General features: G+C 64.8%; 196 protein-coding genes and 17 pseudogenes (2 of these 213 only partly in view). 70 read left to right on the forward strand and 143 right to left on the reverse strand.

Annotated elements, in window-relative coordinates; translation table 11 throughout:
* A protein-coding gene (locus GFS60_RS32175; protein ID WP_236603602.1) for a hypothetical protein crosses the window boundary here: on the forward strand, positions 1-201 show its 3' portion. Its footprint begins 39 nt before the window's first position; the window shows 201 of its 240 coding nt (coding positions 40-240); the start codon falls outside the window, past its left edge; it ends in the stop codon at positions 199-201.
* Positions 176-655, forward strand: a complete 480-nt coding sequence (locus GFS60_RS32180) for an RES family NAD+ phosphorylase (protein WP_236603663.1) — start codon at positions 176-178, stop codon at positions 653-655. Before GFS60_RS32175 ends, GFS60_RS32180 begins: the two co-directional genes overlap by 26 nt.
* A gap of 691 nt (positions 656-1,346) precedes the next feature.
* Here GFS60_RS32180 and GFS60_RS32185 read toward each other — a convergent pair.
* Both GFS60_RS32185 and GFS60_RS32190 read right to left on the reverse strand, forming a co-directional pair.
* Positions 1,347-1,532 (reverse strand): hypothetical protein, encoded by a 186-nt coding sequence (locus tag GFS60_RS32185; RefSeq protein ID WP_159928320.1) that lies wholly within the window; start codon positions 1,530-1,532, stop codon positions 1,347-1,349.
* On the reverse strand, positions 1,529-1,960 hold the full coding sequence (locus tag GFS60_RS32190; RefSeq protein WP_236603603.1) for a DnaB-like helicase N-terminal domain-containing protein: 432 nt from the start codon (positions 1,958-1,960) through the stop codon (positions 1,529-1,531). Before GFS60_RS32190 ends, GFS60_RS32185 begins: the two co-directional genes overlap by 4 nt.
* Positions 1,961-2,096: 136 nt before the next feature.
* Between GFS60_RS32190 and GFS60_RS32195 the strand changes: the two genes are divergently transcribed.
* Genes GFS60_RS32195 through GFS60_RS32205 form a run of 3 tightly spaced genes read left to right on the forward strand, consistent with a single transcriptional unit; the run spans position 2,097 to position 7,986 of the window.
* Positions 2,097-4,814: a DNA methyltransferase gene (locus GFS60_RS32195; protein WP_159928322.1), complete on the forward strand. Its 2,718-nt coding sequence runs from the start codon at positions 2,097-2,099 to the stop codon at positions 4,812-4,814.
* Positions 4,811-6,796, forward strand: a complete 1,986-nt coding sequence (locus GFS60_RS32200; RefSeq protein ID WP_159928324.1) for a DEAD/DEAH box helicase — start codon at positions 4,811-4,813, stop codon at positions 6,794-6,796. The genes GFS60_RS32195 and GFS60_RS32200 overlap by 4 nt, the downstream gene beginning before the upstream one ends.
* Positions 6,793-7,986 (forward strand): GIY-YIG nuclease family protein, encoded by a 1,194-nt coding sequence (locus GFS60_RS32205; protein WP_159928326.1) that lies wholly within the window; start codon positions 6,793-6,795, stop codon positions 7,984-7,986. Before GFS60_RS32200 ends, GFS60_RS32205 begins: the two co-directional genes overlap by 4 nt.
* A 1,789-nt stretch (positions 7,987-9,775) precedes the next feature.
* Here the strand turns inward: GFS60_RS32205 and GFS60_RS32210 are convergent.
* The 8 genes from GFS60_RS32210 to GFS60_RS32245 form a co-directional block, all read right to left on the reverse strand.
* On the reverse strand, positions 9,776-10,834 hold the full coding sequence (locus GFS60_RS32210) for a hypothetical protein (protein WP_159928328.1): 1,059 nt from the start codon (positions 10,832-10,834) through the stop codon (positions 9,776-9,778).
* A 524-nt stretch (positions 10,835-11,358) separates the two neighbouring features.
* The gene (locus GFS60_RS32215) at positions 11,359-11,655 is read right to left on the reverse strand and encodes a hypothetical protein (protein ID WP_159928330.1); all 297 of its coding nucleotides are present in this window, start codon (positions 11,653-11,655) and stop codon (positions 11,359-11,361) included.
* 85 nt (positions 11,656-11,740) lie between these two features.
* Positions 11,741-11,893 carry a hypothetical protein gene (locus tag GFS60_RS32220; RefSeq protein WP_159928332.1) on the reverse strand — a complete coding sequence of 51 codons (153 nt, stop codon included), beginning with the start codon at positions 11,891-11,893 and terminating at the stop codon, positions 11,741-11,743.
* A gap of 50 nt (positions 11,894-11,943) precedes the next feature.
* A complete protein-coding gene (locus GFS60_RS32225) occupies positions 11,944-12,132 on the reverse strand; it encodes a hypothetical protein (protein WP_159928334.1) in 189 nt (62 codons plus the stop codon).
* Complete coding sequence (locus GFS60_RS32230) at positions 12,129-12,683, reverse strand: DnaB-like helicase N-terminal domain-containing protein (RefSeq protein ID WP_159928336.1); 555 nt, start codon at positions 12,681-12,683, stop codon at positions 12,129-12,131. The genes GFS60_RS32225 and GFS60_RS32230 overlap by 4 nt, the downstream gene beginning before the upstream one ends.
* Positions 12,684-13,362: 679 nt before the next feature.
* A complete protein-coding gene (locus GFS60_RS32235) occupies positions 13,363-14,967 on the reverse strand; it encodes a ParB/RepB/Spo0J family partition protein (RefSeq protein ID WP_159928338.1) in 1,605 nt (534 codons plus the stop codon).
* An 88-nt stretch (positions 14,968-15,055) separates the two neighbouring features.
* A complete protein-coding gene (locus GFS60_RS32240; protein WP_159928340.1) occupies positions 15,056-15,493 on the reverse strand; it encodes a hypothetical protein in 438 nt (145 codons plus the stop codon).
* A 34-nt stretch (positions 15,494-15,527) separates the two neighbouring features.
* Entirely contained in the window at positions 15,528-15,749 is a 222-nt protein-coding gene (locus GFS60_RS32245) for a hypothetical protein (RefSeq protein ID WP_159928342.1), read from the reverse strand.
* A gap of 783 nt (positions 15,750-16,532) precedes the next feature.
* Between GFS60_RS32245 and GFS60_RS32250 the strand changes: the two genes are divergently transcribed.
* On the forward strand, positions 16,533-17,189 hold the full coding sequence (locus tag GFS60_RS32250) for a TetR/AcrR family transcriptional regulator (protein ID WP_159928344.1): 657 nt from the start codon (positions 16,533-16,535) through the stop codon (positions 17,187-17,189).
* Positions 17,190-17,291: 102 nt separating this feature from the next.
* Here GFS60_RS32250 and GFS60_RS32255 read toward each other — a convergent pair whose 3' ends face one another.
* Entirely contained in the window at positions 17,292-17,645 is a 354-nt protein-coding gene (locus GFS60_RS32255) for a hypothetical protein (protein WP_159928346.1), read from the reverse strand.
* Positions 17,646-18,348: 703 nt separating this feature from the next.
* Here GFS60_RS32255 and GFS60_RS32260 point away from each other — a divergent pair.
* On the forward strand, positions 18,349-19,662 hold the full coding sequence (locus GFS60_RS32260; RefSeq protein WP_159923567.1) for an IS256 family transposase: 1,314 nt from the start codon (positions 18,349-18,351) through the stop codon (positions 19,660-19,662).
* Between the two features lie 1,258 nt (positions 19,663-20,920).
* On the forward strand, positions 20,921-21,238 hold the full coding sequence (locus tag GFS60_RS32265) for a hypothetical protein (protein WP_159928348.1): 318 nt from the start codon (positions 20,921-20,923) through the stop codon (positions 21,236-21,238).
* Between the two features lie 427 nt (positions 21,239-21,665).
* On the opposite strand, the gene GFS60_RS32270 is transcribed toward GFS60_RS32265, so the two are convergent.
* The 4 genes and pseudogenes from GFS60_RS32270 to GFS60_RS32285 all read right to left on the reverse strand — a co-directional run.
* Positions 21,666-22,496: a ribbon-helix-helix protein, CopG family gene (locus GFS60_RS32270; RefSeq protein WP_159928350.1), complete on the reverse strand. Its 831-nt coding sequence runs from the start codon at positions 22,494-22,496 to the stop codon at positions 21,666-21,668.
* A 422-nt stretch (positions 22,497-22,918) separates the two neighbouring features.
* Positions 22,919-24,115 carry a hypothetical protein gene (locus GFS60_RS32275; RefSeq protein WP_159928352.1) on the reverse strand — a complete coding sequence of 399 codons (1,197 nt, stop codon included), beginning with the start codon at positions 24,113-24,115 and terminating at the stop codon, positions 22,919-22,921.
* 662 nt (positions 24,116-24,777) lie between these two features.
* Entirely contained in the window at positions 24,778-25,113 is a 336-nt protein-coding gene (locus tag GFS60_RS32280) for a helix-turn-helix domain-containing protein (protein WP_159928354.1), read from the reverse strand.
* Positions 25,110-25,445, reverse strand: a pseudogene (locus tag GFS60_RS32285) (tyrosine-type recombinase/integrase); the annotation flags it as partial. The pseudogene GFS60_RS32285 and the gene GFS60_RS32280, both read right to left, overlap by 4 nt.
* Before the next feature lie 146 nt (positions 25,446-25,591).
* Between GFS60_RS32285 and GFS60_RS32290 the strand changes: the two are divergent.
* Entirely contained in the window at positions 25,592-28,603 is a 3,012-nt protein-coding gene (locus tag GFS60_RS32290) for a Tn3 family transposase (protein WP_159928356.1), read from the forward strand.
* 68 nt (positions 28,604-28,671) lie between these two features.
* Here the strand turns inward: GFS60_RS32290 and merB are convergent, their stop codons facing one another.
* The 3 genes from merB to merA form a co-directional block, all read right to left on the reverse strand.
* Positions 28,672-29,316 (reverse strand): organomercurial lyase MerB, encoded by a 645-nt coding sequence (merB, locus tag GFS60_RS32295; protein ID WP_010596911.1) that lies wholly within the window; start codon positions 29,314-29,316, stop codon positions 28,672-28,674.
* Between the two features lie 71 nt (positions 29,317-29,387).
* A complete protein-coding gene (locus tag GFS60_RS32300; RefSeq protein WP_236603604.1) occupies positions 29,388-29,816 on the reverse strand; it encodes a MerR family transcriptional regulator in 429 nt (142 codons plus the stop codon).
* A 33-nt stretch (positions 29,817-29,849) separates the two neighbouring features.
* Positions 29,850-31,289 (reverse strand): mercury(II) reductase, encoded by a 1,440-nt coding sequence (merA, locus tag GFS60_RS32305; protein WP_010596913.1) that lies wholly within the window; start codon positions 31,287-31,289, stop codon positions 29,850-29,852.
* 128 nt (positions 31,290-31,417) lie between these two features.
* Between merA and GFS60_RS32310 the strand changes: the two genes are divergently transcribed.
* The 6 genes from GFS60_RS32310 (at position 31,418) to GFS60_RS32335 (ending at position 35,952) form a co-directional block, all read left to right on the forward strand.
* A complete protein-coding gene (locus GFS60_RS32310) occupies positions 31,418-31,807 on the forward strand; it encodes an ArsR/SmtB family transcription factor (protein ID WP_159928358.1) in 390 nt (129 codons plus the stop codon).
* Positions 31,804-32,106 carry a hypothetical protein gene (locus GFS60_RS32315; RefSeq protein WP_236603605.1) on the forward strand — a complete coding sequence of 101 codons (303 nt, stop codon included), beginning with the start codon at positions 31,804-31,806 and terminating at the stop codon, positions 32,104-32,106. Before GFS60_RS32310 ends, GFS60_RS32315 begins: the two co-directional genes overlap by 4 nt.
* Positions 32,103-32,609 (forward strand): TlpA family protein disulfide reductase, encoded by a 507-nt coding sequence (locus GFS60_RS32320; protein WP_010596916.1) that lies wholly within the window; start codon positions 32,103-32,105, stop codon positions 32,607-32,609. Before GFS60_RS32315 ends, GFS60_RS32320 begins: the two co-directional genes overlap by 4 nt.
* On the forward strand, positions 32,606-33,502 hold the full coding sequence (locus tag GFS60_RS32325; protein WP_010596917.1) for a cytochrome c biogenesis CcdA family protein: 897 nt from the start codon (positions 32,606-32,608) through the stop codon (positions 33,500-33,502). Before GFS60_RS32320 ends, GFS60_RS32325 begins: the two co-directional genes overlap by 4 nt.
* Positions 33,499-34,878 (forward strand): dihydrolipoyl dehydrogenase family protein, encoded by a 1,380-nt coding sequence (locus tag GFS60_RS32330; RefSeq protein WP_010596918.1) that lies wholly within the window; start codon positions 33,499-33,501, stop codon positions 34,876-34,878. The genes GFS60_RS32325 and GFS60_RS32330 overlap by 4 nt, the downstream gene beginning before the upstream one ends.
* 117 nt (positions 34,879-34,995) lie before the next feature.
* The gene (locus tag GFS60_RS32335) at positions 34,996-35,952 is read left to right on the forward strand and encodes a tyrosine-type recombinase/integrase (RefSeq protein ID WP_159928360.1); all 957 of its coding nucleotides are present in this window, start codon (positions 34,996-34,998) and stop codon (positions 35,950-35,952) included.
* A 17-nt stretch (positions 35,953-35,969) separates the two neighbouring features.
* On the opposite strand, the gene GFS60_RS32340 is transcribed toward GFS60_RS32335, so the two are convergent.
* Positions 35,970-36,791, reverse strand: a complete 822-nt coding sequence (locus GFS60_RS32340; RefSeq protein WP_328799852.1) for a site-specific integrase — start codon at positions 36,789-36,791, stop codon at positions 35,970-35,972.
* 213 nt (positions 36,792-37,004) lie between these two features.
* Here GFS60_RS32340 and GFS60_RS32345 point away from each other — a divergent pair, with 213 nt between their 5' ends.
* Genes GFS60_RS32345 through GFS60_RS32360 form a run of 4 tightly spaced genes read left to right on the forward strand, consistent with a single transcriptional unit; the run spans position 37,005 to position 41,750 of the window.
* Positions 37,005-37,775, forward strand: coding sequence for a TnsA-like heteromeric transposase endonuclease subunit (locus GFS60_RS32345; RefSeq protein WP_159928364.1), 771 nt, complete (start codon positions 37,005-37,007; stop codon positions 37,773-37,775).
* A complete protein-coding gene (locus GFS60_RS32350) occupies positions 37,772-39,841 on the forward strand; it encodes a Mu transposase C-terminal domain-containing protein (RefSeq protein WP_159928366.1) in 2,070 nt (689 codons plus the stop codon). The genes GFS60_RS32345 and GFS60_RS32350 overlap by 4 nt, the downstream gene beginning before the upstream one ends.
* A complete protein-coding gene (locus GFS60_RS32355; protein WP_159928368.1) occupies positions 39,832-40,875 on the forward strand; it encodes an ATP-binding protein in 1,044 nt (347 codons plus the stop codon). The genes GFS60_RS32350 and GFS60_RS32355 overlap by 10 nt, the downstream gene beginning before the upstream one ends.
* A gap of 50 nt (positions 40,876-40,925) precedes the next feature.
* Positions 40,926-41,750 carry a TniQ family protein gene (locus GFS60_RS32360; RefSeq protein WP_159928370.1) on the forward strand — a complete coding sequence of 275 codons (825 nt, stop codon included), beginning with the start codon at positions 40,926-40,928 and terminating at the stop codon, positions 41,748-41,750.
* 660 nt (positions 41,751-42,410) lie between these two features.
* On the opposite strand, the gene GFS60_RS32365 is transcribed toward GFS60_RS32360, so the two are convergent.
* Together GFS60_RS32365 and GFS60_RS38765 are read right to left on the reverse strand one after the other, a co-directional pair.
* On the reverse strand, positions 42,411-42,746 hold the full coding sequence (locus GFS60_RS32365; RefSeq protein ID WP_159928372.1) for a histone-like nucleoid-structuring protein Lsr2: 336 nt from the start codon (positions 42,744-42,746) through the stop codon (positions 42,411-42,413).
* Positions 42,747-43,719: 973 nt separating this feature from the next.
* Positions 43,720-43,866, reverse strand: a pseudogene (locus GFS60_RS38765) (IS256 family transposase); the annotation flags it as partial.
* Between the two features lie 340 nt (positions 43,867-44,206).
* On the opposite strand from GFS60_RS38765, the gene GFS60_RS32375 reads away from it, so the two are divergent.
* A complete protein-coding gene (locus GFS60_RS32375) occupies positions 44,207-45,433 on the forward strand; it encodes a LuxR C-terminal-related transcriptional regulator (RefSeq protein WP_159928374.1) in 1,227 nt (408 codons plus the stop codon).
* A gap of 248 nt (positions 45,434-45,681) precedes the next feature.
* Here the strand turns inward: GFS60_RS32375 and GFS60_RS32380 are convergent.
* Positions 45,682-45,849 (reverse strand): annotated as a pseudogene (locus tag GFS60_RS32380) (2-keto-4-pentenoate hydratase); the annotation flags it as partial.
* Positions 45,850-46,014: 165 nt separating this feature from the next.
* Between GFS60_RS32380 and istA the strand changes: the two are divergent.
* Positions 46,015-47,514, forward strand: coding sequence for an IS21 family transposase (gene istA, locus GFS60_RS32385; RefSeq protein WP_159928376.1), 1,500 nt, complete (start codon positions 46,015-46,017; stop codon positions 47,512-47,514).
* Positions 47,511-48,299, forward strand: a complete 789-nt coding sequence (gene istB / locus GFS60_RS32390; protein ID WP_159928378.1) for an IS21-like element helper ATPase IstB — start codon at positions 47,511-47,513, stop codon at positions 48,297-48,299. Before istA ends, istB begins: the two co-directional genes overlap by 4 nt.
* Positions 48,300-48,376: 77 nt before the next feature.
* On the opposite strand, the pseudogene GFS60_RS40450 reads toward istB, so the two are convergent.
* The 11 genes and pseudogenes from GFS60_RS40450 to hcaB form a co-directional block, all read right to left on the reverse strand.
* Positions 48,377-48,580, reverse strand: a pseudogene (locus GFS60_RS40450) (2-keto-4-pentenoate hydratase); the annotation flags it as partial.
* A gap of 218 nt (positions 48,581-48,798) precedes the next feature.
* On the reverse strand, positions 48,799-49,653 hold the full coding sequence (locus GFS60_RS32400; RefSeq protein WP_050993454.1) for an alpha/beta fold hydrolase: 855 nt from the start codon (positions 49,651-49,653) through the stop codon (positions 48,799-48,801).
* 40 nt (positions 49,654-49,693) lie between these two features.
* On the reverse strand, positions 49,694-50,926 hold the full coding sequence (locus GFS60_RS32405; protein WP_159928380.1) for an NAD(P)/FAD-dependent oxidoreductase: 1,233 nt from the start codon (positions 50,924-50,926) through the stop codon (positions 49,694-49,696).
* A gap of 87 nt (positions 50,927-51,013) precedes the next feature.
* A complete protein-coding gene (locus tag GFS60_RS32410; RefSeq protein WP_236603607.1) occupies positions 51,014-51,382 on the reverse strand; it encodes a non-heme iron oxygenase ferredoxin subunit in 369 nt (122 codons plus the stop codon).
* Positions 51,379-51,768: an SCP2 sterol-binding domain-containing protein gene (locus GFS60_RS32415; RefSeq protein ID WP_159928382.1), complete on the reverse strand. Its 390-nt coding sequence runs from the start codon at positions 51,766-51,768 to the stop codon at positions 51,379-51,381. The genes GFS60_RS32410 and GFS60_RS32415 overlap by 4 nt, the downstream gene beginning before the upstream one ends.
* Before the next feature lie 40 nt (positions 51,769-51,808).
* On the reverse strand, positions 51,809-52,102 hold the full coding sequence (locus tag GFS60_RS32420; protein ID WP_019288893.1) for a hypothetical protein: 294 nt from the start codon (positions 52,100-52,102) through the stop codon (positions 51,809-51,811).
* Positions 52,102-52,629, reverse strand: a complete 528-nt coding sequence (locus GFS60_RS32425) for an aromatic-ring-hydroxylating dioxygenase subunit beta (protein WP_054713360.1) — start codon at positions 52,627-52,629, stop codon at positions 52,102-52,104. Before GFS60_RS32425 ends, GFS60_RS32420 begins: the two co-directional genes overlap by 1 nt.
* A gap of 43 nt (positions 52,630-52,672) precedes the next feature.
* Complete coding sequence (locus GFS60_RS32430) at positions 52,673-54,022, reverse strand: aromatic ring-hydroxylating oxygenase subunit alpha (RefSeq protein ID WP_019288891.1); 1,350 nt, start codon at positions 54,020-54,022, stop codon at positions 52,673-52,675.
* Entirely contained in the window at positions 54,012-54,347 is a 336-nt protein-coding gene (locus tag GFS60_RS32435; protein ID WP_236603608.1) for an SCP2 sterol-binding domain-containing protein, read from the reverse strand. Before GFS60_RS32435 ends, GFS60_RS32430 begins: the two co-directional genes overlap by 11 nt.
* 139 nt (positions 54,348-54,486) lie before the next feature.
* Positions 54,487-55,374 (reverse strand): VOC family protein, encoded by an 888-nt coding sequence (locus GFS60_RS32440; RefSeq protein WP_054805881.1) that lies wholly within the window; start codon positions 55,372-55,374, stop codon positions 54,487-54,489.
* A gap of 29 nt (positions 55,375-55,403) precedes the next feature.
* Positions 55,404-56,726 (reverse strand): 3-(cis-5,6-dihydroxycyclohexa-1,3-dien-1-yl)propanoate dehydrogenase, encoded by a 1,323-nt coding sequence (gene hcaB, locus GFS60_RS40165; RefSeq protein WP_328799843.1) that lies wholly within the window; start codon positions 56,724-56,726, stop codon positions 55,404-55,406.
* A gap of 87 nt (positions 56,727-56,813) precedes the next feature.
* Between hcaB and GFS60_RS32450 the strand changes: the two are divergent.
* Positions 56,814-57,056: pseudogene (locus GFS60_RS32450) on the forward strand (IS110 family transposase); the annotation flags it as partial.
* Between the two features lie 54 nt (positions 57,057-57,110).
* Here the strand turns inward: GFS60_RS32450 and GFS60_RS32455 are convergent.
* Positions 57,111-57,590 (reverse strand): annotated as a pseudogene (locus GFS60_RS32455) (transposase); the annotation flags it as partial.
* Positions 57,591-57,783: 193 nt separating this feature from the next.
* Between GFS60_RS32455 and GFS60_RS32460 the strand changes: the two are divergent.
* A pseudogene (locus tag GFS60_RS32460) lies at positions 57,784-58,231 on the forward strand (aldehyde dehydrogenase); the annotation flags it as partial.
* Positions 58,232-58,346: 115 nt separating this feature from the next.
* Positions 58,347-58,742, forward strand: a pseudogene (locus tag GFS60_RS32465) (DJ-1/PfpI family protein); the annotation flags it as partial.
* 137 nt (positions 58,743-58,879) lie between these two features.
* On the opposite strand, the pseudogene GFS60_RS32470 reads toward GFS60_RS32465, so the two are convergent.
* A pseudogene (locus GFS60_RS32470) lies at positions 58,880-59,080 on the reverse strand (DUF4913 domain-containing protein); the annotation flags it as partial.
* 83 nt (positions 59,081-59,163) lie between these two features.
* Here GFS60_RS32470 and GFS60_RS32475 point away from each other — a divergent pair.
* On the forward strand, positions 59,164-62,190 hold the full coding sequence (locus tag GFS60_RS32475) for a Tn3 family transposase (RefSeq protein WP_159928386.1): 3,027 nt from the start codon (positions 59,164-59,166) through the stop codon (positions 62,188-62,190).
* Positions 62,191-62,207: 17 nt separating this feature from the next.
* On the opposite strand, the gene GFS60_RS32480 is transcribed toward GFS60_RS32475, so the two are convergent.
* From GFS60_RS32480 to GFS60_RS32490, 3 genes are all read right to left on the reverse strand, one after another.
* A complete protein-coding gene (locus GFS60_RS32480; protein ID WP_236603609.1) occupies positions 62,208-63,149 on the reverse strand; it encodes a tyrosine-type recombinase/integrase in 942 nt (313 codons plus the stop codon).
* Between the two features lie 121 nt (positions 63,150-63,270).
* On the reverse strand, positions 63,271-63,696 hold the full coding sequence (locus GFS60_RS32485) for a hypothetical protein (protein ID WP_159928388.1): 426 nt from the start codon (positions 63,694-63,696) through the stop codon (positions 63,271-63,273).
* A 319-nt stretch (positions 63,697-64,015) separates the two neighbouring features.
* A complete protein-coding gene (locus GFS60_RS32490; RefSeq protein ID WP_159928390.1) occupies positions 64,016-66,991 on the reverse strand; it encodes a DEAD/DEAH box helicase in 2,976 nt (991 codons plus the stop codon).
* A gap of 619 nt (positions 66,992-67,610) precedes the next feature.
* On the opposite strand from GFS60_RS32490, the gene GFS60_RS32495 reads away from it, so the two are divergent.
* Entirely contained in the window at positions 67,611-68,099 is a 489-nt protein-coding gene (locus tag GFS60_RS32495) for a hypothetical protein (protein WP_159928392.1), read from the forward strand.
* Positions 68,100-68,221: 122 nt separating this feature from the next.
* On the opposite strand, the gene GFS60_RS32500 is transcribed toward GFS60_RS32495, so the two are convergent.
* Complete coding sequence (locus GFS60_RS32500; RefSeq protein ID WP_159928394.1) at positions 68,222-68,890, reverse strand: PAS and ANTAR domain-containing protein; 669 nt, start codon at positions 68,888-68,890, stop codon at positions 68,222-68,224.
* A 453-nt stretch (positions 68,891-69,343) separates the two neighbouring features.
* On the opposite strand from GFS60_RS32500, the gene GFS60_RS32505 reads away from it, so the two are divergent.
* The 4 genes from GFS60_RS32505 to GFS60_RS32520 are packed head-to-tail and all read left to right on the forward strand — an operon-like array spanning position 69,344 to position 74,064.
* Positions 69,344-69,769, forward strand: coding sequence for a recombinase family protein (locus GFS60_RS32505; RefSeq protein WP_236603610.1), 426 nt, complete (start codon positions 69,344-69,346; stop codon positions 69,767-69,769).
* A gap of 53 nt (positions 69,770-69,822) precedes the next feature.
* Entirely contained in the window at positions 69,823-70,965 is a 1,143-nt protein-coding gene (locus GFS60_RS32510) for a tyrosine-type recombinase/integrase (RefSeq protein WP_159928396.1), read from the forward strand.
* Positions 70,962-73,424 carry a tyrosine-type recombinase/integrase gene (locus GFS60_RS32515; RefSeq protein WP_159928397.1) on the forward strand — a complete coding sequence of 821 codons (2,463 nt, stop codon included), beginning with the start codon at positions 70,962-70,964 and terminating at the stop codon, positions 73,422-73,424. Before GFS60_RS32510 ends, GFS60_RS32515 begins: the two co-directional genes overlap by 4 nt.
* The gene (locus tag GFS60_RS32520; RefSeq protein ID WP_159928399.1) at positions 73,417-74,064 is read left to right on the forward strand and encodes a DUF6262 family protein; all 648 of its coding nucleotides are present in this window, start codon (positions 73,417-73,419) and stop codon (positions 74,062-74,064) included. Before GFS60_RS32515 ends, GFS60_RS32520 begins: the two co-directional genes overlap by 8 nt.
* 59 nt (positions 74,065-74,123) lie before the next feature.
* Here GFS60_RS32520 and GFS60_RS32525 read toward each other — a convergent pair whose 3' ends face one another.
* Entirely contained in the window at positions 74,124-75,101 is a 978-nt protein-coding gene (locus GFS60_RS32525; protein ID WP_159928401.1) for a recombinase family protein, read from the reverse strand.
* 394 nt (positions 75,102-75,495) lie between these two features.
* Between GFS60_RS32525 and GFS60_RS32530 the strand changes: the two are divergent.
* A pseudogene (locus GFS60_RS32530) lies at positions 75,496-76,083 on the forward strand (helix-turn-helix domain-containing protein); the annotation flags it as partial.
* Between the two features lie 35 nt (positions 76,084-76,118).
* Here GFS60_RS32530 and GFS60_RS32535 read toward each other — a convergent pair.
* The 4 genes from GFS60_RS32535 to GFS60_RS40170 form a co-directional block, all read right to left on the reverse strand.
* Entirely contained in the window at positions 76,119-76,412 is a 294-nt protein-coding gene (locus GFS60_RS32535) for a hypothetical protein (protein ID WP_159928405.1), read from the reverse strand.
* An 894-nt stretch (positions 76,413-77,306) separates the two neighbouring features.
* Positions 77,307-77,753 (reverse strand): hypothetical protein, encoded by a 447-nt coding sequence (locus GFS60_RS32540; RefSeq protein WP_159928407.1) that lies wholly within the window; start codon positions 77,751-77,753, stop codon positions 77,307-77,309.
* 60 nt (positions 77,754-77,813) lie between these two features.
* Positions 77,814-78,293 carry an AsnC family protein gene (locus GFS60_RS32545; RefSeq protein ID WP_159928409.1) on the reverse strand — a complete coding sequence of 160 codons (480 nt, stop codon included), beginning with the start codon at positions 78,291-78,293 and terminating at the stop codon, positions 77,814-77,816.
* Positions 78,294-78,370: 77 nt separating this feature from the next.
* Positions 78,371-78,505 carry a hypothetical protein gene (locus GFS60_RS40170; protein WP_328799856.1) on the reverse strand — a complete coding sequence of 45 codons (135 nt, stop codon included), beginning with the start codon at positions 78,503-78,505 and terminating at the stop codon, positions 78,371-78,373.
* Between GFS60_RS40170 and GFS60_RS40175 the strand changes: the two genes are divergently transcribed.
* Positions 78,449-78,673 (forward strand): hypothetical protein, encoded by a 225-nt coding sequence (locus tag GFS60_RS40175; RefSeq protein ID WP_328799853.1) that lies wholly within the window; start codon positions 78,449-78,451, stop codon positions 78,671-78,673. The genes GFS60_RS40170 and GFS60_RS40175 overlap by 57 nt on opposite strands.
* Before the next feature lie 195 nt (positions 78,674-78,868).
* On the forward strand, positions 78,869-80,290 hold the full coding sequence (locus tag GFS60_RS32555; protein WP_159928411.1) for an SIR2 family protein: 1,422 nt from the start codon (positions 78,869-78,871) through the stop codon (positions 80,288-80,290).
* A 4-nt stretch (positions 80,291-80,294) separates the two neighbouring features.
* Here GFS60_RS32555 and GFS60_RS32560 read toward each other — a convergent pair whose 3' ends face one another.
* On the reverse strand, positions 80,295-80,450 hold the full coding sequence (locus GFS60_RS32560; protein ID WP_159928413.1) for a hypothetical protein: 156 nt from the start codon (positions 80,448-80,450) through the stop codon (positions 80,295-80,297).
* Positions 80,451-81,259: 809 nt separating this feature from the next.
* Between GFS60_RS32560 and GFS60_RS32565 the strand changes: the two genes are divergently transcribed.
* From GFS60_RS32565 to GFS60_RS32575, 3 genes are read left to right on the forward strand one after another with little or no spacing between them, the layout of a single operon-like run.
* Positions 81,260-82,372, forward strand: a complete 1,113-nt coding sequence (locus tag GFS60_RS32565) for a tyrosine-type recombinase/integrase (protein ID WP_159928415.1) — start codon at positions 81,260-81,262, stop codon at positions 82,370-82,372.
* Positions 82,369-82,707 carry a helix-turn-helix domain-containing protein gene (locus GFS60_RS32570; protein ID WP_159928090.1) on the forward strand — a complete coding sequence of 113 codons (339 nt, stop codon included), beginning with the start codon at positions 82,369-82,371 and terminating at the stop codon, positions 82,705-82,707. Before GFS60_RS32565 ends, GFS60_RS32570 begins: the two co-directional genes overlap by 4 nt.
* Positions 82,700-84,181 carry a hypothetical protein gene (locus tag GFS60_RS32575; protein WP_159928417.1) on the forward strand — a complete coding sequence of 494 codons (1,482 nt, stop codon included), beginning with the start codon at positions 82,700-82,702 and terminating at the stop codon, positions 84,179-84,181. The genes GFS60_RS32570 and GFS60_RS32575 overlap by 8 nt, the downstream gene beginning before the upstream one ends.
* 725 nt (positions 84,182-84,906) lie before the next feature.
* Here the strand turns inward: GFS60_RS32575 and GFS60_RS32580 are convergent.
* The 10 genes and pseudogenes from GFS60_RS32580 to GFS60_RS32620 all read right to left on the reverse strand — a co-directional run bounded on the left by GFS60_RS32580 (position 84,907) and on the right by GFS60_RS32620 (position 94,082).
* Positions 84,907-85,581, reverse strand: coding sequence for a zinc-binding dehydrogenase (locus GFS60_RS32580; protein ID WP_442972223.1), 675 nt, complete (start codon positions 85,579-85,581; stop codon positions 84,907-84,909).
* Positions 85,582-85,596: 15 nt separating this feature from the next.
* A pseudogene (locus GFS60_RS39485) lies at positions 85,597-85,925 on the reverse strand (alcohol dehydrogenase catalytic domain-containing protein); the annotation flags it as partial.
* A 175-nt stretch (positions 85,926-86,100) separates the two neighbouring features.
* The gene (locus tag GFS60_RS32585) at positions 86,101-86,301 is read right to left on the reverse strand and encodes a ferredoxin (protein ID WP_159928419.1); all 201 of its coding nucleotides are present in this window, start codon (positions 86,299-86,301) and stop codon (positions 86,101-86,103) included.
* Between the two features lie 5 nt (positions 86,302-86,306).
* On the reverse strand, positions 86,307-87,530 hold the full coding sequence (locus tag GFS60_RS32590; RefSeq protein ID WP_159928421.1) for a cytochrome P450: 1,224 nt from the start codon (positions 87,528-87,530) through the stop codon (positions 86,307-86,309).
* A gap of 218 nt (positions 87,531-87,748) precedes the next feature.
* Positions 87,749-89,050 (reverse strand): MFS transporter, encoded by a 1,302-nt coding sequence (locus GFS60_RS32595; RefSeq protein WP_159928423.1) that lies wholly within the window; start codon positions 89,048-89,050, stop codon positions 87,749-87,751.
* 213 nt (positions 89,051-89,263) lie between these two features.
* Complete coding sequence (locus GFS60_RS32600) at positions 89,264-90,046, reverse strand: enoyl-CoA hydratase/isomerase family protein (protein ID WP_159928425.1); 783 nt, start codon at positions 90,044-90,046, stop codon at positions 89,264-89,266.
* Positions 90,047-90,083: 37 nt separating this feature from the next.
* On the reverse strand, positions 90,084-91,259 hold the full coding sequence (locus tag GFS60_RS32605) for a thiolase family protein (protein ID WP_159928427.1): 1,176 nt from the start codon (positions 91,257-91,259) through the stop codon (positions 90,084-90,086).
* On the reverse strand, positions 91,256-92,797 hold the full coding sequence (locus tag GFS60_RS32610; RefSeq protein ID WP_159928429.1) for a class I adenylate-forming enzyme family protein: 1,542 nt from the start codon (positions 92,795-92,797) through the stop codon (positions 91,256-91,258). Before GFS60_RS32610 ends, GFS60_RS32605 begins: the two co-directional genes overlap by 4 nt.
* Positions 92,794-93,216, reverse strand: coding sequence for a Zn-ribbon domain-containing OB-fold protein (locus GFS60_RS32615; protein ID WP_159928431.1), 423 nt, complete (start codon positions 93,214-93,216; stop codon positions 92,794-92,796). Before GFS60_RS32615 ends, GFS60_RS32610 begins: the two co-directional genes overlap by 4 nt.
* The gene (locus GFS60_RS32620; protein ID WP_159928433.1) at positions 93,216-94,082 is read right to left on the reverse strand and encodes a hypothetical protein; all 867 of its coding nucleotides are present in this window, start codon (positions 94,080-94,082) and stop codon (positions 93,216-93,218) included. Before GFS60_RS32620 ends, GFS60_RS32615 begins: the two co-directional genes overlap by 1 nt.
* Positions 94,083-94,354: 272 nt before the next feature.
* Between GFS60_RS32620 and GFS60_RS32625 the strand changes: the two genes are divergently transcribed.
* A complete protein-coding gene (locus tag GFS60_RS32625; RefSeq protein ID WP_159928435.1) occupies positions 94,355-95,119 on the forward strand; it encodes an SDR family NAD(P)-dependent oxidoreductase in 765 nt (254 codons plus the stop codon).
* The gene (locus tag GFS60_RS32630) at positions 95,116-95,904 is read left to right on the forward strand and encodes a crotonase/enoyl-CoA hydratase family protein (protein WP_159928437.1); all 789 of its coding nucleotides are present in this window, start codon (positions 95,116-95,118) and stop codon (positions 95,902-95,904) included. The genes GFS60_RS32625 and GFS60_RS32630 overlap by 4 nt, the downstream gene beginning before the upstream one ends.
* Positions 95,905-96,083: 179 nt before the next feature.
* Here the strand turns inward: GFS60_RS32630 and GFS60_RS32635 are convergent, their stop codons facing one another.
* Complete coding sequence (locus tag GFS60_RS32635) at positions 96,084-97,574, reverse strand: aldehyde dehydrogenase family protein (RefSeq protein WP_159928439.1); 1,491 nt, start codon at positions 97,572-97,574, stop codon at positions 96,084-96,086.
* Positions 97,575-97,798: 224 nt separating this feature from the next.
* Here GFS60_RS32635 and GFS60_RS32640 point away from each other — a divergent pair, with 224 nt between their 5' ends.
* The 5 genes from GFS60_RS32640 to GFS60_RS32660 all read left to right on the forward strand — a co-directional run bounded on the left by GFS60_RS32640 (position 97,799) and on the right by GFS60_RS32660 (position 102,748).
* Positions 97,799-98,932, forward strand: a complete 1,134-nt coding sequence (locus GFS60_RS32640) for an amidohydrolase family protein (RefSeq protein ID WP_159928441.1) — start codon at positions 97,799-97,801, stop codon at positions 98,930-98,932.
* A 25-nt stretch (positions 98,933-98,957) separates the two neighbouring features.
* Positions 98,958-99,920, forward strand: coding sequence for a PDR/VanB family oxidoreductase (locus GFS60_RS32645; protein ID WP_159929106.1), 963 nt, complete (start codon positions 98,958-98,960; stop codon positions 99,918-99,920).
* Positions 99,921-99,996: 76 nt separating this feature from the next.
* Entirely contained in the window at positions 99,997-101,163 is a 1,167-nt protein-coding gene (locus GFS60_RS32650) for an acyl-CoA dehydrogenase family protein (RefSeq protein ID WP_159928443.1), read from the forward strand.
* Positions 101,160-102,332, forward strand: a complete 1,173-nt coding sequence (locus GFS60_RS32655; RefSeq protein ID WP_159928445.1) for a thiolase family protein — start codon at positions 101,160-101,162, stop codon at positions 102,330-102,332. Before GFS60_RS32650 ends, GFS60_RS32655 begins: the two co-directional genes overlap by 4 nt.
* A gap of 59 nt (positions 102,333-102,391) precedes the next feature.
* The gene (locus tag GFS60_RS32660; protein WP_159928447.1) at positions 102,392-102,748 is read left to right on the forward strand and encodes a Rieske (2Fe-2S) protein; all 357 of its coding nucleotides are present in this window, start codon (positions 102,392-102,394) and stop codon (positions 102,746-102,748) included.
* Between the two features lie 483 nt (positions 102,749-103,231).
* On the opposite strand, the gene GFS60_RS32665 is transcribed toward GFS60_RS32660, so the two are convergent.
* From GFS60_RS32665 to GFS60_RS32675, 3 genes are all read right to left on the reverse strand, one after another.
* Positions 103,232-104,620 (reverse strand): cytochrome P450, encoded by a 1,389-nt coding sequence (locus GFS60_RS32665; RefSeq protein WP_159928449.1) that lies wholly within the window; start codon positions 104,618-104,620, stop codon positions 103,232-103,234.
* 89 nt (positions 104,621-104,709) lie between these two features.
* The gene (locus tag GFS60_RS32670; RefSeq protein ID WP_159928451.1) at positions 104,710-105,498 is read right to left on the reverse strand and encodes an amidohydrolase family protein; all 789 of its coding nucleotides are present in this window, start codon (positions 105,496-105,498) and stop codon (positions 104,710-104,712) included.
* 10 nt (positions 105,499-105,508) lie between these two features.
* On the reverse strand, positions 105,509-106,258 hold the full coding sequence (locus GFS60_RS32675; protein WP_159928453.1) for an SDR family NAD(P)-dependent oxidoreductase: 750 nt from the start codon (positions 106,256-106,258) through the stop codon (positions 105,509-105,511).
* 246 nt (positions 106,259-106,504) lie between these two features.
* Between GFS60_RS32675 and GFS60_RS32680 the strand changes: the two genes are divergently transcribed.
* The 3 genes from GFS60_RS32680 to GFS60_RS32690 are packed head-to-tail and all read left to right on the forward strand — an operon-like array spanning position 106,505 to position 109,216.
* Positions 106,505-106,936, forward strand: a complete 432-nt coding sequence (locus GFS60_RS32680) for an SRPBCC family protein (RefSeq protein ID WP_236603613.1) — start codon at positions 106,505-106,507, stop codon at positions 106,934-106,936.
* A gap of 58 nt (positions 106,937-106,994) precedes the next feature.
* Positions 106,995-108,152, forward strand: coding sequence for an acyl-CoA dehydrogenase family protein (locus GFS60_RS32685; protein ID WP_159928457.1), 1,158 nt, complete (start codon positions 106,995-106,997; stop codon positions 108,150-108,152).
* The gene (locus GFS60_RS32690) at positions 108,152-109,216 is read left to right on the forward strand and encodes an acyl-CoA dehydrogenase (protein ID WP_159928459.1); all 1,065 of its coding nucleotides are present in this window, start codon (positions 108,152-108,154) and stop codon (positions 109,214-109,216) included. Before GFS60_RS32685 ends, GFS60_RS32690 begins: the two co-directional genes overlap by 1 nt.
* A gap of 104 nt (positions 109,217-109,320) precedes the next feature.
* On the opposite strand, the gene GFS60_RS32695 is transcribed toward GFS60_RS32690, so the two are convergent.
* Positions 109,321-110,199, reverse strand: coding sequence for an SDR family oxidoreductase (locus tag GFS60_RS32695; protein WP_159928461.1), 879 nt, complete (start codon positions 110,197-110,199; stop codon positions 109,321-109,323).
* A gap of 165 nt (positions 110,200-110,364) precedes the next feature.
* Here GFS60_RS32695 and GFS60_RS32700 point away from each other — a divergent pair, with 165 nt between their 5' ends.
* A complete protein-coding gene (locus GFS60_RS32700; protein ID WP_159928463.1) occupies positions 110,365-111,222 on the forward strand; it encodes a FadR/GntR family transcriptional regulator in 858 nt (285 codons plus the stop codon).
* A gap of 48 nt (positions 111,223-111,270) precedes the next feature.
* On the opposite strand, the gene GFS60_RS40180 is transcribed toward GFS60_RS32700, so the two are convergent.
* The 4 genes from GFS60_RS40180 to GFS60_RS32720 all read right to left on the reverse strand — a co-directional run bounded on the left by GFS60_RS40180 (position 111,271) and on the right by GFS60_RS32720 (position 118,155).
* Positions 111,271-114,381, reverse strand: a complete 3,111-nt coding sequence (locus GFS60_RS40180; protein ID WP_159928465.1) for a protein kinase domain-containing protein — start codon at positions 114,379-114,381, stop codon at positions 111,271-111,273.
* Between the two features lie 632 nt (positions 114,382-115,013).
* Positions 115,014-115,811, reverse strand: coding sequence for a hypothetical protein (locus tag GFS60_RS32710; RefSeq protein ID WP_159928467.1), 798 nt, complete (start codon positions 115,809-115,811; stop codon positions 115,014-115,016).
* Complete coding sequence (locus GFS60_RS32715; protein WP_159928469.1) at positions 115,811-117,769, reverse strand: hypothetical protein; 1,959 nt, start codon at positions 117,767-117,769, stop codon at positions 115,811-115,813. The genes GFS60_RS32710 and GFS60_RS32715 overlap by 1 nt, the downstream gene beginning before the upstream one ends.
* The gene (locus tag GFS60_RS32720; RefSeq protein ID WP_159928471.1) at positions 117,766-118,155 is read right to left on the reverse strand and encodes a hypothetical protein; all 390 of its coding nucleotides are present in this window, start codon (positions 118,153-118,155) and stop codon (positions 117,766-117,768) included. Before GFS60_RS32720 ends, GFS60_RS32715 begins: the two co-directional genes overlap by 4 nt.
* 142 nt (positions 118,156-118,297) lie before the next feature.
* Here GFS60_RS32720 and GFS60_RS32725 point away from each other — a divergent pair, with 142 nt between their 5' ends.
* On the forward strand, positions 118,298-119,242 hold the full coding sequence (locus GFS60_RS32725) for a phospholipase D family protein (protein WP_159928473.1): 945 nt from the start codon (positions 118,298-118,300) through the stop codon (positions 119,240-119,242).
* Positions 119,243-120,066: 824 nt separating this feature from the next.
* On the opposite strand, the gene GFS60_RS32730 is transcribed toward GFS60_RS32725, so the two are convergent.
* The 3 genes from GFS60_RS32730 to GFS60_RS32740 all read right to left on the reverse strand — a co-directional run bounded on the left by GFS60_RS32730 (position 120,067) and on the right by GFS60_RS32740 (position 123,934).
* Positions 120,067-121,212, reverse strand: coding sequence for an acyl-CoA dehydrogenase family protein (locus GFS60_RS32730; RefSeq protein ID WP_201453703.1), 1,146 nt, complete (start codon positions 121,210-121,212; stop codon positions 120,067-120,069).
* A gap of 146 nt (positions 121,213-121,358) precedes the next feature.
* The gene (locus GFS60_RS32735; protein WP_328799846.1) at positions 121,359-122,294 is read right to left on the reverse strand and encodes an alpha/beta hydrolase; all 936 of its coding nucleotides are present in this window, start codon (positions 122,292-122,294) and stop codon (positions 121,359-121,361) included.
* Positions 122,291-123,934: a flavin-containing monooxygenase gene (locus GFS60_RS32740; RefSeq protein WP_236603614.1), complete on the reverse strand. Its 1,644-nt coding sequence runs from the start codon at positions 123,932-123,934 to the stop codon at positions 122,291-122,293. Before GFS60_RS32740 ends, GFS60_RS32735 begins: the two co-directional genes overlap by 4 nt.
* Positions 123,935-124,221: 287 nt before the next feature.
* Here GFS60_RS32740 and GFS60_RS32745 point away from each other — a divergent pair, with 287 nt between their 5' ends.
* The 8 genes from GFS60_RS32745 to GFS60_RS32780 all read left to right on the forward strand — a co-directional run bounded on the left by GFS60_RS32745 (position 124,222) and on the right by GFS60_RS32780 (position 133,785).
* Positions 124,222-125,607 carry a class I adenylate-forming enzyme family protein gene (locus GFS60_RS32745; RefSeq protein WP_236603615.1) on the forward strand — a complete coding sequence of 462 codons (1,386 nt, stop codon included), beginning with the start codon at positions 124,222-124,224 and terminating at the stop codon, positions 125,605-125,607.
* Complete coding sequence (locus GFS60_RS32750; protein ID WP_159928364.1) at positions 125,607-126,377, forward strand: TnsA-like heteromeric transposase endonuclease subunit; 771 nt, start codon at positions 125,607-125,609, stop codon at positions 126,375-126,377. The genes GFS60_RS32745 and GFS60_RS32750 overlap by 1 nt, the downstream gene beginning before the upstream one ends.
* The gene (locus GFS60_RS32755; RefSeq protein ID WP_159928366.1) at positions 126,374-128,443 is read left to right on the forward strand and encodes a Mu transposase C-terminal domain-containing protein; all 2,070 of its coding nucleotides are present in this window, start codon (positions 126,374-126,376) and stop codon (positions 128,441-128,443) included. Before GFS60_RS32750 ends, GFS60_RS32755 begins: the two co-directional genes overlap by 4 nt.
* On the forward strand, positions 128,434-129,477 hold the full coding sequence (locus tag GFS60_RS32760) for an ATP-binding protein (RefSeq protein ID WP_159928368.1): 1,044 nt from the start codon (positions 128,434-128,436) through the stop codon (positions 129,475-129,477). The genes GFS60_RS32755 and GFS60_RS32760 overlap by 10 nt, the downstream gene beginning before the upstream one ends.
* A gap of 50 nt (positions 129,478-129,527) precedes the next feature.
* Positions 129,528-130,352, forward strand: a complete 825-nt coding sequence (locus tag GFS60_RS32765) for a TniQ family protein (RefSeq protein WP_159928370.1) — start codon at positions 129,528-129,530, stop codon at positions 130,350-130,352.
* Positions 130,353-130,443: 91 nt separating this feature from the next.
* A complete protein-coding gene (locus tag GFS60_RS32770) occupies positions 130,444-130,824 on the forward strand; it encodes a class I adenylate-forming enzyme family protein (protein ID WP_328799847.1) in 381 nt (126 codons plus the stop codon).
* A 1,369-nt stretch (positions 130,825-132,193) separates the two neighbouring features.
* A complete protein-coding gene (locus tag GFS60_RS32775) occupies positions 132,194-133,069 on the forward strand; it encodes a mycofactocin-coupled SDR family oxidoreductase (protein ID WP_159928477.1) in 876 nt (291 codons plus the stop codon).
* A gap of 320 nt (positions 133,070-133,389) precedes the next feature.
* Positions 133,390-133,785, forward strand: a complete 396-nt coding sequence (locus GFS60_RS32780; protein ID WP_236603665.1) for a carboxyl transferase domain-containing protein — start codon at positions 133,390-133,392, stop codon at positions 133,783-133,785.
* Between the two features lie 56 nt (positions 133,786-133,841).
* On the opposite strand, the gene GFS60_RS32785 is transcribed toward GFS60_RS32780, so the two are convergent.
* Complete coding sequence (locus GFS60_RS32785) at positions 133,842-134,777, reverse strand: LysR family transcriptional regulator (protein WP_159928479.1); 936 nt, start codon at positions 134,775-134,777, stop codon at positions 133,842-133,844.
* Between the two features lie 816 nt (positions 134,778-135,593).
* Between GFS60_RS32785 and GFS60_RS40005 the strand changes: the two genes are divergently transcribed.
* Together GFS60_RS40005 and GFS60_RS32795 are read left to right on the forward strand one after the other, a co-directional pair.
* Positions 135,594-136,010 (forward strand): alpha/beta hydrolase, encoded by a 417-nt coding sequence (locus GFS60_RS40005; protein ID WP_268962658.1) that lies wholly within the window; start codon positions 135,594-135,596, stop codon positions 136,008-136,010.
* Positions 136,011-136,076: 66 nt separating this feature from the next.
* Positions 136,077-137,711, forward strand: a complete 1,635-nt coding sequence (locus tag GFS60_RS32795; RefSeq protein ID WP_236603616.1) for a flavin-containing monooxygenase — start codon at positions 136,077-136,079, stop codon at positions 137,709-137,711.
* Between the two features lie 743 nt (positions 137,712-138,454).
* Here the strand turns inward: GFS60_RS32795 and GFS60_RS32800 are convergent.
* The 21 genes and pseudogenes from GFS60_RS32800 to GFS60_RS32905 form a co-directional block, all read right to left on the reverse strand.
* The gene (locus GFS60_RS32800; protein WP_159928483.1) at positions 138,455-139,246 is read right to left on the reverse strand and encodes an SDR family NAD(P)-dependent oxidoreductase; all 792 of its coding nucleotides are present in this window, start codon (positions 139,244-139,246) and stop codon (positions 138,455-138,457) included.
* 1,159 nt (positions 139,247-140,405) lie between these two features.
* Positions 140,406-141,170, reverse strand: coding sequence for a crotonase/enoyl-CoA hydratase family protein (locus GFS60_RS39495; RefSeq protein WP_159928487.1), 765 nt, complete (start codon positions 141,168-141,170; stop codon positions 140,406-140,408).
* Between the two features lie 214 nt (positions 141,171-141,384).
* Positions 141,385-142,145 (reverse strand): annotated as a pseudogene (locus GFS60_RS32815) (SDR family oxidoreductase).
* A gap of 115 nt (positions 142,146-142,260) precedes the next feature.
* Positions 142,261-143,172, reverse strand: coding sequence for an alpha/beta hydrolase (locus GFS60_RS32820; RefSeq protein ID WP_159928489.1), 912 nt, complete (start codon positions 143,170-143,172; stop codon positions 142,261-142,263).
* A 133-nt stretch (positions 143,173-143,305) separates the two neighbouring features.
* Positions 143,306-143,494, reverse strand: coding sequence for a hypothetical protein (locus GFS60_RS32825; protein ID WP_159928491.1), 189 nt, complete (start codon positions 143,492-143,494; stop codon positions 143,306-143,308).
* 151 nt (positions 143,495-143,645) lie between these two features.
* A complete protein-coding gene (locus tag GFS60_RS32830; protein WP_159928493.1) occupies positions 143,646-144,614 on the reverse strand; it encodes a zinc-binding dehydrogenase in 969 nt (322 codons plus the stop codon).
* An 86-nt stretch (positions 144,615-144,700) separates the two neighbouring features.
* On the reverse strand, positions 144,701-146,356 hold the full coding sequence (locus GFS60_RS32835) for a flavin-containing monooxygenase (RefSeq protein WP_159928495.1): 1,656 nt from the start codon (positions 146,354-146,356) through the stop codon (positions 144,701-144,703).
* 249 nt (positions 146,357-146,605) lie between these two features.
* A complete protein-coding gene (locus GFS60_RS32840) occupies positions 146,606-147,442 on the reverse strand; it encodes a TIGR03084 family metal-binding protein (protein WP_236603617.1) in 837 nt (278 codons plus the stop codon).
* Complete coding sequence (locus GFS60_RS32845) at positions 147,439-148,284, reverse strand: SDR family oxidoreductase (protein ID WP_159928499.1); 846 nt, start codon at positions 148,282-148,284, stop codon at positions 147,439-147,441. Before GFS60_RS32845 ends, GFS60_RS32840 begins: the two co-directional genes overlap by 4 nt.
* A gap of 156 nt (positions 148,285-148,440) precedes the next feature.
* Positions 148,441-149,361 (reverse strand): LysR family transcriptional regulator, encoded by a 921-nt coding sequence (locus tag GFS60_RS32850; protein WP_159928501.1) that lies wholly within the window; start codon positions 149,359-149,361, stop codon positions 148,441-148,443.
* Between the two features lie 75 nt (positions 149,362-149,436).
* A complete protein-coding gene (locus tag GFS60_RS32855) occupies positions 149,437-150,135 on the reverse strand; it encodes a TetR/AcrR family transcriptional regulator (protein ID WP_159928503.1) in 699 nt (232 codons plus the stop codon).
* Between the two features lie 102 nt (positions 150,136-150,237).
* On the reverse strand, positions 150,238-151,797 hold the full coding sequence (locus tag GFS60_RS32860; protein ID WP_159928505.1) for an acyl-CoA synthetase: 1,560 nt from the start codon (positions 151,795-151,797) through the stop codon (positions 150,238-150,240).
* Positions 151,798-151,850: 53 nt separating this feature from the next.
* The gene (locus GFS60_RS32865) at positions 151,851-152,636 is read right to left on the reverse strand and encodes an enoyl-CoA hydratase-related protein (protein WP_159928507.1); all 786 of its coding nucleotides are present in this window, start codon (positions 152,634-152,636) and stop codon (positions 151,851-151,853) included.
* The gene (locus GFS60_RS32870; RefSeq protein WP_159928509.1) at positions 152,633-153,799 is read right to left on the reverse strand and encodes an acyl-CoA dehydrogenase family protein; all 1,167 of its coding nucleotides are present in this window, start codon (positions 153,797-153,799) and stop codon (positions 152,633-152,635) included. The genes GFS60_RS32865 and GFS60_RS32870 overlap by 4 nt, the downstream gene beginning before the upstream one ends.
* A 370-nt stretch (positions 153,800-154,169) precedes the next feature.
* Positions 154,170-155,387, reverse strand: coding sequence for an acetyl-CoA C-acetyltransferase (locus GFS60_RS32875; RefSeq protein ID WP_159928511.1), 1,218 nt, complete (start codon positions 155,385-155,387; stop codon positions 154,170-154,172).
* A 139-nt stretch (positions 155,388-155,526) separates the two neighbouring features.
* Entirely contained in the window at positions 155,527-156,264 is a 738-nt protein-coding gene (locus tag GFS60_RS32880; RefSeq protein WP_159928513.1) for an SDR family NAD(P)-dependent oxidoreductase, read from the reverse strand.
* A gap of 5 nt (positions 156,265-156,269) precedes the next feature.
* On the reverse strand, positions 156,270-157,286 hold the full coding sequence (locus GFS60_RS32885; protein ID WP_159929110.1) for a phosphotransferase family protein: 1,017 nt from the start codon (positions 157,284-157,286) through the stop codon (positions 156,270-156,272).
* Positions 157,287-157,288: 2 nt separating this feature from the next.
* On the reverse strand, positions 157,289-158,500 hold the full coding sequence (locus GFS60_RS32890) for an acyl-CoA dehydrogenase family protein (protein ID WP_159928515.1): 1,212 nt from the start codon (positions 158,498-158,500) through the stop codon (positions 157,289-157,291).
* A gap of 112 nt (positions 158,501-158,612) precedes the next feature.
* The gene (locus GFS60_RS32895) at positions 158,613-160,424 is read right to left on the reverse strand and encodes an acyclic terpene utilization AtuA family protein (RefSeq protein ID WP_159928517.1); all 1,812 of its coding nucleotides are present in this window, start codon (positions 160,422-160,424) and stop codon (positions 158,613-158,615) included.
* Positions 160,421-162,433 (reverse strand): ATP-binding protein, encoded by a 2,013-nt coding sequence (locus GFS60_RS32900; RefSeq protein ID WP_159928519.1) that lies wholly within the window; start codon positions 162,431-162,433, stop codon positions 160,421-160,423. Before GFS60_RS32900 ends, GFS60_RS32895 begins: the two co-directional genes overlap by 4 nt.
* Before the next feature lie 7 nt (positions 162,434-162,440).
* On the reverse strand, positions 162,441-164,039 hold the full coding sequence (locus GFS60_RS32905; protein WP_159928521.1) for an acyl-CoA carboxylase subunit beta: 1,599 nt from the start codon (positions 164,037-164,039) through the stop codon (positions 162,441-162,443).
* 1,054 nt (positions 164,040-165,093) lie between these two features.
* Here GFS60_RS32905 and GFS60_RS32910 point away from each other — a divergent pair.
* Positions 165,094-166,128 carry a porin PorA family protein gene (locus GFS60_RS32910; protein WP_236603618.1) on the forward strand — a complete coding sequence of 345 codons (1,035 nt, stop codon included), beginning with the start codon at positions 165,094-165,096 and terminating at the stop codon, positions 166,126-166,128.
* Between the two features lie 76 nt (positions 166,129-166,204).
* On the forward strand, positions 166,205-166,450 hold the full coding sequence (locus GFS60_RS32915; RefSeq protein WP_159928523.1) for a DUF3263 domain-containing protein: 246 nt from the start codon (positions 166,205-166,207) through the stop codon (positions 166,448-166,450).
* A 566-nt stretch (positions 166,451-167,016) separates the two neighbouring features.
* Here GFS60_RS32915 and GFS60_RS32920 read toward each other — a convergent pair.
* From GFS60_RS32920 to GFS60_RS32980, 15 genes and pseudogenes are all read right to left on the reverse strand, one after another.
* Complete coding sequence (locus tag GFS60_RS32920) at positions 167,017-167,283, reverse strand: lipocalin-like domain-containing protein (protein WP_159929112.1); 267 nt, start codon at positions 167,281-167,283, stop codon at positions 167,017-167,019.
* Positions 167,284-167,479: 196 nt separating this feature from the next.
* Positions 167,480-168,052 carry an NADPH-dependent FMN reductase gene (locus GFS60_RS32925; RefSeq protein WP_159928525.1) on the reverse strand — a complete coding sequence of 191 codons (573 nt, stop codon included), beginning with the start codon at positions 168,050-168,052 and terminating at the stop codon, positions 167,480-167,482.
* Between the two features lie 1,155 nt (positions 168,053-169,207).
* A pseudogene (locus GFS60_RS40455) lies at positions 169,208-169,345 on the reverse strand (TetR family transcriptional regulator); the annotation flags it as partial.
* A gap of 1,175 nt (positions 169,346-170,520) precedes the next feature.
* Positions 170,521-170,802 carry a hypothetical protein gene (locus GFS60_RS32935; RefSeq protein ID WP_159928529.1) on the reverse strand — a complete coding sequence of 94 codons (282 nt, stop codon included), beginning with the start codon at positions 170,800-170,802 and terminating at the stop codon, positions 170,521-170,523.
* Between the two features lie 158 nt (positions 170,803-170,960).
* Entirely contained in the window at positions 170,961-171,101 is a 141-nt protein-coding gene (locus tag GFS60_RS38780) for a hypothetical protein (RefSeq protein WP_201453690.1), read from the reverse strand.
* Positions 171,102-171,899: 798 nt separating this feature from the next.
* The gene (locus GFS60_RS32940) at positions 171,900-172,304 is read right to left on the reverse strand and encodes a nucleotidyl transferase AbiEii/AbiGii toxin family protein (RefSeq protein WP_236603620.1); all 405 of its coding nucleotides are present in this window, start codon (positions 172,302-172,304) and stop codon (positions 171,900-171,902) included.
* 247 nt (positions 172,305-172,551) lie between these two features.
* On the reverse strand, positions 172,552-172,743 hold the full coding sequence (locus tag GFS60_RS32945) for a hypothetical protein (RefSeq protein WP_159928531.1): 192 nt from the start codon (positions 172,741-172,743) through the stop codon (positions 172,552-172,554).
* Between the two features lie 193 nt (positions 172,744-172,936).
* Positions 172,937-173,290 carry an aldehyde dehydrogenase family protein gene (locus GFS60_RS40460; RefSeq protein WP_442972212.1) on the reverse strand — a complete coding sequence of 118 codons (354 nt, stop codon included), beginning with the start codon at positions 173,288-173,290 and terminating at the stop codon, positions 172,937-172,939.
* Positions 173,190-174,097: pseudogene (locus GFS60_RS32950) on the reverse strand (aldehyde dehydrogenase family protein). Before GFS60_RS32950 ends, GFS60_RS40460 begins: the two are co-directional and overlap by 101 nt.
* A 49-nt stretch (positions 174,098-174,146) precedes the next feature.
* Positions 174,147-174,695, reverse strand: a complete 549-nt coding sequence (locus GFS60_RS32955) for a cysteine hydrolase family protein (protein WP_159928535.1) — start codon at positions 174,693-174,695, stop codon at positions 174,147-174,149.
* Between the two features lie 571 nt (positions 174,696-175,266).
* Entirely contained in the window at positions 175,267-175,659 is a 393-nt protein-coding gene (locus tag GFS60_RS32960; RefSeq protein WP_201453691.1) for a hypothetical protein, read from the reverse strand.
* 65 nt (positions 175,660-175,724) lie between these two features.
* A complete protein-coding gene (locus GFS60_RS32965; RefSeq protein WP_159928537.1) occupies positions 175,725-176,918 on the reverse strand; it encodes an NAD(P)-dependent malic enzyme in 1,194 nt (397 codons plus the stop codon).
* A gap of 574 nt (positions 176,919-177,492) precedes the next feature.
* Positions 177,493-178,026 carry an integrase core domain-containing protein gene (locus GFS60_RS40465; RefSeq protein WP_201453704.1) on the reverse strand — a complete coding sequence of 178 codons (534 nt, stop codon included), beginning with the start codon at positions 178,024-178,026 and terminating at the stop codon, positions 177,493-177,495.
* Positions 178,027-178,856: 830 nt separating this feature from the next.
* Positions 178,857-182,120, reverse strand: a complete 3,264-nt coding sequence (locus GFS60_RS32975) for a protein kinase domain-containing protein (protein ID WP_159928539.1) — start codon at positions 182,118-182,120, stop codon at positions 178,857-178,859.
* A gap of 789 nt (positions 182,121-182,909) precedes the next feature.
* On the reverse strand, positions 182,910-183,143 hold the full coding sequence (locus GFS60_RS32980) for a hypothetical protein (protein WP_159928541.1): 234 nt from the start codon (positions 183,141-183,143) through the stop codon (positions 182,910-182,912).
* A 506-nt stretch (positions 183,144-183,649) separates the two neighbouring features.
* Here GFS60_RS32980 and GFS60_RS32985 point away from each other — a divergent pair.
* Positions 183,650-184,249 (forward strand): annotated as a pseudogene (locus GFS60_RS32985) (transposase); the annotation flags it as partial.
* A 262-nt stretch (positions 184,250-184,511) separates the two neighbouring features.
* Here GFS60_RS32985 and GFS60_RS32990 read toward each other — a convergent pair.
* The 15 genes from GFS60_RS32990 to GFS60_RS40475 all read right to left on the reverse strand — a co-directional run bounded on the left by GFS60_RS32990 (position 184,512) and on the right by GFS60_RS40475 (position 199,904).
* Positions 184,512-185,726: a CaiB/BaiF CoA transferase family protein gene (locus GFS60_RS32990; RefSeq protein WP_159928543.1), complete on the reverse strand. Its 1,215-nt coding sequence runs from the start codon at positions 185,724-185,726 to the stop codon at positions 184,512-184,514.
* Positions 185,727-185,853: 127 nt separating this feature from the next.
* On the reverse strand, positions 185,854-186,495 hold the full coding sequence (gene folE, locus GFS60_RS32995) for a GTP cyclohydrolase I FolE (RefSeq protein ID WP_159928545.1): 642 nt from the start codon (positions 186,493-186,495) through the stop codon (positions 185,854-185,856).
* A gap of 48 nt (positions 186,496-186,543) precedes the next feature.
* On the reverse strand, positions 186,544-187,683 hold the full coding sequence (locus tag GFS60_RS33000) for a hypothetical protein (protein WP_159928547.1): 1,140 nt from the start codon (positions 187,681-187,683) through the stop codon (positions 186,544-186,546).
* 275 nt (positions 187,684-187,958) lie between these two features.
* A complete protein-coding gene (locus GFS60_RS33005) occupies positions 187,959-188,930 on the reverse strand; it encodes an aminopeptidase (RefSeq protein WP_159928549.1) in 972 nt (323 codons plus the stop codon).
* A 147-nt stretch (positions 188,931-189,077) separates the two neighbouring features.
* Positions 189,078-189,686, reverse strand: coding sequence for a hypothetical protein (locus tag GFS60_RS33010; protein WP_159928551.1), 609 nt, complete (start codon positions 189,684-189,686; stop codon positions 189,078-189,080).
* Positions 189,687-190,043: 357 nt separating this feature from the next.
* Positions 190,044-190,442 (reverse strand): Zn-ribbon domain-containing OB-fold protein, encoded by a 399-nt coding sequence (locus tag GFS60_RS33015; RefSeq protein ID WP_159929114.1) that lies wholly within the window; start codon positions 190,440-190,442, stop codon positions 190,044-190,046.
* Between the two features lie 192 nt (positions 190,443-190,634).
* On the reverse strand, positions 190,635-191,615 hold the full coding sequence (locus GFS60_RS33020) for a quinone oxidoreductase family protein (RefSeq protein ID WP_159928553.1): 981 nt from the start codon (positions 191,613-191,615) through the stop codon (positions 190,635-190,637).
* A gap of 81 nt (positions 191,616-191,696) precedes the next feature.
* Positions 191,697-192,839: an amidohydrolase family protein gene (locus GFS60_RS33025; protein ID WP_159928555.1), complete on the reverse strand. Its 1,143-nt coding sequence runs from the start codon at positions 192,837-192,839 to the stop codon at positions 191,697-191,699.
* Between the two features lie 498 nt (positions 192,840-193,337).
* Positions 193,338-194,183 carry an amidohydrolase family protein gene (locus GFS60_RS33030; protein WP_159928557.1) on the reverse strand — a complete coding sequence of 282 codons (846 nt, stop codon included), beginning with the start codon at positions 194,181-194,183 and terminating at the stop codon, positions 193,338-193,340.
* 252 nt (positions 194,184-194,435) lie between these two features.
* Positions 194,436-194,693 carry an integrase core domain-containing protein gene (locus GFS60_RS40470; protein WP_442972224.1) on the reverse strand — a complete coding sequence of 86 codons (258 nt, stop codon included), beginning with the start codon at positions 194,691-194,693 and terminating at the stop codon, positions 194,436-194,438.
* 984 nt (positions 194,694-195,677) lie between these two features.
* The gene (locus GFS60_RS33040; protein WP_159928561.1) at positions 195,678-196,430 is read right to left on the reverse strand and encodes an SDR family NAD(P)-dependent oxidoreductase; all 753 of its coding nucleotides are present in this window, start codon (positions 196,428-196,430) and stop codon (positions 195,678-195,680) included.
* A gap of 56 nt (positions 196,431-196,486) precedes the next feature.
* On the reverse strand, positions 196,487-197,512 hold the full coding sequence (locus GFS60_RS33045; RefSeq protein ID WP_159928563.1) for an aldo/keto reductase: 1,026 nt from the start codon (positions 197,510-197,512) through the stop codon (positions 196,487-196,489).
* Positions 197,513-197,787: 275 nt separating this feature from the next.
* Positions 197,788-198,141, reverse strand: coding sequence for a putative quinol monooxygenase (locus tag GFS60_RS33050; protein ID WP_159928565.1), 354 nt, complete (start codon positions 198,139-198,141; stop codon positions 197,788-197,790).
* Between the two features lie 281 nt (positions 198,142-198,422).
* Positions 198,423-199,412, reverse strand: a complete 990-nt coding sequence (locus tag GFS60_RS33055; RefSeq protein ID WP_159928567.1) for a TIGR03621 family F420-dependent LLM class oxidoreductase — start codon at positions 199,410-199,412, stop codon at positions 198,423-198,425.
* 12 nt (positions 199,413-199,424) lie between these two features.
* A complete protein-coding gene (locus GFS60_RS40475; protein ID WP_442972213.1) occupies positions 199,425-199,904 on the reverse strand; it encodes a VOC family protein in 480 nt (159 codons plus the stop codon).
* Between the two features lie 486 nt (positions 199,905-200,390).
* On the opposite strand from GFS60_RS40475, the gene GFS60_RS33065 reads away from it, so the two are divergent.
* The 3 genes from GFS60_RS33065 (at position 200,391) to GFS60_RS33075 (ending at position 202,817) form a co-directional block, all read left to right on the forward strand.
* Positions 200,391-200,534, forward strand: coding sequence for a hypothetical protein (locus GFS60_RS33065; RefSeq protein WP_159928571.1), 144 nt, complete (start codon positions 200,391-200,393; stop codon positions 200,532-200,534).
* An 11-nt stretch (positions 200,535-200,545) separates the two neighbouring features.
* Positions 200,546-201,424, forward strand: a complete 879-nt coding sequence (locus GFS60_RS33070) for a DUF6282 family protein (protein WP_159928573.1) — start codon at positions 200,546-200,548, stop codon at positions 201,422-201,424.
* 493 nt (positions 201,425-201,917) lie between these two features.
* Positions 201,918-202,817 (forward strand): SDR family NAD(P)-dependent oxidoreductase, encoded by a 900-nt coding sequence (locus tag GFS60_RS33075; protein ID WP_159928575.1) that lies wholly within the window; start codon positions 201,918-201,920, stop codon positions 202,815-202,817.
* 112 nt (positions 202,818-202,929) lie between these two features.
* Here GFS60_RS33075 and GFS60_RS33080 read toward each other — a convergent pair whose 3' ends face one another.
* From GFS60_RS33080 to GFS60_RS33095, 4 genes are all read right to left on the reverse strand, one after another.
* Positions 202,930-203,079 (reverse strand): hypothetical protein, encoded by a 150-nt coding sequence (locus GFS60_RS33080; protein WP_159928577.1) that lies wholly within the window; start codon positions 203,077-203,079, stop codon positions 202,930-202,932.
* 10 nt (positions 203,080-203,089) lie between these two features.
* Entirely contained in the window at positions 203,090-203,326 is a 237-nt protein-coding gene (locus GFS60_RS33085; RefSeq protein ID WP_159928579.1) for a hypothetical protein, read from the reverse strand.
* A gap of 282 nt (positions 203,327-203,608) precedes the next feature.
* Positions 203,609-204,730 (reverse strand): zinc-dependent alcohol dehydrogenase, encoded by a 1,122-nt coding sequence (locus GFS60_RS33090; protein WP_159928581.1) that lies wholly within the window; start codon positions 204,728-204,730, stop codon positions 203,609-203,611.
* On the reverse strand, positions 204,727-205,923 hold the full coding sequence (locus GFS60_RS33095) for an amidohydrolase family protein (protein WP_159928583.1): 1,197 nt from the start codon (positions 205,921-205,923) through the stop codon (positions 204,727-204,729). Before GFS60_RS33095 ends, GFS60_RS33090 begins: the two co-directional genes overlap by 4 nt.
* Positions 205,924-206,031: 108 nt before the next feature.
* Here GFS60_RS33095 and GFS60_RS39510 point away from each other — a divergent pair.
* From GFS60_RS39510 to GFS60_RS33110, 3 genes and pseudogenes are all read left to right on the forward strand, one after another.
* Positions 206,032-206,531 (forward strand): annotated as a pseudogene (locus tag GFS60_RS39510) (IS3-like element ISAar24 family transposase); the annotation flags it as partial.
* A 357-nt stretch (positions 206,532-206,888) separates the two neighbouring features.
* Positions 206,889-207,485: pseudogene (locus GFS60_RS33105) on the forward strand (ABC transporter substrate-binding protein); the annotation flags it as partial.
* A gap of 60 nt (positions 207,486-207,545) precedes the next feature.
* On the forward strand, positions 207,546-208,406 hold the full coding sequence (locus GFS60_RS33110; protein WP_159928587.1) for a sugar phosphate isomerase/epimerase family protein: 861 nt from the start codon (positions 207,546-207,548) through the stop codon (positions 208,404-208,406).
* Between the two features lie 141 nt (positions 208,407-208,547).
* Here GFS60_RS33110 and GFS60_RS40480 read toward each other — a convergent pair whose 3' ends face one another.
* The 14 genes from GFS60_RS40480 to GFS60_RS33180 all read right to left on the reverse strand — a co-directional run bounded on the left by GFS60_RS40480 (position 208,548) and on the right by GFS60_RS33180 (position 223,115).
* On the reverse strand, positions 208,548-208,889 hold the full coding sequence (locus tag GFS60_RS40480; RefSeq protein WP_442972214.1) for a Rieske (2Fe-2S) protein: 342 nt from the start codon (positions 208,887-208,889) through the stop codon (positions 208,548-208,550).
* 433 nt (positions 208,890-209,322) lie between these two features.
* Positions 209,323-211,290, reverse strand: a complete 1,968-nt coding sequence (locus GFS60_RS33120; protein WP_159928591.1) for an MFS transporter — start codon at positions 211,288-211,290, stop codon at positions 209,323-209,325.
* Positions 211,291-211,313: 23 nt separating this feature from the next.
* Positions 211,314-211,682 (reverse strand): hypothetical protein, encoded by a 369-nt coding sequence (locus tag GFS60_RS33125; RefSeq protein ID WP_159928593.1) that lies wholly within the window; start codon positions 211,680-211,682, stop codon positions 211,314-211,316.
* A gap of 48 nt (positions 211,683-211,730) precedes the next feature.
* Positions 211,731-213,218, reverse strand: a complete 1,488-nt coding sequence (locus tag GFS60_RS33130; RefSeq protein WP_159928595.1) for an aldehyde dehydrogenase family protein — start codon at positions 213,216-213,218, stop codon at positions 211,731-211,733.
* Positions 213,219-213,497: 279 nt separating this feature from the next.
* Complete coding sequence (locus tag GFS60_RS33135; protein WP_236603622.1) at positions 213,498-213,893, reverse strand: cupin domain-containing protein; 396 nt, start codon at positions 213,891-213,893, stop codon at positions 213,498-213,500.
* A 131-nt stretch (positions 213,894-214,024) separates the two neighbouring features.
* Complete coding sequence (locus GFS60_RS33140; RefSeq protein ID WP_159928599.1) at positions 214,025-215,209, reverse strand: thiolase family protein; 1,185 nt, start codon at positions 215,207-215,209, stop codon at positions 214,025-214,027.
* A complete protein-coding gene (locus tag GFS60_RS33145; RefSeq protein ID WP_159928601.1) occupies positions 215,206-215,655 on the reverse strand; it encodes a Zn-ribbon domain-containing OB-fold protein in 450 nt (149 codons plus the stop codon). The genes GFS60_RS33140 and GFS60_RS33145 overlap by 4 nt, the downstream gene beginning before the upstream one ends.
* 186 nt (positions 215,656-215,841) lie before the next feature.
* Entirely contained in the window at positions 215,842-216,999 is a 1,158-nt protein-coding gene (locus GFS60_RS33150) for an amidohydrolase family protein (RefSeq protein WP_159928603.1), read from the reverse strand.
* 186 nt (positions 217,000-217,185) lie between these two features.
* The gene (locus GFS60_RS33155; RefSeq protein WP_159928605.1) at positions 217,186-218,346 is read right to left on the reverse strand and encodes a steroid 3-ketoacyl-CoA thiolase; all 1,161 of its coding nucleotides are present in this window, start codon (positions 218,344-218,346) and stop codon (positions 217,186-217,188) included.
* A 107-nt stretch (positions 218,347-218,453) separates the two neighbouring features.
* Positions 218,454-218,960: a MarR family winged helix-turn-helix transcriptional regulator gene (locus tag GFS60_RS33160; RefSeq protein ID WP_159928607.1), complete on the reverse strand. Its 507-nt coding sequence runs from the start codon at positions 218,958-218,960 to the stop codon at positions 218,454-218,456.
* 69 nt (positions 218,961-219,029) lie between these two features.
* Positions 219,030-220,145 carry an ABC transporter ATP-binding protein gene (locus GFS60_RS33165; protein ID WP_236603623.1) on the reverse strand — a complete coding sequence of 372 codons (1,116 nt, stop codon included), beginning with the start codon at positions 220,143-220,145 and terminating at the stop codon, positions 219,030-219,032.
* On the reverse strand, positions 220,142-221,179 hold the full coding sequence (locus GFS60_RS33170) for an ABC transporter ATP-binding protein (protein WP_159928609.1): 1,038 nt from the start codon (positions 221,177-221,179) through the stop codon (positions 220,142-220,144). Before GFS60_RS33170 ends, GFS60_RS33165 begins: the two co-directional genes overlap by 4 nt.
* 2 nt (positions 221,180-221,181) lie before the next feature.
* Entirely contained in the window at positions 221,182-222,003 is an 822-nt protein-coding gene (locus GFS60_RS33175) for an ABC transporter permease (RefSeq protein WP_159928611.1), read from the reverse strand.
* 68 nt (positions 222,004-222,071) lie between these two features.
* Positions 222,072-223,115 carry an ABC transporter permease gene (locus GFS60_RS33180; RefSeq protein WP_236603624.1) on the reverse strand — a complete coding sequence of 348 codons (1,044 nt, stop codon included), beginning with the start codon at positions 223,113-223,115 and terminating at the stop codon, positions 222,072-222,074.
* A gap of 284 nt (positions 223,116-223,399) precedes the next feature.
* Here GFS60_RS33180 and GFS60_RS33185 point away from each other — a divergent pair, with 284 nt between their 5' ends.
* Positions 223,400-224,188 carry an SDR family oxidoreductase gene (locus GFS60_RS33185; RefSeq protein WP_159928613.1) on the forward strand — a complete coding sequence of 263 codons (789 nt, stop codon included), beginning with the start codon at positions 223,400-223,402 and terminating at the stop codon, positions 224,186-224,188.
* A gap of 56 nt (positions 224,189-224,244) precedes the next feature.
* Here the strand turns inward: GFS60_RS33185 and GFS60_RS33190 are convergent, their stop codons facing one another.
* The 5 genes from GFS60_RS33190 to GFS60_RS33210 all read right to left on the reverse strand — a co-directional run bounded on the left by GFS60_RS33190 (position 224,245) and on the right by GFS60_RS33210 (position 228,882).
* Entirely contained in the window at positions 224,245-225,087 is an 843-nt protein-coding gene (locus GFS60_RS33190) for an enoyl-CoA hydratase/isomerase family protein (protein WP_159928615.1), read from the reverse strand.
* The gene (locus tag GFS60_RS33195; protein WP_159928617.1) at positions 225,084-226,055 is read right to left on the reverse strand and encodes an aminopeptidase; all 972 of its coding nucleotides are present in this window, start codon (positions 226,053-226,055) and stop codon (positions 225,084-225,086) included. Before GFS60_RS33195 ends, GFS60_RS33190 begins: the two co-directional genes overlap by 4 nt.
* Before the next feature lie 94 nt (positions 226,056-226,149).
* The gene (locus GFS60_RS33200) at positions 226,150-227,106 is read right to left on the reverse strand and encodes a PDR/VanB family oxidoreductase (protein ID WP_236603625.1); all 957 of its coding nucleotides are present in this window, start codon (positions 227,104-227,106) and stop codon (positions 226,150-226,152) included.
* Positions 227,107-227,247: 141 nt separating this feature from the next.
* Complete coding sequence (locus GFS60_RS33205) at positions 227,248-228,024, reverse strand: SDR family NAD(P)-dependent oxidoreductase (RefSeq protein WP_159928621.1); 777 nt, start codon at positions 228,022-228,024, stop codon at positions 227,248-227,250.
* A 45-nt stretch (positions 228,025-228,069) separates the two neighbouring features.
* Positions 228,070-228,882, reverse strand: a complete 813-nt coding sequence (locus GFS60_RS33210) for an enoyl-CoA hydratase/isomerase family protein (protein ID WP_159928623.1) — start codon at positions 228,880-228,882, stop codon at positions 228,070-228,072.
* A gap of 137 nt (positions 228,883-229,019) precedes the next feature.
* On the opposite strand from GFS60_RS33210, the gene GFS60_RS33215 reads away from it, so the two are divergent.
* Positions 229,020-229,908 (forward strand): IS5 family transposase gene (locus GFS60_RS33215; protein ID WP_159928625.1). Its coding sequence is split into 2 segments (ribosomal slippage): positions 229,020-229,370 and positions 229,372-229,908, totalling 888 coding nucleotides; the frame shifts between segments, so codons are not numbered across the junction.
* Here the strand turns inward: GFS60_RS33215 and GFS60_RS33220 are convergent.
* Positions 229,905-230,686: the 3' portion of an MBL fold metallo-hydrolase gene (locus GFS60_RS33220; RefSeq protein ID WP_159928627.1), read on the reverse strand. The gene runs 154 nt beyond the window's last position; 782 of the gene's 936 nt are visible here — the last part of the coding sequence; its start codon lies beyond the right edge, outside the window — the gene reads right to left on this strand; the stop codon is at positions 229,905-229,907. The two genes, GFS60_RS33215 and GFS60_RS33220, sit on opposite strands and share 4 nt — an antisense overlap.

The following is a 230,686-nucleotide window of genomic DNA, read 5'->3' on the forward strand; positions in this document are numbered from 1 at the left end:
ATTTCAGTTGTGGACTTCTTCAAAAGGCTCACCAAGATCCTCTTCCAGATCGACGATGTTTGGCGCCAGCTTGGCAAAGGTTCAGAACTCTATCGTGGCCGGATGTTCGAGTTAGAGCAGGATGTCAGCAAGTTGTCCGGCTGCCGCAAATCGAATGAGCCCCGCCGGCATCTCAATGTTCTATGGAGGCGACTCCTATGACACCGCCCTGGCCGAAATAAGCGCACACAGGAAAACAACCCACGCTCTCGTTGGCAAGTTCAGGACCGTAAAAGACAATATGGTTATAAACCTTTCACGATTGCCGGAACTGCCCAGTTCTTTTAATGGAGATGCCCGCGAAGAATATTACATGATTTCATTTTTACGTCAGTTTGCTGAGGATCTGGCCCAGCCGATCGTCCTAGACGGCCGCGAGCATATTGACTATGTGCCCACCCAAATTTTCACCGAATACCTCCGCCTTGAAACCGCGTACCCAGTGCACGGCCTTGTTTTTAACAGCACTCAGTGCCCTGGTAAGAACACTGTGCTTTTCTGCGGCCTGGACGCCTGCGCAAATGATGGATCCACAATTCCTGATACCATCGAACTCGTATTGGAAGCAGGCTCCGTCAGGGATATCGAGGTTCCTCGCACGCCCTCCACCACGTGACTACGGGCGCTACCCGTAAGTTTGCGTCATGCCATGGGTCCCCGTAGTGATCTCGATCGTGAGCGTCTGCATCGCGCTAACCGCACTCGTTCGCGGCGAGCTGTTGCGCCGTGCCCATGAAGGAGGAGCAGTAGACATCGAGGTCAAGCCGGTCAGAGGCGCCCGGGTCTTTTCTCCACAGACTCGGCGTGGCACCGCGGAATGGGTTTCTCACGTCAATGTGACCATCACCGGGCGTGGTACCCGAAACCTGTGGGACGTCGGGGTGAGGGTAGTGCGGGGCGACTTACCCGCGCCGCCACCGTCGACCGTATCCCTTAGCCCTGGAATCGCGCTGCCGAGCTTTACGGTGGAACCGGTGGACTCAGGAGTCTCGCTTGAAGTTCTTGCGCGGGAAAGCAAATCCGGGCCAAGGAAGACGGTGGGCAGCTTTGCGGCCGATGTCACCCCACAGGGCAATTGGGTCCCCTTCGGCAGCTTGATCAGTGAGGTCGAAAGTTAGGGCGCTGGCGAAACTTCCTCCGCCGATGTTGTCGGTGTGCAGGGCAAGTGCCCTGTAAATGTGTCGAGGATGGTGGTTCGAGTGCGAGTTCGCCGTCACCCGGGTGTCCGTGGTGGTCGATGCTCATGTGCGTCCTGGGAAGTAGTCGGTGGACATGGCGCTCCGGTGTGAGTGTGCCGCGGGGGTTTGTCAGAACATGCTGATCTGGGCCTCGTGGGCGGCGGCGTCGGTGCGCTGCTGGTAGGCGAAGGCGCGTGCGGCGGATTCGGTGCAGCCGATCTCGCGGCCGACTTGCGCCCAGGGCAGTCCGCTCTCATGCAGTTGCCAGGCGTCGTATTCGTCGTCATGGGTTGGGTTGGCGGCGTGGATGGTCACTGGTCTGCTCCTCGGAGGTTGGCGAGACGTTGGGTGGCGGCCGAGAGCAACCATGTGCTCGAAGAGCTGGTCCTCGGGAAGTCGCTCGGCGGCTTGGGCGAGGGATTCGGCGGCGGCGCGGAAGCTACGCCGGTAGGCCTGCGAGATGACGGCGCGGGTGTAGTGATCGAGGGCGATGTGGTCGGTGTTCCGCGGGTGGTGATATTCGCGAGGTGCCGGGAGTGTTGGCGTCCGCGGTGGCCTGCGAACTTGCCGGTACGTTCGAGATCGGCGCCGACCATGGTGCGATCGTGCGGAACACCGGAGCGGACCAGGCCGGCGATGACGGTGTAGAGCTCTCGGTGAATGGGCTGCTGGAAGTCAGCGGGATCGAGTGCGTCGACGGCATGGTCGTATCCAGCCCGGCGGGTCCAACAACTGGCGGCCACCTGTTGCCCTTGGCACGTAGCTACCCCGTACGCGGGCGACACCGCACACTCGGGCGCGGTGCGGCCGTTGCGATGGCGACGGTCGGATAATCTCGGCTCAAACCTCGGTGAGCAAGCGGCGTAGAAGTGGGGAAGCATGGCAAGACTCAACCTGAAGGCCGTTGAGGAGCGAGTTTCACCCCTTGGCGGTCGCGACTCGTACGACCGAGAGTTCATCTTCGATCTGCTCCTGGCCTACGGGAAACCGCAGGGCAACGTCACACGCCTGCGCAAGGGCTCGCTCAACGTCGCGGACGACCCTGAGACCGAAGTTGCTCAGAAGAACGTCGTCTACTTCAAGGAGACGACCAAAGACCCGCTCGCAGTGATCGAGGAGCTGCGGACCTCACCGACGGTCGTCCGGTACAGCACCCGGTTCGTGATCGTCACCGACTTCTCCGAGCTCCTCGCTGTCGACACCAAGACCGGCGAGAACCTGATGATCCCGATCCGGGACATCGACCAGCACTTCACGTTCTTCCTGCCCTGGGCCGGCATGGAAAAGGCACAGTACGTCGCAGAAGCACACGCCGACGTCAAGGCGGCCGAGCGCATGGGCAAGCTCTTCGACGAGCTGCTGAGTGCGAACCCAGACCTGCTCGACCGGCCGCACGGCCGGCACGGGTTGAACGTGTTCTTCACTCGCCTGCTGTTCTGCTTCTTCGCCGAGGACACCGGCATATTCGAGGAGAACCAATTCACTAACGCCATCGGATCGCACACCCATGCCGACGGCTCGGACGTTGCCGAGTTCCTCACCGACCTGTTCGCCGCGCTCGACACGGTCGAACCCGGCGATAAGCCCCGCTACCTGGCTGGCTTCCCATACGTCAACGGACGTCTCTTCAAGATGACGCCTGACGTCGTGGTGCCGAAGTTCACGAACAAGGCCCGGCAACAGTTGATCGAGTCCGGATCCCTGATCTGGCGCGAGATCAACCCGGACATCTTCGGGTCGATGTTCCAAGCGATCGTCACCCCCGGCAAGCGCTCCGACCTGGGCCAGCACTACACCTCGGTACCGAACATCCTCAAGACCATCGAGCCGCTCTTCCTCGACGAACTCAAGGAACAGTTCGACACAGGATTTGACTCCGTCAAGAAGCTCGAACAACTCCTGGAACGGATCAGCGCGATCAAGGTCTTCGACCCCGCCTGCGGCTCGGGGAACTTCCTGGTCATCGCCTACAAGGAGCTGCGCAAGCTTGAGCACGCGATCCTCGAGCGGCTCGCCGACCTCGATCCCAAGCATCAGGTCCTGTTCGCTGAGTCGAAGATCAACATCGAAAGCTTCTACGGCATCGAGATCGACGACTTCGCCGTCGAGGTCGCGATCCTCTCCCTTTGGATCGCCAAGCACCAGATGAACACCGAGTTCAAAGAAAAGTTCAACGTCTCGATCCCGCTGATCCCGCTCAAGGAGACCGGGAGGATCCAGGCCGGAAACGCTACCCGGGTCGACTGGAACGAGGTGTGCCCCAACCAGGGGGAGTCGGAGATCTACCTGATCGGGAATCCTCCGTACAAGGGCGCGAAGACGCAGACCAAGGACATGAAGGCGGACTTCCCGCACGTCTTCGGGAACCGTTCGTACTCGAAAAACTTGGATTACATCGCGCTGTGGTTCACCAAGGGAGCGGATTATATCCAAGGCACCCCGGCAGAGCTCGCGTTCGTCACCACCAACTCCGTCGCCCAGGGCGAACACGTCGGGCTTATGTTTCCGCGACTCTTCGAAGCTGGCTTGGAGATCGGCTACGCATACACGTCTTTCAAGTGGGAAAACAACGCCAAGCGGAATGCTGGGGTGACGGTAGCAGTCATCAGTCTCCGGAACGTTCGACGCGGCCCGAAGTACATCTACTCCGATAGCATTCGGCTGGAGGCGACGAATATAAATGGGTATCTCGCCGACGGCTCCAACGTCTTCATCGCGCGTCGCAAGAAACCACTCGGCCAAGGGCTTCCAGCGATGGTGATCGGGTCGATGCCTCGAGCGAAGGGACTGGTTCTGACAGCAGACGACCGGCGCAGGATGCTCACCGAGGACCCGCGGTCAGGAGACTTCATCAAGTCGTACATCGGCACTTCAGAGTTTGTTGATGGGGTTGACCGATACTGCCTGTGGGTCGAGGACGATCGAGCTACTGAGGCGGCTGCGGTGCCCGCTATCGCGAGCCGCTTCGCTCGGGTGAGCGAGGAGCGGCGCCACAGCGACGCAGACAGCACGTCTGCGTACGCATCAAGACCCCATCGCTTCGTACAGATCAGCTACAAGCGGACAGAGTCGATTTTCGCTCCGAAGGTGTCATCGGAACGAAGGGACTACATTCCGTTTGGCTACATGGACGCTGACACGGTCATCTCCGACCTGGCCTTTGCTGCCTACGATGCCGAGCCCTGGGCGTTCGCTCTGATGACGTCGAGGACGCATATGGTCTGGACGAAGGCGGTCGGCGGACAGCATGAGACTCGCATTCGATATTCGAACTCGATCGTCTACAACAACTTTCCCGTCCCGTCCCTCTCCGAAGAAACGAAAGAGCGGCTGACCGCCGCGGCACTGCGTGTGCTGGACGTACGCGAGTATCACTGTGAGAGGACTCTCGCGGAGTTGTACGACCCGGACCTGATGCCTGCCGACTTGCGCGAAGCACATGCAGAGATCGATGCGCTGGTGGACTCGCTCTACTCCAAGCGCGGGTATGAGACCGACGAGCAGAGACTGTCGGACCTGTTCGCTATGTATGAAGCGATGACTGCCGAGGAGGCTGCCAAGGCTCCGGCTAAGAAGACGAGGAGTGCTCGGAATTGAACGCGATCAAGAAGCCGGTCAACATCGTCGATGTGACCTACGCCCGGACGGGTGCGTCGGTCAACACCGACGCGTTGGGGATGCGCGAGATGCAGCAGCGCGTCTTCGTCAAGCGCGATGCTCAGCACCTGCTGGTGAAGGCTCCGCCGGCCTCCGGGAAGTCACGGGCCTTGATGTTCGTGGGGCTAGACAAGCTCTACAACCAGGACCGCAGGAAGGTCATCGTCGCCGTGCCGGAACGGTCGATCGGGGCGTCGTTCACGTCGACGAAGCTGACCGAGCACGGGTTCTTCGCCGACTGGGAGGTCAAGCCCGAACACAACCTCTGCGACCCCGGTTCCTCGCAGGGCAAGGTTGGGGCACTCATCGGCTTCCTTAACGGTCCCGACGCGATCATGGTCTGCACCCACGCGACGCTGCGGTTTGCGTTCGAGAAACTCTCCCCAGCTGCATTCGACGGCACGGTGCTGGCGATTGACGAGTTCCACCATGTGTCCGCCGACACCGAGGCGAGTCGGCTCGGCGCGCTGCTGCGCGACGTCATGAACGGCTCGGACGTGCACATCGTGGCAATGACCGGCTCGTACTTCCGGGGCGATTCGGTGCCGGTGCTCTCCGCCGAGGACGAGGCGAAGTTTACTCCGGTCACATTCAACTACTACGACCAGCTCAATGGCTACCAGTATCTGCATTCGCTCGGCATCGGCCATCACTTCTACCAGGGCCGTTACACCGATGCGATCGGCGAGGTCTTTGACCTGGACAAGAAGACGATCATCCACATCCCGAACGTGAACTCGGGTGAGTCCACGAAGGACAAGATCGAGGAAGTCGGGTTCATCATCGATTCGATCGGCCTAGTCGAGGACACCGACCCGGACACAGGGATCATCAGCATCCGTCGGTCAGATACGGGCGAGATCCTGCGGGTGGCCGACCTCGTCGACGACACCGACCAGAAGAAACGCGCCGACACCCTGCACTATCTCGGGACCGTCGCGTCGAAGGACCGCGACGCGGTGGACGTCATCGTCGCGCTCGGGATGGCGAAGGAGGGTTTCGACTGGCCGTTCGCGGAGCACGCGCTCACGGTCGCCTATCGTGCCTCGCTGACCGAGGTCATCCAGATCATCGGCCGTGTCACCCGGGACTCCCCCGGCAAGGAGCACGCCCAGTTCACCAATCTGATCGCCGAACCGGATGCCTCCCAGGGCGAGGTCAAGGTGTCGGTGAACAACATGCTCAAGGCCATCACGGCCTCGCTGCTGATGGAGCAGGTGCTGGCGCAGAACTTCACCTTCAAGACGAAGCACCCCGGCGAGGGTGGGGCTCCCCCGCCTGGTGTCATCACGATCAAGGGCTTCAAGGAGCCGTCCACCGAGCGGGTCAAGCAGATCGTGAAGACCGACCTGAACGACCTCAAGGCGACGATCCTGCAAGATGACACCTTCGCGAAGGCCGCGGCGGGCTCTGTGGATCCCGAGACGACGAACAAGGTGTTGATCCCGAAGATCATCCGCGAGCGGTACCCCGATCTGGACGAGTCTCAGGTGGAGGAGCTGCGCCAGCAGGTCGTCGTCGACTCGGTGATCAAGAACGGCGAGGTCCGCGAGGTCGGTGACAAGCGGTTCATCAAGATGTCGGAGAAGTTCGTCAACATCGACGACATCAATATCAACCTCATCGACTCGGTCAACCCGTTCCAGCGTGCCTTCGAGGTGATGTCGAAGTCGGTGACCCCGTCGGTGCTGCGCATCATCTCCGACGCGATCACCGCTACCCGGGTCGAGTTCACTGATGAGGAGGCGTTCGCGCTGTTCCCGAAGATCCAGCAGTGGGCGAAGGTTAATGACCGCAAGCCAGACGTTCGCTCGGAGGATCCGACCGAGAAGCGCTACGCCGAGGCGTTGCTGTACTTGCAGAAACGCAAGCACCAACACCTCGCCGAGCAACGAGCCACGCAGACAGTGGAGGAGTCATGACGAACAGCGAAGACTTCGGTCCAGTGGATTTCTCCTATCCTGCGGTCGACATCCAGTTGCTGATCGACTCCGATCTCGATGGCCTCCTTGACGCCCCAGAGAAGCCGAAGAAAGTCACCTCGTCCGATCGCTTGGAGCGTGCCTTCCTCGAGATCGTGGACTTTCGGCGTACCCACGGCCGGGTCCCCAGCTCGCTAACGCGAGAGATCGCCGAGCGCAAGCTGGGAGCACGTCTGGACGGGATCCTTGCCAGCGAGGAGAAGATCGCTGCGCTCAAACAACTCGATGAGTTCGGCCTGCTGGACGCCCCTGAGGCTCCTGCGTCAATCGATGACCTGCTGGAGGGTGATGACTTCGACCTTCTCGGCGATGACTCGGGTCTGCTGGATGTCTCCGATCTGCCGGTACGTCGTCAGGTCCACGAGGGCACCGACGCCGCGCGCCGTCACAAAGCCGAGGACTTCGAGCAGTTCGAGCACCTGTTCAAGCAGAAACACGCCGAGCTTCGGGCGGGGACGTCCAAGCTCCTGCCGTATCCCGGTATGACTCGCATCCTCCCCGGCGCGTTCTTCGTCCTCAACGGGGTGATGCTGTTCATCGCCGAGGTCGGTGAGACCGAGTACAAGAAGTCGACGGTGCGCGAGAACAAGCGCGAGCGGCTTCGGTGCATCTTCGAGAACGGCACCGAGTCCTCGATGTACCGCCAATCCCTCGCGATCCGCCTCAGCGACGAAAACGGCCAGATCCTCGAGCAGACCGAGATGCCTGAGATCCTCACCGACGACGAAGTCAGCGGCTACATCTACGTGCTCCGATCGCGTAGTGATGACCCGCAGATCGCCAGCATCGAGCACCTGCACAAGATCGGCTTCTCACGCGGACCGGTCGAGACGCGGGTCAAGAACGCCGAGAAGTCGCCGACGTATCTGATGGCCCCGGTCGACGTGGTGGCCAACTACCGCGCCTACAACCTGAAAGCCTCAGCGCTGGAAAATCTCCTCCACCGAGTCTTCGCCGAGGTGCGGCTCGACATCACACAGATCGACCGCAAGGGTCGCGGCTACGACCCATCGGAGTGGTTCGTAGCCCCACTCAACGTCATCGACCAAGCGATTGACCTGATCATCTCCGGCGACATCGTCGGTTATGTCTACGATCCTCAGGCTCAGAAACTGATCCGGCACGGCTGAGATGCCACCGTTCGTTATAGATATCCAGTTGAAAAATCCGGTATGACGCGTTCTACAGCCACCAGGGTTCGTTTGGTCAGAGATTATTCGGCAGCTCGTCTGTGTGTTTCCGGCGAGTCCAAGAGTGTGTCTCGATCCGGCAGACGTTGATTTGAACACGCCGCTGTACCAGCGATCTATGCATCAGACTCGTTCAGCAATGAGGGTACGAACGTTTGTGCACAGCGTTCTGCAACCCTACGTCAGGCCTTGGAGAATCGGTCCAGCGGTAATCGTGATCTGTACGCTGTGGCCGAGCGACGGACCTACTGACCGGTGATGCAGGGCAAGTTGGACTATGCGCCCGTCGTCTATAGCCCACGGGCTTAACGCGTTGCGGAAACCGAGCAGCCCGCCGAGCGCATTGATGGTGAGCCTCCACAGGTTCGCCCAAGTACGCGGTAACCCGGTCACATAGGCGATATGGAGAGCAACTGGTCCATCCGGGACGGGCATCAACCCAGCAACAGCGTCCCGGATCTCTTCCTTGAACTGGACTTTTGCATACGAGCGGCGCGTCACCAACGTTGCTTTCTGGCCAACTCGCCGGTGGGGATGGGACACCGGCCTCTAGCACCATCCCGTCGGTCAGCCACGCGGTGAGAGGCGACGTGATACCCATCCGCTCCTGCAGGACTGGCGCCAAGACCGGCACCGCCGGCCCCACCGTGACCGTTGAAAAGTCCGCGTGCTTTTGGTGCACCAGATGCTCGCAAACTCTCGGTCGACAGCCAGTTTCAGTCTCTCTGCGAGGGAGAACGCAAGGATGTCCAGACTCGACTGCTGGAGCAACGATTTGCCTGACGGAATGCCAACATCCAGGCGGAGTGCAGCGGGGCCGGACACCGCAGTGACTGCCGGTGCGAGAAGTTCCTCATTTTCATCCAGGAATCGGTCCATTCGGCGCTGGTCTCGCGAATTCAACTGCGCGAAACTTAACAACCCTGGTGGCACACGCAGATGGATTCGTTCACCCACCGGACTAGCGAAGCTGGGTGCTGGCAGGGTCATAGAGAGACGGTAGCGAAACGCGACAAGTGCTCTCGTACCAGGTTAGGGGTTGAAGGCCACCCGCTCGGATGCTGCGGTTCCGCGTGTGGCACTCTCTCAGAGCTCAAAGAACCTCCAAGAATTCCTTGAGCCGTGCGGTTCGACGCCCACCTCGCGATGTCCTGCTATCCGGTCGAAGGCGGGTCTGTCAATTCTGCAAAGCAACGATAGTCATCCTTACGAAGCGTGGCGATTGCGAACGAGCGCAAGGGGTTGTTGTGCCCGACTGCCTGCTATCGCAAACATTTGCGCGCGGAGCCCGACGAGTAGGAATGCGACTTTGATTCCGAGATGCGCGAATAGAGCCAAGGCGACGCAGCCTGCTACCTCGGTGAATCCGCCCGGCGGCAACACGGTTACTGCAAGCAGTACTGCGTTAATGAACAACGCCACCTGAGCTGCATAGAGCGCCGACCTGAAGACGACCGTCGCCTGAAAGACTGGGTCTCGTCCTACTTCTAGCCGCGGTGCCGCTACGACGTCCTTCACCCTGCCAAACAGTAGCGACACTGTGCCCATCAACGCGCCGGCGAAGATCGCCGCTGCAGGAAACCACTTCGATGGTTCCAACTCATGGCGCCAGAACACGAAAGCAAGTGCCCCCGTAGCCACGGGAAGCCCTACCAAGGTCAGCGCGTACCGAAAGCGAACAGCTCCCGTGGTTTGGTCGCGAAGGTCAATGACCGCATCGTCCGCGAGGTTACGTAGCGCGATCCGGATCCTGGGCAAACTCGGTCACCTCCCACACCGGCAAATTTTCTGCGTCGTCCCAAGCCCTATCTTCCCACTTCGGCGGCAGCTTACAGTCTGTTTGTTCCACGAGGCTCTTTACTACGGCCTTCGACGCCCGCTTGAATGCTGCGTCGGTGTCCTCAGCGCCGACCGGATTGACAGGGTAGGTGATCAGCGGGGGGCGAGCCCCCGAGACGCGGATTGTTTGGCTCCTGCGGCCAGGATAGGACACCTCGGCGACAAGTTCGCTAGCTTCGTCCTCGTCAGGTCCACCGTCGTCACCATCGGAGAGCGCCACTGTGCCATCGGCCACGGGCAGCGCATTACTCGGTGGGAAGAAGTGCTCGCGCATCTTCTTCAGAATCACGGACGATTCGGGATTTTCCTTGAACCGGAGAACGCGGTGGTACTCGCCCAACTTCCGAGATGTTCCTCCGATGCCGAACATCTGCATCGCGCTGGCGTCGATTCCTCGGTGTATGGCGGTGATGCTTTTCACTGACACCGCTTGACCAGCCTTTTCGGCCTCTTTCCAAGCGTCAACCTCCGCCGTCCGCCCCATGGTGATCATTACCTCTGGATATTGAGCCCGGAAGAGGTTGATGAAGATTGTCCTGAAGGCCTGGCCGACCGAGCGTCCGGCGACTGTCTCAACCAGTAGGAAACCTACGTGTGCGTCAGGCGGCTGAACGAAGTACACGGCGAAGTTGATCTGCTCGATATCCTGGGCGGTGCGCATATAGCCGGGCCCGGAATCGCCTGGCTTTTTGATGACGCTAAAGATCCCCGATGTGCCAGAGACGATCTTGCACCGATATGTATAACCAGCCGTCTCGACGTCGTGCGGCATCCCGAAGTGACGGGAATCTTTTTTGACTAAACGTCCCTTAGGCATCGAATTCACGTAAGTGGCGAAGAGGCGGATAAGCGAAGCCCCCCGCCCGTCAAAATTATCTAGAGGGAGGGTGATCTTAGGTTTGCGAAGCTCTGACAGAGAGACCTCGTACGCGACGAGAGCGTGCTTCATGCCACTGACCACTGCCGAAGCGTCGTCATTTGCCTCATCTGTCACTGTCGACCGTCCCATCAGCCATTCTCCGAAAATTGTGCCAGCAACCTGTTGGATGTGGCGTACGAATTTCGCTTCGCATCATTGCATGCCAGGTCCGCGGGCTTGATTGCTGGAACAGTTCGCGCTACACGGTGCCTCTGTGGTCAAGTGGGGCGTGTCCGCTCGTGGTGGATGCCGCGTAGGAACGGGTTGAACTCGCGTCGGTCGGAGTTCGGCGTGCTTCTTGAAAGCCGTTGTCTGGACTTTCATTGGACAGGAGGCAGGATTTCCATGGGGTCTTCACGGTCAAGCCGAGCTTCCGGTATTCCCCGAGGTTGTCGCTGCGGCGTCGTAGCCAGTTGGTGGTCTTTCCGACCTTGATCCACCTGGTGTCGAATTCGATCACGTACAGGTGGCCGTTCGAAGGGCGGGAACTTGCTGTGCTGCATCAACCTTCCTCCTGTACGGCGAGGTGGATCAGAACCGCTATGCCAGCCACTTCACGGTGGGGCGTGGTTCGTTCCGATGGGTGCGAGGTGGTGGAGTCCGGGGAGGCTGTAGGCGTTGAGGGCGAGTCGGGTGCGCCAGGTTCTGTGTTTGTATGCCCATATCCAGTGTCCGAGTAGCCATGCGCCGATTCCGGTGGCCAGGATCGAGACCGAGAGTGGGCTGGCGCCGGTGTATCCGATGCGGAGCAGTCCCTCGAAGATGATGAGGGCGCCGATGAGTCGGGCGGTGATGGAGCCGAATGCCCAGATCAGTAGCGCACCGATCGCGATGAGTGCTGCCACTGCCATGGGTCGACCTTTCTCGGAGGGGCCGTGTGGTGACAGCATCCCCGGAGGGTCTGACACGTGACTTCGGCATGATGCTCGAGCCCGGCTACCCGATTGTGTGATCGTGTGCGTCTGCGGTGAGTGTGCGGAGGTAGTGTGCGCGCAGGAAGTTGTCGAGGATGGCGGTTTCTGCCCGGTCGAGGACATCGACGAACGCGGCCTCTGCCCGTCCTTGTAGGTCCTGGAGGTCTCCGGTCACGGCAAGAGGGTCCTTTCGTGGGCGTGGTGGTGAGCAGGCGTATCGGGTCGTCAGAACAGGCTGATTTGGGTTTCGGCGGCGGCCGTGTCGGTGCGTTGTCGGTAGGCGGCGGCGAAGGCTTGGGCGGCGGCTTCAGTGCAGCCAATTTCGTGGGCGACCTGGGACCAGGTGAGTCCGGTTTCGTGGAGTTGGAAGGCATCGCGTTCGTCGTCGGTGTGGACTGGGTGGTCGATGCTCATCGGGTGCCTCCTTTGATGGTGCCCAGGCGTTCGGTGAAGGTGCGTTGGCTGCGGCCGATTTCGCACATGTGCTCGTAGAGCTGATCTTCGGGGAGTTGTTGTGCGGCTTGGGTGAGGGCGGTGGCTGCGGCGGCGAAGGAGCGACGGTAGGCCTGGCTGAAGACGGCGCGGGCGTAATGGTCGATGGCGGTGTGTTCGGCGCCGAGGGTGGTGATGTTGGCGAGGTGGCGGGAGCGTTCGGATCCGTGGTGACCGGCGAGGTGACCGGATTGCTCGAGCGCGGCTCCGACCATGGCCGGATTGTGAGGTGCGCCGCCGCGGATCAGGCGGGTGATGAGGCGGAAGAACTCGCGGTGGGTGGTGCGTTCGAAGTCGGTGGCCTCGAGGATGTCGACGGCCCGGGTGGTGGCTTCGGCCGGCGCCCAGAGCAGGGCGCACAGGAACAGCGCTTCGACGTCGTTGTGCAGGTCATCTGCGTAGTCTTCGGGCTGAATCGGGTCGACATCGGCACGTTCGGGAGTGCCGGGGACGACGGAGAGTGCGGTGCTCATGCCGGTTCGATCCTTTCCCGTGGAGCGCGGTATGTCGCGGCGCACTGCAAGCAGGCAGGTTTGGCGTAAATGGTGACCGTCATGATTTCCCCTTCGAGTATCATTTTCCAGTGGTTTCAGTTTATCGAATTTCGCCGTTTATTCCAAGATTTTTACGGTGATATTCCGCCTTTTATTTGCACTATTTTCGCAGGGCCCGCGAGCGGTTTATCTACACTTTTTCGTACCGTCGGTCGACATCCGCCGAGCACGTGTCCTGCACTTATCGTTGCAGGTGTACGCCTTCTTTTCGTATTGGACGCGCTTCTGTCCGGTACACCGGAACGTCAAGGGAAAGTGAAATAAGCAGTCGCTCGATATAAGGGAGTACGCGACCGCGGGCGTCTACTTATTTCGCGTCCTTGATTGGATCGTGGCCCGGTAGAAGAATTTCGGGAACGGCAGGAAAGAATCCGTTTAGGTTCGTTTCGTGGCGTATTTGAATTTTGCTTTTCGGTGCCGGCGGCCGGGTGCGCTTAGTGTGTGGCTCCCGTGGTGGCCGCTGTTCGGCCGCATCCCGTGCCCCGCTCGGGGAGGTGAGGGACGGGGCTGGGCTGCGCGGGATGCGGCCGACCGCGATTGTTCGCGGTGACCGGCCGTGGGCCGGGGCGTTGGTGTTGCGCCCCGGCCCAGGTGGTGGTCAGTCGATGTCGATGGCGGTGGGGTCTAGTTGTCCGGCGATGGCTTTCTCGACGTCGGTCAGCTCGTGGCCGTTGGCGGCGAGCATGTCGAGGTAGGCGGCGGCTCCGCGTGGGTGGTGCCGCCAGCCGTCCTTGACCATGCGTCCTTCCATCGCGGCGACGACCAGGGCGAGGGTGAGTACGTGGGCGCGGGCCTCGCTGCTCTTGTCGGCCAGCTCGGCGATGTTCTTGCCGTGGGTGAATCCGTTGAGTCCGAGCAACTCGCCCAGGTGATCTCCGGCGTGGTACTCGCCGAGGAGTTGCGGGTCGGTGGCCAGGGTGGCGGTGACCCAGGCGGCGGCGTTCTTCGGCGGAGTCTTGCGGGCGAGCAAGGTGGTGCGCAGGAAGTCGCGGCGGACCGTGGTAGCGGCCTCTGCGGCTTTGTTCAATTCCCGCACGCGGCGGCGCTCCTGCTTCTGGGCCTCCTGGTGTTCGCGTTCGCGGCGGGCGGCCTCGACGGCCTGCGCCTGCTGGTCGGCCGCATCGGCATCGACGTTGGCGGCGTCGACCTGGGTGGTGTGCAGGGCGGCGGAGGTCTCGGTCAGCTCGAATCCGCTGCCCTCGAGGGCGGCCGGGTCGAGGAAGACGTACTCCGGGACCCACACCGGGTGGGCCTCGACGGTGCTCACGTGCCGGAAGCCATCCTCGGGCTGGGCGTCGTCGTCGTCCTCGGTCGACCAGTCCACGCTCTCGCCATCGACTTCCTCGCCGGTTTCCCGGTCGAAATAGGCTTCGTCCAGGTCGACCCACACGCCCCACAGTGCGGGGGTAGTGGTGGTGTGTCCGGCGGTGACCGGCTCACCGGTGGTGGTGCGCAGGTCGTCGAGGGTGATGTGCTCGACGATGCTGGGTCCCTCGGTGAGGATGACGTAGCCGCGTTCGGCGTACGGGGCGGCGGCGTCGGCGCGGGCAGCGCGTTCGGCACGGTCCCGGCGCAGCCGTTCGGCGGTGGCTCGGAAGTTCCAGCACTGCGGGGAGAGCAGTTCGGCGACGGCGTCCTCGTCACCGGCGATGTCGAATTCGGCGATGACCTGGGCACGCTCGAGCGTGAGTTGTCCCTGGTCGAGGCGCTCGCGGACGGTGACGGAGGCGCCGACGGTAGCGAGTGCCTTGACCTGCTCGCGGGGCAGCTGGATGGCCTTGGACACCTTGCTGACTGATGCGCCGAGGTCGAGCATCTGCGCGACACCGGCCGCGCGTTGACCAGCGGTCAGGTCGTTGCGGTGATCGTTCGCGACGATCTGCTGGGTGATCCGCTCGATGCCGCGTTCGGTGTCGCTGGTGGCGGTGTCCGGGGTGACCAGGGCGGGCAGGCTGGTCAGACCGGCGTCGCGGGCGGCGAGGGTGCGGCACTGGCCATCTCGGACGCGGATGGTGCCGTCTGCGTAGCGGACGGCCTTGATCGCTTGGAGGACGCCGTGTTCGCGGATCGATTCGGTGAGTTCGGCGAGCTTGACCGGGTCGACGGTGTCGCGGGTGTTGGGTTCGATCTCGGCGTCGACCGGGTTCAGGTAAACCAGTTCCGCGTGGGCGGCGGTGGCGGTGTCGGTGATGTTTGCGGTCATGGTGTTCTCTCTCCTAGGGTGAGAGGAGAACACCGGGCAGGTAACAGCTGTCCGGTGTTTCCCTTTTCTCAGTGGGTCTTTGGTGGTGTCAGGCGGTCCGGAGCATCCGCGCCCGGGGGGCCGCGAACAGGTCGGCGTTGATCTGCGCGACCAGCTCGCGGGCGACCAGCTCGAGGATCGGTCGCGGGTCGCTCTCCCATCCGGCGAGGATGACGGCCCGGCCCCGGATCGGGGTGTCGGTGCCTGTTCCGTAGCGGGCGATGATCGCGCGGGCCGCATGGTTCTCGGGCTGGCGTGGGTCGAAGCGGTGGTTGGCTCCGGCGAGCAGGCAGGCCACACCGGGGCTTCCGTTGCCGCCGATCGAGAAGGCGGCGAGGCGGTAGTCGCGGACCGCGTCCAGGGCCGCACCGCGCCCGTCCGCGATCCGGCGGCTGGTCCAGAAGTCGTCCACGCGCATGTCGGTGACCTGCAAGGTGCCGTCGGTTTCGACGGTGATGCCGGTGATGGTCTCGGTGCTGCGGGTCATATCGGGTTCTCCTTCGGTGATCAGGTGGTTGGGGTCAGGCGGTGAGGCCGAGATCGGCCGGGTGCACCGGCCGGTGTGCGGCGAGGATGCGCGGGTCGTCCTGGTCGAGGTCGAAGACCATGCCGAGAAGGACGGTGCGGGTACCGGTGTCGAGGTCGTCGAACCCCGGATCGCCCGGCACGGCGACTTCGGTGTAGATCACGCGTGCGACGTCGAACGGGTCGAAAACGGAATCGAGAATGATGGTGTTGCTCAACGGAAGACTCCCCTGCTCGGGACCAGGCACCTGCGGCCCCTGATCGTTCTTTTTGCCCTGCTGGCAAGGGAGAGTCGGATCGGCGGTATCAGGACGGGGTGCAACCCCTGGGCCGAGAAAGTTTCTCCTGGGAGCGAAGCGAGTACGGGTGGAGAAAGTTTCTCGGAGCCTTGTGCCGGCGCTTGCGCCGCCAGGGGTTGTTCCCCGGCCGCCGTCGATCAGGATCGCCAAGGCCAGCAGGTCAAAAGAACGATGCTCTTCTTCCTCCGGCGGAGCGCAGCGAGTGTAGGGTCTCGAGACTCGTGGCCAAATTTCATCTGGGATGGCCACTCAGTGGCCAGTTGGCCAATTGGGTGAGATTGAATTCGACGTGGCGGCGTGGCTGATCTCGAATGCGGTGGCGGAATCTCACGGCGAGTGGCGGGCCGGTGGCGGATCCGCCACCGTGGTGAGACTCGCCCATCTTCGGCGTGATCCAGATCGTTCGGGGTGTCCCGATTGACGCCCCGAAAGCAAAAACATCACCGGACGGGGCTACCGGAACGGCGCTGGTCAGCGAGTTCCGGTCAACGGCCGGCTCTCGGGACGAGCCGGTGAATATTTTCGGCAGCGGTCCGGTTTCCGACTCCATAAAGGTCTTCAGGTTAGTTCTAGTAAGGTTTCCATGAGCGACAGACTGCTCTGTCGGTTCTTTCAAAACGGGGATACTGTTATGTATGGCTCCACGCTCGTCCCGGAAGGCGAAAGGCGGGGTTACTACATCTGGGAGAGGGATTCACCGTCATGACCCGTCAGCAGGAGCGCGCGCGACGCACTCGCGCTGCGCTGGTGGAGTCGGCCGCGATCGAGTTCGCCAAGCGCGGCTATGCGGCGGCGCCGCTCAACACGATCCTCGAAGGCTCGAACGCCACCAAGGGGGCGATGTACTTCCACTTCCAATCGAAGGAAGAACTCGCCCGAGCCGTCCTCCAGTCCGGAATCGAGCAGTTCTCTGCTCTGACCGATCGGTGGACGCGTCGCACGGACATCGGGCCGTTCGAAGCCCTCCACGGCTTCGTTCTCGATCTCGCGAAGCTGTTCCATTCGAGCGTCCTCGTCCGGGCCGAGTTCCGGCTGATCGTCGAACTCGAGTTTTATCCGGACGTACAGTCCGGCGGCTCGCAGTTCTGGGGGCGGACCGCGCACGAGTTCGCGATCCGCGCTCAGCGCGACGGACTGCTCCGCCCCGGCGCCGACCCCGAGCAGTTCACCCGGGTCCTGGCGGCGTCGCTCGCCGGCCAGCGGTACATGTCCGACATGGCGGCGCTGGAGGGCGACCTCGGCGAGCGGTTCACGGAATCGCTCGAAGTGATCCTCACTGCGATGGCTTCACCCGAATGGCTGGAGAACTTTGCGAGGGAAGGATGGCCGGATTCCGGCTCAGAACTGCCCGATTCGTAGTCTGACCTAGCTATTTGGGAAGTTCTCGATCCGTGTCCTAAGCGACGCTAACCTGCCGTCGCACCTGGCCGCGAACGCAGCGGTTCGCCTGACTCCGCCCTACTAGGAGCTCTTGAAGAGAGAGTTCTTCGTCGAGGAAGCCGGCACGACCTCCAGCCGCTGTAGCTCAGCACCGGCACCGGTGATGTCACCGTCAGCTTGGTCGAGTATTTGCAGTCCTATCTCAACTCCGCGCCAGTCCGCTGACAGATCGAAATATCCCAGGAGATCAACGACCTCGGCGACCCACCGTTTCGCGCCGCGTCTGTCACGTCGCAGCTGGGCGTAGTAGGTCACCATGGCGTCGCTCACCGACTTCTTGCGCTGCCCCCACTTCTCGCCCTTCCGGGCCGCCTCACTGGCTAGCTGCCACAGCTGTGCAACGTCGACGTGCCGATCCAGCACCGGTTCCCTCACACCTGGCACAGTAGCGATCCAACAGGACAGGTGATAGCGACCCTGCTGCATGTAGCCGATCCGCTTACGGGGTCGCCAACCACTCCCGGTGAGGGTGCCAGGGCGTCCTGATCGCCGTCGCGGCAGGGGCATCGGCACGGCTCCGTCTCGCTTCGTAGTGACTGAGGAAATGCCAGGGTCTTGAGACAGATTGCTGTGGCCATGCCGTGAGACAACCAACAAGTCCGCAGTTCGCGACGTCTCGAAATGCCAGCCGTCCAATAGGTAAGCGCCGTTTTCAGCATCTCAGACTAGAAACAACGCATTCGCGAGAGCGATGCCGATCCCATTGCCGCACTGATCACTGGCGATGCGTTTCTCAGGGAAAGCCACAGCCGCTTTGCTACATCGAAGCGCTTTGGACCCTCCAGCTCTTCCACTAGTTCATTCACGGTCTGTTCTTCTGTGAACAGGATAAGCAAGGGAAAAGTGCGAGGAGCAATGAAGCAATCTGCCCCATATGCAATAACCAGATGGCACCAGTAGGCACGATGACTGTAACGGTGGACACACTCTGAGCGATGAAGAGGCATGGTCGGGGAGACCTAGAGCAATGATCAGAACCTGTGTATCCCGGGAGGGCGCACCTTCCCGGAAGATGATCTTCGACGAAACAGGATTCTGATCAAGACCAGCGCGCCAACGCTGGCGGGAAGGTACGCCCGTGCTCACGGTAGTGGACAGCAGCGACGACTCCAACGAGACCCACGATGCAGCGCGTGTGGGCGGGTCGTTGCTCGACGAGATCGTCCGTGACGGCGCCCGGCAGATGCTCGCCGCAGCCCTGCAGGCGGAGGTCGCCGACTACATCGCTCGGCATGCCGGTGAGATCGACGACAACGGTCACCGACTGGTGGTTCGCAATGGCTACCACGCCGAGCGCGAGGTGGTCACCGCCGCTGGCGCGGTGGCGGTGAAGGCGCCGCGGGTCAACGACAAGCGCGTCGACCCCGACACCGGTGAACGTGAGCGGTTCTCCTCGGCGATCCTGCCGGCATGGGCCCGCAAGTCATCGCAGGTGTCCGAGGTGCTGCCGCTGCTGTACTTGCACGGGCTGTCCACCAGCGACTTCGGGCCCGCCCTGGAACAGTTCCTCGGCTCCGGCGCCGGTTTGTCGGCCAGCTCGATCACCCGCCTCACGACTCAGTGGCAGGACGAGGCGAACGCCTTCGCCCGGCGGGATCTCTCGCAGGCGGACTACGTGTATCTGTGGGTGGACGGCATCCACGTGAAAGTACGGCTCGACCAGGAGAAACTCTGTCTGCTGGTGATGATCGGGGTCCGCGCCGACGGGCGCAAGGAACTCGTCGCCCTCGCCGACGGGTACCGGGAATCGACCGAATCCTGGGCGGACCTGCTGCGGGACTGCCGGCGGCGCGGGATGCGGGCCCCGGTGCTCGCGGTCGGTGACGGTGCCTTGGGGTTCTGGCGGGCGCTGCGGGATGTGTTCCCGGAAACGCGGGAGCAGCGGTGCTGGTTCCACAAGCAGGCGAATGTTCTTGCTGCGCTGCCGAAGTCCGCGCATCCTGGTGCGTTGGCGGCGATGAAGGAGATCTACCTCGCCGAGGACATCGACAAGGCGCAGGTGGCGATCAAGGCATTCGAGATCGATTACGGCGCGAAGTACCCGAAGGCGGTCGCGAAGATTACCGACGACGCCGATGTGCTGGTCGAGTTCTTCCGGTATCCGGCCGAGCACTGGGTACATCTACGCACGACAAATCCCATCGAATCTACTTTTGCGACAGTGCGTTTGCGGACCAAGGTGACCAAGGGGCCGGGGTCGCGGGCGGCCGGGATGGCGATGGCCTACAAGCTGATCGAGGCCGCCCAAGCCCGCTGGCGGGCCGTCAACGCCCCACATCTGGTGGCGTTGGTGCGGGCAGGTGCGCTGTTCCACAAGGGCAAGCTCCTCGAACGGCCTGTCGAGCTCACCCCGGAACCGTCACCGGACAGCCCGGAGACCGAAGTCGCCTGATGACCCCCGATCCACAGGATTTGACGATTCCTCGGAGACCTAGGGGAGAAGTATGAACAAGGCACGTGCCACAGCAGTAGTCGGTATGACGGCTGTGTTGATGTTCCTAGTGGCTGGTACTGCCAGCGCGTCACCACCAAGTCCTGACCCTGTTTGGTACTCATGGTTTCCCACCAGGGAAATGGGTGACATGTTCAGTCAAGTCGTGTGGTTTCTGACTGGCTGGATGACCGGATACGGAACTTGGTAACGAGCACATCATGCCAAACTCACCATGGGACATTTTCCCGTACAACCTGTTCTTTTGGATAGGAAGACTGATCGAGCCTCTGTTCATCGGCGGTGGGTCATGAGTAACTGGCTATGGCCGTGGTCAATCGTGGGTGACTGGATCATTCAACTATTCAGTCTGATCGGTGGTGCATCATGAGCGGCAATGTATGGGATCAGTGGGATCATTCAGGCACGATTGGCTTTATCGCCAACTGGTTCATGATGGTCTGGCAGACCTGGGGTGGATCATGATCGGCTGGTTGCCTGACCTGTTCACGTTCTTCGATGACACATGGCCTCTGACACCACTGTGGAATGACTTTGCCCGATGGTTCAATCAGTTCTAGGACAATCATGATCGGCAACCTGCCTGACCTTCCCAATGGAATTGGTGATGTGACCTATTGGCCGTGGTCTGCCTTACTACAGTTCGTCAACTGGTGGAATCAATTCTAAGGAGTCGCGATGATCGGATTGTTGTTTGACTTACCACTTTGGCCGGGACTGGACGCAGACTATTTCTTCCCTGGTGCGTACTGGAATCCGTTTGCACGCTGGTTCAATCAGTTCTAATCGGTGCCGTGTCCCACCCCGCGATGGATTGGGATTCATCGTTCGGGGCGTCAGTGAGTCGTCGCCGACGAACGCAACGCACAGCCCTTCGCGAATTGGGCAGATCCTCCTTGGCCTGGGGAATTGAAAGTCAATGAAGCCGTGGAAGTGGCGAACTTGGGTGCGATGTGCAATGCCCGAACACCAGCAAATGCAGCCCCCGGACTATCACCGATGCCTTGAGCAGGTCTTCTCCTCGGATACAGGCGGCGACGACTCGGCCGCAGTTCCGACAGACGTTCGCTGGGACTGTCGCGCGAACCCATGCGCAGCGGACGCGGCCACCGCGAGAAATTTGTAGAAAGGGACGAGACGATCCTGCGTGACCTGCGAGAATGGAGCGTGGGTCGGGCCCGCACCACCGGAGGATCCCATGTCTCGGTTTCCGCGTCTCGCGCTCGTCGCCGTCATGGCGGTCGCCGTCCTGTCTCTGACCGCGGCGCCCGCACACGCCGCACCACCGCCCGTCCCGGGTGGATGTGCACTGCAGACTTTCCTCATCGGCGCCATGTCGACATGCGACCCGGGGACGGTGAACACACACCAGGTATCGATGGGGTGCCAGCTGCTCTTCGGATTCCCCTACCAGGCCGCTCTCGTGTGGGGGCCCGAGGTGCCCACGTCCCTGCCCTCCATCGCGCTGTGCCCGCCCCTTCACTACGGGCTCGTCGGCACCGTGCACACCCGATAACAAATTCTGCACCCGCTGAACAGCGAAAATGACACCCCTTTTTTGGGATGATTCTCGGCGGCGCAGGGCGGTGACGGATCCGCTTACGGGATCGCCACCCACTCCCGGTGTGGGTGTCAGGGCGTCCTGATCGCCGTTGCGGCCAGGGCATCGGCACGGCCCCGCCTCGCTTCGTAGTGGCTGAGGAAATGCCACGGTCTTGAGACAGATTGCTGTGGCCACGCCGTGAGACAAGCAACAAGTCCGCAGTTCGCGGCGTCTCGAAGTGCCACTGGCAGCGAGACCCTACAGCGAGCTCGAATCGGGGGACACCGCAGGTGGCCTGGTAACCGCCGGAGGCGGGTACATCGCAACGCAACCCAGCCCCCACACACCGACCGGCGGCTGTGGTCGATCAGTTCGTGTGGGGCGGAGCGTGTCCGGTCGATCAGTCCGACTGTGTGCGGCGCCGCGCCTGACGACGGGCGTGGCGGGCCATGAGAGGCGCTCTGTTCTTCTCGCTGCGGAAGATCTCGCTGTTCACTGCCTGTTCGATCATTCCGGGGGCCTCGAGCACACGCTGCGCGGCCAGACGCATCAACTCGGCGCGATCGGACCCCAGCCGTGCGGCCAAGGCGTCGAGCCTGTCCCGCAGCGGGGCGTCGAAGTGCACATTCACCCTGGCGGAGAAGATTTCGGGCCTAAGATCACGCAACGGTGCGATTTCCTCCAAGTCCCCCGCGAGGTCACCGGGCTCATCGAGCAGGCGCCGAAGAGCAACCCGAAGAAGCGCGGTGCTGAGCTTGTCCCCGTGCCGGCCGGCGAGACGCCAGATCTGTTGCCTGCTGGACGGGTTGACCATCACCTCGACCTTCTCGGACAGCCCGGTCCGCTCCGCCTCGCGGAGCATCGGATGTTTGTAACGGCCGGGGGTTTCCAGGAAACGGTGCAGGGCAATCCGCATGAGTGCGCTGACCGTGGTGTCGTACCGGGCGGCCAACGCCGTGAACTTTCGCGCGGTATCCGGCTCCAGCTTGATCGTGAGCATGACCAGAGGAATCGCCCGCCGCGCTGCCGAGAGTCGCCGCGCCTCGGCGAGGCGGGTGCCGACGGCTTTGGGCTGGGTAACCAGTCGCCGGCAGGCGACGCGGATCAGCGCCCCGAACCGGCGAGGGCCGATGCCCTCGGCCATCTCGTCGAGTCGGTGTTTGGTCTCCGGGTCGAAGCGCAGCGCGATGGGATCACCCACCGGGATCCGCCCTGGCCTCGACTCCGTCATCCCTCGCTCTTCTCGTCCGCCGGTGCGCATGAGTGTGCCCCGACGTCGGGGGGGATGACGCCGGGGCACGGGGGTTCCGGGAACATGAATGGGGGGATGCTCACCAGAACGAACCCGAGTCTACGGATCGCCACCGACAGGTGACCGCGCGGCCGCGATTCCCAGTCAGGATTCCTCAGTCAGTCGGACTTGGGGAGGGTGAACCACCGGTCAGCCTGTGGTTGCGCACCGGCGCAGGGCGGGATCCGCACCGTCTCCCCGCACACGGCTGGTGGTAGGGCGGTATTCGAAACGTGCAGTATTCGCAGACCAAACGCGTCTCATGGACCGGTATCGATGACCGATGAGGCCTTCCCCAAAGTGATAGCGAGCGTCCTAGCCGGTTTGGTGGGAAAACGCGCCACGCCCGTTACGGCGCGGGGCTACGGCAGTTGACGGTCCGCGGTGCTACTGGAAGCGGACGCATCCTCACGGCGTTCGGCGAGATAGGCGGTCCAGTCCCGTCTGGCGCGTTTGGCCCACCGCACACCGGTGGCGCTGTGAAGTCCGAGGAGGTCAGCGAGGACGGCGGCGGGCAGTTCACCGGCGAGGGTGATCAGCGCAGTGTTCCGGCTGGCACGAGGGGTGATGCCGTGCTGCTTCAGTCGAGCACCGAAAAGGCCGGGCCATATCGATGTCCGTGGGTTATGGCCCGGAAACATCAGCACCGTTTCGACAGGCACAGATAGCACCGATCGAGGCGATGCCGGTTGCGGCAACTGCTCGAGAAGCTGTCCCAACGTCGAAGGTACGAGCAGTTCGTGATCTCCCAGACGTAAGTAATGGTCCCGGCCTCGATGGCACAGCTGATCCGTGTGCAGGCGAAGGACATCCCGAATTCTCATCCCGAACAGGAGGACGAGAGCGCCGCCGGCCCGAAGATCGAGCGGAATCGCCGAGTCGGTCAGGCACCGACGCAACTGATCGAGGTAGTCGTCAGTCTCGGCGAACATGGAAGGTTGACCGACACGAGGAGCCGGAATCATCACGTCGGCGGCCATGCCCCTGTGCACCGCCCAAGCGATGAAGCCCCTCGCGAGATAGCGGCTCGAGGATCCGGCAGCGAGCCATCGATCCAGGTGGTGTTGTCGCATCGACTCCAGAGTCAGCTCCTGCTCGTCGAGTGCGTCGAGCAGCTCGAGGACCGCACGAAGCGCATGTCGAAGCTGAAAAGCGGCCGTACCTGTGATGTCGACTTCGCGGCGCTGCGCCCGCCGACGAGCGCGATGCAGCAGGTGCCACTGCGCGTAGGGCCTAATCAAGCGTGCGTGGCCGTCCGGGCGACCAGCGAGGGTGTGCTCGAGCCACGGGAGGACCCGGTCGAGGTACTCCATCCGCTCGGGTAGCACGTGGGTCTGCACGAGCATGTCGCGCACACGATGAACTGCCCGGGTCGGAGGCATTCGATCGAGCAGTCCGTGGGTGACCGGCTGCTCCGACTTCGCGAGTTCGGAGAGAAGCTGCGCGGCAGCGCTTTTCCCAATCCATACGAGGACACTGCGCGGCTTTTCGGCCCCGAGGAGTGCGTCGAAGACCGGCTGGAATTCTGTGGAGATGTCGCCGCGCTCATTCCCGAGCATCTCGCGGAGCCGGTCCTCCAGGCAGCAGCGGAAGCATCGGCCGGCGGAGTAAACGCGTCCGGGTTCACCGCACCGCCGGCATCGGTAGTCGTAGCGCGAGCCGGCGCACGGCCCACAGATTCGCTCCCCCGTGGCGTCGTCGATTCCGATCAGGACGTGGCGTTGGGAGCATCTGGCGCATTGCGCGGGATTTTCGCGCACACGGGTGTAGCACGACGCGCACACGGGGCCGACAGGCCAGGCAGCGAGGATTGTCGTTATCCGACGATTGCATAGGGAGCAGTCGACCTCGGGCGGTCGCCGCGGACGTATCGGTGGCTTCTTCGGTTGGGGTAATTCCTTCGGCTTCCGGGAGGCCTTCCACATGCACATCGCGCAGTGGAAATGCTCGACAGCCAACTGCTTCCGCGTGGCGTGCACCCACCTGTCGCAGGTCTCGCATTGGACGTTCGGTTCGGGTTTCGGACGGCAGCGCGAACACTGATCTGGATGGTCTGTGGTGGCTCGCCGGACGATGCGTCGCTGCTCTCCGCATTGCCCGCACCGGCGCCGCGCCTGGTGGTCGCGGTGGTAACACCTCGAGCAAACCGGTCCAGATGGAGTCCACTTGTGTGCTGGCCGGTGGTTTCCGCAGGTGCTGCACGTAAAACACGGGCGGGGCGTCATCCGCTCGCGCCCGGTGGCCGCCGGATTGTCGTGCGCCGAGCCACCGGCGCCGACCGGCCGGCCCCACCTGCTGCTGCCTTCTTGGGCATCGACGCGTTCTCCACCTTGATCTCGATCAGATCGTTCGGGGAACAGCCGAGAATGTCACACAAGGCGGCAAGGACGTCCATCGAAAGTCTTTGGGGCGGTTGGGTGACCAACCGAAACACCTGTTCGCGGGACAGCCCGATTCCGCGTTCGGCCAGCAACGGCACCAGATCGGTGGTCTGGTACATCTCCCGGTCTGCCATCATCCGGCGCAGCCGCCACTCGTAGCCCATTTTCTTGATCACGACTCACGCTCCCACAACTCGACATCACGTTTGGCCAACGCGGCCCTGAGAAGCCGGTTCCGATACTCGTCGGACACATGGGTGTACAAGGCAGTGGTGCTACCGAACGCGTGGCCGACCTGGTCCTGCACGAATCGTTCGGGGTAATCGAACTCGATCAGGTGGGTGATGTATGAGTGCCGCAGCGAATGCAAATCCAGCTCGGTCGGCAGGTCCGCAAGGTCCCTGGCTCGCGCGAACGCCTCGTTCACTGTGCGCGGGGACACCCGACCGCATCGTTCGGTCACCCACAATGCTGGGTGCTTCCCGACACCGAAGTGTGGGCGTACCTGGGGTCCCGGTAGTAATGGCACGGAAAACAACGATGTTCGCGTAGTGCCTGGTCGGCGGTGATTTCTCGGTTCGGGCTGCGGGCCGGGGTGGTTGGTGCTTGGCTTGGCGCCGATGAGGTTGGTCGGCGTGTTGGAGGCTGGGGTTCGTGGCGACGCGGGTATTCGCGGACGAGGAGTTGCAGCGCCTGCGGGAGTTCCCGGAGATCAGTCGTGAGGAGTTGTTCCGGTACTTCACGCTGACCCCGGCGGATCTGGCGTTCGTTGCTCCGCAGGGCAGGGGCCCTGCGGTCCGTCTGGGCCTGGCGGTGGCGTTGTGCACCTTGCCGTGGCTGGGGTTCGTGCCGGACAGGGTGTCGGCGGCGCCGCCGGTGGCGGTGGCCCGGTTGGCGGATCAGCTGAATGTAGATGCGGCGCAGCTTCGTTCGTATGGCAAGCGGGCGCAGACGCGGACCGAGCATGTGCGGCTGGTGGCCCAGTATCTGGGGTGGCGGCCTGCCGGGTCGATGGAGTTGAAGGAGCTGGATGAGTTCCTGCTGGCGCGGGCGATGGAGCACGATTCGCCGACGCTGTTGTTCCGGCTGGCGTGTGAGTACCTGATTTCGGCGCGGGTGATCCGGCCGGGCCCGGACACGGTGGTCCGCCGGGTCGCGCATGCTCGCACGCAGGCGCAGCGGGAGACGTACGACCGGTTGGCGCGCGTGTTCACGCCGCAGCGGTGTAAGGAACTGGATGCGTTGCTGGTCGTCGACTCGTCTATCGGGATGTCGCGGTTGCGGTGGTTGTCGACCGGCCCGGTGGAGGCGTCGGCGACCGCGGTGAAGGCCGAGGTCGAGAAGCTGATGTTCCTGCGCATCCTGGGCGCGGATGAGCTGGATATGTCGGTGCTGCCGGCGGAGCGGCGGCGGTTCCTGGCGACTGTGGGCCGACGCTTGACGGGCCAAGCCTTGGAACGCCGGGATCCGCAACGCCGCTACCCGATCCTGCTCACGGTGTTGGCGCAGTCGGCCACCGATGTGCTCGACGAGGTGGTGCAGCTGTTCGATCAGGCGATCTCGGCCAGGTTGAGCAAAGCCGAACGCCGGATGCGCGACGAGCTGGCCGAGCGCGGTAAGGCCGGAGAGGATCGGCAGGGGTTGCTCGACGACTTGCTGGCCATCATCACCGACACGCAGATCCCTGACGAGGAGATCGGCGGCCTGATCCGGGGCGATCGGATCGGATGGGAGCGGTTGCGGGCCGCCGTCGCGCAGGCCAAGCCTCGGCTGCCGCGCGATCACGGGCACCTGGCCGCTCTGGACAGCTCGTACTCCTATCTGCGGCAGTTCACCCCGCAGGTGCTGTCGACAGTCCGGTTCGCCGGCGGCACCGCGGCGACCGAGCTGCTGATCGGGGTGCACATGCTGCGGGCGCTGAATGCGACCGGTACCCGCAAGGTGCCCGACGACGCGCCGACGGGGTTCGTGCCGACGAAGTGGCGCGGCTACCTCGACGAGGCCCGCAAAGCCGGCAACACCACCGCCTATCGGCACTACTGGGAGCTGTGCGTGCTGCTGGGGCTGCGGGACGGGTTGCGCAGCGGCGACGTGTTCGTGCCGGGGTCGCGCCGCTACGCCGACCCGGCCGTTTACCTGCTGACCCCGCAGGCGTGGGGGCCGCAGCGTGACGAGTTCTGCCGCCTGGTCGGCAAGTCCGCTGATCCGGCCCGCGCCCTGGCGACCGCCACCGACGAGCTGCACGACGCTATGGGCGAGTTGGAGAAGGTGCTCGCCGACGGCGACGGCCCGGTCCGTCTCGATGAGGCCGGTGACCTGGTGGTCTCGCCGCTGTCGGCAGAAGACGTTCCGGCCGAAGCGGTGGCGTTGAAGCAGGAGTTGACGGAGATGCTGCCGTTCGCGCCGATCGTGTCGCTGTTGATCGAGCTGGACAAACGCACCGGCTACCTGGACTGCTTCACCCACGCCGGCGGTAAGCAGTCCCGCACCCCGGAGTTGAAGCGCAATCTCATCGCGGTGCTGCTGGCCTACTCCACCAACCTGGGTCTCACCCGTATGGCGGAGGCCTCCGGCATCTCCTACGACATCCTGGCCTGGACTTCGGAGTGGTATGTGCGGGAGGAGACGCTGCGGGCGGCGAACCTGACGATCATCGACTACCACCAACGCCTGCCGCTGACCCCGATCTTCGGGGCCGGCACCCTGTCCTCCAGTGATGGGCAGCGGTTCCCGACCCGTGGCAAATCGGTCACCGCCAGGGCGTTGAGCCGCTATTTCGCGAACGAAGGACTGAGCACGTATACCCATGTCACCGATCAGCACGCCACCTACGGCACGAAGGTCATCGTCGCGACGCGACGTGAAGCTCACTACGTGCTGGACGAAATCCTCGGCAATGCAACGGATCTGCCGATCACCGAGCATGCGACCGACACGCACGGCGTCACCCTGGTGAACTTCGGGCTGTTCGACCTGCTCGGGTTGCAGCTCTCGCCCCGCATCCGGGACCTGGGCCGGATCACCCTGTACCGGGCGGCGCCGCGAGCCCAGGTCGAGTCCGCGTTCCCGCACGCGGGCCCGCTTTTGACCCGGCGGTGCAATCTCGATCTGATCGCCGAGCACTACGACGACCTGCTCCGGCTGGCCGGGTCGCTGAAGTTCGGGCACGCCACCGCGTCGCTGCTGGTCGGCAAGCTGTCGGCGTCGGGCCGGCAGAACGCCCTCGCGGCGGCGCTCAAGGAGTACGGGGCGCTGCGGCGCACGATCTACGCCGCCCGGTATCTGTCCGACCCGGGCTATCGACGCAAGATCTCCCGCCAGCTCAACAAGGGCGAATCCCTGCACGCGCTCCGCCGCGACCTGCTCTACGCGCATGAAGGAACCGTGCGCGCGAGGCACCTGGAGGGACAGACCGAACAGGCATGGTGCCTCACGTTGGCGACCAACGCCGTCATCGCCTGGACCACGGAGTATTACGGTCTGGCGACCGAACAGATGCGGCGGGCCGGGCGGCGCATCGATGACGAGGTGCTGGCGCACATTTCTCCGGCGCACAGCGAGAACATCAACTTCTTCGGCGCCATCGAGGTCGACATCGACGCCGAACTGGCCCAGCTCGGCCCCACCGGGTACCGGCCGCTGCGGGTCCGCGACACCCTCTTCTGACCGCCGGCTACCACCTTCCGGGAGAGGGTGCTGGGGCGTAGCTGGGCACATCGGTGGCCTGGGTTGGGTCAGCGACAGCGTGGTGGTTCGGTGGCGGTGAGGACGCGGTCGCTGATCGGGCGCAGCTGGGCGTAGGCGTCGGCGACGGGCAGCACGAGCCCGGTGGGGTGCCGGCTCTGCCAGTCGGCGGCCGCCACGGCGGTGGCGAAGTAGCGGCCGGGGTTGCAGGTGGTGGCGCGGACCCGGGTCGGGTCGAGTTCGTCGGGGCCGGGTACAGAGATGACCGCGGTGGCCGGGTCGAGGCCGCTGACCCCGGAGGCCGGGTCAACGGACAGTCGGATGGTGGTTCCGGTTGCGGCGCAGGTGGATTCGACAGTGGCGGGGCGACCGATGATGGCGGGGAACAGCAGGGTGTCGGCGGCGCACCAGGTGTAGAGCTGGTGGCCGTCGACGGTGAACCGGTGCGGGGTGGGATTGAGGGTCAGGCCCCAGCCGAGGATGCGGTGCCGGTCGTCGTATTCGATGTCCGCGGCGGCGGGCGCGTTCTCGACGTCGGCGACGCTGGCGCCGGCGGCGGTAGCGAGCTGTTCGATGGTGATCGGTTCACCGGCCGCGAGCAGCCGCATCGCGGTGCCCATCAGGTTCGTTCCCGTATTGGCGGTGGAGTCGAACAGTGTGTCGACGATGGTGGTGGCGAACGGGTTGGTCGTCATCGCTGGTGTCCCCTCGGAGCGTGTAGTCACGGGTGTGGGATCGAGTGTCGGGCTTGCCACCGCAGGGAAGGTCAAGCGCCGCAGCCGCATGTCCTCGGATCCGGCACCCACGGCGGGGCGGCGGCTCGGTCGTGGCTGGTCGCCCGGGTCAACGCGTCGTGGTGGTGGTGTTCGAACTCGTCGATGCGGCGGCGCTGCTCGTCGAGGTCGCGGATGCGGTCCTCGATCCGGGTCCGGGAGCGGGCCAGTAGTTCGGCCAGCTGCGGTCCGACCGGCCGGGCGCTGTCGTCGCAGGTGGCGGCGAGCTGACGGATTTCGGCCTCCGTGAGGCCGAGGCCGCGCAGGGTGGCGATGACCTCGACGCACCACAGCGCGTGTTCGTCGAAGAGCCGGTATCCGGCCCGGCTGCGGCCGAGGCTGTAGATCAGGCCCAGGTCGTGGTGGCGGCGTAGTACTTTCGCCGGCACTCCGGTGCGGCGGGCCAGGTCTCCGATGGTCATCACCGGTGTGTTCATGACGGCTCGATCCGGTCCTCAGCCCGCGCAGCAGGACAGCTTGGCGACATCGGCGGTGAAGGTTTGGGCGGTGAGTTTCAGCGCTTCGGCCATGGTCAGATACGGCGCCCAGGTGCGGGCGAGCTGGTCGACGGTCATGCCCGCGGTGATCGCGTACCCGGCGGCGGTGATCAGATCCCCGGCACCCTCGGCGACGGCGTGCACGCCTAGCACCCGCCCGGTCCCGGCCTCGGCGACGAGTTTGACCACACCACGGGTGTCCCGGTTGACCAGGGCACGCGGCACGTTCGCACCGGTGAGCAGCCGCGACTCGGTCCGTAATCCGGCTGCGGCGGCTTGGCTGTCGGTGTGGCCGACCGCGGCGATGGCCGGGCTGGTGAATGTCACCCGCGGCAGCGCCGTGTAGTCCAGGGTGCGGCCGGCGTGCCCGAGGGCGTTGCCGGCGGCGAGTGTGCCCTGCGCCGCCGCGACGTACACGAATTGGGGGCCGCCGGCCACGTCGCCCGCGGCCCAGATCCGCGGGTTGCTGCTGCGCTGATGGGCGTCGACGACGACGGCGCCGCGGTCGTCGGTGCGTACCCCGACCGCCGCCAGATTCAATCCGGGGGTGTCGGGGCGGCGGCCGGTGGCGATGAGCAGCTGGGCGGCCCGCAGTTCGGTGGTGGCCCCGTCGGCGGTGCGGACGGTGACGAGTTTCTCGCCGCCCTCGGCCAGTGCCTTGTCGAGGGTGGCGCCGGTGAGCACGGTGATGGCTTCGTCGGCGAACACCTGCGCGATGGCCCGGGAGATCTCGGGTTCCTCGAACGGCGCCAGCCGATCCAGGGCCTCGATCACCGTGACCCGGGTGCCGAGCCGGGCGAACAACTGTGCCTGTTCGAGACCGATGGCGTTGCCGCCCACCACGATCAGCGACCCCGGCAGGACGTCGAGCTCCATCGCGGTGGTCGAGGTCAGATACCCCGCCTCGGCGAGCCCGTCGGTCGGCGGCGCCCACGGCGCGGCGCCGGTCGCGATCAGGTACTGATCGGCGTCGATCACCCGCGGGCCATCGGCCCCCTGCTCGACCCGCAGCACCGGTGCGTCGGTGGTACCGGTGAAGACGGCGGTTCCCGAGACGATCTCCCAGCCGTAGTCGGCGGCCAGGTCGAGGTACTTCTCGCCGCGAAGCCGGTCGACCAGCGCGTTCTTGCCCGCGATCAGCTCGGCGAAGTCCACCGGTGCCCCGGTCGCCGCCAGCCCCGGGAACCGGTCGGCGCTCGCCGCGGTGTGCCGGGCCTCCGCGGCGGCCAGCAGCGCCTTCGACGGCACGCAGCCCACGTTCACGCAGGTGCCGCCGATCGCGGCGCGCTCGACCATCACCACCCGTTTGCCGAGGTTGACCGCGGCGATGGCGGCGGCGAACGCCGCCGAACCGGAACCGATGATCGCCAGATCGGCGCGCGGGGATGTCGTGGTCACGGCGGGTTCTCCTTGCTGGGGGACTCCGGTCACGGAACAGGTTGCTATTCGCGTTGACGAATATCTCCGGACATCATACTATGCGCTTATCCGAATAGTTCAACTTTCTTCTTGTGGAGGCGATCCCCTTGCCCCGGTCCACGACCGCCGCCGTCACCGCGCCCGGTGGCGAGACGGCCTGCACGCACCTGGATGCGACGGCGAAGTTCTTTCGCGCGCTGTCGGATCCGACGCGGTTGAAGCTGCTGGAGTTCATCCTGGCCGCCGAGCGCACCTCCGCGGAGTGTGTCGAGCATGCCGGGATCTCCCAGCCGCGGGTGTCGGTGCACCTGTCCTGCCTGGCCGACTGCGGTTATGTGACCGCGCGCCGTGACGGCAAGAAGCTGCGCTACTCCGTCGGCGACCCACGCGTCGCGGACCTGGTGATGCTGGCCCGCTCCCTCGCCGCCGACAACGCCGCCGCGCTGACCTGCTGCACCCGCATCGACACCGCTCGTGTGAACGGAGCAGGACAATGATGAACGTACGCAACAACTCCACGGGGATCGGCGGCCCGCTCGCGGTGGTGGGTGCCGCCGTGGCCATGATCGTGTGCTGCGCCGGACCGGCCTTGATCGCGGCCGGTGCGCTCACCGCCCTCGGCGGTGCGCTGCGCAGTTGGGGACCGATCGTGGCCGCCGCGGTGATGGTCCTCGCCGCCGTCGGCTACACCGCGCGCCGTCGTAAGCCGCCGCAGCGAGGGACAGTCCGCGGACTGCTGGGCACCCGCCGATCGCATCAGCCCAACGCGTCGACCGATCGGAGTTCCCAGCCGTGACCACGCCGATCACCCGACGCACGGTGAGCGCGGCGCTCGCCGCCCTGGCGGTCACGGTGCTGGCTGCCTGCGGCACCGACACCGCCTCGCCCCGCGCCGCCACCGACCCCGTCACGGTCACCGCGCTGTCCGGGGCGCCGGTGACCGTGCCCAGCGGCAAGCCGACGGCGATGTTCTTCTTTTCGGTCGGCTGCGGTGAATGCGTGGGCGGCGCGAAGTCGCTGTCGCAGGCTGCGCGACAACTCGGTGACACCGCCGCTTTCGTCCTGGTCGACATGGATCCGGCCGAACCTGCCCAGGTCGTCACCGACTTCCAGCAGCAAACCGGGACCGACACCGTGCCCGCGGTCATCGACACCGATGCGACCCTGACCAAGCGGTACTCCGTGGCCGCCCTGTCGACCCTGCTCGTCGTCGACCCCGGCGGTGCGGTCGCCTACCGGGCCGCCGACCCGTCCGCCGATCAGATCACCGCCGCGCTGGCGAAGGCCGGGGACCGGTGAACGGGCTGCTGGCCTTGGCGTTCACCGCGGGCATGCTCGCCCCGGTCAATCCGTGCGGTTTCGCGCTGCTGCCGGCCTGGATCACCCACACCCTCGGCGACACCGCCACCGAACCGCTCGGGGTACGCACGGCGCGGGCGCTGCGAACCGGCGTCGCTTTTACCCTCGGGTTCGCGGGCACCCTGGCCGTGGCGGGGCTGGCCATCAGCGCCGGTGCCCGCGCGCTGATCAGCGCCGCGCCGTGGCTCGGTCTGGTCGTCGGTGTCGCCCTGGTATTGCTCGGTGTCGTCATGTTCACCGGCCGCGTGCTCGGTCTGCGACTGCCCACCCGAGCGCTGCGCCCGGCCACCGGGCCGGGCGGCACAACCGGGATCGTCCTCGCCGGGATCGGCTACGCCGCGGCGTCGCTGTCGTGCACGTTCGGGGTGCTGCTGGCCGTCATCGCCCAGGCCCAGGCCACCGCGGGCTGGGGTGCGCTGCTCGCGGTGTTCGTCGCCTACACCCTCGGCGCCGCGACGATCCTGCTGCTGGTCAGCCTCGCCGCCGCGGCCGCCGGTACCGCGCTCACCCACCATCTCGCCGCCCTCGCCCGGCACGGCACCCGCATCACCGCGACCGTGCTCATCCTCACCGGCGCCTACCTGGCCTGGTACTGGCTGCCCGCCGTCACCGGCGACACCACCGGCACCAACGGATTCGCGGCCCTGTCCACCACCGCCAGCACCTGGCTGCAGAACCACACACCACTGATGGCGACGATCGCGGCACTGACCGTGCTCACCGCCGCCGTCACCGTCCTCGCTCACCGCATGATCCGGCGCCGCGTTACCGATGCCGCACCCGTCGACTGCTGCACCCCGACGACCGTCATCGAGGAAGGGCGCCCGCAATGACCGAACGCTACGACACCCTCGTGCTCGGCGGCGGAATGTCCGGGCTGCCACTGGCGCTGCGCGCCGCCCGCCACGGCCGGGTCGCCTTCGTCGAGAAGGAACTGCTCGGCGGGACCTGCCTGAACCGGGGCTGCATCCCCACCAAGACGATGATCGCCTCCGCCGCCGTCGCCCATCAGGCCCGCCGCGCCGCCGAGTTCGGCGTCCGCGTCGGCGGTCCGGTCACCGTCGACCTGGCCGCCGTGGTGGAGCGTAAGAACACCCTCGTCGATTCCATCCGGGCCGGATCGTATCGGGCCGTCGAAAAATCCGCCGACCTCGACTTCTACCACGCCGCAGGACAATTCACCGGTAACCGGCGCCTCACCGTCGACGGCACCACCCTGACCGCGGACCGGATCATCCTCGCGACCGGCACCCGCACCACCCTCCCGGCCATCGACGGCTTGGACGCCGTGCCCTACTACACCTCCCGCACGCTGCTCGACCTCACCGAACTACCCGCCCACCTGCTCGTCGTCGGCGGCGGCTACGTCGGCTGCGAATTCGCGCAGATGTTCCGGCGATTCGGCGCCGAGGTCACCATCGTCCAGCGCGCCGACCGGCTGCTGCCCGGGGAAGACCCCGACATCAGCGCCGCCGTCGCCGACGGCATGACTGCCGACGGCATCACTGTCGCGACCGCCACCACCTGTACTCACGCCGCCGGGACGGCCGGCAACATCCGGATCGGCTGCACCGGCACCGAGACCGCCGAGATCACCGGCAGCCACCTGCTGCTCGCCACCGGGCGCACCCCCAACACCGACGCCCTGGGCCTGGAACACCTCGACCTGCAACCCGACCCGCACGGCTTCCTCACCGTCGGCGACACCCTGAACACCTCCGCCGACAACGTGTGGGCGATCGGCGACCTGCGGGGCGGGCCGATGTTCACCCACACCGCCCGCGACGACGCCGACATCGTCTACCGCACCGTCTACCGCGACCAGGACCGCACCACCACCGGACGTGTCGTGCCGCACGCGGTGTTCACCGACCCCGAAGTCGGAGCCGTCGGCCTGACCGAACCCGCCGCCCGCGCAGCCGGCTACGACGTGATCATCGGCCGCCAGAACTTCACCGGCGTTGCCAAAGCACGCGCCATCGGCAACACCCGCGGCCTGGTCAAATTCGTCGCCGACGCCGCCACCGACCGGATCCTCGGCTGCCACATCGCCGGACCCGACGGCGGCGACCTCGTCCACGAAGCCGTCATCGCCATGACCTGCGGCGCCACCTACGGCCAACTCGCCGCCGCCATCCACATCCACCCCACCCTCGCCGAAGCCGTCAACGCCGCCGCCGGCGGCGTCCACCGACCCGCCGCCGACTGATCCCACAGATAACACCCTGTTATCTATGGCACCATGAAACCCGGCCTGCGACGACTCCGCTCCGGCGGTGCGCGAAGCGGCCCCATTATCTGCGGCAAGCAGGCCGGGGAGGTCACAATGTTGTCGTCCGGGATCACCGTCCGCGCCGCCGGCGACGGCTTCCTCGACTCGATCCGCTCCCCGAACACCCGCCGCTCCTACGCCATCGCCGTCGACAAGACCACCGCCAGGCTCGGCGAGGCCCGGCCGCTGGCCAATGTCGCCGACGACGAGATCGGCGAAACCCTGGAAACCCTGTGGGGCGACGCGGCGGTCAACACCTGGAACGCCCGCCGCGCCGCGGTCGCGTCCTGGCTGGCGTGGTGCCGCGAGCACGGACACACCGCTCCGGCGGTCCCCGCGTGGGTGAAACGCTCCACCCCGCCGGACTCGGCCGCCCCGGTGCGCTCGCGCACCGCGATCGACCGGCTCATCACCCGCCGCGACATCGACCTGCGGGAGAAGACGCTGTGGCGGATGCTCTACGAAACCTGCGCCCGCACCGAGGAACTGCTCCAGGTCAACATCGAAGACCTCGACCTGGCCGGGCGGTGCTGCCCGGTGAAGTCCAAGGGCGCCAAGCCCCGCACCCGCCGCCGCGGCGCCGCCCATCACGAGTACGCGCACGAGCTCGTGTACTGGGACGCGGGCACCGCCCGGCTCCTGCCACGCCTCACCAAGGGCCGCACCCGCGGACCGCTGTTCGTCACCCACCGCCGACCCGGACCCCGCAAAGCCGTCGCCGACCGCGACATCTGCCCCGACACCGGCCTGGCCAGGTTGTCCTACGGCCAGGCCCGCGCCCTGCTCGACGCCGCCACCGCCACCAACGGACCCGGCACCGGCTGGGACCTGCACGAACTCCGACACTCGAGCCTGACGCATCTCGGCGAGGCCGGAGCCAGCCTGCTCGAGCTAATGGCCAAGTCCCGCCACCGCAAACCCGACAACCTGCGCCGCTACTTCAAACCCTCACCGGCAGCCATGCGCGGCATCACCAGCCTCCTCGGCCCCGACCGGACCGGCAACCGATAACTCACCCCGACCAGCCGCTACGCGAACTTCGTTGTTTTCTGCGCCGTTACTACCGGAACCCCTACCTCGTCGAGGTAATGATCAAGCACGCCGACCACCCAGTCCATCTCCGGGACCGTCAACACCGTGCGCCGCTTCGGCGGCCCACCTCGGGACGCCTTCCCGTGGCGAACGAAGAGTGCTCCACAGCGGCCGAAACTGCCGACCTTCGGGTTTACGCGCAAGTCGGTGAGGTCCAAGCCGACCACCTCGCACCGTCTCAGCCCGAACGCATAGACGAGCTTGAGTAAGGCGGCATCACGAACTGCCCGCAATGCGCCTTTGTGGCCGATGCGGCGGATACGTTCCGCCTCCTCGTCGGCGGCATCGAACAGCAACTGGACTTCATCGTACGACAACGCCCGACGACCAGCACGGCCCTCGAACTCCGAGACGTGGACCACCGTGTTCCAGGCATGCAGGATCTGGACCGGGGTCGCACCGAACCGTTCGGCACACACCGCGCCCCATCCGTAGCGCTGATCGACGAGGTAGTCGCAGAACATCCGCAACGCGATCTGGTAGCCGCGGGCAGTCGAGACCGCAGCCGGGGTCGGCCCCGAATTCAATTGCGCGAAATACGCATCCGCCTCGCTGGGCAGCCACTCCCACGGATACTGACCGCTGAAGTCGGTGAACCGCCGGATCATCGCGATCCGCTGTTTGATGGTCTCGACTCGAAGAAAACGCGCCTTCTGTTGATCCGTCCACCCCGCCAGCATGGCCTCGAACACGGCCGGCTTGGGGTCCAGATGAACGACGTTCGCCGCCAACGACAATCCCGCCGAACCGGCGACCATATCTGCCACAATGTCGTTGTATCAGATGCAACATAGATGCGTCTAGAGTTTCCGCTGCAGACCGGCGTCCACAGAGCCCCAAGGTTGCTGTCCCGTCTCATTGAACTTGAGGCAGTCTCATCAATCTGAGGCATTCGGCGTGTCGTCTCACGAAGTTGAGGCACCCGGTGTTCTACTTTGGGCTGTTCGTGCTGCGTCGAGTCCAGGGTTGTGATGGTGGCGAGGGGTGTAGCGGCGGCGACGGCCATCATCCATCACGCGGATGGGTTCGAGCTGCGGTTCTTGGAGGTCGGTTCGGCGGGTGTGGTTGAGCGTCGGGACGCGCTGGCGATGTGCTGGGCGACGCGGTTCGAGGATGTGCCGCCGGTGCGGCAGTTCCCCTCCTATCGGGGGCAGCGGAGTTTTTCGGGTGAGTATTTCGCTGCCCGCATGGAACGCCATGTCGGGTACGAGTCGTGGTTGGAGCGGGATCAGCTGATGATGCTGGACTTCTCACCGCGTGTGAGGTCGTTCGCGGCGCAGCCGTTTTGGCTGTCATGGCAGTCGGGCGGCAAGACCCGTCGCCATGCCCCTGACTTCTTCGTCCGGATGGTCGACGGCCGTGGTGTGGTGGTCGATGTGCGCGCCGACGACCGAATCAAGGACGAGGATGCCGCGGCGTTCGCGGTCACGGCCGCAGCGTGTGAGTCGGTGGGCTGGGGTTATCGCCGGGTGGGCACGGTGGACCCGGTGTTGTCGGCGAATGTGCGATGGCTGGCCGGGTATCGGCATCGCCGATGCCTGAACGATGCCCACCGCGACATGCTGGTGGAGGTGTTTTCCCACCCGTCACCGCTGGTGGCTGGCGTGGAGAGGGTCGGCGATCGGCTCGCGATGCTGCCGTCGTTGTTTCATCTGATGTGGACCGGGGTCCTGGTTGCCGACCTGGTGTCGGCGCCCTTGACCGGGGAGTCTGTGGTCAGGGTGGCTGGGGGTGGCCGATGACGGTGTCGCGGCCGGCTGAGCTGCGGGTGGGCGAGGAGATTGAGGTCGACGGGGCCGCCTACACGGTCACGGGCTTATCGGGGACCGAGGTCCGGTTGGTCGATGTGGCCGGCGGCGAGCGCAGTATGGGGTTGCCGGAGTTGCTGTCCGCGCCGGGGTTTCGGGTGGTGACCCGGGTGGCGGCGTTGCCGCCTCGAGGGCTATTTGATGGTGTCGCCCCCGAGATGGTGGAGCAGGCGCGATGGTGGGAACACCACATCGTCGAGGTGATCGCGGGCGTTCCACCGGAAGCGGGGCGGGCCGCCCGGCCTCGACCGGAGTACGACCCGGCGGTGCACAGTCTGCGGCAGCGCGAGTTGGCGAAGGTCAACGAGCTCTCTCTTGACGGCAATGAATTGGCGTTGAGCACGTTTCAGCGTTGTCGCCTGGCCTACGAGAAACACGGTGTGTGGGGTTTGATCGACCACCGCTCGACCCGTAAGGCGGGCGCGCGGACCGACGAGCGTGTGCTCGCCGCGATCGACCGGGCAGTGCTCGAACAGACGAACCAGTCGACGGGGACGGTCACTCGGCTGCGGCGGCGGGTGGAGCAGATCCTCGTCGAGGAGCACGGTGTCGATCCGGCGTCGGTGATGCCGGCGCGGGCCACGTTCTATCGGCTGGTCGAGCGGATCTCGGCGGGCAAGCACACCTTCGGTTCGGCGCGGACGCGTCGCTCGTTGGCGCAGCGGCCGGACGGCCCGTTCGGGACGGTCACCGCGCTGCGACCGGGTGAGTGGACGCAGATCGACTCGACTCCGTTGGACGTGCGGGTGGTGTTGGACAACGGGATGGTCGACCGGGTCGAGTTGAGTTGGATCGTCGACGTGGCCACACGGTCGGTCCCGGCGGCGGTGTTGCGGCCGACGACCAAGGCGGTGGATGCGGCGCTGCTGCTGGCGCGGGCGATGACCCCGGAGCCGATGCGGCCGGGCTGGTCGGATGCACTGCGCATGTCGCGGTCGGTGCTGCCGCACCGACGACTGACCGATATCGATCAACGGCTCGAGCACGCCGCCGCGCGGCCGGTGATCGTGCCGGAGACCATCGTGTGTGATCACGGCATGGTCTACATGTCACAGGCATTCCGCAACGCCTGCCGAGCGATGGGCATCAACCTGCAACCCTCCCACGAAGGCTCCCCGTGGGAGAAGGGCACCGTCGAAACGAGCTTTTCCGCGGTGGGCACCCTGTTCGCGCAGTACGTCGCGGGCTATGTCGGCAGCAGCGTCGAGCGCCGCGGCCGAGGCGCCGAGGACAGCGCCGTGTGGTCGATGGTCGAGTTGCAACAGCTGCTCGACGAGTGGCTCGTCTCGACCTGGCAGAACCGTCCCCACGACGGGCTGCGGCATCCGTTGATCCCCGGCAAGGCGCTGACCCCCAACGAGATGTATGCCGCGCTGGTGGAAACCGCGGGATACGTGCCGGTGCCGTTGACCGCCGACGACTACATCGAATTATTGCCGGCGGTCTGGCGGGCGATCAACGCCTACGGGGTGAAGATCGGACGCCGCACCTACGACTGCGCGGCGCTGACTCCCCACCGCCGCCAGCACTCCGGGGTGAACGCGCGAAAAGGATTGTGGGAAGTGCACTACGACCCCTACGACGTCACCCGGATCTGGGTCCGCAATCATCACGACGGCGGCTGGATACAGGCCCCGTGGACCCACTTGCGGGTCGGGCCGACACCGTTCGGGGAACAGGCCTGGGATCACGCCCGACAGATGCTGGCCCGCCGCGGTGAGGACCCGGTGACGGAAGCCGAGATCGCGAGCGCCGCAGCCGCATTGCTGGACTCCGCCGAACGCGGTCCCGCACGTGAGAAGCCGACCAAGAAGGACAAGCGGGTCGCCGGCCGGACCAGAGCAGTGGCAGCGGCCGATCGGACACTGCCGCCGACGGTGTCCGGGCCCCCGCCGCGATGGGATGACGACGAGGACAACGACGAGGACAACGGTCAGATGGCGGACGTGATCCCCCTCGGGGTCTTCGACGCCCGTGAGGAGGCCAAGAAATGGTGGTAGCCGGTCACATCAACGATCCGGCGGACGAGTTCGACTCCGGACTCGAGACCGACCGGCGGGAGCCGACGATGACACTCGCCGGGTGGCGACGGTTCGTCGACACCCCCGCCGCCCACTTCGACCTGCTGCCTGAACAGCGGTGGGCGAAGTTGTCGGAGCAAGACAAGGACGCCTACGACGAGGCACGGCTGAACTATCACTCGGAAATGATCATCGTCGCGACGTCAACGCTGCGTGACGTGGCCCGACAGGGCCGGTTGTTGACCCTGCTCAACCGGCGCGAGATCAGCGCCCGCCGCGGGCTGATCGTGTCCGGTCCACAGACCACCGGCAAGACCACCGCCCTCAAACAGCTCGGCCGCGCCCACGAGCTGATGGTGCGGCAACGCTATCCCGAGCGCTCCGGCGATCGCATCCCGGTCGTCTACGTCACCACCCCACCGAAAGGATCGCCGCGCAAACTGGCGATGGAGTTCGCCCGCTTCCTCGGCCTGCCGCCGGTCAAACGCGGCTACAACACCACCGACATCGCCGACGCGGTCTGCCAGGTCATGATCGCGGCCCGGGTGGACCTGGTACTGGTCGACGAACTGCACAACCTGAACCTGGCCACCTCCGCCGGCGAGGACATGTCCGACCACCTCAAATACTTCACGGAGCACCTGCCCGCAACGTTCGTCTACGCCGGGATCGACATCGAGCGTCGGCTGTTCACCGGGGTGCGTGGCAAGCAGATCGCCGGGCGTTGTGTGCTGATCAACACCGGCCCGTTCCCCTGCGACGCCGAATGGAAGGCCCTGATCGCCACCCTCGACGACGCGCTGCGTCTGCACCGTCACGAGCCAGGGACGCTGACTCGCCATGCCCGCTACCTGCACCGGCGCACCGGCGGCATGATCGGCAGCCTCTCACACCTGGTCCGCGCCGCCGCCCAACTGGCGATTCTGGAAGGCGAAGAGGCCATCACCCGCAAACTCCTCGACTCCATCCCGGTCGACCACGCCGCCGAGTCCGCACGCAACGGCGCCGCCTGATGTTCCCCTTCGGCACCCGACTCACCCCACCTTCCCGTCTGCCTCGACCCGTGCCTCCGTTCCACCGGGAAACCCTTGCCTCCTACCTCTACCGGCTCGCCACCGCCAACCAGCTCCACCCCGACGATCTCGGCGCCCACCTGACCGGCGCACGCCGAACACGCGCACCGATCACCCTGCACGGCCTGGCCGCCGCAACCGGCCGATCCCCGCGCAGCCTCAGCCACGCCCTGCCCGAACTACGGATCGCGTCGACTCCGACCGCTCACCCACCAGAACCCCTACTCACCCGCCGGACCGTCTGCCGGCACTGCGCCGCCCGTCGCGACGCGTTCCGATTCGCGACCACCTGGCAGCCTCCCGAGGTCAATATCTGCCCCACACACCGGATCTGGATCGGGCCACCCGTCCGCGGCCACGGCGTCCCGCAACTCGACGTCAGCGCCGTTCCCGAAATTCTGCACGCTCAACGCCGCCACTACCGGCTGGCCCGGCGCCACGGGCGCCGAACCGCCGCCGACGCGTTCGCCGAAGCGGCCCACATCACCGCGCTCTGGGCCCGGCACGCCTTCCACGACCGCGGCCGAGCACGGCTGATCCGCGCACTTGTCGACCGCCCTCCACTCACCGGCAGATTACGTCCCGACGACCCCATCACACCGGTCGTGACCTATCCGCAGACCGTCGACCTGGCCCGGGTACTCGCCACTCCCTACTGGCGTCGACCCGCTTCAGGCGACACCGACGACCTCCCACGATTCCAGCAGGACATCGACACACACCTCGGCATCGAGTACCACCCCGAAAACAGTCCCTACGACCCGCTGTTCGGCTGGTTCACCAAACACCACGACCCACACGCCGCAATTCGATGACATGCCTCAACATCATGAGACAAAACGCGATCATTGCGTCTCACCAATCTGAGGCACACCAGGTCAAGCCCCTGACTCTGCCTCACTTTCGATGAGACAAGACAGTTGCGGAGCGAGGGACCGGGACCCTGCGACCTGCCACGAAGACGCCCCACAATCGCCAGCCGAATGGTTGCATCTAGTGCAATTCCGCCTAATTGCGACAGAAGAACGTGCGATGCCCCGAGTTCTTGGCCGCCGCGGCCGGGCACCCGCAGACCTCCCAGCCGACGAGGCACCGCCCACTAATCAGCAGGTGATTGCTCGGACACCGATCCGCCGCTTCCTCGTACTTCACCCACCCAGTCTATCCGCACATACATTCGAATTGAGCTAGTCTAGGGGTGCCCCGACTCGGAGGGAAGCCTTGCCGGGGCGCAAACTTTATCGCCGTGGACCTGGGCCTTCGGCGGTGCGGGCACGGAGGGTTCGTGAGGTAGGAGACCGGGTGCTGGTGCACCCTGAGGGGAAGTCGGTGTTCATCATCCTCAGCTTCTAGGATGACCGCGCACTGATCGAGTCCACGATCGAGGCGCCAGGGAAATATCCGTTCAGCATCCGGGTGAAGTACCTCGTACCTGCGCCATAGCCGGAGCCCGGCCGCCTGGTGGCGAAATGGGGTCAGTGCGCTGCGTCGAACGATTCCTGGACGTCGGCGGGGATCCGGCCGCGCGCGGACACTTCGTAGCCGTTCGCGGCCGCCCACTCCCGCACGTCCCGGGCCTGCGACCGGGACCGCGCCGCGCCCGCTCCGGGACGGCGCTTCTGGCCGCCGACCTTGGTGGCATGTTCGATGTAGAAGTCCATCGTCTTGAGGAATTCTCGGGCGTTCTTCGTCTTGAGGTCGATTTCGTAGTCGACACCGTTCACCGAGAACGTGATGTGCTCGCCCTCGCCGGCCTCGATGAGAGTTCCGTCGAGGTCGTCGACCAGCTCCACGACCATTTTCCGCGCCACGTGTGTACTCCTTCTGCTCCGGTTACAGCCAGGCAGAGACTACTGCCCAGGCGACGGAAGGCCATCGGCTTCATTGTCGTGCAGGAAGTAAATCACCACGGATATGCCTCGTCGGGGCGGACAATCAGCGGATGAGCGGTGCCGACCGGCGGGGGGCTGATTGCTCCGATGTTGGCGACCCTGGCCGCACCGCCCGAGGGTGAATCCAGCGGATCTTGGGCGGCGGAAATCAAGTACGACGGCTGCCGGACTGCTGGCATCAGCCGGTGGCCAGGGTGATCCGGTTCTGTGGTCCCGGAATCTGAACGTAGTGACATCGTCGTATCCGGAACTGGTCGAGGCGGCTTTCAGTGGCCGCCGCCGGGTCGTGCCCGACGGGAAGTTGTGCGTTGGGAGCCGGCAGACTTCGCTGTCCCGGCAGGGTGCTTCCTACTCAGGCGTGGTGTCTATTCGGCGAGTTCTCCGACTTCGGCGGTGGTGGTGACGGGTTCGGGCCCGTCTGTGCCATCCGGCGGTCAGCGTGATGGTTCCGGAGGTGGGGAGGATGCCAATCCAGTCGCGGGACCGGCCGCGTACCTGCTGTCCGGTGGTTATTCGGCCACCGCGACGACCCCGAAGGTTGCCGTGACGGGTTCGAGCCCAATCAATGGCCACCCGGCCGTGACGGTGACAACCCCGCAGGCTGGTGTCCTGACCCAGTATCCCGGAACAGTCGGCAGTCGAGGGACGGAACCGCGAAAAGTGGCGCTAAGGAGTTACCGCAGATAGCAGCACACTATATGCGGTAACCTCTGAGTCATCCTCGCTCGATACCTCTTTCGCGCCGAGGCGACTCGGGAAACTATCTGCGGTAGCAAGTGGAGGTCCGGTAGATGGGGCGGGTTCGGATGCTTCCGACGGCGGCGGGCGGTGTTCGCCTCGCCGACGCGGTCAAGGTGTACCTCGCCGCGATCACTGTGCAGAACACGCGCGAGACCGCCTTGGTCAGCCGCGCGAGTAGACCTCCCTCCCCGGTCAGCTGCAGCCCCTCGGCACGTGCCCGCTCGGTCAGCTGCCGCATCAACTGTTCATCGACCGCGTCCAGGCCGTCGGTCTCCTGGGCCACCGCATCTGACGTCATCACTTCAGTCACTGGAGCCTCCTACGTCTCAGGAGTTACACCGTTGACGTTACAGTCCCCGATCCGTCTGCGTGTGCCCTTGTGCCGCGCGCCGGAGCGGCGAAAGATCGGTCCCGCAGTGGCTGCGGCCGCGGGCCGGCGGCGCCCGCCGGCGGTGGACCGCGACGGGTCGTCCACCGTTGTGTCGCCGCGGGGACGACGTCCCCGCGGGAGGAGGCAGGTCATGTTCAAAGTCATCCAGGGTGGTCGCTGGTTTGGGGATGCGGTCCTCGATGCACGCACAGCACCGGCCGAACTTGGTCGCGAATGAAATTCATGGCTCGTAGAACGAGGAGGTGTCATGCAAGCTGATGCTCAGCGCATCGAAGTCATGAAAGCCCAAGATCCCGGTAATCCGTGGGACGCGTCCGGGGTCATGGTTCTCAGTGCAAACCGGCGTGAAATACGTGAGGTGATAGCAACGGCCCAGCGGTTGCTTGCCTGGGATGAGATGCCGTTCGGAGAAGTTCGCGATTTCAAGGCGGCCGGGGAGATGCTTTCCACCATTGCGGCTATGACGAAGGAGGCATTGCGCGGAAACCCCTCAGCCGCGGAGCATTTGGCTGCGAGTGACGACTTGGTCGAGCTGCTCATCAAGGTCAAGACAGCGGGGGATCACCTCCACGAGGCCCAGCTCGCACAGCATACGGCAGGCTTCAAAGTAGTTCGGGATGCGCTGGCTTGTCTTCACGGCGTCAATTCTGTCGCGGAGCTCATCGAGGGCACCCCTGCTGCAGTCTGTCTCCTCGGCTTCGATCGAGTGATCCTCTCGCGTGTCGACGAATCGTCCTGGATCCCCGAAAATTTCTACTTCGTTGGCGACCCCCAGTGGGCCGCGGAAGTGCGCGTGATCGGTCACGAAAATCCGCTGACGCTGGGCCCGGGGCTTATCGAATCGGAGAGCGCGCGCCGAAAGGTTCCCCTCATCGCCACGAACGTCCTGCAAAGTCCGCACGTTCATCGTCAGATCGCTGATGCGACACTCTCGAGGTCATACGCCGTCGCGCCCGTCATGCCGGAAGGGCGTGTAGCCGGTTTTCTTCACGCGGATTGCTATTTTCAGCGTCGGAACATGGAGCAGTTCGATCTCGAGATGCTCTCGATTTTCACCGAAGGCTTCGGATACGCGCTGCAGCGTGCATCACTCCTGGACCGCATGGCCAAGCTGAAGTCTGCAGTCAATAGCCTGGCAAACGGCATCTCGTCGGTGGTTGAAGAGTCTTCAGGATTTGAGCTGGGATCCAGCGGGTTCTACCGTGAGCGCCCGGAGATCACTTCGGGTCGGATAGGTGACTTCCCGGTCGGGCAAGCCGAAGGGGAGCTACCGCCGACTCGGCGGGAACAGGAAGTGCTGAGGTTGATGGCGGCGGGTGAAACGAACGCCGGGATCGCGAGTCAGCTCTTCATCTCAGAGGGGACCGTTAAGTCGCACGTGAAACAGATCCTTCGGAAGCTGGGTGCGGCCAACCGCGCACAAGCGGTCTCCCGGTGGTCCAAGATCGAGCAGAGGGAACGCGCCAACGGATGACGCTGACGACCGTTCGGCAAACGGTTTCCTATCTCCGGCCGATGGGTTCGCGGCCCCGCTCCCAGACGAGTCGATGAGCGCGGCCGAGTAGTAGGCCGGCAGCGTCAGCAGTTGCCCGTGCATCACGAGCTGATCTGGGTGTCGCGCCGAAATCGGCTGCTGGATAACAATGTCGGGTCGAGTGAATTCCTGCCTGAGAAGCGCGGGGACGACGAGTCGGCTCTGTCAACCTCGACTGGCCGAGGTTGTCAAAACCATGCGGTGCCGACGCCGGTGATCGTCGCGGCGTATGTCGCGCCCGGTTTGACGGCGACCATGGGGCCGAGGGCGCCGGAGAGCACGACCTCGCTGGCGCGAAGCGGCGATCCGAGGGATCTGCTGATGTTCGCCAGCCACGCCAGGGCGCGCCAGGGTGTCCATGGCCATGAGAAAGTCCCCACTGGTGGCCGAGTAACGGTCCCCGGTGGTGGCCAGATGAAAGTCCCCGCCTCGTGTTCGTCGTGATTCCCACCGGAACGCCAGGCCTGAGCGGTGAAGGTGAAGGTGCCACCCAGTCACCTGTCACCGCCCAGGGAGTTCCATTGAAGTCTGCGAAGGACCGCATGGACATCATTTCCGCCTACCGCGAGGTCGGCACCTACCGAGGCGCCGCCGAGATGTGCGGCACCACCCACAAAACCGTCCGCCGTGTCATCGAACGATTCGAAGCCGGCGACACCCCGCCCCCACGGCAACCCCGCCCCCGCAACTACGACACCGTCACCGAGATCGTGGCAGAACGCATCGCCTCGTCCCGAGGCAGAATCTCCGCCAAACGCCTGCTCCCCATCGCCGCGGCCGCCGGATACACCGGTTCGGACCGCAACTTCCGCCGCCTCGTCGCCGACGAGAGAACCAAGTGGCGCAAGAACAATCACCGCGGCCGCCGTCCCGCCGTGTGGACACCGGGTGAATACCTGGTCATCGACTGGGCCACCCTCGGTGCCGGTCTGCACCTGTTCTGCGCGGTGCTGGCGTATTCACGGTGGCGGTTCGTCGCCTTCGCCACCGACGAACGCGCCGCCACCACCTTGACGTTGATCGCCGAGGCCCTCGCCGCGATCGGCGGGGTGCCCACCAAGGTCCTGGCCGACCGGATGGCCTGCCTCAAAGGCGCAGTCGTGGCGAACGTGGTGGTCCCGACCCCGGACTACGTGCGGATGGCCACCCACTACGGGTTCCGTCCCGACTTCTGCCACGCCGCCGACCCCGAGTCGAAGGGCGTCGTCGAACACCTCGTCGGCTACGCCCAACGCGACCTGGTCGTCCCGCTGCTCACCGACGCCGACCTGTCCGGCCGACCGGTGAACCTGGCCGCCGCGAACGCCGCCGCGAAGGCCTGGTGCATCGAGGTCAACACCCGGGTGCACACCGAGATCGACGCGGTCCCCGCCCAGCGACTGCGCGAGGAACAGGCCGTGCTCGGGCCGCTGCCGTCGCTGCGCCTGCAGATCGGGCCGCCGCCGGTGACCCGCAAGGTCGACAAGCTCTCCTGCATCCGCTTCGGCTCGGCCCGCTATTCGGTGCCGACCCGCCTGATCGGGACCACCGTCACCGTCACCGCCGGCGAGGGGCGACTGCTGATCGCCGACCCCGCCACAGGGGAGGTCGCCGCCGATCACGCGCTCACCGCCCCGGGCACCGCGTCGATCCTCGACGAGCACTACCCGACCCCACGACAGGCTCCCAGTCGTGGTCCGCGACCGAAAACTGAAGTCGAGAAACGATTCTGCGCACTCGGTCCGGTCGCCGAACAGTTCCTCGTCGGTGCCGCCGCGGCCGCCAACACCCGCCTGCCCGCCGAACTCGCGGTGCTCCTGGATCTGCAGGCCGCGCACGGCACCGATGCCCTGCTCGCCGCCCTGACCCGGGCGGTGGCGTTCCGGCGGTTCCGCGCCGACGACGTCCGGTCCATCCTCGACGCCGGCGCCGGGGTTCCCCAACCCCGCCCCGGCGGTGAGGCGCTGGTGCTGGACCTGCCGACCGCCCCGACCCGATCTCTCGACGCCTACGCCGTCACCCGAGAGGAGACCGCGCGATGAGCAGTTCGAGCACCGCCGTTCCGCCGGCGGTCGCGGCGTTGCCCGCCGACCTCGACGCCGGTCTGCGCCGACTCAAACTCGCCACCGTCCGCCGCACGGCCGCCGAGGTCCTGCAGACCGCCAAGATCCAACGCTGGACTCCGGAGGAGGTGCTGCGCACCCTGATCGAAGCGGAGTTGGCCGCCCGCGACGCCTCCAACATCGCCGCCCGGCTCAAAGCGGCCGCGTTCCCCGTCGCCAAGACCCTCGACAGTTTCATCGTCGCCGAGTCCTCCATCCCACCAGCCACATTCGACTATCTGATCGGTTTGGAATGGGTTCGTGCCCACGCCAATCTGGCGCTGGTGGGCCCACCGGGGACCGGAAAATCCCACACCCTGATCGGGTTGGGGATCGCGGCCGTGCACGCCGGGCACAAGGTCCGCTATTTCACCGCCGCCGACCTCGTCGAAACCCTCTACCGCGGCCTGGCCGACAACACCGTCGGCAAGACCATCGACACGCTGTTGCGGGCGGATCTGATCATCGTCGACGAGGTCGGGTTCGCGCCACTCGACGACACCGGCACCCAGTTGCTGTTCCGACTCGTCGCCGGCGCCTACGAACGGCGTTCGCTGGCGGTCGCCTCGCACTGGCCGTTCGAGCAGTGGGGCCGGTTCCTGCCCGAGCACACCACCGCCGCCGGCATCCTCGACCGGCTCTTGCACCACGCCACCGTCGTGCTCACCGACGGTGAGTCCTACCGGATGCGCCAAGCCCGACACGAACGAGGTGAACGCCCCTGATCCCAACCCCGAACACCCCACGAGGCGGGGACTTTCACCTGGCCAAGAGCGGGGACATCACGATGGCCGTTGACACAGGGGCTGCCCAGGCAGTCTGCCCCGACGCCGCGCGAGGCGAGTGTTCCGTTTTCGGTCATGGTCATGGTGATCGTGGTCAGGTCAGGTAGCGATTGGCGCGGCTGGACGTCGCCGAGCACGTAAAGGCCGCACGAGGCGTTGTCGGCGATGGTGTCACCGAGTGTGATGTCCCAACCCGCTATTCGACTGTCGACGATCTCGAGTAGCATCCCGACGATGTTGGCGAGGCCATTCGCGTCCTCCCCGTCGTACAGAGTGACGCCGTACGTGGCGGTTTCAACAGTTGTCATGGGTAGTGCCTTTCAAAAGGCAGGGATTGACGATGTGTCATGCGGCCCCTGCGCGGGACTCGCCTGGAGAGGCGTCGCCGAGGGCGCGCCAACGCTATTCACCGTGAGTCGACCGAGCCGACGAACAGCTTTCACCTGGTGAAGAAGTCGATTGCCAGCCGGTTGAACTCGTCCCGGCGCTCTGCCTGCGCCCAGTGGCCGCATCGCGAGAACACGTGGAGATCCGCATTCGGCATGCGCTGCAGAGCAAACAGGCCGCCATCCATCGGAACCACACGGTCGTCACGACCCCAGACCAGCAGGGTTTCGTGCTGCACCTCGTGCAGATGCCGCCACAACTCGGCGTCGGGCGAGGACATGATCGACCTGACCGCGCGGAGCGCTCCGGCCCGAGCGTCCGGATCCATTGCTGCCTCGAGTCGCTCGGTGATCAGTTCGTCCGTAACCATGGCCGGGTCGAAGACCATCATGCGAATGAAAGCTGCCATGCGATCACGAGACGGTCCGGGCGCATCGTAGAAGGACGACAGGATCTTCAGTCCTTCGCTCGGGTGCGGCGTGACAACGTTCACGGAGACGCCGGCTGGCCCCATCAGGATCATGCGATCGATACAGTCGGGGCGGTCCAGTGCAAGCCGCACCGTCGTTCCACCACCCATGGAGTTGCCGACGAAGTGGGCCTTCTCCACGCCGAGGGAAGAGAGAAGGTCGGCAATGCACCGAGCGGCGAAAGTCCAATAGTCCCCATCGAATTCGGGCTTGTCCGCCAGCCCGTATCCTGGCTGATCCGGAACGACGACGTGGAATTGCTCGGCCAGCGCGGCCACGTTACCGCCGAAGTTGCTCCAGCCCGATGCCCCGGGGCCTCCCCCGTGGAGCAGAACGAGCGTCTCTCCGACACCCGCCTCGTGGAAGTGCAGTTTCGTTCCCTGGACCGCCACGGTCCGCGATGCCAGGTTCGTAGGCCCGATATGCGTATCGCCCATCATTTCATTCCCTTCTCTTCGAGGATGCGAAAACTTGCTCTTAGCGGACTCGCAACAGCGATTTCAAATCGGTGCCTTCGTCCGCGAGCGCAGCAGCGTCGACCGCGATGCGGCGACCGATCATGCGTTTGGCGACACCTATGTCGCGCGCGTTGTCCATGCTGAATGCCGCCACCACCCTCGACCGGCTCAGGTAGAAGATCGAGAATCGGCGGTCGTCCGGCACTCCCCGCACGACCACCTCATCCACGGCATACGGCACGCCCGCCATCTGCAGGTTCACCGAAAATTGGTCGGACCAGAACCACGGGACCTCCGAGAAGGCCTCGTTTGCGCCGAGGACGTTACGGGCGACCGCTACCGCGTGGTTCTGCGCGTTCTGCCAGTGTTCGGGGCGGATGTGGCGCCCCAGGGTGGGTTCGAACCTGTTCGCGACATCGCCGGCAGCGAAGACGAACGGGACGGTCGTACGCCCGTGCGCGTCGACCTGCACTCCGTTTCCGGTCGAGAGCCCGCTGTCTGCAGCGAGCTCGTCTGCCGGTACGGCGCCGATGCCCATCACGACGAGATCAGCATCCCACCGCCGCCCATCGGTCGCGGTGACAGTCACGCTGTCCTCGGACTCACACACGCTCGCGATATTCACCGACGTCACCAGGACGATCCCCTCACTTCGGTAGAAGCTCGACAGGATCTTCGAGGCAGCGCCACCCAAGGACCTCAGGAAAGGACCTTCAGCGGTCTCGAGAATGGTCACGGAGTGGCCGAGACCCACCGCGCCGGACGCAACCTCGGCCCCGATGAAGCCGCCCCCGACGACGACAACCGACTGCGCCGTGGCCAGCTGCGTACGCAACCGAGCCGCATCAGAAAGCGTGCGGAGCACGAGCACGCGGGACTGTGCGTCACTCCGAGACCCCTCGAATGTGCGTGCCGCAGCCCCGGTGGTCAGGATCAACTTGTCGAAGCGGTGAGAATGGCCCAGCACATCCTGCAGCCGTCGGCTCGACACGTCGACGCGGGCGATCTTTCGGCCGAGCCGCAGCTCCACATCGTGATCGTGGTACCAGCCCTCAGGATGGACCAGCAGGGTGGACATCTCCGGCTCGTCCACCAGGAGGGACTTCGACAGCGGCGGGCGGTGGTACGGGGCTGTCGGCTCGTCGCCGAACATCACGATCGAGCCCGCGAAACCGTTTCCGCGCAGCGTCTCCGCCGCCCGCGCACCAGCCAGACCCGCGCCGACGATCACGACGACCTCAGCTGCACTCATCACGCGACCACCTTGTACGGGGACGAGCCGGCCTGCGCGCCGCACCGACCCGATGCGACGTCATGGAGCGCGACATACCTATACCAATCATGTTGTGATGTACACGAATTCGCCGTCGGAACGGGTCTCGAAGCGGCGAAGCGGGAGTTGCGCCGGCAGGCACACCGGCAAACCCGATCGGATATCGAACTGACCACCGTGGAGCGGACACTCGATGACATGGCCGTCGAGAAACCCGTCGGCGAGCGAAGCGTCCTCATGCGTACAGGTGTCCTGCACGGCAAGAATCTCGCCCTCCACTTCGAAGATCGCGATCGGACCTGCCGCACTCGGGACCGAGACCCCGTCACCGCTGCGCAGCTGGGCCAGTCGACAGCGGGCGATCTCGGTCGAGTTCCCCGAGCCGTCCGCCAACGGTTGGTCCACGACAATCGGCCCCGCGGAGTGCCCGCTCACGCTTCCCAGTCCGTCGGCACATCGGCGAACTGATGCAGGGCCGCTTCCAATCCTGCGAAGTGCTTGAGCGCCGACGCGAGGCTGCCCTTGAACTTGATCGGCCCGGTCACAGCTCGCCGCACGCCCATCTCTTTCGCGGCGACTTTCCTCCAGGTCTCCGCTGGAGCTGCAAGATTGAACTTTGGGTCCTTGCCGGGAATCTGCGGTCCGGCGTAATCGATGAGCCCGTCGCCGTTGACGTGGATGTGAACGGGCGCCCGATCGCGATCCGACACGGACATCTGCACGATCATGTCGATGCCCTTCGTCCCTTCGATGGCCGTCGTGTTGCCCTTCCACACCTCGGCGTAGTGCTTGATCCAGTCCTCGTTCAGCAGGGCGTGCATGATTTCTCCTTCGTATCGACAAAATTCGCGAGCGGAATGCTTACGTTTGGAAGTGGTTTCGGAACTCGAGGCGCAGGGTCCGCCAGGCCTCCGGATCGCGCGCCGCGTCCGCTAGCAGGACCCAGAACTCTTGGCGCGCATGACAAAGTAGGTCCAGCGCCACCGGATCGAGGAACGTCTCTCGGTCCGACCGCAGCGACGTGACCCGCAGGCGTGACCCGTTGGCGGTGGAGTCCCGCACAACCCGCACACCGGCGTATTCGTTCTCGATGAGCAGATCCGGATCTCGGTACTTATCCGGCGCGACACCACTGCCTCTCTGCCGAGCCGCCATCAGAACAGAACGCTGATGTTGTCGGAGGTGAACGTGTTGTGATCCAGGAGAATTTTGCGCTCCAGGATGTGCCAGGACGCGCCATCTCGCACCAAGATGTCCTCCCGCATCCCGACGAACGTGTGCTCGGTGGCCTCCAGGCGCGAGCGAAACGTCAGAAAGTTGGAGGTTGCGAACACCTGGCCCTCGACCTCGGACTCGGTCGCGGTCACATTCGTGATGAGGCGGCGAGTCCGCGACGGGGGGATCTCCGCCCAGGCGCTCTTGGCCGACAGGCTCGCGACGCGCAGCTCCAACGTTCCGTAGTCGTCGTCGAAGAGCGCGAGTTCACCCGGCTTCATGCGGTCGGGCTCCCCCTCGCGCGTCACCCGCACCGGCGCCCAGTAGGTGCTCTCGCTGGTGAACAGTCCGATCCACTCGTCGTATCGGCGTTCATCGAGAAGCCGTGCCTCGTGGTAGTAGAACTGCGCGACGTCGAGGGAAAGGATTGCGAGGCTTCCGGGGGGCGTTTCGTCAAGTAATGTCATTGCGATCACCAAATCTCGTTGTCAGAGGAGCTTGGACGGGCCATCAGATGCGAGTCGGGGGAATCTTTGAGATCGACTCGGGCGACGCCGCCTGCATGTACGTCTTCCAGAGCTCGTAGAACCGGCGCTGATTGATCTCCGAATAGATGCCGCCCGCGATACCCGGAACGTCGTCGTCCCCGACGACCTCCGCCGCGGTTCTGTCGGAGCCGAGGCCCAGCATCATGTTGCTGTCCAGCTGCCGACCGATGAACCCGCGCATGCCGTTCTGGCACTCCCGCCAGTTCTCGCCGTCGTCCTGCTCCAGCAACCCGGCCGGGCCGAAGGTGAGCTCGTACTGTTTCCGGACCGCATCTTTGACGTCTTCGGGCAGGCTCTTGTCGAGTACGCACCACTGATGGATCAACGTCCGGTCGGGGCCCTGCGGGTGGTGTACCCGCATCAGGCGGAACTGCTCGAGGTCCAGCCACGCGAAGGTCGGGAACAGGGCACCGTGGCCGAGCGGGATGAGCCGCGCAAGCTCCGCGCCCTTCTCTTCGGCGATTCGCTTGCGCTGCTCCGCCAGGAACTCGGTCTGGATGTTGGGCAACGTCCAGTAGGAGTGCAGGGGTTCCTCTCCGCCGACGTCTTCCGAGACCGGCCTGGTGAATGCATGGCCGATGAAGCCCATTCCCGCCGAGATCTGATAGCCCTGGTCGGGCACCGCCTGCATGAGTCCGAGCTCGGCCGGGCGTGCGTGCGAGTGTTCGACGTGGTACATGTCGGCGGCGAAGTTCTCGGCGGCGATCTTCCAGTTCGTGTCGACGGTCCAGCGGTGTGCGCCGGGGACCACCTCCACACCGGCGGGGTCTCGCGCGAAGAGCAAGTCGAAGTATGTCTTCAATTCGCCGAGCCACTCGTCCAGCGACGGGCCCTCCGGCGCCCAGTTGCCGAAGAGGAACCCCCGGTACTCCTCGACCCGGGTGACCTCGCGAAGACCCCACTCTTTCTTGTCGAGGACACCGGCGTAGCCCAGCCGGAACTTCGGAACGCCCTCGAGCTCACCGGCGCTGGAGTAGGTCCACGCGTGGTAGGGGCACTTGAAGAAGCTCGTGTTTCCTTCGTCGGAACGACAGACCCGCATACCGCGGTGTCGGCAGGAGTTCAGCAGTGCCCGCACGCGTCCGTCGTGACCGCGGGAGACGATAACGGAATCTTCACCCATGTACGTGGTGATAAAGTCGCCCGGTTCGGCGACCTGGCTCACGTGCCCGAGAAACAGCCAGGTATTGGCGAAGAGGCGCTCGAGCTCGAGCTCGTAGACATCTCGGTCCACGAAGATCGAGCGGTTGATCAGGCCCTTGTCGTACTGAACCGCGTCGATGAGGTCGTTGATGCGCGAATCAACTGTCATGGCGGAGAGTCCTTTCGACGGATTTGTTGGTCAAATACGTGATGTCGATGTCTTTTTCAACGCTTGACAGGAGATCGAGCGCTTTCCCGAGCGACATCATCTTTTCCATGTCCCCGCTCACCTGCATACGCCCGGTCATCGCGGCCGCCTGACCGTTGAGCGCACCTCGCGACATCGTCACATTCGTGGAATAGTCAAGTGCCGCTTTGATGTCCGCAGATTCCGTCGGAGCACCGAGACGGCCGGCGAACGAGTCACCGGAGAACGCCATGTGGTACACGTCGGCGGCCGGACTATCCGCGACCGTGAGCTCGAAGATGGGCATGCTGCCCGGCGGCTTCCTTCTTGAAGGCTTCATGTTTGTTTGCGGCGACGGTCAATGCGATCGCCCAGTCATCGGTAAGAAACTGCACTGGCAAGATAACTCCTCATGTTGTGAGCCATTAGCGCATCAGGGTGTTGAGTCAGGGTGCTACTGCCTCGAAGGCGCCAGGGGGCGTTTTAGCGATCATCTTGTGTCCCCAGATACTCGTCCGGTCGTACTGCGACACAGACCAATTGGCACCGACAGGAATTGCACCCCACCCGTATTCGATGTCGAAGCCGGAGGGCGACCGAACGTAGAACGAAACCATCTGATCGTTCACGTGGCGACCGAGCATCATCGAGATGGGGATGGAACGCTCCATACACAGGTCGTAGGCCAAGCCGACGTCATCGATGTCGGCCACCTCGAGCATCAAGTGGTGCAGCCCGCGCACACCGGGAATCTGAGTAAGCGCCACGCTGTGGTGGCGCGGGTTGCAGTGGTAGAAGACGAGGTCGATGAACGTGGAGATCTCGTCGCTCTTCTTGAATCCGAAGCCATCGGTGTAGAACCCGTGCGCCGCTTTGAGATCCGGCACAGCGAGCACTACGTGACCCATGCCTTGCTCGCCAGTGACGAATTCGGAAATCGCGCGACCGGGCCGAAAGGACTTCGGTTCCACCTTCTGACCCGAGACGAGCTCGTGCCTGATCCCACTCGGGTCCTCGGCCACCACCATGGACAAGACTTGTCGTTCCCAGCACTCCTCCTCGGTGCCCCAGCGGCTCGTGACGCCGCTGCGCTGCAGGACCTCGAAGCAGGTACCCAGCGAATCCTCGTCGCCTGCATCCCAGCCGAGGTAGAGCAATGCGTTGCGCTCGCCCCGGTGGATCGCGAGCCGATGGTGCCGGTCGTCCATCCTGAGCTGCAGGACATCTTCGTTCTCGCTGAGGCGAGCCTCGAGCCCCAGCACCTCCGGGCCGAAGCTCTCCCACTCGGCCAGCGCAGGCGAGGTGACTCCCATATACGCCAATGACTTGACCATCTACCGCATTCCTTCCTTGGTTGTTTCCATCAGAGATCCGCCCCTCCCGCTGCCTGCACCAACCCGCGGACCTGCATTCCGCCGTCGCTATTGATAACCACGCCGCTGATCGCCGCTGCGTTCTCCGGCGACGCCAGCAAGACATACGAGCCGGTGTGGTCCGCGGGCTGCTGGACGATCCCGAGCGGGTTCGTCGCTCGGACGAGATCCGGGAAGTTCGCCGCATCGCGAAGGGAAGTCTCGGCCTGACCCAGAGCGCTCGCGCCACGAAGATCGGTCAACGTCCCGCCGGGAGCGACACCGTTCACCCGGACGCGGGGAGCCAGCTCGTAAGCCAACTGACGGATCAGGCCGACGGCGGCATGCTTCGAAGCCGTGTAAACAGATCCACCACCGGCCGGCAGAAAAGCCCCATTGGACAGCGTGAAGACGATCGACGGGGAGGAACTCTCCAGCAGCGCCGGAAGAGATGCCTTTACGCCCAGCAGATAGCCTTTGACGTTGACCGAGAAGATCTCGTCGAACGAGCCCGACAGAGTTGCACCCGGAGTGGTCGCCACCGGGGCGAAATAGTCAAAGATTCCAGCGTTCCCGACGAATGTGTTGAGCCCGCCGTGAGCCGCTACCGTCGCCGCCACCGCTCGCTCATTGTCTTCGAACGAGGAGACGTCGCCTTCGGTCACCACGACGTCCGGCAAGTCTTTCCGCAATGCCGCGATGTTCTCTGCGGAAGCATCAAGGACAGCGACACGTGCTCCTTCCGCCAGAAAACGCTCGACGACGGCGCGGCCGATCCCGGACGCGCCACCTGTGACGAGCGCACTACGTCCATCGAGCCATCCCATGAATCTCTCCCTCTGGTGAGATGTTGTCGTCCCGGCCGCACCGGGATCGCTGTCGTTGATTCGGACCCCTCGCGTTTCAGCGTTCGCCGCCGGAGTGGGCCACGTCTCAATCGTGCTGTGCCGTGGTTCGCCGCACATCTCCCTAATGGGAGGGTCCACATCTTCCGATTGAGAGGAATTGACGGCGGACACCATCCGTTTCGGAGGATCGCCGCCCGCCCCCTGAGATGTGCTGGCGATACCGGTAGAGCCGATTAGCTGGGCCGACCGGTGCAAAACAACGCTGTGGGTGAGCCGCTGGTAATGGACCCACCTCGAATGCACCAGAACCTGCCACCGGTCGCGGTTTCTGAGATGAGCCCCCAGTTCCGTTCCGGGACGCCTCGCAGGCGTGAAAATGGGATCGGGTCGCCTGCCGACGCCGACGTCTTCTTGGCTATTGAGCCCGTTGATGAGCCTGGCGCCGGGGCCCGACCTGGAAGGGTCACGCACTGTTGCTTCGAGCACGCCGGTCAGAATTTCGGTTCCCTTGACCGAGGCCCTCAGGCGCCCCGCCCTGTTGGAGAGTGCGGATGCGGATGGAGGACAAGGGAAGTGAAGCCGAAACCGGAAGAGATCCCCGACGCCGATCACGAGCTGGTGATCGAACGGGTGTGCGCGATCGATGTGGCCAAGGCGTCGGGCAAGCTGTGTATCCGGGCGCCGCAGCCGAGTAATAGTGGTCGGCGGGTCAGCCGCGTGTGGGACGTGGACGCCACCACCGGCGCGGTGAGTGAGCTGGCCGATCTGCTGGGCGAGGGGATCGAGAAGGTCACCGTGGAATCGACTTCGGACTACTGACGGATCTGGTTCTACCTGCTCGAGGCTGCCGGGTTGATGCTCCTATAGATGTCAAGCGGCCTGAGCGAGCCCTGTGCCGGTGTTCGCGGTGGTGTCCCGCGGGCAGAGGACACTGTAGATTTCGCGGGCAATGTAGCGCTTGAGGCATCGGACGACCTCGGCTTTGGTCTTGCCCTCGGCGAGTCGACGAGTCATGTAGGCCCGGGTCGGTTCGTGCCAGCGCAGGCGGACCACGGCGACTCGATGCAAGGCTGCGTTGGCCTGCCGGTCGCCGCCCCGGTTGAGCCGGTGACGGTTGGTCTTGCCCGAGGACGCAGGGATCGGGTTCGACCCGCAGAGGGCGGCGAATGCCGCCTCGCTGCGCAAGCGGTCGGGGTTGTCCCCTGCGGTCATGAGGAACCGGGCGGCGCTGTCCGGGCCGATCCCGAACACCTCGAGGAGTTGAGGTGCGGCGATGGCGGCAAGTGTGCGGATCTGTTCCTCGAGTTCGCTGATCTCGACGCGAAGCTCGAGGTTGCGTCGCGCTAAGGCAGTGGAGGGACAGCCTTGAGAGAAGTGGCGTTAAGCGAATCCAGAGCAATCCTTGCCGGGTAGGTGATTGCATGGCGTTGTGATCGATGAGGGCGGCTACGGCCGGTTCGGTGCGTATTCGCGAGTGGAGTTGGAACGGTTCTTCCACCTGGACGACGAGGACCGTCGGCTTGTCGCGGCGCGGCGTCGCCGGAACCCGATCGAGCAGGTCCTGGAACAGACCCGCGGGCAGGGTGCCAGACAAAGGTTGTGAGTGCGTCGGCTATCAGGCGCACGACCCGCAGGGGCACGAGGACTCGGCGATGACGATGAATCGGCTCGTCGATTCGGTGCGTTTCACCGGCCACATCGGGGTGGTGGGGATCTTCCTGCCGCAGGACCCGAAGGCGGCAGACAAACTGCAGCAAAACGGTGAAATCGCCTTCGATATGGGCAAGTTCTGGTTCAAGGGCCAGAAGATCGGGACCGGGCAGGCCAACATCAAGCACTACAACCGGCAACTTCGCGACCTGATCCATGAGGGCCGGGCCAAGCCGTCCTGGATCGTCTCCCACGAACTGCCACTCGCCGAGGCCACGTCCGGCTATCAGCACTTCGACGCCCGCGACGACGGCTGGACCAAGGTGGTACTCCATCCCTGAGCTCGGTCTGCTCGAGTGCCGATGGTGGATTCGGTGGGCCCGGACACCGCGTCGACTCATACCGGAACACGTGGCCTTCGGTCCGGGCCACCACTCGAACCGAAGGAGAAGAGAAATGGCAACTGAACTGAACGGCAAGCGGGTCGCGATCCTGGCGGCGGACGGCGTCGAACGGGTGGAACTCGAGCAACCTCGCGAGGCGGTGCACACTGCCGGCGGGGTGACCGAGCTGCTCTCACCGAGGACCGGGGAGATCCAGGCCCGCAACAACGACCTCGACTCGGCCGGCACCTTCACCGTCGACCGGGCGGTCTCCGGCGCGTCGGTCGACGACTACGACGCGTTGCTGCTTCCCGGGGGCACCGTGAACCCGGACAAGCTGCGCATCGACCCCGCAGCCGTAAGGTTCGTGCGCGACTTCGCCGGTTCGGACAAGCCGGTCGGGGTGATCTGCCACGGCTCGTGGACCCTCGTCGAGGCCGGGGTGGTCAAGGACCGCACGCTCACCTCGTGAGGCGGGGACCGTGAGATTCGTGCATAGCCCGGCGGTACCGGCCTAGTTTCGAAGAACACGGGGGTTGGGAGTGCCATGGGGCTGCACGCATGAAATGGTCCCGTCTCGTTCATCAGCGCCTCCATCCTGCGGTCGAAGAAGTCGCGGTAGTAGATCGTCATTGCCGTGGGGTCTTTGAGTTTGACGAACCCGGTCCAGGACTTGCGTAGCGCCTCGAGTCGGGTGATCGCCTCGGGGTGCAGATCCCACCACGGGCACCACCGCAGCCCCCGCTGGCGCCCTGGGACCGCAGAACCTTCCGTTGCGCCCACGCCCCGATGTGCTCCTGCACCCATTCGGCAGTGGAGGGACAGCCTTGAGAAAGTGGCGTTAAGCGAATCCAGAGCAATCCTTGCCGGGTAGGTGATTGCATGGCGTTGTGATCGATGAGGGTGGCTACGGCCGGTTCGGTGCGTATTCGCGGGTGGAGTTGGAACGGTTCTTCCACCTGGACGACGAGGACCGTCGGCTTGTCGCGGCGCGGCGTCGGGACTACAACCGGTTGGGTTTCGCAGTGCAGGTGGTGACGGTTCGCCATCTGGGCATGTTTCTGCCGGACCCGCTCGATGTGCCACCGGAGCTGGTGGACTATCTCGCGGAGCAGCTCGACATCGATGACCCGTCGTGTGTGAAGCGCTACACCGACCGGCGCGAGACCAGGTTCGAGCATGCCCGTGAGATCCAGCAGGAGTACGGACTCCTCGCCTTCTCCGAGGTGGAGTCCGAGCTGACGGCGTGGATCGCCGATCAAGCGTGGATGACCGGTGAGGGTCCGAAGGCGATCTTCTCCGGCGCGGTGGCGTGGCTGCGTGCGCGGCAGGCGCTGTTACCGGGTGTCACGACGTTGGAGCGGCTGGTCGCCGACGGCCGTAGGGTCGCTGATCAGCGGTTGTGGCAGCAGTTGGCGGGTCCGTTGCCTGCGCAAACCTCGGGTGCGTTACTTCGAATGCTGGACGTGCCCGACACGGGGAAACAGCGGGTCAACGAGCTGGATCGGCTGCGGAAGGGTCTGTTCCGCACGTCGTCGAAGGGCATGGTCGCCGCGCTGAACCGGGTGGCGGACCTGGTCGCGGTGGGGGCCGGATCGCTGGACGTGTCGGCGGTCCCGCCGCGCCGGCTGCTGGGGCTGGCGACGCACGGCATCGCGGGCAAGACGACCCTGTTGCGGCGGATGTCGCGTGAGCACCGCCTGGCGGTGCTGGTCGCGACCGTGTCGGCGTTGTCTGCGCGGGCGATCGACGACGCCTTGGAGTTGTTCGACCTGGTGATGACCACAGAGTTGTTGTCCAAGGCCGAACGCGAATCCAAGGACGAGAAGCTACGCCGGTATCCGCGGGTGTCGCGCAACGCCGGCAAGCTCGCGGCCGCGGTGACGGTGCTGCTGGAGATGAGCGAGGTGAACCCGGACATCAGCTTGGAGATGGTATGGGATCTGATCGAGAACGCGGTCACCAAGAGCGAGCTGCGCGCCGCGGTCGCGGTGATCGACGAGCTGGTCCCGGCCAATGACGCCGAGCTGAACGGGCAGCGTTTGGAGGAGTTGGCCGGGCGACTGGCCACGGTGCGACCGTTCCTGCCGCTGATGATGCGGACCATCGAGTTCGGCGCCACCGCCGACGGTGCCCCGGTGCTGAAGGCGATGAAAACCCTCGCCGATCTGCTGACGACGAAATCGAAGCTGCCCGCGACGTATCTGGATGCCCGCCTGGTCGACCACGACCTGATCACCGGCGGCTGGTCCCGGCTGGTCTACCGGGAAGGCCGCCCACCGGAAACGGTGGACAGAGCCGCGTACACCCTGTGTGTCCTGGAGCAGTTCCATCGACACCTCAAGCACCGCAACATCTTCGCTGTCACGTCGTTGAGGTGGCGTGACCCTCGGGCGCACCTGCTCTCGGGCGAGGTGTGGGAGCAGGCCCGCGATGCGGGCATGAACGCCCTGGATCTGCCGGCGCTGCCGGGGCCGCTGCTCGGGGAGCACGCGACCAGGTTGGACGAGATGTACCGCGAGGTCGTCTCCCGGCTGGACTCCGACACCCCGGCCACCGTCGATGACGAAGGAAAGCTGCATGTCGCCGCGCTGGTCGCGGTCCCGGACCCGCCGTCGCTGATCGATCTGCGACGCCGGGTGGAGCGGATGATGCCGAAGATCGATCTGCCCGAGCTGGTGCTCGAGGTGATGTCGTGGCATCCAGGTTTTATCGAGGCGTTCACCCATGTGTCCGGAAACGACGCCCGCGTCGCGGATTTGGGGTTGTCGGTCGCCGCGGTGCTGTGCGCGTACGCCATGAATGTCGGCTTCGGTCCGGTGACCAGTCCGGGCGTGGAGGCGTTGACCCGTGACCGGCTGCACCACGTCGACCAGAACTACGTCCGGTTCGACACCCTGGCCGCCGCGAACACCGTCCTGGTGCAGGCCCAGTCCGAGATCGGGTTGGCCCAGGCGTGGGGCGGTGGGTTGGTGGCCTCGGTGGACGGAATGCGGTTCGTGGTTCCGGTCCGCACACACCACGCCCGCCCGAACCCGAAATACTTCGGCCGTAAACGCGGCATCACCTGGTTGAACATGCTCAACGACCAGTCCGCCGGCCTGTCGGCTCAGGTGCTGAGAGGCACGCCCCGCGATTCGCTGCACACCGTCGATGTGGTGCTCAGTCAGCAGGGCGGGAGGGTGCCCGAAGTGATCATCACCGATACCGGTTCCTACTCCGACATCGTGTTCGGGCTGCTGCACCTGCTCGGCCGCCAGTACCGGCCGGAGCTTGCGAACCTGCCCGATCAGCGGCTGTGGCGCATCGACGGCAGCGCCGACTACGGCCCGCTCGACCGCGCCGCCCGCGGCAAGATCGATACCGACCGGATCGCCCGACATTGGGAGGACATGTGCCGGATCGCGGTGTCGCTGCATTCCTATGTGGTGTCCGCGCACGAGGTCACCCGCATGATTTCACGCGACGGCAACCCGACCCCGCTCGGCCACGCCATCGCCCACTTCGGGCGGATCTTCAAGACCATCCACATCCTGCGGTTGGCCGACGACGAACCGTACCGGCGCGAGGGCCATGGCCAGAAGAATCTCGTGGAAGGACGCCACGACCTGGCGCGGCGCATCTTCCATGGGAAGAAGGGGGAGATCAACCGCGCCTACTACGAAGGCATGGAGGACCAGCTCTCCGCACTCGGGCTGGTGCTGAACTGCGTGGTGCTGTGGAACACCATCTACCTGGACCGGGCGCTGGATCAGCTACGCGCCCAGGGCTATCCGGTGCTCGATGCCGACGTGGCGAGGCTGTCGGCGTTCGTGCGCGGCCACATCGGCATCGACGGCCACTACGCCTTCCACCTGCCCGACCTCGGCGGCACCCACCGGCCACTGCGCGACCCCGACAACGCCGACGACGAATAGGTGGGGGGTGTGGTCTGTCATCGGCGATCCGGCCGCCTGCGGGCGGCGGGGTCGTTCTCGGCCTGCCACTTCACGAGTCCTTCGTCGGAAATCCGCGCGTACTTCGCCAGCGACCGCACCGAGGTATGCCCGGACAGCTTCATCAGTATCGGTGTCGACGCCCCGTCCTCGGCCGCGTGGGTGAGCCGCGAGTGCCGAAGCTGATGCAGTGTGTACGGCCCGTCGTCGAGCTCGGTGGTGTGGGTCTCGAACAGCTCGGCCGCGCGACGATACGACAATCGGGCCCGGCCGGTGGTCGGGTCGACGTCGACGAGCGCGACCGACGGCTTGGCCCGGCGGTCGGTCAGGAACACCGGTCCTGTGCGACGTCCGGCCAAGAGGCGCGGTAACAGCCGGGCGGTACCGGTCTGCCAGGCGATGACATCGCGCGCACCGCCCTTGCGGGTGACCACCGCGCACCGATTCGCCGCGTCCAGGTCGGGCACATCGAGCATCAGCACCTCCTCGGCTCGCGCCGAGGATTCGTACAACAAGTGCCACAACACCCGCTCCCGCAGCGCCGCATCCGATCCCAAGATTTCGGCGACCCGGTCCTTGCTCAATGCCTTGCTCGTGTCCGGCGGCGCGGGCCGCGCACGCAGACGCACCAACGGATCACCGGACAGCCATCCCTGCTCACGCCAGTAGACGCACGCCGACGCGAGCGCGGTCAACCGGATGTTCAACGTCTTCGCGGCCTTGCCGCCCCACACGAAGGTGAACCAGCCACTCACCCGGTCAGGCTCCTGGCCCAGTAGCGCCACATTCGTATCGGCGCCGAAGTCGTTGACCAACCGGTCCAGCGCCGCCGCGTAGGTCTCGCGCGTGTTCTGCACAGTGATCGCGGCGAGGTACACCTTGACCGCGTCGGCGAGGCGAACACCGCCCGCCGCCGTCGGAAGCATCCGAACCCGCCCCATCTACCGGACCTCCACTTGCTACCGCAGATAGTTTCCCGAGTCGCCTCGGCGCGAAAGAGGTATCGAGCGAGGATGACTCAGAGGTTACCGCATATAGTGTGCTGCTATCTGCGGTAACTCCTTAGCGCCACTTTTCGCGGTTCCGTCCCTCGACTGCCGTGATGGTCCCGGAGGTGGGGAGGGTGTTCATCCAGTACCGGGGCACGGTGCGGTATTCCATGCCCTTTCCCACCCCGGTGTTCGTGGTCAGCGGGTAATACGGGTCTGCCTCACCGGAGAGGTCGTCGACTCCGATGGTCACGGTCAGATATGACCACTGGGCGGAGAAGTCGTCGCGGTTGGTCAGGGCGCGGGTTTCGTGGCGAGCGATCTCGGCGCAGATATCGGTGGCAGTCAGCGCCAAGCGTATCTGCATCCCGGCGGGGTAGGCGATGATCTCCGAGAGCTGAAGCCGCACGCAGCGCAGGTCGGCGAGAACCTTGGGGCCGTGCACCCGTCTGCCGCCGATGGTCGGTGGTGGCTGCGCCGGCCACCGGTGTCTGCCCATGACCCCGATAGTCCTCCGACAGCTCGTGGGGTGCCACCACGCCGTGCAAGCACCGCATCGCGGAGCGACGCGAGAAGGATGGAGGAATAACCGACCACGTTGACCGATCCGTTGCTGTTGCCAAATACGGTCGGGCACACGTGCCAGTTATGCCACCAGCCTGTGTGCCGAGATCGCGCACCACGAAACCCGCCCGTTGACCATCCGCCAACGGGTCGTCGGATTCCACTAAGGCAGAGGAATGATCGCGGCGGCGAGCTCTGACGGGTCCGGAAGCACCACGTGCACGGGTAACACAGATGCAGGTCAGCGTCAGCGGTCACGAGTGGCTGGGTCGGGATGAGGTCCATGTCCAGCCGGGCACGGCCTGGAGTCGGTGTTCGCGGTCGGCGGCGAGGGTTCCGGCCGTGCGCCTGGTGCGTTGCTTGTTGACCCAGGCACCGAGCCGGTATCCCTCGATCGTGTAGGACCTCGGGACCCGGCAGTGACCGTGCTGTGCGACGAAGTCGGAGAGTCGGCGGTAGCCCTCCTCCCACTGATCGGCGAAAGGGTCCCACGTCCAGCCGGGCAGGGTCTGCAGTCGCTGTCCCCGGTCCGGGTCCAGAGTGCCTTTCACGTGGTGTGCGCGTTGCGCGGTGACCCACACCCCGAGCCCGTGCCCATCGGCCGTGTAGGAATAGGGGACGCGGGCGTGCCCGTGGTGTTCGACGAAGTCCACCAGTCGGTGGTAGCCCTCCTCCCACAGATCCGCGGCGGGATCGATCGTCCAGCCGGGCAGGTTGTGCAGTCGCTGTCCCCGGTCCGGGTCCAGAGCGCCTTTCACCTGGTGCGCGCGTTGTGTGGCGACCCACGACCCGAGCCAGTAGCCGTCGACCATGTAGGACGGCGGGACTCGGGCGTGACCGTTCTGTTCGACGAACTCCACCAGTCGGCGGTAGCCCTGCTCCCACAGATCCGCGTGCGGCTCCCAGGTCCAGCGCGGCAAGTTCTGGAGTCGGCGTGCCCGGTCGGCGTCCAACGCGCCGTGGGCGTGGGTGCGGCGTTGCTGGCTGACCCAGGCCCCGATGCGGTCCCCGGAGTTGGTCGGGACTCGGGCGTGACCGTGGTGTTCGACGAACTCCACCAATCGGCGGTAGCCCTGCTCCCACAGGTCGGCGTGCGGCTCCCAGGTCCAGCCCGGCAAGTTCTGGAGTCGGCGTGCCCGGTCGGCGTCCAACACGCCGTGGGTGTGCTGGGTGCGTTGCCGGTTGACCCACGCACCGAGCCTGTCACCATCGACCGTGCAGGACACCGGGACGCGGGCATGGCCGTGGTGTTCGACGAACCGTTCCACCAGCCCGAACCAGTACTCCCAGTCGGCGGTGGTCTGCTCGAGCAGCCGCACCGCGAACGCGTGGGCGAACTCGACGCCCGCCCCCGCCGGCAGGTCGAGACGGATCCTCGGGGGCAGCGGTGGGCGTCGTCGAGGGCACCGACCGACCCGGCGTCGGAGTTCGTCGAGGTGCGCCCCGAGTTGCTCGTCGTGTGAGCGCAACACCCGGATCACCTCCCACACCGGCTCTAATGCCGCCCCGCCGACGGCGGTCGCGGGATCTGTGTCGGTGTCGAGGAAGACCGGAATCACGATCGTGCCGACGGTCTTGCCGGTCCCCGGTCGCAGGGCATGGTCGACGGCCCGCAGAAGGTCGTCCCCGGACCCGGGTGGGTCGAGGAAAGCCACACTGTCGCAGTCCAGTACGCCGGCGCCGTCGGTGAGGCAGCCCGCGTGGGCGAGGACCCCCCGGTCGCCCGGGCCGAGACGGGCCAGGTGGTGCCCGCGGTCACGACGCTGCCCGGTGGGCATCTGCCCGGATACGTGATCGGACCACACCCGGCCGGTGGGCCGCCGGCGCACCGGCGTCCCCGCGATCACCTCGGGCAGCGTACGGGCGAACTCCCGGGCCCGACCGACCGAGGAGTGGACGGTGATCGTCCGGTGCAGATCGTGACGGTGCATCGCCGCGGCCAGAGCGAGGTACCCGACCCACCGGCGCGCATCGGCCCCCTCGGCGGTGGTGATGGACCGGCCGGACCGCGCCGCCCACTGACGGCAGGTGCGGTCGTCGATTCCGGCGACGACCACCCGGTAATCGGTGAGCAGGTTCGCCTCGATCGCCTCGGCGATCCCGAGCCGGTGGAACACCGGCCCGAACGCAACGTCGTCATTCGTGACGGCGGCAGCGGCAGCGGTCGCGGTCTCGGTCGCCGCCGGCGGGACCCGGCCCGGACTGTCGCGGTCGCTGCCGGTCAGGAACAGTCGGCGGCGCGCGCGGATGGCCTCCGGTGTCCGGAGGGTGGCGAGACCGTCCCGCCCGGCACCACACGAGGCTTCGACGGCGATGACCAGGTCGAAGGCGGGCACCCGGCCCGGCCGGAACGCCTCGGCGATCGCGGGAGCACCCTGGTGGGTGGCAAACACCACCCGCCGCCCGGATCGGCGGCGCAGAAACGTCGCGATCTGCCCGGGGTCGACGGTCACCGGCAATCCCAGATCGCTCGTGTTCTCCATTACCGCATCGGGTTCGGGGCCCGTCCCGCCGGTGCACACCGGGAGGAAGTCGAAGTCCACCGGGGTGTTGGCCGTCCACACCCGCAGCGTGTGCGCCAACCACGACAGCGACGGCACCAGCACCAGCGTGCGTTCGGCCCCGAGTGTGTCGTGGAGGAACAACGTGGTCAGCGTCCGACCGGTCCCGCGGGCCATGATCAGCTGCCCCCGGTCGGCCCGAGCGAAGCCGGTCACCACCGCGCTGATCGCGTCGCGTTGATGAGGCCGGGGGCGTTGTGGGGGCCATCGCCGGGCACGCACCACGGCGGGGGAGACCGGCCAGTCAAGGTCCGCGGCGTCGAGGTCACTGAGTAGTACCAGTCCCGCCGGCTTCCGCGCAGTCTCGATCGTGTGCTGGGCGGTGCGCCCGATCAGGTCGGTCGTCGCGATCAACAGGCCGAACGCGAACGGTGCTCGCCCCGCGGCGGCCAGGAAGGCCTGCGCGTCGCGTTGGGTGATCCACGCGGCGGTGTCACGTGGCGTGGCCGTGATCGCCCACAGGTGGCCGCGGCGGTCCTCGGCGACGAGATCGATCACGGTCTCACCCGCGTACCGGCCGGGCCAGTCCTTCCACAGCCACACCCGGCGAAGCTGGTGCGCGTAGACCGGGGCATTTGTCAGAAACCACCGGCACAGTTCGGCGAACTGCTCACGACGCCGCCCCGGGTCGGCGTCGAAGCGGTCCATCAGTTCACCGAACGCCGCCATGACACCGACAGTAGGAGGTCGGGGACCGGCCGAACCCCGAAATACCGAGAGGGCGTCACTTCGCGTTGCCGATGCCGGTTCTCTCCGCTGCGCCGACGGCCTCGCCGTGCGGCGAACACCGTCGTTCGAGCCATGTCAGGGGTCGCCCCCGACAAGCTCCCGGGTTCGGTCCAGCACCGAGTTGATGACCTTGTCGTCTGGTTCATCACCGCGGGGTGAGGTGATCGTGGAACTGGTCGGCATGCCGAGCCGAGGAGGACCGGCATGACCACCACCGCCCCGGATTCGATGCTCCCGCTGGCCGAGTCCATCCGCTTACTGGCCTCGGTTCCTGCGGGCGTCCCTCCGACTGCGAATCCTGATCGAAACGCCTGCGCGGCTTGCTCGCGCTCAGACCACCCCAGGCCCGAAGAATCTCGATGCTCTCCGCCCGCCCAGAAACCAGAGGAAGCCGGTTATCCATCCGCCGGGCCGCGGCAACGGCAACGGCTTGGTCATCTCGGTCGGGCATCTCTCCTTCTCCGTTCCGGGCAGCTCGGTGCACCCACGCCTGCTGGTTCTTCGAACGCGGCGCCGACCCGAGGTGCGTGGTGGTGCCCAGGACCGGGCACTCTCGGGCATGGGATCGAACACTGGCCGCCCCACCAGCCCACCGGCCGCAGCACTGGGCGGTCGACTGATGCAGCTGGTCGGTGACCGTGATACCGCCCGGTTCTCGTGTGAGATCTCCGCAGTGTGCGCCGACCCGCACCCCACCAACGGTCGGCCGGCCTACCGCGACATCCTCGCCTGGGTCGTCGATGCCATCGTCGGCGTCCTCATCGCGCGCCTGGGTGCCGCAGGCCCAGGAGAGAAATTCATCCTGGAATTCCGGTCCACGGACGGCGGGGACGTCGACGTCGAATCCTTGCCCCCGTCGGAGCGTTGGATGCTGCGGACAGTGTCGGCCTTCCTCACCCAGAATCCCGCTGAGGGGATCCGATTGCTCACCGCCGCAGAACAATTCGACATCACCCTACGGGCGGAAACCCTGGCCGACGCGATCATCTGGCTCGACCTCGTTCTCGACATCGACCTGCCCGACCCACCCGACGTCACCACCACATAGCGGCGGGCGGCCCGGCTGGGAGACGGTCCGGAAGAGGACAGTTTCCGCGCTGCGCAAGTCTCGTCCCCGGGCCCGCGGGCCGAGTGCTCATTCGTGCGGGATACCCCGTCAGTCCCGTGCCCCTAATCCTCTGTCGGGTCCTTGTGTGCGGTCAGGAGCAGGTGATCGAAGCGGGCGCGAAACGACTCGGGCAGCATCGCCTCGGCGGTGAGGCTCTCGACGAAACGTTCGGCGAGGATGCGGAGTTTGGTGTTGGTGTGCTGCGAGCGCCAGATCAGGATGCCGAAGGCACGTTCGGAGGAGATGCCGTAGACGAGCATGAGTGCACCCTTGGCCTGCTCGATCACCGCCCGCGATCGTTCGAGTTCGGCGACGGCCCCGATCAGTGCCGTGTTGAAGTCGCGTAGATCGGTCTCCAACGTTTCGGTGACGTCGATGTAATACCCGGAAGTGCCGATGACCTGGCCTTCCTCGTCGAGCATCCGGTCGCCCACCACGATGACATGGTGAATGCGGCGGTCGGTGTCGACGATGCGGTGTTTGCTGCTGAACGGCTCACCGGCATGAATCATCTTCTCGAACAATGCTGCGATCTGCGCGTGGTCGTCGGGATGCTTGTGGGAAAGCAGAAGCTCGGTGGTCGGAGTGACCTCACCCGGTTGATAACCGTGCATCCGGGCAACGGGATCGGACCATTGCCAGCGTTGGCCGTCGAGGTAGAACCGGAAACTTCCTCCCTGTGGGGGTGCATTCGACCCGCGGACCTCAGCACTGTCCACAGCTACACCCACCACCCTTCTGGTCTCGAGCCCACCCGCTCGACTGCCACCGCCACAGTATGCCGAGCACCCAATCGAAGGACGCACATCAAGCGTCGGGTTCGCCGATCACGACTTCCTAGTGGACCGGCATGGATCGTCACGCAGCTGACAGGCGCGCTCCAACGCCTTCGGAGCCAGGCTCCCGATGGAGGAACCCACACCGGCACGTACCGAAAGCTGGACGTTGACCGAAGCTCGCTGACCAGTGCAGTCCCAGTAGACCCGTCCGGTGACATTCCCATTGCCGGGGGGCGCCAAACGGAGAGCCAAATGCAACAGCGGAGTAGGGGCCCGGCACCCGATTGTCGAGAATCCATCCCTTTTCAACATCTGCCCTGAACAGCGCATTTGCAGGCTTTAGGGGTCGATAACCCGTGTCGTAAAACTATGTCGAAAAACCTTGACGCGGGGTATTGTCGACACATGCTGATCGGTTACGCACGTGTCTCCAGCGCAGACCAGAACCCCGACCATCAGGTCGATGCTTTGGTCCGCGCCGGGGTGGCCGCCGAGAACATTCATGTCGATCATGCGGGTGGAGCGAAAGCGTCACGTCCCCAGCTCGATCTGGCGTTGGCGCGGCTCCGCGAGGGCGATGTCCTGGTGATCACCCGGCTCGACCGGCTCGGACGGTCGGTGCTGCACCTGGTCACCCTCGGCGCCGAGCTACGTGAGCGCGGCATCGGCCTGAAGGTGCTCGAGCAGGGCATCGACACCGCCACCGCCGAGGGCCGCGCCATGTTCGGCATGTTGTCGGTTCTGGCCGAGCTTCAGCGCGAGCTGATCGTGGCGATTATCTTTATGCCGCAACCTTTCGTGAGGGACGTGGGATTGCAACACGCTTGCTGACGTCGCTCGCGGATATCCCACACCCTGTGAGGGACGTGGGTTAGCTTCGTCTCGTGAAGGGGCCGTACACGGTTGAGAGGGCGATCGGGCCCGTCGATGGCAAGGTCACCTGGCTGGTGCTTGATGATCGCCTGGATCTGGTGCACGAGGTTGCCCAGTTCGCGTTGTACCTCGACGGCGGCGGTTCGAGCGTCAACACGCTACGGGCCTACATTCCGCGGCTTGCTCGTTTCCTGAACTGGTGCCACTGTCAGGGGGTTGACTGGACCACGATATCTCTGCCGCAACTGATTTTGTACAAGCGCGGTCTGGAGGCGGAGCCGGGTCCAACGGGCAAAGCGCGGGTCGGGAAGACGGTGAACGCGCACATTACGGCGATCGTCGAGTTTTTGAGGTACTGCGCCCGGATGGGCAGGATCGACGACGCCGTCGTCGACAAGTTCGTCGAGGCCAAACATCTGCGTTTTGTGCCGGAGATGATGCCGCAGCGCGAGCACGGCGCCCACCGATTCGTCACGGCGAAGGTCGTCAAGGCCAAGGAGATCACCCGGCCTCCGGAGTCCCTCACCGACGATGAGGTGAGCGCATTGCTTTCCGCGACAACGAATGCCAGGGATTTGTTCTTGATTCAACTGATGGTCGAGACCGGCCTGCGGATCGGCGAGACGTTGGGGCTGCGCCGTGAGGACCTGCACCTGTTGCCGGACTCGCGGGCGCTGGGCTGCACGATCGCCGGCGCCCACGTGCATGTGCGGCGCCGGCTCAACGACAACGGTGCGCTCGCGAAGAGTCACTACCCTCGCAGCGTGCCGGTGGGCACACAGACGGTGGACGCCTACCGCGACTACCAGTACGAGCGCGACCGGCTCGTCCCGGACAGCGGGTGCGATTTCGTGTTCGTGAACCTGTACTGGTCGACCGCTCCGGACACGGCGATGAAGTATCCCAACACCCGCAGCTGCCTGACCCGCGTGGCCCGCCGGGCGGGGGTGCAGGCGCGGCTGCACATGCTGCGGCACACGGCGGGGACGGCCTGGGTCCGCTCGGGCACCCCGATCGACGTCGTCCAGAAATTGATGGGGCATCAGAGCCCTGTCTCGACCGCGAAGTACCTGCATCCCTCCGACGAGCTGATGCGCCACGCGGTCGACACCGTGGCGTCGCTGCGGTCCTGCCGACCCGCGACGACGCGATGAGCGCGGCAGCTACCGCGGGGACGCTCGCGCCCGCACCGGGCGAGACCGACTCGCGGTGGCGGGCGTTGTTGACCGAACGACTGGTGGAGCCGTGGCGTCCCGGCGAGTGGAATCCGCAGACCCTGATCTTCACCGGGGATCCTGGCAACCCAAAGACATTGGTGTACCTGTGCACGAGTGCGGGGTGCGTGAACCCGACCGGGACCCGCAACTCGATCTGCGCGTTCTGCACATCCAGGCGCAGACCGCGCAGCAAGGGTGTGACGCGGCGCTTTCACGACACGGTCGTCGAGTCGTGCATCGTCACCGGCGACGGCGTCCGCTGCGCGCGACCTCGCTACTCGGCCACCGGGCTGTGTTTTACCCACCAGAATCGGTTTGCGCCGGCCGCGAAGACACGCGGCATCTCCTTGAGCGCGTTCGTGGCCGCAGCGGACCCGCTTCCCGCCCTGGCAGTGTGTGCCGTCGAGCAGTGCCGCCACCAGGTTCTTCATTCGTCCACCCCGCTGTGCTTGACCCACCGCCACCAGTACCGTGCCCGCGGCGAGCGCGGCGAGCCGGTGATCGACCAGCACGCCTTCGCCGCCCGGGCGCTGCCTCTGATCCGCTCGCACGAGTTCACACTGGTCGGATGCACCGACACGGTCCGGGCCGAGGTGTTGTGGCTGCTGCAAGAACGCGACCGGCGGGGCTTCGGTATCTCGATGCTGCGCATGCGTAACCTCCTCGCCGCCGCTCGCGGTGCGGACACATTGTTCGACGTCGACGCCCGATACGAGCGGGACGAGAGGTTCCTGCGGGGGTGGTTGCCGCTGCTGACCCAGCAGCGGGCGGCGTTCGACGGGGTCGACCTGTTCGCGGCCGATCGGTGGGGACCCGAGGTGCTCGAGCGGTTCCCCAGCGTCCACCGCACACGCGGTCGGCGCGTCGTCATCGACTGGTCCGCCGTCGGTTGCCGCTGGCTGCGCGAGCTGGGCAAGACGTGGGCGAAGGAAACCCATCCCCGCTACGAGAACCTGGGGCCCTCGGTGAGGGCGTTGACGTGGGCCTCGGAAGCCCTCGAGACCAGCCCCGCCTTCGCCGACCCGACGGTGGCCGGGCGCGGCGAGATCGCCGCCATCATCGACCACTGCCGCCGCAAAACCACCGTGGACGGCGCACCCTACGCGGGTCAGTATCCCGAAAGCCGGCTGTGGGACATCAAGACCGTCCTCGCCTACGGCCGGGCCGCCGGGCACATCGACCACGTTCCCGGCTCCTTCGTGTTCACCACCGCGCACCTGAAACATCGCGCGCCCCTGCCGGCCCGCAACGACGACGAGCCGGGGCGGGCCCTGCCCGACGAGATCGTCGAGATCCTCGACCACAACCTGGCGTTGCTGCGGCCGTCGATGAAGGCGGGGCACCGGGCCCAGGGCTGGACGAACGAGGACTATGCGCAGCTGCGACAAACGATCTACCAGCTGCTGCGTGACACCGGTCGGCGCCCGGGCGAGATCACCGCACTGCGCCGCGACTGCCTCGACGTCGACCCCGGCGGCGGGCCGGTGCTGATCTACACCAACGCCAAGGCCAACCGACTCGACCGGCGACTGCACATCACCGCCGGCACGGCGGCGGTGATCACCACCTGGCGCGAGCGGGTGCGACTCCTGCGCCCGGACCGCGGGGACGGCTACCTGTTTCCCCAACTGCACCTTGCCGATCCGTACTCCGACCGGCATTTCACCGCCGACGCGTTCGGCGTCATCTTCCGTCAGTGGATCGACTCGATCGACGAACTGACCGCCCTGATCCGGACGGCCGACCATCCCGCCGGCATCATCGACCGCCGTGATCTGGTCGCCTACTCGCTGCGCCACACGTGGGCGCAGAACCACGCCGATGCCGGCACGCCCGTCGACGTGCTGGCGGCGTTGATGGACCATCGCAACCTCAGATCGACCCAGACGTACTACCGCATCGGCCACCAGCGCAAACGTGAGGCGATCGACCGCGTCGGCAGGCTGGTGACGGACCGTCGCGGCGACCTGCGCCCGGCCGCAGACCGTATCGAATACGAACGTCGCTCGGTGTCAACGCTTCTCGGTGGGTGCGTCGAACCGTCCAACGTCAAGTCCGGGGGCAAGGCCTGCCCCATCCGGTTTCAATGCGGCGGCTGCGACCACTACCGCCCCGACCCCTCCTACATCCCCGAGATCGAGCACGAGATCCGCAAGATCAAGGCCGACGTGAAGGAGGCCGAGCTGTGCGCCGCGCCGCAGGTGGTGGAGAACATGCGCTACAACCTGGCCATGTTCGAGCAGATCCTGGCCAAGATGACCGGGCACCTGCAGCGACTCGATCCCGAAGAACGCGCCGCGCTCGACGCCGCGATCGGCACCATACGCAGTGCCCGGGGCCAGCACCGACGAGCCCTGCCGCTGATCATCCCCGACCGGGGAAGCGCCGATGACTGACCCTCGCACCGCGAAACTGCTCGCCACCCGCCGGCAACTCAGCCGCACCAAACACGAACAGGCACTGACCGCATTGGACGAACTCGTGCGATCGGGCGCCCGGATCACCTTCACGCGGGTCGCCCGCGATGCCGGCGTGTCGACCTGGCTGCTCTACAACACGCCCGCGCTGGCGAGCGCGGTCCGCGAGGCGATGACACGGCACAACGGTCCCGAGCTTCGACCGCGGTCGTCGCCCGCGCCTGGCGACGCGTCCAGCGACAGCCTGCGCACCGACCTGGCACTCGCCCGGCACGAGATCGCCGCGCTCCGCGAGTCCGAGCGCAAGCTCCGCGAGCGGCTGCGGCGCACCCTCGGCAGCGAAATCGACAACATCGACCGCCCCCAACTGGTCGCACGCATCGCCGACCTCGAGACCCTCGTGGCGAAGCTGCGCGCCGAGAACTCCGACCTGCGCGAGGCCAACACCAGGTTGACCGAGCTGGCCGACGGTCAACGCGACGACCTCGAGACCGCGAACACCCTGCTGCGCCGGTACATGAAGGAAGCCAGTCGCCACCGGCCGCCGGGCGAACAGAGCCAAACGCAACACCTCATTGGCCCCGACGGGACCGACGATGCTCCCGGAGGGATCGGCTGACGGCTCGCGCAGCGTAATCGCTTGGGGGGTTCGGCCAACGAGATGATCACCATCCAGCGCTAGTGGTCTTGGTCAGCATGGTGGGGGCACAACAGCTTTGGCGATATGCACCAACCCTCGGCGGAAAGCCATCGCTGCGCGGGCAGAGGCAGACGGTCGTCGGCCCCGGGAACGAGGTCTCCGACGAGGATGGGTCCGTCGCCGCATAGTGCGCAGGCAATGTCGATCACCGGCGGCTCCGGCTGACACCGGCAGCAGTGGTGGCCGGTGATGATCCCGCCCTCCGCGGTCGGATCGGGATGCAGCCAGGTCACGGCGAGGTCGGCACGCTGGTGCGCCGTCTCGGCTCGGGTGGTCGGTTCGTGCCCACAGGTCGGACACGCCCATGCCGACCGCGTTGATCGTGGGGCAGGTTCCCCGGCGCCGATCGGGTCGACGATAGCCTCGCTCGCCGCCTCGTCTTGTGCTGCAGTGGGTTTAGCTTGCTTGTTGAGATGTCCGTAGAGGGTGGTGCGGCGGACCCCGAGGAGGTCGGCGATCTGGGCGACGGTGTGCTCGCCGCCGTCGTAAAGGCGTTGGGCGAGTTGGACCTGCTCGGCGGTGAGTTTCGGGGGGCGCCCGCCCTTGCGGCCGCGGGCCCGGGCGGCGGCGATCCCGTCCCGGGTATTCGCGATGGTCAGCTCCTGGGACAATTCGGCGAGCACCGAGAGCATCCCGAACATCGCCCGGCCCTCTGCGGTGGCGGTGTCGAGGCCCTGCTCGAGCACCCTCAGCCCGACCCCGCGCTCGCGCAGCTCGGCGCCGAGAGTGATCAGGTGCAGCACCGACCTGCCGAGGCGGTCGAGTCGCGTGATCACCAGCGTGTCGCCGTCGCGGAGCAACTTGAGCACAAGATCCAGCTGCGGGCGCGACGCCTTCGCGCCGCTCGCGTGATCGATGTAAGTGTCCTCGGCCGCCACCCCGGCCCGGCGCAACGTGTCGACCTGATGATCCGGGTTCAGATCCGCGTCGGACACCCGCGCGTAGCCGAGCAACATGCGTCGACAATACCCCGACCACCCTGGTTTTCGACGTCGAGAGCCGACGTATTTGCCCTGGATAATGGCTATTCATGATGGTGTTGAAAAATCGAACAGCCCGTGCCATCGTTACCTCCTCACGGCACTGCTGTGTCGCCGGGGCCATTGCAACTCTGATCGTCTGCTGAATTGCCACGCCGGGGCCCGAGCCCCCAGCCAGCGACGAACTCGACCGGTATCGACACGCCGACTGTCGGCGCGCGCGACGAATCGAGGGATCTGTCGGCGACCGGGAACGGTAGAAGAATCGACTGGGCCCCAGAGCCTGTCGCTCACGTAACTCACAGACCGATTACGGTCATCAGTCGTGATTTCGCAGCTTGGAGCCAGATTCTGAATGCTTCGCATCTAGATAATGGCGAACACTCGAGACGGGTTGGCCGCTGCGCGCGCCCGCGGCCGTAAGGGCGGCCGGCCGTCGAAGCTCAGCCCGGATCAGATCGAACTCGCTCAGCGCCTCTACGACGCGGGCGAGCACACCGTCGCGCAGATCGCGGGCATGCTGAAGGTGCCGCGCACCACGGTCTACGGGCATCTGAACAAACGGCAGAAGGACAGCGCACCGGCCGCGCAGGCGAGCGTGGTCGGCGATCCTGCTGTCCGCCCGCCTCGGACGTGCCCATCCTGCGGATACGAACCGACCACCCGCGCCGAGGCAGCGCACCAACGTGCCGACCTCGCGGTAACCTGGCTCCACGCCGACCCCCATCACCGGGGGAGGGTCATCAGCCGACACCACTGTCGGCATTGCGAACACGGGCAACCGGCATTCGACATCGCCTGCAGCGTCTGCGGCGACGGACCCATCCTCGCCGGCGCGCTCGCCGAGCAAGCGAAGAACGGCAACCTGACCGAGCCGGTGCGACGATGGCTCACGGCAGCGGAATGGGCAGTCACCCCGGATCTCTTATGCCCGGGCCACGCCTATGCCGCGGACTGAACTGAAAACGCCGACGGTTGCTCACAGCGTGTGGCCTACGATCGCCCGTGTTCTGGATCGTTGTGCCGGGCAGCCCGGGCGATCTCGTGCGCGACTATGGCCTCCTGCCAGTCCCGCTCCGTCACCACGGCGTGACGACGGGCGACTGGAGGTGGCACGCCGAGTCGCCCGCCGATCTGGGCCCAGGACCTGCCTGCCGCGAGAGCCTCGCTGACGGCTCTGGTGAGGAGTTCCTCGGCCTGCTCACCCCCGGAGGCGGCCCCACGGATGGCTGAGTCCGCGGACGGCTTCTCCTGACCCGGTTGGTGAGCATGGATTGGTTTCTCCATTCACGGACTGTATCGGCCACTGGGCCTGTGGTGGTAGCCACTGCTCCTGCGTAATCCACCCTGACGGGATACACCCCACTACCGGCGCTTTCCGCCCTCCACGGCGGTGCACACGACCTGGGCCGTTGTCCCAACCCGGCCCTGCGAAGTAGTGCGAGCGACTCCTTGTAACGGAGGGGAAGTGCGGTGCGGTGTAGTAGGTGCCTCACCGGTTGCGTCAGTCGTGTTTCGCTCCGGTGGGGCCTCGAAGCGGGTGGTGAGGCACCGTCAGGGAATCGACGATTCTGAGCCATGGTCCGCCGCCCCGACGGTCGCTACTCGCTGGATCAGTTCGCTACCGGGGCGGGAGTGAAGTGACCGTGGATCGGCGCCGCCCATAGGCGATCCCCGGCGGATTGACTCCCCAGGGCGAACACGCTGATGTCGCGATAGCTGTTGCTGCTGCGGTGTTGTCGGTGGGGCGGTTTATGGTGGCTTCCGCGACGAGCAACAGGTCGCTGCACACTGACAAAGATCATGGATCGTTCATGGTCCTGATCTGCGGAGTCTCCTCAGATCGGTTGGTGGTGTGGCGACCTGTTTTCAGTTTCGGTGGGCAGGTTCGTGTGATTTCCCGGCCGCGGTGCGGTGTTCGGCAAGTTCCGGTCCCAAACCTCGCGCGGCAGGTTCGCCGGCGGGGTGTCCCAGTCGGCATGATGGATGTCCGCGTAGAGACCGCCGAGGTGGTGCGTGGCCGCCGCCGCGCCGCGGCGGAGCGCTTCGGCCGCGATCGCGTCAAGGCGATCCGGGCGACAGGGCACGGTGAGACTCCCTCGAAGGTTCAGGTGAGACGCCACAGTCGGCAATTTCCGGTGGGCGTGGCTGTGCGGCAGTGGTGGTCCCGGGACGGGTTGGTCAGATCAGGGGTGTGCCGGTATTTCCCGGCCACGCAGCAACGAGACGTTCCGTGCTGGCGTGCAACTGGTTGAGCTCATCGACGACCAGGGCCAGGAACTCGCCCGGCCGCTGAGTGGGGTCGGGAAAGCTCGCCGGCACGTCTGCCTCTTCTTCCGTGGTCAGCTCGTTCCAGTTGTCCGGAAGATCGGCGAAGATCCCGCCGGTGATCGTCGGCCCGTCCTTCGAGACCATGTAACTGATCACCAGTTCCCGGGGACGCAGGTCGTCCCGATCCGCCGGCTCGACACCGAGGTCCAGGTGCCCCCACACTGCCTTGTCCCAGGTGATGACCTCGGCGTCGACGGCCTTCTGCAGAAGCCAGTGACCCACAAGGTGATAGCCGTCGTTGACCCGACTGGGGGTGAGTCGGTCGAGCCGGTCGGTGTGCAGTGTCAGAAGTGCCATCGAGTGTTCCTTCCAGAACGGTGGGCGAGAGGAGAACGGCGGGGAACTCGGGTCGACCGGTCAGAGGTGTCGCCACCGTTCATGTGCTGATTGCCGGGAGATTCCGACTTCGCGGGCGATCTCAGCCCATGAGGTCCCAGACTGTCGTGCCGCGGCCACGGCTCGGTCGAGGCGAGCGGCGGCGGCATTCAATTCCAGGGCAGCGCGTTTCACCCAGGTGATTGCTTCGTGCGGGCGAACGTGGTCGAGCCACTCTGCGTGGCAGATCTGCTCGACCCACTCCGGTGCGGGTCCGCCCGAGGCGTCGTACGCCTGATCGGGCCGGCGTGCGAGGCCGGGATCAGTCACGCGCTCGAACGGCAACGGTGCCCGCCATCCGCAGCTGCACCATGTCTGCCAACCTTTCGCCTCTCCTTCGGGCACCCAGGTTCCGTCGTCGAGTTCCATCTCCACACCCCGATAACCGACGACACGGCGCCCACCCGAGACCAACGTCGTCGCATACCCCTCGTGGTCACCGTTTTCCACCACCCAGGACATGCCCCCTCCTCCACTCGATGTCAGGAAACCTGACACCCACATGATGTCAGGGAACCCTGACAATAGCCGGACTTCAGTCAGCGGCGCGCGGTGGTGCAGTCGTTGACGAGTGCGTGCACGAGGGTTGGAACCCGAACCGTGAGGACGTCGAGAACCTGACCGCTCGTGCCCGCGGTGCGATCGACCGGGCGGAGTATCGGCGGCGCGCTCATGCCGCCACCCGGCGCCAGACCTGCAACTGCCGGGCGTGCCGGCCGCCGGGTCCTGGACCCGTATTTCTATTCGCCTCCCGATCACCGCACGCTGCGCAACCTGTGCGACGAACGCGATCCCACGTCTTGATTCCCCGCATACCCGAACACGCGAGCCTCGCGATCTAGGGCCAATTGGTCGCCACGACGTCGGTGGGACATCTCGTCGACGCGTATGGGTCCGCGGTGGCGGGCATGCGCATTCAGGCGATCGCCGCTCCATGGCGGGCGTGGAAGACGGAGTTCTGGAGGTGGGGGAGAGGCACGCACGTTGCCTGACCGTGTCCATCGTCGTGACCGGAGCGCGGATGGGAGACTATCGCAGTGAGCGCCGCAGAGCTTGGGAAAGAGACGATCGACATCCTCGCCTCGATGAGAATCGACTCTCACGTCGGAGTGCTCTTGGGGGCAGGTGCGTCTGCGGCAGCTGGTCTGCCCGACTGGAACACCTTCGCAGTCGAACTGTTGGCGACAAGCGGCGCAATCGAGGATCACGAAACGGCTAGGGCCTTCTTGGCCGGTCAAGATCCGGCCATCGTTGCGGAAGCCGCGAAGAATGCTGCCGGGGACAACTGGACCTCGTTACTCAAGTCTGCGCTGTACGGCGAAGAACCTGTGGATCCGGCACCGCTGCACACGGCCGCGGCCGCCCTGGCGGAGAGGCGTGGTCCCGACGCGATCTCACTGTTCACTTTGAACTATGACGACTTACTCGAGTCGGCGCTACGCAACGCCTCGACGGATTTCGAGGAGGAAGTCGAGGTCTTCAGTCGAGAAAAGGGCAGCCCACGTGCCCCAAGGGGTGCGTACGAGGTGCATCATCTACACGGCTTTCTTCCCCCGAACGCTACCTCGTCTGACTCCGTAATTCTCACGCTGACCGACTACAACAGGTTGGGGCAGCGACGGACTACCTGGCAGGAATCTGCACTTCACGACTCCCTTCAGAAGGGGCCCCTGATCCTGGCTGGAACGTCATATCGTGATCCGGACATTCGGCAATGGATTCATGACCTCACGTGCGACGGCGAGAGCGGCGAGGTACTGGTTTTCCTTGCACGAGAAGGCATGGGACTCGACCGAGTCCAGTTCAACCGCGTGGAAGCCGCCCTCAAAACCCAGTGGTCAGCACTCGGGGTACAGGTGATCGCAACGCACGACTACTCCGACGCCGCTCAAGCCCTTCGCGAACTACCCTTCGTTGGGGTACGCGGCTACTTACCTCCGCGTGAGAGAGCCGCCGCCCTATGGCGAACCCATGTCGAAGATTTCTCCATACTGCAGCAGGGGGATTCCGATGAGCTCAACCACGATTTGGAGACGCTGCAGGATCTGCTACCCAACTTCACGAACCTGACGTTGTGGCTGGCTGATGGTGGTGGCGGGCTCGTCCGGTGGGCAGCCAACGATCGGACATACCGCCATCCCGAGTATCTGCGTCGCGCGGTTCCTGGACATGACAGCGACTGGATTGCCGGGCAGTGCATTGGACGCAACGGGCAACTCGTCCGAGACATTCCGCAGGCAGGGTCAACCACACGATGGCGGTCCGTAGCAGCAACGCCGCTTGTCGTTGAGTTCTCCTCCGCGCCTGCGCTGCCGTGTGGAGTAATCAGCGCTGCTTCCACGGAGCCGGTTGCAGAGGAGCAGGTTGACGATGTCAATGCGGTCTTCGCGGAACTGTCCGAGAAGTGGTCCCTCTTGCTGGAGATTCGGACGGGTGTCTTCGGCCAGCATTCGTCGTAGTGAGCTACCCTGGACCCACCGAGGGAGGTGGCAGCATGAAATCGACCGCACGAACCGCAAGGACTTCTGCACGCAAGGTGTCGACCGACACCTTGCTGGTGAGCAGTGCGACGACACGAAGCTCCGCCACCGGCAAGTTCCGGAAGTCGGGCGAGGTCAATCGATTCATCGTAAAGTCCAGCCCCGCCGTACGCGACCAAATCGCACAGCGCAACCAAAGGCACTCAACGAGCTAAGTCCCTGCGACATTGCCGAGGCCTGCAGCTCCCGGGATGCGTCCGCCGATCAGTGCCCGCGATGCCCAAGAAGCGCTCATACCCGTTCCTCGGCAGGTGGATGTTCTCTCGATCCGCACGGATTCCTCACCAAATTCGACTGGCCAGGAAGCAGCGTGGTGGGCATTCGGGCCTCGGCAGGATCCCAAGGCGTTATGTCAACTAGAAGGAGCCTTCGGCACCGGATTCACCCTGGCCGCGCGTCGCCAATTACGCGCTCACCCTCAACACATCGTCGAACCGGCACCGCCGTTCGACCTCGCACCCGCGCGAGCGCAGCAACGTCCTCGTGGGCGTAACCAGAGCGCGTTCCCGCACAGAGCCGCCAACCGGGCCCGCACGATAAGGGTGCCGGCGGCAAACAGCACCCGACAGACGCCCGGCCCGGAGCGCTTCGAATGACGTTGCGCCGCAGTCAATTTACCTTGCCGATAACGATTATTATGTCAACTAGTAAGTTGGTTATTCGCATGTCCCGCGAATACGACCACTGGTGGTAAGGCTCCTCCGCTGCCGTCGCTGCGGGTATTGACCTGCGGCCTTTACGGATTGGGGAACGCGGTGACATCTACGATGCGCAGTTCGTCGGCGGCCGAGCCGAGCGAACAGAACAGCATCTGACCTGGCTGTTCACCTCCAGCGATTGCAGGATATGCATTTCGAATGCAGAATTTGCACGGACTGAGGGGGCTGGATGGGGCGGTTGGTGTACCTACCGGCGGGCGCGGCTGGCCCGGATCCGGAAGCGTTTCTCGACGATGTGCTGTCCGGGTGGAGGCAGGCCCATTTGGCGCAGAACTTCTCGGACGACACCGTGCGTCGACGGGCCAGTTCGGTCAAGCAGATGACCGAGTTCGTCGGCACCTATCCATGGCAGTGGTCACCGGTGGATGCGGACGACTTCTTCGGGCACCTGCGGGGAGTCCGGAATCTCGCTCATACCACGGTTCGGGCGTATCAAACGGACGTGAAATTGTTCTTCGACTACGCGAGTGACCCGTCCTACGACTGGAACGAGCATTGCGGACGGCTGTTCGGGACGGTGTTCTCACAGGTCATCACCGAGTTCAATCGGGCTCGACACGTGCAAGCCAACGACGCGCTGCCGGTGAAGCGGCCGTTCACCCCCGTCGAGCTACAGCAGTTCTTCGATCTGGCCGACCTCGAACCGGAGCGAATCTTGCGGTCCGGCCGCAAGGGCGCCTTGACGGCGTGGCGTGATGCGGTGGCGTTCAAAACCCTCTACGGATGGGGCCTGCGCCGCAACGAAGTCCGGCACCTGCAGCTGGTCGATCTCTCCCGCAACGCCCGCGCACCGTTCTTCGGCGAATGGGGCCTGGTACGTGTGCGGCACGGCAAAGCGATGCGCGGCGCACCCGCCAAGCAACGAACCGTGCTCACGGTGTTCGACTGGGCCGCGGAGGCACTCGCCGACTGGTGCGAGCGCGGACTTCCCCGCTACGGCCATCCGATCGACACCCTGTTCCCGACCGAAAAGGGCGGCATGATCCCGACGCGCAACCTCTGGCAACGAATGCGTTGTCTCGTCGATGAACTCGGCTTCCCACCGGGTCTGGACTTGCACTCGTTCCGACGCGCCTACGCCACCAACCTGCAAGTCGAGTACGGCTACGACGTCAGCTTCGTTCAACTGCAACTCGGCCACGAACACGCCGCGACCACCTCGCTCTACACCCTCGCCGCACCCGACTATCGAGCGCGCGAACTCGAACGAGTCCTGACCGCGACCCTCTCACGCAGCAACGCCAGCCTCACCGGATCACCACACCCGAAGGAGCCGGAATGAAACGCGAGATCCACTACCACTGGCGCGTGCGCGAACTCATGGCCCGCGCCGGCATGAAAAACAGCCGCGACCTGGTCGGACCGCTACGCGACCGAGGTATCACCCTGTCCGAGTCACAGATCTACCGCATCGTCGGGCAAGAGCCCGACCGGATCGCGTTCAAGGTCCTGGTCGCGCTCTGCGACATCTTCGGTGTCGAAGCCGGCGATCTGATCACCTACACCGCGACCGATGCCCGCCAATCCCGCAGCAAGACCGCCAACTCCCCCGCCGACGTCCCCCTCCTCAACGCCTACCGTCCCGTCCGCGCCCGCATCATCACCGACGATGACTGATCCCCGCCCACGCGGGCGACCCCGCAGCACCGGCACCCTCGAATGCGCCCGGTGCAGCAACCTCGTCCCCAAGTTCCGGGTGCACTGGCCCGACGGAGCCATCTGCGGCGCCTGCTTCACCACCGCCGCCCGCACCTACGGCCCCTGCGCGTTCTGCGGCGAACACCGCCTCGTGCCTGGAAGATCCTCCACCGGCGCCCACATCTGCCGCGACTGCGCCGGCATCACCACCAAACTCGACTGCGACCAGTGCGGCCGCGAAGCCGAACGCCTCCGCGGCGGGCACTGCGCCCGCTGCGTGCTCACCCACGACCTCGAACGCATCCTCAACCCCAGCTCACCACCGGATCTGCGGATCAAACGACTCATCACCACCCTCGCCGCCGTTCCCCGCCCAGAAAGCATCCTCACCTGGATGCGTCACCCCACCACCGCCGACCTACTCGCCCGCATCGGCAGTCGCGAACTTCACCTGTCCCACCCCGCATTCGACGCCCTACCACCATCCCGCAGCGCCGAACACCTACGCGAAATGCTCGTCCACCACCACATGCTGCCCAGCCGCGGCGACCCCCGCCTGGCCCGCTTCGAAACCTGGCTCGACCACCGACTCACAACTCTGCAACCAATGCCCGAGATTCACGCGCCCATAGAGCAATTCGCCCGCTGGCATCACCTACGACGACTGCGCGTTCCCGACACCGGTCGCAACATGGACAACGCCACCCGCACTGCCAAACAAGAGATCACCGAGGCCACCAAGTTCCTGACCTGGCTGCGCACCGAACACCACACCACCATCGCTCACCTGCGACAAGCACACCTCGACGCCTACCTCAGCGAAGGCACCACCACCCGCCACACCATCCGCAACTTCATTCAGTGGCGCCACCGCACCGGCATCGCAGCGCGATTCACCATCCGATACCGCACAGCGCGGACCACGCCCCTGGCCGCCTCCACCACGCGACTCGAACTCATCCGCACCACCATCGAAGCCGACCACATCACCCTGTCCACCCGCATCGCCGCACTCCTGTTCCTGCTCTACGGCGTCCCCGTCCGCAGGATCGCCGAACTCACCCTCGACGACATCACCACTACCCCGCCCCGACCCACCGTCAGGATCGGCACCCTCCCTGCCCCACTGCCCGAACCCCTGCTCCCCCTCTTACAACAACACCTCGACAGCCGGGCAAACCAGAAGACGACCAACCACGATTCGCACTGGCTTTTCCCCGGTACCCGCGCCGGACAACACCTCACCGAACAGACCCTGATGCAACGACTCCGAAAACTCGGCATCAACATCCAAGCCATCCGCAACGCCGCACTGCACGACCTCAGCAAAGAAATCGACGCCGCATCCCTCGCCGCCCTACTCGGCTACACCCCCAACACCATGAACATCCACGCCGCCCGCGCGGCAATCCCGATGGGCAGCTACCCCGCGATCAAACACCCCAAACGATGAGTGTCTCCCCGCCCACGAGATCGACAGAACTTGATAAGTCCCTTATCCAGTCGCGGCGAAAAGCGCTCTGCCTCAGACACCTTTCAACTACCCGCATAACTCCAACTGATGGGTGAGATGGGACCTCGGCGAGCGCTGATCATGCGAGACGATCTCGGCTGGCCTGAGTCGCCGCCAGTTCAACCCGGTCTTCGATTCCCACCGAAGACTTGACATACCAGTTACTGCAGGGGGTTGAATTCAGCTCGAATGCCGTCATGGCCAGCCATCTTGCGGATGCTCGCGCAATGGCGAGTTCGGTGAGAAGCCCCTGGGGCGAGGCCCGTCGTCGCCGTGCGGCGATCCTGAGCACGGCGATGATGGCCTGGATAAAGATTGTGGGCACAGCTATCCCTGTCTGCAGTGGTCCCTGTGATCGAAGGCCTCGGCAGCGAGGCCAGTGCGCGGGCTCGGTGGGTCGACGGACATCGGCGACTGTCGCGTTCCGTGCGGCGCTCGATCACCTCCGTCGGAATAGTCATGCCCGATAACGTCCGCCTGAGTGGCCTCGCCAGCTGCCATGTGTTCGCGTTCCTTTGATCGTTGATATGCCAAGCCGATTCCCCCGCAGGCCGGGGACAATCCACGACTCACGGTCTGGCCCTAGAGGAAGGGCATGCCGTTTCTCCAGTTCACGACACCTCTAGAACTCGGCGCCGACCCGGACCGAGGTAGACGCCGACGATTCAGTTCATCACGATGACTGGCCGACCATTGACCTTGCCGCTTTCGAGGTCGTCGAAGGCGCTCAGGGCGTCGTCGAAGGTGTATCGAACGAGATTGATGCCGATATGGCCCGTTCTTGCCAGCGCGACGAGGTCCTGCAGGTCCTGGTAGGTCCCGCTGTAGGGGCGGGTGATCGAAGCGCCCCATGGCAGGGAGTCGGCTACCTGTGAGGTTTCGAACTCGAAGACTCCGTCGTTCAGGCCAGGAACTCGGATCGAGCCGTACGGTGCAACCACTGCACCGGCAAGCGTCAACGTCGCCGAGTTCCCAACGAGGTCCAGAACGAAATCGGCGCCGTATCCACCGGCCGCGTCCATCACTTGTTGGGTCACGTCCGAGGAGTCGGCGGCGAACGTGTAGTCGACTTTGTGGCGCACCGCGGCGAGCGCCGCCTCCTTGATGTCAAGCGCGATGATTCGAACGCTGGTGAGGGTACGAAGCAACTCGACAGCGAACTGGCCGAGACCGCCCACTCCGATGACCACCGCCGTCGAGCCCGGCCGCAAGAGGTCTCTGGCGGCATTGATGGAGTGATAGGGCACGAGGCCTGCGTCGGGGAGAACCGCCGCGAATGCGGGGTCGAGACCATTCGCGGGCACGACGGCCCTCGCTGGAACCGTGACGAATTCGGCCATTCCCCCGTCAATGGAGATCCCTGGGGTTGTTGCGGGGTACATACGCCCGCCCGTGTTCAGACAGGCGTTTTCGCGCCCGGCGACGCATTGCCGGCATCGGCCGCAGGACCAGACGGGGTGCACGACAACGAGTCGCCGATCGACAGGTTGTCCACGCCATCCCCGCACTCGACGATGTGGCCGGCGATCTCATGACCGAGCACCACGCCTGTGGGGATCATCGGCTCGGGTGCGGCGCGGACATGAACGTCGGTTTGGCAGACACCTGCGGCGGCGACGCGCAGCACCACGTGGCCTGGAGTGCTCTTCGGATCAGGCACCTCGCTGTGTTCGACTTGGTTCACACCGCGATATTGGGAGATATTGGTTAGCTCGCATGGCGTCGTCTCCTTGTAGCTCTTGCGGAACGTGCAGATATGCCGTGCCGAGAACCCCGACAGGTCGACAAAAAGACACCGGCGCAGGCCGTGGCAATGAGTGTCACATTGCCACCGCCTGCACCGATGAGTCCCGTACGCGTCAGTCTTCGCTCAGCACGATGGCTGCTTCGGGGCAACTGGAAGCGCCGAGCCGCGCTGATTCTTCCTGACCCTGACGGACTTCTCGTTCAACGTCGCGGTTGTCCGAGAAGCCCTCGTCGTCGGGCTCGTACACGTCCGGGGCGATGGAGTAGCACCGTCCGTGGCCCGTGCACAGTCCTCCGTCGATTCTCAGTTTCATGGTGATCAGCCTTTCGCTTCGTCGTCGACGTCGAAGGTGATCTCGAGCGACGTCGTTGTCCTGAGTTGGCCTGTTTCGGTCTTCACCGACGTTCCTTCGGTGATGTGGAAATTGGGAATGCGTCGGAGGAACTCTTCGAGCGTCACCTTGAGTTCGAGCCGGGCCAGATGGGAACCCAGGCAGCGGTGCGGTCCCATACCGAAGGCCGTGTGCACGACACCCTTGCGGTGAATATCCAGGGTGGTGGGATCTTCCGTCGTTGCCGGGTCACGCGAGACTGCGGCATAATTGAGAGCGATCCAGTCCCCCTCGCGAAGTTCGAGGTCACCCAGAGTGGTGTCCTGGGTGACGTAACGCGCTGGCGCGACCACCGGGGCGAAGAGGCGAACGAACTCTTCGACGGCTTGTGGAATGAGGCCAGGGTTCTCGCACAGTTCCCTACGCACATCCTCGTGCTGGGCGAGGTAGTTGACCGCGGCGGTCATCGCATGGGTGGTCGTCGCCAGCCCACCGAAGACGAGGTCGAGAACGATCGCGACTTTGTCCTCCCACGGGGCGGGTTCGCCGTCTTCCCGGGTGACGCCGGCGTTGACGATGTCCACCACGTCTCCCCGTGGCGCTTCCTTGCTCCGCATTTCCAAATATTCCGACAGATAGTCGTTCACCTTCATGAAGTACTGGGGACGTTCTTCCACGGGGCCGAAGGTTCCCTTGTCGATACCTTCGAAGAGTTCGGGCAGGTCGGCCTCGGGCACTCCCATGACGCAGCGGAAGAAGACCATCCCGGGAAGGTGCGCGGAGAAGTCGCGGACGAAGTTGCAGCTGCCCTTCGTCTCGAAATTGTCGATCAGCTCGTTCGCGATCGTCCGGATCTGGTCCTCGAAGCCGGCGACTGTCGTGGGCGAGAAGAATGGGTTGAGAGCCTTGCGCCACTTGTCGTGGTACGGCGGGTCCGACTCCTCGGGCAAGATGGTGGGTGTTCCTTCCGGTCGGTTGACCGCGTAGCCCTTGGCTGAGCTGAAGGTACGCCAGTCCTGCGCCGCCTTCTTCACATCTTTGTAGGTGTTGATCACCTTGTAGCCGTGCCCGCTCTGGCTGTGCGCGACTGGACATTTGGCTGCCATCTCGTTGAGCACCTCATCGAAGCGCTCGTTGAATTCCGGATCCTCGAAATCGAAATCCGAGAACATGTCTCGCTTGAACGGCTGAACCGACGGGTTCTGGGTCATGAGGAAACCTTCCTTGCGGGATTGCTGTAAGCGTTCGAGGTGAGGTGTTCACGCCGGAGCCGAGGGAGTGATGTTCGGCGATCCGGCGGCAGCCTCTGCCTGCACTCGCTGTGACTCCTGCCACAACAAACTATAGTTATATTTACACTCTTTGAAGGTGCTGTCAAGCGGCCCGCGCGGAGGCCTGGCCGGCACGCCAACGCACGGGCGGAGTGTTCTTACGTGAGCACACGGTCGCGTGTTTCCGGCATCCGCGCATACACGACCAGACCGAAAAAGGCTGCAGCAGCGACGTACAGCCATACCCAATCCTGCAGTCCACTCGTCGCCAACCAGGTGGTGACATACGGGGCGGTTCCGCCGAAGACAGCGACTGCAATCGCATACGGAAAGCCGATTCCCGTCGTGCGCACCTCGGCTGGAAACTGTTCGGCCATGACCGTCGCGATCAGTCCCGCATACCCGGCAAGCAGTGTCACACCGATCATCTCGACCGCGAAAAGCGTCCAGAATCCCCCGTTACCAAGGAGAGAGAACGCGGGATAGGCGAAGACCACGAAGCCGCCCGCGAAGGTGAGCATCACCGGCTTGCGCCCTACACGGTCGGCGAGAATGCCGACGAAGGGCAGGAGGCAGAGGAAGTAGGCGAGTGCAATGGTGTTAGCCACCAGCGCCGTCTGCAGATCCATCGTCTTGATCGCTGCACTGACGTAGCCGGGCATGTAGTTGATCCAGATGTAGTAGATGAGGACGCCCGCGGCCGCCATCCCGATCACGCGCAGTGCCTCCCGTGGGTGTTTCCGGAACACTTCGGTCAGAGGGTTACGGGCCACCCGGCCCGCCGCCTGCACAGCGCGAAAGCTGTCGGTTTCGTCCAATCCGATCCGCAGCCAAAGCCCGACCAGGCCCAGCAGACCGCCCCCGATGAAGGCGGCCCGCCAACCCCAGGTGGACATCGTCTCGGCGTCGAGCGTAGAGGTCAGGATGAGCGATAACACGGCGGCGATGAGGACCCCTAGTCCGGCTGAAACCTGTTGCCAAGAACCAGCGAACGCTCGGCGCATGCCGGTCGCAGACTCCACCAGCAACGACGAGGAGGAGCCGAACTCGCCGCCGGCCGAGAATCCCTGCACCAGGCGAGCCAGCAGGAGGATGATCGGCGCCGCGACTCCGATCTGCGCGTAGGTGGGGCACAGTGCGATGACGAAGGCGCAGCCCGCCATCATCACGATGGTCAGCGTGAGCCCCTTCTTCCGGCCGTGCCGATCGGTGAAAACGCCGATCAGTGCGCCGCCGACCGGACGCATGAGGAACCCGACCGCGAACACCGCCAATGTCGCCAGCAGGCTCGCTGCCGGGGAGGCCGGTGGGAAGAACTGGCTGGCAAAGACCGGCGCCAGGGCGCTGTAGAGCGCCCAATCGATCCACTCGACAGTGTTTCCCACAGATCCGGCGATCAAGGCCTTTCGCCGTCGTCGAGATGCGAGTTCTGACTCGCTGTTACGTTCCTGGACCGTCATAGATGAACCTCCGCTGACATCGACACACCTGATGAAGAGGCACCACCCCAGGCGCCGGTGTGACCCAAGTAACTACAGTTACTATATGTATATTTACTTTCCGCAGTGACCTTGTCAACACGAGACCGGGAGGCGACGGGCGGCCGACGACTCGAGGGGCAGGACGCATCGCGCCCTGCCCCTCGACGGGTAGTTCGGGTGTCGGCCCGGCAGCTAACTGCCGACGAAGTGCGCTGGGCGCTTCTCGGCCAGCGCGCGGCGCGCCTCGCGGGAATCGTCGGTTGCCGTGACAACCGCATGATGCGAGGAGATGAGATCCAATGCGGTTCTCAAGTCATGTCTTTCACCCAACCGGGTGCTGCGCTTGATGAGCTGCACCGCGATAGGCGGTTGGCGGGCGATCTCGGAGGCCAATTCGTGGATGGCGTCGTCCAGCTGATCGTCGGGATGCACCGCGCTGACAATGCCGAGGGAAAGCGCCTCTTCGGCATCGACAATTCTTCCGGTCCACATGAGTTGAAGAGCTGTCGCGGTGCCCACGATGCGAGGCAGTAGGTAGCAGCCTCCGTCCCCAGGGACAAGCCCGACACGGATGTAGGCCTGCGAGAATCGGGCCGACTCCGCCGCCAGTCGAATATCGGTGAGCAGTGCCATGTCCATGCCTGCGCCGATCGCGTCCCCCGGAATGGCGGACAAGTACGGTTTGCTGAGCGCCTCCGCAGCGTGGGCGACCTTGTGGACGCGTTTGGTCAGTAGCTCTTTCGCACCCAGAGGCGTGGGCGCGATGCTGTCGAGGACAGAGAGATCGACGCCGGAGCAGAAGGCCCCGCCTGCGCCCGTCACCACCACCACCCGAACGTTCGAGTCCTCCTCGGCCTCGATGAGGGCCTGAGCCCACGCGTCGATCATCTCCAGAGTGAAAGCGTTCTTCCGCTGCGGGCGGTTGAGTCGGATGGTGGCGATGTGTTCGGCCACCTCATATTCGAGATCTGTCATCGCCATACTTTCACAGTCGGCCACGTTGGTGGGTTGGTCAGCTCGAAGAGCCGAGGACGAGCACGTTGTAGTACTGGGCACCGGACCCGGCACCGGCCACCAGACCGGTACGAGCGCCCGGTACCTGCCTGTCGCCGCCGTCTCCACGGATCTGCCGGACCGCCTCGATGATCTTCAACGTCGGTGCCCCCCAGCCGATGTGAGAGAAGGAGAGGACGCCGCCGTCCGTGCAGGTCGGCAATCCTCCGTCGATTCCGATTCCGGTGTCGAGCGCGAAAGGGCCGCCGTCACCTTGTTTGCAGAAGCCGAGGGCCTCGTACTGCCTGAGAACCTCCGCGGAATTGACGTCGTAGAGCTGCACGAAGTCCAGGTCGTGTGGGTCGATCCCGGCACTGGCGTAGGCGCGCTGCGAGGCGTCGGCGCCGATCATCCACACGTCGTCGTATCTCGGCGGGTCGACGTACTGCTGACGCATCCATTCAGCCCCGCCGCCGAGTATCCGCACGGGCGTCGACGGTAGGTCACGCGCGCGCTCCATCGACGTGACGACGAGCGCCGCGGCGCCCTCGTTGGCCAGACAGACGTCCAGCCGGGTGAACGGGTCGACCAAGGGAGGAGCGGCGAGAACATCCTCGGCCGTGTACGGGCCACGACCCGCCATGACTGCGTCGGGGTTGGCAGATCCGGTATTGCGAATGGTCGCGGCCACTTCGGCCATCGCCTCCCGCGCGTGCGGGTATTGGTGAAGGTAACGCTGCGCCACCAGGGCGAACTGCGCGGTGGTGAAGGACCCGAACGGTTCGACGAACTCGTTGGCCGGGCGGGTGTAGGAGGCGACGCGACCCGCTTCGGCATTCATCACACCCGCCTGACCTCCGGTGATCAGAACGGTGTGGCACTGTCCGGTCGCGATCGCCGCGGCCGCGTCGAGTACTGCGGGCACGCCTTGCGGGTAGGTGTCGCCGATCCAGCGGACCTGGATGCCGAGTAACCCTGCCCAGTCGGCCGAGCCGGGCTGGAAGACGGTGCCGCCCGGACCGGGCCATCGGGCACAGATGCCGTCGACCTCACTGCGATCGATTCCGGCGTCGGCGAGTGCCAGCTTCGCCGCCCGCACACTGGCAGTCAGTGAATTCATGTCGAGGTGCTTGGCCTGAGGGGTCATGCCGACGCCGACGACGGCGACATCGTGGAACGGGTGATGCCGCGTCATGACACACCGGCTGCAGTCGTGAACTGCTCCCGTACTTCCGCTTTGGTGATCTTGCCTACGGCATTGCGCGGAAGATCCTGCCACACTTCGACACGCTCGGGGATCTTGATGCTGGGCAACCCGTGGGTTCGGCACCACTGCTGCAGTTCCTCGGCCGAGGGCACCTGCGATCCGCTGGCGATCACCGCGGCGGCGATGGCTTCACCCCACTCCGGATCTTCGAGGCCGACGACGGCTGCTTCCCGCACCTGGGGGTGCAGGGTGAGGACGTTCTCGATCTCGGTCGGCGCGATATTGAATCCGCCGCGGATGATGAGGTCTTTTTTGCGACCGACGATTTTCAGGTAGCCGTCGGATGCCCACTGGCCGATGTCACCGGAGTGCATCCACCCGTCGATGAGGACTTCCGAGGTCCTCTCGGGTTCGTCGTAGTAGGACACCATCGTGTACGGGGTGCCGAAGACGATTTCTCCGGGTTCGTTGTCCGGCACGTCGGCCCCGTTGTCGTCGACCAGGCGCACCATCACTGCCATCGATTCTTTGCCGCAGGTGGCGAACAGTTCCGTGTTTCCAGCCGCCGCTGCCGCGTGGTCGCTCTTGCGGAGCATGGTGCCGATCGAGGCGATCTCCGCCATTCCGTAGAGTTGCACGAACACCGGCCCGAAGCGTTCGACAAGGTCTTTGACACGGTCCGGGGCGATCGGTGCCGATCCGTATCCGATCGTGCGTAGTGTGGGCACAGCGTCCGCGTCGATTGTCGATTCGAGCAGGCGAATTAGCATGGTGGGTACCAGAAAAGTGTGCGTGACGGCATTCAGCCGCACTTCTTCGGCGAACCGATCCGGCTTGAACCCACGGGAGTCCGCGAAGCCGATCGCCCCGCCGAGGAGAGCGAGGGGGGCAATGGTGATCTGCATGCTCGAGTTGTGCGGAATGGCGATCATCCAGCGCGAGTACTCGGAGAGCTCGTATTCGGCCACCGCCACTGCCGCGTGCTGCAGGGTTGCACCGACGTCGAACAGAATGCCTTTCGGCCGCCCGGTGGTGCCGCTCGAGTACACGATGCAGAAGTTGTCGTCCGGCCCCACCAGGCGCTCGGATTCGGGGGCTGCCGCCGACGATGCCGCCAGCTGCTCCTCGTAGTCGACCGGGTCGTCGATGTCGAGAACAACCACGTCGGTGCCTTCGGTGATACGCCGGGCCATCGGGGCCAGCTCGCCGTCCGCGAGGATCACCTTGGGTGTGCAATTGGCGAAGATGTCGACGTATTCCGGCTCGCCCAGCCGGAAATTGAGGCCGACATAGACCGCTCCGGCCTTGGCGCAGCCACCGACGAGTTCGACCACTTCCATCCGGTTGGCGACCAGTACCGCGACCCGGTCGCCGCAAGCGACACCGTAGCGATCACGCAGGAGGTTGGCCAGGCGGCAGGCTCGGTCGTTCACCTGTGCCCAGGTCCGAGAGCGAGCGCCGGCGAAACACGCCAGAGCTCGAGGATTCCGTCGGGCGTTCCGGCTGTAAGCGAGTCCGATGTTCATCGCGGGTCCTTTGTCTCGATGGTGCGGAAGGCGGGAAATGTCCACTGCTCGTCGATCGGCACCCACGTCACCTCGACGCGCGCACCGACCGGAGTGGGCCTGTCTCCCCTATCGACGATGTTGGTCAGGATGTGCCAGCCCTCGTCCATATCGACGATCGCCAATTGATACGGCGCCGGAATAGCGGGTGAGGGTGAGCGGTGTATCACGGTGCTGCTGTAGACAGTTCCCGCACCGGAACTCGCCTGGAAGGTCCACCGCTCACTCAGGCACCTGGGGCAGATCAGCTGGGGGGTGAAGAAGTTGTGCCCACACTCGTCACAGACGGGCCGGACGAGGCGATGTTCGCGGGCCGCCTGCCAGAACGGTGCGGTCAGGGAGCTGGCGGTGGGTAAGGGACGCTCCAGTCGAACGTCCATTACCGTCCACCCACCAGTAGCAGGTGGGCTGCCTCGTCGACCGGCATACCCACGGTAACTCCGCGGTCGCGCGCTGGTCCGTTGCATGCGCTGATCAGCCCCTCGTGATAGCCGCGGAAGGCGTCGCCGATCGGCGCGGTTCGGCCGTCGATGCACGCACCGGCGAGTCCGGCTTCCTCTGCGGTGTGCAACCCGACGATCCCGGATTCGTTCTTCGACATTCCCCCGTCGTGGCAGATGAAGCCCCACGGATCAGCCTCGAGCAGGAACTTCGCGCCGCTGCGACCGGTGTGACCGGCGGTCACCATCACACTGCGGCCGGCATCCTCGGGTAGCGCCCACACAATGGAGTCGGTCACCACGATGCGCCTGCCGTCCTCGAGCTCCTCGACCACCTGTCGGCGGATCTTGTTTCCCACCGTGGTGTCTCCCAGGTCTTTGTCCCGCAACAACTCCGCCGCCTGGCGCACCGGCATGCCTACTACGACACCGAGACATTCCGCGTGGTAGTTCACATGCGAGATCCGACCACTCTCGTAGAGGTCACGACCGTTTCCCATCTCGACGGTCATCCCGTCAGCGGTGGCAGCCGGTATCCCCAGTGCCTCGAGGTACCACAATCCGGCGATGCCGGCACCGTCCTTGCCGACGCAGGCATCGTGGCCGATGACACCGCGCGGTCGATGAACCGCACACATCCGCGCAGGAAGCACACCGATATAGGACGCCGGAAGAACCACGTCACGGTCGGTGTTGCGATCGTCCACCCAACGCGCGGAGTCCATGATGACGATGCGCCGCCCCTCACGCTCGGCGACGATCTCCTGCGGATGGTCCTTCTCCCGCTCGAGCAGTGTCTCTCCCACGTCACTATCTCCTTGCAGATCGGCTGAAATGGCCGCACCAGTTTTGAACGATGTAGTGATATCATACGCATATTTAACCGGCCCTGAGAAGAGCCCAGGTGAAGATTCCGCCACAGCCGAGGATCACACGGGTCCGCCTTCGAGAAGCCCGCGACGGTCCGGTCAAGATCCTCGACGCCAAAGATTAAACATGTCTATAATATACATATTACTCTACCCCTCGAACCACGCCTCGAGTGGCCAGACGGGGCATCACAACGAAGGAGAATTCGGTGAATCTCGACGGAACATCTGCGCTGGTGACCGGGGGCGCTTCCGGTCTCGGTTTGGCCAGCGCACGCGCACTGGCCAAACGCGGGGCGCATGTCACCATTTTGGACCTCCCCACCTCGGCCGGCGAAGACGTCGCATCGACGTTCGGTGGAGACGCGAGCTTTGCTCCCGCCGATGTGACCGAGACGGAAACAGTCGAGGCCGCACTGGATCTCGCGCAATCCCACGGTCCGTTACGGGCCGTCGTCCACTGCGCCGGCCGCAGCCACACGATGCGAATCCTCGACAAGCAGGGGAAGCCCAATTCGCTGGAGAACTACGCCGGCGTCATTCAGACCAATCTGATCGGTTCATACAACATTCTGCGTCTCAGTGCAGCACGCATGGCACAGAACGAACCGCTCGACGGCGACCGCGGCGCCATCGTGATGACTGCGTCGGTCGCTGCATGGGAAGGCCAGATCGGGCAGATTCCTTACGCATCCTCGAAAGCAGGCATCGTCGGGATGACGATCGTCGCCGCACGAGATCTCGCGGCGCATCAGATCCGCGTGGCCACCATCGCACCCGGAATCTTCGATACCCCGTTACTTGCACGGCTTCCCGAGAATGTCCGGCAGAAGCTGGGCGAGTCTGTTCCACATCCCAGCCGACTCGGCGATCCCACGGAATTCGGCGACCTCGCTGTGCACATCATGGAGAATCCGATGCTCAACGGTGAGACGATTCGCCTGGATGGTGCAATCCGGATGACGGCGCGATGAGCACCGCAGAGATTGCAAGCGAATCGTTGCTCGTCGGCGAGCTGACGGACGGGGTGGTCGTGTTGACCATCAACCGGCCCGCCGCGCGTAATGCGATCGACCTCGGCACCGCTCGGGCTATCAGCCGCACTTTCGACCTGCTCGACTCCGACCCCGACTGCAGGGTCATCGTTCTGACCGGTGCGGGTGGCCACTTCTCGGCTGGTATGGATTTGAAGGCCTTCCGGGCAACCGGTGAGCGTCCCGTCGACGAGCGGCGTGGAGCATTCGGTCTGGTCCGCAAACCTCCCCACACCCCACTCATCGCCGCCGTCGAGGGCGCCGCGGTGGGAGGTGGGTTCGAGATCGCCCTGGCGTGCGATCTGATCGTCGCGGCGGAAGATGCCGTATTCGGCCTGCCGGAAGTACAGCGTGGGCTGACGGCCGCCGGGGGCGGTCTGCTCCGGCTGCCGTCCCGCATCCCGTATCACCTGGCGATGGAAGCCGTATTGACCGGTCGCCGCCTCAGCGCCACGTGGTGCGCAGAGCAGGGCCTGGTCAATCGAATCGCTTCCCCCGGCGCGGTGCTCGACACGGCCCTCGAACTCGCCACGGAGATCAGCCGCAACGGCCCCCTGGCAGTCCAGGCATCGAAACGGGTAGTCATCGAGTCCGGGAACTGGCCGGCCCAAGAGGCTTTCGATAGGCAGGAAGCCATTGTCGATCCCGTTCGTCATTCGGCCGACGCACGCGAGGGCGCTAGTGCATTCGCAGAGAAACGCGCACCGCACTGGACCGGCCGCTGAGGCGACTTCGAGCCGCTGCACTTCGTCATCGCGGCGGTGGTGCTGTAGTCAACTGCAGCACCACCGCCGCGATGCGGACCGCAATGTCACAACGCATGATTGACACTGTTCATATACGTCAGTAGCGGTGGTAGCGAGTCGAGGACTCGCCGCCACCGCTACCGGCGTGTGCTCGGAATCTATCCGGAGTATGCGCCGCTGAGCAGAATCTGCTTTATCTCGGTGAACTCGAGAATGCCTTCGGCGCCGCATTCACGACCCCAACCCGACTGCTTCACTCCACCGAAGGGCTCGGTCAACGAGCAACCCGCGAGATTCAGTGCCACACCACCGGACCGGATACGTCGCGCAATCGCCAGCGCCTGGTCGCTGTCCTTGGCGTACACCGAGGCGGCGAGGCCGAACTTGCTGTCGTTGGCGATCCGGATCGCATCGTCGAGATCGTCGTAGGCGATCACCACGGTGATGGGGCCGAAGACCTCTTCCTGGGCGATCTCCATGTCGTTGGTGACGTCGCGCAACAGGGTGGGCGCGAAGTAGTAACCTCGGTCGAGGCCCTTCGGCCGGCAACCACCGGCGGCGACCACAGCCCCCTGCTCGACCGCCTTGGCCAACATCCGCTCGGTCCGCTCGACCGACCTCTTGTTGGCCAACGGGCCGAGGTCGGTGTTCGGATCGAAGGGATCTCCCACCTTGATGGCATTGAAAGCGTCCGCCAGCTTGACGACTACTTCGTCGTAACGACGACGCGAAACAAGGATTCGGGAGAGCGCGACGCACACTTGTCCGCAGCCGCCGATGGCACCGGGAACGAGTGTTCCGAGGACTTCATCGATGTCGACATCGTCCGCGATGATCGCCGGCGACTTCCCACCGAGCTCCAGTACGGTTCGCGCCAGCCGGTGCGAGGTCTGCCGAACAACTTCCATGGCCACGGCGGTGCCGCCGGTCATGTGCACCATGTCGATGCCCTCGTGCTGGACGAGGTGCTGGCTGGTGGCGAGTTCCGCGGCGAGGCCGCTGATGACGCCACGCGGGAAACCTGCGGCCCGAGCGGCGTCCATGATCAACCGCGAGGTCAGCTGTGACTCAGGGGCGAATTTCACCACCACGGTGCATCCTGCGAGCAGGGCCGGGATGACTTTCATGCCCATCAGGGGCACGGGTCCGTTGTAGGTCAGGATTGCGAGAACTGTTCCGATGGGCTGGTGCTGTACGAGCACTTCACTGTCGGCATTCTTGCGAATCTCCTCCCACTTCAGGGTTGGAGCCACCTCGATCGCGTGACCCCAGATGGCGCTGCCTGCGCCCGAATTGATCATCTCTCCGTGCGCCTGGGTGTAACCGGACTCGAACATCCAGGCCCGGTTCAGGGCGTCCAGACGGGATTCGAGTTCGTCGGCGAAGATGCGGCAGATTCGTGCCCGCTCCTCGACGGTCATGCGTGGCCAGGGACCCTCGTCGAACGCGGACCTTGCCGCGGCAACGGCAGCGTCGGCGTCAGCCGCACTCGGCGCGGCGACCGTGGCCACCACCTTTTCGGTGGACGGCATGACGACATCGATGGTCTCGATACTGGCCGGGGTAACCCAATCCCCGGCGACAAATACCTTGTCGAGCTCTGGAACTGCGACGTCGAGCTCATTTTCGGTGGGGGCGGTAATCGACATCTGGACCTCTCAGGTTGACGCGCATTTGCGACTGGTGCTGTGACGGAGATAACAACTATAGTTGTATAACATAGCCATGTTTTAGCCGTCAATCAAGCCCACTGGCATGGAGCGGGAAAACCCCACTGGCCGTGTGATCCAGATCTCGACAACGCGGCGTCAACGCGCTAAGGTGCATAATATAAGCCTATTTTAGACATCCCATCCGAACCAAGGAAGTGCTCATGACCACCGCATATGCGTCCGCTCAGCCCACCGAGAAGAAGCAGTCGTTAGCGATCATCGATTCCGACGTTCACCCCTACATGGAGAACGGGCTGGCAACCCTGGTGCCGTACATGAGTACGGCGTGGCAGAAGCGCATCGGCGCCGGACTGGGCGGCGGCCACACGGTGGCGTCTCAGTTCCACCTTCCCCTCGACTACCTCTACATCAACTCCTCCGGGGGTATGCGCGGCGACACCTCGCGTCCCGGCATGTCGCCTGCGACCGACCCGGAGTTCACCGCCGCGCAGCTACTCGACGGAGCCGGCATCGATCGGGCGATTCTGCTCTCCGGACACCTGCTGGGTATCGGAGCGATGCCCGATCCGCAGGTTGCTGCCACCATCGCGTCGGCATACAACGACTGGATGTGTGAGCGTTGGCTCCAGTTCGACAAGAGGTACCGCGGCGGCCTCGTCATCGCACCGCAGGATCCCGAACTCGCAGTCAAGGAGATCGACCGGATGGCCGATCGTCCCGGAATCGTCGAGATCTTCATGCCGCTGCACGACATCCTGATGGGCGAGAAACACTACTACCCGATCTACGAGGCAGCGCAGCGGCACGGGCTCCCCATCTGCGTCCACCCCAGCGGAACCGAGAACGTCTACGCTCGCGCGCCCCGGATGGCTGGTACCCCGACGTTCTACATCGAGTGGCACGCACTGCTGGGCCAGATCCATCAGGCCAACACGGCGAGCCTGCTGTGCCACGGTGTCTTCGAGCGCTTCCCGGAGCTGAAGGTCGTCATCGCCGAGGGTGGCATCGCGTGGATCGCGGAACTCAGCTGGAAGCTGGATGCCGACTGGTACGGACTGCGAGATGAGATCCCATGGGTCAAGCGGCATCCGAGTGAGTACCTGAACGAGAACATGCGGTTCACCACGCAGCCGTTCGTCGAGCCCCCCAAGAAGAAGCATCTGCTTGCGCTGATGGACATGATCAACGCGGAGAAGGTTCTGATGTTCAGTTCCGACTACCCGCACTGGAACTACAACGACCCTACCAACGCCCTCGCCGGTCTGCCGGAGGATCTCCAGCGCCGGATCATGTTCGACAATCCGCGGGAGTTCTACGGTGACCGCATCAACTGAGTGGGAGACCACGGCCATGAATGTCATGCTGACGACAAACGACACCGAAGTCGACCTCGACCTCGTTGTGCACGCCCGACGGATGCTGACGCCGGACATCGTCGCGTTGGATCTTCGGTCGAATGACGGTGCGCTTCTACCGTCGTGGTCTCCCGGCGCACACGTCGAGATGAATCTCGAGAATGGGCTTTCACGACAGTATTCCTTGTGCGGGGATCCGGCCGATCGGCAGACATGGACTGTTGCCGTGCTACGTGAGCCGAGCAGCCGGGGCGGATCCGACTACATCCACGACAAGCTGTCCACAGGAACCAGCGTCAAAAGCAGGGGGCCGAGGAACAACTTTCCGCTCGAGCCCGCGAGCGCGTACCGCTTCGTGGCCGGCGGGATCGGCATCACTCCGATGCTGCCCATGATTCGAGCGGCTGAGGCCTCGGGCACCCCGTGGACGCTTCTGTACGGTGGGCGCTCCCTCGAGTCGATGGCTTTCCGGGAGGAGCTGAGCCACTACGGCGACAAGGTCACCTTTCACCCACAGGACACTCACGGACTGCTTCCGTTGGCTACCGAGCTGGCGGATCCCGCCCCCGGTATAGGAATTTACTGCTGCGGACCCGAGCCGCTGCTCGCTGCCATCGAGGGTTACTGTGAGTCGGTCTGGCCCACAGGCGCGTTGCACGTGGAACGGTTCCGCGCCGATCTACCGGATCTGACGCACGCACATCCGATCGAGGTCGAACTCGCCCAGTCCGGCATGACGCTGACGGTCCCCGCCGACAAGAGCATTCTCGAGGTGTTGACCGACGCGGGTGTCATGGTCGACGCATCGTGCGAAGAAGGCACCTGTGGAACCTGTGAGGTAGTGGTCCTCGAGGGAACACCGGAACACCACGACGTGGTCCTGACCGAGAGCGAGCGCGAAAGCGGCGAGTGCATGATGATTTGCGTCTCGCGCGCGAAGGGCACATGCCTCAAGCTCGACCTGTGAATAACGCTGCGTCGCACTGCGTGTCTTCCGCACGACCGGCGCCCAATCAATGCACTTGGCTAGACAAGGATGAATAATGGCTTTTGAGCTGGATCAGCAGTATCTCGACCTTCGTGATGAAGCAATCGCGGTCGCGGCCGCGGCCGAACCGTTTGCCGTCGAGGCCGACGCGATGAGCACCGTACATGAGGGCATGCGGAAAATTCTCGCCGAGAGCGGTCTGTGGGCACTGACCGTGCCGGCCAGATGGGGCGGACGTTTCGAATCCGTCGACCCGCTCGCCGTGTGTGTCGTTCGCGAGGTTCTCATGGGAACGTCGGCGCACCTGGATTCGCTCTTCGCGTTGCAGGGCATCGGCAGCTTCGGACTGGCGCGGGCAGGTAGCGACGAATTGCGGGACGAGTGGCTGCCCAAGGTCTCCTCCGGAGAGGTCCTCGCCGGTCTCGGGCTCACCGAGCAGGAGGCCGGGTCGGACCTGAAGAACATCGTCACCGAGGTACGACGAGACGGTGAACGTTTGGTGCTGAACGGCAACAAGTCCTTCATCTCCAACGGCGGCGCGGCCGGCTTCTATTGCGTTCTTGCGCAGGAAGGACAGGGGCAGAGCCTGTTCCTCGTTCCGGCAGACGCACCCGGCTTAACTCTCACCCCGACGCCGGAGATCATCGCGCCCCACATCCTGGCCGAGCTCGCGTTCGACAACGTCGAGGTCTACGAGGGCAACCGCATCGGTGAGATCGGCAAGGGACTCGAGCATGTTCTTGCCACCCTCGCCGTGTTCCGGGTCTCGGTCGCCGGCGCATCGGTCGGTCTCGCCCAGGCCGCCTTGGAAGAGGCCGCCCGGCACGCGGGCACGCGCGTGCAGTTCGGGCGTCCCCTGGCCAGGCTGGGCGCGGTGGCCGACATGCTCGGTGCTTCGTGGTCCGAACTCGAAGCGGCACGCCTGCTGACCTACAAGGCCGCAGACATGGCCCGGGTCGATCCGGCCGCATCCCTGCACTTCAGCTCCATGGCGAAACTGGTCGCCAGTGAAACCGCCGGTCGTATCACCGACCGCGCAGTGCAGATCTCCGGCCGCTTCGGTCTGGTTCGTGATTCCAAGCTCGAGCGACTGTACCGCCAGGCCCGCCCGATGCGGATCTATGAGGGCTCATCGGAAATTCTCCGGCTCGGGATCTCCAAGGCGCTCGTCGGCAACGTCGTGGCCGGCCATGCAGGCTCGACGGAAGGACAGCGACGATGAGCCCGCTCGCGGCGCACGAGGCCGTCATCATCGATGCCGTCCGGTCCCCGGTCGGCCGTGGCCACCACGAGAAAGGCGTGCTCCGCGACGTGCACCCCGCCGACCTCTTGGGACAGTGCTACGAAGGTGTCCTGCAGCGCGTGGGCATCGATCCGGCGGCCGTCGACAACGTGATCACCGGATGCGCCAACCAGATCGCGCAGCAGTCGTCAGGCATTGCCCGTACCGCCTGGTTACAGAAGGGACTGCCGGCGACCACAGGCGCCACGACGGTAGACATCCGTTGTGGCTCCGGCCAGCAGGCGGCACACTACGCGGCGTCGTCGATCGTCGCCGGCATCGACGGTGCGGTGATCGCCGCAGGCGTCGAGCACATGGGACGCAACGGGTTCCGCGTGCATCAGGGCTCACAGGAACAGTGGGGCCAGGCGTTCACCGACGAACTGCGGTCACGATACCCGCTTGTCTCACAGGGCGTCGCGGCCGAGCGGCTGGCCGACCGCTACAGCATCAGCCGCGCCGAGATGGACGAGTTCTCCGCCCTGTCCCACCAACGCGCCGCGGCGGCGGCCCGGGACGGGCACCTTGCCCGGGAGATCCATCCGATCGACGTCAACGGCACCAAGGTCGAAGCTGATCAAGGTATCCGGGCCGACTCGACTCCCGAGTCCCTGGCAGCGCTGAAACCGGTCTTCTCGGAAGACGGGAAGGTGACAGCCGGCAACTCGTCGCAGATCTCGGACGGTGCCGCCGCAATCTTGCTCACCAGCGCCGAGTTCGCGCAGGAACACGGGCTCCGGCCGCGTGCGCGGGTTGTGGACCAGGTGGTCCTCGGAGTCGACCCGGTAGACATGCTGACCGGCCCCATCCCCGCGACGGCGCGCATCCTCGACCGGAACAACCTGAGCATCCGTGATATCGACGCCATCGAGATCAACGAAGCCTTCGCATCGGTGGTGCTCGCGTGGCAGCGCGAATTCCAGCCCGACATGGGCCGCGTCAACTCCTGGGGTGGCGGAATCGCTATCGGACATCCATTGGGCGCCACTGGAGCTCGACTGCTGACGACGATCGTCAATCGGTTGGAGAACACCGACAGCCGCTGGGGACTGGTGACCATGTGCTGTGGTGGCGGACTCGGTACCGCCACGCTGATCGAAAGAATCTAAATCATTCCGGCACCGTTCCCCATGGTGGAACGGTCTCACTGCAAGACTGGAGCACGACAATGACACGCCACGTGATCGGCAAACTGGACGAATTTCCTGACGACACCCGCCGCGTCGTCGACATCGACGGAGAAGAAGTCGCAGTCTTCAACGTCAGAGGAGCCTTCCACGCGTTGCGCAACGCCTGTCCCCACAAGGGGGCGCCGCTGTGCACACTTCCCCCCACCGGGATGATGCTCGAAAGCGCACCCGACGTTTACGAATGGGGACGTGAAGGCGAGATCGTGCGCTGCCCCTGGCACGGTTTCGAATTCAATCTGTCCGACGGCAAATCGGTCGTCGCGCCCCAGCTCAAGCTCCGCGCCCGCGTCTACAAAGTCGACGTCGAGGGTGAAGAGGTCGCACTCTACGTCTGACCGAAACCATCTCAGATAGCACCCGACCCGGGCCGGTGACCACCGGCCCGGGTCCTTTCGTGCTGCCGCCGGATGACCGTTGAACGGAGCGCCGAATAGTTCGGGTGGTTATCCGCCTCCAGTCGGAACCGAAACCGTCCAGTCGCAACCGAAACGGCCCTGGTCCGATCTCTTCGCGAGATCGGACCAGGGCCGCTGGTGACGAAGGGACCGAAACCTCCGCCTCGTGTCTGACATGACCAGGACTCCTCGCTCCGCGATCTTGTGCTCGGCGAGGTCCTGGAAGGCCTGGTTGACGTCGTCAAGGCTGTAACGCGAGGCTGCGGCGTCGATCAGGACGTCGCGATCTCCACAACCTCGCCCGGCCCCGGTATGGGATCTGGGACCTCCTCGACGACGAGATCAGAGCCGATGGACGGCAGTCGAGCTGCACGCATTCAAATCCTTCCTTCCTTCGAGATGGCAGTTGCATCGACCGTCATCTCAGGCAGTGAAGCGGTAGCGGGCCAGACCGCGCACCCAGTAGGACGGCATCCATTCGGGGTCAGTTTCGAGCGGCTGCAGATCAGGGAACCGAGTCAAGAGCCCGCTGACGGCCTTGGCGCACATCATTCGGCCGAGCGGTGCGCCGATGCAATGGTGGGCGCCGGTGGCGAAGGAGAGGTGCTTGTTCAGGTTGGGCCGGTCCAGAATGAACTTCTCCGGCTCGTCGAACACCGTTTCGTCGTGGTTGGCAGACGCGATGTATGCGAACACCATGGAATCGGCCGGAATGGTGACTCCGGCGACGTCGACGTCACGCGTGGAGGTTTGGAAGACCATCTGCACGGGTGAGTTCTGACGCAGCGTCTCTTGAACTGCGGCCAGCGCCCGGTTCGGGTCGCGCCGCACCTCATCCAGAATTGCCGGATGCGAGAACAGGTTGTAGACCGTCGAGCTGATCAGATGGGACGGAGTCTCCGAGCCGCCGAACTGCATCAAAGCAACCAGGCTCAAGATTTCGGTGGCGGTGAGGGTGTGGTTCTCTTCCTCAGCGCGCACCAGGTCGGATACCAAGTCGGTTCCGGGGTTCTTGCGTCGGTACTCGATCTGCTCGGTGAAGTAGGTCCGGAGTTCGGTGACGCTCGTTCGGATCTGGTCGAGTTCCTCTTGCGCAAGGACCCCACGGCTGGGCGACTTCAGCAGATCCATCGTCCAGCGCTTGAAATCCTCACGCACGTCCGGGTCATCCACACCAAGAAGGTCGGCCGTGACATTGACGGGAACATAGGCGGCGAAATCCGATACCAGGTCGAACTCGGCACGCTTGCTGTCCAGGTTGTTCAGGAGCCGTTCGACCACGGCATCCACTTTCGGTTCCATGGCTTTGATCGCGCCCGGACGAAAGCCGGCGTTGGCCAGACGCCGGATGCGTGAATGTTCCGGCGGGTCTGTGGCGATGATCGACTTGACCTCCGGAACCGGGTCGAACTCACCGAACGCATTGGTGGTGAAGTCCTTGGCAGAGAAGATCTCGGGATGCTTGAAGGTGTTTTCCACATCGGCATATCGGAACACTCCCCACGCACCCACCGACTCGATGTACTGCACCGGCGCGTTCTGGCGCAGTTCTTTGTAGAAGGGGTAAGGGTTCTGCTGAACCAAGAATTCGAGCGGATCGAAACCCGTAGCGGTTGTCACCATGACCTCCAGATCGAGACCGACCGGCTCGACAGAGCCGCACGGTCGCTTGCCTTTTGTGATCCCCCACACGTACATAAACAGAATAAACATATGCATGTTATATCCACAACCCTCGGCGGTCGTCGGACCCGTCCCGTCGATTCCGCCGCGGCTCATGCGAGCGGAATCGGCCTCGCGACGCTTCGCCATAGTGGCCATGATCGATCGGGCGCACAGACACAATCGGTCCGGGAGATCGCTCAGCGACCTCCCGGACCGAAAAGTTCTCGACAAGCGCGTCAGAACGAGAGTTTCAACAGCCGAGCCAGATTCAGTCCGAGAATTTGCTCCACGTCACTGTCGGCCAGGCCCAGGTCGCGCACGGCCCGGATCTCGCGGCCTTGATCAGCCATCGGCCAGTCCGAGGCAAAAATGACACGTTCCGGCCCGTGCGTCTCGATAAGTTTCCGAACATCGGCCGGATCGAGTTCGGCAAGGCTGGGCGGCCATGACGTGTCCAGGTACACCGGTAGCCCCACCACGGTGTCGACTGCTTCCTGGAACTGACGGTAACCGCCGAAGTGACAGGCGATGACGTCGAGCTTCGGAAACTTGCGTACCAGCTGCGCCAACATCGCCGGACTGCACACACCTTCCGAACTTGCCGTCGCAATGGATCCGATGTGGATAATGACCGCAAACTCGCCCTGCATCGCATCGAACAGGCGGTCCATCCGGGGATCGTCGAGCGCGTACTTCTGAAAAAATGGGTGGATCTTCACCCCCCTCAGGCCATGCCGGCGCAGGCTTTCGACGTTTTCCTCCGCCGACAATTCAGGATGCACGGAGCCGAATCCGATGAAGTACTCGGGATCGAGCGAGCCGGAGAACCTGTTGGCCTTCTCGACGGCCTCACCGTCGTTCGCGACGGCCAGGCAGACCGAGCGGTCGATTCCCGCCGCTGCCATAGACTCTATGAGCCCGTGCGCCGTGCCGTCGCCCCGGCGTTCGAGGTCGGGGACCGATCCGGCGAGCGCCCGTTTGGCGACCGCGTCCGGCCACATGTGGGTGTGTGCGTCGATGATCATTGAGCGCCTTTCAGAGCCGGCTGACTTCGCCGCCGTCGATGACGGCTACCGAACCGGTGACAAAATTGGACAGTGGTGAGGACAGGTAGGCCACCAGCGGACCGAACTCCGCAGGATCGCCCATGCGTCCCGCCGGGATCTTCTTCAATCGCCGCGCCAGGACGTCCGGCGAGTCGGTCACTGCGCTTTGCGCGTCTGTGGTGAAAGCGCCGGGGGCGATCGCGTTCACCTGAACGCCCTTCTTCGCCCACTCCCCCGCAAGGGCTTTGGTGAACTGCACAACCGCACCCTTGGAGGAGGAGTACGCCACCAATGTCGGCTTCCCCTTGAGGCCGGAGGTGCTGGCCACATTGATGATCTTGCCCGACCCCTGAGGTAGCAGGTGTCGGGCCGCTGCGCGGGTCAGTACGGCGGGCGCCCGTACGTTGACATCGAACACCTCGTCCCACTCCTTTTGGGGTTGTTCGGCGAACCGCCCAGCTGGAGCGATTCCCGCATTGTTGACCACGATGTCCAGCCGCCCGAACGTCTCGACGGCGATATCTGCAAGCGCCGCGACCGCGTCCATGTCACGCATATCGCAGGTTTGCACAGCAGTGCGCTCGGGATAGCGACGGTGCAACTCCTCGAGAGGCTCGCGCGTTCGGGCGACCAGGACCACGAATGCACCCTCGTCGAGCAGCGCCTCGGCTGCCGCCTTACCCAGTCCGCGACTGGCGCCGGTCACTATCGCGACCTTGCCTTGAAGCTGTAAGTCCATGTTGTCACTCCTTCTGATTTTCGACGCGTTGCGCCGCCGTCCCGGCAACCCGGGATCGCTCGACGCAACGGGCTCTTGCCATAGTCACTTAACCTGATTATATTTCTCATATTAACTGGACTGTCCGGCGAATTACCAGCCCCACCGAGTGCGACAACCCGCGCAGGCGCGGAAGCGCCGCCGGCGATGCCCCCCCCGTCAGGTCCATCTGGGTCAATCCCCTGCTCCACAACGAAAGAGGACAAAATGAGCGTGAAGATGACGATCAATGAGAGCAAGCGCTACAGCGTTTCCGCGGAGCAGATTTGGAAGCTTTGTGGGGCACCGGGCGAGATCGAGAACTGGCTCCCCGCTGTGGAGAAGTCCTGGATGGAAGGCGACGTTCGCTACGCCGAGCTCGCAGGCGGCGCCGGTCAAGCGCGCGAGCGTGTCACCGAGCACGATGACGCAGGCCACTACTACGTGTACGACTACCTCGACGGTCCGCTTGTTCTGAAGTCCTTCAGTTCACGGTTCGCAGTGGTTCCCACGGCTGATGGCGGGTCCGAGATTCTGTGGACCGCGGAGTTCGCGGCCGACGACGAGTCCGAGGGAACGGAGCTGGCTGGAGCCGTCACGGGCATGTATCAGGGTGGCCTCGAGAATATCGCTGATGTTCTCGGTTCGGTTCAGTCGTGAGTTTCTCGAACTGCGCGATTCACCACCTCGGACGGCCTACCTCGGGGAGGAGACCTTCATGAGTCATGACCGACTCGTCCCTCGCGTAGTCGACGACCCGAGCGAGTTCGGCCCGCTGCGAGATCAGGTGCGTACCTTCGTCCGCGAGTGTATCGACGCCGGGGATTTCACCCCGGGAGTCGATACCTGGCTGACCGAGTGGAATCCCGAATTTTCGCGGCGACTGGCCGCGCGGGGCTGGATCGGCATGACAATTCCTACCGAGTACGGGGGCCATGGCCGATCCCACATCGAACGGTTCGTCGTCACCGAAGAGCTGTTGGCTGCGGGCGCCCCCGTCGCGGCCCACTGGATCGCCGATCGCCAGATCGCGCCGTCGTTGTTGAAGTTCGGAACCGAGGAACAAAAGCGACAGTATCTGCCGGCCATCACCAACGGTGAGTGCTTCTTCGGGATCGGAATGAGCGAACCGGACTCCGGTTCGGATCTCGCCAGTGTGCGGACGAAGGCGACTCGGGTCGACGGTGGGTGGACGATTACCGGCACAAAGGTGTGGACCTCAGGCGCCCACCACGCGGATGCATTCTTCGTGCTGGCACGGACGGCACCCAGAGACCCCGCTGCACGTCACGCGGGACTGAGCCAATTCATTGTCGATCTGAGGTCGCCGGGGATCGCCGTCCGCCCCATCGTCTCGATGACGGGAAGTCATCATTTCAATGAGGTGGTCTTGGAGGCGGTGTTCGTACACGACGAGAATGTTCTCGGTCGTGTCGGTGACGGCTGGCAGCAGGTGACTTCGGAGCTTGCGTACGAACGCAGCGGTCCGGAGCGTTTCCTTTCCACGTTCCCGCTGCTTGCCGAGACGGCCGAGCAAGCTGCTGCCGATCGTTTCCCCGCCGACAGTGGCGTCGGTCGCCTGATCGCGCGGATCGCCGGGTTGCACCACATGTCTTCAGCGGTGGCCGGTGCCTTGCATCGGGGCGAGCGTGCCGACAGCGCCGCGGCCGCCGTGAAGCTCCTGGGGACGGTGACCGAAGGGGATATAGCGGACTACGCCGATCTACACATGAGCCGAGGCGGGCGAGCACAGGAAGAGGGGCCTTTCGGCTCTTTGGTCGATCACGCCGTTCTCCAACGGCCCGGATTCACGTTGCGGGGCGGCACAACCGAGATCCTCGAGAGTGTCGTCGCCCGAGAGCTAGGACTGCGCTGATGACTACGCCAACGATGGTGGACCCTGATCTCGTCGAGATGATGGAGTCGGTGTTCACCGCGCACCGAGATAATGCTGCCGACTCGGCGGAGTCGGCGAAGTTCAACCCTCAGCTCTGGCAGATGCTGGACGAACTGGGCCTGATACGGCTCACAGGTAGCGAGGCTCACGGCGGAAGCGGTGCCGACTGGCATGCCGCCTCTGCTCTGCTTTCTGCAGCAGCCGCCGCGGCTGTTCCGGTTCCCCTCGTCGAGCACGATCTGCTGTCGGGGTGGCTCCTGGAGACCGCAGGACTTCCCATGGACGGTGGCCTGCGGACTGCATTCTTGCTCGAGGATTCGGCCGCATCAAGCGTGGTGCCCTGGGCGCGTGACGCCGACTTCATGGTTGTTCTTCGTCGCACCGAAGCATCATGGGCGGTTGCGGAGGTAGCCCGCGCCAACACCACTCTCACACCCTCGCAGAATCTCGCCGGCGAACCACGCGACACGGTGAGGGTCGACGTCGAGACTGCCCAGTGGACATCGGTACCCGACGGTGTGGCCGAGATCTTCGTGCTCCGCGGGGCCCTCGCTCGCACACTGCAGGTATGCGGAGCCATGGAACGGATCGTCGAGCTATGCATCGACCACGTCTCCAGCCGCGCACAATTCGGCCGGCAACTGTCCAAGTTCCAGGCTGTGCAGCGACTGGTCACCGGAGTAGCCGCCGAGACCGCGCTCACGCGCTCGGCGGCCGATGCGGCGGTTGCCGCGATCGAGCGAAACGGGTGGGACACACCGGGCGCGTCATTCGCTGTAGCGGTAGCTAAATCGTGCGCCGGTCATGCCGCGTCGACAGTGGTGCGCGGTGCTCACCAAGTCCACGGTGCCATCGGCACCACTCGTGAGCACGAGCTTCATCGGTACACCCGGCCTGTGCTGTCCTGGCGGTCGGAGTTCGGATCCGTAGGGCAGTGGGACCGACTGCTCACCCAGACCGCAGTCGCCGCCGGACGAGATGGGGCTTGGAAGTTGATCGTCGAAGGACGCCCACTGACAGGAGTGCTCGACATCGCGGTATGAGCAGCGCCGACAACCGGCTGAGCCGACTCTCGCGTCGGCACAGCCGGTTGTTTTCGTCCTCCGACTTACTTTGAAACCGCGACCTGGCGGTTCAGTCCGGGATGTCAGCGACCGTACTCGTCGTTTTCTTCCAACGGGGGCCAATCCTCGACCATGTGCAAACCTCGCCCGAGATGAGCGGCACCGTCGATCTGTAACAGTTGGCCGGTAATCATTCGCCCCGCCGGTGTCGCGATGAACGCGACGAGCTCGGCAACGTCCTCGGTCGGAGTGGGCCTCCCTGCCGGCACGGACTCGGGGACGACGCGATTGCGCAGCGACGACGCAATCCCTTCAGGCAACGAGTCCGAGATCACCACCCCAGGGGCCATGCAGTTGGCGCGAATTCCCAGGTGAGCCCACTCGAGTGCAAGAGTCTTCGTCATGGCCAGCACTCCGGCGCGGGCAGCAAGCGAATGCGCGAGACCGACACTGCCCCGCTCGACCCCAGACAGAGAGATTGTGACGATGCTGCCACCGCGCCGGGCGAGGAAGGGTTTGGCCGCCGAGATGACGGTGAAGACAGCATTGAGATTGAGATCGACCACCGACCTGAATCCGTTGTCGGAGATCTCCGCCGCTGCAGCGTAGAACTGCCCTCCCGCGTTATTGACGAGAAGATCCATGCCGAGCTCGGTCGAGGATTCCGATATGACCGACCGCACCTGCTCGCAGTCTCGAACATCGACCGAGAACCATCGGAAGGTGCCTTCGGTGCGCGAGACCAGCTCAGCCGTCTGCTGCAGCGCAGCTTCGGTGCGACCTATTCCCGTCACCGTGGCACCGAGCTCCGCCAAGCGAACGCTGATCACCTGTCCGATGCCGCTGCCGGCACCCGTTACCACGGCGTGAGTTCCCGACAAGAGCGTCGGCTGTAACACCTTGACGTCGGCAACGTCCCAGGCACGGCCAGATTGCGGCGGATGCGGCCGATAAGTCGGCATACCGACTCCCTTCGAGACAACCAGCGCCTCAAGCTCGAATAGGTTCAGTGCATAACATATACATGTTTACTGCGCCCGATCCTGTCCGGTCAACTCCCAGGCAGCGCCGGTCGACGCACGACGGCACGAACACGCACCTGGGGAGCGGAAATGTATGATGAACATATGCCAGGAAACAAGGCGACCAAGTCGACTACGGTCGGTAGTCGCGCACGCAACGGTCGCCCAGCTGCCACCGGCGAAACCACCCAGATTCTGCCACGCTCACGGGACGTCACACCGTTGACACGCCCGCCGGAGATGCCGCCGAAACGCGCCGAGATGATCGCTCAACGCATAGTGCGGATGATCCAAGAGGAAGGCCTGAAGTTCGGGGACGCTCTCCCTGTCGAAGCCGACATGCATGAGTCTTTCGGGGTGGGAAGAAGCACCCTTCGCGAGGCTCTTCGCATACTGGAACTGCAGGGCGTGATCGTGATCCGACCCGGCCGCGGGGGCGGACCCACCGTGGGATTGCCGGACTCGCGCCACCTGGCGAGCACGCTCGCCCTCTTGATGCAGTTCTCGGATACACCGTTTCGATCCGTGTTGGAGACGCGTGAGTACATCGAGCCGATCGCCGCCGCCTTGTGTGCGCAGAACGGTGAGGATCGGGTCATCGACGGATTACGCCAGTCCGTCGACGCCATGCGCGCGAACATCTCCGATGAGACCGTGTTTCTCTATGAGAACCACAGATTTCACGAACTGATCGCCGAAGGTGCACAGAACCCGCTGATCTCGTATTTTCTCAACTCACTCGACTGGATCATCGACGGCGCTCGACTGGGAGTCACCTACAGCCCGTCTTCGCGCAAGCACGTTGCGGTGATCCACGAGCAAATTTGTGAAGCAATCGAAGACGGCGACAGTGATCGCGCACGGGATGCTATGAGTGAGCACATGAAAGAGACCCGCGCCTTCTTCGAGCGAAAGCATCCCAAGGTGATGAACCAGGCACTGAGCTGGGGAATGTACGGCTGACGGGCCGGCCGGGCGAGCGGTCCTGGATTTCTCCGACCATATCTTTTGTCAGTCTCGCCGCCGGCCGGACGCGTCCAGTGCACTCGATTCGGTCCTTGCCTGGTCGGCAGCATCACGGTCGGTATCAGCAAGGGCGAAGGTTATGGCTTCTTGCGGGCCCAGCCGTAGGCCCTTGCGGTGTCGTGCACGAAACTCTTTGTCCCCGAGAATTGTGCGGGTCATTTCATGGCACTCTGTGTGGTAGGCACGAAGTTGTTGGAAGAGCAGGGGGGAGCTTCCCACCGCCGCTCCCAACGACTCGGCCGCGCCCAAGAACGTGGCGGCTCGACCGAAGTCCTGGTTGCGGCCGGCGATCCACGCCAGGACCTCCAGACTGACGGCGGCCACGAGAGGCTCGTCGATCAGACGACACAACCGCAGGCACTCGTCCATATACTGTGCTGCGCGGACAGGGTCCCCCTGCCTGAATTCCGCTACGCCGATGCCCCACAGCGAATACGACCGATACACCGACTCACCACGTGATTCGGTCACTGCGAGCACCTCATGATGACAAGCAAGTGCGCGCTCGCTGTTGCCGCCCAACTCGTACGCCACTCCCAGCATCATCAGGATCCAGACGCGTACCGCGACTTCACCGTCGGCGGTAAACACTTGGAGCGCTTCTTCGAGTCTTTCCGCTGCCTCCAGCACATTGCCGCTGTACAGCGCGAGAATACCCTTGGCGTGGGCTATACGGGCGTCGCTGACCGGGTCCGTCATCTCGGCCAGCAGCGCCTCGCCCTGGGCGATCAGATCCCATCCGGCGGACAGATCACCCTGCATACCAGCGAGCACGCTGTCGGCGTAGATGGCCTTGACCCGATCTGCCGAATTTCGCACGGGGCGCGTTCCCAGAGCACGATCCAGCCAATACCTCCCCTCGCTGAGCAGGTTGCGGGACAACCAGAAAGGGAACAGCGCCGCAGCAATCTCGAGTGCGGAACCTTCCTGTGATTCCCCCGGCTCGACTATCGCGAATTCCATAGCCTCACGGAGGTTCGACTGCTCTCGAGACAATCGGGCAATCCACTCGAGTTGACGGACACTGATCCAGTCGCGCTTGGCATCTTGCACGAATTGCCGATACCAATGATGGTGACGACGCCGCAGTAGCGCCCAGTCTCCCGAAGCGCTTGCTTTGACTCGTCCGAATTCACGGATCGTCTCCAACATTCGGAATCCCACCGCACTGCCATACTCCTGCCGGACGAGAATCGACTTGTCGACCAAGGAGAAAATTCCCTCGAGCAGGTCGTCTCGATCGACGTCCTCGCACATACTCTCTGCAGCATCGAGTTCGAAGTGGCCCACGAACACAGACAGATTAATCCATATCTGCCGTTCCAGCGGCGTGCACAGGTCATAACTCCACTCGACACAGAGAAGAAGAGTGCGTTGCCGAGGTGGCGCAGAACGGCTTCCATGGGTAAGTAGCTTGTATCGGTCGTTCAGCCGCTGGGCGATTTGGCCGAGCGACATCGCCCGTAGCTGCGCTGCCGCCAATTCGATGGGTAGCGGCAGACCGTCGAGTTGACGGCAGATGCGAACGACAGTGTCGATATTGTCATCGGAGAGTTCGAATCCCGGCACCGCCGCTGCGGCACGTTCCTCGAACAACGCAATCGCGTCGTAATTGGGGGAGGCCATCAACGCGGGCTCGTGATCGGCGTCCGGTGTTCTCAAGGACGGCACCCGCAAGACAGATTCACCGGGGATGTTCAACGGCTCGCGGGACGTCGTCACGATCGAGACGTCCGGACATGTTCGAAGGACCGTCTCAGCAAATCGAGCGACCGGTGCGATGACGTGCTCACAGTTATCGAGCACGATCAACAACTTCCGATCGATCAGGAACCCAACTACCTCGTCCATCGGATCCGTATGTCCGGTGCGCAGGCCGAGGGCTCTCGCGATCACGTCGATGAGAACCGACTCGTCCATGACTTCGCCGAACTCCGCCAGCCATACGCCATGCGGAAACTCGTCGCGTAGGTCGGCAGCGAGTCGCAACGCCAGACGAGTCTTCCCGACACCTCCGATTCCCGTCAACGTCACCAAGCGCGCAGTGCGGAACATGCCTCTCGCGTGGGACAGTTCGTTCTGGCGCCCGATGAAGCTGGTCACCTCCAAGGGTAGATTTCCCGTGCGACTCTGGAGCGCGGCCCGGCGACCCGAGTGCTCGTCGGTGGAACTCGTCGAGACGGCCTCTCGTCGACCGAGCGGAACCACTGGCTGTTCCATGAGAAGCGCCATGTCATCCACTTCGAAGCCGTTCCGCGCCTGGAGCGCGCGGAGTTCGTCGCCGAACTCGACGGCACTGCTGGGACGGTCACCGGGATCGCGCGCCATCGCATGCTCGATCACTGCGGCAATGTCTTCGGGGATGCCGTTGTCACGCAGGTTGGGGATCGCGTGCCTCGTGATACGCACGAATTGCGCCACGACCTGCTCCCCGGACCGACGCTCGAACGCCGCGTGACCGGTCAAAGCGCAGAAGAGGGTCGCGCCGATGCTGTAGACGTCCGAGACAGGCGTCGGCGCATCGCCCTTCAGTATTTCGGGAGCTGTGAACGCCGGTGAAGCGGTAATCATGTCCTTGGCAGTCTCGAACCCGCCCGCGATGTGCGCGATTCCGAAGTCAGTGAGGGCTGGCTCGCCGTAACTCGAGAGCAAGATATTGCCCGGTTTGATGTCGCGGTGCAAAATACCGAGTCGATGCGCCGTCTCCACAGCACCGGCGATTCGGACACCCAGCCGCAACACCTGGTCCGGGCCGAGGGGACCATCGTGCCGGATCAGCGTATCGAGTGAGTCCAAAGGGTGGTACGGCATCACGATGAACGGGTGGCCGCTCGCCGTGGAACCGACTTGTAGGACATTGACAATGTTCGGGTGGCCGGTCAAGCGACCCATGGCACGCTGCTCTCGGAAGAATCGCGTCCGATTCTCGTCATCGAGCGCGCGGGTGAGAACTTTGACCGCCACCGTGCGGTCCAACGAAGGCTGCAAACACCGATAGACCACCCCGAAACCGCCGCGACCGATCTCACAGGCCTCCGTGAAACCAGCCGAAACCAGCTCGCGTTTCAGAGCGGCGTCGTCCTGCCGTGTCTCCACCCGTCCGTCCTCGACCTCTCACCGTCCACGGTCTCCGTCGAGTTCCCGCTGCGACGGCGTTTCGACGGTGCAGCAACGCGCAGCCCGGCATGTGAACGTCGTCACAACATCAACTCATCTGTGAATGTACCCGCCGCCGAGATCACGACCGAAGACGGTGCGGTGACCTGCCCATGAGCCCCCGTCAACTCCGACGGAAACCACAGCGATCGGTCACATCACTATCCCGCTGGAGCGCTTTTGCTGCGTCGAGAATCACCGGATGGTCCAGGTTCAGGGGTGCGACCCGCACCAACTCGGGGCGCAGCCAACTACCCAACAACGGCCACCGCGGGCCGTGATATGACGACCACGAAACCGCTTGCCACCTAGGTGCCCCGGCTGCCCCGGTGCTGCCGCGGACAGGTACGGGAAGATGCGGTAGACGAACAGTCAGGCGGCCCCGGTATGCCACGCGTAGCCTGTCGAGTAACACACACCGATGGGTGAGATGCCTACGGTGACCGAATTCGTCAGCCGGATTCAACGGGGTATGCGGAAAACCCTCGGTCGCACGTCGCCTGCCGCTCAAGCCTCCGTACTCCTGTGTCTCTTCCCCGCGCTATGACCTGCGCAAACGGCACGTCCCCAGATCAGATCCAGTCGATGTGGACGGAGTCGATGTGGTCGAAGTGGAATCCGAATTGGTCGCTGTATCTGTCGAAGCCCTTGTTCTCGGGGTAGTCGAGGGTGGCGTGCCGCTCGAGCAAGGCGACGACCCGGGCGTGATCGTCGCCTGCGAGGGCGGCGGCGAGTTCGCGGGACTCCTCACTGGTGAACGGGGTGTCGGAGTTCGCGAAGTCCAGGGTGCGGACCCGGTAGTCGTAGCCCTCGTCGGCGCCGTTGCGGACCATGACACCACCCTTTACCCGGATGACCGCGGTCTTCGGTGTTCCATCCGGGCGTAACACCCCGGCACGTTTCATGATGTCCTCGGCCCGCACGTTTTTCAGTTTTTTGCTGGCGTCGGCACGCAGTTCGTTCGTCTCCCCGGACCGGTATCGGGACACCGCCGAGCGGGACCGTCCGATCTTCGCGGCCACCGCATCGATACCGCCGAGGCGTTCGATCGCCGCCCGCCGTTGCGCCCGCTCGAGCACATCCGCATGGGGGATGCGGCCCTGTTGCGCCCACCGGCGCAACGTGCGGTCGGACGGCGGGGTGCGGCCGGCGTCGATCGCCGCCTGGCGTAAGCCCTCGTTCCCGAGCTCCTTCCGCAATTGTTTGACCGTCACCTTGCTGGTCAGCCCGGCCAGTCCCCCGGTTGTGACCTGCTTCGACTTCTCCACCCCACTGGTCGCGGCATTCGCCACGGACACTTTGAGGCCGTCGAGCCCGACCGCCTGCTGGGCCGGTTTCTTCGTCCGCGGCTTCGGCAGATGCAAAGCCATCAGTCCACCCCCGCCCCATCATCGTCGGCGGCGTCCTCGTCGTCGGCGAAGGCGGCCTTGATCGCCAGGTTCACCTCGTGCACATCCGCCGCCGACGCCACCGCATCCAGGAGGGTGTCGGTGAGGGCCACGTCCTTTTCCACCGTCATCTTTCCCAGCGCCTCGCTCAGGTCGGCAATGTCCTCACCGTCGGGGAGGAGGTACACCCAGGAGTCGGTGACGGTGCGGACCGGCCAACGATGGTGCTCGCGGGCGATGCGCATCGCGACACGGCGGCCCCGCCACCGGCAATGCGCAATGATCGACGCCCGCCACAACGGCTGATGATGATGCACCATGCGGGTAGAAGTCCACATGTCCGGGTTCACCATCCGCCCGATGTACCCCTTGTAACAGGACCCGAGAAACCCCTTCATCGCCGCATCCCGGGTGTCCACAGCGGTCTTGCGGGCCTCACGCAGGATCTTCGCCCACTTGTCCAGCACCCGCCCCTGCTGCGGATACACCCACGCCTCGGTGACGTCAAGATCGTCGAGATCGGCACCGATCCCACCATCCGCCACCGGCTCCCGCAGGGCATCGAGAGTGACGGTGGTGACCCAGGTCTGCACCGGCTGATCGGCGAGCATGTGCGGATGCGGCAGAGGCAGCTTCTCGGGCAGCGACAAGGCCTGCCCCGCCGGCAGGGTGATCCGCCACAACCCGAACGGGGTGCCCTTCTCCCCCACCGCCGCGGCCGCGGCCGCCCCACCGGTCAAATGTGTGGGTTGCCCGTAACCGAGTTCGAGCATCCCGGCCGAGGCCAAATAGGCGGCGCGTTGGTCGATCGACACCAACCGGTCCGCATCCTCGAGGTCACTCGCCTCCGGGACCCGGGTCCAGCCGACCGCGGGCTCGAGGTCCCCGCGCGGCGCCCCGTCGAGCGGCGGCACCGGTCCGGCGGTCGTCACCACGATGCCTTTACCGCTGCGGGTGCGTTCCCGTTTGATTTTGTCGATGATCGCGGCGCCGGTGCGGGCCGGTGTCGGCCCGGGGAGCACCCCGAGATGCTGGGCGCACCATCCCAGCCGGCGGCCCAGTTCCCGCGCGGCCGGTAGGTCGTCGTCCGGGAGATAGGTTCCTGCAGTGGGTGAGCCGAGGACACCCATATCGCCGACCCGGTTGTGCCAGCCGAAGTCCTTGTTCCAATAGGTCCACACATACGGTTCGATCACCACATCGATCATCGACGTGAAGTTCCCGATCGTGCGGGACAGGTGCACCACATGCCCGGGTTCGCCGCGCAGCTCCCACCCCGCACCGAGCAACGGGGGAAGGGTGGCATGGAGGGTGGCGGTCAACTCGGCTGCGGCGCGGGTCCGCAACGCTTCCATGTCGTCGACGTCGTCCTCACTGCCCGGATCGATCACCCACCCGAGGAGCCCACACGCGGCCAACCCGACGACCCAGATCTGTGCGGGTGCACCCAACGGGGTCAAAGAGGCCCAGCGAATCAGCTTGTCCAGCTTCTCGAGTGAATCGACCGGACCGGTCAACTCCTTTCCCGAAGGGGTGTACGTACCGGCGGCGGTCACGATCAACGCATGCCCATCCGCGGCCTCACCAGCCGGCAGCGCCTCCCACACCGGCGGTACGGCCGCGACGCTCCCGGCCGCATCACTGTCCGCGTCGGTGGTGTCCAGGTCGGGAGACTCCGGGCCCGTGGGAGTTTCGGCGACCGTGGGAGTTTCGGCGACCGTGGGAGTTTCGGCGACATCAACCTGCTCGTCCGACTCAGCGTCCCACTGCTCGTGGAATTCAGGGTGCGTGGCAATGGTCGGTTCCGAGCCCGACTGATCGGTGACACCCACCGAATCGGTTACGTCAGGGAGACCGTCCTTCTTGGCGGATTCCGGGGACGCCGCCGGGGTGGTGTCGGGCAGGGTGAACAGGGGGATTTGCTCCCACGGGGAGCTCATGACTCCTGCTCGACGATCCGGCCGTCGAGATCGGCCGGTGGGACACGGTAGCGGTCGAAGAACTCCTGCAGAGCGACGTCTACAACGTTGGTCACCGTGGATTGACGGTGGTTCACCAGCCAGTTCAACCGGGCCTCCGTCGAGACCAGTACCCGGGTGTTGAGCGGAACCTTCGTCGGCCCCTTCCGCGGCTCCAGCTTCGCCGTCAACTCCGGACTCGGCGCCCCCGACCCAGAAACACCCCCCGCGCTGGCACCGCGCTTTCCCGACCGAGCGGCACCTGCGCGTCCACCCCCGGTCGGGCGGCGGGCGCCGCCCCCAGTGTCTCCCACTTTCGCCATACCCACCCCACTCGTGTCCGCCCGTGTTACTTCGGTTTCAGTCATCCTACCCACTACACGCCTTCTTGCACGCATCTACGCACGCACACGTGCGTGCATATTTCCGTGCAGAGTGGATGCAGAACAGTGGCGACGGCATTAACGGCTTTTGCCCGCCCGCGCCGGTGGCCGGTTACCGTCTGTCGGTATGGGGACCACCTTCCACGGGCCGAGCCCGTGGCCGCATATCACCCGCGCGATCCGCACTCGGGGCGCCCGGTACGCCGCGATCGGCTACCTCGGGCAGGACGCACCCGAACTGCTTCCGCTGCGCGCCGGGGACCTGCTGGTGGTCAACGCGTCCAAGGCCGCTATCCGGGCGCACGCCACCTCCCCCGCCGCACTCACCTACTACCTGAACAAGGGGGTGCGGGTGTTGTCGTCACCGACCCTGCACGCGAAGGTGATCGCGACCAATACCCGGGCGGTGATCGGGTCGGCGAACGCGTCCGAGAACTCCACCCTCGCCGATGACGCTGTGGTCATCACCGACGACCCCGAGATCGTCGCCGGTGTCCGGAAGTTCATCGACGGCCTCGACGAGATCACCGAGGTCGATCAGGTGTTCCTCGACGACGCGATCCTCGAGTGGGAGATCGGCCGCGCCGTCCCCCTGCCCGGGGTCACCGGCCGCGTTCGCACCGACACGGATTTCCTGCCCACCCCGGTGCGGCGGATGTTCGTCCAGCACGCCGTCGATTACGAACCCACCGACACCGAACAGCAGGTCCTCGACAGCCAGCGGGGCCGGCATTCGACGGCGGGCGGGCCGGCGGTGAAGTACCAGCTCGAGTCGCTCCGCCTCGACACACGCGGCACTCTTCGGCGCGGCGACGTGATTGTCTTCGTCTCCACCGGCGACGAGTGGATCCACCCGCCGGCCGTGGTGATCTCCGATCCGATGCGGATCCCGCGGTCGGGCGGAGCGGTGTTGTTCTTCCTGCGCACCCGCACCGACCTGCCACCCGTGCCTCTCACCGACGCCGAGAAGGCGCTCACCGACCTCGGGCACCCCGGCTCACGGCTACGGACCGATCACTACGTCCGCTCCCCCACCCTCCGGACCGCGCTCCTCGCACTGTGGGACCTCTGAGCGGACACGCCCACGAAATGAGCTGCACACCGGGACCATCGAGCCGCCCGGCCCCTCGAACGCGCCGAAGTCTGCACGGAACTCGACGACAACGTTCTCGTCCGCGAATTTTCGTTCTCGACAATGCCTGGCGTGTAACTGCTACTTTCTCTCCCACCGCCGAACCCAATCTCCGTCGATGCCGTCGACCGATTCCACCACTACCCACTCCGCACGAGAAGTGACTACCGGAGTGGTCAATTGTGGCACAGGTTCGTCTCGTGAAACTGGGTGGCGGCTTCGTCGTCTGTGCACGTCAACGCCACTCGGTGCTCGTAGCGGACCCGCCGAATCGCCACGGAAATGCCAACTACGCTGTCCGTCCACGTCTCGATTCTCGTCAACATATTTAGCATTCCCGCAGGTCGCGTATGCCAACTCCATTGAGAGCGGACATCCGTCCGCTGCCGTGCCCATCACTATGCCGAAGCAATGGTAGAACGACCCGGCAATTCCCACCCCAGTCCTGCCTGGTGTAGTGACATAGTTCGCCTACTGAAGGCCTTCTATCGCTCGCGAAGTGTCGAGATCGCCTGGCACTGTCTCCTACTCGGTGGAATCCGGATCGCGAGTGATGCCTCGATAATCGACCACAAACCGTCACCGGTCACCGGCGCTAACCATCCGCTACGAACACATCGCCGAATTCCTCCGCCTGGCCACCACCCTCTTCAGCTCCAGGAAACTCGCCACATAAGACACGCTCTATGGCATGACGTAATGCAGCGAGTACTTGATTCGCCACTCGCGTCGAGATCGCTGCGGCGGTTCCTTTTCGGGATGTCTCAGGTGTGGAGTCCGTCGAGTTTGGTGAGGACTTGCAGCATTACTTCGTCGGCACCGCCACCGATGGACGTCAGCGCCATGTCCCGGAGGAATCGGGCGGTCCAGGTTTCCTCCATGTAGCCGATTCCGCCGTGGTACTGCAGGCAGGTCGCTGCCACCTCGCGGGAGAGCCGGCCGATCTCGAGCTTGGCCACCGTCGCGTAGCGGCTGGTGTCCTCGCCGCGCATGTAGGCCTCGGCGCAGGCGTAGTTGTAGTGCCGCAGCATGTCGAGGCGGGCGTAGAGTTCTGCGAGCCGGAACGCGACGTGCTGGTTGTCGATGAGGGCCTTGCCGAACGCGGTCCGCTGCTTGAGGTAGTCGCGGGTCCGGTCCAGGGCCTGCTGCAGTCCCCCGACCCGGTCGTAGGCAGCGCTCATCCGCTCGTTCTGGAACTGGGTCATCTGCTGCTGGAAGCCCCGGCCGATCTCCCCGATGGTATTGGTGACGGGGACCCGCAGGTCCGTGAACGTCAGCTCGGCGGTGTCGGAGGACCGCATCCCCAGTTTGTCGAGCTTGCGGGAGACCGCGAAGCCCGGCAGGTCGGTCGGCACCACGATCTGGGAGAAACCCTTCGCGCCGGGCTCGTCGGAGGTGCGGGCGAGCAAGCAGATCCAGTCCGCCTGGGTTCCGTTGGTGATGTAGAGCTTCGATCCGTTGATGACCCAGTCGTCGCCGTCACGCACTGCGCGGGTGCGTAGCCGTGCGACGTCGGATCCGGCGTCCGCTTCGGTCACCGCGATCGAACACACCGCCGTGCCGGCGATTGCGGGCGCGAGATACGCTTGTTTGAGTTCTTCGCTGCCGAAGCGGTGCAGCGACGGGGTGGCCATGTCCGTCTGAACTCCGATCGACATGGGGACACCGCCGGCGTCGATCCGGCCGAGTTCCTCCCGCAGGATGACCGTGTACAGGTGATCGGCGTCCTGCCCGCCGTAGGCGCTGTCGTATTCGAGGCCCAGCAGACCGAGTGCACCGAGTTTGGGGAACAGTTCGTGTGCCGGGAACCCGCCGTCGGCTTCCCACTTGTCGACGTTCGGCTGGATCTCCTTGTCCACGAACTGGCGAACCATCTTGCGGAACGCGATGTGCTCTTCGGTGAACATCACCATGTCGGTGATTCCTCTCTATATGTCTCAGCTTTTCGGCCGAAGTCGCTTGCTGCGCCGCTGCTTGCTCTGCCCGAGGGCTGTCGCCGAAGGAGGTGGGCGGTGGAAGCTGACGCTGTTCCACCGACCAACCTTCTGCGATTCGTCTAGCTCGCCAGGCCGAGGCGGTCGCGGAGCCACCGCCCGGCGTTGGCGATGGTGGTGTCGGCTTCTGTGGACTTGCCGGCCATGAATAGGTAGACGTGCTGTTGGCCGGGCTGAATCTCCAGCGTCACGTCGACTCCCGCGTCGCGGGCCTTGTCGTGGAACCGTTCGGCGTTGTCCTGCAGGGTCTCCGCATCGCCTGCGCTGACGAAGACAGGCGGTAGCCCGGCCAGGTCGGCATACAACGGGTTGGCGAGCGGTTCGGTCCGCGACGTCTCCCCAAGATAGAGCGTGACCATCAACTCGCTGACATCACGGGATACCAGAGCCTCACTGTCGGCGTTGCTCTCCATCGTCTTGCCGAGGTTTTCCATGTCCAACCACGGGGAGAAACCGAGAATGGCGGCCGGCAGCGGCTCGCCGAGCTCACGCAACTTCAGGGCGGTTGTAACGGAAAGATTTCCACCCGCCGAGTCACCCGCGGTAGCAGTATTCTCCGGCCGGTAGCCCCTTGCGCGCAGCCACTTGTGCACGGCGACGAGGTCCTCGATCTGCGCGGGAAAAGGAAACTCCGGCGCCAGGCGAAAGTCCGGAATGATCGCTTGAACTCCCGCAGCCTTGGCAACGTGCGCGGCAAGCTTGCGGTGACTGGCTGCGGACCCGGTCACGCAGCCTCCACCATGGGCGTACACCAGGATGTGCTCCGTGCTGGCACCGGCCGGGGTGGCGAGGATGGCGAACACGCCACCGGCGTCGACGTCCTGGTAGGTGACGTCGGTCGGCTCGGCCGCGAGCAACGCCAGGCTGTCGAGCATGTTGCGAAGCGTGGCGATGTCCATCTCCGGATTGGCTGCCATTCGAGCGGACATCTCGGTATAGCTGTCCTTCAACGCATTAGGAAGAGCGGTACCCATGTTGTTCTCCTGTCGCTTGGTCACGATGTCTTGGTAAGAGTGAAGCCTTCGAAGCCCTCGTCGATGCAGGCTTGTGCTTCCTGCCGATAGGCTCCGGCGCCGGCGAAGTAGAACAGGCAGGCGTGCGGCTTTCCGGGAATGTTGTCGCCGAGCCACCAGGCGCCCTTGCCCTTGACCAGAACTGTCGCGTTGACGATGTCATCGAGATGCTTGCGCCACCTCTCGACCGCGTCAGGATCGGCCTCCATCCGCTCGATCCCGTTGTCGTGCATGTGCTGCAGGGCGGCACCGATCCACTCGACGGTCCCCTCAGCGACGACGGGGATGTTGGCGAAGGGTGTCTGTGGTCCGCCCACCATGAACATGTTGGGGAAACCGTCCACGCCGATTCCGAGCTGCGTGCGGGGTCCGTGCTCCCACTTGGAGCGCAGCCTTACGCCGTCGCGGCCCCGGATGTCGATCTGGTTCAGCGTCCCGGTCACCGCGTCGAATCCGGTGGCGAAGATGATGATGTCGGCGTCGTACTCTTCGTCGCCGACCTGGACCCCGTTGGGGGTGATACGGGTGATCGGAGTCGTGCTCACGTCCACGAGTCGGACATTGTCGCGGTTGTAGGTCTCGTAGTAGTAGTGCCCGAGCGGGGGCCGCTTGCCGCCAATCGGATGGTCCTTGGGACAGAGCAATTCGGCGGTCGCAGGGTCCTCGACGATCATGCGGATCTTGTTGCGGACGAAGTCCGCTGCGATCTTGTTCGCTTCGTCGTCGACGAGGATGTCGTCGAAGGTTTCGAAGATGAACCCGAACCCGCCGATCTCCCAGCCGCGCTCGAGGATCCGTTGGTGCTCGTCGGGAGTGACGTCGGCCCTGGTGCGGCCGGCGGGGTCCATCGGAAAGCCGTAGAAGTGCTGGCGGGCCTGCTTCCAGATCGCCTCGTAGTTGGCCTTGATCTCGCGGTCCTCGAAGTCGGTGAGGACGTCGTTTCGCGCGGGCAGGACCCAGTTCGGGGTGCGCTGGAGGACCGTGAGTTCGGCGGCCTCGCGCGCCACCTGCGGGATGATCTGCACCGCCGTGGCCCCGGTACCGACGACGGCGACCCGCTTGCCGGCGAAATAGACGCCCTCCTCCGGCCACCGCGCGGTCTGGAACCACTGGCCCTCGAAGTCGGCGAGCCCGTCGAAATCGGGAAGGTACGGCTGCGACAGCGGTCCTGTGGCCGTGATGAAGTACCTGCAGGTGTAACTCTGCCCCCGGTCGGTAGTGACGGTCCAGGTGGTGCTGGCATCGTCGAACTCCGCTGACTGCACCTTCGTGTCGAACTCGACATCGCGCCGCAGATCGAACTGGGTAGCCACGTGCTCGAGATACGACAGAGTCTCGGGCTGGGCCGGGTATCGCTCACTCCACCGCCAGTTCTGCTGCAACTCCTCGGAGAAAGAGTAGGCGTAGACCCAGCTCTGGCTGTCCACGCGGGCTCCGGGGTACCGGTTCCAGTACCAGGTGCCGCCGACGTCGGAGCCCGCTTCGATCACCCGCGCCGACAGGCCCAGCCCGCGTAGTTCCTGCAGCATCCGCAGCCCGCTGAAGCCCGCACCGACGACCACCGCATCGAAATCCGTAGACCTCCCATGCGGCGCGTCTCTGTGCGTTTCGATCTGTGTAGACATCTCTGATCTCCGTTTCCGGCCCGGGCTCTCGGCACGGGCGCGCTCGGGTTGCTGTGTGCCCCCGAAACACATCAACCCGCTCATTTTGTGGGGTGGCCGCTCGCGGCGGGGGTGTGCTGTTGACGCTGCCTTCTGCGCACTGTGCGCGTCAACGGCGAAGAGGTCGTTGGGTGATAGGAAACGCAGATAGGGCGATACCCAGACGAGGGCTAGCCGCGATAGTTCCGGCGTTTGAGAATCAGACCGGGGCCAGCTGCGAGGCCCTCTGGCGAATTGGAGTAAAGACGATGTCCCTACGTCCGGAACTCGGCGGTGTCGCGCTACTGACCGTCAATCTCGTGCAACGGGTCTGCCTCGGTGACCTGCCCACCCGCGCAGCTCAGCAATTCCCGCACCGGCCCGCGGTTGTGGACGGGGACGTGGTGCTGACCTACAGCGAACTGGAGGCGCGGTCGAACGCCGCCGCAGCCGGACTACTCGACCTCGGTCTGCAGAGGGGTGATGTGGTGGCGATGCTGATGCCCAATTGCTGGGAGTTCCTGGTGACGTTCTTCGGCTGCGCGAAGATCGGTGTGGTGTGCATGCCGGTCAATCTCGGCATCACGGCCGAGGGCGTAGCGTTCCAGTTCGACGACGCCCGCCCGAAGGTGGCTGTCGTCGAGGAGTCGTTCGCGGCGCTGCTCGAGACGGCCCTTGCCGCGACCACGGTGTCGTCGGTAGAGCGCGTCGTGGTGGCCCGTACTGGCGCCCCTCACGCCGAGCTCGCCGGCATCCCGGTGATGCCGTTCGCGGAGCTCATCAGCGCAACGGTCCCCGCTGTCGAGGTCCTAGTCGAGGACCGTGACATCGCTCAGTGCTTGTACACCTCCGGTACCACCTCGCGTCCCAAGGCCGTCCTGACCAGCCATGTCGCAGTGATGATGGCCGCGCTGAGTACTTGCGTGCAATTTCGGCACGAACGGGGAGATAGTTGCTCGGTTTTTCCCATCGTGCTGCCTCTGTTTCACGTCACTGCCCTGAACTGTCTGACGTTGCCGGTGCTGCTTACGGGTGGGACCGTGGTGCTTCACCGTAGCTTCGATCCGAATGCACTTCTGCATGATCTCGCCGCCAGACAAGTCACTCATTTGATGCTGCTGCCGGTCATGTGGGGTCAGCTGGTGGACGCGGCGGGCAAGGGAGCGCCTGGTAGCGAAAACGTACGAATGGCGATCTACGCCATGGCTCCGATGAGTCAGCAGCGTCTGGACGAGATACGCGAGGTGTTCCCGAACGCCGATGTCGTGCTCGGATCCGGCCAGACCGAGTTCACCCCGCCGTCGGTGCTGCAGTGGCCGTCGCACCAGTGGGACAAGAACGCCTCATGGGGCACCGCCGTCATTACCACCGACGTGCGCATCATGGGGCCGAACGGCAAGCTGCTGCCACGCGGGCAGGAAGGCGAGATTGTCTACCGCGGCCCGCAGGCGATGCAAGGCTACGGCAACAATGAGGCGGCCAATACGGCTGCCTTCACGCACGGGTGGTTTCACAGCGGCGACGTCGGCTGTCCCGTCTCATTGAACTTGAGGCAGTCTCATCAATCTGAGGCATTCGGCGTGTCGTCTCACGAAGTTGAGGCACCCGGTGTTCTACTTTGGGCTGTTCGTGCTGCGTCGAGTCCAGGGTTGTGATGGTGGCGAGGGGTGTAGCGGCGGCGACGGCCATCATCCATCACGCGGATGGGTTCGAGCTGCGGTTCTTGGAGGTCGGTTCGGCGGGTGTGGTTGAGCGTCGGGACGCGCTGGCGATGTGCTGGGCGACGCGGTTCGAGGATGTGCCGCCGGTGCGGCAGTTCCCCTCCTATCGGGGGCAGCGGAGTTTTTCGGGTGAGTATTTCGCTGCCCGCATGGAACGCCATGTCGGGTACGAGTCGTGGTTGGAGCGGGATCAGCTGATGATGCTGGACTTCTCACCGCGTGTGAGGTCGTTCGCGGCGCAGCCGTTTTGGCTGTCATGGCAGTCGGGCGGCAAGACCCGTCGCCATGCCCCTGACTTCTTCGTCCGGATGGTCGACGGCCGTGGTGTGGTGGTCGATGTGCGCGCCGACGACCGAATCAAGGACGAGGATGCCGCGGCGTTCGCGGTCACGGCCGCAGCGTGTGAGTCGGTGGGCTGGGGTTATCGCCGGGTGGGCACGGTGGACCCGGTGTTGTCGGCGAATGTGCGATGGCTGGCCGGGTATCGGCATCGCCGATGCCTGAACGATGCCCACCGCGACATGCTGGTGGAGGTGTTTTCCCACCCGTCACCGCTGGTGGCTGGCGTGGAGAGGGTCGGCGATCGGCTCGCGATGCTGCCGTCGTTGTTTCATCTGATGTGGACCGGGGTCCTGGTTGCCGACCTGGTGTCGGCGCCCTTGACCGGGGAGTCTGTGGTCAGGGTGGCTGGGGGTGGCCGATGACGGTGTCGCGGCCGGCTGAGCTGCGGGTGGGCGAGGAGATTGAGGTCGACGGGGCCGCCTACACGGTCACGGGCTTATCGGGGACCGAGGTCCGGTTGGTCGATGTGGCCGGCGGCGAGCGCAGTATGGGGTTGCCGGAGTTGCTGTCCGCGCCGGGGTTTCGGGTGGTGACCCGGGTGGCGGCGTTGCCGCCTCGAGGGCTATTTGATGGTGTCGCCCCCGAGATGGTGGAGCAGGCGCGATGGTGGGAACACCACATCGTCGAGGTGATCGCGGGCGTTCCACCGGAAGCGGGGCGGGCCGCCCGGCCTCGACCGGAGTACGACCCGGCGGTGCACAGTCTGCGGCAGCGCGAGTTGGCGAAGGTCAACGAGCTCTCTCTTGACGGCAATGAATTGGCGTTGAGCACGTTTCAGCGTTGTCGCCTGGCCTACGAGAAACACGGTGTGTGGGGTTTGATCGACCACCGCTCGACCCGTAAGGCGGGCGCGCGGACCGACGAGCGTGTGCTCGCCGCGATCGACCGGGCAGTGCTCGAACAGACGAACCAGTCGACGGGGACGGTCACTCGGCTGCGGCGGCGGGTGGAGCAGATCCTCGTCGAGGAGCACGGTGTCGATCCGGCGTCGGTGATGCCGGCGCGGGCCACGTTCTATCGGCTGGTCGAGCGGATCTCGGCGGGCAAGCACACCTTCGGTTCGGCGCGGACGCGTCGCTCGTTGGCGCAGCGGCCGGACGGCCCGTTCGGGACGGTCACCGCGCTGCGACCGGGTGAGTGGACGCAGATCGACTCGACTCCGTTGGACGTGCGGGTGGTGTTGGACAACGGGATGGTCGACCGGGTCGAGTTGAGTTGGATCGTCGACGTGGCCACACGGTCGGTCCCGGCGGCGGTGTTGCGGCCGACGACCAAGGCGGTGGATGCGGCGCTGCTGCTGGCGCGGGCGATGACCCCGGAGCCGATGCGGCCGGGCTGGTCGGATGCACTGCGCATGTCGCGGTCGGTGCTGCCGCACCGACGACTGACCGATATCGATCAACGGCTCGAGCACGCCGCCGCGCGGCCGGTGATCGTGCCGGAGACCATCGTGTGTGATCACGGCATGGTCTACATGTCACAGGCATTCCGCAACGCCTGCCGAGCGATGGGCATCAACCTGCAACCCTCCCACGAAGGCTCCCCGTGGGAGAAGGGCACCGTCGAAACGAGCTTTTCCGCGGTGGGCACCCTGTTCGCGCAGTACGTCGCGGGCTATGTCGGCAGCAGCGTCGAGCGCCGCGGCCGAGGCGCCGAGGACAGCGCCGTGTGGTCGATGGTCGAGTTGCAACAGCTGCTCGACGAGTGGCTCGTCTCGACCTGGCAGAACCGTCCCCACGACGGGCTGCGGCATCCGTTGATCCCCGGCAAGGCGCTGACCCCCAACGAGATGTATGCCGCGCTGGTGGAAACCGCGGGATACGTGCCGGTGCCGTTGACCGCCGACGACTACATCGAATTATTGCCGGCGGTCTGGCGGGCGATCAACGCCTACGGGGTGAAGATCGGACGCCGCACCTACGACTGCGCGGCGCTGACTCCCCACCGCCGCCAGCACTCCGGGGTGAACGCGCGAAAAGGATTGTGGGAAGTGCACTACGACCCCTACGACGTCACCCGGATCTGGGTCCGCAATCATCACGACGGCGGCTGGATACAGGCCCCGTGGACCCACTTGCGGGTCGGGCCGACACCGTTCGGGGAACAGGCCTGGGATCACGCCCGACAGATGCTGGCCCGCCGCGGTGAGGACCCGGTGACGGAAGCCGAGATCGCGAGCGCCGCAGCCGCATTGCTGGACTCCGCCGAACGCGGTCCCGCACGTGAGAAGCCGACCAAGAAGGACAAGCGGGTCGCCGGCCGGACCAGAGCAGTGGCAGCGGCCGATCGGACACTGCCGCCGACGGTGTCCGGGCCCCCGCCGCGATGGGATGACGACGAGGACAACGACGAGGACAACGGTCAGATGGCGGACGTGATCCCCCTCGGGGTCTTCGACGCCCGTGAGGAGGCCAAGAAATGGTGGTAGCCGGTCACATCAACGATCCGGCGGACGAGTTCGACTCCGGACTCGAGACCGACCGGCGGGAGCCGACGATGACACTCGCCGGGTGGCGACGGTTCGTCGACACCCCCGCCGCCCACTTCGACCTGCTGCCTGAACAGCGGTGGGCGAAGTTGTCGGAGCAAGACAAGGACGCCTACGACGAGGCACGGCTGAACTATCACTCGGAAATGATCATCGTCGCGACGTCAACGCTGCGTGACGTGGCCCGACAGGGCCGGTTGTTGACCCTGCTCAACCGGCGCGAGATCAGCGCCCGCCGCGGGCTGATCGTGTCCGGTCCACAGACCACCGGCAAGACCACCGCCCTCAAACAGCTCGGCCGCGCCCACGAGCTGATGGTGCGGCAACGCTATCCCGAGCGCTCCGGCGATCGCATCCCGGTCGTCTACGTCACCACCCCACCGAAAGGATCGCCGCGCAAACTGGCGATGGAGTTCGCCCGCTTCCTCGGCCTGCCGCCGGTCAAACGCGGCTACAACACCACCGACATCGCCGACGCGGTCTGCCAGGTCATGATCGCGGCCCGGGTGGACCTGGTACTGGTCGACGAACTGCACAACCTGAACCTGGCCACCTCCGCCGGCGAGGACATGTCCGACCACCTCAAATACTTCACGGAGCACCTGCCCGCAACGTTCGTCTACGCCGGGATCGACATCGAGCGTCGGCTGTTCACCGGGGTGCGTGGCAAGCAGATCGCCGGGCGTTGTGTGCTGATCAACACCGGCCCGTTCCCCTGCGACGCCGAATGGAAGGCCCTGATCGCCACCCTCGACGACGCGCTGCGTCTGCACCGTCACGAGCCAGGGACGCTGACTCGCCATGCCCGCTACCTGCACCGGCGCACCGGCGGCATGATCGGCAGCCTCTCACACCTGGTCCGCGCCGCCGCCCAACTGGCGATTCTGGAAGGCGAAGAGGCCATCACCCGCAAACTCCTCGACTCCATCCCGGTCGACCACGCCGCCGAGTCCGCACGCAACGGCGCCGCCTGATGTTCCCCTTCGGCACCCGACTCACCCCACCTTCCCGTCTGCCTCGACCCGTGCCTCCGTTCCACCGGGAAACCCTTGCCTCCTACCTCTACCGGCTCGCCACCGCCAACCAGCTCCACCCCGACGATCTCGGCGCCCACCTGACCGGCGCACGCCGAACACGCGCACCGATCACCCTGCACGGCCTGGCCGCCGCAACCGGCCGATCCCCGCGCAGCCTCAGCCACGCCCTGCCCGAACTACGGATCGCGTCGACTCCGACCGCTCACCCACCAGAACCCCTACTCACCCGCCGGACCGTCTGCCGGCACTGCGCCGCCCGTCGCGACGCGTTCCGATTCGCGACCACCTGGCAGCCTCCCGAGGTCAATATCTGCCCCACACACCGGATCTGGATCGGGCCACCCGTCCGCGGCCACGGCGTCCCGCAACTCGACGTCAGCGCCGTTCCCGAAATTCTGCACGCTCAACGCCGCCACTACCGGCTGGCCCGGCGCCACGGGCGCCGAACCGCCGCCGACGCGTTCGCCGAAGCGGCCCACATCACCGCGCTCTGGGCCCGGCACGCCTTCCACGACCGCGGCCGAGCACGGCTGATCCGCGCACTTGTCGACCGCCCTCCACTCACCGGCAGATTACGTCCCGACGACCCCATCACACCGGTCGTGACCTATCCGCAGACCGTCGACCTGGCCCGGGTACTCGCCACTCCCTACTGGCGTCGACCCGCTTCAGGCGACACCGACGACCTCCCACGATTCCAGCAGGACATCGACACACACCTCGGCATCGAGTACCACCCCGAAAACAGTCCCTACGACCCGCTGTTCGGCTGGTTCACCAAACACCACGACCCACACGCCGCAATTCGATGACATGCCTCAACATCATGAGACAAAACGCGATCATTGCGTCTCACCAATCTGAGGCACACCAGGTCAAGCCCCTGACTCTGCCTCACTTTCGATGAGACAAGACATCGGCTACCTCGACGACGAAGGCGTCTTGTGGTTCACCGACCGGATCAAAGACATCGTCAAGTCCGGCGGGGAGAACGTCTCCTCTGTTGAGGTCGAGCGAGCCCTGCTGGGCCATCCGGACGTGGCCGATTGTGCGGTCGTCGGGATGCCGGATGACCGCTGGGGCGAGAGTGTGACAGCAGTAGTGGTCCCGGTCCCCGGCCGAACAATCGCCGACGACGCGATCCGCAGCTTCGCGAAAGAGCACCTGGCCGGATACAAGGTACCGAAACGCGTTGTCGTGGTCGACGGACTGCCCAAGACCAGCACCGGCAAGATCCAGAAGCACCGAGTGCGCGCACAGCTCGAGTCGCGGACTCAGGCGTAAAGGCAGAGCCTGCTGACTCCATCGAGATAACCGGAGATCGCCAGAAGGTGCGGCACGTCTCGCTCGGACGCGGCTCTTGGCGAACGATCGAATCGGTTCGCCGCTAAACGATTCCGCTCTCTTCTGCTGAATCAGACTTCATCACGGTCGCTGACCACCCCTGTCAGGCCTCGGCTCTCGCGCGAACCGCAGGAGATTCGCCCGGCTACGGAGGAGCCTTCGGGGACGCGGCGACGGGACGAGTGCGTAACACGACCCTTGAATCGTAACTGCCGTCAAGGTCGAACGCATTCGGTCACCGATGCGCCGACAGATCACCTTGGCGTTCTCGGCAAATGCGATCACATCACGTCGTGTCTGGTCAGGCTGACAGGCGACGGTGATCGTTGACGGCGCCCACGCCGGTCAATGGCACGATCCATGAGGCAGAGTCCTCCGAGAACCATCCACTAAGGGCTCGGCGCGGCGGCATCACCACGTCCTCGAACCTCGCCGTGAACTTCTATCTGTCCACGGTTCCCACCGGCAGGGGACGCACATACGACCCGACCCGTTCGTCGCTGAGGGGCCAGAAATCCGTCATGCCGCGGCCCGGCAAGTTCGGCAATCGGCTCGTCGCGCCGATTGCATCGGCTTTCAGAGATGTTGCCCCCGGCCAGGCGATGGTTACGACCGGCACATAACACTCATCGATCATCGAGCAGAGACTTGGTGTCCAGCAGTCATCGGATGCAGGTGGGCGAACGAGTGCCCCGTCCACCTCACCGTCGTCGGGCGTATCGAACTGCAGGGCGAACCTCCGTTCCCGAAACTCGATCGACGATGCCGCATGTGTGTCGCGGAAGGGGCTTAGCGGCGGCTCGAACAGCTTCCCGGTGGCATGTCACCCCAGAGGAGCCCAACCGTAATTTCGCGGCCGGCCTCAGCGTCCACGTGAATCAGCTGGACCGCCTGCGCCAAATCGCGAATGATGTTCCAGGCCTTCTCCATACGCATTCGTTCCACCGGGTGAATTCGAACCCACCCGGCGAACGGTTCAGCAGTGTCGCACCGAACGTCACGTCCAACCGGGACGATCTGCGACAGCTGCGGCTGCACGATGTAGAGCTTAGGCGCTGCGTAACAGAGACGCCTTCTTCGACAGCGGCAACAAAGATTCGCTGTGACCGCGGACAAGTCAAGCCGATACCGCGGTGAACCAGAGCATATAGAGCGGACCGCGCCTGAGGAATAGGCTTGAGGTGCTCATTCATGACCCGATTGAATGAGACGAAATCCTAATAGCCCGATATGAATTCGAGTACTGGCATGACTCGGCAGGCGACATAGCATCGTTGTATCAATCGGAACGACGACAAGAGGGTCACTGATGAGTCGAATGGATGGAAAAGTCGCATTTATTACTGGTGCCGGCCGCGGGCAGGGTCGAGCACACGCGCTGAGACTCGCCGAGGAGGGGGCCCACATCATCGCCCTCGACTGCCCGAGCCAGGGCGCAATCCCTCACCCACTGGCGACCGAAGACGACCTGAACGAGACCGTGAAATTGGTCGAAAAGCTCGATCGGCGCATCCTGGGTCTCGTGGGAGACGTTCGAAATCAGGCCGATCTCGACTCAGCAGTCGAATCCGGCTTAGCCGAGTTCGGTCGGATCGACGTCGTGGTGGCCAACGCCGGAGCATGGAGCACCGGCCCGTTCTGGGAGATTCCCGAAGAGCAGTGGAAGGATGTTGTCGACATCGATCTGCTCGGTGTGATGCGTACCTTGAAGGCGGTGACGCCGCACATGATCGAGCGCGGGACCGGTTCCATGATCGTCATCGCGTCGGTGAACGGCCGGGAGGCGGGGGCGAACTATGCGCACTACGTCAGCGCCAAGCACGGTGTCCTCGGCCTGATGAAGGCTGTGGCGCTTGAACTCGGACCGCACGGCATCCGCTGTAACGCGGTGCTGCCCGGTGTCGTCAGAACGCCGATTCTCGACTGGCAGGGCGGGTGGGACCTGATGGCGGGCGGTCCTGGATTGGGAACCAGGGAAAGCATGGAATCCGGCGGCAAGGCGTATGCCCTACTGAAGGACGTCGGAATGCTCCCTCCGGAGGCGACCAGCGAGGGTGTGCTCTGGCTGGCCTCCGACGAGTCGCGCTATGTCTCAGGTCAGGAGCTGGTGATCGACGGTGGACACATGCTTCTGCCAGGACTGAACATGGCCAATATCGCTGCAGCGGCCGCCGAGCAGAGCTGACGCCTGGGCGGAACCGGTCGTCCGGTGTGGGCTCATCGCTACCGACGAGCCCACACCGGTTATCAGTGGCTGGCCCACGAATTCACGATTTGAGCGAGATGTACCAGTAACTGTCTGTTCACTCGCTTCGAGTCCATGTCCGAGCAGTCCCTGCTCGATCGCCGGGCGATCCTCGGCGCCCCCGCACGGCTCGAGTCCCCCGCGGACCGCGTGCTCGACGCGAATGGACCAACATCCGTCGAACGCCACCCCCCTCGCGGAAGTTGCTCGCCCACGAACAGGTCGATCCGCTCCTGGACGAGGACACGCCGTTCCCCGAGTTGTCATACTACGCCGGGGCGCACGATCCTGACGAACAGCCCCGCGTCCGGCTCATCACCGGGATCGGTCCGGCCAGCGGCGTGGAGTGCATGATCATCGCAATCAGTCGACGGTCGAAGGTGGCTCGCTCAACCCCCCCCGATACCACCGTCAAGCAGGTGCGTGCCCTCGACATCGCCGAGCGCAAGCGGCTGCCTATGATCACGCTCGTCGAATCCGATGGCGCAGGTCGTCCCCGTCAGACCGACATCTTCGTGCCTTCACGGACCTTCCTTGAACTCACCCGCCTCACGGCCGCCGGAATCCCGACCGTTTCTCTCGTCCTCGGCAGTTTCACCTGCGATGCGTACGTTCCGGGGATGAGTCGGTATACCGTGCTGGTCAACCTCTGCTGACTCAGGAGTGCCTTCGCACGCTCAGCAGTCGTGTGCCGGCTCCGTTGAAAACGGACTTACCGAGAAAGCTCGCAGAGATTGCCGCCGGGAATACGATCGATCATGAGGCGGCTGATTTCCTGTGCGCAGGCTGCGAAGGCACGAACTTCGGGCCTCGTCTCCTCCTGGTTGAATGCCACAGCGATCTCGGATGGCGTGGCATCGTTGAGCGGAATCGCCCTGAGCGACGAGTCCTCAAGGCCCATACGCCAAGTGCTCCCCGCAATCGGCATGAGAACATGCTCGAACATCAGCGTGAATTTCAGTTCAGCGACCGTCACCGCGGGCGTGCTGCAGGTCTGACCGGGCTCCTGACGAATGTCGTTCAGAAGCCAGAAATCGATCCAGCTACGAGGAACATTGACAAGATCAATCATGGGTTCGTAGAGGATGTCTTCGACAGACAAGCTACTGGCGTCCGCTAGGGGGTGAGTTTTACTCATGCACACCATTCGGGGTTCGCTGAAAAGCGGCAGAACAGTAAGACGATCGTCGGAGCACGGTGGGCGCACAAGCGCGATGTCAACATTGCCATCCGCCAGCCCGCTGAACTGTTCGTCGAAAGTGCACTCATGAATCTTGATCGGTACGCCAGGATGTGCGTCCTTGAATGCCCTCACGATGGGCACGGTCAGTTCTGCTGCTGCAATCTGTCCTGCCATCAGACCAACGACTAGCGGACGCGCTACCGCAGTGTCCCGCACCTTCTCGACCGCGTGATCGAATCTACGAATAAGGTGCCGCGCTTGATCGAGCAGAACGAGGCCGGCGGGGGTCAGCTCAACTCCGCGGTGCGAACGTTCGAAGAGGTCCACACCGATCTCTCGTTCCAGCCTTCGAATGACCTGCGAAACTTGAGGTTGGGCGGTGAAGCACTTCTGAGCCGCGCGGCGAATGCTGCCTTCTTCAGCTACGGCAACGAACATCCTCAGGTGCCGTACATCCATGTCCATCTACGTGTTCTCCTGACTGCCTGGACGAGCGCGGCGCTAACGACAATCATCCCATCGATGTGACCTATATTACAGACAGCCGCTGGGGTCGAACGTGAGGTGTGCCGCGCATCAGACAGGTGACTTCCCGCCGAGCTTCCGGTGGCGGCAGACCCCGTTTCCGCCGGTCAGTTTCTCGCACTCGGCCTGGGCGCCGCGTTCACGGCCGGGGCGTCCACCGCCTGTCGCGTTTCTCGCGCCAAACACACCCGGGACTCCCCCGGTGCAGACATCGACTTCCTAGTCGGCGTTCCTGCTCGCGTGACGAATCCCCAGCGTCACTGGACGACCCGAGCCTCACCGCCGCGCAGCGAGTGCCGTTGCGCTCGCAGGGCGAGAGTCAGCAGCCGTGCATCTTGATCAATGCTCACCCACCACGATCGGACCGAAGTCTCGTCGCGCACCCTCGCTCGGACGTTTCCACGCGGCGATGCCTGCGGCCCGGCGCGCAAGGGATCGATCCGCGAGAGCGGTGAGCAGATTTCTATTTGCACGCCCAGGCCGCGTTATGGAAATGGACCGATACGAAAAGCATGGCACGCGAGAGCAATCACCGACCTACCCACACTGTGACCCACAACATAGCCTTTCGTACAGAGCCTCCGGCCCGTATTGACATCCCAAGGACGACTCAGTGTGAGGACTCGAAGGAAGGACAAGTCATGGCCAGCGCATGTCCGCGAATCACGGGATGGGTGTTGTCACCCTGCGATCCAAGCCCTAAGAACTCACCACTCGCCGACAGCAACCATGCAAGCAGGACAGTGCTGAAGCTTCGTGAAGCCGGACAGCCCCTGCCGGCCGCAATCGTGGGCTTCTCGCCATAATTGGACGGAACATCACGGCAGTGCGCTCAAAACGACACCGACACTGATCCCCCGCCACTCGAGACGTAGCCGACATCATGTCGACGATGTTCCTGGGACATCTCCCCTAGGCCGGTTGGTCAATCCACTCCACGCCGACCTCGTTGGGTTGTCGCCGCTACTGGTGATCGCGGGCGGCTCCGAGACGCTGCTCAACGACTCCGAGCAGCGCTCTGACCGAGCCGTTGCGGCAGGAGTCGAAGTCGAACTCAGCACGTATTCGGAACAACAGCACATTTTCCCATTCATGGCGGGCGGGGCCGCAGAAGTGGACACGGACATCGCCGAGTTTGGGATGCGGCTCCGTGCGCGGTTTGGACCCAACTGAAATATCGATGCGGGGAACACTTTCCGCAGGAATTCGTAAGACGCAAACAATCACAAGGAGGCGGAAGTGTCGGTTCACACCCAGGCTGTCCAGGGAAAGAAGACTAGCCGAAACGAAGAGTTCGATGCAGTCGTCGTCGGGGCGGGCATCGGAGGAATGCGAATGCTCCACGAGCTTCGGCAACTAGGTCTCTCGGTCAAGGTTATCGAAGCGGCACCGGAGGTAGGCGGGACCTGGTTCTGGAACCGCTACCCCGGGGCGCGCACAGATAGCGAGAGCTGGGTATACGCGTACTCGTTCTCGAAGGAACTGCAAGATGAGTGGGATTGGTCTGAGCGGTTCGCAACTCAGCCTGAGGCTCTTGCCTATCTGAAGTACGTTGCCGATAGATTCGACATGCGAAAAGACATCCTTTTCAACACACGCGTCAACTCCGCAATTTATGATGAACAGTCCAATGAATGGACGGTTACCACCGAGCAAGGCGGAACATACACCTGCAAGTACTTCATCCCGGCCTCAGGACTGCTGTCACTACCATACAAGCCTGACTTTAACGGTATAAACAATTTCCAGGGAGAATGGTATGTAACCGGAAATTGGCCCGAGGAAAAGGTCGATTTCACCGGAAAGCGGGTCGCGGTTATCGGAACCGGCGCGACTGCCGTGCAGGTTATTCCTATTGTGGCCCTCACGGCCGAGCAGCTGACGGTTTTTCAGCGTACACCTAACTACGTAATGCCGGGTCGGAATTACGTCTTGACAGAGGACGAGCGCCAGTCCATTCGCGCGAACTCGGATACCATTTGGGCCATGGCCCGCCAGCATTTCTTCGGGTTCGCAATGGCTCCCGCAGGACGCGTCATGGCCGATTTCACACCGGAGGAACAGCAGAAGATCCTCGAAGGAGGCTGGGAAGCGGGTGGGTTCCGGTTCATCTTCGAGACGTTCGATGACCTCCTGGTTAACGACGAATCGAATGCAGTCGCTTCCGAATTCGTGCGGAACAAGATTCGCGCGATCGTCAACGACCCTGCAACCGCAGAGATGCTCTGCCCGAAGGATTATCCACTGGCGGGAAAGCGGCCTCCGCTCGGCCACTTCTATTATGAAACCTTCAACCGCGACAATGTATCGCTCGTGGACGTCAGCAACAACCCAATCACCGAAATCGCAAAAAACGGGGTCCGTGTCGGGAACGATGAGTACGAAGCTGACGTGATCATCTTCGCCACCGGGTTCGATGCAGGAACGGGCGCCCTGACCCATATGAACGTGCAAGGAAGGGGTGGCGTGACTCTGAAGGAAAAATGGGAGCACGGACCGAGGACTCACCTCGGCATTGGTGTCGATGCCTTTCCGAACATGTTTATGATTTCCGGCCCGCAAACGCCATTCGCCAACATTCCTGTAGTCATCGAAGGTGCCGTTGAGTGGATCGGCCAGGCGATCAAGTCGCTCCGAGACAACGGTCTCGACCGGATTGAGGCAACACCCGACGCGACGGAAGCGTGGAATGACCATATAGCGCAGATCGTCAATGCGACAGTACTGTCCAAGGGCAAGCGTTCGTGGTTCTTCGGCGACAACGTGCCAGGCAAGGCACATGCATCCCTCTTCTACTTCGGTGGCGCAGGCGAATACAGAAGAGAGTGCCTGGCATCTGCCGAGAACAACTACGACGGATTCGTCGTGGCTTGAACCAAACCGGCGACGGCCAGGAATATGAGCACTAGAAACGAGCATTTTCTGACCGTCGCCGTGCGGAGGCCGTGACATCCCAGCGCACTGGCGGTAGTCAAGAGTTCGATGATTCCGCCGAGCGCATCGCGACTATAGAGTCGCACAGTTCCGCGCCTTGTCAGTCGGTTCCTTCCTCTCGCCCGATGCCTCAAGAAGGAGTGCGACACCTCACGGAAGACGACCACGGGCGCGGGCGACACACGCAACGACGTAAGTACCTGGCTCTCGCTGCACCTTCGCTGTACGCGTCCTCCACATAACCGGACACAACTGCGGCGGTCGGGCTCACTGCGTGGCCTGAACGGTGTGCTTACAGTGCGATTACACTCGGGCACCATAGGACTCGCACGAAGTAACTTCCGAATCACTGCGACGACCGACGTCGTCGGTGCCTCCAGACCCGGATCGCCGAATGTCGCTCACGGCAAAAGAATTTGACTCGAAACGCGAGGACGGCAGCGTCAGCCACTCGACGTGATGCACGTTGTAGGCGCTCACGTTCCGCGAGCCGCCAACGTTGTCCCTCAGTACTTGCCGCGCAACACAGAACAAGTGGAAGCCATCCATTTCGACGGCCCAAGATCGACAACCGACAACGTCCGCCTTCTAGCGCAACACAGGGCGTCCCTGAGCCACCGTTCGGCAGAATGTCGCCGGGCGGCGATATCAGGAACGCTCTCGCACGCACAAATGTGTGTCGTTCAGGTGGCGAGTCCGCCGTCAACCATGAGTCGCTGTCCAGTGATGTAGGAAGCCTTGGTGGAGGCCAGGAAGACGATCGCTTCCGCGACCTCTTCTGGAAGCGCGAGGCGTGCCAACGGGGTCTGCTCTACGGCTAGCGAGAGAAGGTCGCGTGTGACCTCGTCGGCGTCGCGCATCGGGGGAACCATTCCGCCCTCGACGACACCGGGCCCTACCGCATTCGCCCGGATACCGTTGGCTGCCTCCTCTGTAGCCAGCATCCGCATCATCATGGCTACGGCCGCTTTGGGAGTCGCGGACAGTGCGTCTGTGGGCACCGTGCGGTCCACTGCCGTGGTGATGAGCGCGGTGATCGATCCCCCACCTCCGGCTCGAAGTGCAGGCACGGTTGCCTTGGCGATGTTGAAGAACCCGAGGACATCGGTGTGGATCACGTCGGCGAACTCGTCGTCGGTGAACTCGATCAGTGGCCGGGTGCGAAAGACGAGGCCGGCCGCCGATACTACGGTATGGATCCGACCATGTTCGGCCAGTGCGGCTTCGACAACGGCGGCCACGGACTCTCGATCGGTTACATCGCAGGCCTGGGTCGTCGCCTTGTGTCCCAGCGCCCGGATTGAATCGGCGAGCTCGTCTGCTTCTGCTCGGCGGGACCGGTAGGTCAAGATGACGTCGCAGCCGCGTTCTGCGAGCAGGCCCGCTGTGGCGACGCCGATTCCACCAGTTGCGCCGAACACCACAGCGCACCCTGTGGAAGGGAAATCCGGCGTCTGGACTCCGAAGGATGGCATGTCTTCTCCTGATGTGTGTCGATGGATGCTAATCGAGGACCTGGCGCCGAAGCGGATGTGGCTCGGCGAGGCGTGACTCGGAAGAATTGCTCCAAGGCTGGTCCGCTGTTAGCAACATCACTGTCCCTCTGAGATTCCGCCTAAGTCATTGAATCGGCACGAAAGGGGTGAAACTCATCCAGTATCGCGGCCTTTAAAAAAGCAGTTACAGAATTGATGACGCTCGGCGAAAGCGGATCTGGCGCAATTTGCGTGAAGATCCTGGGCGTGTCGTCACGGCGTGTTGATCTACGGCGGGTGAGGATCATCGGCGTGTGACCTCGAGAGTGTGCGGGCATTGTTGCCCCATCTGGTGGGTGTCGTCGTTGCCGGCGTTCAGAGGGTGGGTTCGACCATCCGTGTCGCCGCGGAACCGAAAGGCGAGCGGGTTGGTGCCCGCATTGTGGCGACGAGTCCGCCCGGGTGCATTCCCGCTACCGCCGGCAGCTGTCGGACACCGCGATCGGTGGGCACCCCGTCACGATGATATCCGAGTCCGCCGATTCTTTTTGCGACACCACCGACTGCACGGCAAAGACTTTCGCCGCATCTAGCAACTGCCCTCGTACGGGATGTCTCTGTCGGCGATTGGGCGGTAACTCGCGACCGCAGAACGGTGCGGCGGTTCGCCCACGCCACCGACCTCGACGAGCTGCTCACCCACCTCGGCATCCCGCGCGAGTCTGCTGGATGAGTTCAAGCCATATCTGCACGAACGGTTCAATGCCGGGTGCACCGATGCGGCACGCCTCACCCGGGAAATCGTTAGACTCGGGTATCGCGGCAGCGACACGACCGTCCGCTACCTGCAGCCCGTCCGGGCGTCGCACCAGCAGCTACCCTCACCTCCGGTCGGCCAGCATCCGGCAGGCCACCGGCTGGCTGACCAGGCATCCCGCCCGGCTCACCGACGACGACCGCAGCCAACTCGATGCACTGCTCGATCGCAGTCCCGCGCTGGTCTCCACCCACCGCCTCGCGCACGACTTCGCCGAGATCATAACCGAGCGCCGCGGATCCGACCTCGCCGCCCGGATGACCGCTGGCGACGCTGACGGGAAGCCGGCGCTGCGGTCCTTCGTCCGGGTTCTGCGCCGAGATCTCGACGCCGTCACCGCCGTTATGATCCCGACCAAATCGGTGCACGTTTCTCACGGAATGCTGTGGCGCCCTCCCGGGCGTCGTTTGAGGAGAGGATTTGCGGGGCCGCGAAGTCAACCATGTCGAAGGCTTGCTCGGTTGTCAGGCACATGCTGGCGGTGAGCAGTTCTTTCGTTCGAGCGACCGCCAGGGGCGCGTTCCGGCTGATTCGGTGTGCCAGGTCGATGGCATCCTTTGCCGCCATTCCAGTTGATGTAATCGAGTTCACGATTCCGATCTCCTTTGCTTCACCGACCCGAATCGTGTCGCCCGTGAGAAGTAGATGGGCTGCATGGTTGCGCGGGATCATCTGTGTGAGACGGACAATTCCCCCGCCCGCGGCGATGAGTCCTCTCGTCACTTCGGGTAGTCCGAACCTTGCAGTTTCCGAGGCGATGACGAGGTCGCATGCCAGGACGAGTTCGAAGCCGCCCGCTACTGCATGGCCTTCGACGGCAGCGATCAATGGTTTGCGCGGAGGCATGCGCGTAAGGCCGGCCAGGCCACGGCCTCGTGTTTCCGGCAGCGATCCATCGGCGAAGGCTTTGAGATCCATGCCGGCGCAGAAGTCGGGCCCTTCCCCTGTGAGAACCCCGGCTTTGAGGTTGTCGTCCGCGTCCAGCCGGTCGAAGGCGTCGGCCAGGGAGTCGGCCATCTCGCGATTGATCGCATTCTTCACCTGCGGCCGATCGAGAGTGATCACCAGCACGGCGTCGATCTCCTTGCACGTGAGTGTGGCTGACACTTGCTGGCCTCCTGTTATGTTGTCGGCCCGTACCGAGCCGAGCCCCTAGACGACATTGCATTTCTGCCTGCCCGGCGACCAGCGCCGGGCAGCTCTCGTTCTGATCCCCCAGTGGAGCAGGGCCAGTCGCCGTAGCCCACGTCCACGGTGTAGGCGGCGGCTGCATGACAACAGCTCGGTCCACATGCCGAGACTCCGCAGGTTCGCTGTCGGGCTACTCCGCAAAGTTCCGTATGTCGCCGAGAAGTTGGCCACCGTCGACGACCAATGTTTCGCCTGTGATCCAGCGGGCGGCGTCGGAGGCAAGGAACAGGATCGCCGAGGCGACGTCGTCCGGCTCACCGATGCGTCCGAGTGGGGTGGCCGCGGCCACCTCGTGCTCCTGGTCAACCCACAGTGCTTCGGCGAGCTTTGTCCTGACCACCCCGGGTGCGACGGCATTGACGCGGACTGCCGGTGCAAGTTCCATCGCGAGTTGCTTCGTGAGATGGATCAACGCTGCCTTCGAGGCGTTGTACACGCCGATTCCCTTCTCCGCGACCATGCCTCCGAGCGAGGCGGTGTTCACGATCGCCCCACCGTTGTCCGTCATCCATGCCTTGGAGGCGAGACCACTCCACAGCAGTGGTGCCCAGAGGTTGACATCGAATGTCTTCGAGAATCGCCCGTGGTCCTGTTCTGCCAGCCTGCCGTAGGCAGGATTCGTGCCGGCGTTGTTCACCAGGATGTCGAGACCACCGAATCGATCGACGACGTTGTCGATGCACCGCCGGGCACCGTCTTCGTCGAGGGCATGTACACCCACCCCGATTGCCGTCCCCCCGACCTGTGTGGCAGCCGCGTCGCGGATTGTGCCGAGCGGGAGGTGAGGATGACGTCGGCACCGGCGGCAGCGAAAGCCTGCGCGGTGGCCAAGCCGATGCCGCGGGAGGCGCCGACAACGAGCGCAGTGCGCCTCAGATCGCAATTACTCATCGGACGAGCTCCTGTTTCAACTGTTGACCCATGAGGTGGACTGCGCGGGACGAGGGTCCGGGTGTTTCCGGACCCTCGTCGACGTGGTCAGTTGTTCACCCGGGAAGTGAGGCGGTCACAGACCGAGGTGCTTGCGGAGGAAGGCGCCGGCGGCAGAGATTGCGGCGTCGGCTTCCGGCGATCGTCCGGCCATGAACGGGAAGACGTGCTGCATTCCCGGCGTGGTCTCGAGGGTCACATCGACGCCTGCTGTGCGTGCCAGCTCCGCGAAACGCTCGGCGTTGTCCTGAAGAGTTTCATAGGTGCTCGCGGTCAGGTACATGGGCGGCAGACCGGTGGGGTCGGCATAGAGGGGGTTGGTCAGCGGATCAGTCGGTGAGCCGGCTTCGCCGAGGAACATCTGAGACATCATCTCTACGACCGGACGCTGGACGAGCGCGTCGGTTTCCGCGTTTGTTTCGAGGGTCTTTCCGTTGTGCTCCATGTCGTACCAGGGCGAGAAGCCGACGATCGCCGCCGGAACTTGTTCGCCGGTATCGCGCAGCACCAGCGCAAGGGTGGTGGCGAGATTGCCGCCCGCAGAGTCTCCCGCTGTGGCGATGCGTTTCGGGTCGATGCCCTGGTCGCGCAGCCAGCGGTGGGCTGCCTGCGCGTCGTCGAGTTGAGCGGGGTACGGGTGCTCGGGGGCGAGGCGGTAGTTCAGGTTCAGCACCTTCACGCCGGCGGCCTTGGCCAGGTGACCGGCGAGTTTGCGATGGCTGTGCATCGACATGACGGAACATCCGCCGCCGTGGGTGTAAATGATCGCAGCATCGTCGGGTGCGCCCTCGGGAACGATCCACATCGCCTCGACACCGTTGGCGTCGACATCGCGATACGTGACACCCTCGGGTTCGGTCGCCAGAAGGTGTGCCTGTTCGTACATATCCCGCATGGTCGCCAGGTCCATGGCGGGATTGGCGGCGGCCCGATTGCCCCAGCTTTCGTAGAGTTCACGCAGTGCGTCGGTGCGCGCGTCGTTCGTCATCGTGTTTCTCCTGATGTATTGACGGGTTGATCGGTGCGCCGGTGTGGCGTAGAGCGAAGGTGGTGAGGGTGCGGCCGTCGTCGTTGTGAGGTGGACACCGGATCCCTATATGGCGGTGCCCGGACGAGGGCGATCACGGTGTCATGCTGCGAAATTCGGTGTCGGCGAACCTCCGGTGCAGCTTCTTGCCAGCGGTGAGCAGGGTGTGTTCGGCGGGCCGTGATCTGCTCGGTCCGGGCTTGCTCGTCTCGGTGGCCTCGATCCGCCGCCACCCGCGCGGCGGGTGCGGGCGACGCGTCGATCCGTGCGGCGGTGTTCTCACTGCACGCACCCCCGTTTATGGGGGTTGCCCGCGGTGGAGGGGCAGGCATTGTGCGCGTGAGCCCTCCTCCGCATGGGGCGGATCGTCGATCCCGGAAGCACTGCGGCCTCCGGAACCGCTACAGAACAGGGGTCCCCCGATCTGCCGAGATTCAATCGCCGATGGTGGCTACCAGACGGTGGCCCTTCACGCCGCGGGCGACTTCGTCCAAACCGGCGGGGATGTCGTCGAATCCGATCGTCCTGGTGGCGATCGTGAGACCACCGGATGCGATGTACTTGATCACCTCGACGGTGTCCGCGGGCGTGCCACCCACCGAGCCGACGAGTTGCAGGTCTTTCATTGCCAGCAGATAGGTATTGATCGTCGACTCCTGCTGTCCGACACCGACCTGGACGATGCGGCCACCGTGCCGGACTGCCTCGATGGCGCCGGCCGTGGTCGTTCCAAATCCGGCGAAATCCACGATCAGATCGAGTTCGAACGGGGCGAGTTCGGTGACGTCGTTGACCACGTGCTTGACTCCACGTTCGAGGCCCGCGGCGTGCACGTCGGTGTTGATCTCGGCAGCGTAGACCTCGGCGCCGGCGAGAACGGCCATGCGCGCCCCGGTCAGGCCGAGTCCACCGAGGCCGATGATGCCGACCTTCATGCCCGGTTGCAGACCGCCGCGGACGAAGACGCCGTGGTAGGAGGTCATGCCCGCATCGGTCGCTGCGGCAGCCTGGACGAAGGGGACTTCGTCGGGGATCGGGATGAGCTCGCTCGCCGGAGTGAGGTGCTTCTGCGCGTATGCGCCGTGACGGCCGATGCCGATGGTCTTCTGGCCGATGACGCCGCTCGTGCCGTCTCCCATCGCGCTGATCGCTACGCGGTCGCCGATCGCAGCCGTTGTCACCCCCTCGCCGATCGCGGACACGACACCAGAAGCCTCGTGCCCCAGAATGATCGGGGTGAATCCGAGGACTTCGGTCAGGGTGCCGTCGGTGATGCCGACATCGCTGTGGCACAGGCCGGCGGCCTTGAGATCGACGACGACTTCACCGGGAGCCGGGGTGGGGTCCGGTACGTCAACGAGTTCGAGCTGAGTACCGGGACCGTGGAACATCCATGCTTTCATGGCGATCTTCCTTCATGTGTTAAGGCGTGCGGTCGAGTGCTCGGGATGGACGATTTCTGGTGCAACCATTCCCGGCCACTGTGGGGTTATCGAGTGGCAACGGCGGGGGTGTGGATTTCGAATCCGGAGTAGCCGTCCGCGGCTTCCTGTTCGCAGATGTCCATGTACTTGTCGGCGCCACCGAAGAAGACGTTGATGACGGGGGCCTTGCCTTCGACGTTGGTGCCGGTGAACCAGGAGTGCACGTCCTTGCCGGCGACGAGCAGTGTCTGTTCGGCGATCGCCGTGATCTGTTCGGTCCAGGCGTCCTGGGCCTGTTCGGTTGCTTCCATCAGTGCACCGCCTGTGGCGTTGATGTGGGTGATGGCATCGGCGATCCAGTCGGCGGTGTTCTGTGCGCACGGGGGGATGTTGGTGAACGGGCTCTGCGGGCCGGTGATCATGAACATGTTCGGGAAGCCGTGGGTTCCGATACCCAGATGGGTGCGCGGGCCAGGGGCCCACTTGCCGGCGAGGGTTTCGCCGTCACGGCCGACGATGTTCATCCGCGTCAGCGCGCCGGTGGAGGCGTCGAAGCCGGTGGCGAAGACGAGTACGTCGACCTCGTGTTCGGTGCCGTCGGCCAACCGGACACCGTGTGCGGTGATCTCGGCGATCGCGTTGCCGGACACGTCGATCAGGTCGACGTCCTCACGGTTGAACGTCTCGTAGTAGCCCGAGCCCGACGGTGGCCGCTTGGCGCCGAAGGGGTAGCGCGGTGTCAGCTTTTCGGCGACGGCCGGATCGGTCACGGCGGCGCGGATCTTGTCGCGCACGAATTCGGCGGCCGAATCGTTGGCGGCGGTGTCGAACAGCAGATCGTCGAAGCTGAACAGGAACGGGAATCCGCCGTACTCCCATGCCTTTTCGTAGACTCGGGTGCGCTCCTGCTCGTCCGTCGAGCCGGCGAGCAGGTTTGCATTCTCGAACGGGAACGAGAACCAGTGCCGGCGCACCTTGGCCCACACCTCGTCGTAACGCGTCTTGATCTCGTCCATCTCCTGCTGGGAGACAGCCCGGTTGCGGGCCGGGATGACGTAGTTCGGGGTGCGCTGGAACACGGTCAGGTGCTCGGCCTGTTCTGCGAGCAGGGGAATGGCCTGCACGCCGGTCGAACCGGTACCGATGATCCCGACCCGCTTGCCGGCCAGGTCCACGCCCTCCGCGGGCCAGTACGCGGTGTGCAACCACTGGCCCTCGAACGATTCGATGCCGGGGAAGTCCGGCAGGTTCGGGGCCGACAGGATCCCCACGGCGGTGACCAGGTACGTCGCCGAGGTGCGCTCACCGGTGTCGGTGCGCACCTGCCAGCGACCGGATGCTTCGTCGAACTCGGCAGTCTCGACCCGAGTTGCGAACCGGTAGTGGCGGCGCAGATCGAACTTGTCGGCCACGTACCCGAAGTAGGACTGCATTTCCGGTTGGGTGGGGTAACGCTCCTTCCAGGTCCACTCCTGGAGCATCTGGGGGTCGAACGAGTAGCAGTAGTAGTAGCCCTCGCAGTCGGTGCGTGCCCCGGGGTAGTGGTTCCAGTACCAGGTTCCTCCCACATCCGGGGCGGCCTCGTACGCCTGCACCGTCAATCCCATCTCCTGCAGCCGGTGCACCATGTACAGGCCGCCGAATCCGGCGCCGACCACCACCGCGTCGACTTCCCGAACGGACTGCGGTGCGGTGGTCCCGCTCGCTGCTGATGTGGACATCATTCCTCCAAATGGCCTCGAATGTGATCGTCATCACCGTCGCAGTTTTATGACATCTATGTCAACGAAATCGGTGCAGTCTCGTGATACTTATCCGATATCACAGCAGCTCATCAGCATGAATGAAAACATGACATGGCCATCAAACTCGCGGAATCGTCGTGGACGCACGACAGATACGCCGTCCGGGGCTCTTCCTCCGACGGCACTGCACCCGGAGGGTGCCATTGGCTGCACCCGGGGAGCAGGTCAGTCCTGTGGGTTCTGCGCTGCGCTCGAGACCAGCGGTGTCCGCCGGGTGAACTGACCGGACGCCCGGCCCGGTCCGGGCGGACCGGCGTAGGCCTGCCCGAGCGTCATCCACTGCTCCGCGATCGGCCCGGAGGTGACCAGGGTGGTGTCGGCGACGTGACGGCGGCGGGTGAGCACCAGGCAGAAGTCCTCGATCGGCCCACTGACCGAGTCCTCGAGGCCTTCGTCGCCGAACTCCCATGTCCCTCCTGAGGGCAGGGCCAGGCGCACCCGTACACCGGTGTCGGGGACTGGCATTGCACGATTGCCGAAACTGAACGGGAACGCCAGGCACGCGATCCGTGCGATGTGCTCCAACCGCGACGTCACCGGCCGGCTGGCCCCGACGGTGTCGGCGACGTCCTGACCGTGCGCCCAGGTCTCCATCAGCCGGGCGGTGATCATGGACGCCACGCTCATCGAAGGCCCGTACCAGGGGTGGCGGGTGCCGGCCGGAGTGGAGCGGAACGCGTTCAGGAGCGAGCGGCGACCTTGCCGCCACGTGTCGAGGAGTTGCGCGGAGGTCAGCGCCAGCAGGGGTTCGAGGACCGCGATGCTGTACGCGTCCGGATCCCGATCGGCGCGGCGGCGCTGTTCGGCGAATGCTTCCGGGTCGGTCAGTGACATCTGCGCGGTGGCATCGAAGAAGGCGAGGTGGGCGATCTGATGGCGGCTGGTCCATCCCTCCGCGGGGGTGGGCCGGTTCCAGTCGTCGTTGTCGAAGACTGTCACGATGTCGTCGAGAGCGGTCTGCTCGTCGTAGAGGTCGGTGATGAGGCTCGCGAGTTGGTTCACGATCGGGGTCCTGTCGTTTCGTTGATCTTCGGTGCGATTGGTCGGGCGGCGCCGGCTGGTGCCGCGTTGTCGATCTTGTGCTGCAGGCGGCGCATGCCCTGCAGCCATCGATCGGGTTGAGTAGCCCTGGTGGCGTAGTACTGCGCCACTTGCGGGTGCGGGAGGATGTAGAAGCGGTCGTCGCCGAGGGCGTCGATCACGTCGTCGGCAACCTGTTCGGCTTCGAGTACGCCCTGGCTGAACACGACGTCCCCGACCTCGTTGGTGGGGAGCATGCGGGTTCGAACACCTTGCGGGCACAGGCATTGGACGGTGATGCCGCGGTCGCCGTAGGTGGCCGAGACCCATTCCGCGTGAGCGACGGCTGCGTGTTTGGTCACCGAGTACGGTCCGGAACCGAGCATGGTGAGCAGTCCCGCTGCCGATGCGGTGACGACGAGTCGCCCTTGTCCCCGTTCCAACCAGTCGGGCAGCAGTTCTCGCATGGCGCGCACGTGGGCCATCACGTTGACGTTCCACGAGCGTTCCCAGTCCGCTTCTGCGTCGTGCGCACCGGTCTCGATGCCCGCGTTGGCGAAGTAGATGTCGATCGAACCGATCGCCTGCCGTGCCTGTGAGATCAGTTCGTGCACGGCGTCCTCGGCTGCCGCGTCGCCCGGTAGGGCGTATCCGCCGATCTCGTCGGCGACGGCCGTACACGCGGTGGCATCGCGGTCGTTGACGGCGACCCGCGCGCCCGCGCGGGCCAGTCGGTGTGCCAGGGCGCGGCCGATGCCGTTGCCGGCGCCGGTGACGACGACCCCCGCTCCGTGAAGCCAGGACGGGTCGTTGCTCGGATTCATCGGTTTCGGAACCTCTCGATTGGTGGAGTCGCGCGCGCAGAGGGGCGCGCGGGTTGTGGTCGGACGGGAGCCGACCTTTCAATTTGACAGGTTTGTCAAGTAGATCGTCAAGGGGAGGGCTGCACGTGGGTCACGTGGTCCGGTGGGACCGGGATGTCAGACGCTGCTGGCGTTCGGCAGCAGGGCGATGTTCTCTGCGGCCGCTGCGAGTGCGGTGTCGAGGAAGGCCCGGATCTCAGGTCGGGTGTTCCCGCGCCGGTACGCGACCCCGATGATCGACGGGCTGGCGTCGGGTAGCTCGATGGCACGAATCAACGGTGAGGGCGCCAACCGGGCCATCGCGGCACAGCCGGTGACGACGACCTGGGCGGTTTCCAATGCCAGTTGGATGCCCTGCACGGTCGACACCGGCGGGATTGCCTGGTCGACCAGGGAGCGCCCGCGCTCGGGGTCGAGCTGCCAGAAGCTCGCGAACGAGTCCGGCGCGTCGAGGGCCAGCATCGGATAGTCGGTGATGTCGTCGACGGACAGGTGCTGCTCGGCCGCGAGTTCGTGCGTACTCGGCACGAAGAGTGCACGCGGCTCCGCCGCGATGGGCACGACATCGACGTCGTCGTGCTCGATCGGGCAACGCACGAGTGCCAGGTCGATGACTCCGCTCGTGACCAGGTCGACTTGGTCGGCGAAGCTGGTGTCACGCAGTTTGACGGTGATCTCGGGGTGCTGGGTGCGGAATGCATCGAGGATGGGGCGGGTGAGCTCGCCGGCCGACAACGGGCCTGCCACTGCCCCGATCCGCAGATCCGGGCCGGTGTCTCGCTCCCTGACCTGCATGGCGGTTTTCGCGTCCTCGACCTGGGAGATGATCTCGCGGGAACGACCGACCAGTTCCCGGCCCGCGTCGGTGAGGACCACCCCCCGGCTGGACCGGGTGAACAGCGCGACTCCCAGCTCACGTTCGAGCCGAAGCAATGCTTGTGAGAGAGGTGGCTGCGCCATGTAGAGCCGGCGGGCGGCGCCGCGCACACTGCCTTCTTCCGCGACGGCGACCAGATACTGCAGCTGTCGCAGGTCCATCGCACCTCCGTCTGCACCTCGGTCATGCGGGGTAGAGCACTACTTGGGCAATTCCGCGGTTGGCCTCGAGCCAGCTCACTCGTCGGCGAGAGTTCCCACCGCGTTGGACCACAGGGTGGTCACGGTATGAACGGCGACGTCCTCGTCGTAGGACTCGCCCTGCAGGAACGACCCCCGGGCGACCTGCTCGATCATTCCGCCGAGAATTTGCGCGACGACGTGCGGATCGAGATCGGGGTCGAGGCGACCCTCCTTCTGCTGGTGGCGGACGCCGTGCTCGATCCGACCGCGGAACAGGGCGCGGATCCCCCTCAGCAACTCCTGCGTGTAGGAGTCGTAGGGAGCGACCTCCTCGATCACACCCATGATCCGGGCGTTGCGCGAAAAGGCCTGCAGGTAGCGGCGGTTGGCGGCCTCCAGGCGAGCCCTCGGGCTGGATCCGGCGTCGCCCCCCACTGCGGAGGCTTCGAACATCTCCCCGGTGACCTGCTTGAGTACCTCCCGGAAGAGTTCCTCTTTCGACTCGAAGTACGTGTAAAAGCTGCCGTAGGCGACCTCGGCCCGGCGGGTGATGTCGGCGACCCGGGCCTCGTTGAGACCGACCTCCTCGAAGACCTCCCGACCTGCTTGGACGAGCGCGGCCCGCGTCCTCTTGCCGCGAGCAGACAGAGACTGCACCGACCCCGCCGCCTTCGGGCCACCACCGTTGCTCCTGGTGCCGGCCGGTGCGGCATTCTCGGCACCCGAAGGTGTCGCGCGTGCGGGTTGTGCCATTGTCTGCCTCCTTCCGAGACCGTACTGACGTTCCTCGATGATATGACATCTCAGTCAACTATGACGTCGGTGACCGGACCCGGCCGCCGGGGGTCTCCTCGATCAGCGGTGCACGCTGGCGGCCACTCCCGTGATGCGTTCCCTCAGCTTGCGCTTGAGGATCTTCCCGGTCGCGGTGTAAGGCAGCTCCTCGACGAACACCACCCGCCGCGGGCACTTGAAATGCGCGATCCGGGCACGCGCAAAGTCGATCAGTTCGGTTTCGTCGATGCTGTCCCCCACGGACACCACCACCGCGACGACCGTCTCCCCCCACTTCTCATCCGGGACACCGATCACGGCGACCTCCGACACCGCGGGGTGACGGTAGAGAACCTGCTCCACCTCGATCGGATAGACATTCTCTCCCCCGGAGATGATCATGTCCTTCTTCCGGTCCACCAAGGTGATGAAACCCTCGGCATCGGCGCGTCCGAGGTCGCCGGTGTGGAACCAGCCGCCCCGGGTGGCTTCGGCCGTCTCCGCGGGTCTGCCCCAGTACCCGGCGAAGATGTTCGGTCCGCGCAGCACCAGTTCGCCGACCTCACCGACCGCGACATCGTGATCGTCGTGATCGACGATTCGGACGTCGACGTGCATGAACGGTCTGCCCACCGAGCCGGCGTGCGAGACCACCGATTCCTCGTCGAGCAACAAGGTGTTCGGTGATGCCTCGGTCATCCCGAAGCCTTCCAGGAACATCCAGCCGCGCTGCTGATAGAACTCGATCACCGGAAGCGGGCAGGGGGCGCCGCCGCACAGCACGTACTGCATCGACGAGACGTCATAGGAGTCGAAGTCCGGCACCTTCGACAGCGCCGCCCACATCGCCGGGACCATGAACTGGGTGGTGGTGCGGTACCGCTGGATCAGGGCCAGGGTCCGGTCGGGATCGAACGCACGCACCGTGATCACCGTGCCACCGGCGTAGAGGATGGGCAGCACCGACAATCCGAGCGCACCGATGTGGAACATCGGCGCCACCGCGATGGTGACGGTCCCGTTCGTCAGCCCGCTCCCGACGGTCGCCATGTTGAACGCATTCCACTGCATGTTCGCGTGGGTGAGCATCGCACCCTTGGGGGTGCCGGTCGTACCGGAGGTGTACATGATCACGCAGGTGTCGTCCTGGCGGACGAGCGGGTCGGGGCCTCGCCGTCCCGCCGCGGTGAGCAAGTCGTCGAACGTCGAGACGGGCAGGCCGCCGACCTGGGCGCCGGCGGTTTCGACCACGATCCGTCGGACGCCGTGCCCGCCCCGCTCCACCGCGCCGGTGGCGAGGTCACGGAATCTGTTCGATACCGCGAGCACGGTGGCGCCCGAGTCGGCGAGGATGTAGCGAACCTCCTCTGCGCCGAGCCGGAAATTGACCGGGACCACGATCGCGCCGAGATTCGCCGCGCCGAAGAGCACGCGAACGAACTCGATGGAGTTTTCCATCAGGATCGCGACACGGTCCCCGCGGCGGACACCGAGTTCGTGCAGTGCGGCCGCCGTGGCCGACACGTCACGCTCGAGATCCGTATACGACACCGCCCGGCCGCTGTCGCCGTCGATCAATGCCGTCGCGTTCGGTCGGCGATGCGCGCGTCGAACGATCCAATCCCCGATTCCGCCTTGCATGTGTTCTCTCCTAGCGTCTTGGTTTCGTTGCCCGATCGCGGCGAGGTGCCGACTCAGCAGTGGGGTACCCATGCCGGTCGACGTCGTTCGGCGAATGACCGAATACCTTCTCTGCCTTCCTCGGAGTTGAAGTATTGCGCCGAAAGATCTTGCATTGCAGAGAGTTCCACGGCGATCGAGGGGGCCTCGGAGCGGAGCAGTCGCTTGGTTCCGGCCCACGCCTTCGGTCCGCTCAGTACCAGGGTCTCGACGAGGTGACCGATCTCGTCGTCGAGATCGTCGACCGGGACCACTGCGCTGAGCAAGCCGATGCTTGCCGCGTGATGTGCATCGAATGTCTCGGCGGACAGGAACAGACGGTAGAGCGCATGGGGCACAACTCGATGTCGGAGCGGGACCGAGATGACCGCGGGAACGACGCCGATCCGCACCTCGGTGAAGGCGAAGCTGACGGTGTCCACCGCCACCGCGAAATCGCAGGCAACGACCAGTCCGGTGCCGCCGGCGCGGGCCGGGCCGGCAAGACGGGCGACCACCGGTTTCGGTGAGGTCCACAACAACTCCAGCACCGCGGAGAAGTCGCGTGCAGCGGCACCGCGGCGCTCGGGTGCTTCCTTCAGATCCGCACCGGCGCAGAAGACCGGTCCGGTGTGGGTCAACACCACCGCCCGGACGTTGTCGTCGCGCACTGCGGTGGTCAGCTCGGCGAGCAGGTGGGCGCACAGGTCCGCGGACAACGCGTTGCGGTTGCCCGGGGAATCGAGGGTCACGGTGGCGACCCCGCCGGTGACGTCGCTGATCACCAGTGGCCGCTGACCGACCGTCTCCGCCGCCGTCATCGGCTTGCCTGGGGTGCGTCGAGCAACCGCTTGGCGATGATCTCGTTCATGATCTCGTTCGTTCCACCACCGATACCGAGGATGCGGGAATCGCGGTAGTGGCGTTCTACCTCGCTCTCGCGCATGTAACCCATCCCGCCGTGGATCTGCACCGCTTCATTGACCACGAAGTCGCAGGCTGCGACGGCGGTGTTCTTGGCCATCGCGACCTCGGCGTCAACCTTCTCCCCGGCCGCCCAGCGAGCGGTTACATCACGCACGTAGGTGCGTGCCACCAGCGTCTGCCGCTGCATCTCCGCGAGCTTGTGACGGATCACCTGCCGCTGCGCGAGCGGCACACCGAAGGTCGTGCGGACCGTCGCGTACTCCTTGCCCAGGGCGAGAGAGCGTTCGGCGGTTGCGACGGCCTGCACCGCGAGGGTGAGCCGCTCGGACTCGAAGCGTTGCATGATTTGCCGGAATCCGGTGTTCTCCTCGCCGATGAGGTTGCGGACGGGCACCCGCACCTCGTCGAAATGCAACTCGGCGGTGTCCGAGCACAACCAGCCCATCTTCTTCAGCCTGGTCGCGACGGTGAATCCGGGACGGTTGGACTCGACGACCAACAGGGAGACCCCGTGATGGCCGGGTCCGCCGGTCCGCGCAGCGACGGTGACGAAGTCGGCGCGGGTCCCCGAGGTGATGAACGTCTTTCCACCCGTGATCACGTACTCGTCACCGTCGCGCACCGCGCGGGTGGTGATGGATCCGACATCCGAGCCGGTCCCTGGCTCGGTCACACCCAGGGACGCGATCTTGGTGCCGGTGACGGCGGGACGGACGAACTCGTCGAGTTGCCACGGATCTCCGGCGGCGGCGATGTGAGATGCGCCGATGGTGTGGGAAAACAGCGCGGAGGTGACTCCGGTGCTGCCACCGGCGAGGATGATCTCCTCGTTGGCGACCATCAAATCGATGAAGTCGCCTTCACCGCCGGCCTTCTCGGGGAAGTCGAGGCCGAGAAGCCCGAGTGCACCGGCCTTCTCGTGCAACGATCGGGGCATCTCGCCCGCGTCTTCCCACGCCGGCAGGTTCGGCACTACTTCGCGAAGTGTGAAGCCGCGCACGGCCTCACGGAGGGCGCGACGCTCGTCGGTGTTCCAAAGGTCGTTCGCGGAGGTCATCGGGTCTCCAGGGGGTCGGTAGGACTGTCAGGATTTCAAGATGCGCGGTGCCGGTACTGGCCCGGATCCATCCATTACCGGGGGCTGCCACGCTGCACCGCGCGGTGAGCCCATCGGCGGTAGTAAAGCTCGCCGTTCCGGTGCGCGTCGTCGTGGAATTCGGCTCCGCACTAGTGGAATCTCTTCCATTACAGCTCGTGTTTGACATATTTGTCAAGTAAATCTGTGCGCTATTTCAGCAGATCGATCGGCATTTTGCCCGCAACATACGACTCGGCAGCGACCGTTAGTTGACATACCGATCTGTGAGACACGGGTTTGCGGCGCGGATATCGGTGCTATCGGTCGGCGCTGGCGCCGACTGTGCGCGTCAGCTCAGCCGTTCGAGGACCATCGCCATGCCCTGTCCGCCTCCGACGCACATGGTTTCGAGGCCGAACTGCTTGTCGTGGGTGGTCAGGTTGTTCAGCAGCGTGGCGGTGATGCGGGCACCGGTCATGCCGAACGGGTGACCGAGGGCGATGGCGCCGCCGGAGACGTTGAGCTTGTCCTCGTCGATGTTCAGCTCCCGCGCCGACCCGATCACCTGCACGGCGAACGCCTCGTTGATCTCGACGAGGTCGATGTCGGAGATGCCCAGTCCCGCGATGGCGAGGGCCCGCTTGGACGCCTCGATCGGGCCGAGACCCATGATCTCCGGCGACAGCCCGGACACCCCGGTGGACACGATCCGGGCGAGCGGGGTCAGCCCCAGCTCCTTGGCCTTGGTGTCGGACATGATCACCAGGGCGGCGGCGCCGTCGTTGAGCGGGCACGCGTTGCCGGCGGTGACGGTGCCGTCCGGCCGGAACACCGGCCTGAGCTGGCTGACCGCCTCATAGGTGGTGCCGGCGCGGGGGCCGTCGTCGGTGGACACGACGGTGCCGTCGGGCAGGGTCACCGGGGTGATCTCCCGCTCGAAGAAACCACTGTTGATGGCCTCCTCCGCGCGGTTCTGCGAGCGCACCGCCCACCGGTCCTGCTCCTCGCGGGTGATGCCGGTGATCTGGGCGACGTTCTCCGCGGTCTGGCCCATCGCGATGTAGGTGTCCGGGACCAGGCCCTCCTCGCGGGGGTCGACCCACTGCTGCCCGCCCTGGGCCAGCTTCTCGGTGCGGGCCTGCGCGTCGGCGTAGAGCGGGTTCTGGGTGTCGGGCAGCGAGTCGGAGCTGCCCGCGGTGAACCGGGACACCGTCTCGACACCGGCGGAAATGAACACATCACCCTCACCGGCCTTGATCGCGTGCAATGCCATCCGGGTGGTCTGCAAAGACGAGGAACAGTAACGGGTGATGGTGGTGCCGGGAATGAAGTCGTAACCCAACTGCACGGCAACGTTGCGGCCCATGTTGAAGCCCTGCTCACCGCCGGGCAGCCCGCAACCCAAAATCAGGTCGTTGATGTCGGTGGGATCGAGGGCGGGAACCTTGTCCAGTGCCGCCTGCACCATCTGCGCCGCCAGGTCGTCCGGGCGCATGCCCTTGAGCGATCCCTTCATGGCGCGACCGATCGGGGAACGGGCGATGGAAACAATGACGGCTTCAACCATGGTTTACTCCTGCGTCGGTAGAGCCGAGACGGCTCTGGATCCGGGATGGCCCGCATGTTGTGCTCTGTAGCGGCACATTTCTTTCGCACTTCGTATCGCCGGGCCGGCTCGCACCGGCGTCCGTGTTGCCGCGGCCGCGTCAGGCGCAGTAGCCGGTCGTCGCGGCGCGGCCGACGACGAGCTTGGAGACCATCGCACGCGAGGACAGCCGCAACAGCGCGTCGACGAGTTCGACGAGGTCGTCGACCTGGATCATCGATTCGGGCGGTATCTTGTCGTGAATCCAGGTGGCCATGTCGGTGTCGACAAACGCCGGTGCGATGGCCGTGGCGGTGATTCCGTTGCCCGCCTCTTCGGCGTTGAGGGTTTCGATCATGGAGATCAGGGCGGCTTTCGTTGCCCCGTACACCGCCAGGCCCGCCTCGGCGTAGACCCCGGTGATCGACGCCAGCGCAACTACCTTGACGCCGCGCTCGGGATCGGCGGTTGCCGCGGCGCACAGCAGTGGCAGCGCCCGCTGCACCAGGGTCAACGGTGCCCGCAGGTTGATGTCGATGGTCTTGTCGAACCGTCGCATCGAGTACTCGGCGATTGTTCCGCTGGCCCCGAATCCTGCATTGAGTACCAATGCGTTGAGGGTGCCGAATTGGTCGGCGTGCAGGTCGATCATTTTGTGCACGGTGTGTTGGTCTGCCATGTCGCCGGCAACGACGACCACGTCCTCGGCGCCCAGTCGCAGGAGATCTTCGGCGACGGCGGCGAGTCGGTGGGAATCCCGCGCGCTGATCGTGAGTGCGTATCCCTGCTCGGCGAGCCGGGTGGCGATGCCCAATCCGATGCCGCGGGTGGCGCCGGTGACCAGGGCGGTTTTGCTCATCGGTTTCATCCTTTCAACGCTCGCAGCCCTGCCGTGATGAAGTCCGGGACCGACTCGCCGGCTCTGTCGAAGCCGTCTCCGACGGTCGCGCCGACGAGGTAGCGGTGATTGATACCTTCGGCGATGACGGCGAGTTTGAAGTTCGCCAGGGCCAGGTAGAAGTTCCAGTTCTTCAGTTCCCTGCCCGAGGTGGTCGTGTACCAGTGTGCGAGGTCGTCGACCGAGGGCAGGCGTTCGCTGGTCCATGCCGCGGGTTCGCCGATGACCAGGTCGAACGCCGGATTGCGGTAGACGCACATCAAGGCGACGTCGGTGAGCGGATCACCGAGTGCGGACATTTCCCAGTCGACGACGGCGGCCACCCGGCTCGTCTGGCCGGGCGCCAGGATGGTGTTGTCGATCCGGTAGTCGCCGTGCACGATCGACGCCTCCGAGTGCGCGGGAATCGACTCGGCGAGTGCGGCGTGCAGTCGGTCGAGATCGGCGGAGTCTGCGGTCTTGACTCGGGCCCATTGCTTGGCCCACAGGGCGACCTGACGGGTCACGTACCCGTCCGGCCGGCCGAACGAGGCGAGTCCGGCGGCCTGGTAGTCCACGTTGTGCAGGGCGCCGAGGACGCGGACCAGTTCCCGGGTGCAGTCGTGAATGTCCTGGTCGGTGAGGTCGGCCAGGTCGGTTTTGGTCCGGATGACGCGTCCGCTGACGTGTTCGACGACGGTGAACGACGCGCCCATCACGGAGTCGTCTTCACAGAGGGCGACGGTGCGCGCGACGGGGACTGCGGTGTCTTGCAGGGCGGAGGTGATCCGGTACTCCCGGGCCACATCGTGGGCGGTGGGGGTCAGTCCCGCGGTGGGCGGTCGGCGCAGCACCCATCGGGAGGTGTGGTCGGAGATGGCGTAGGTGAGGTTGGATTTTCCGCCGGATATCAGCTCGGCCCGCAGCGGGCCGTCCAGTTCCACGCCGGAATCGGCCAGAAACCTTTCGAGCGCAATCAGATCCAGGCCTCGATGCTCGGTCACGGTCACGGACGGGCCTCCCGTGCTGCCTTCTTCGCCGCACCGATGACCCGTTTGGCGAGGGACCACCGGTGCACCTCGGAGGCTCCGTCGTAGATGCGGAAGCCGCGTACCTCGCGGGAGAGCCGGGCGAGGGGAAGGTCCCCGGACACGCCCAGTCCCCCGCACATCTGCACGGACCTGTCGACGATGCGGAAGACAGCCTCCGCGGCAAACGTTTTGGCGATCGACGTCGCGTTGCTCGCGTGCCCGCCCTGGTCGAGTTCCCAGCACGCCTGGGTCAGCAGCGCCCGGGTGGCGGCGATGTCGATTTCGTTGTCGGCGACCATCTGCTGGATCATGCCGAGGTCGCCGAGTTTGCCACCGAAACCGTCCCGTTGCGCGACGTGCGCCACGGCGACATCATGGGCCCGGCGGGCGGCGCCCAGCCAGCGCATCACGTGGGTCATGCGGGCGGGGCCGAGTCGGACCTGGGCGTAGGCGAAGCCCTGGTCGGCCTCGCCGAGTACGGCGCTGTCGGGGAGGAACAGGTCCTCGAAGAACATCTCGCAGTGGCCGCCGATCAGGGCCCGGTCGAGGGTGTCGATGTGTCGACCGACCTTCAGCCCGGGCACATCGGCCGGGGTGATGAACATCGTGGCGCCGCCGCGGTCGCCCGGCTGCCCGGACGTGCGCGCGAAGATGATGAAGATGCCCGCTCCGTCGGCTCCGGTGATGAAGTATTTGTGGCCGTTGATCTTCCAGCCGCCCGGAACCTTCTCGGCGCGGGTGGTCAGCGCCGTCGGGTCCGAGCCGGCACCGGGCGACGGTTCGGTCATCGCGAATGCCGACCGCATGTCTCCGTGGGCGAGCGGGGCGAGGAACTGTTCCTTCTGCTCGTCGTTGGCGATGTGCGCGAGCATGTGGACGTTGCCCTCGTCCGGGGCGGCGATGTTGGTCGCGACCGGACCGAACAGTGAGTAACCGGTCTCCTCGAACACCGGTGCCCGGTCGGTCATGTTCAGCCCCAGGCCGCCGAACTCGACCGGCGCGTGCGGGGCGAAGATTCCTGCTTCTTTCGCCGCTCGCTGCAGTTCCACCCGAAGACCGTCACCGCCCGCCGACATGATGTCCCCGCCGTGCTCATCCTCGATGGGCAGCACCACCTCACGGGTGAATGCGCGGGTCTTCTCGACCAGGGCGGTCACCTCGGGCGTATACGTTAGATCGATCGCCACAACTACCTCTCTCGGTGGTCGTTTGCCCGCCGCGGAGCGGGCCGACCAGCACTGTCTTGATTCGTTTGGTCTGCCGCGGGCAGGTTCTCGGTGCCGGTGATCGTGGTCTCGATCATCTGCGGGGTTCTTCGGCTGTGACGAGTTCGGCGGGTGCATGCCCGTCTGTGTGCAGGAGGGCGGTGGGGATGTCGAGGTGTTTCGCTCGCACATACTCCCCCAACCCTTTCCCCTGGGAGTCGAGGTCGAGGTTTGCTGCCACCCCGCGCCCGAGCAGTCCGACGATGGTCACTCCGCATGCGCGCAGATGGGGAAGCTCCCACATCCGCACTGGGCAGTGCGTGGCCTCGGGGATCAGTGCGCGCACAGCGTCTTCGGTCCACCACGAGCGCAGCCAGCGGTGCTCGGCGTCGGTGCGTGCCCAGACGCCCAAGGTGGCGTTGCCGGCCTTGTCGCCCGAGCGTGTTCCGAACACCGTGCCCAACGGTTGCCGGACTGTCGGGCCCTGCGCCGGCTCCGGGGCGGGGGGTGTCGGTTCGGCAATGGCCGGTGCGGCGGCGGCCTGGGGTGCGGGAGGAACGCTGACCGAGGTTCCGTCGAGGGTGATGCGCTGGGGGAAGGAGTGGGCGGGCATCAGTGTCGGCCAGAACACGCTGATCTCGCTGCCGGGCGTGGGCGGGGAGGTGAAGTACAGTCCGGGGTAGCTCGCCAGCCCGGTTTCGATGGCCACGCGGGGAAACGCCGCGGTCTTTTCCCGGGAGGGATCGGTGACCGCGATGGTCAGCAAGGCGACCGCCTCGTTCATCGTCGCGGGATCGGATCGGTCGGCGCGGAGCAGGCGGACGGTGACGTGCTGGAAGGAGTCCTTTCCGCCGGGAATCGCCGTCCACAGGGCCTGCTGGGCGAGGTCGGCCTTCGCCTGAATGTTCGTTCCGGTCAGGACGAAGGTCATCTCGTTGCGCCAGCCACCGGAGACGAGGGCACCGACCTTGACGTTCGGCGGTGCCGGCTCACCGCGCACTGCCGAGATCCGGACGCGGTCGGTGTCGAGCTGGTCGAGGCGGACGGTGTCGAGGCGGGCGATCACGTCCGGATTCGCATACCGGGGTCCGTCGATCTCGTAGAGCAACTGGGCGGTGACCGTTTCCACGGTGACCGCCCCACCGGTGCCCGGGTGCTTGGTGATGACCGACGAGCCGTCGGCGTCGATCTCCGCGATGGGGAATCCGAGACGGTCCATGCCCGGTATTTCGGAGAAGAACGAGAAGTTCCCTCCGGTCGCCTGGGCTCCGCATTCGATCACGTGTCCGGCGACGACGGCCCCGGCCAGTGCGTCCCAGTCGGTTCGGGGCCAGCCGAAGTGCCAGGCCGCCGGGCCGAGGATGATCGCGGCGTCGGTGACGCGACCGGTGATGACGACATCGGCACCGCCATCGAGGGCTTCCTTGATTCCCCACCCACCGAGGTAGGCGCTGACGACGTCGGGGTCCTGTCCGGCTTCCGAGAACGGCTGGCCGGTGTCGAGGTGGGGCGCGTCCCATCCGGTGCGGCGGGCGGCGGCGAAGGCTTGGGTGGCGTCGTCACCGTCGACGACGGCCACCCGTACCGTCCGGCCGAGGCGTTCGGCGATGTCGACGATCTGCGCGGCGCAGCCGTGCGGGTTGAGGCCACCGGCGTTCGATACGATTTTGATTTTCCGGTCGAGGCAGGTTTCGAGCACCTCGTCGAGCTGTTGGACGAAGGTGCGGGCGAAACCGGTGTCGGCGTTGCGTTTGCGCTGTTTGACCAGCACTCCCATGGTCAGCTCCGCGAGCCAGTCCCCGGTGAGGACGTCGATGGAGCCTCCGTGGACCATCTCTCGTGCCGCCGACAGGCGGTCGCCGAAAAATCCCGAACAGTTCGCTATCCGAAGCGGTGCGGTGCTCATGAGGGGTCTCCTGCCGCGAGGGTGATCAGGACGGTGTGCGCGTCGACGTATTGGCCGACCGAGACGTGGATCTTCTCGACCGTTCCGTCGACCGCGGCGGTGGCCGGGTGTTCCATCTTCATCGCCTCGATCACGGCGAGCTTTTGGCCTGCGGTGACCGTGTCACCGACCTCGACGGCGATGTTGACCACGGTGCCGGGGATCTCGTTGACCGGGCCGAGGGCGGCGGCGGTGAGATCGCCGGGGTCGGGCAGCCGCGGCTGCGGTTGCCAGCCGGACTGGCTGCTGGCGTCGTTGACCCAGACGGACCCGTCGGAATACGTCCGGACCGTGCAGGGGTAGTCGACGCCGTCGTAGTGCACCCGCACGCTGTCGGTGCCGAGGTCGCGGAGGGTGAAGTCGTGGACCGCGCCGTCGATGGTCAGGGCGAGGTCGGTCTCTCCCGACCAGCCGCCGAGCCGGTAGTCGACCTGCAACGCCATCTCGTCGCCGGTCCGGTGCCAGGTGGCGTGGGTCATCAGGCGGGTGGCCAGCGGCCGGAACCCGGGCCGGGCGTGTCCGCGCATCGGGTCGGTGTCTCTGCGCCGGGCGGTCGAGACCGCGATGGCGGCGGCCAGGTGCACCGGCCAGGCCGTGGCCATCGGTGGATCGAGCAGGTCCGGGTGGTGGTCGAGGAAGTCGGTGCGGGTGGCGCCGGCGAGGTAGTCCGGGTCCCGCAGCAGGGCCGCGAGGAACGCGCGGTTGGTTCGCACGCCGTGCACCTGCGTACCGTCGAGTGCGGCGGCCAGGGCGAACGCCGCCTCCGAGCGGGTGTCGGCGTGGGAGATGATTTTGGCGATCATCGGGTCGTAGAACGGTGAGATGGTCGCCGGGGTGGCGATGCCGTCCTCGTAGCGGATCCCGGTCCGCTCTGGGTGCGTGTAGTGATGAAGGTCGCCGGGGGTGGGTAGATAGTCGGCCGCGGGATCCTCTGCGTAGAGCCGGACCTCGATCGCGTGGCCGCTGATGGTCACGTCGTTCTGATCGAACCCGAGGCGCTCACCGCGTGCCACCCGCAGCTGCAAAGCGACCAGGTCCAACCCTGTGACCTCTTCGGTGACGGGATGTTCGACCTGCAAGCGGGTGTTCATTTCCAGGAAGTAGAAGCCGCCGGTGGTGTCGTCGAAGAGGTATTCCACGGTGCCGGCGCCGAGGTAGCCGAGCTCGCGGACCAGGGACACCGCGGTCGCGCCCATTCTCTCGCGCACCTCAGGTGTGATCACCGGCGAGGGTGCCTCTTCGAGGACCTTCTGGTGCCGGCGCTGGACCGAACACTCACGCTCGCCGAGATGCACCGCGTTGCCGTGCTTGTCGCCGAACACCTGGATCTCGATGTGCCGGGAGGAGGTCAGGTAACGCTCGAGGAACACCGTGGAGTTGCCGAAGAGATTCGCCCCCTCACGGCGAGCGGCTGCGACCGCGTCCACCAGCTCGTCGGGGTGCTCGACCAGGCGCATGCCCTTGCCGCCGCCGCCGGCGACGGCCTTGACCAGCAACGGGAACCCGACCTCGGCCGCGGCGGTTTTCCAGGTATCGGCGTCGTCGCCGGTGATGACCGCGTCCGGCAGGACCGGCACGTCGGCCTTACGGGCCCACTCCTTGGCCCGGTCCTTCAGACCCATCTCCCGGATCGAGTCCGGGCTCGGTCCGACGAAGACGATCCCGGCGGCCTCGCAGGCCTCAGCGAATTCGGCGTTCTCGGAAAGGAATCCGTAGCCGGGATGGATGGCGTCGGCGCCGGTGCGGCGGGCGGCATCGAGGATCTTCTCCCACACCAGATACGACTCGGCGCTGGTGGCACCGCCGATCGGGACGGCGAAGTCGGCGTCGGTGACGTGCGGGGACCGGGCGTCGGGGACGGAATACACCGATACCGTGCGGATTCCCAGGGCGCGGGCGGTGCGGATGACCCGTCGCGCGATTTCGCCACGGTTGGCGATGAGCAGGGTGCTGATCGAAGTGTTGTTCACCAGGTTCTCACAATCGGAAGGTAGCGAACCGGGAGGTGCCGGTCACCGGTGCGGAATGGGTGGCGGAGAGGGCGAGGCCGAGCACGGCGCGGGTGTCACGAGGATCGATCACACCGTCGTCCCATACCCGCCCGGTGGCGTAGATCGCACCGGACTGGCTGTCGATCATGTCCTCGATCTCGCGGCGGACCCGGGCATCGTCGGTATCACTGAACGCCGCGCCGGACCGCTGCGCCGCGGACTTGCGGATGATCGACATGACCCCGCCGAGCTGGGCGCCCCCCATGACGGCGATGCGGTGATTGGGCCAGGTGAAGACGAACCGTGGATCGTAGGCGCGCCCGGACATCGCATAATTGCCCGCACCGTACGACGCGCCGATCATCAAAGTCAGGTGCGGGACAGTGGAATTGGAGACCGCATTGATCAGCTTCGCACCGTCCTTGATGATTCCGCCGCGTTCGGCCGCGGAGCCCACCATGAAGCCGGTGATGTTCTGGACGAACACCAGCGGAATGTCCCGGGCGTTGGCGAGTTGGATGAAGTGCGCCCCCTTGTTCGCCTCGTCGGAGAACAGGATGCCGTTGTTGGCGAGAATGCCGATCGGATATCCGGCGATCGAACCCCATCCGGTCACCAGCTGGGTGCCGTACAGCGGTTTGAACTCGTCGAAGCGCGAGCCGTCGAGCACGCGGGCGAGAATCTCCCGCACCTCGACGGGCCGCTTGGCGTCGGCGGCCGCGCACGCGAGCAAATCGTCCGGATCGTGGACCGGGGGGTCGGCCGGAAGCGACGGCCCCGGTCCGGCCTTGGTCCACTGCAGGTCCGAGACGATCTGCCGGCCCAGACGCAGCGCGTCCCGTTCATCTTCGGCCAGGTAGTCCGCCAAACCCGACACCCGAGCGTGCATCTCCGCACCACCGAGCGACTCGTCGTCGATGTCCTCGTTGATCGCCATCTTCACCAGCGGCGGGCCACCGAGATACACCGACGCGGCCTGCTTGACCAACACCGTGTACTGGCTCATTCCCGGCAGATACGCGCCACCGGCGGTGGAACTACCGAATACCAGGGAGATCGTCGGGATCCCCGCGGCAGTGAGGCGGGTGAGTTCACGGAAGGTCCGCCCGCCGGGCACGAAGATATCGGCCTGCCGGGGAAGGTCCGCCCCGCCGGATTCGACGAGCGTGATCACGGGCAACCGGTTGCGCTCGGCGATATCGAGGGCACGCAACTGCTTCGCCACGGCGTCGGGGTTGAGCGAACCGCCCTTCACCGTCGACTGATTGGCGATAATCATGCACTCCACACCGCTGACCGGGCCGATACCGGTAATCAGTCGGCCACCCGGCTGCTCGGCCGGGTCGTGCGCGCCCGCGTAGCAGGACAATTCGAGGAACGGGGCGTCCTCGTCGAGGAGCAGATCGACGCGCTCGCGCGCCAGCAGCTTGCCGCGTGAGCGGTGGCGCTCGACGGCCTTGTCTCCACCCGCATCGAGCACCCGGTCCGCGAGGGACTCGAGTGGTTCGAGAGCGTCGAGCATCGCCCGGCGATCGAGCCCGAACTGCTCGGACCCGGTATCGAATCGTGTGGACAGGACAGTCATAGGTACACCTCGATCAGCTTTGTGGAATTCGTGCGGTGAGGCAGTCACGGCGACACATGCGCGGCAACGAAGGCGACACTCCGCCACCCGTACCGCTGCCGGTGGCCAGGGCGCGGGTGAACGCATCCAGGGCACGCCTTGGCGTGACATCGTGCATCGGGTCGAGCCGTCGGTGTGAGACAAGGCTGTGAAGAACCCGACCCTGCCGCATGTGACCTTCACCATGTAACGCTCAGGTGATTGACTTGTCAAGTTCTCGATTGGGGCCCTGGGCAGGCAAGAGAGTGTATATATAGGCCGCAGTTTCCCATATCCCTTGACACAAGTTGACACAAATATCGATACCTGGCTCCGGCCTCGGAGTGGCCCGGAGGGCCCTGCGTTCGCAGCCCGCGCCGAGTGCCGCTCCGCCTCGGGTGGCGCCGAACCCAACTGGGGGATCGCGCAGATCGGGAGCATTTGACCTGCGGCGGAACCCGAATCCATGGAATCCGTCGCCGCGCCCGGAGGCATGCACGGGGTGCCGGCAGCGGGACTGGTCGAACACACCTCGCCGAGCGTGACAGCGCCGCGATCGAGACCGTTATCGCTCCACACAACGGGCGCGCCGCGGACGGGGTACGGACCCTCGCCCGTAACACCCGGCGTCTCGCGCCCAGTGAGACGAATTCTGTCTCACCAGAAGACCCATCCCGCGTTGACTTCGAAAAGGAATGCATGCGATCGTGATCGGCGTCACAAACCAATGCACTGCCAGCGGCTGGAGCAACGGTTGGCGCTGAGCGGCACTCTGCTTTTCGCGACCGCAGAGGCAAGAGCCCACCACATCGAACGCTTCCCGGCCAACGCGCAGACGGTGCATTTACCCTTCGTAAGCTCGGCCGCGGCCCATTGCGGCCGAGTACGGGGAGGTTTCTCACTGAACCAGCTCAGTGCGCCTCATACCTGCGGTCACGCCGGGCAATTCAGCCACGAAATCAATTCGGGCTGGACTGAGCACCTACAGACATAACCAGTCTTCCCAACATCCACCGAGCCCCTGCAAGGAGACACAGTGGTAATTCGACGCTCCTCGAAAATACTCATCGCGATAGGGGTGCTGTTACTTCTAGCGGCGGCCGCAATTCGGTTCGTCGCTGTTCCCATCGCGACGAAGCTTCCCGGCGATCTCGACAGCACGGCCCACTACGAAGGCACCGCCGATCTGCTCAACCCTGAAGCACTTCAGGTCGGTGACCTCGCCAACGCGATCGCAACCGGAGTGCCCATCACCATCGATCGGCATGTGTATGTGTCGAGCACATCCGGCGATACCGCGATCATGCACGACGACACGACGGTGCACACCCCCGCCGGGTCCATTCCCAACAACCACACGTACGCCCTGAACAGGTCGACATTGGACAGCGCGCCGTCTACCGACCCGTCCGTGGAATCGCATTCGGGTCTGACGATCTCGCTTCCGCTGCACCCCTCCCCCTCGTCCGACTATCGGTACTACGACTCCGCCACCCGAACGACGGTCCCGATGGTGTTCGTCGACAACGGAGAGGTCGCCGGACGGACCACCTACAACTACACCGTCTCGGCCCGGGGGGCGCTGCAAGACCCCGCCGTAGCCGAAACACTCCCGAAATCCCTTCCGAAATCGCTGCTCAGCTCCCTGACGCCGCTGTTGCCTGAGCAGACTCGTGCCAGCGTGACCAGCGCACTCGAGCAGCTTTCAGATCCGGTACCGCTGACATACGACGCCGACACTCAGGCAACCCTCGCTGCGGACACGGTCACCGGCGCACCGGTCGACGGCTCTCTCAAACAGAAGATCATTGCCAACATCGATCTCAACGGGCGCTCCGTCCCGCTGATGCCGGTGATGTCGATCGACGCCACGCTCACCCAGGGCTCGGTTGCAGATGCGGCCGCTGCAGCGGCCTCCGCGAGCACGATGCTCTCGCTTTTCGAAATGTACATTCCCCTCGGTCTGCTCGTCATCGGCGCAGCGTGCATTGTGTTGGGCGTTGTTCGCCGACGGCCGACACCGCTGGCAGATGTGGAACCCGCCGAGGAGGAAGTAGCCGCTCGTACGTGAGCTCGACGACGCAGCACCGGAGAGCGACGGATCGGCGTGATGTCCGTACGGATGTCACTTCGCGCATGAGGACGAGATGAACGACCAAGAACAACGCATGATCGAGTACGCAAGCCAGTGGATGAGCTACGGCGGCGGCGATGATGAGATCCTGGCGGAGTTCGGGCTCACTCCCGAACAGTTCTACCGCCGATTACTCCACCTGGTGTCCACTCCACGGGTCGGCGGCCCGAACGCAAAGGCCCGTGGGCAGTTGGGCCGATTTTCCTCGAAGAAGGTAGCTGCTTACGCGACCTTGCGTACCGCGCCGATCCGGCGGTAAGGAGCCGCGCCAGTCGAAATCGAGGGGAATCCCGCATCATTCGCGATCTGGTCACCGTCACCGAAGCCCCCGCGATCCGGGGACGTCGGCGGTAACCCATCGATGAGGACGAGCACGGCGCTTGGGCGGTGCAGGAAGCTCACCGAACACCCTGCTAACCGGATGTTCCGCCGGCAAGCTTCCGTTCGCCAGTGCGACTCGATCCCGGTGCATTGAGAAGCACCGGGACCGAGTGCTACATCGACCAAGCGCAGCCACACCCGGTCCGTCCCTTGCAAGTTCCTCCCGGTGCAACGCCACGCGTATGCGCGACATCCCTGTGCCGCCGGCTCGGTCAATGGCGTAGTTACCACCGGCCGGCCGCCGCAACCTGTTCTCCCAACCTGCTAGAGGTCGAGGGAACCGCGCCGGATTTCCCGAGCTCGTGCTTCCGAGCGCCACAATGACCGCCCAGTTCTCTACACCTAAAATACGTTCGCTGAGTGAACGTTTGGATGTACGGTGTCCCGAACCGCGAGCACTGTGACTTAGTCTTAGACCGAACACAGTTCGGGCGCGGCAGGTACTCACGCGTACAGCTGTCTTGACGTGTATGTCCCCGTTTGCCGCGGGTCTGGTGGTGGCTGGAGGATCACTGCCGTGCACTGTCCACGCCAAGCGAACCAGTCCCCCCAGGGGAAGTTCGGACGGTCGGGTTTGGACAGCTGCGCCGACATGTAGCCGTCCGGCGTGTAGAAGATCAGGCCGCGCGGCTCATTTCCCAGCGACTCGGACGGATCGGACCCATCCACCGGAATCTCCTGATACGACAACCGTTTCCACGCACCGATCAGCGGTCACGCAAACCCTCAGTCACTACTGCCTCCAGCGATCGATAGGGTCTTTGTGGGCGGCCCCCGGTTGGCCCCACTCGGAACTTCCCGGGCCACGAACTCCACTGGCAGTGGCGACGACCAGTGGCCGAAGACCCGACAAACACCTGTTAACTTCAAGCACCGCGGCAGCGCCGGTTCCGAGTCGCCGGTGTCCTCATCGGGTGCGCGGGAGGACGGTGAGCACCCGCTCGATGTGGTCGCGGAACTCCCGCATGTACCCGCGCAGGAACTGCGCGGTCGACTCGTCGGAGATCGTGCCGTCGTCGCCGTAGATCTCCGGCTTGAACGTGATGTATGCCTCCGGGGCGGTCATCTGCCGCGCGTTGGTGAAGCTCAACACCGCGCGCAGACTCTGCTGCCCCACCGCCGTGCCGATCGCGCCCGGGGAGGCGCCGATGACGGCCGCGGGCAGGTGGTCGAACGAATTCTGGCCCCACGGGCGGGATGCCCAGTCGATCGCGTTCTTCAACGCCCCCGGGATCGACCGATTGAACTCCGGGGTGACGAACAAGATCGCATCCACCGCGGCGATCGCCTCCTTCAACGCCCGCCCCTCGGGCGGGTAGTCGGCGTCGTAGTCCTGGCTGTAGAGCGGCAGATTCCCGATGGGGATCTCGACGAACTCCAGATCGTCCGGGGCGAGGTTAATCAGCGCGGTGGCCAGGATCCGGTTGATCGAGGTGGAGGACAGACTTCCGACGATGTAACCGACCGTGTAGGTGCTCACCGGTGTTCCCTTCGCGCGGTAGGCGGGTTCCCTCCATCATCCGTGTTCGGTAGGCCGCTTCGCCGGCGATCGACCAATCCGCGCGCCCGAACTTCGTCATGCCATCGAGAACGCGACGCGATCCGGTTCGCGGGCCGACTCGGCCCAGGGCGACGGGTTGGTCATCGCCGGCGAGGATCCGAAACGGTTCGCTGGATCGTGGGCGCGATCTGAGGTGACGGTCACGAACCGTGAAGGTGAGCGGCGTGATTCACCGGAGAACGCGGAGAACCCCGTCCTTTCCGATTATCCGTCTCCGCGTCTCCGCGTCTCCGCGCTGCCCAACGACCCCGGCCGACGGCCATGAACTTCGCACGACACCACCTCGCGCTGATCGTCGACGACGAACTCAAGTCCCGTGGCGAGGTCCTGGCCAGGCTGCTGAAGACTCATCGTCCGCAGCCATCGCGACATGTTGCCGGGTCGGGCCAGCCGGCACCGACAATATGATGCACTGAATTATCACATGCCGCTCCGTTCCCCGCGGAGAACGAAGCCGGGTCTGGTGGATTCAACTGAAATGCATTCGCTGAACGGGATTGGAGACATTTGCGGCATCGGCGTCCTTCAAACTTTCTTTTCCGTCAGGACCGTCCGATCGGTGTTATCGAGCTTATGCTTGTTGGCACTTCCCTGGACCGTCTCGTTCATCTCCGCAGCGAAACTCGATACCTTCGCATATCTCGACGACCGGATCGATGAACAGCAACCCCAGAAAACAGGTACCGACATACGCCGAACTACGCATGTGCAGCCTCGGCAGAGCACCCCACAATTGTCACGTCCAATTTTCCAAACACGGCCGAACCGGAAGGAGGCCGCCGGACACAGCTTCCGAACAACAAAATCCACTCGCAGTCACGCAGGCAGCACACCCGCGCAGACAGGCAACATATTTGTCCCCCTTTGAGGGACCAGTGCTGCACCCCAGAAGCCGCTCCACCACTGGTGCGAGTCCGGGGAGAGTCCGTCCGTACGATGGCACCGTCATACGGGCGGGCCACTCCAGGGCAACCGGAGATTCCCAGATGAGAAGTGGTCGAACCACGAAGACAAGCACTGGCAGTGGAATCGCTGCGCCGAAACCCCTCGCTATGCCCGAGTCCACTGCCAGGTGGACCGGAAATGAACGTACAACGCCCCCTTCGTCGTGCCCGCTGCCCGAGCATTTCGACGAGACTGGCGCCCTCGAACCCGGACCTGTCGAACATCTTCCGCTGCCCCGCGGACGATCTGCGCACGGGTCACCGCCACCCGTTGCTGTTGCTGTTGCTGTTGCTGTTGCTGTTGCTGTTGCTGTTGCTGTTGCTGTTGCTGTTGCTGTTGCTGTTGCAGCATCTACCGCACCTTCCGTGCCCCTTTGCGCGCGACTGCGGCGTGCGCGACGCTGCCACCGGCACCGGTACGCTTCACCTCCGGAAAACCTGCGTCCACCTGCACAGCCGCCGACACCCGCTCACACGAAAAAAACAGACCACCGTGCCGCTTCTTCGGTGGGCGCCGTCGCGGCTCCGGTGTGTCACTACCGGTGGTCACGCCGGTACTGCTCGGCGATCTCGCCTGCATCCCGCGCCAGCCAAGTCAGCTCCCCCACCTCATCCCCAGGTAACAGCAGATCTCACATTCAACCGCAACACCCGCACCGGCGAGGAACAGACCGGCAGTCCGACCTCGAACATCCATCCACATCCACCACAGGGCACTGTGCCCCACACGCCGAGAATCTCTCTGCGCCCGGGCGGGCGGAGTTCGGGAGGATCGTTACCAGGCGAGTCGATCGGTCAGACACCGAATCCGCGCCGCCGGGACCAACGCCCGCAGTCGAATGCGCCCTTCGGGGGGGAACACTCACGTTCTCCGACGGCCGCCAATCGTAAATACCGCCCACAGAGAAAGTAATGCGGCCTGGGTCACATTCGGCGATCGGGGCGAGCAGCGGATCTACCCTTTCCTCGCGCCGGAACACGAAGAAGCAGGTCCACAAGCCCCGGGGCCAGCCAAATCCCCACTGGCTAGAAGCGATTGGCGCAACCGTTCCGCCGAGATCCGTAGATCGGGGCGAAACTGCACATGAGACACACGTCCGGGGAGTCGTCGGCGACTCCAATTACCCGGGTACACCACCGCGGCCCCGCACCGCCCGACCGAAGCGCGCCCTCTCGGATACACACCGCGTGCCGAGCGCGGTCACGGCTCAACGCGGCGGGTACCTGGTGTATGTCCCGGCGAGGCCCGGCCGGAGCGGACTTCACACCGACCGGGCCGCTTCGGCTCACCTGCACGGCGATCAGCGTAGTTCGGGCGCCTCTGGCGCGTACGTCACTAGAGCCACAATTGTTCCAGAGTCCGCGACTTCCCATCCGCGTGCGCGGATCTCGCATCGACAACCGGCAAGCAACCACCGCACACACTCCCGGCGCCCACCGACGTCATCCGACGCAGATCAGTACACCCACGACCGCCACGGCGACCAGCGAGGCGCCGCAGCAGAGCAGCCACGCCCTCGTTGCCAGCTGCCGCCACCGATCACCCTGCTTATCCGCATCCGCAACGGCGACCGAGCCCACCGGATTGGGATGGGACGCCCGGGGCTCGGCAAGGAGGCGGGCCTTCGCGTCCACTCGTGCCGCCACACCGAACGAGACGGGGACCACCAGAAGCGCCACCACCAGCAGGCCAACCATGAGGATTACGCCCGTCCCGAACATCATCGTCCCTTCCACCGCACCAGGGCACGTCACATTGCCGCGCGTTGATCACCGGCCGCATGGAGCCACGGGCACAATCACGCCCCCGGTCAGCTCTATCGCCGAACTGCCACCTCGTGTTTCACCCGCCGGCATCGGCGCAGCACCATTGCGTCGCGGGCCTACACGCCGGGCATCGGGAACTTCCACACCGCGACCACAACCACGCCCATGATCAGCCCGGCGTACAGAACAGTGCCAACCACGCCGACCCGCACCGTATTCAGCAGACGTGAGCCCAGGTTCTCGGTATTCCGTGCCATGACAACTCTTCTTTCACTACAGATAGTTTGACTGCCCCGACGATGACGGCGCACCAGCTATCTTGGACCGCCCGCGACACCTACACATCGGCCGAAATGCCTACAGTCATACCCTAAATCGGGTCTGGACGTTTAAGTCTGGATCTGGCGCTCAAGACTTGAGATCGCACTTACTGGTCGGTTATCGAGTGGTGCGGAAATTGTGCGGTGGTATGGATCACACACCCTGGACTTGCGGTATCCGGCTCATAAAGTCGGTGATGCGCTGCTCGTTACGACGTGCAGGTTGTCCGTGTAGCGCCCCTGCCACCGATGACACCTCCGACGGCGGTGCCGGCGGACCGGGTGGGGTAGGTGTGTGCCGTGGGATCATCGGCCAGCATCCGGGCGACAGCATTCTCGTCCGGGCACGGCCGATATTGCACACCAGCGACATCGGGGTTCGAGGCGAGGACTCGGCGAACTGCGGGTCTCGACCGCGTGGACATACCCTAGGCATGAAGACGGGTATGCCTACCGGCCGTTCTACCGTCGCCCGATGAAGATCACCCGAGGAGTGTGGGAGTCGAACAACTCCCGAACAATGCACGTCGAGGCCCCGATGCACTATCAGCGCCACCGCACTCAACTCCCCCACTCCCCTCCCCACACCCGACGCCTGCACCATCCGCCGCTGCGACCAGACGACCCTCGCCGCCGACGCACGGTTCGGTATCGCCAATACATCCACTCCTCGCCGAAACAGATCGGTCTGAAGAAGCGAGACGAATCCACACCTCGAACATTTCAGTTACGTTGTCAAAGAATATGTTTCGCAGTCCTCGCTACCGAAACATCGTCCCATCCCGCTCGATTTATCCTACGAGTGTGCGGGCGGCTGCCGACGACATCGAGGGAGCTACTGTCAGACGTTTTGCCGCCGAGCGAGGCGGTGACGGTGACCGTGACCCCCTTGTCATGGCTGAGCTCGGTGGCCGGGCCGACCTCGAAGCGGAAGTGGTCGAGGTGGTGGTCGCGGACCGTACGGCGCAGCTCGTCGACCGAGTCCGCGAGGTCGGTGACGGCGAGGAGGTCGATGTCCTTGCTGTAGCGGGCCTGCGGCAGGCGCACCATCATTCCGATGCCGCCCTTTAGAATCGACCCGTCCGCGTCAGCATCGAAAACGCGGGTCAGAAAGCCTGTGATGAGGAATCGGCGGCGCACAAGGGCGATTTTCTGGCCGTGCTCTCGGGCGTACCGGTTGAGGCGGTCGGTGATACTCGCCCGCACCGCCTGCAGGGAACGCGCCACCGGGCTCACCGGTCGACCGCTTTCGCCGACCAGCGTCTTAAAAGCCGCACCGACCTCGAGCCTTCGGAGCGTTGAGGTCACCCGGCGGGGCCACTGACTCAGCATCAGCGCACCCTGAACGCGGACCGGTTCATCGGTCGAGATCTCATCCTGAGACGCGTCATGTACAGGGATGCGCGGTCGTCGGCCGACGACGGGACTCGACCGGGCGCAGCACCACATAGGTGAGTCGGAAGTACCGCCAGGTGCGTTCGCCGCTCCGTCGGTGCACGCCGTCGTGCCGCCCGAGCACGGCCACCCGGCGCTCGTCGCCGTCGGGGTCGACGTTCCCCTCGTGTACAGCGATGTCCACAGGACCGCTGTACGTGTGCCGTTGTCCGAGAGCTCGACCCGAGGCATGTGGGCGTGATGGACCGTCCAGGCTGGGTCGCTCGTCAACGTTTCGCAGGTGAGCGACGAGAGTTGTCCACGTCGGCGAACGTCCGCGGTCCGATCTCGATGCCGGCGTCGGGCTGAAGAACTCCCGCATGGCCTCGGCGTCCTTGTCATCGAGGTTGCGGAGGTGCTCGCATGTCCGGTCTGGCGTCGCTGAGGACGGTCGGTTGCACGAAGAAGCCGGGCTCATCACCGGCCATCAGGGTCGCCCCGTCAGCGACCCCTGACTCGATGTACCCCATGACAGTCGTCCGATGCTCGTCGGAGATGACGGGCCCCATCTGCGACTCGGGGTCGAAGCTTGTAGCCCACGCGCAGGCTCCGGGCCCGCTCGGCGACTCCCGAGACGACCTGGTCATACAGCTACTCGTGGACAATGAGTCGCGATCCGGCCGTGCACACCTGGCCGGCATTGGTGAAGATTGCCGCTGCGCCACCCTCGATGGCCTGCTCGACGTCCGCATCGGCGGAGACCAGGACTGGCGACTTGCCGCCAGCTCCGGTGACACCTTCTTCAGGTTGCCAGTCGCCGCCCGGATGATGCTGCGCCCCACCGAGGTCGATCCGGTGAAGGCGACCCTGTCGACGTGCGGGTGCTCCGCCAGCCGCGCCCCGACGACGGCGCCATTGCCCGTGACGAACGTTGACGACGCCGTCAGGAACCCCCGCCCCTGCGCGATGTCGGCGAGGAGCAGGCTCGTCAGTGGGGTGAGATCGGCCGGCTTGAGGATGCAGCTGCACCCCGCGGCGAGCGCAGGTGCCAGCTTCCAGGACGCCATCGTGAGGGGCGCGTTCCACGGGGTGATGAGCGCAGTAACTCCGGCCGGGCGGCGCAGCGTGTAGGCGTGGTACTCGCCGTGGCCATTGTGAAGCTCGATGACGCGACCCGCCAACGAATGCGTCAGACCAGCGTAGTAACGGAAGACGCGGGGCCGTGGGGCGAGCTCGTCGACCCGCTCCTCGATGAGATCCGTCATCCGCCACAGCACTGCCGCGCGGCGATCCGCGGGGAGGCCGTGCCACGTACCGCTGTCGAAGCTGCGCCGGGCGGGCGGCCACGGCGGCGGCGGCCAGGCGGCGTCAGACTCGGCGATCCCTGCCTCCGGAACCGTGGCGATCACCTCACCCGTGCCAGGGTCCAGCACCGTCCGCATTCCGGACGTCTCGACCCGGTCGCCGTCGATCATCATGCGCCACTGTCTCTCGCGCCAAGCCGGGACGTGGGGTGCTGTCGTGACATTCGTGTCAGAGCCTTGGCCGCTGACTGACATCCATATAGAGAGATATCAATGTCTGATGTCGATGAGAAAACGGTCAGCGTCACGCAGTGGCGCCGGCCACGACCTTGACGTTGTCGACGCCGCGCAGCTCTGCCAGGACCCGCGCGTGAGTCTGCTCGTCGACGTCGGCGCACCCGCTCGCCAGGACCGTGACGTCATATCCGAGCGCCGCGCCTTCGCGCGTGGTCAGGTCCACCACGTACTGCGTCGCGACGCCGACCAGGACAATCTCGGTGATGCCGTGCTGCTTCAGAACGTCGTCGAGGTCGCTGCCCTTGAAGCCGCCGATCTCCGCCTTCATGACAAGAGGCTCGCCCTCCGCGGGGGTGCCGGCCAGTTCGTCGGGCCGCAGGTCCCTGTCTTGGGGGTCGACTCCGGACATCCGCTTCATGAACTCGGCGCCAGGAACGACCCAGACTACGAGGTCGCCGTCCCGACGTGCCTGGTCGATCCTGTGCCGGATCCGACTGAGCAGACCGTCGAAGTCGGTGTCGGGAGCCATGATCTGCCCGAACGAACCTTCTGGCCTCACGGTCCCGTAGACCAGATCAAGGAGAAGGAGAGCTCGTGTGGGGTTCTTCGCGGGCATGTCTGTACCTCTCTGGTTGATGAACTGGCATCCGTGAACGGCAGGCGATCCCGCCGGGCGTTCGCACTCAATCGTTCGATGCGGCCTGGTCCTCAATGAACGCGGCCAACTGATCGGACGCATCGCGCTGGACGGCATGGCCCGAGTCGAATGTGCGGATGATCGCGCCGGGTCGTCGGGCTCGGAACTGTGAGACCTGTCGGTCGTCGACATTGCCGCGCGAACCTCGCGCCAGCTGCACTGGTCGAGACAGGTGCTCAAGCGTCCTCCACAGCTACAAGCGAGCGGACAGGGTCGGCAAGCGAGGATCCTCAACGAGCTGTGCGCGACCACGGGCTGACATCATGACCATGCAAGGAAGGCGCTGCAGGGTGCTCTGCCGCCGCAGTCGAGCGGACGAGGGTGACACGGCCACCGAAGTATGGTCCGAACGAACTCGGTGAACCGTTCCTTGGCCGCGGACTCCGATGGTGCGGTGTACACGGGCCGCAGATCCCGGCTCATCTCGTCCCAATACTTCCGTGACGCATATCGGAAGGTGTTGTGACACCGTTTACTCGCGATCTGTTCGTCATTGGACCTTTCGGCCGACGAGGTGGGAGAAGTGGGGTAGTCCCAGGTGGACGGTGGTTGCGCGGGTGGTGAGTTCGCCGAGTTGGGCGAGTTTGTGTTCGGCTCTGACGAGGCTGATGCGGAGTCCTTCGACAGCCTTCGCGGTGGGCTTCGTCGATGCGGGCGAGCAGGTTGTCGCGGACCTCGGTGAGTGGGCCGCGTTGCTGGGGTCCGGCCGCAGTAGCGGGCAGCGCAGGCAGGAGTGCTCGTGAATTTCCCCAGAGGTGAACCGTTCTCCATTTCCGTAACGTCGAGGACTCACCGCCGCGCCCTTGACGCTGTCGCGCAGCAATTTCTGGAAGCCCGGCGATGAGTAACCGAAGTGGGCACCGCCAGACCATCCTGCGGACACGGCAAACACCCCGACACCGGACCGTGGTGGCGGGCTCCGGTCCGCGGTGTTCGGGTGGATTCTCGCTAGTCGGTGACGCCTTCTGCGCGAGCAGCGGCGGCGACTGCCTCCGCAACAGCGGGGGCGACGCGAGGATCGAGCGGGCTGGGAACGATCTTGTCTACAGCCAACTCGTCACCGACGACCGAGAGGATTGCCTCGGCGGCGGCAAGCTTCATGCCTTCGGTGATACGGCGGGCGCCGGCGTCGAGCGCACCGCGGAACACACCGGGGAAGGCGAGCACATTGTTGATCTGGTTCGGGAAGTCGCTACGCCCGGTGGCCACGATCGCCGCGTGCTTCTTCGCGACCTCGGGGTGGATCTCCGGGTCCGGGTTCGACAGCGCGAAGACGATGGCGTCGTCCGCCATGGTCGCGATGAGTTCTTCGGGAACCGTGCCCGCGGACACACCGAGGAACACGTCCGCACCGTCGAGGGCTTCGACGATCCCGCCGTGCCGGCCGGTGGGGTTGGTGCGGGCCGCGAGGTCGACCTTGACCTCGTTCAGGTCCTTGCGGTCGGCCGAGACGATGCCCTTGGAATCGAGCACGGTCACGTCGGCGATGCCGGCGGCGAGCAGGATGTTCGCGCAGGCGACACCGGCGGCGCCGGCGCCGGAGATGACGACGCGCAGCGCGGAGATGTCCCGCTTCTGCACCTTCACCGCACCCTTGAGGGCGGCGAGGACCACGATCGCGGTGCCGTGCTGATCGTCGTGCATGACCGGGCAGTCCAGGGCCTCGATCACGCGCTTCTCGATCTCGAAGCAGCGCGGTGCGGAGATGTCCTCGAGGTTGACCGCGCCGAAGCTCGGGCGCAACCGGATGAGGGTTTCGACGATTTCGTCGGGGTCCTTGGTGTCGAGCACCAGCGGAATGGAATTGAGGCCCGCGAAGTTCTTGAACAGTGCGGACTTGCCTTCCATCACCGGAAGGGAGGCGCGGGGGCCGATGTCGCCGAGGCCGAGTACCGCGGAGCCGTCGCTGACGACGACCACGAGGCGGCTGGTCCAGGTGTAGCGGTCGGCGAGGGTCTCGTCGGCGTGGATCGCGCGGGAAACCTGCGCGACGCCGGGCGTGTAGGCAATGGACAGGGCGCGCTGGGTATCGAGGGCGGTCGTGGTCTCTACCGAGAGCTTCCCCCCGATGTGGCCGGCGAAGATCTCCTCGTCGGTCAGCTCGACCTTATGCGGTGTGGTGGGTTCGGATGTCACGGTCACGGGCGGATCCTCCTGGGATGTGATCGGCAGCTCTGGTGGGCGGTGCGTGTGGGTCAGCGGCTCGGGATCGGGATGGGTGGGGTGCGGGCAATGCCCGTCCGAACCAGCCGTGATAGTCGATGTCGGGGATGCGGGTCAATAGTGCGTCGCAATCCTCTGGGGTTCCGTAGTTTTCGTGGCCTCCCTATGCGGCACCGGGGGCCGATCCGAATAGTGTTCAGTCGCACCGTTTCAGTGCCGATGTCGTGGGCTGCGGCGACGGTGAACGCTTCCACGGCACCGCTGATCGCCGCGCGGCGGCGGTGTCCGATGGGGAGCGCCCCAGACCGGTCAGAGTGATGATCGTTCCGCCACGCGGCTGTGCCGCATCGATCGCGTCGCGCGGGTGAGAGTGAGGAGGAAGGCCAGCGCCAGGTCGGTGTGGCCGAACCGGCTCCATTCCGAGGGAACGATGTAGTCGCGCGAGCCGATCGCAGGCTCCGGTCCGGGAAGCCAGGCCGCGTGGACGCATCGGGATCACGCTCCCGCCGCCGAGTCGCCCAAGACCATGTCAGGGCTCGAGACCTCGAAACGTTCAACCGCTATAGCCATATCCTGCATTCTGGATCCACTTTAGGTGCGTGTCAAACGTGAGCGACCAGTGCTGACCAAGCGCAGCGATCACGGCGGAGGATCGATCTCCAGACTCGAGCGGCGCGGGTCTGCAACTGGAACCGTGCAGGGTGACGTCGCGGGCGGTGTTCTCAGCATCCGCGACGGCGAAGCTGTGTGAACCATCCCGGGTCCGATGCACACAGTGAGATTCGTGGGCGACCGGTTGATCGGCACGGTGTGCAGCGTAGTGCCTGTCCTCGTACTCAGTGGGCGGGATCCGCCCAAGCCGGTGCATCAGCCGGTCGGTGTTGTACCAGTGCACCCACGCCGAGGTGGACTCCTCGACGTCGCTGACGGTGCGCAGCGGCCCGATGTGGAACGGGGAGTCGTCGGCGATGCACTCGGCCTTGTAGAGCCCGACCGCCGTCTCGGCGAGGGCGTTGTCGAAGGCGTCGGCGACCGACCCGATCGACGGCAGCAGTCCCTGCAGGAACAGGGGCTCCCCGAAGCGCAGAGCCGTCTATTGACCGGGTTCAACCGGTGGACGCAACACCCGAAGGGATGGAGGGGTTTTCGATGCGACGACCACCGGGATGGGCAGCAGCGTTGACGGGTCGGGCGGTGATGCGCTCACCGGGCCGGCCACCGTGCGCATCGGGCCGGTCGACCCTCAATGTCGCGGACTTCACGTACGTGCGGATGGCGCACGGCCTTCTCCTGCACCTCGGCTGGATAGACATCCGGCATAATGATCATCTTCCCAAGAAAGAAGGTGTGCATCAAACTCGGGACGGTTCAATGAGACGGATGGTCGCCCTCCGTGTCGGCGTTGTCGGCGTGTTGAGCGTAGTCGGTGGTGCGTTCTCGGATGGGAATGCGGTGCCGCCAGTCCAACACTCAGCCGATACCGCCAGGGCGTCAGGTTCCCACGTTCCGTGCTGGTGCCTGAACCGGGCTCGCGCCACCCTTTACCCCGGTCACCACCACGGTGCTAAACAGGTGTCCCCCTGGCTCCTCCGGGGCGTAAGAAAACAGACCTCGATTTCGATGAATCTCTATTACTTCGACGCTCCCTCAGTGGTTCACTCACGTTCGCCTTCCCGGCGCTCACCTGACGCATCTCATGCGTCATCTCCTCAACGCTCTCCACCACGGATCTTCACCGCAGCAGCCTGGGTGGTTTGAGACCTCACCCTGCAGGGCGGTCCCGGACGGCCCACCTCCATCGCCAGCACGACTCAGCATACTTTCGGCCCGATCTTCTACATCACAGCCTCCAGGTGGCGCACATTTTCGTCATACTCACTCATTGGGGCCTCCCTCCGACACGTGGATATGACACCGCTAAAAGTGCGTCTGCTCCGTGACCCAGGACGCGACCTGTGCCCGGGAGGTGAATCCGAGTTTGGCCAGGATATGTTCCACATGACCTTGTGCTGTGCGAGGTGAGATCACCAGGCGACGGGCGATAGCCTGATTGGTCAGGCCTTCGCCGATCAGGTCGGCGACTTGGCGTTCCCTCTTGGTCAGTCGCACCGACGCATCGATGTCGCGCGTGGAGGTGGTCGGCGGTTGCTCGCGAAGGGCGTAGGCGATGGCCGCATCGAAGGCGACTTGTTCACCTTGGCTGTATGCCGCGGCGAATGCTCTGCCGCCGAGGGCCTGCTGGGCATTCTCCTCACATTTCTGATGGTAGACAAGTAGATCGGGATGCAGAACCGCAGCACTTCCGATCGATCGCGCCATTGCTTCTGCAGCTCCCATTAGGACCGCCGCCCGCTGTGGGTCACCCAGGTCGCCGGTGGTCCAGGCCAATGCCTCGAGGCACGAGGCGGCCACGCGCACGTTGCGCACTTGCCGAACCAGCTTCAACGACTCCCCGAGAAGCCGGACCGCACGATCGGTATCGCCCTGTCGCCACACGGCAATGGCCAGGGCCCACAGCGCATATGACCGTTGCACCTTCTCGCCGTGCGTTTCCGTGATCGCGAGGACACGCTCGAGACATTCGATCGACTGCTCTGTCAAACCGGACAGTCCGTAGACTGTCCCCAGCGTGATCAGGACAGCTACCTCGAGCGCCTGGTCTCCGCGTTCGCTGAACTCTGTGAGTGCGGTTTCAAGGTGAGAGCGGGCACGTTGAAGATTCCCGCTGAGAAGGCCGAACATGCCGTCGGCGGCGTCGACGAGAGCGCGCATTAGGGGGTCGGTGGTCTGCGCTGTGAGCCTGCGCCCTTGCTCGATGAGTGTTGCCCCGGTGGGGAGGTCGCCCTGTACGTTCGCCAGCACGCTGGCACAGTAGAGCGCCTTGACCCATTCGAGGGTGGGTGGGCCGCTCTGGCGGGCGAGGAGTTGGTCGTACCAGCGCCGGCCCTCGTTGTAGAGGCCCTGGGAGGTCCAGAACAGGAACAGTGCGGCCGCGGTGCGTAGTCCTGCGGCGGGGTCGTCGTCGACGCTGAATTCGAGGGCTTTCCGCAGGTTCGGTTGTTCCTGCTTCAGGCGGGTGATCCAGTCCAGCTGGCGGGCACTGATCCACTCAGCGTCCGCGGCCAGCGCCAACGCTTCGTACCAGTCCCCGTGCCGGCGACGCAACGCCAAAGCCTCGCCGGTCCGCTCGAGTTTCTCGTAGCCGTATTCGCGGAGGGTCTCGAGCATCCGGAACCGCACCACCGACCCATGTTCCTCCCGGATCAGGATCGACTTCTCCACCAACGACGTCACCGTGTCCAGTAACTCGTCCGGATCCAGGCCCGCACCGCACACCTGCTCCGCCACATCGAGTTCGAATGTCCCCGCGAACACCGACACCCGTCCCCACACCAGTTGTTCACCGGCGGTGCATAACTCGAAGCTCCAGTCGATACACAACCGCAGCGTCTGCTGCCGCGACGGAGCACCCCTGCTGCCACGGGACAGTAGGGCATAGCGGTCGGTCAGCCGCGCAAGGATCTGCTCGGGCGACATCGCCCGCAACCGTGCCGCCGCCAACTCGATCGGTAGCGGCAACCCGTCGAGCCGGTTGCAGATCCCCGCCACCGTCCCCGCATTGGTTTCGGTGAGCACGAAGCCGGGAACGGCGGCGGCGCCGCGTTCGGCGAACAACGACACCGCATCGTATTTGGGCAACCCTCGCAGCGACGGCTTCCGCTCGGGATCGGGGACAGCCAGCGGGGGAACCCGCAGCACCGCCTCCCCACCGATACCGAGAGGTTCACGGCTGGTGGCCAGAATCCGCAATCGCGGACACGCCCGCAGCAGGAGGCCGGCGAGTTCGGCGACAGCGTCCACCACGTGCTCGCAGTTGTCGAGGACCAGAAGTAGTTCCCGCGGTGTGAGGAACTCGATCAGGACCTCCCGCAGTGGCCTCGCCGAATGGTCCCGCAATCCCACGGCAGCGGCCACCGCATCGACCAGCAACGACCCGCCGCGCAGTTCACCCAACTCGGCCAGCCGCACACCGTCGTACCCGCGCTGCACAGCCGACGCGACCCGCATCGCCAGCCGGGTCTTCCCGACACCCCCGATCCCGGTCAACGTCACCAGTCGGGAGCCGGTCAACAGGTTCTTCGCCTCGGTGAGTTCGTGTCGGCGGCCGACGAAACTGGTGATCTCCAACGGGAGACTTCCCGTCGTGTCGAGCGTCGAGGGCGCCGGTGACCGTCGTCCGCCGTGCGAGGTCGGTGGCAGGTGGTTCCCCTGCGCACCCGGTTCGGCGTGCAGGGCCATCTCGTCGACCGGGAAGCCGTGCGCGTGTTGCAGGCTGCGCAGTTCGTCTCCGAAGTCGGCGGCGGTGGCCGGGCGCTGACCCGGTGTCCGGGACATCGCGCGGGCGATCGTGTCGGACACGTCGTCGGGGATCCCCTGCTCGGTCAGGTCGGGGACCGGTTGTGTGGTGATCCGTAGGAACTGGGCGACGACCTGCTCACCGCTGCGGCGTTCGAACGCGGCATGCCCGGTCAGGGTACTGAACAGGGTGGCGCCGAGACCGTAGACATCGGCCGCCGGGCTCGGTGGGTCCCCCGCGAGGACCTCCGGCGCCGTATATGCCGGCGACCCGGTGACGGCGCCCGTGGCGGTCTCGAAACCGCCGGTGATGTGTGCGATACCGAAATCGGTCAGCTCCGGCTCACCGTACTCGGTGAGCAGGATGTTCGCCGGTTTGACGTCCCGGTGCAGGATCCCGAGCCGGTGCGCCGACTCCACCGCGCCGGCCATCTTCACCCCCAGCCGCAACGCCTGATCCAACGGCAACGGCCCCTCACCGCGGATCCGCGCGTCCAGGGAATCCTGCGGGTGATACGGCATCACGATGAAGGGACGGCCGCTATCGGTGGTGCCGACCTGCAGAATGTTGACGATGTTCGGGTGCCCGGTCAGCCGGCCCATCGCCCGCTGCTCCCGGAAGAACCGGGCCCGGTTCTCCTCGTCGAGATCGACGGTGAGAACCTTCACCGCCACCGTGCGATCCAGGTCCTCCTGGATGCACCGGTAGACCACGCCGAAACCGCCGCGGCCGATCTCCTGGGCATCGGCGAAGCCGGTGCCTGCCAGATCCGCGACCGAGGAGGGCGGGTACCGCTGCGTGTCGCGCGGATCACCTTCACCCATCGATATACCCACTCCGTCGACTCGTAGTTCCTGCGCACTGATCCCGACGGCACTAGCGCAGTTCCTCTGTGACGCCACCTCTCTTGGCGTGCCCTCAAAGGATATCGCCGTACGCGGTTTCGGTTTCCAGGGTGCGGACGAAGCGGTGCAGCTGCGGCAGGTCACGGAGGTTGTCAACCTGTCTCAGACAGGTTGACAACTTCCGGCCCCAGTGCCAACCAGGGTGGGGGCAGTCCCACCTTCTCCTTGAGCCGCTCGTTCTCCGCGCGGAGCTTGGCTACCTCCGCCCGTTCGCGACTGTTTATCCGACGGCTCCTCGACTTCTCCGCTGCGGTCACCATTGATGCAGTGAATTCTCCCCGGATCGCGGGCCTTGAGCCACGCCTGGACCGTGGAACGGTCTAGGTTGTTCTCCCGCATCAGCCGAGCCTTGGCGCCCCGTTCGAGGCACTCGTCCTAGCGCCGCAGGAACTCGATCCGGTAGGCCACCGGATACGAGCGTCTACCGGTGGGGTTCGTCCGACCTCGGCCTCGAGCATGTCCGACTCCGTTCCCCGCGTTCTTTGCCAGGTGTCTCACGACCATCCTGGCAACGAACGGGTCATCCACCTCTCGCAGACCAAATTGCGTCGGTGATCGGAGACAAGCTTGACCCGGGTCGGTTCGTCGAGCCGGGCGATCAGCAGATTCTCTTCGCGCAGCGCGGCCATCGCCACGGCGTGCGGGTCGGCGGGGTCGGATTTTCCCGGCTGGCGGCGCTACGCCGATGCACTGCCATCAGCTGGGTCTTCACGCGGCCCACCGCGTGGACCCGACAGAGCAAATCCGACTCGAGCCGCCGTCACGTTTGCGGCAGCCCGCGAGCGCGAACTGCACCTGCAGCCATTGGGCGGCCCACTCGATTGCCGACAGATGTCCCTCGGTGGTGGCCGTGACGGTCTGCTGCCCGACCTTGCGTCCGACCTCGTCGACTGCGACGACGGGGTGTGTGGATTTGTGGGCGTCGACCCCGATGGGGTTCAACTGACGACTCCGTTCCGTGAAGGTATATGGGCGAGGTCGGTCGTCGTTGGGCACGCCTCAATCAGCAGCATCAGCGGCACGCTTCAGAGTTATTGATTTATCGGTGGATGCGACGGAATCTGCAATCTCGTAGCGCCCAGGGTGTCGATCGGCGCAGGCTCGCACCTCCTTGCCGCCGTCCACGGGCGATTGGCTTATTGATCGCGTGCCATGCCGGTCGGCACCTGCCTGGGGTGTGGCTCGACAGAGGCGTGAATGAGATCTTTAAGCCCGGATACACCGATTCGGTTGGGGTGGTGAGCGGGTGTAACTACGAAATGCGCGCGGACAGCGTCGCCGACATGGCTGTATTGCGGCACGGGGCGATGGGCACGGTCTTCGACCGCCCCTCCGCCCCGTCGACACTGGGGATCGTTTCTCCGCGAATTCACCTTCGGGCACGTCCGGCAGCTCGACACCGTCGCCTCCCGCTTCCTACTCAGGCTCGCCGCTCGCACCCAATACCTATCAAGTACACCGACGCCCTCTACGACGAGGACACCGGCACCTGGATCTCGAGTGCGGAGGTCGCCCGAGATACCGTTCACCGCGTTCGCCTCCCAGCGCAAGACGCACCGGATTCCGGGCGGTTGGTGGTGCGCCGCATCCTTGACCTGCGACCGAAGAAGGACCCGGGCCAAGGTGAGTTGTTCGATATCTGGCGGTTCCACGCCTTCTTCACCACCACCGACACCACGGATCTCGATACCGTCGCCGCCGACAAGCTTCACCGCCAGCACGCCATCGTCGAGCAGGTGCACGCGGACCTGAAGAACTCCGCCCTCGCGCACCTGCCCTCGGGCCGGTTCACCGCGAACGCCGCCTGGCTGGTCTGCGCGGTGATGGCGTTCAATCTCACCCGCGCCGCCGTTACCCTCACCGACGACCCGAAGCTGGTCAAAGCGACCACCGGGACCATCCGGCGGACTGTGGTCGCGGTGCCCGCGCGGATCGCCTCCTCCGCACGCCGGTTGACGCTGCACCTCCCGCACCACTGGCCATGGGAAACGGCGTGGAACATACTGTTCGACTGCATGTTCGGCCGCAATCGGCCGATCATCGCCTAACGCCCGCGACAACTGCCCACCCTCGACGCGAAAGAGCCAGTGGAACAACCCGGCACGAGCGGTCGGACGATCACCCATGCCCGCATCCCACCCGCTGCCGCACAACCACATTCACACCGACCTCATCAGCCGATCGGTGCATTCGGGCTAAGTCGGCCTCGAATCGGGCGTTGTCGGCCGAATCCAGACAAACGCTCCGGGAACAGCGGCGGTCAGCCGCCGACCGGCCCCCGTGGCCCCCCACACCGTGACAGGTCATAAATCAAAAGTTGATCGCACCCTTGTCCCGCAAAGCGACTAGCTCGGCGTCGGAGAAGCCGCCGATCTCCTGCAGGATTTCCTGCGTGTGCTCGCCGAGCGTAGGCGAGGCCTGATATGCGGAGGGTTCATAGCCCGCCAATCGGTATGCCGGACCGGGAACCATCAGTCCGGGAATATCGGGGTGATCCATGGTTCGGATACTTCCCCGAGCCAAGAAGTGTTCATCATGCGCGATGTCCTCGCCGGTGTAGAGCTTGCCGACCGGCACTTCGGCTTCGTTCAGCATTTGGACGACCTCGTCGCGAGGGTATTTCGCTATCCATTGTTCGACGATTTCCGAGATTTCGCGATCATGCTGAACCCGGTCGGCGTTCGTGGCAAAGCGAGGGTCCTCGATGAGCTCAGGTTGGCCCATGAGATTGAATAGTCGTTCAGCGATGTTCTGCTGGACGGCAGAAACCGTGATCCATCCGCCGTCCGACGCTTCGAACGTGCCTCTCGGAGATCCGCCGAAGCTGCGGCTGCCGGTGGGCTGCGGCACCTTGCCGGTAGCACTGAACCTCGCGATGACGTCACCCATCATCTTCATCAACGGCTCGTACAAGGTGCAGTCGAGCTCCGCTCCCTCGCCAGTTCTCTCTCTCCTGAACAGTGCCTGACTTACTGCAATCGCCGCACCGAACGCCGCGGTTGAGTCACCGAGCATAAATGGAGAAGCATGCGGCCGGTCCTCGGGCCAGCGGCTCACGTATGTGTAGCCGCTGATCGCCTCGGCCACTCCGCCGAAACCTGGCTCGGGAGAGCGCGGGCCGACTTGGCCGAAGCCGCTCATGTGCAACATGATGATTCGCGGGTTCACTGCACGCAACGTGTCGTAGTCAAGCCCCCACCTGGCAATGCGGCCGGGACGGAAGTTCTCGGTCACCACATCGAAGTGTGGGAGCAGCTTCTTGATGACCTGCTGTCCCTCTTCCGAGCGAAGATTCACCGCGATGGACTGCTTGTTGGCATTGACGCGCGCAAACATCAGAGACACACCGTTAACCAACGGCGTGATCTGTCGGCCCGGGTCCCCCTTCGTGGGATCTTCGACCTTGACGACCGTTGCACCGAAGTCTTGTAGGAGACGAGTTGCAAAGGGCGCCGCGCCAATTGTGGCGATCTCCAAGACGCGAACGCCGTCGAGTGGACCGATCTGGCAGTTAGTATCCGGCATAGTAAACCTCTTCCCGCATCAGTGCGAATATCGAAATACATGGAGCTGCGGTAGTCGAGCCCGCATGGTCAGGTTGCGTTGTCCTGGGCGTCCGCCGGCGCAGGGCAAGCCCCGGCAGGCCAGGAGTTCAGGTGGTCAGTCCGGCCAAGGAGAGGAACTCCGCGCGTGATCGTGCGTCGTCCCGCAAGGTACCGTGCATCGTTGAGGTGACCGTGCGCGTCCCGGCCGCCTGGACCCCCCGCATGGTCATGCACAGGTGCTCTGCCTGGATGACCACTCCGACGCCCCGGGGCGCCAGATTATCCCGCAGACAATCGGCGATCTGCTTCGTCAGCCGCTCCTGGACCTGCAGGTCTCGAGAGAACAGCTCGGCCACGCGAGCCAATTTCGACAGCCCTAGGATGCGATCACCTGGCAGATAGCCGATGTGAGCCACACCGTGGAACGGAAGCATGTGATGCTCGCACAGCGAATATACCGGGATTCCGGAGACCAGCACGAGTTCGTCATAGTTCTCGTCGTTCGGAAAGGTGGTCAAGTCGAAATCTCGTGGTGTCAGCATATCTTGATACGCCTGGGCGACCCGACGTGGCGTCTCCTTGAGATGCTCGTCCGCGGGATTCTTACCAAGCCCCACCAAAAGATCGGCGACCGCCCGCTCAACTGCCTGGACATCCGGCACGTGACGGCGATGCACCCCACGAAACGCTCGGGCTGGGGCGGGTCCGCCGTTATTGAGCGTCCCGATGCTTGACTTCGCTGCTTCCATATCCGGCAACCTCACCATTTCAATGTGTATCGGGCAGTAGGCGGGGGCCTACAGCGACTCGAGCAGAAGAGCATCCCCCGCATTTCCTCGTCCCTCCGAAACCTGGATGCCGAGCCGGCCTCCGGTGGCTTGCAACGCCGATAAAACAGTCGCCAAGGACCTCAGGCCGGCGGCCGGGCCGGGACGTCCAAGTGCGATCGATCCGCCTCGGGGGTTGAAGCGGTTGCTGTCGGCGTTGAACTCGCGGCACCACGCCAGAGGTGTCGCCGGGAACGTCTCGTCGATCTCGTAGTGATCGAGGTGATCCGGGTCGATGCCGGTGTGCTCGAAAACGGTATGTGAGGCTCTAATCGGGCCGGTCGGCTGCACGTCCGCGGCATCCGTATGTTCGGCAAGGGCGAGGATGCGGGCCCGTGTCCGTACGCCGAGCTCCCCGGCCCGGTCGCTGCCGAGCAGGATCGCACCAGCAGCGCCGATGACGGGCCGACTGACGTTGCCGGTGTGCAGGTGCCAGCCGATCTCTGGGTGTTGGCGGGCGATGTCGGGGTCGTAGAACAGAGGTTTCTCAGTGCCATCAATGGAGCCATCCGTGATCGTTTCGTCCGCTGTGACAACAATCCGGGAATCGGATGACCACACTACGGCCGGAATGGTCTCGGGGCCGAACTCGCCGCTTTCGGCGACCGCCCTGGCTCGCCGCCGCGATCGCTGAGCGTAGGCATCGAGCTCGTCTCGGCCCAGCTTCCACCGCGACGCCACCAGTTCGGCGTTGATCCCTCGCCGAGACGGGCGCGGCGACGCCGCGGACAGATCCGGTTTGGTCGTGCCGAGCACAAGGATCACGTCGCGACGCCCTACCGCGCGTGCCGCAGTGTGAATGATTGAGTGCTGCAACCCGCCCCGTCCGAGCAGCGCCGGCGGTCGGTGTGTTACTCCGATAAGTGCACAGGTCTGTCTTGCGACTTCATCGAAGGCAGGTCCCCCAGCGATCAGCACGCCGGTCACTGCGGCAGGCTCGAGCAGAGTCCGGTTCAGCAACGCCGATGCCACCTGAGCGAGCAGCACGTGGGGCGAGAGTGTGGCCAGAGTCCCGTCAGGACTGCACGGACTCAACGGTGACCGTACGACATCGGCGATCTCCACGTCCTCGCGGGGCGCTCCCGTGTCCGTATTGTTGATCGCAGTCATCGAATTCCTCCCACAGGCGATAGTCCACACCGACCCGAAGCACTTGGCAGCCCGATGTTCTTCGTGCCGAGTTCCTATCTATTGATCAAGGCCGACCGACCGCCAGCCGGCCTCCGGTCGTTCGACACCATCGGTGGGCCTATTCCGGGCTGGGCGCTGGCACCGGGGCATCATTCGCCCGCTGAACCATTGCTCGGGCGACGAGTTGAGCCTCTCGTGCTGCTGGGATCTGGTGCTTCACAAAGGGGATCGACCGGGCCGTTCGCACTTGCTTCTCAGAATCGTGCCACCCCGGCGTCGACGACCAGCTCACCGTCGATGCGGATCGTGACATCAGGAACGAGGCCGTCGAGATGAAGGTCGCAGTTCACGTTGCCGCCGTAGCCGTTTGCGCTGTCCCCCATTGCGATATGCGCGGTCCCTTGCCGCTTCTTCGCCTCAGTGATGTCGTCCACCAACCGTGCTTCCGGGTTGATGCCGATTCCGAGCTCGCCGATGTTCAATGCGTTCGGTACGCCCGCGATGATGGCACGCAGACGGTCCGCTTCCTCACCGCCCTTGATCTCGGTCACCTCACCCTTGTCGACCGTCCAATGAATAGGCTGGACGATCCCACCGACATCGGTCATCGCGACCTCGACGACGACCTGTCCTACCGCCGTGCCCTCGACCGGCGGCAGCGAGACTTCGCCGCCTGGCCACGCCATGGTTTCGCAGCGATTCTGAGCGATTCCGGAAAGCCAGCCGACAGCGGTCCGGTCGGTGATGGACATCGTGATGTCGGTTCCGTTCGGCGCTGTCACGTGAGCCGTCGATCCCCCGGTGAGGATCTCTCGGAGCCTGGCAGCAGGTGCGCGCAGTTCGAGGAAGTCGTATTGCATCGCACCGTCCGACCAGCCCGATTCGTGCGGTGGCGAGTTGAGGGCGCCACGTACACCGGCCTCTTGCGCGAGCGGCTTGAGACTGGAGTGATAGGGAGACCGGCTGCAGGCGCTGATGACGACATTCGACGCCACGATCGCGTCGAGAACAGACTTCGGCAAGTCCTCGCCGCTCGTGCGTCGAGGGTCGATCATGATCACGACAGGCTCCGCGCCTACGGTTCGGACGGCCTCGCTCAGCGCCTTCGGAATCGAGGGCGAGGTGACTGTGTCGACGAGAATAACGACCTGCTCGCCGGCGCTGACCGCCAGGTATTTTTCGATCGTGCGCCGAGCGACGGCGCGAACGCGGTCCTGAGGTGTCATTCGACTCCAGTCCTTTCGTGGTTATGTGCACAAGCGGATTCCATCCCACATCGATCGCTCGACAGCCGATCCGATGTACGGGGCGAAAAAGGGTGTGAGCGCCCTGGCGCTCGAATCATCAGCACGTCATGTGGACGACGCTGCCTTTTACCATGCCCAGTGTACCATCCTGAAGCCAGGATCCAGCATGCAATAGGTGTCAGTTTTTCGCACCCCTTTGCGCCGTGGGTCCGGCGATGCGAGGGACAGCATGACGGGCCCTCGGCGGTAGGCGTGCAGCAGTACGATCGGCTCGAGCGGTCTTTCCCGGAGGATCTGTGTGCGCGTTGTTGTACCCGTCGCCCCGCTCCATGAGTGCGAATTCGACCTCAGCGAGGGTCCTGAACAGGGTGTGGCGATGAACGCAGGGTGGTGCGGTAGGTCACCGCTCATATCGTCACTGGTCAGAATGACCGACCTGGCGTCGACGGGCATGTCGCAGTCGACGATCCTCAGCGGCGACGAAATCATCTCGGCGTCGAAGTAGTCGTCAAGTGTAAAGGGTTTGCCATAGAACGCGGCACGAGGATTGTGCTGAGCCATTTGCCGATTGTTCACGACGATGGCGCCAAGATCTGTTTCGTCCTGGCCGGTATCGTGCAAAAACCGTCGTGCCTGCAAAGCCCAGCGGGGCGCACCGGCAACAGCTCCGTAGGGTCCTGTGCTCGCGATGGTGGTCAGTGCTGCGTACGCGATCATCTCGGGTGGCGCGGACACAGTGCTGTGCTACCGGACTGTGACGATGAAGGGGCACTCGCGGGCAGTCAAGGCCGCCGCGCGTTCAGGGGCAAACGATGTGGAGTGAAGACGCGTTCTACGCTGTGCGCTCGCCAGTAACGAAGGTTTCGTAGGTCGAGTGCGCGCTGCACGCTCATCAGCGTCGGCCCGGCCGCCGTCGCTCCGCCGAGGCGATCAGGGAAGGTGGTGATCCCATCAAAGTCGGCTGGAGTCATCCCGGCGTTCGTCAGCGCATTGCGTGCCGACTCGATCGTCAGATCCAATCCACTGCGCCCAAGATTGTTACCGAGGGGCGAGAATCCGACACCGGCCACCACCACCTGCCCGCGTAACGGATTACGCCGGGATGGACTCAGAACGAACTCCTTCGCCGACCGCCGCGTCAACCACGCCGCGCGCCAATGTACGCGGCGAAAGATAGGCGAGCGTCAACTCGGCATCATCATAACCGTGATACATGACCTCGACATCCAGACCGATATGGAGGTCGTCGACTCGGCACCCGAATATGTTGTTGGTGGCCAGCCTGATCGACGGCACGTCCTCGAGCTCGACATACGCGGTCGCGTAGGGTCGTGGAAGACTCAGCCCGAAGTCCCGGTAGCTCACGGTGTAGTTATAGACCTTGCCAACGCCGGACACTCGCTGATAGGTCAGTTCGGCTGATCTGCACGCAGGGCACCTCGGCAGAGGGTAGTGGGTCCAACGACTACAATCGCCGCAGCGTTGGATCACAAGTGATGCTCACGTAGCGATCGCCAGAACCCCTCTGTCTCCAGCATCCATGACTGGATGCAGGCCCTTCCACGATCCTGGTGGGTCCAGGATCGTGCTGCACATATTCCTCGCTCGTTCACTTCATTGCGTACCCGATACCCCGAAAGTCGCCCGCGGGGTATCGGTTACGCGCTGCATCACCAGGTTTAGTCAGCTGACCTCGAGAATGATTTTTCCGAAGAATGATGAGCTCTCCATCAGCAAGTGGGCGTCTTTGATCTGGTCGAGGTTGATGACCGAGTCGACGACCGTCTGAACCTTCCCGAGCTCGATCATCTCGAGTAGCCCGAGCATGGATCGCCGGAAGTGTTCGACGCTGGGTCGGCCGATGCCATGAATCTCGAGGCCCTTCACGAATGCGCGCCCCAGGTGCAACTGCACGCGAGCACCTGCAGTCACGCCCGTCGAAACATACCGGCCGTCTCGTTGGAGCAGATCGAAAACCTGGTCCCATACCGCTGCGCCCACGCCGTCGATCGCAACGTTGACGCCCGCGCCGTCGGTGATCCGTTTCACCGATTCACCGATGTCTTCACGGGAGTGATCTACCGCTTCGTTCGCTCCGAGTTTCAGTGCAGCAGCGCACTTTTCCGCGCTTCCGACTGTCGTGACGACTGTGCACCCGGAGGCACGTGCTACCTGGATGGCGAAACTCCCGACGCCGCTGCCGCCAGCCGTTACAAGGACTATCTCGCCGTCCTTGGCCCGAGCTCGGGTGACGGCGTTGTATGCGGTGTGGCCGGACGTCGGGATCCCTCCCGCCTCGATGTAGCTACACGTCGACGGCATCGGGAAGGTCAGCAGCGCCGGCGCAACCGCGAACTCAGCGTGTGCGTGTTTGCCACTCGCGACCACGGCGTCACCGACATGGATATGCGGGTTCAGCCGTGCCGCGTCCGAGCCCATGGCAACCACGGTGCCCGCCATGTCCCGCCCACCGATGTGCGGCAGCGGCTTGCGCACGCCGTGGGAGCCGTCCCGCGAGAAGATGTCCAGGCGATCCAAACTGCTCGCCTTGACCTCGACAAGCACCTCGTCCGGTGCGTACGTGGGAATCGGGAACTCACCGACCTCGAGTACGTCCACGCCGCCGATGGACGCGTGGAACGCAGCCTTCATCACAGACCTCACAGCACCGCACCTTCCGTTCGGACTGTCGCACTACCTGCGGCAAGCGGAGCACTCGCGCCGCACTCGGCTACGGAAGCCACCTCACGCATGGAAGTTGTACAGATTGCGCGCATTCGTCTCGGCGATCTTTTTGCAGTCGGCATCAGGGATGTCGGCCATCTGCTTGGCAAGCATTTCGCGAGTATGCGGATAGTTGCAGTCATTGTGCGGGAAATCGGCCTCCCACATCAGTTTGTCCATCCCGATCTTGTCGCGAAGTTCGAGAGCGATGTCATCGGAGATGAAGCAGGCCCAGAAATGGCGCTCGTAGAGCTCGACCGGAGAAATGGACTTGTCGACGTCCCCCACGCGCGTACGCTCCCACGTGAACTGCGTCCGTTCCACCATGTAGGGAATCCAACCGGCGCCGCCCTCGGACAGAGCGACCTTCACTCCGGGGTGCCGATTCAAAAGGCCGGAGTACATGAGATCGACCATCGCGCCCATCGAGTTGACCCCGCACAAACTGATCTGCACCGCTTCCGTCGACTCCGTCGACGGACTGAACAGCTTGCCACCGGTCCCGATATGCGTCGACAAGACCAGACCGGTCTCCTCGGCCGCGGCGAACACCGGATCCCAATGATCGGTCCACCACGACGGAAGGCCCAACGTCGTGGGGTTTTCGATCATGGTGATCGTGCGCGATCCCTTCGCAGCGCATCGACGCATCTCGGCTGCAGCGGCCACCGGATCCCACAGCGGAATGATGGACATCGGGATGAACCGATCCGGATACGAAGCGCACCACTCGTCGAGCATCCAGTCATTCCACGCCGAGACACAGGCGGCCGCCAAGTCCCAGTCGGTGGCTTCCAGAAAGCGCGTCCCCGCGAACCGCGGCCACTGAGGGAAGCAGAGGCTCGCCTGCACTCCGTCGACATCCATGGCTTTGACCCGCTCGTCGACGTCATAACACGCCGGGATCATGTCGTCGTAGCTGTTGGAACGAAAATCTCTGTCCGATCCGCCCTCGTCGCGGAAGATGCGGGTCGTCGGACTCCCCTGGAGCTGCACCGGATATCGGCGGCCTTCCCACTCCCAGAATTCATCCGGCCCGTTATCAGGCCGCACCACACGAGGCCCCGCCTCCCGATATTTCGCCGGTAGGTATTTCTCCCATACATGGCGTGGCTCGATCACGTGGTCGTCCACCGAGATCAGCTTGACGTCATCTGTGAGCATCAGGTCCCTCCTATTGATAGTGACCGCGCACTGAGGCAGTTACCGAGCACTGTATCCTGAATGCAGCATTTGTTCAACGGGTGCGGCTGTCCGCAACAGGCGGCGCTCGCCTTGAAATGACTGCTAGAGACGGACGTTGAGTTCCTTCTCGTGCGTTCCGGTTCGGCCACCGCATGATTGCCCTTTCGCATCCGACCGCATCATGCCCGACACGCAGCAGGATCGTGCCGATCACCTGGCCCGCCGGAAGTCGTTGACATGCACAAGGTGGGGCGTGCGCAGGCTGCACGCGCACAAGTGTTGTCTGGCCGTATTCGGCGCCGAAATACCGGACCGCCGGGGCGGCACCGCGCACTCCTCAGTGGTGAAGCCGATCGAGAATCGACCGGCGATCACCGAGCCGCGTGTCCTGAGCTAGCCACTGAAGCCGAGTTGAAGTGCGCCGGAGACGCCACACCGCCCCCCTGCCGGAACGGTGACCGACACCTTCGACCGCAGTTAGAACTTGACGACCCGCATCAGGGTTTCACCGAGAATGAGCGACTTCTGTTCTTCGGTCAGTTTATCCGTGTCGCGGATGAAGTTCACCGACTCCGCATAGGTATGCAGGCCGGGGTGCCCTGATTTTGTCTTCAGCTGCCTGAACCCGAGACGCCCGATTATTCGCGAAATATCCGACCCCCACATCACACGCTGAGCGCCATAGGCATCGATGATCGGGCTGACATGGGGCCACAGGTCATCATGTGGATACGGAGAATCGGAATATGTCAGGATGCCACTGAGCTTGACGAACACGTTCTCGTTCCGGGCCACGTCGAGAAGTTTGGGGAGGTCCCTGTACCACGGCTCGTACGGTTCGTGGAGTGGAGATTGCGGTGACAACGAGGTGTGATCGAGGATGATCTTGAGGTCGGGGTAGCGGGACGCGATCTCGTGCGCTATTTGAAGGTCCCCGGGTAAGTACGTGAATAAGGGCAATCCGGCCGCCTCGCACTCGCGGAACACGCCGTCAAAGGCGCCATCGTGATAGGCCCGAACTCCGTCCGGATATGACGAGATCGATAGACGCCAGCCGAGTTGCCGCGACGAGGATCCGGCCGAGTCTCGAATCGCTTGCTCCACGGGCACTGGTCCCGTCCACGGAAATGCTGGTCTGATCCAGCCGAATCGATCAGGCATCTGCGTCGACATATTCTGCGCCCACTCCCCCGCTTCGACGGTGCCGCGATCGACGGGAAACAGTAATGCACCGTTGACGCCCGCGGCGTCGAGCCAAGCAAGCGTGAGCTCACTCAAGAGCAGATCGTTGACTGCGGCGTCGCCTGGCTTCACCAGCCACACCGGGGGCTCGTGGAACTGGGCGTCAATTACTCGGTAACCGGCCCGAGGGCTCACGGCAGGCGTGACCTGCACGGGATCCGCGGCGGGCGCGGTCTCGCCCCCGGAGCGGGGGCCGTTGGCTGTGCAACCGGCGAGCGTGACGGTCGCAGCTCCGATGAGGGCGGCACGGCGACTGATGCGGGCAACCATGAGATTCACTTTCGGGCTGAGAGTTCGGGTATGAGGCTCACTCCGAACAACTGATTAAGCGGCTTAATCCGAACCGAGCACCATCAAGGGGCGTTCGTAGTCGTTCGGACTCATCCCGATTGACGAGTGCCTACGGCGACTATTATAGGTACCCATCCATTTGTCAATGGCAGCAACCCATTCCGCGATTTTGAACGTATCCCGATAACGGTACTCAGGTTTGAAGATGGACCATAGCGATTCGGCGCCAGAGTTGTCCCAGCATCGACCGGTCCGGCCCATAGATCGGCGCAGCCCGTGCCGTTCGCAGACGGATTCCATGCGGTCGCGCCCCAGATCCGGCCGCCCGCCGCACTTGTCGGCTTCCGCACCAGAGCCGAAGCGGATCACCCAGGCCACCACCGAGGTAAGCGGACCCACCGAGATGATCCCCCCACTCGCCGGATCTTGCCGACCGGCGCGGCGGCCCCGGAGTGAGCGGCCAGACCCCGGCGGCGATGACGGTGTCGCCGGCGGCCAGGGCAGCAATGGCCTCGCGACCCAGGTGTGCACGAGGTCGTTGCTAGGACGAGATCACCACCACCACCCCGGCCGGCCCGCACCGCACGAACCCCGCCCGGGGCACCCCGCGCCGTGGGCAGTTCGTTCTCGTGGGCAGTAGAAGCGCGCCATCTCGGCGCAGTCGACGATCTCTCGCGCGCCGGGACCTTCAGCATCAGCAACCGCGTCAGCCGGATCAGGCTGCCACCCGCTCGCCGACGACCACATGGCCGAACTCCTCCGGTGTGCCTGCCCCGCGACGGGGAACGCTCCGGAGCGGCCCCGGAACACGCGCTCGGCGCCCGCGGAGGTGGCATCGAACGCGCCCCGGACCCAGTCGGAACGGGTCGGATATTCGCGAAACTGCGGTGCGTACCCCATCATGGATGAGTACTGTACCTTATGCATCCAGGATACACCTGTGTCCGTGTAGGCCGAACCTTTCCATCTCGTCGAGGAGTAGCCGTGACCGATGTCCATTCGGTCAGCCCTGACCTGGGGTTTGATCCTGACCCGGGCCATGGACCCCAAAGGCACCGGCCGCACCCGGTGGACCCCGCCACTTACACCGTTAGCCGGACGCTCCCAAAGGGGGCCGCCGGCGGAGGTGTCGGAGCATCGTTCAGGAGGCGAAGCCGCTGCGCCAGGCAAGGACCGCCGCGTTGGTCCGGTCACTGACATCCAGCTTCGTCAGGATGCCGACACGGGCGCAGCCAACAGGTGACCCGATGGCGCAGCTGACCTCTCGTTCGGTGTGCTCGCGGTTCAGCGGGCGGGCCCGACGAGCTTTCCGCCGTCGACCACATAGCATTGGCCTGTCACCCACGATGCTTCGTCGCTGGCGAGGAAGAGCGCGACATTAGCTACCTCCGTGGGTTGGCCAAGACGCCCCAGCGGAACCGCCTCTTCGAGGCGGGCTACGAACTCCGGTCCCTTGACTTGCACTAATGGAGTATCCACTGGCCCCGGACAAATGGCGTTGACACGAATTCCATCGGCGGCGTATTCAACTGCTGCCTGGCGTGTCAGCATCACCATCGCCCCTTTACTCATCGCATACGCCCCTGCGCCCGGGGGCGGGTGAAAACCTGCAATGGATGCCGAGTTGACGATTGCCCCTCCTTGGGAGTCGAGCATGAGGGATATGCATCGTTGGAGCACGATCATTGCACCGCGGACGTTAACTGCGAAGACTCGATCAAACTCATCCAGTGAGCACTCGTGCAACCGGGCCAATCTCGCGGTACCAATTCCCGCGTTGTTGCAAAGTATGTCGATTCCGCCGAACTTCCGTCGCGCAAAATCGACCAGTGCGTCAACCGACTCGACATCGGTGACGTCGCAGTGATGAGGAAGGATCGAGTCAGGGAACCCAGCAGGCGTAGCGCCTTCGGTTCCGTTGACGTCGGCGGCCAACACTGTTGCCCCCTCGCTTGCGAACAGTTGCGCCATGGCCCGCCCCAAACCAGAGCCAGCTCCGGTCACGATGGCAGTTTTTCCCGCTAGGCGCTCAGTCATCTCGCTCCTTCGATTGGTGGGGTCCTTCACGAGTGCGGCCGAACCTGGGTCCACCACTAGCGTCGCGACGACGTCTCGTGAGCGATGTCGCTGAGGGCAGCACGAAGCGCCGGCTCGATCACGGCTTGGGTCCCGGCGACGGCGTCATTGAGCTGGTTGGGCGTGGAGGCACCGAGCAAGACGGAGGTCACACCTGGGTAGTCGAGCGTCCACCGAAGGGCTAGGTGCCCTGGAGCTATACCCCACTGGCGTGCGAGCTCGACTAAGGCACCGACCTTGGCGCGCGCCGCGGACGTGTCGTAACGCTGCCGGTAGGTCACCCTGGAGCCCATCCGGGAACTCTCCGACGGCGCTTGCCCGTCAACGTAGCGCCCGGTCAGTGCACCGCCGGCGAGGACCTGATGAGCGAGGACGCTCACCTCCTCGGCTAGACACGCGGGGACCGCGTCGCGGAGATGCTCGGGCACCAAGAGGCTGATCGGTAACTGGATTCCTTCGAACCTGCTGATCCCCAAGCGATCCGAGATCCAAAGACTCTTGTAGACCTGCCATGGCTTCCAACCGGAGCAGGCGATCGAGCGGACCTTTCCTGATGCAACGAACCCCTCGAGGGTGCGCATCAGTTCCTCAATCCCGGTCAGCGGGTCGTAGAGGTGCACCGTGTAGATGTCGATGTAGTCGGTTCCGAGGCGGCGGAGGCTGGCGTCGAGGCCGGCCGTGAGGTGCTTCCTGGAAAGGCCGGCATCGGTGGGTGCGATGCCGTGTGCCCACCGTTCCGCGTGATCCAGCCCTTCTGGTGAACGAGCCCTCGCGAGCTCGCCCTCGCCGTCACCCACCCGGGAGCCCACCTTGGTCGAAATGATCACCGAGTCCCGATGACGTGCAAGCGCCCTGCCAAGCACGACCTCGCTACGACCGCCCGCATATATGTTCGCCGTGTCGAACGTGTTGATGCCGGCCTCGAGCGCCCGCTCGACGAGCCCGACAGCAGCGTCCTCCTCCACCGTGTCCCCGAACGTGGCCGCGCCGAGCACAAGCTCGGAGACGAGGAGACCACTCCGACCGAAAGGTACGTACTTCACAAGACTCTCACCGCACTATTCAGAGCAACGACGCTGGGAGCTAACTGCACGATGCCGGCTTCACGCATCGTGATCTTCGAGAAGCCGAACTCCTCGTGCCGCGCTTCACCGGTGATCGTCCCCGACTTGTGAACATCGACCGGACCACCCATTGACCGAACGGAAGCCATTCTCATCCCTTGTACGACATCGAGTACGGTGCGACCGATGCGTTTCCACGCGGAGACGGACTCAACCTTAGAAGCCCGCGGCGACCACACGCGAACATGCCTCCACTAAACGGAAAGATTGCCAAGGGGACCAGCGCTCGCGGGGTTCTTTTCGTCAGCGGACTTTGCCATCGCAGGCACTAGACGGACGATTTCGGCAGGCCCTGCAACGAGATGCGCGATGGCCGGCCGTATCTCCCGCATTGCCGCGCTCGAGCCATGCACGTCTCGCGCCGCCTGATCGCTGTACAGTTCGTATGTCCATATTGTGACGAGATCGTCTGTGGCTTCGTGCATTACGAAGATTTCGGTCCCCACTTCCGTATTCGCCTGCTCTACCATCCGGCTGAGGGCGGCGAGTAGTTCACTGCGCTTGCCAGGGAGCGCTGCGAGCTTTGCGATTTCTGCAACCTTCGTCATACAACACCTCAACTTATTCATCCCCCGCAGGGAGGGTCCGATCGGGCTCGATGGCACTGATTTGTACGATTGTTCCACACTTAGACATCCTGGATGCAGGATGCCTGAGGCTACCGCTGGGCTCTCACCCGGTCAAGCGCCTCCGACATTCGCGCCATCAGCGACCTCGACCTGGTCTGTTTCACGGCCGGATGTACGCATCCGATCATCATCAGATGCGTGCACTAGCCGCCACCCAGGCGGCCTCACCCTGACTGCCACCCCTTCGTGCAGCAGGCCCGTCACCGTCCACCGAGGCGCGCGACCACTGGCGCGAACTTCTCCATATTTCGAGCAAGGACCGTCACCCGATTGAACCCATACGTGTCTCGCCGCTCCTCGAGGGTGTCGACAATCCGATCGACGTCTCCGATGAGCACATGTGGATGCTCGAGCGCGGCAGATGTCGACATCCTGAGCAGCCCACCGGTCTCCTCCACGAGGCGCGCCTCCAGCGACTCATCGATCCGGTCGGAATGCACGACGAAAGGTACACCAACCTCGAGTTCGAGCTCATCGAACCGATCATCGGCGGCGTCGCGAACCCAGCCGATCTGTTCGCGGGTCTTTTGCGCATTCGAAAGGTCGAGAATAGACGGAGCCAGTTTATCGCCCACGGCCACGTTGAAGGCGACGACGTCGCCTAGGCGAGCAGCCAGACTCAGCATCCGGCGCCGCCCCCCACCGATGGCAATCGTCGGCATCTTTTCGGGAACCGGCCGCGCGGAGAAACCAGCCACCTGCAGCCCCGTCACACCCGCGACGTCAAGAGGTTCGCCAGCAAAGCTGGCTCGCAGGATCTTCACAACATCGCCGAGCCTGTCGATTCGCGTTCCCGGTGGATCGAACGGGATTCCCATCGCGTCATACTCGGACTTCATCCAGCCTGCACCTAGGCCGACGTCCAGGCGGCCCGGGCTGATCGCGTCGATCGTTGCAAGCTCTTTGGCGAGCACGACGGGATGGTGGTAGTCAATGCAGATCACCCGAAAGCCAATCGCGATCGCAGACGTGTTGCCCGCTATGGCTGCTGCAAGCGGTAGTGCTGCAAGCACCTGCGGCGCGTGATTCGCGGCAGTCATCGCTGGTCCGGGCCCAGCGTAGTGATCATTGATGTAGAAGCCGTGGAAACCGAGGGCCTCCGCCTGTTGCGCCAATCGGACAGTGTCGCTCGGCGTGTCACCACCGTTGCTCATCAGGCCGAAGCGGAAGGGCTTACGCATAGTGGTCATCGGGAAAGTAACTCAACTTCCAGTCGTCGCCGGCTCGACGTCTAGCCATTGCTCGACTTGGATGAGGTTTCCATCTGGGTCCCTCAACGTCGCAGTCGCGATAGTCCCCCCGGACGGCTCTCCGCTCCATTCACCACCGAGCCGGGCTGGCGCCGAGGACAACGCGGGATAACCTTTCTCCCGCGCCCGTTCGAGAGTGGCGTCGATGTCAGCAACCAGGACCGCAGCGTGGTGAATGCCGAGATCGAACCAGTCTGCCGGTGCCCCCTTGGCTTTGCTCCCGAATTGCTGGTCAAGGACGATGTAGCCGGAACCAGGACCTTCGTCCCACCGAAGATAGACAGCACGGCGATGAAAAGGTCGGTCGACTCCGTCCCGCTTCTCTTCACGATCGATGGACACTCGAAGCCCGACCACCTGCGTATAGAACTGAATCGAACGCTCCATGTCTGTCACGCCGATTGCGATGTGCGAGATACCAACGCATGTCATCTCGATAAATCCTTCTGATTCGTCGTTGCGATTCGAACCTCGAATCGATGTCGGCCGACCCGGGTGGCAGATTCCTCCAACGGGGGCACGTCGCGCACTTCGGAAGAGTCCTGGATTCAGGATTCTCTCACGCTACCGTGCGGCTCTCAGCCGGTCAAGCGGGTCCCGTGACCGGTAGTACGCGCGTGCCCCGCTGTCGTCGGCGGACCCGCCGCCGTGACAGGCGACAAGTAAGTCTCGATCGAATGTCCGTCGGACCGGCTCACCGGGAGGAGTGCGGCGCGAGGGACGGAGGACGTCAACGACCATCGCTGCGACTTCGGGCCCCCTTGACCGACCGAGAGGCTCGCGGTAACTTCTTCGCATCCTACATCCAGGCTGTCTTAGATCGCCGGACAATCAGTGCTCCATGACAACTTCCACTCAGGTCAGTCGGCACCGAGCCAAGGCTGAAATTGCTGTGGCCGAATCAAAGGACGTACTTGTATGACATACGTTGGAATCTCGCATATCGCAATCGGCGCGACGGACACCGGGGGCCCTGGGGGCATGCAGGAATCCGAAGGCCAGGGAAGCGTCGGTGACGCGCTGGTCGTCGAGCGGATTGGGCGGCTGGGGTCGGTCCTGTGAGCACGCACGTCATGGATGCAACGGGACTGGAGCTGCCTGAAGGAGTCGTGGACCTGTACGTGCACGCGCTCCCTGACCTGATCGAACGGATAGAGGACGACCTAACGCTCGCAGAGCGCCTCCGGGCGGCGGGGTTCCGCGGTGGACTTCACCGACATCATTTCGAGCCCACTGCCAGCCGGTGCCGATTCGTTCAGCAGGTCACGGGGTTCGATCTGTATGGCGCCATTCTGTGCAACGACACCGTCGGCGGGTTGAACTCCCTGGCCGTGGAGGTTGCCTTGGCGGCCGGCGCCAAGTGGGTGGGGCTGCCGACCCTGAGTGCCGCGCACCACCAGAAGGCGGTCGCGCACGTTCCCGAGGCCGCCCGGCGCGGCGTCGACTTCGCCGCAGGGTCGATCCGGTTGGTGACAGAGGACGGGCGCCTGCTCGACTCCGTGCGATCCATCGTCGACCTTGCGGACGAGTACGACGTACCAGTGGGCGTCGGGTACCCCAGCTACGAGGAGTGCGTCGCGCTCTTGAAGGCAGGCCGCCGAAGTGCGGCACCGTTCGTCCTGACCAACCCGAACTGGACGATGGGCCTCAGCTTGAGTGAGGTCGAGACATTGCTCGGCTTCGGGAACGTCGTTGTCGAGATCACTGCGTACAGTCTCTACCGTGCTCCTGCTGAGCAGGTGGACAGCATGTTCGATCGGCTGGCTAAGGTCGCGCGGCTCGCGGGTGATGTGCGTATGGTTCTGACCTCTGACTCCGGCATCACCAAAGCACCTCCAGCACCTGAACTGATGCGCTGGGCAGTCGCGGAACTGATCACGCGCGGCTTCAACGAGGCTCGGGTGCACCGCATGATCACCGCGACCCCGGCGGAGCTGCTAGGGCTCCGCTGAGTGGGCTGGATCGCTTCCAAGCCGTCGCCGGCGTCTGGATGAGGTCAGCACGACGGAAGTATGGGCGGTCCGCGGCAATCGCCGGTCGGACGTTGCCCTGACCCCGGTATTTGACCCGGGGTATCAAAGACGAGCTCAACGAGCTGACGAGACATTCAAGCGGTGCCTCGCAACCAATCCGTAGGACACCACCTCATCACAGGCGCCTGAAATTTGTAAGCCTTGGCAAAGTAGACAGCCTGGATCCAGGCTGCGGAGCACCCGCCGCCACGGCAGGCGTCACACTCGCACCATCGGGCCCTCAATAGATGATCAGTTGACTCGACTGATTCCAGACCTGCGTGCCTGGGTCGGTCGCTAAGGGCCAGGTGCGCAGATCCGGAGATCGAAGGCGGGACGGATGCATCGGCCCGGTGGGCGCACACCGTCACCGGGTCTTCGTCAGGAACCATCACCACTGACCCGACCCCGTCGGAGGATTTGGAGTAGCAGGATGACCGTGCGTTTCGACAACCAGGTCGTAATCGTCACTGGAGCAGGAACTGGAATGGGGAGAGCGCACGCGCTGCTCCTCGCCGACCGTGGCGCCGCCGTCGTGGTAAACGATATCCGTGGCGCTGCCGACGTGGCCTCTGAAATCACTGCTGGTGGAGGCCATGCCGTCGCCGATACGAACGACATCGCAGAACCGGCTGGCGCATCGGCACTGGTGCAAACCGCGCTCGACTCCTTCGGCGGTCTTCACGGCATCGTCAACAACGCCGGAATATCGATCCATGCCGAGCTGTTGGACATCACGCCCGAGCTCCTTGATCGAACGATGAGGGTCAATGCGTACGGACCGCTCTTCATTGCTCAGGTCGCCTGGCCGCATCTGCAGAAGTCCAATGGTCGGATCGTGATGATCTCTTCGATGGCGGCAGTCAGTGGATCGGCTCACCTCGCTCACTACGCCAGTTCGAAAGGCGCACTTCTCGCGATGACGCGTGCGCTAGCAGCGGAAGGCGCAAATGCCGGCATCGGAGTCAATGCAGTCCTTCCGACAGCATTCACCTCCATGATGCGCGACACCGATGGCGTCGCAGGCGCCGCGCGTTTGCGCGTGCGGAATATGATGGCGGAGGATCTCAGCCTGGACTTCTCCGACGACGAGGGTTTGGAATCTCAATCCACGGCGATCGTGTCCTCCCTGGTGGCATGGCTGCTACACCCCGACTGCACGGCTCAGGGCGAGTTCTTCAGGGCGAGCACACGTTGGACCCGAAGGGCGACCTATGTCATGTCCGAAGGCATTATCAGCAAGGGGCTCACTCCCGAGGATATTCGAGACAATTTTGCACGCATCAACGACATGTCGGTCACCGAAACGCCGCCCACGTCTCTCACAGTCTGAGCGAGGTGTTGAATTTCTCTGACCCGTCGGCAACCGCAGGCTATCGCGCCACCCGACCTCGGGCGGCACCGGCGGCAAGGGCAGCATCACTATCCGGTCAGCTGCGACCCGGTCACCGGGCGTGCAGCCCCAGGACCCGCATCTTCCGGGCGTTGGCCCTGGTGAAGAACCCGGCTGACTGGGTGTTGAAGTCCTCGGGACCGGTGAAGGTCCAGCCGAGTAGGAAGGGCCGCTCGAGGTAACCGTGGAGCCGCTCGAGCATCCCCTTGGCTTCAAGGGTCGGCGGGCTTGCAGATGTACACCTTCGCACCCAGCACGCTGCGGAACCCCTGACAGTCCAACATGAGCTCGGACTGCCGTGCACGCCACCTGCCGACCGCTCCTTCGCCGTCCCACACCAGCGTCTTCGGCACACCCTGCAGCTGGGTCGCCAACAGCTGCCCCAGCCCGCGTTCGAGGGTGGCGTTGATCAGCCCCGGGATGAGCCCGCCATCGCGGGTTCGGCTCAAACTGACCGGAATCGATCTTGGCGGACCCAGTTTGTGGAGGCCGCCGGACAGCGTTGTCCTCTACCGTGTCCCCGAACGTGACCGCGCCAAGCAAGAGCTTCGAGACGAGGACCACTCCGGCCCGAAGATGCGTACTCCACAGAACTGTCACCGCACCGGAGACAAGACCTGGCGAGACTGCCTTTCCGATCCCCTTCTCGCGCCACTCACCAGGGCTCGCTGGCCCGCAGACGTCCGTGATGAAGGGTTTCGCTCACGCGAGTACGCCCATCGACGGCTTGCTCACGCGCGTACCTCCATTGACGGATTGATCGTGACGGAGATCGCGGGTGTGCCGTCGTCGAGTTCACCGGACAACGTGCGAATAGCGTCTGCGGCACGGTCCAGCGGGAACGAGTGGGAATGGAGCAGGTGCAGTGGGTGCCGACCTCGCTCTAGAACCCTCATCGCCATGGCGAAGCTGTCCGAGCTCGCCGCTTGAACACCCCGCATTGTGATGTGCCGGATCACCAGCTGGTCGCTGACAAAGCCGGGCACCTCCTTGCCCCACTTCACGCCAGCCAGAATGATCGTCCCACCACGTTTCACGACGCGGATCGCATCGACGATCGGTTGGGTGGCATTGGGCGTGACGTCGATCACCACGTCAGCCATGGTCCCGCCCGTCGCATCCGACACCGCGTCGAAGACGTCCTCGTCCTCCACGCAAACCACGCGGTCGGCCCCAAGCTTGAGCGCCACCTCGAGCTTGTGCGCATCGCGCCGCAGGCCGGTCACCACGATCGTGCCGGCGCCCGCCTCACGAAGCGCCGCGACGCACAGCAAGCCACGCTGTCCCGCTCCCAGCACCACAACGTCCGCGCCCATTCGCGTCTCCGGCACGAGGACTGACCACTCGATCGCGCTCGCCAGCGGGTTCAGTAAGGCGGCCTCGGCGAGCAAGACGCCATCGGGCACCTTGTGCACCATTGCGTCACGGTCGAGGTACATGTACTCGGCGCAGCCACCCCAAAGTCTGGGCTCCAGGCTCAGCGGCAGACTCGCATGCGCTCGGACGGAGAGACCCTGCAGTCGCGTGTCAGTGCAGCCCATGTTCTCGCCCGCTCGACACGCGGCGCATTTGCCGCAGCGCAGAGCCGGCTCCACGCCCACACGATCACCCGCCTGCACACCCCAACGCTGGCTCGCCACCGGCCCGATAGCCTCGATCGTCCCGACCGGCTCATGCCCCAGGATGAAGGGCTCTACGTCACGTCCGAACTTATGAACGTCACTGCCGCTGATACCGCAGACCTCCACCCGGAGAAGGGCATCATCCTCGCCAATCTCCGGCAGCGGGACATCATGGATTTCCAGCGTGTACGGTGCGGTCAGCACCGCGGCTCGGCTCGTGCGGGCCCTCATGCGACGAAGTCCGGCAGCGGGTGACGGAAGAGTCGCGCAGCGTTGCCATACGCGATCAGGTTGCGATCATGCTCGGGCAGGTCACGCAGGAGGTCATCGAAATGCGGCTGTGTATCCGGCCAGGTGCCATCGGCGTGCGGATAGTCAGCCTCGATGGTGATGTGCTCAAGCCCGATGATGTGGCGTGCTTCGATACTGCTGGGGTCGCTGAACATCGCGTGGTAGAAATTGCGGGTCAGGACTTCCGCCGGGGAGAGTTCGTCATTCCAGTCGCCGAGCCAGGCCAGGCCAGCGTGATCGGCCATGTAGTTCAGGCGATCGATCATCATGGGCACCCATCCGATACCGCCTTCCGCCATCATGATCTTGAGGTCGGGATGCCGGCTCGGAGCACCCGACCACAGCCAGTTAGTCGCAGACACCATCGCGTGAGCGGGAAACAGTGAGACATTCACGTTCTGCGGTGCGTCGGGCTCACTGCGAACGAGATAGCCAGTTCCCGAACCTGTGTGGAGGCAGACGACCGTTTCGGTTTCTTCGCAGGCACGAAGGAAGGGATCCCAATACTTAGACGTGAGACTGGGCAGGCCCAGCGCGGTCGGCATCTCGGGGAAGGTCACCGCCTTGAATCCACGCTCCGCATTGCGGCGGATCTCCTCCGCGGCAACGACTGGGTCGAGAAGCCAGGGCACTTGAACCGGGATGATCCGATCCGGATAGGGCGCGGCCCACTCCTCGATATGCCACTGGTTCCACGCGCGAGCGCACGCCAAGCCGAGCTCGGGATCGTTGAACTCAGCGAACCTGGCGCCACCGAACCCTGCGATCCTAGACGGAAAACACAGCGACGCGTAGATGCCGTTGATGTCCATGTCCTTGATGCGAGCATCAATCTGCCAGCACCCGGGCCGCAAGTCCTCGAAGCGCTGCGGCTCATCCGACCATTCCGAAGGCGGCCGCCCTACAACAGCATTCAGCCCCATGTTGGGGAGACGACGGTCCTCAACCTGCCAGACCTCAACACCATCTTGCTCCACGATCTTCGGGATCTGCCCAGCGAACTTTGACGGCAGACGCCCCTCGAACATGTCCGGCGGCTCGATGAGATGGTCATCCGTCGAAATGAGCAAGTTTCTCACTTCACGGGGCTCCGGATCGGGCAGCAGTGTGACGGTCCGCTCGACAATCGTCATGGATCCTCCTGGCTTATGAACTTTGGGTGCTGCGAGGCGAGAACTACTCTAACATAACCTGGATGCAGCATCCTGAATCGCATCGTCGCTGGGTCCCGGCCACACCCTGACCTACCAGGAGAAGTCGCACCCACAGGGGTTCACCCGGCGATCGACCGCCTCGTCGACAGCCGGCACCCCAGTCAAGAAGTGCTGTCAGGCGCTCGGTGTCTCCAGCCCCGGCTACTACGGCTACAAGAACCGGCCAACGTCAGCCACCCAGCTGCGGCGAGAATGGCTGACCAGCCTGATCCGCGAGATCCACGTCGCCTCCCAATGGCGATGAGTGTCAGGGTCGGCTCGTCGGCTCCCAACCGATCTCAGTGCTGATGACCCGGGCAGAGATCTACGGCCCGCCTGGACCGTCCAGGGTCAAGCGGCTTCGCGGTGGCGTGACCAGCGAGGACCTGGTCAACCGGAAGTTCCACACCTGGCCCCGAACGAGCGGTGGGTCACCGACGTCACCGAGCACCCGACCCGCGAGGGCAAGGCTCTGCGCCGCGGTTCTCGACGCCTACAGCCGCCACATCGTGGGCTGGTCGACCGACATCCGCCGAGACAGTGCGCTGTGAACAGCCCTGTGATTCCGGAGGCTTCTGGTTGGGTCTCGACCGTGCCCGGATGAGACGGTCCCATGCAGCGTAGGGCGCGACCTCGATCTCGATCGGTGTCATGTCATCGATCGATTGTGCCGTGGATCGGCAGACGTATCCGTCGCAAGCGGCTGGTTACTGCCGCCCCGCCGGCGTACCACGATCCCGGCCGCGATCGGCACTGCCATCTCGGGCGTCATGCCGATGTCCTTCAGACGCCGAACGCGGTCCTCGTGAGTGCGACGGCTGCCCATGGCACTAACGTAACTACAAGGCGGTCACCACCAGCCAGGACCGCGTGGAGTACGAGCGCAACGATGACCGCGGGTCCGAAAGGCGATCGGACTGGCCATCGACCGCAAGACGATCAACGAGGCAGTGTTCGACGGCGCGGCGCCCGAAGCCGGACAGTTCTTCTTCGAGGGCTTGCCGGGGCACGTCCCCGAGCTCGAGGAGAATGCCTATGACCCCGATGAGGCGCGACGCCTGCTCGCCGAGGCCGGCTATCCGGCCCTGACGATCAACGCCCTGGCGACCGGATCGGAGCCGGGGCGCACGCTGGCGACGATCTACCAGGACCAGCTGGCGAAGGTCGGCGTGACCTTCAATGTCCAGATACCCGATCCGGCTGACCTTCGCCCGAGCTGGATCACGGGCGAGTATGACGCGCTGGCTTCCGTGCTCGACGTGCGGGGCGAGCCCGGCTTCTTCCTGCAGGAGAACATCCTCGGCCCATACAACCCCGGAGGATCCGACCCCGAGCTGGTCAAGGCGGCCGAGGCCGCGCTGGAGCTCGGGCTCGACGACCCCAAGCGGGCCGAGGCACTCGAAGACCTGTCCCGCCGGATGGCCGAGGAGCCGGTGCACGTGCCCGCGGTGCGCGTACCGGGCGTCATCCTGGCCAGGGCCGACGTGATGGGAGCCCCTTGACCGTAGTAATACCATCGACCAAGATGCATCCAGTATCCATAATTTAAGGTGGTCCGGACGATGCACTCAGCGCTTGATGGCAAAGACCTCATCGCTTCCTACTACACCCTTTCCGGCTCACCGACCCGCGCGATCTCCCGTCACCCGTTCGTTGAGCGCGTGCAAGCCGCCTCGGGTGCCGGCTATGCCGGGATGGGGCTGACGATGTATGACGTCGACGCGGTCTTGCAATCGGGTCTCACGCTTGGGTCGATGCGGCGCACTGCGGACGATCACGGCATCACGGTCGCCGAGCTGGAGACCCTCGCCTTCAGTCCCACCCCGACCACCGAAGAGCTTGACGCGGCTCGGCGGATGGTCGAGGTGGGCCATGTTCTAGATGCACGGCACATGAACGTCATCGTCGGACTCCCGGGCGGGACGCCGATCGAACGCGACGAGGTGGCGACCGGGTTCGCGCAGATCTGCGACATCGCCGCCGAGGCCGGCATGCTGGTCGGTATCGAGTTCATGCCGTTCAGGGCGGTGGCAACCCTCCAGGATGCGATGTCGGTCATCGACATGGCTGGGCGCCTCAACGGTGGCCTCGTCGTCGACTCGTATCACTTCTTCCGGGGCGGCACGTGCTTCGAGGACCTCGCGGCGGTGCCGGCCGAGCGGATCATCACGCTGCAGGTCACCGACCTGCCATGGGACCCCCCGGCCGATCTGCTGGTCGAGACGCAGACGGGGCGGCTGCTTCCGGGCGAGGGGGAACTGCCACTGCTCGACTGGATCCGTACGGTCGACGCGACCGGCGCGAACGCCCCGGTGGGAGTCGAGATCCTTTCGGATACTTTGCGAGAGCTGAGCGTCGACGAGGTGGCCCGCGCCACGTACGAGTCAACCAGGCGACTCCTCGAAACGGCACGTGCTTCGTGAGTGCGTCGGTCGCCCACTCGATCCAGCACCGGCTTCCGTCCCGGACACCCTTGCCGTGCTACAGCGCTACTCGCGCAGAGTTGCCGGACGCGCTCGGCCGGAGACCGCGAGACCTGCGACCCATCACGCCGACGACGTGCATCAACTCCGGCGCTGAGCGACAGGCCCCTTAATCCGCAGGACCGCCCCGTCACCGAAGGCCTGCCAGACCCTTGATCCGGGCGCCTCGGCCACTCCCGGAAGTGTCGCACCGACCGTCCTTGATGCGGAATCGCAACAGTGCCCCTCACAGATCACGTGGGTCCGGGTGACCTGCGCGTCGGAAAGTGTGCGCCCCCGGTGAGGGCATCTCTCTTCGAACGCCAACCATCGACGCCGGGTACGAAGTACGACGATGTCAGCGGCGAGGAACGGCACGCGAACAACAACTCGTTCGTTCACGGCCAGAGTCGGAGTCGTGCCCGCGGCGATCCACCTCCACACCTGCCCCTCTCCCTCGGGGCCCGCACTCTGACCACTGGATGGCGTCGCCCGAAGAAGGCGCGTCAACCAGCTAGGTCGCGGCAGCTAGCCATGGTTTAAGCGCTGGGCTGCCGCGGGGCGTGGACTCCCAGCTGCCCCGAACCCGTCGCTCATCGCCTCATCGCCTCATCGCCTCATCGCCTCATCGACGTCGGCATACAGGCGGTAGAACGTGTGCTTGCCCAGCACTTGCCCGCAGGCAGATGCGTTGGACCGTCACTGGCTTACCTTCGGCCACGAGCGATCGAACGGCCCCCCGTAGCGAGCGCTGATCCAGAAGCGAGAGTTCGCGGGTGCCCATCGTTCCGCCATGTCGGCCTCCGCACACTAGTCTACGATCACTAGGGGATACTGCATCCAGGTTCTATAGACGGATCAGGCCCAAGGTGCAGACTCAGGCGAGCGGCGCGCCGAGCTTCATGTCGATGTCGCGTGCCGCATCGAGGACCGTCACGGCTCGCGCGCCGATCTGACCCTCCCGAGCGGCAACGGTGACGACGTATCGTCCCGAGATGGGCCGTGGCATCGCGTAGCGGCCTTCATGGTCAGTGCGGATCGATCCCACCATTTCTCCGGTTCGGCGAGTCATCACGACGAGCGCATCCACCACCGGATCGTCATCGGCGTTCGCTACTACCCCCGTCAGGGTGAGACGGTCTCGAAGACCGATCGGCGGGAGCGCAGCGGCGTCGGCCATGTGCATCACCCGTGAGCGTGGCCGCCACCCATCCGCGGCCGTCACCACCAAATAGTCGCCGGCTTCAGGAATGGCCACGGTGAACCGGCCTTTGGTGTCAACCGGGCCCCAGTCGACGGCCTGCCCGTCGATTGTGAGGACGCTGACCACCGCGCTGCGAATCGGATCGCCCCTCGGGTCCAGCACCAGACCCGTGACCACCTGGGCATCGGCGCCGCGGTGCTCGGCTCCGGAGCGATCGGCCTCGGCGGCGTACTCCTCCATGCTGAGCATCGGGAGCCCGAGGAGGACAGTGATAGCAGCGGCGGCGGCCGACAGCCAGAACAACAGGGTGAGCGAGTCGAACGAGAGTAGCTGGGTGCCGGCGACCGTCATCCCCAGCGAGGTCGTGGCGGCGGCCGTGGCAGCGCTGGCTGCCGAGGTCCCCACCGAACGCAGGAGCACGTTGAGACCGTTGGCCGAGGCGGTCTCGGTCACAGGTACGGCTCGCATCACCAGCGTGGGCATGCTGCTGTATACGAGGGCGTTGCCCGCGCCCACGAGCACCGATCCGATGACGACCTGCGTGACGCTATCGCTCATGAATACGCGACCGACGTAGGTCACGACCATCAGCGCGCTACCAGCAATGAGCGTGACCTGCGGGCCGAATCGACGCGTGCTCCAGGCCGATACCGGGGCCAACAGCGCGAACGCGGCCACCGTCGGCACCATCCAGAGGGCCGCATGCAGAACATCCAGACCGAGGCCATAGCCGGTTGACGTCGGCAGCTGGAGGATCTGGATCGAGACCAGCATGTTCATGTACGTCGCGAAGCCGGCGAACACGGACGCCACGTTGACGAGAAGGACTGCCCTGCGCGTCGCGATCCGCACGTCGACGAGCGGACGCGGAGTCCGCAGCTCGACCGGTACCCACACCGCCAGCGTCGCCAGTCCCCCTAACGCCAGCCCGACGCTCAGCGGTGAGCCCCAGCCCCACTCACCACCCTGCGACAGTGCGATGAAGAGAGCCGTCAGCGCAACGGATAGCAGGAGCGCACCTCTGACGTCGAACGCCCCGCCCGTGCGCACGGCAGACTCGGGAATGACAAGTCGCGCGCCGATCATCATCAGCGCCCCCATGATCCCGGTCACCCAGAAGCAGCCGTGCCAGTCGAGGTGCGCGCTGATCAGGCCGGACAGAGGCAGGCCGGCACCCGCACCGATCGCGAGAGTCGCACTCATCCAGGCCACCCCCAGCGGCACCCGGTCCCGCGGGAGCTGGTCACGCATGATCGCGATGCCAACCGGCACCAATGCGACACCCGCTCCCTGGAGGGAGCGCGCCAGGACGAGCAACGGCAACGCGCTACTCAGGCTGCCGATCAGCGAGCCTGCCACCGAGACGCCGAGGGCAAGCAGCATCATGCGGCGCTTGCCATACATGTCCGCGAGACGCGAGATGGTCGGAGTGGCAACCGCGCCAGCCAAAAGTGTCGACGTCACCAACCAGGAGGCACTACCAGCTGAGGTGTTCAGCAAGAGCGGCAGCTCGGCCAGCAGGGGCAGGAACAGGGTCTGCTGCAGAGAGACCACTGTGCCGCACAACGACAGCATGAGGACTACGAGGGGAGGGCTCACCTCTGTCGGTGCAGGTGCGTCGACTGCAGGCTTGGTACTCACCGAATTCACGGTGCCACCTTCCGCTACCGATCCAGCGGTCGCTCCCGGGAGTCGGCGCCGTGCGGCGCCCAGCGCGGAAGGCCGATCTCTGCTTCGAGCACCGGTAGGGCCTTGATGAACATCGGCATTCCGATGTGCCCGATGATGCTGTAGATGACACCCCAGATCTCTTCCGTGGTGACGCCGAGGTCCCGCAGGTGCTGGATGTGTCCACGAATCGAGCCGGGAGTAGCGCCCTGGAGAGTCATTACCGCGAGGCGAGCGAAGCTTGCGTCGCGATCATTGATTTGGAAGTCCCTCTCGATGGACTGCCGCATCGTCCTCAGGTGCGCCATCAGCTCGGCGGGAACATTAGCGAGTTCGCCGGGGACCGGCAGGTCAACATTGCTCATGCATCAATCCTATCATCCAGTATCCAGCATCCAACATGCCGGGCACATTCACGAGCGAAAGCCTTGGAACGGAACGCCGGAGGCGACCAGGTCGTCCGCGACGTCGCCGGGGATAAGGATCGTCTTGGGCTCGAGGAACTCGAGATAGCCCTCCGGACCGTGCTCCTGGCCGACCCCGCTCAGCTTGGTCCCGCCGCAAGGTGCGCAGAATCGCGCGCCCTGACTGTTGACGCCGATCACACCTGTCTCGATACGCTGTGCCACCGCGTAGCCGCGCGCGGCGTCCGCCGTGAAGACCGCTCCCGACAGGCCGTAGCTGATATCGTTCGCGAGCGCGACGGCCTCGTCCTCTCCGTCGTAGGGAATGACGCAGACCACAGGACCGAAGATCTCCTCCTGCGCCACACGGTGGGAGTTGCTCACCCCGGAGAGCACGGTCGGCTCGAAGTACCAACCACGGTCCAGACCTTGCGGCCGCCTCCCGCCTGCAACGACCCGCGCGCCCTGACTGGTCGCGAGGTCCACGTAAGACTCCACACGATCGCGCTGCGCCTTGCTGATCAAGGGGCCCATTACCGTTGCGGGATCCATAGGATCTCCGATGACGATGGCCTCGGCCCTGGCCGCAAGCGCCTGGACGACCTCTGCCTCCATCGACCTGGGCACCAGGACACGGCTCAGCGCGCGACAATACTGGCCCATGTTGCTGAGCACGGTGCCAGCTACCACATCGACAGCGGCTGGCACGTCGGCATCGTCGAGGATGATGGCGGCCGACTTGCCGCCCAACTCCAGCGCCACCTTCTTGAGCAGCTGTCCCGCCTGGGCGCCGATGCTGCGGCCCACTGCGGTGGAACCGGTGAAGGTGATCATGGGCAGTCGCGGATCGGCCACTATTTGCTCACCGATGTCCCCGTCCCCAGCGACAACGCTAAGCATGCCTTTCGGCAAGCCCGCGTCGGCTAGGGCACGAGCGATTGCATAAGGCGACAGGGGCGCCAATGGAGAACCCTTCAGCACTACCGGGCATCCCGCAAGGAGCGCGGGCGCCACCTTGAGAACGGAAAGACTTAGCGGCCCATTCCAGGGGACGATTGCACCGACCGGGCCGACCGGCTCGAGCTCCACGACCACGTTGCCCATCGTGTCGGAGCGCACGACGCGCTTTGGAACGGTCCGCGCGTTCGACACCGCTGCGTGCAGCATGCCGGCCGCTGCCTCGACCTGTCGCCGGCTCGTGGCCAGTGGCATACCGGTCTCGACCGTCGTCGTCTCCGCAATGCCCGGCGACTCCGCGACCAGGGCGGCAGCCGCCTTCTCGAGGACGGCACTGCGCTCGTCGAGGCTCAGGTGGCGCCACTCGCCTGACCGAGCGGCCGACGTGGCTGCCGTGATGGCGACATCGACGTCCGCCTTGGAGGTTCGACCCACCTTGGCAACCCGCTCCTCGGTCGAGGGCGAGACGACGTCGAAGAAGTCACCTGGCGCCGTCGGCTTCCACTCGCCGGCGATGAAGGACTCTAGGTGTTTCCGCATTGCATCCCTTCGGTTCGGGCGCGCTGACCGCGCCTCGCCTGTCTGGCTCAACTCGTGCGGAGGGTGATCGTCGCCGGTCCCTGGGGATCCGATGCTGAACGGCGACGGAGCAGGTCAGTCGTCCACGGTGTGCGTCCAGGCCGGATCGACCCGCTGCTCGTCCGGGATCAGGTTGCCATCTGAGCCCGGTTGGTCTCTTCGACCACGGTGGACGCGACCTCCAGCAGCTACTCCCGCTTTACTGGGGCGAGGCGATCTTTGCGACCACGGCAGCCTTCGTCATGCCTCGCCCTGGCTCCAGCGGTCCCGCGCCCAGTGGTCGGGTCTGCTCTCGTCCCACCAGGTCTCGAGCTCGGAGAAGTCGTCCTTGCGGATTTCTAGCAACTTGCACCCCTCGGGACCGGCAGACGTCGAGTAGGGAACACCAGCCTTCGTGAAGTATCCGTCTCCCGGCTCGAACCATCGTCGGCCCTGGCGGGCTCGACCCTCCATCACGATCACCAGTTGGTCCTGGTTGTGATGATGGCGAGGAATGATGAAGTTGGGTGCCAGCGTCATCTCGAAGAGGTGCAGCGAACCCACCTGCTCCTGCCGCACCAGGAGTCCGTCGCGGAAGTACTCACCCAGATTCTCTACGGCTTTCAGGACCGACTCAGGAATTCGAGCTCGCTCCACGGGCGTCCCCGTCCTCGGCGTGGCTGGGGCCCACTCGCTTTCCCGCGACAGCGAGAAGTACGCGACCTTTGGCATCTTGTGGTTCATGTCACTCGCCTCTCCGTTTGACTTCTGTGGCTGGGCTTCCACGGCTACCCCCGCGTCAGCAGCATGGCCGTGGCGCGAGACCCGCCGCTCGCTCCCGCAAGTCCGACCTCGACGCCTGGAATCTGGTGGCCCCCGGCGGTGCCTCGCACCTGGAGGGCGGTCTCGGCCACCTTCTCCAATCCGTGGTACCGACCCGCGCCCAGCTGGCCACCATCCGTACAAACGGGCAGCGTCCCGTCCGCCGCGAAATAGCCCTCCTTCGCCGCACTTCCTGAGGAACCACGGGGGACGAAGCCCAGGTCTTCCAGCGACATCAGCGCCTGGAAGGAGATCCCGTCGTACACGTTGGCGATGTCGACGTCGGCCGGCGTGAGATTAGTCTTCCGCCAGAGCTCCTTGCCCAGAAAGGCAGTGGCATCGGCCAAACCGTCGACCAGATGGGTCTCCAGATCCGGTCCCGGCGTATGTGCGATCGCCTCGATGGCGACCGGGGGGTGAGGGAGGTCCCTGGCTCGTTCGGCGGTGGTGAAGACGATCGCTACGCTGGCATCGACCGGCATGTCGCAGTCGAGGATCCGCAGCGGAGACGAGATCATGTCCGAAGCCAAATAGTCGTCCAGCGTCAGGCTGCGGCCATGGAAGACCGCCCGCGGATTCCGCTGAGCCATCTGACGATTGTTGAGCACCATCGCGGCAAGGTCGGTCTCATCCTGGCCGGTGTCGTGTAGGTAGCGCCGGGCTTGCAGTCCCCATCGGGGGGCGCCCGCCACGGCTCCGTAGGGGCCGGTGTACGCCTCCTCGCTCCACATCAGTGCCGCGGTTCGCGCTTCCGCCTTCGCCTGCCGTGACAATGCCCTGGCCTGAACGGTGCGGAAGCAGAGCACCGTGTCGGCCCCACCGGAGGCGATGGCATAGACCGCGCTGACAGCGTGGGCGAGGTTGCCGACGCCGTTGATGCTGTGCGCCTGCCAATAGTTCAGGTTCCGCAGGCCGAGCGCACGCTGCACGCTCATCAACGTGGGCCCCGCAGCGACGCCGCCGCCGACCCGGTCAGGAAATGCCGAAAGCCCGTCGATGTCGTCCGCGACCATTCCCGCGTCAGCGATCGCCTTGCGGGCCGACTCGATCGTCAGGTCCAGCTCCGAGCGCCCGAGGTTCTTGCCGAGCGGCGAGAAGCCAACACCGGCGACCACGACCTGGCCGCGGATCGGGTTCCGTGATGCACTCATGCTGCGCCTCGCGTTGTCGCCGGTTCCGCGGGCTCGAAGTAGGCCAGGGTGACGTCGGCGTTGTTGTAGTCGACGAACGCCACGCGCACCGGCATTCCGATCCCCAGCTTCTCCGGCTCGCACCCGATGATGTTGGTGGAGAGCCGAATCTCGGGAACGTCGTCGAGGGTCACGTAGGCCGACACGTAGGGCAGCGGGAGACGCAGACCGAACTCGCGATGGACGACGGTGTAGCTGTAGAGGGAGCCTCGGCCGCTCACCTGCTCGAACTCGAGCCGGTCAGAGCCACACTCGGCGCAGCTCGGCAACGGGTAGTGAATCCACGTGGCGCACCCCAGGCAGCGCTGGATGCAGAGGCGGTGCTCCTTCAGGGCGCTCCAGAATCCTTCGGACTCCGGCTGGATTGCCGGGACCGGGCCGTGCCACTCGGACGGCGGTTGGATCATCGACGCAGACTCCTGTCAGGAACAGATCTAAAGGTTGGGCCCTCGCTGGGACCCCTTGGCTCATGCGTGGAAGTTGTAGAGAGTTGCGGGCGTTGGTCTCGGCGATCTTCTGGCGTCTTGGTCGGGGATGTCGGCCAACGACTTCGCGAGGAGCTCGCGGGTGTGGGATCGAATCGACCGGGTCGATCACGGGGCGAGCGGGAACCGGAACAGCCGCTCGGCATTGCGGTAGGTCATCAGCTCCACCTCGTCGTCCGGCACGCCTGCGAAGCACTCCGCGACAACCTCCTGGCAGTCCGGCCAGGTCGAGTCGGCGTGGGGGTAGTCGGTCTCGATCATGATGTGGTCCACACCGATCTGGTGGCGGTTGATCATGGTCGAGCGGTCGTCGAGGCTGCAGAAGTAGAAGTTGTTCAGCAGCCGCTCCGCGGGCGACAGCTCGTCCTTCCAGTCGTTGTCCCACAGGTCTGAGGCGCGCCCCTCCATGTAGCGGAGGCGATCGAGCATGACTGGCACCCAGCCGAAGCCGCCCTCGGCAAGGGACACCTTCAGGTTGGGGAACCGGCTGAGGATGCCCGACCAGAGGAGCTCGGTGCACGCGACGAGCAGGTTCACCGGGAACAGGGAGACCTGGATCTGCTTGGAACCATCGTTCACCGGACGCGGAACCCAGCGACCCGATCCTGCGTGGATGCACACGACCGTCTCGGTCTCCTCGCACGCGGCGAAGAACGGGTCCCAGTGCCTGGTCTCCTGCAGGCTCGGATAGCCCACGTTGATCGGGTACTCCGGGAAGGTCACCGCCCGGAACCCACGCGCCGCGTTGCGTCGGATCTCCTCCGCGGCGATCTTCGGGTCCGGGAGCCACGGCAGCTGCAGCGGGACGATACGTCCCGGATACGTACCGGCCCACACCTCGTGGTGCCAGTCGTTCCACGCCCGCACCGAGGCAAGACCCACCTCCGGGTCCTTGGTGTCGGCAAAGACCACCCCACCAAAGCCAGCGATCTGTGACGGGAAGCAGACCGAAGCAGCAATACCAGCCACGTCCATGTCCTCGATCCGGGCGTGGATGTCCCACGTGCCCTTGCGGATCTCATCGAACCGCACCGGCTCGGCGTTCCACTTCTCCTTCGGCAGACCAGCGATCGCATTCACCGCGATGTTCGGGAAGACCTTGTCGTCATACACCCACGCCTGCGCACCGTCCGGCTTCGTGATCACCTTCGGCGCCCGATCCTGCAGCTTCGCAGGAAACCGCCCCTCGAACATGTCCGGCGGCTCACACAAGTGATCGTCCACCGAGAAGATCTTGAACTGACGCTCCTGCTTCACCTCTGTCATGATATCCAGGATACACGTTTCCTGGATATCTGCCTAGGCTTTCGGTCCGAGGGAATTGGGTCCAAGCCATACCGAGGACGCGGCAGAGCTGCCCTGCGGGGCCGGTCCACCACTGCGCTCACCTCGCCACGAATCCGGGGCAAGGCCGGTGCTCGTCCGCGCCTGGACGTCAGATGCCCGAGAGGTTCACACGATCGACGTCAGCCGCGGGATACGCTCGATGATCATCGCATCGCCGGCACTCCCGAAGCCCTCCGAGGCCAGAATTCCTAAGCGGCCCCCGGTCAGCTCGAGGGCGGAGAGCGCGGTGGCCAGGGAGCGCAGTCCGTCAGCAGGGCCTACATGTCCCAGGCCGATCGAGCCGCCACGCGGGTTGAACCGCTCGGGGTCGGCGTTGAACTCCCGGCGCCACAGCACAGGGATCGGGGCGTACGACTCAGCGACCTCATAATGATCGAGGTCGTCGGCCTGCAGACCGCTCTGGATCAGTAGCGAGCGGGCGGCCTCCACCGGGCCGCAGTTCGGAGAGCCGGCTCGGTGGGGATTCTCCGCGATCCCGAGGATCCGCGCTCGCGGCCGAAGCCCTAGGCGGGCGGACTCCCCGGCGCGCACGAGGATCGCCGCCGCGGCGCCACTGGCGGGCTGGCTGACATTGCCCGAGTTGAGGTGCCACCCGATGGACGGGTACTTCTCGGCGAACTCAGGGTCGTAGAACAGCGGAGCGCCGTCGCTTGGCACAGATGGACGCAGAACAGTCTCGTCTGCCGTGACGACTTGGCACGTTTCGTCCCACTTGACCGCTGGGACGATCTCGTTGGCGAACTCACCTGCCAGGGCCACGTCGCGGGCGCGCTGCCGGGACCGCCGAGCGTACGCATCGAGGATTTCGGGCTCCATGCTCCACGTGGCCGCCACCAACTCGGCCTTGACCCCGCGTCGCGTGGACCGCGCCGCGGCGTCCACACCGCCTTCCCCGGTCACGCCCAGGACCAGGACGACGTCTCGAGGACCCGCCGCTCGCACACCCTCATGAATGACTGCCTGCAACGAGCCCCGCGTCGTGTCAGGTGCTTCCACTCGAACCTTGACTCCCGCGATCTCGCACGCGAGGCGAGCAATGTCGGCGTAAGCGGGCCCACCACCGACGAGAACGCGGGTGATATCCCCAGGCCTGAGATGGGTCCGGTCCAACATGGCCGCCACGACCTGCGCCAAGAGATCGGCGGGTCGGATGCCGGCCAGGACGCTGCCCGGCTCTCGGAAACTCAAGGGTGACCGCGCGACGTCTGCGATGACGGCGTCGATCTCGTCCGTGCACGTCGCCACTGCCCCACTTGCAGCCACCATCTTGGCCACCCCTTCCGCACTGTCCGATCCGTCCATGGTAGAGCGGATCGGGCATACCGTCTACTGGATCCCGGATTCTTGTTTCCGGTTAGGTGCGGCACTGTCTCCTATAACTCGTGACGGTCGCGAGCTCGCGAGTGCTCGTCAGCCAGCCGCTGGAGGGACTCGGTCAGGATCCGTTTTGCGTGCGGCGACAGGGGCTCGAGGAAGTCGTTCTCGGCCTCATCCACGGAGACGGCGGCATCCGCCAAACGACGCTCGCCCTCCTCGGTGAGCTCCAAGGTGACGATCCGTCGGTCAGTGGACGAACGGAGTCGACGTACCAACCCCAGGTCCTCCAGCTCGTCGACGATCTGCACCACCGTCGTACGGTCGATGTAGAGCCGCTTCCCGACGTCGCGCTGCGAGCGATGGGGCACCGTGCCGATCAAGCGCAACACGGTGTACTGCCGTCCACTCAGGCCGTGTCCGGCCAGAGCCTGGGCGTGCCGGTCGTGGAGCAGGAGCTGGGTGCGCGTCATGGCGAATGCGAGGAACCCCAGCTGGACGGCGAAGCTCTCCTCGCCGCGCTCATCGGTCGGTTCCTCGACTACTACGCGGGCGTCGGAGGTCATGGCCCGGATCTTACCGGCCCATCATGGACTCTGATGGTCAGTGATGCTGACGATCTGGGCAAGTATGGCTCACACCTGACTTGCGGTCATCGGCTCACCCAGAGGCACCGTCGCGGGCAGTTCGGCGAGGCCCCGGTTGCCGCCCAGCAGGCAACGCACCTCGTGACGGCCGTCCGGCACGAGCTCAGGAACGACCTGCGTGCACCGATCCTCCCGGTGGGCGCAGCGTGACGCGAACGCACACCCTGACGTGCCGACTTCCTGGTTGCTGAGGGGCAGCGGGCTCGACCTCGCCCGCCGCCGGCTGGTGTCCGGCGTTGGCACGGCCGCCAACAGTGCTCGGGTGTAGGGGTGCCGCGGACACTCGAACAGCTCAGCCGTGGGTGCTGCCTCCACCACGCGTCCGCGGTACATCACGACGACCCGGTCGGCGATGAGCCGCACCAGGGAGAGGTCGTGGGTGATGAACAGATAGGCGACGCCGCGCTCCTCCTGGAGGTCAGCGAGAAGGTTGACCACCTGCGCGCGGATCGAGGTGTCCAGGGCCGCGACCGGCTCGTCACAGACGATGAGGTCAGGGCCCGTCGCGATCGCGCGCGCGATCGCAATGCGCTGCAGCTGGCCGCCGGAGAACTCGTAGGGGTACCTGTCGAGGTGGTGGACGTCCATACCCACGCGGCGAACGAGCTCGAGCACCCGCTCGCGCCGCTCGTCGCGCGACAGGTCGGTATGCACAAGGAGGGGCTCGGCAACCGCGTCGCCGACCGTCATCGTCGGGTCGAGGGACGAGTAGGGATCCTGAAAGATCATTCGCATCCGCGCCCGCAGACTGCGCAGTTCCTTGCGCGAGCACTCCGTCAGGTCGATGTCGTCGAAGACGACACGGCCCTTGTCGGGGTCGATCAGGCGGAGGGCGATCCTGCCGAGCGTCGACTTTCCCGCTCCGGACTCACCGACGACGGCCACCGTCTCGCCACGGCGGACGACCAGGTCGACGTCCTGAACCGCGTGGAACCGGCCGGTCGCGCGTCCGAGGAGGTTGCGCGAAGTCACGTAAGACTTCTCGATCCCCTCGACACCGAGCACGACCCGCGCCTCTTGGTCATCGCTCTCGGTGCGTCCGGGCGCGAGGTCCATGCCCGGAGCCGCGTCCTCCGCAGTGACCGCTCGATCCGTCGCCGTCATCGAATACCCTCCAGAATAAGTTCACCAGAACGCGTGCAGCGAACTGCGCCGTCCTCATGACGAGTGAGCGGAACAGCGTTGCCGACACAGCTGTCGTCGCTGTAAGAGCACCGTGCCGCGAAGCGGCAGCCCGTGGGCCACGCATACGCCGGCGGCACACTGCCCGGGATCGCGATCATCCGGCTCTTGTGCGCCGCCGAGTCCGGCAGCGAGCGGATGAGACCCTCGGTGTACGGGTGGCTCGGGCGCGTGAACACCTGTTCCACCGCTCCCTCCTCCACGACCTGACCCGCGTACATGACTGCGACGCGGTCGCTGGTCTCGGCCATCACTCCGAGGTCATGGGTGATGAAGAGAATGGTGAGAGCCATCTCGTCCTGCAGAGTCCGCAGCAGAGCCAGCACCTGTGCCTGCACCGTCACGTCCAGTGCTGTGGTGGGCTCGTCCGCGATGAGCAGGGAGGGCCGCGGGGCAAGCGCCGCGGCGAGCATCACCCGTTGACACATTCCCCCACTGAGCTCGTGCGGGTATGCGTGTGCCCGGCGCCGGGCATCTGGGATCTCGACGAGTTCCAACATCTCGACGGCGCGCTTGCGCGCATCCTTGCGGCTCACACCCTCGTGTGTCCGGACGGTCTCGGCAATCTGCTCCCCCACCGTGAAGACGGGATCGAGGCTGCGTCGGGCCTCCTGGAAGATCATGGCGATCTCAGATCCCTGAATCGCCCTCATCTCGCGTGGACTGACCGAGGTCAGGCCGGTGTCGCCGTACCATATCTGGCCGCTGACGACTCGACTGATCCGTCGGTCGAGTAGGCCCATCACCGCAAGCGAAGTGACGGTCTTGCCAGAGCCTGACTCACCGACGAGTCCGAGCGTTCCACCCCGCGGGATGCTGAGCGAGACGTCCTCGAGCACCCGAACGGGTCCGCGTTCCGTCGAGAATTCGACAGACAGGCTCTCGATCCGAAGCACCTCGTCCGTGGGGGCCGTGGGCGGCGTGGACGGCGCATTGTCGGTAACAGCGGTAGACATCCTCAAGCTCCTCGTGTGTCGCGGCCAAGGGCGTCCCGGAGGCCATCGCCCAGGACGGAGAAGGCGAAGACGGTTACCGTCATCAGCACGGCGGTGGGCACAATCAGCGCGGGCGCCGTGTGGATGACGTTGAAGGCCTCGCGCAGCATCGAGCCCCAGCTCGATGTCGGAATCTGCACGCCGAGACCGATGAAGCTGAGACTTGCCTCGGCGGTGATGACGTACCCGATGGTGAAAGACGTCTGGACCAACAGGGGGCCGCTGGCGTTCGGCAGCACGTGCCGCAGCAGGATCCGCGGCGTGCTGCAGCCGTCCGCGCGCACCGCCTCGATGTATGTCTCGTGCGCGACCGTCTGGGCTGCGCTGCGCGCGACCCGGTAGAACCGCGGCGCAAAGACGATCCCGATAGCAACCATGGCGTTCGTCAGGCCAGGCCCGGCAACACCGACGATCGCCAGAGCGAGGATCAGCGGAGGCAGACTCAGCAGACCGTCCGCAATGCGACTGAGCACGGAATCCGTGGTTCCGCCGGCGTATCCGGCCAGCAGGCCAAGGGGCATCCCGAGAACCGTGGCCACGGCCAGACCCTGGAACGCTGCCAGCAGGGTCACGCGAGCCGCGAAGACGAGTCTTGCGAACACGTCGCGACCCACGGGGTCCGTGCCGAGCCAGTGCGCGGCGCTCGGCCCTTGCAGGCGATCCCCGAGGACCTGAATATTCGGATCCTGGAGCGGCAGCAGTCCGGCTGACGCGGCGACGACGATCAACACCAGGATGTAGACCAAGGCCACCACCGCACCACGGTTGCGACGGAAGCGTCGCATGGTCCTGCTCTGACTCCGGCTCCGACCACGTCGGGAACCGGCCATAGATTGGGCCTGCGCGACAGCACTCATGAGGAGCTCCTCAAACGTGGGTTGACCACGGTCTCGATCAAGTCAGTCAGAAGGTTGATGACGATGACGGCCACGGCGGACACCAGGACGACGGCCTGGATGAGCGGCAAATCATGTCGAGTGACCGCGCTGAACGCGAGGCTGCCGTACCCGGGAATGGCGAAGACCTGCTCCACGATAACCGCGCCGCCCAGGATCCGGCCGATCTGGAGGCCGAGAACCGTCAGCACCGGCGGGGCGGCATTCTTCAAACCGTGCTTGAGCAGAATCCGACTGGGCTTCAATCCCTTGGCTCGCTGGGTGCGGATGTAGTCCTGCTCGAGCACGTCCACCAACGCGCCGCGGAGCTGGCGTGCGACCTCAGCGGCCGAGGGCAGGGCCAGGGCGAGCCCTGGAAGGATGAGGTGGGAGAGCCATCGGCTCACTCCCCCCTCAGCAATGGAAACGTATCCGGTTGCCGGAAACGCCCTGACGGTCAGGACAAGTGCGATAACGAGCAAAAGACCGAACACGAACGGTGGTATCCCGATGAAGAAGGAACCGACCGCGGTGACGGCGCGGTCGACGTATCCACCCCGGCGTACCGCGGCCGCCATTCCAGCGGGAATGCCGATGAGCACGACCAGGATCATGGCCACGAATGCCAGGGACAACGTCAGTGGTAGCGCCTCGCCGATCATTGACGCCACGCTCTGCCCGGCCACCAGTGAGTCACCCAGGTCACCACTAGCGAGGCCGCCGATATAGTCGCCGAAGCGCTCGATCAACGGCTGGTTGAGCCCGAGCGCCACCCGGACCTCCTCGATCCGCTCCGGAGTGGCGTTGTCGCCCGCAACCTGCGCCGCCGGGTCGCCGGGGGTGGCCTCCACCAGGAGGAACGCGACCAGGGCCACGACGGCGAGGACCGGGGATGCGAGTAGAACCCGCCGGACGATCGCCGCAATCACGAGCCACCGCCCGCTCGTCGTGTGGTCGAGCCGATGGCGGTCCGGCCCCCGGGGGGCACTGGTGCGCTCATGCTCCTCGCCGGGAGCGCGCACCGCTCGTCGTTGACGCTGCTCGGCATGAGACTTCCTTCTTCCCTAGAGGTGGTGGGACTGGCGGTTCCCGTCAACGGGACACTGGGAACTGGCGAGCAGGGCGTCGGGGAGTCCGTCATCAAGAGCTTCAGCTTTCGCGTTGACGACGTCGAGCCAGCGCGCCGCAGATCCGCAATCCTGGATACACCATAGGTGCGTGTGACTCGCATTACAAGCCCTTCGCTCTGACCGAAATTCAGGATTCACGCGCCCCATGGGTCTTGAATGCAGGATACACTTTTACTATGAACGAACTCGACACATCCTTCAAAGCCCTCGTCGACGAGCCCGGAGATGGCAAGCTCGCACTGATCGCGGGCGGCTCCAGCGGCATCAACTTGTCCATCGCGCAAGGCCTGGCGAGGCAAGGCTCGCGCGTCGTGCTCCTCAGCCGCTCGGCGGACAGGCTCGAGGCTGCGGCCAGGTCGATCAGCGAGGAGGGCGGATGGGTCGAATGGTTCTCCGCCGACGTCCGTGACGCCGAGGCGGTGGCCGCAAGCGTGGAGTTGTGCGCGCGGCGGCACGGGCCGATCGACGTGGTGTTGTCAGGTGCGGCGGGCAACTTCTTGGCGCCTGCCGCCGATCTGTCCTCCAACGGATTCCGGACGGTTGTCGACATCGACCTGACTGGGACGTTCAACGTGTTCCGTCACAGCTACCCGCACCTGCGCCGTCCGGGCGCCGTCCTGATCGCGATCAGTGCTCCCCAAGCCGTCCGACCGATGCGCAACCAGGTGCATGCAAGCGCCGCAAAGGCGGGGGTCAACATGTTGGTGAAGAATCTGGCCCTGGAGTGGGGGCCGGAGGGCGTGCGGGTCAACGCGATCTCGCCCGGCTTCATCGCGGAGACGGAGGGGACCGCGCGCCTGATCGACACGCCGCAGAAGAAGCAGGCCCTGCTCGAGTCGATTCCGCTCGGGCGTCTCGGTCGAATGACCGAGATCGCCGAGCTCACCGAGTTCCTGGTCAGCGACCGGGCGGCGTACATCACCGGGAGCGTCATCGAATGCGACGGTGGTCTTCTCGTCGCCTGACCAGCCTCGGTCCGGCTGTGGAGGCGCAAGTGCGGACCTCGAGCGTCTCCCCGTTGTCAGCGACGACGCCGCAGGGCTGCGGACACGTCCTCCACCGCGACCACGTGGGCGGGGTTGCGGGCCAGCTCTGCCTGGGCGACCTGCTCGCGCGCAAGCGCATCGGTCAGCGAGGCCCGGTTCTCTGCCGCGTCCAAGAGCGTGCGGGTTGCGCGCACCGCTGCCGCCGCGTCGACGAACCGCCCGGCGACTGCCATCACCTTCGGCATCAGCTCGTCCTCGGGCACCACCGCAGACACCAGGCCCCACGACTTCGCATCGTCGGGGCTCACGGCCTCCCCTGTCAGGAGGACCTGCCGCGCGCGGCCCCAGCCGATGACCCGGCCCAGGAGCTCCGACACACCGCAGTCGGGGGCTAGGCGCAGGTCCAGGAACGCTGGGACGAAGCGTGCCGTGGAGCTCGCGATGCGGAGGTCGCAGGCAAGTGCCAGCCCCAGGCCGCCGCCCGCGCACACCCCGTTGACGGCCGCGACCACGGGCTTGGGGTGGCAGGCGAGGCGCACCAGGAGCGGACGGTACTCGGTCTGGAGCGTCTGGGTCGCGGTGGTGGCGTCGAGCTTCAACGCGCGCCGGTGCTCATGCAGGTCCTGACCCGCGGCGAACACACGGCCGGTTCCGGTGAGCACCGTCGCCGCCACTGACCCGTCGGTCGCGACCTCGTCCAAGACTTCTATCAGTCTCAGCCTCGTCGAGCTATCGATGGCCGGCCGTTCCATCCTGACGACCGCCACACTGCCCACGACCTCCAATGTCACGCTGGGGGCAAGGTCCACCTCCGTGAGAGAATCCTTCGAGAGGCGCTCGCCCGCAAGCACGTGATGTCCGGAGAGAGGGTCGTTCAAAACTGCACGCCCTCTTTGACGACGGTCTCACCGTCGATCTGGATGGTGACGTCCGGGATCAGCCCGTCGAGGTGCAGGTCGCAGACGACGTTTCCGCCGTAGCCGTTCGCACTGTCCCCCATCGCGATGTGGGCCGTGCCTTGGCGCTTCTTGGCCTCCGTGATGTCCGAGACCAGTCGGGCCTCGGGGTTGATGCCGATCCCGAGCTCGCCGATGTTCTCGGCGTTCTCGACGTTCTTGACGATTCGGCGAAGGCGTTCCGCGTCGTCGCCGCCCTTGATTTCGCGCACCAGTCCCTTCTCGACGGTCCAGAGAATGGGTTCGGCCACGCCATCGACGTCCGTCATGGCGACCTCCACCACCACCGTCCCCTGCGAAGTGCCTTCGACCGGCGGCAGCGACACCTCGCCACCAGGCCAGGCGGTCGTCTCGCACGGGTTCGACGCGATTCCGGTGAGCCAGCCCACGGCGGACCTGTCGGCGATCGACATCGTGATGTCCGTGCCGTTTGCGGCGGTCACGTGAGCGACGGAACCCTCGGTGAGAATCTTCCGCAGGCGGGAGGCCGGCTCGCGCAGCTCCCACAAGTCGTACTGCATCGCCCCGTCGGACCAGCCGCTCTCGTGCGGGGGCGAGTTCAGCACGCCTCGCACACCCGCCTCGATGGCCAGCGGCTTGAGGCTGGAGTGATAGGGCGACTTGCTGCACGCGCTGATCACGACCTTGGCCGCCACCACGGCGTCGAGCACGGACCGGGGAAGGTCCTCCCCGCTCGTCTTGCGGGGCGAGAGTTGGATGATGACCGGCTCGGCGCCTACCGCTAGCACGGCTTCCTGAAGAGCTTGGGGGATGGACGGCGAGGTGAGGTTGTCGACCAGGATGACGACCTTCTCGCCTGGTGCGACGACGAAGTACTTCTCCACCGCCCTTTTCGCAATTGCCCTGATACGTTCCTGCGCCGTCGTCATGTGACCACTGTTCCTATGGTGGCTGCACCCTGCATGCGGTTGGACTCGGTACGACACAGCCGCGCAGCAGGACTTCGCGCGACCACGACCCGGTCTAGATGTCGAGGGTGATCGACGGTGTCCTGGCCCGAGAGACGCAGATCATCATGACCTCGTTTGCCGCCCGCTCGTCGTCGTCGAGCACCGAGTCGCGGTGGTCGGGGATCCCCGCGAGCACGCGAGTCTCACAAGTACCGCAGACGCCTTCCTCGCAGGAGGTGAAGACCTCCACGCCGGCGTCCTCCAGGGCTCGGATGATCGAGGTGCCGGGTGGCACCGTGACCGCGACGCCTGAGGTCTCGGCAACGACCTCGAAGCTGGTCTCCGGGCCTTCGTCCAGCGTCCTGGGGTCGGCGGCGAACCGCTCCACATAGAGCGCCCTCCCACTCTCGCCGCACAGGTCGCCGAGCGCGTCCAACAGGCCGGAGGGGCCGCAGGCGTAGATGGCGACCCCCGCGTTCGCGGTTGTCACCAGCTCCTTCAGGTCCAACATCCCCGTCGTTTCCTCGGGCTGGAGAGTCACCCTGCCGCCGTACGTCCCGAGGCGGTCGACGAAGCAGAACCGATCCGCGCTCCGAGCACCGTAGACAAGACGCCACGGAACGTCCTTTGTCTCGGCGGCGGCGATCATCGGGAGGAGGGGCGTGATGCCGATGCCGCCGGCGATGAAGAGGTACTCGTCCGCCTGCCTGAGGGCGAAGTGGTTGCGCGGTCCCCGGACCTGGACGGGGAGGCCGGGACGCGCATACTCGTGGATCGCGCGAGATCCGCCCCGTCCGTCCTTCTCACGCAGGACCGCGATCCGCCAGGTTTGGCGATCGTCCGGGTCACCGCACAGCGAGTACTGCCGGGTGAGCCCGTCGACAGTGACGTCGATGTGGGACCCTGGCGTCCACTCGGGCAGGTCCCCTCGGTCGGGATCGGTGAGCGTCAGCATCAGCACGTCTGTGGCGATCGGGACCGCGTCTGCGACCACCAGGTTCAGCTGTGCCGCCTCAGGCTGGTCGTTCACTGGCTTGACCTCCGTCATCGTCATTGGTTGTCCGCTCTCGCTGCCGTGGATGGTGTGATCCGTGCGTTCCGTCGAAGCTCGAGGCCCTCACAGCCAGGGACTGATGGACTTCCGCTAGGCCCGGGGGTGCGAGGTCAGGAGCTACGGCGCCGACGGCCGCCAGGTTCCCGCTGTCGCACCGCCGTCGACGTTGATCGACTGACCGGTAATGAAGCCCGCGGCATCGGTGGACAGCCAGGCGACGACCTCGGCGATGTCAGAGGTCGTCGCGATTCGGCCGAGTGGGACCTTCTTGGCCCGCGAAGCCAGAAACTCCGCGTCCTGGGAAAAGCGCCCGTTGCGCGCTGTCGGGGTGAACGAGGGTCGCACGGCGTTCACCCGGACCCCCGCGGCGCCGTATTCGAGAGCTGCGACCCGGGTCACGGCCTCGAGGGCGGCCTTTGCGGCTGCGTAGGGCGCAACCTGCGGCGATCCGTCCACGACAGCCCCAGAGGAGATGTTCACGATGGATCCCCAGCCGCGCTCCACCATCCTCGGCCCAATCGACCGCATCAGGCGGACTGAAACCCGCAGGATCAGCTCGAGCTGGAGGTCCCAGTCCTCGTCCGGCGTCTCGGAGAACAGGGTTCGGCCCTGTCCGGGCGCCGCATTGTTGACGAGGATGTCGACGTCGGCGGCGGACCGACCCAGCTCCTCCACCGCTTCCTTGTCAAGAAGGTCGACCACCTGCGTCTCGGCCTCACCGCCGGCCTCGAGGATGGTCGACTTGACGTTGGCGAGCCCCTCGGCGTCGTCGGCGGCGAGCAGGAGCGACGCGCCCATCGAGGCAAGATGCACGGCGATGCCCTCGCCGATGCCGCGACTGCCCCCGGTCACCAGGGCGCGTCGACCGGCCAGCGGACTGTTGTTGGATGACATCAAGACCTCGTTCTGTCGGTACCGTTTGTTTGATCTGCTGGCAGGTCACCGGCCGGTGTAACGAGGAGGCTCACTGGCCTCTTCGCTACGACTGCTCCGGGCGACCTGCGTGTCCTCCATGGTCTGGAGGTAGTAGCCATACGCCCGTTCCAGGTCGTAGAACTCCGAGACGGCCATCGCCTTGTTCACCATGTGCCTGGCGAAGGACACTGCGACCGGGGGCTTCTTCGCGAGCTCGACGCCGAGGTCGATCGCGCGCTCCAGCGTCTGGTCGACCGGAACGATCTCGTTGCACAGCCCAAGCGCGTGGGCCTCCTCAGCCGGAACACGTCGCGAGTTGAGGATCATGTCCATCGCGCGGTGCTTCCCGACCATGCGGGCCAGGTAGACGGCAGCGCCCGCGTACGGCGTCTGGCCGACCGTCATCTCGAAGCTCCCGAAGACGGCGGACTCCCCGGCGATGATGAAGTCGCAGGCCTGAGCCAGCTCCCAACCCCCGCCGAGGCAGTATCCGTTCACGCCGGCGATCAAGGGCTTGCGGAAGTTGTGGAGCGTCTCCCACATCTGCCCGTAGGCATAGCCGTAGGCCAGCCGCATCGGCGGGGTGTCCTCGTCGTCCTGGGCGTGGCGGGCCGGCCGGTGAGTACCGAGGTTCGCGCCAGCGGAGAACGCACGCCCGCGACCGAACAGCACGACGGCGCGCGTCACGCGGTCTCGGCCGAAGTCCAGCAGCGCCTCATTGAGCTCGGCGAGCGTTGTTCGCGCATCCGTGGGATTGAGCCTATCGGGGTCGTTGAGCTCGATGATCCCGACCTCGCCGCGCCTCCAGGACACGATCGTCTCGAATGGTTGCTCCACTGCGCACCAACCTCCATAACAGAATCCTGGATCCATAGTGTAGCACACAGGACACACCGACATCTCCCGTGCTCGGGAGACGCGGAGTTAGGGCGTGTCTGACAAACATGTGAAGCGTTGTGCACGATGATGTTCGGGTGACTCGGTTTCAGGTGTTGTCGGATGCGCAATGGGATGCGATCGCGGAGCTGTTGCCGGCGCGTACGGGTCGGCGTGGTCGTCCCTTCGCCGATGCCCGGTCGATCGTCGAGGGCATCATCTACCGGTATCGGTGCGGGATCGCCTGGCGCGACGTCCCGCAGGTGTTCGGCCCCTGGCAGACGATCTGGACCTGGCATCGACGGCTTGCCGGTGACGGCACTTGGGATCGGGTGCTCGAACGGCTTCTGACCGCGGCCGACGCATCCGGAATGATCGACTGGGCGGTGTCGGTGGACTCGACCATCGCGCGTGCCCATCAGCACGCAACGAACGTCACCCGCCACACAGGGGGCTGGATCGAATTACACGAATCCGCACCTCGAGCCGCCTGACCACGCCGTCGGCCGCTCCCACGGTGGCCTGTCGACCAAGATCCATCAACTCGTCGACGGTCACGGGTTACCCCTGGTGGCGCCGGGGCAGTCGGGCGAGTCACCAGCTTTTCCCTACCTACTCGCACACCTGCAGGTACCGCGTGCCGGCGGTGGGCGTTCCCGCACCCGCCCGGATCGAGTCCGGGGCGACAAGGCGTACTCCTCGCGAGCCCACCGCGACCTACTACGCCGCCGCGGAATCGGGGCGGTGATCGCGGAACCGGACGATCAGGCCGGACATCGGCGCCGGCGGGGTTCACGCGGCGGCCGCCCGCCAGCATTCGACCGTGACGATTACCGGGGTCGCAACATCGTCGAACACCGGTTCTGCCACCCGAAGCAATGGCGAGGACTGGCCACGCGCTACGACAAACTCGCCATCGTCTACCGAGCCGCAGTGGTCCTTAACGCCGTCATCGCCTGGACCCAACATTTGTCGGACATGCCCTAGCCGCCTGCGCGGCGAACGGCGAACCGCGGCGTCCGAGAGCCCTCCAGGACGACGGCTGTGCCGCGGTGGACCAGGTGCATCAGATGGGCCATGGTCTCGTTCACTGCCGAGAACAGGACGTAGCCGCCGTACTGCTCCCACGGGCGGGACCACGTGAGCTTGGCAGCGATGTCCCACGCGGTCGCGCCGGGCGACATCCGGAGAGCGCACACGACCTCCGCCAACCTGCCCTGGTGGTGAGCAGTGATCTCTGCGGCACGCTCGGCGGCTCCCCTGAATCGCCACTCATGAGCAGGGAGCACCTCGTAATCCGCGTCGAGGCTCACCCGCTGCAGGGAGTCGAGGTAGTCGCCGAGCGCATCCTGCTCGGGTCTGCGATCCGCTGGGACATTGGGGCTGATTCGTGGCAACAGATGGTCGCCGGCGAAGAGCAGGCCGGCCGCGTCGTCCACGAAGCAGACCTGGCCCGGCGTGTGGCCTGGCACGTGCACGGCGCGGAGTTGCCGCCCTGGCACGGCCAAGACTTCCGAGTGGGCGACGTATCGGTCGGCTCGCGCCGCACGCTGACGGCGTCCCCACGTCGATTCCCGGGCATCCATGACCCGGGTGACCTGATCGGGGGTCGCGCCCAGGTGCCGCATCCACTCGGACTCCACGCGCCGCGCGACCTCTGGCTTCCGGTAGTGCGGTGCCTCGATGTGCTCGGCGTCGGCGGGATGCATTCCGAACCAGGCGCCACTCTCCTCGATGATGCGACGTGCCAGGCCGATGTGATCGA

It is taken from the genome of Rhodococcus sp. WAY2 (genome assembly GCF_009859915.1).
Classification (GTDB): domain Bacteria; phylum Actinomycetota; class Actinomycetes; order Mycobacteriales; family Mycobacteriaceae; genus Rhodococcus_F; species Rhodococcus_F oxybenzonivorans.

What these genes read in the sequence shown, in the direction of transcription:
- GFS60_RS32180 (WP_236603663.1), top strand. Translation starts at nt 176, where the DNA reads ATGTTCTATGGAGGCGACTCCTATGACACCGCCCTGGCCGAAATAAGC.
- GFS60_RS32195 (WP_159928322.1), top strand. Translation starts at nt 2,097, where the DNA reads ATGGCAAGACTCAACCTGAAGGCCGTTGAGGAGCGAGTTTCACCCCTT.
- GFS60_RS32205 (WP_159928326.1), top strand. Translation starts at nt 6,793, where the DNA reads ATGACGAACAGCGAAGACTTCGGTCCAGTGGATTTCTCCTATCCTGCG.
- GFS60_RS32210 (WP_159928328.1), bottom strand. Translation starts at nt 10,834, where the DNA reads ATGAAGCACGCTCTCGTCGCGTACGAGGTCTCTCTGTCAGAGCTTCGC.
- GFS60_RS32215 (WP_159928330.1), bottom strand. Translation starts at nt 11,655, where the DNA reads ATGGCAGTGGCAGCACTCATCGCGATCGGTGCGCTACTGATCTGGGCA.
- GFS60_RS32225 (WP_159928334.1), bottom strand. Translation starts at nt 12,132, where the DNA reads ATGAGCATCGACCACCCAGTCCACACCGACGACGAACGCGATGCCTTC.
- GFS60_RS32230 (WP_159928336.1), bottom strand. Translation starts at nt 12,683, where the DNA reads ATGAGCACCGCACTCTCCGTCGTCCCCGGCACTCCCGAACGTGCCGAT.
- GFS60_RS32235 (WP_159928338.1), bottom strand. Translation starts at nt 14,967, where the DNA reads ATGACCGCAAACATCACCGACACCGCCACCGCCGCCCACGCGGAACTG.
- GFS60_RS32240 (WP_159928340.1), bottom strand. Translation starts at nt 15,493, where the DNA reads ATGACCCGCAGCACCGAGACCATCACCGGCATCACCGTCGAAACCGAC.
- GFS60_RS32250 (WP_159928344.1), top strand. Translation starts at nt 16,533, where the DNA reads ATGACCCGTCAGCAGGAGCGCGCGCGACGCACTCGCGCTGCGCTGGTG.
- GFS60_RS32265 (WP_159928348.1), top strand. Translation starts at nt 20,921, where the DNA reads ATGTCTCGGTTTCCGCGTCTCGCGCTCGTCGCCGTCATGGCGGTCGCC.
- GFS60_RS32270 (WP_159928350.1), bottom strand. Translation starts at nt 22,496, where the DNA reads ATGACGGAGTCGAGGCCAGGGCGGATCCCGGTGGGTGATCCCATCGCG.
- GFS60_RS32275 (WP_159928352.1), bottom strand. Translation starts at nt 24,115, where the DNA reads ATGCTCGGGAATGAGCGCGGCGACATCTCCACAGAATTCCAGCCGGTC.
- merB (WP_010596911.1), bottom strand. Translation starts at nt 29,316, where the DNA reads ATGACGACCAACCCGTTCGCCACCACCATCGTCGACACACTGTTCGAC.
- GFS60_RS32300 (WP_236603604.1), bottom strand. Translation starts at nt 29,816, where the DNA reads ATGACCATCGGAGACCTGGCCCGCCGCACCGGAGTGCCGGCGAAAGTA.
- GFS60_RS32315 (WP_236603605.1), top strand. Translation starts at nt 31,804, where the DNA reads ATGATGAACGTACGCAACAACTCCACGGGGATCGGCGGCCCGCTCGCG.
- GFS60_RS32330 (WP_010596918.1), top strand. Translation starts at nt 33,499, where the DNA reads ATGACCGAACGCTACGACACCCTCGTGCTCGGCGGCGGAATGTCCGGG.
- GFS60_RS32335 (WP_159928360.1), top strand. Translation starts at nt 34,996, where the DNA reads ATGTTGTCGTCCGGGATCACCGTCCGCGCCGCCGGCGACGGCTTCCTC.
- GFS60_RS32340 (WP_328799852.1), bottom strand. Translation starts at nt 36,791, where the DNA reads ATGGTCGCCGGTTCGGCGGGATTGTCGTTGGCGGCGAACGTCGTTCAT.
- GFS60_RS32345 (WP_159928364.1), top strand. Translation starts at nt 37,005, where the DNA reads ATGGTGGCGAGGGGTGTAGCGGCGGCGACGGCCATCATCCATCACGCG.
- GFS60_RS32350 (WP_159928366.1), top strand. Translation starts at nt 37,772, where the DNA reads ATGACGGTGTCGCGGCCGGCTGAGCTGCGGGTGGGCGAGGAGATTGAG.
- GFS60_RS32355 (WP_159928368.1), top strand. Translation starts at nt 39,832, where the DNA reads ATGGTGGTAGCCGGTCACATCAACGATCCGGCGGACGAGTTCGACTCC.
- GFS60_RS32375 (WP_159928374.1), top strand. Translation starts at nt 44,207, where the DNA reads ATGCAAGCTGATGCTCAGCGCATCGAAGTCATGAAAGCCCAAGATCCC.
- istB (WP_159928378.1), top strand. Translation starts at nt 47,511, where the DNA reads ATGAGCAGTTCGAGCACCGCCGTTCCGCCGGCGGTCGCGGCGTTGCCC.
- GFS60_RS32400 (WP_050993454.1), bottom strand. Translation starts at nt 49,653, where the DNA reads ATGGGCGATACGCATATCGGGCCTACGAACCTGGCATCGCGGACCGTG.
- GFS60_RS32405 (WP_159928380.1), bottom strand. Translation starts at nt 50,926, where the DNA reads ATGAGTGCAGCTGAGGTCGTCGTGATCGTCGGCGCGGGTCTGGCTGGT.
- GFS60_RS32415 (WP_159928382.1), bottom strand. Translation starts at nt 51,768, where the DNA reads ATGCACGCCCTGCTGAACGAGGACTGGATCAAGCACTACGCCGAGGTG.
- GFS60_RS32420 (WP_019288893.1), bottom strand. Translation starts at nt 52,102, where the DNA reads ATGGCGGCTCGGCAGAGAGGCAGTGGTGTCGCGCCGGATAAGTACCGA.
- GFS60_RS32425 (WP_054713360.1), bottom strand. Translation starts at nt 52,629, where the DNA reads ATGACATTACTTGACGAAACGCCCCCCGGAAGCCTCGCAATCCTTTCC.
- GFS60_RS32430 (WP_019288891.1), bottom strand. Translation starts at nt 54,022, where the DNA reads ATGACAGTTGATTCGCGCATCAACGACCTCATCGACGCGGTTCAGTAC.
- GFS60_RS32435 (WP_236603608.1), bottom strand. Translation starts at nt 54,347, where the DNA reads ATGCCCATCTTCGAGCTCACGGTCGCGGATAGTCCGGCCGCCGACGTG.
- GFS60_RS32440 (WP_054805881.1), bottom strand. Translation starts at nt 55,374, where the DNA reads ATGGTCAAGTCATTGGCGTATATGGGAGTCACCTCGCCTGCGCTGGCC.
- GFS60_RS32480 (WP_236603609.1), bottom strand. Translation starts at nt 63,149, where the DNA reads ATGGGGCGGGTTCGGATGCTTCCGACGGCGGCGGGCGGTGTTCGCCTC.
- GFS60_RS32485 (WP_159928388.1), bottom strand. Translation starts at nt 63,696, where the DNA reads ATGGGCAGACACCGGTGGCCGGCGCAGCCACCACCGACCATCGGCGGC.
- GFS60_RS32490 (WP_159928390.1), bottom strand. Translation starts at nt 66,991, where the DNA reads ATGGCGGCGTTCGGTGAACTGATGGACCGCTTCGACGCCGACCCGGGG.
- GFS60_RS32495 (WP_159928392.1), top strand. Translation starts at nt 67,611, where the DNA reads ATGGGATCGAACACTGGCCGCCCCACCAGCCCACCGGCCGCAGCACTG.
- GFS60_RS32505 (WP_236603610.1), top strand. Translation starts at nt 69,344, where the DNA reads ATGCTGATCGGTTACGCACGTGTCTCCAGCGCAGACCAGAACCCCGAC.
- GFS60_RS32515 (WP_159928397.1), top strand. Translation starts at nt 70,962, where the DNA reads ATGAGCGCGGCAGCTACCGCGGGGACGCTCGCGCCCGCACCGGGCGAG.
- GFS60_RS32520 (WP_159928399.1), top strand. Translation starts at nt 73,417, where the DNA reads ATGACTGACCCTCGCACCGCGAAACTGCTCGCCACCCGCCGGCAACTC.
- GFS60_RS32525 (WP_159928401.1), bottom strand. Translation starts at nt 75,101, where the DNA reads ATGTTGCTCGGCTACGCGCGGGTGTCCGACGCGGATCTGAACCCGGAT.
- GFS60_RS32535 (WP_159928405.1), bottom strand. Translation starts at nt 76,412, where the DNA reads ATGGAGAAACCAATCCATGCTCACCAACCGGGTCAGGAGAAGCCGTCC.
- GFS60_RS32540 (WP_159928407.1), bottom strand. Translation starts at nt 77,753, where the DNA reads ATGGCACTTCTGACACTGCACACCGACCGGCTCGACCGACTCACCCCC.
- GFS60_RS32545 (WP_159928409.1), bottom strand. Translation starts at nt 78,293, where the DNA reads ATGTCCTGGGTGGTGGAAAACGGTGACCACGAGGGGTATGCGACGACG.
- GFS60_RS40170 (WP_328799856.1), bottom strand. Translation starts at nt 78,505, where the DNA reads ATGAGCGCGCCGCCGATACTCCGCCCGGTCGATCGCACCGCGGGCACG.
- GFS60_RS32565 (WP_159928415.1), top strand. Translation starts at nt 81,260, where the DNA reads ATGGGGCGGTTGGTGTACCTACCGGCGGGCGCGGCTGGCCCGGATCCG.
- GFS60_RS32570 (WP_159928090.1), top strand. Translation starts at nt 82,369, where the DNA reads ATGAAACGCGAGATCCACTACCACTGGCGCGTGCGCGAACTCATGGCC.
- GFS60_RS32575 (WP_159928417.1), top strand. Translation starts at nt 82,700, where the DNA reads ATGACTGATCCCCGCCCACGCGGGCGACCCCGCAGCACCGGCACCCTC.
- GFS60_RS32580 (WP_442972223.1), bottom strand. Translation starts at nt 85,581, where the DNA reads ATGGCCGAATTCGTCACGGTTCCAGCGAGGGCCGTCGTGCCCGCGAAT.
- GFS60_RS32585 (WP_159928419.1), bottom strand. Translation starts at nt 86,301, where the DNA reads ATGAAACTGAGAATCGACGGAGGACTGTGCACGGGCCACGGACGGTGC.
- GFS60_RS32590 (WP_159928421.1), bottom strand. Translation starts at nt 87,530, where the DNA reads ATGACCCAGAACCCGTCGGTTCAGCCGTTCAAGCGAGACATGTTCTCG.
- GFS60_RS32595 (WP_159928423.1), bottom strand. Translation starts at nt 89,050, where the DNA reads ATGACGGTCCAGGAACGTAACAGCGAGTCAGAACTCGCATCTCGACGA.
- GFS60_RS32600 (WP_159928425.1), bottom strand. Translation starts at nt 90,046, where the DNA reads ATGACAGATCTCGAATATGAGGTGGCCGAACACATCGCCACCATCCGA.
- GFS60_RS32605 (WP_159928427.1), bottom strand. Translation starts at nt 91,259, where the DNA reads ATGACGCGGCATCACCCGTTCCACGATGTCGCCGTCGTCGGCGTCGGC.
- GFS60_RS32610 (WP_159928429.1), bottom strand. Translation starts at nt 92,797, where the DNA reads ATGAACATCGGACTCGCTTACAGCCGGAACGCCCGACGGAATCCTCGA.
- GFS60_RS32615 (WP_159928431.1), bottom strand. Translation starts at nt 93,216, where the DNA reads ATGGACGTTCGACTGGAGCGTCCCTTACCCACCGCCAGCTCCCTGACC.
- GFS60_RS32630 (WP_159928437.1), top strand. Translation starts at nt 95,116, where the DNA reads ATGAGCACCGCAGAGATTGCAAGCGAATCGTTGCTCGTCGGCGAGCTG.
- GFS60_RS32635 (WP_159928439.1), bottom strand. Translation starts at nt 97,574, where the DNA reads ATGTCGATTACCGCCCCCACCGAAAATGAGCTCGACGTCGCAGTTCCA.
- GFS60_RS32640 (WP_159928441.1), top strand. Translation starts at nt 97,799, where the DNA reads ATGACCACCGCATATGCGTCCGCTCAGCCCACCGAGAAGAAGCAGTCG.
- GFS60_RS32645 (WP_159929106.1), top strand. Translation starts at nt 98,958, where the DNA reads ATGCTGACGACAAACGACACCGAAGTCGACCTCGACCTCGTTGTGCAC.
- GFS60_RS32650 (WP_159928443.1), top strand. Translation starts at nt 99,997, where the DNA reads ATGGCTTTTGAGCTGGATCAGCAGTATCTCGACCTTCGTGATGAAGCA.
- GFS60_RS32655 (WP_159928445.1), top strand. Translation starts at nt 101,160, where the DNA reads ATGAGCCCGCTCGCGGCGCACGAGGCCGTCATCATCGATGCCGTCCGG.
- GFS60_RS32660 (WP_159928447.1), top strand. Translation starts at nt 102,392, where the DNA reads ATGACACGCCACGTGATCGGCAAACTGGACGAATTTCCTGACGACACC.
- GFS60_RS32665 (WP_159928449.1), bottom strand. Translation starts at nt 104,620, where the DNA reads ATGGCGAAGCGTCGCGAGGCCGATTCCGCTCGCATGAGCCGCGGCGGA.
- GFS60_RS32670 (WP_159928451.1), bottom strand. Translation starts at nt 105,498, where the DNA reads ATGATCATCGACGCACACACCCACATGTGGCCGGACGCGGTCGCCAAA.
- GFS60_RS32675 (WP_159928453.1), bottom strand. Translation starts at nt 106,258, where the DNA reads ATGGACTTACAGCTTCAAGGCAAGGTCGCGATAGTGACCGGCGCCAGT.
- GFS60_RS32680 (WP_236603613.1), top strand. Translation starts at nt 106,505, where the DNA reads ATGAGCGTGAAGATGACGATCAATGAGAGCAAGCGCTACAGCGTTTCC.
- GFS60_RS32685 (WP_159928457.1), top strand. Translation starts at nt 106,995, where the DNA reads ATGAGTCATGACCGACTCGTCCCTCGCGTAGTCGACGACCCGAGCGAG.
- GFS60_RS32690 (WP_159928459.1), top strand. Translation starts at nt 108,152, where the DNA reads ATGACTACGCCAACGATGGTGGACCCTGATCTCGTCGAGATGATGGAG.
- GFS60_RS32695 (WP_159928461.1), bottom strand. Translation starts at nt 110,199, where the DNA reads ATGCCGACTTATCGGCCGCATCCGCCGCAATCTGGCCGTGCCTGGGAC.
- GFS60_RS32700 (WP_159928463.1), top strand. Translation starts at nt 110,365, where the DNA reads ATGCCAGGAAACAAGGCGACCAAGTCGACTACGGTCGGTAGTCGCGCA.
- GFS60_RS32710 (WP_159928467.1), bottom strand. Translation starts at nt 115,811, where the DNA reads ATGGCTTTGCATCTGCCGAAGCCGCGGACGAAGAAACCGGCCCAGCAG.
- GFS60_RS32715 (WP_159928469.1), bottom strand. Translation starts at nt 117,769, where the DNA reads ATGAGCTCCCCGTGGGAGCAAATCCCCCTGTTCACCCTGCCCGACACC.
- GFS60_RS32720 (WP_159928471.1), bottom strand. Translation starts at nt 118,155, where the DNA reads ATGACTGAAACCGAAGTAACACGGGCGGACACGAGTGGGGTGGGTATG.
- GFS60_RS32725 (WP_159928473.1), top strand. Translation starts at nt 118,298, where the DNA reads ATGGGGACCACCTTCCACGGGCCGAGCCCGTGGCCGCATATCACCCGC.
- GFS60_RS32740 (WP_236603614.1), bottom strand. Translation starts at nt 123,934, where the DNA reads ATGTCTACACAGATCGAAACGCACAGAGACGCGCCGCATGGGAGGTCT.
- GFS60_RS32745 (WP_236603615.1), top strand. Translation starts at nt 124,222, where the DNA reads ATGTCCCTACGTCCGGAACTCGGCGGTGTCGCGCTACTGACCGTCAAT.
- GFS60_RS32750 (WP_159928364.1), top strand. Translation starts at nt 125,607, where the DNA reads ATGGTGGCGAGGGGTGTAGCGGCGGCGACGGCCATCATCCATCACGCG.
- GFS60_RS32755 (WP_159928366.1), top strand. Translation starts at nt 126,374, where the DNA reads ATGACGGTGTCGCGGCCGGCTGAGCTGCGGGTGGGCGAGGAGATTGAG.
- GFS60_RS32760 (WP_159928368.1), top strand. Translation starts at nt 128,434, where the DNA reads ATGGTGGTAGCCGGTCACATCAACGATCCGGCGGACGAGTTCGACTCC.
- GFS60_RS32770 (WP_328799847.1), top strand. Translation starts at nt 130,444, where the DNA reads ATGAGACAAGACATCGGCTACCTCGACGACGAAGGCGTCTTGTGGTTC.
- GFS60_RS32775 (WP_159928477.1), top strand. Translation starts at nt 132,194, where the DNA reads ATGAGTCGAATGGATGGAAAAGTCGCATTTATTACTGGTGCCGGCCGC.
- GFS60_RS32785 (WP_159928479.1), bottom strand. Translation starts at nt 134,777, where the DNA reads ATGGACATGGATGTACGGCACCTGAGGATGTTCGTTGCCGTAGCTGAA.
- GFS60_RS32800 (WP_159928483.1), bottom strand. Translation starts at nt 139,246, where the DNA reads ATGCCATCCTTCGGAGTCCAGACGCCGGATTTCCCTTCCACAGGGTGC.
- GFS60_RS32820 (WP_159928489.1), bottom strand. Translation starts at nt 143,172, where the DNA reads ATGACGAACGACGCGCGCACCGACGCACTGCGTGAACTCTACGAAAGC.
- GFS60_RS32830 (WP_159928493.1), bottom strand. Translation starts at nt 144,614, where the DNA reads ATGAAAGCATGGATGTTCCACGGTCCCGGTACTCAGCTCGAACTCGTT.
- GFS60_RS32835 (WP_159928495.1), bottom strand. Translation starts at nt 146,356, where the DNA reads ATGTCCACATCAGCAGCGAGCGGGACCACCGCACCGCAGTCCGTTCGG.
- GFS60_RS32845 (WP_159928499.1), bottom strand. Translation starts at nt 148,284, where the DNA reads ATGAATCCGAGCAACGACCCGTCCTGGCTTCACGGAGCGGGGGTCGTC.
- GFS60_RS32850 (WP_159928501.1), bottom strand. Translation starts at nt 149,361, where the DNA reads ATGGACCTGCGACAGCTGCAGTATCTGGTCGCCGTCGCGGAAGAAGGC.
- GFS60_RS32855 (WP_159928503.1), bottom strand. Translation starts at nt 150,135, where the DNA reads ATGGCACAACCCGCACGCGCGACACCTTCGGGTGCCGAGAATGCCGCA.
- GFS60_RS32860 (WP_159928505.1), bottom strand. Translation starts at nt 151,797, where the DNA reads ATGCAAGGCGGAATCGGGGATTGGATCGTTCGACGCGCGCATCGCCGA.
- GFS60_RS32865 (WP_159928507.1), bottom strand. Translation starts at nt 152,636, where the DNA reads ATGACGGCGGCGGAGACGGTCGGTCAGCGGCCACTGGTGATCAGCGAC.
- GFS60_RS32870 (WP_159928509.1), bottom strand. Translation starts at nt 153,799, where the DNA reads ATGACCTCCGCGAACGACCTTTGGAACACCGACGAGCGTCGCGCCCTC.
- GFS60_RS32875 (WP_159928511.1), bottom strand. Translation starts at nt 155,387, where the DNA reads ATGGTTGAAGCCGTCATTGTTTCCATCGCCCGTTCCCCGATCGGTCGC.
- GFS60_RS32880 (WP_159928513.1), bottom strand. Translation starts at nt 156,264, where the DNA reads ATGAGCAAAACCGCCCTGGTCACCGGCGCCACCCGCGGCATCGGATTG.
- GFS60_RS32895 (WP_159928517.1), bottom strand. Translation starts at nt 160,424, where the DNA reads ATGAGCACCGCACCGCTTCGGATAGCGAACTGTTCGGGATTTTTCGGC.
- GFS60_RS32905 (WP_159928521.1), bottom strand. Translation starts at nt 164,039, where the DNA reads ATGACTGTCCTGTCCACACGATTCGATACCGGGTCCGAGCAGTTCGGG.
- GFS60_RS32915 (WP_159928523.1), top strand. Translation starts at nt 166,205, where the DNA reads ATGAACGACCAAGAACAACGCATGATCGAGTACGCAAGCCAGTGGATG.
- GFS60_RS32935 (WP_159928529.1), bottom strand. Translation starts at nt 170,802, where the DNA reads ATGATGTTCGGGACGGGCGTAATCCTCATGGTTGGCCTGCTGGTGGTG.
- GFS60_RS38780 (WP_201453690.1), bottom strand. Translation starts at nt 171,101, where the DNA reads ATGGCACGGAATACCGAGAACCTGGGCTCACGTCTGCTGAATACGGTG.
- GFS60_RS40460 (WP_442972212.1), bottom strand. Translation starts at nt 173,290, where the DNA reads ATGCGGACGTCGAGCAGGCCATCGAGGGTGGCGCAGCGGCAATCTTCA.
- GFS60_RS32955 (WP_159928535.1), bottom strand. Translation starts at nt 174,695, where the DNA reads ATGCCCGCGAAGAACCCCACACGAGCTCTCCTTCTCCTTGATCTGGTC.
- GFS60_RS32975 (WP_159928539.1), bottom strand. Translation starts at nt 182,120, where the DNA reads ATGGGTGAAGGTGATCCGCGCGACACGCAGCGGTACCCGCCCTCCTCG.
- GFS60_RS32990 (WP_159928543.1), bottom strand. Translation starts at nt 185,726, where the DNA reads ATGCCGGATACTAACTGCCAGATCGGTCCACTCGACGGCGTTCGCGTC.
- folE (WP_159928545.1), bottom strand. Translation starts at nt 186,495, where the DNA reads ATGGAAGCAGCGAAGTCAAGCATCGGGACGCTCAATAACGGCGGACCC.
- GFS60_RS33000 (WP_159928547.1), bottom strand. Translation starts at nt 187,683, where the DNA reads ATGACTGCGATCAACAATACGGACACGGGAGCGCCCCGCGAGGACGTG.
- GFS60_RS33005 (WP_159928549.1), bottom strand. Translation starts at nt 188,930, where the DNA reads ATGACACCTCAGGACCGCGTTCGCGCCGTCGCTCGGCGCACGATCGAA.
- GFS60_RS33025 (WP_159928555.1), bottom strand. Translation starts at nt 192,839, where the DNA reads ATGCTCACAGATGACGTCAAGCTGATCTCGGTGGACGACCACGTGATC.
- GFS60_RS40470 (WP_442972224.1), bottom strand. Translation starts at nt 194,693, where the DNA reads ATGGAATCCGTCTGCGAACGGCACGGGCTGCGCCGATCTATGGGCCGG.
- GFS60_RS33040 (WP_159928561.1), bottom strand. Translation starts at nt 196,430, where the DNA reads ATGACTGAGCGCCTAGCGGGAAAAACTGCCATCGTGACCGGAGCTGGC.
- GFS60_RS33050 (WP_159928565.1), bottom strand. Translation starts at nt 198,141, where the DNA reads ATGACGAAGGTTGCAGAAATCGCAAAGCTCGCAGCGCTCCCTGGCAAG.
- GFS60_RS33055 (WP_159928567.1), bottom strand. Translation starts at nt 199,412, where the DNA reads ATGACCACTATGCGTAAGCCCTTCCGCTTCGGCCTGATGAGCAACGGT.
- GFS60_RS40475 (WP_442972213.1), bottom strand. Translation starts at nt 199,904, where the DNA reads ATGACATGCGTTGGTATCTCGCACATCGCAATCGGCGTGACAGACATG.
- GFS60_RS33065 (WP_159928571.1), top strand. Translation starts at nt 200,391, where the DNA reads ATGACATACGTTGGAATCTCGCATATCGCAATCGGCGCGACGGACACC.
- GFS60_RS33070 (WP_159928573.1), top strand. Translation starts at nt 200,546, where the DNA reads ATGGATGCAACGGGACTGGAGCTGCCTGAAGGAGTCGTGGACCTGTAC.
- GFS60_RS33075 (WP_159928575.1), top strand. Translation starts at nt 201,918, where the DNA reads ATGACCGTGCGTTTCGACAACCAGGTCGTAATCGTCACTGGAGCAGGA.
- GFS60_RS33080 (WP_159928577.1), bottom strand. Translation starts at nt 203,079, where the DNA reads ATGCTCGAGCGGCTCCACGGTTACCTCGAGCGGCCCTTCCTACTCGGC.
- GFS60_RS33090 (WP_159928581.1), bottom strand. Translation starts at nt 204,730, where the DNA reads ATGAGGGCCCGCACGAGCCGAGCCGCGGTGCTGACCGCACCGTACACG.
- GFS60_RS33095 (WP_159928583.1), bottom strand. Translation starts at nt 205,923, where the DNA reads ATGACGATTGTCGAGCGGACCGTCACACTGCTGCCCGATCCGGAGCCC.
- GFS60_RS33110 (WP_159928587.1), top strand. Translation starts at nt 207,546, where the DNA reads ATGCACTCAGCGCTTGATGGCAAAGACCTCATCGCTTCCTACTACACC.
- GFS60_RS33125 (WP_159928593.1), bottom strand. Translation starts at nt 211,682, where the DNA reads ATGAGCAATGTTGACCTGCCGGTCCCCGGCGAACTCGCTAATGTTCCC.
- GFS60_RS33130 (WP_159928595.1), bottom strand. Translation starts at nt 213,218, where the DNA reads ATGCGGAAACACCTAGAGTCCTTCATCGCCGGCGAGTGGAAGCCGACG.
- GFS60_RS33140 (WP_159928599.1), bottom strand. Translation starts at nt 215,209, where the DNA reads ATGAGTGCATCACGGAACCCGATCCGCGGCCAGGTCGTGGTCGCCGGT.
- GFS60_RS33145 (WP_159928601.1), bottom strand. Translation starts at nt 215,655, where the DNA reads ATGATCCAACCGCCGTCCGAGTGGCACGGCCCGGTCCCGGCAATCCAG.
- GFS60_RS33150 (WP_159928603.1), bottom strand. Translation starts at nt 216,999, where the DNA reads ATGACAGAGGTGAAGCAGGAGCGTCAGTTCAAGATCTTCTCGGTGGAC.
- GFS60_RS33155 (WP_159928605.1), bottom strand. Translation starts at nt 218,346, where the DNA reads ATGGTGGCTGCAAGTGGGGCAGTGGCGACGTGCACGGACGAGATCGAC.
- GFS60_RS33160 (WP_159928607.1), bottom strand. Translation starts at nt 218,960, where the DNA reads ATGACCTCCGACGCCCGCGTAGTAGTCGAGGAACCGACCGATGAGCGC.
- GFS60_RS33165 (WP_236603623.1), bottom strand. Translation starts at nt 220,145, where the DNA reads ATGACGGCGACGGATCGAGCGGTCACTGCGGAGGACGCGGCTCCGGGC.
- GFS60_RS33170 (WP_159928609.1), bottom strand. Translation starts at nt 221,179, where the DNA reads ATGTCTACCGCTGTTACCGACAATGCGCCGTCCACGCCGCCCACGGCC.
- GFS60_RS33175 (WP_159928611.1), bottom strand. Translation starts at nt 222,003, where the DNA reads ATGCGACGCTTCCGTCGCAACCGTGGTGCGGTGGTGGCCTTGGTCTAC.
- GFS60_RS33185 (WP_159928613.1), top strand. Translation starts at nt 223,400, where the DNA reads ATGAACGAACTCGACACATCCTTCAAAGCCCTCGTCGACGAGCCCGGA.
- GFS60_RS33195 (WP_159928617.1), bottom strand. Translation starts at nt 226,055, where the DNA reads ATGACGACGGCGCAGGAACGTATCAGGGCAATTGCGAAAAGGGCGGTG.
- GFS60_RS33205 (WP_159928621.1), bottom strand. Translation starts at nt 228,024, where the DNA reads ATGTCATCCAACAACAGTCCGCTGGCCGGTCGACGCGCCCTGGTGACC.